At 63.9% G+C, this 224017-nt stretch carries 212 protein-coding genes and 11 pseudogenes (2 of these 223 only partly in view); 114 read left to right on the forward strand and 109 right to left on the reverse strand.

Annotated features, from left to right (window positions below; genetic code table 11):
* Positions 1–695 carry the 5' portion of a glyoxylate carboligase gene (gene gcl, locus C3F42_RS01500; protein ID WP_004577340.1) on the reverse strand. The gene continues 1081 nt to the left of window position 1, outside the view, so the window shows 695 of its 1776 coding nt (coding positions 1–695); it begins with the start codon at positions 693–695; its stop codon lies off the left edge, out of view.
* Positions 696–807: 112 nt separating this feature from the next.
* Between gcl and C3F42_RS01505 the strand changes: the two genes are divergently transcribed.
* Positions 808–1713 carry a LysR family transcriptional regulator gene (locus C3F42_RS01505; protein ID WP_004577341.1) on the forward strand — a complete coding sequence of 302 codons (906 nt, stop codon included), beginning with the start codon at positions 808–810 and terminating at the stop codon, positions 1711–1713.
* A gap of 43 nt (positions 1714–1756) precedes the next feature.
* A complete protein-coding gene (locus C3F42_RS01510; RefSeq protein ID WP_004577342.1) occupies positions 1757–2662 on the forward strand; it encodes a LysR family transcriptional regulator in 906 nt (301 codons plus the stop codon).
* Positions 2663–2678: 16 nt separating this feature from the next.
* Here C3F42_RS01510 and C3F42_RS01515 read toward each other — a convergent pair whose 3' ends face one another.
* Positions 2679–3749, reverse strand: a complete 1071-nt coding sequence (locus tag C3F42_RS01515) for a cupin (RefSeq protein ID WP_231589926.1) — start codon at positions 3747–3749, stop codon at positions 2679–2681.
* Between the two features lie 329 nt (positions 3750–4078).
* On the opposite strand from C3F42_RS01515, the gene C3F42_RS01520 reads away from it, so the two are divergent.
* The 7 genes and pseudogenes from C3F42_RS01520 (at position 4079) to C3F42_RS01545 (ending at position 12808) form a co-directional block, all read left to right on the forward strand.
* Positions 4079–5527, forward strand: a complete 1449-nt coding sequence (locus C3F42_RS01520; protein WP_004577344.1) for a sensor histidine kinase — start codon at positions 4079–4081, stop codon at positions 5525–5527.
* Complete coding sequence (locus C3F42_RS01525; protein WP_004577345.1) at positions 5524–6153, forward strand: response regulator transcription factor; 630 nt, start codon at positions 5524–5526, stop codon at positions 6151–6153. Before C3F42_RS01520 ends, C3F42_RS01525 begins: the two co-directional genes overlap by 4 nt.
* Before the next feature lie 81 nt (positions 6154–6234).
* A complete protein-coding gene (locus C3F42_RS01530; protein ID WP_004577346.1) occupies positions 6235–6612 on the forward strand; it encodes a response regulator transcription factor in 378 nt (125 codons plus the stop codon).
* 160 nt (positions 6613–6772) lie between these two features.
* A pseudogene (locus tag C3F42_RS30130) lies at positions 6773–7507 on the forward strand (MCP four helix bundle domain-containing protein); the annotation flags it as partial.
* 306 nt (positions 7508–7813) lie between these two features.
* Positions 7814–8413, forward strand: a pseudogene (locus C3F42_RS30135) (methyl-accepting chemotaxis protein); the annotation flags it as partial.
* Between the two features lie 4 nt (positions 8414–8417).
* Positions 8418–10670: a bifunctional diguanylate cyclase/phosphodiesterase gene (locus C3F42_RS01540; RefSeq protein ID WP_024717484.1), complete on the forward strand. Its 2253-nt coding sequence runs from the start codon at positions 8418–8420 to the stop codon at positions 10668–10670.
* A gap of 572 nt (positions 10671–11242) precedes the next feature.
* Positions 11243–12808, forward strand: coding sequence for a PAS domain-containing methyl-accepting chemotaxis protein (locus C3F42_RS01545; RefSeq protein WP_004577349.1), 1566 nt, complete (start codon positions 11243–11245; stop codon positions 12806–12808).
* Positions 12809–12980: 172 nt separating this feature from the next.
* On the opposite strand, the gene C3F42_RS01550 is transcribed toward C3F42_RS01545, so the two are convergent.
* Positions 12981–13823: a WYL domain-containing protein gene (locus C3F42_RS01550; RefSeq protein ID WP_023102066.1), complete on the reverse strand. Its 843-nt coding sequence runs from the start codon at positions 13821–13823 to the stop codon at positions 12981–12983.
* Positions 13824–13911: 88 nt separating this feature from the next.
* Between C3F42_RS01550 and C3F42_RS01555 the strand changes: the two genes are divergently transcribed.
* The 10 genes from C3F42_RS01555 (at position 13912) to C3F42_RS01600 (ending at position 29732) form a co-directional block, all read left to right on the forward strand.
* Positions 13912–15330, forward strand: coding sequence for a Wadjet anti-phage system protein JetA family protein (locus C3F42_RS01555; protein WP_004577351.1), 1419 nt, complete (start codon positions 13912–13914; stop codon positions 15328–15330).
* The gene (locus C3F42_RS01560; protein WP_004577352.1) at positions 15330–15932 is read left to right on the forward strand and encodes a DUF4194 domain-containing protein; all 603 of its coding nucleotides are present in this window, start codon (positions 15330–15332) and stop codon (positions 15930–15932) included. The genes C3F42_RS01555 and C3F42_RS01560 overlap by 1 nt, the downstream gene beginning before the upstream one ends.
* Entirely contained in the window at positions 15919–16770 is an 852-nt protein-coding gene (locus C3F42_RS01565; protein WP_158659511.1) for an ATP-binding protein, read from the forward strand. Before C3F42_RS01560 ends, C3F42_RS01565 begins: the two co-directional genes overlap by 14 nt.
* 5 nt (positions 16771–16775) lie before the next feature.
* Positions 16776–19343, forward strand: coding sequence for an SbcC/MukB-like Walker B domain-containing protein (locus tag C3F42_RS01570; RefSeq protein WP_158659512.1), 2568 nt, complete (start codon positions 16776–16778; stop codon positions 19341–19343).
* Positions 19344–19606: 263 nt separating this feature from the next.
* The gene (gene istA / locus C3F42_RS01575) at positions 19607–21127 is read left to right on the forward strand and encodes an IS21 family transposase (RefSeq protein WP_081273177.1); all 1521 of its coding nucleotides are present in this window, start codon (positions 19607–19609) and stop codon (positions 21125–21127) included.
* On the forward strand, positions 21124–21864 hold the full coding sequence (gene istB / locus C3F42_RS01580; RefSeq protein WP_064491510.1) for an IS21-like element helper ATPase IstB: 741 nt from the start codon (positions 21124–21126) through the stop codon (positions 21862–21864). Before istA (C3F42_RS01575) ends, istB (C3F42_RS01580) begins: the two co-directional genes overlap by 4 nt.
* Before the next feature lie 146 nt (positions 21865–22010).
* On the forward strand, positions 22011–22952 hold the full coding sequence (locus tag C3F42_RS01585) for a Wadjet anti-phage system protein JetD domain-containing protein (RefSeq protein ID WP_158659513.1): 942 nt from the start codon (positions 22011–22013) through the stop codon (positions 22950–22952).
* 366 nt (positions 22953–23318) lie between these two features.
* Positions 23319–25553, forward strand: coding sequence for an ATP-binding protein (locus tag C3F42_RS01590; RefSeq protein WP_177410825.1), 2235 nt, complete (start codon positions 23319–23321; stop codon positions 25551–25553).
* Positions 25554–25590: 37 nt separating this feature from the next.
* Positions 25591–26619: an IS30 family transposase gene (locus C3F42_RS01595; protein ID WP_057391188.1), complete on the forward strand. Its 1029-nt coding sequence runs from the start codon at positions 25591–25593 to the stop codon at positions 26617–26619.
* Positions 26616–29732: a hypothetical protein gene (locus C3F42_RS01600; protein WP_177410826.1), complete on the forward strand. Its 3117-nt coding sequence runs from the start codon at positions 26616–26618 to the stop codon at positions 29730–29732. The genes C3F42_RS01595 and C3F42_RS01600 overlap by 4 nt, the downstream gene beginning before the upstream one ends.
* Positions 29733–30112: 380 nt before the next feature.
* Here the strand turns inward: C3F42_RS01600 and C3F42_RS29745 are convergent, their stop codons facing one another.
* Positions 30113–30565 (reverse strand): hypothetical protein, encoded by a 453-nt coding sequence (locus tag C3F42_RS29745; protein ID WP_004577357.1) that lies wholly within the window; start codon positions 30563–30565, stop codon positions 30113–30115.
* An 83-nt stretch (positions 30566–30648) separates the two neighbouring features.
* Here C3F42_RS29745 and C3F42_RS01615 point away from each other — a divergent pair, with 83 nt between their 5' ends.
* From C3F42_RS01615 to C3F42_RS01630, 4 genes are all read left to right on the forward strand, one after another.
* Positions 30649–30954: a helix-turn-helix domain-containing protein gene (locus tag C3F42_RS01615; RefSeq protein WP_004577358.1), complete on the forward strand. Its 306-nt coding sequence runs from the start codon at positions 30649–30651 to the stop codon at positions 30952–30954.
* Between the two features lie 290 nt (positions 30955–31244).
* Complete coding sequence (locus C3F42_RS29230) at positions 31245–31577, forward strand: transposase (protein ID WP_009684096.1); 333 nt, start codon at positions 31245–31247, stop codon at positions 31575–31577.
* Positions 31574–31909 carry an IS66 family insertion sequence element accessory protein TnpB gene (gene tnpB / locus C3F42_RS29750; protein ID WP_009684097.1) on the forward strand — a complete coding sequence of 112 codons (336 nt, stop codon included), beginning with the start codon at positions 31574–31576 and terminating at the stop codon, positions 31907–31909. Before C3F42_RS29230 ends, tnpB begins: the two co-directional genes overlap by 4 nt.
* A gap of 61 nt (positions 31910–31970) precedes the next feature.
* The gene (locus C3F42_RS01630) at positions 31971–33506 is read left to right on the forward strand and encodes an IS66 family transposase (RefSeq protein WP_009684098.1); all 1536 of its coding nucleotides are present in this window, start codon (positions 31971–31973) and stop codon (positions 33504–33506) included.
* 33 nt (positions 33507–33539) lie between these two features.
* On the opposite strand, the gene C3F42_RS01635 is transcribed toward C3F42_RS01630, so the two are convergent.
* The 5 genes from C3F42_RS01635 to C3F42_RS01660 all read right to left on the reverse strand — a co-directional run bounded on the left by C3F42_RS01635 (position 33540) and on the right by C3F42_RS01660 (position 38420).
* Entirely contained in the window at positions 33540–34073 is a 534-nt protein-coding gene (locus C3F42_RS01635) for an NUDIX hydrolase (protein WP_009684099.1), read from the reverse strand.
* A 92-nt stretch (positions 34074–34165) separates the two neighbouring features.
* Positions 34166–35017 carry a universal stress protein gene (locus C3F42_RS01640; RefSeq protein ID WP_012316922.1) on the reverse strand — a complete coding sequence of 284 codons (852 nt, stop codon included), beginning with the start codon at positions 35015–35017 and terminating at the stop codon, positions 34166–34168.
* An 11-nt stretch (positions 35018–35028) separates the two neighbouring features.
* The gene (locus tag C3F42_RS01645; protein WP_104443855.1) at positions 35029–36516 is read right to left on the reverse strand and encodes a SulP family inorganic anion transporter; all 1488 of its coding nucleotides are present in this window, start codon (positions 36514–36516) and stop codon (positions 35029–35031) included.
* 418 nt (positions 36517–36934) lie between these two features.
* Positions 36935–37330, reverse strand: a complete 396-nt coding sequence (locus tag C3F42_RS01655) for an MbcA/ParS/Xre antitoxin family protein (RefSeq protein WP_256586250.1) — start codon at positions 37328–37330, stop codon at positions 36935–36937.
* 352 nt (positions 37331–37682) lie between these two features.
* On the reverse strand, positions 37683–38420 hold the full coding sequence (locus C3F42_RS01660) for a hypothetical protein (protein ID WP_104443856.1): 738 nt from the start codon (positions 38418–38420) through the stop codon (positions 37683–37685).
* A gap of 248 nt (positions 38421–38668) precedes the next feature.
* On the opposite strand from C3F42_RS01660, the gene C3F42_RS01665 reads away from it, so the two are divergent.
* Entirely contained in the window at positions 38669–40276 is a 1608-nt protein-coding gene (locus C3F42_RS01665) for a methyl-accepting chemotaxis protein (RefSeq protein WP_104443857.1), read from the forward strand.
* Positions 40277–40315: 39 nt separating this feature from the next.
* Here the strand turns inward: C3F42_RS01665 and C3F42_RS01670 are convergent, their stop codons facing one another.
* Positions 40316–41647 carry a serine hydrolase gene (locus C3F42_RS01670; RefSeq protein WP_104443858.1) on the reverse strand — a complete coding sequence of 444 codons (1332 nt, stop codon included), beginning with the start codon at positions 41645–41647 and terminating at the stop codon, positions 40316–40318.
* Positions 41648–41767: 120 nt separating this feature from the next.
* Here C3F42_RS01670 and C3F42_RS01675 point away from each other — a divergent pair, with 120 nt between their 5' ends.
* Positions 41768–42664: a LysR substrate-binding domain-containing protein gene (locus C3F42_RS01675; RefSeq protein ID WP_038706142.1), complete on the forward strand. Its 897-nt coding sequence runs from the start codon at positions 41768–41770 to the stop codon at positions 42662–42664.
* An 81-nt stretch (positions 42665–42745) separates the two neighbouring features.
* On the opposite strand, the gene C3F42_RS01680 is transcribed toward C3F42_RS01675, so the two are convergent.
* From C3F42_RS01680 to C3F42_RS01715, 8 genes are all read right to left on the reverse strand, one after another.
* On the reverse strand, positions 42746–44983 hold the full coding sequence (locus tag C3F42_RS01680; RefSeq protein ID WP_104443859.1) for a TonB-dependent siderophore receptor: 2238 nt from the start codon (positions 44981–44983) through the stop codon (positions 42746–42748).
* Between the two features lie 132 nt (positions 44984–45115).
* Positions 45116–46078 carry a siderophore ABC transporter substrate-binding protein gene (locus C3F42_RS01685; protein ID WP_104443860.1) on the reverse strand — a complete coding sequence of 321 codons (963 nt, stop codon included), beginning with the start codon at positions 46076–46078 and terminating at the stop codon, positions 45116–45118.
* Positions 46075–46857: an ABC transporter ATP-binding protein gene (locus C3F42_RS01690; RefSeq protein WP_104443861.1), complete on the reverse strand. Its 783-nt coding sequence runs from the start codon at positions 46855–46857 to the stop codon at positions 46075–46077. Before C3F42_RS01690 ends, C3F42_RS01685 begins: the two co-directional genes overlap by 4 nt.
* On the reverse strand, positions 46854–47789 hold the full coding sequence (locus C3F42_RS01695) for an iron chelate uptake ABC transporter family permease subunit (protein ID WP_031315945.1): 936 nt from the start codon (positions 47787–47789) through the stop codon (positions 46854–46856). Before C3F42_RS01695 ends, C3F42_RS01690 begins: the two co-directional genes overlap by 4 nt.
* Positions 47789–48679: an ABC transporter permease gene (locus C3F42_RS01700; protein ID WP_256586321.1), complete on the reverse strand. Its 891-nt coding sequence runs from the start codon at positions 48677–48679 to the stop codon at positions 47789–47791. Before C3F42_RS01700 ends, C3F42_RS01695 begins: the two co-directional genes overlap by 1 nt.
* A 50-nt stretch (positions 48680–48729) precedes the next feature.
* Positions 48730–50499, reverse strand: a complete 1770-nt coding sequence (locus C3F42_RS01705; protein WP_104443863.1) for an ABC transporter ATP-binding protein — start codon at positions 50497–50499, stop codon at positions 48730–48732.
* A 2-nt stretch (positions 50500–50501) separates the two neighbouring features.
* Positions 50502–52289, reverse strand: a complete 1788-nt coding sequence (locus C3F42_RS01710) for an ABC transporter ATP-binding protein (protein WP_104443864.1) — start codon at positions 52287–52289, stop codon at positions 50502–50504.
* 120 nt (positions 52290–52409) lie between these two features.
* Positions 52410–52928 (reverse strand): sigma-70 family RNA polymerase sigma factor, encoded by a 519-nt coding sequence (locus C3F42_RS01715; protein WP_038706138.1) that lies wholly within the window; start codon positions 52926–52928, stop codon positions 52410–52412.
* A 218-nt stretch (positions 52929–53146) separates the two neighbouring features.
* On the opposite strand from C3F42_RS01715, the gene C3F42_RS01720 reads away from it, so the two are divergent.
* Positions 53147–55255, forward strand: coding sequence for a condensation domain-containing protein (locus C3F42_RS01720; protein WP_104443865.1), 2109 nt, complete (start codon positions 53147–53149; stop codon positions 55253–55255).
* Positions 55256–55325: 70 nt separating this feature from the next.
* Here the strand turns inward: C3F42_RS01720 and basC are convergent, their stop codons facing one another.
* Both basC and C3F42_RS01730 read right to left on the reverse strand, forming a co-directional pair.
* Positions 55326–56645: a putative histamine N-monooxygenase gene (gene basC / locus C3F42_RS01725; protein WP_104443866.1), complete on the reverse strand. Its 1320-nt coding sequence runs from the start codon at positions 56643–56645 to the stop codon at positions 55326–55328.
* A gap of 75 nt (positions 56646–56720) precedes the next feature.
* On the reverse strand, positions 56721–61013 hold the full coding sequence (locus tag C3F42_RS01730; RefSeq protein WP_256586251.1) for an amino acid adenylation domain-containing protein: 4293 nt from the start codon (positions 61011–61013) through the stop codon (positions 56721–56723).
* 128 nt (positions 61014–61141) lie between these two features.
* On the opposite strand from C3F42_RS01730, the gene C3F42_RS01735 reads away from it, so the two are divergent.
* The 7 genes from C3F42_RS01735 to C3F42_RS01765 all read left to right on the forward strand — a co-directional run bounded on the left by C3F42_RS01735 (position 61142) and on the right by C3F42_RS01765 (position 69461).
* Positions 61142–62314 (forward strand): isochorismate synthase MenF, encoded by a 1173-nt coding sequence (locus C3F42_RS01735; RefSeq protein ID WP_038706135.1) that lies wholly within the window; start codon positions 61142–61144, stop codon positions 62312–62314.
* 26 nt (positions 62315–62340) lie between these two features.
* The gene (locus C3F42_RS01740; RefSeq protein WP_104443868.1) at positions 62341–63942 is read left to right on the forward strand and encodes a (2,3-dihydroxybenzoyl)adenylate synthase; all 1602 of its coding nucleotides are present in this window, start codon (positions 62341–62343) and stop codon (positions 63940–63942) included.
* A 47-nt stretch (positions 63943–63989) separates the two neighbouring features.
* Positions 63990–64826, forward strand: a complete 837-nt coding sequence (locus C3F42_RS01745) for an isochorismatase family protein (RefSeq protein WP_104443869.1) — start codon at positions 63990–63992, stop codon at positions 64824–64826.
* Positions 64793–65575 (forward strand): 2,3-dihydro-2,3-dihydroxybenzoate dehydrogenase, encoded by a 783-nt coding sequence (gene dhbA, locus C3F42_RS01750; RefSeq protein ID WP_353511530.1) that lies wholly within the window; start codon positions 64793–64795, stop codon positions 65573–65575. The genes C3F42_RS01745 and dhbA overlap by 34 nt, the downstream gene beginning before the upstream one ends.
* Positions 65576–65656: 81 nt before the next feature.
* Positions 65657–66952 carry a histidine decarboxylase gene (locus tag C3F42_RS01755; RefSeq protein ID WP_104443870.1) on the forward strand — a complete coding sequence of 432 codons (1296 nt, stop codon included), beginning with the start codon at positions 65657–65659 and terminating at the stop codon, positions 66950–66952.
* Positions 66953–67390: 438 nt separating this feature from the next.
* On the forward strand, positions 67391–68458 hold the full coding sequence (locus tag C3F42_RS01760; RefSeq protein ID WP_104443871.1) for a GNAT family N-acetyltransferase: 1068 nt from the start codon (positions 67391–67393) through the stop codon (positions 68456–68458).
* Between the two features lie 88 nt (positions 68459–68546).
* Entirely contained in the window at positions 68547–69461 is a 915-nt protein-coding gene (locus tag C3F42_RS01765) for a fatty acid desaturase (protein WP_256586322.1), read from the forward strand.
* 56 nt (positions 69462–69517) lie between these two features.
* Here C3F42_RS01765 and paaX read toward each other — a convergent pair whose 3' ends face one another.
* Both paaX and paaY read right to left on the reverse strand, forming a co-directional pair.
* Positions 69518–70441, reverse strand: coding sequence for a phenylacetic acid degradation operon negative regulatory protein PaaX (gene paaX, locus C3F42_RS01770; RefSeq protein WP_104443873.1), 924 nt, complete (start codon positions 70439–70441; stop codon positions 69518–69520).
* A gap of 59 nt (positions 70442–70500) precedes the next feature.
* Positions 70501–71100 (reverse strand): phenylacetic acid degradation protein PaaY, encoded by a 600-nt coding sequence (paaY, locus tag C3F42_RS01775; protein WP_094009904.1) that lies wholly within the window; start codon positions 71098–71100, stop codon positions 70501–70503.
* 340 nt (positions 71101–71440) lie between these two features.
* Here paaY and paaF point away from each other — a divergent pair, with 340 nt between their 5' ends.
* The 16 genes and pseudogenes from paaF to C3F42_RS01860 all read left to right on the forward strand — a co-directional run bounded on the left by paaF (position 71441) and on the right by C3F42_RS01860 (position 87346).
* Positions 71441–72214, forward strand: coding sequence for a 2,3-dehydroadipyl-CoA hydratase PaaF (gene paaF / locus C3F42_RS01780; RefSeq protein ID WP_104443874.1), 774 nt, complete (start codon positions 71441–71443; stop codon positions 72212–72214).
* Positions 72215–72245: 31 nt separating this feature from the next.
* The gene (gene paaG / locus C3F42_RS01785; RefSeq protein ID WP_104443875.1) at positions 72246–73040 is read left to right on the forward strand and encodes a 2-(1,2-epoxy-1,2-dihydrophenyl)acetyl-CoA isomerase PaaG; all 795 of its coding nucleotides are present in this window, start codon (positions 72246–72248) and stop codon (positions 73038–73040) included.
* Between the two features lie 2 nt (positions 73041–73042).
* A complete protein-coding gene (gene paaH / locus C3F42_RS01790; RefSeq protein ID WP_104443876.1) occupies positions 73043–74560 on the forward strand; it encodes a 3-hydroxyacyl-CoA dehydrogenase PaaH in 1518 nt (505 codons plus the stop codon).
* Complete coding sequence (gene paaI, locus C3F42_RS01795; protein ID WP_104443877.1) at positions 74553–75002, forward strand: hydroxyphenylacetyl-CoA thioesterase PaaI; 450 nt, start codon at positions 74553–74555, stop codon at positions 75000–75002. Before paaH ends, paaI begins: the two co-directional genes overlap by 8 nt.
* The gene (gene pcaF / locus C3F42_RS01800; RefSeq protein WP_104443878.1) at positions 74995–76215 is read left to right on the forward strand and encodes a 3-oxoadipyl-CoA thiolase; all 1221 of its coding nucleotides are present in this window, start codon (positions 74995–74997) and stop codon (positions 76213–76215) included. The genes paaI and pcaF overlap by 8 nt, the downstream gene beginning before the upstream one ends.
* Positions 76216–76309: 94 nt before the next feature.
* Entirely contained in the window at positions 76310–77629 is a 1320-nt protein-coding gene (paaK, locus tag C3F42_RS01805; RefSeq protein ID WP_038707537.1) for a phenylacetate--CoA ligase PaaK, read from the forward strand.
* A 215-nt stretch (positions 77630–77844) separates the two neighbouring features.
* Entirely contained in the window at positions 77845–78834 is a 990-nt protein-coding gene (gene paaA, locus C3F42_RS01815) for a 1,2-phenylacetyl-CoA epoxidase subunit PaaA (RefSeq protein WP_094009899.1), read from the forward strand.
* 26 nt (positions 78835–78860) lie between these two features.
* Positions 78861–79142 (forward strand): 1,2-phenylacetyl-CoA epoxidase subunit PaaB, encoded by a 282-nt coding sequence (gene paaB, locus C3F42_RS01820; RefSeq protein ID WP_023631078.1) that lies wholly within the window; start codon positions 78861–78863, stop codon positions 79140–79142.
* A gap of 8 nt (positions 79143–79150) precedes the next feature.
* Positions 79151–79909 (forward strand): 1,2-phenylacetyl-CoA epoxidase subunit PaaC, encoded by a 759-nt coding sequence (paaC, locus tag C3F42_RS01825; RefSeq protein WP_094009898.1) that lies wholly within the window; start codon positions 79151–79153, stop codon positions 79907–79909.
* Complete coding sequence (paaD, locus tag C3F42_RS01830) at positions 79896–80420, forward strand: 1,2-phenylacetyl-CoA epoxidase subunit PaaD (protein WP_104443880.1); 525 nt, start codon at positions 79896–79898, stop codon at positions 80418–80420. Before paaC ends, paaD begins: the two co-directional genes overlap by 14 nt.
* Positions 80421–80435: 15 nt before the next feature.
* On the forward strand, positions 80436–81512 hold the full coding sequence (gene paaE, locus C3F42_RS01835) for a 1,2-phenylacetyl-CoA epoxidase subunit PaaE (RefSeq protein ID WP_094009896.1): 1077 nt from the start codon (positions 80436–80438) through the stop codon (positions 81510–81512).
* 98 nt (positions 81513–81610) lie between these two features.
* Positions 81611–81919, forward strand: a complete 309-nt coding sequence (locus C3F42_RS01840; RefSeq protein ID WP_023631978.1) for a DUF485 domain-containing protein — start codon at positions 81611–81613, stop codon at positions 81917–81919.
* Positions 81910–83478 (forward strand): annotated as a pseudogene (locus C3F42_RS01845) (cation acetate symporter); the annotation flags it as partial. The gene C3F42_RS01840 and the pseudogene C3F42_RS01845, both read left to right, overlap by 10 nt.
* Before the next feature lie 35 nt (positions 83479–83513).
* Positions 83514–84746: an OprD family porin gene (locus tag C3F42_RS01850; RefSeq protein ID WP_104443881.1), complete on the forward strand. Its 1233-nt coding sequence runs from the start codon at positions 83514–83516 to the stop codon at positions 84744–84746.
* 38 nt (positions 84747–84784) lie between these two features.
* Positions 84785–86833, forward strand: a complete 2049-nt coding sequence (paaZ, locus tag C3F42_RS01855) for a phenylacetic acid degradation bifunctional protein PaaZ (protein WP_104443882.1) — start codon at positions 84785–84787, stop codon at positions 86831–86833.
* Positions 86834–87034: 201 nt separating this feature from the next.
* Complete coding sequence (locus C3F42_RS01860) at positions 87035–87346, forward strand: hypothetical protein (RefSeq protein WP_046855646.1); 312 nt, start codon at positions 87035–87037, stop codon at positions 87344–87346.
* Positions 87347–87363: 17 nt separating this feature from the next.
* Here C3F42_RS01860 and C3F42_RS01865 read toward each other — a convergent pair whose 3' ends face one another.
* On the reverse strand, positions 87364–88983 hold the full coding sequence (locus C3F42_RS01865) for a hybrid sensor histidine kinase/response regulator (protein WP_104443883.1): 1620 nt from the start codon (positions 88981–88983) through the stop codon (positions 87364–87366).
* 106 nt (positions 88984–89089) lie between these two features.
* On the opposite strand from C3F42_RS01865, the gene C3F42_RS01870 reads away from it, so the two are divergent.
* A complete protein-coding gene (locus tag C3F42_RS01870; RefSeq protein ID WP_023632602.1) occupies positions 89090–89704 on the forward strand; it encodes a response regulator transcription factor in 615 nt (204 codons plus the stop codon).
* A 146-nt stretch (positions 89705–89850) separates the two neighbouring features.
* On the forward strand, positions 89851–90018 hold the full coding sequence (locus C3F42_RS29235) for a hypothetical protein (RefSeq protein WP_158659514.1): 168 nt from the start codon (positions 89851–89853) through the stop codon (positions 90016–90018).
* A 79-nt stretch (positions 90019–90097) separates the two neighbouring features.
* Here C3F42_RS29235 and C3F42_RS01875 read toward each other — a convergent pair.
* Positions 90098–90316 (reverse strand): annotated as a pseudogene (locus tag C3F42_RS01875) (DUF6555 family protein); the annotation flags it as partial.
* Positions 90317–90418: 102 nt separating this feature from the next.
* Positions 90419–90628 carry a general stress protein gene (locus C3F42_RS01880; protein ID WP_023632601.1) on the reverse strand — a complete coding sequence of 70 codons (210 nt, stop codon included), beginning with the start codon at positions 90626–90628 and terminating at the stop codon, positions 90419–90421.
* Positions 90629–90952: 324 nt separating this feature from the next.
* On the opposite strand from C3F42_RS01880, the gene C3F42_RS01885 reads away from it, so the two are divergent.
* Positions 90953–95083, forward strand: coding sequence for a CheR family methyltransferase (locus C3F42_RS01885; protein WP_094009891.1), 4131 nt, complete (start codon positions 90953–90955; stop codon positions 95081–95083).
* A 46-nt stretch (positions 95084–95129) separates the two neighbouring features.
* On the opposite strand, the gene C3F42_RS01890 is transcribed toward C3F42_RS01885, so the two are convergent.
* The 3 genes from C3F42_RS01890 to C3F42_RS29755 are packed head-to-tail and all read right to left on the reverse strand — an operon-like array spanning position 95130 to position 96239.
* On the reverse strand, positions 95130–95681 hold the full coding sequence (locus tag C3F42_RS01890; RefSeq protein WP_023631812.1) for an ATP-dependent Clp protease proteolytic subunit: 552 nt from the start codon (positions 95679–95681) through the stop codon (positions 95130–95132).
* 14 nt (positions 95682–95695) lie between these two features.
* The gene (locus tag C3F42_RS01895; RefSeq protein ID WP_038706118.1) at positions 95696–96091 is read right to left on the reverse strand and encodes a low affinity iron permease family protein; all 396 of its coding nucleotides are present in this window, start codon (positions 96089–96091) and stop codon (positions 95696–95698) included.
* Between the two features lie 13 nt (positions 96092–96104).
* Complete coding sequence (locus C3F42_RS29755; protein ID WP_256586252.1) at positions 96105–96239, reverse strand: hypothetical protein; 135 nt, start codon at positions 96237–96239, stop codon at positions 96105–96107.
* A 157-nt stretch (positions 96240–96396) separates the two neighbouring features.
* On the opposite strand from C3F42_RS29755, the gene C3F42_RS01900 reads away from it, so the two are divergent.
* The 5 genes from C3F42_RS01900 to C3F42_RS01920 are packed head-to-tail and all read left to right on the forward strand — an operon-like array spanning position 96397 to position 100698.
* Complete coding sequence (locus C3F42_RS01900; RefSeq protein ID WP_104443884.1) at positions 96397–97314, forward strand: DUF72 domain-containing protein; 918 nt, start codon at positions 96397–96399, stop codon at positions 97312–97314.
* Complete coding sequence (locus tag C3F42_RS01905; protein WP_038706117.1) at positions 97311–98084, forward strand: endonuclease/exonuclease/phosphatase family protein; 774 nt, start codon at positions 97311–97313, stop codon at positions 98082–98084. Before C3F42_RS01900 ends, C3F42_RS01905 begins: the two co-directional genes overlap by 4 nt.
* Positions 98081–99283: a cardiolipin synthase ClsB gene (gene clsB, locus C3F42_RS01910; protein WP_094009889.1), complete on the forward strand. Its 1203-nt coding sequence runs from the start codon at positions 98081–98083 to the stop codon at positions 99281–99283. The genes C3F42_RS01905 and clsB overlap by 4 nt, the downstream gene beginning before the upstream one ends.
* Entirely contained in the window at positions 99283–100242 is a 960-nt protein-coding gene (locus tag C3F42_RS01915) for a lysylphosphatidylglycerol synthase domain-containing protein (protein WP_094009888.1), read from the forward strand. Before clsB ends, C3F42_RS01915 begins: the two co-directional genes overlap by 1 nt.
* A 27-nt stretch (positions 100243–100269) precedes the next feature.
* Entirely contained in the window at positions 100270–100698 is a 429-nt protein-coding gene (locus C3F42_RS01920) for a hypothetical protein (RefSeq protein WP_023631785.1), read from the forward strand.
* Positions 100699–101013: 315 nt separating this feature from the next.
* Here C3F42_RS01920 and C3F42_RS01930 read toward each other — a convergent pair whose 3' ends face one another.
* From C3F42_RS01930 to istA (C3F42_RS01950), 5 genes are all read right to left on the reverse strand, one after another.
* Complete coding sequence (locus C3F42_RS01930) at positions 101014–102192, reverse strand: integrase core domain-containing protein (protein WP_104443886.1); 1179 nt, start codon at positions 102190–102192, stop codon at positions 101014–101016.
* A 174-nt stretch (positions 102193–102366) separates the two neighbouring features.
* On the reverse strand, positions 102367–103290 hold the full coding sequence (locus tag C3F42_RS01935) for an IS3 family transposase (protein WP_256586323.1): 924 nt from the start codon (positions 103288–103290) through the stop codon (positions 102367–102369).
* Entirely contained in the window at positions 103188–103580 is a 393-nt protein-coding gene (locus C3F42_RS01940) for a helix-turn-helix domain-containing protein (RefSeq protein ID WP_158659515.1), read from the reverse strand. Before C3F42_RS01940 ends, C3F42_RS01935 begins: the two co-directional genes overlap by 103 nt.
* A 121-nt stretch (positions 103581–103701) precedes the next feature.
* Complete coding sequence (gene istB, locus C3F42_RS01945) at positions 103702–104442, reverse strand: IS21-like element helper ATPase IstB (protein ID WP_064491510.1); 741 nt, start codon at positions 104440–104442, stop codon at positions 103702–103704.
* On the reverse strand, positions 104439–105959 hold the full coding sequence (gene istA / locus C3F42_RS01950) for an IS21 family transposase (RefSeq protein ID WP_081273177.1): 1521 nt from the start codon (positions 105957–105959) through the stop codon (positions 104439–104441). Before istA (C3F42_RS01950) ends, istB (C3F42_RS01945) begins: the two co-directional genes overlap by 4 nt.
* A 670-nt stretch (positions 105960–106629) precedes the next feature.
* On the opposite strand from istA (C3F42_RS01950), the gene C3F42_RS01955 reads away from it, so the two are divergent.
* A complete protein-coding gene (locus C3F42_RS01955) occupies positions 106630–107808 on the forward strand; it encodes an integrase core domain-containing protein (RefSeq protein ID WP_104443889.1) in 1179 nt (392 codons plus the stop codon).
* A gap of 379 nt (positions 107809–108187) precedes the next feature.
* On the opposite strand, the gene C3F42_RS01965 is transcribed toward C3F42_RS01955, so the two are convergent.
* Both C3F42_RS01965 and C3F42_RS01970 read right to left on the reverse strand, forming a co-directional pair.
* Positions 108188–108418 carry a metallothionein gene (locus C3F42_RS01965; RefSeq protein ID WP_104443890.1) on the reverse strand — a complete coding sequence of 77 codons (231 nt, stop codon included), beginning with the start codon at positions 108416–108418 and terminating at the stop codon, positions 108188–108190.
* Positions 108418–108879 (reverse strand): phosphotransferase system, HPr-related protein, encoded by a 462-nt coding sequence (locus C3F42_RS01970; protein WP_094012203.1) that lies wholly within the window; start codon positions 108877–108879, stop codon positions 108418–108420. The genes C3F42_RS01965 and C3F42_RS01970 overlap by 1 nt, the downstream gene beginning before the upstream one ends.
* Positions 108880–109035: 156 nt before the next feature.
* On the opposite strand from C3F42_RS01970, the gene ligD reads away from it, so the two are divergent.
* From ligD to C3F42_RS02000, 6 genes are read left to right on the forward strand one after another with little or no spacing between them, the layout of a single operon-like run.
* Entirely contained in the window at positions 109036–111507 is a 2472-nt protein-coding gene (ligD, locus tag C3F42_RS01975) for a DNA ligase D (RefSeq protein ID WP_104443891.1), read from the forward strand.
* Entirely contained in the window at positions 111507–111752 is a 246-nt protein-coding gene (locus tag C3F42_RS01980) for a hypothetical protein (RefSeq protein WP_023632239.1), read from the forward strand. Before ligD ends, C3F42_RS01980 begins: the two co-directional genes overlap by 1 nt.
* Complete coding sequence (locus C3F42_RS01985) at positions 111752–112792, forward strand: acyl-CoA dehydrogenase (protein ID WP_038706116.1); 1041 nt, start codon at positions 111752–111754, stop codon at positions 112790–112792. The genes C3F42_RS01980 and C3F42_RS01985 overlap by 1 nt, the downstream gene beginning before the upstream one ends.
* Positions 112789–113544: a PIG-L deacetylase family protein gene (locus C3F42_RS01990; protein ID WP_104443892.1), complete on the forward strand. Its 756-nt coding sequence runs from the start codon at positions 112789–112791 to the stop codon at positions 113542–113544. Before C3F42_RS01985 ends, C3F42_RS01990 begins: the two co-directional genes overlap by 4 nt.
* Before the next feature lie 10 nt (positions 113545–113554).
* Positions 113555–114154, forward strand: a complete 600-nt coding sequence (locus C3F42_RS01995) for a bifunctional 2-polyprenyl-6-hydroxyphenol methylase/3-demethylubiquinol 3-O-methyltransferase UbiG (protein ID WP_104443893.1) — start codon at positions 113555–113557, stop codon at positions 114152–114154.
* Complete coding sequence (locus C3F42_RS02000) at positions 114151–114813, forward strand: glycosyltransferase (protein ID WP_038706113.1); 663 nt, start codon at positions 114151–114153, stop codon at positions 114811–114813. Before C3F42_RS01995 ends, C3F42_RS02000 begins: the two co-directional genes overlap by 4 nt.
* A 21-nt stretch (positions 114814–114834) precedes the next feature.
* On the opposite strand, the gene C3F42_RS02005 is transcribed toward C3F42_RS02000, so the two are convergent.
* The 8 genes and pseudogenes from C3F42_RS02005 to C3F42_RS30140 all read right to left on the reverse strand — a co-directional run.
* Positions 114835–115677: a Ku protein gene (locus C3F42_RS02005; protein ID WP_104443894.1), complete on the reverse strand. Its 843-nt coding sequence runs from the start codon at positions 115675–115677 to the stop codon at positions 114835–114837.
* Positions 115678–115686: 9 nt separating this feature from the next.
* Entirely contained in the window at positions 115687–115824 is a 138-nt protein-coding gene (locus C3F42_RS29555) for a PSPA7_2676 family Cys-rich small protein (protein WP_177182941.1), read from the reverse strand.
* 81 nt (positions 115825–115905) lie between these two features.
* On the reverse strand, positions 115906–116811 hold the full coding sequence (locus C3F42_RS02010; protein WP_104443895.1) for an SDR family oxidoreductase: 906 nt from the start codon (positions 116809–116811) through the stop codon (positions 115906–115908).
* Between the two features lie 143 nt (positions 116812–116954).
* On the reverse strand, positions 116955–118079 hold the full coding sequence (locus C3F42_RS02015) for a carboxylate-amine ligase (RefSeq protein ID WP_104443896.1): 1125 nt from the start codon (positions 118077–118079) through the stop codon (positions 116955–116957).
* Positions 118080–118083: 4 nt separating this feature from the next.
* On the reverse strand, positions 118084–119040 hold the full coding sequence (locus tag C3F42_RS02020; RefSeq protein ID WP_104445267.1) for a class I SAM-dependent methyltransferase: 957 nt from the start codon (positions 119038–119040) through the stop codon (positions 118084–118086).
* A complete protein-coding gene (locus C3F42_RS02025) occupies positions 119040–120374 on the reverse strand; it encodes an iron-containing redox enzyme family protein (RefSeq protein WP_104443897.1) in 1335 nt (444 codons plus the stop codon). The genes C3F42_RS02020 and C3F42_RS02025 overlap by 1 nt, the downstream gene beginning before the upstream one ends.
* A gap of 15 nt (positions 120375–120389) precedes the next feature.
* Positions 120390–120569: a hypothetical protein gene (locus tag C3F42_RS02030; protein WP_023631781.1), complete on the reverse strand. Its 180-nt coding sequence runs from the start codon at positions 120567–120569 to the stop codon at positions 120390–120392.
* A gap of 59 nt (positions 120570–120628) precedes the next feature.
* Positions 120629–120751 (reverse strand): annotated as a pseudogene (locus C3F42_RS30140) (general stress protein); the annotation flags it as partial.
* Positions 120752–121090: 339 nt separating this feature from the next.
* Here C3F42_RS30140 and C3F42_RS02040 point away from each other — a divergent pair.
* Both C3F42_RS02040 and C3F42_RS02045 read left to right on the forward strand, forming a co-directional pair.
* Positions 121091–122299: a multidrug effflux MFS transporter gene (locus C3F42_RS02040; RefSeq protein ID WP_038706111.1), complete on the forward strand. Its 1209-nt coding sequence runs from the start codon at positions 121091–121093 to the stop codon at positions 122297–122299.
* 5 nt (positions 122300–122304) lie between these two features.
* Positions 122305–122901 (forward strand): TetR/AcrR family transcriptional regulator, encoded by a 597-nt coding sequence (locus C3F42_RS02045; RefSeq protein ID WP_104443898.1) that lies wholly within the window; start codon positions 122305–122307, stop codon positions 122899–122901.
* Between the two features lie 32 nt (positions 122902–122933).
* Here C3F42_RS02045 and hpaR read toward each other — a convergent pair whose 3' ends face one another.
* Both hpaR and hpaA read right to left on the reverse strand, forming a co-directional pair.
* Positions 122934–123356, reverse strand: a complete 423-nt coding sequence (gene hpaR, locus C3F42_RS02050) for a homoprotocatechuate degradation operon regulator HpaR (protein ID WP_023632900.1) — start codon at positions 123354–123356, stop codon at positions 122934–122936.
* 170 nt (positions 123357–123526) lie between these two features.
* Complete coding sequence (gene hpaA, locus C3F42_RS02055) at positions 123527–124429, reverse strand: 4-hydroxyphenylacetate catabolism regulatory protein HpaA (RefSeq protein WP_038706110.1); 903 nt, start codon at positions 124427–124429, stop codon at positions 123527–123529.
* 162 nt (positions 124430–124591) lie between these two features.
* Here hpaA and C3F42_RS02060 point away from each other — a divergent pair, with 162 nt between their 5' ends.
* From C3F42_RS02060 to C3F42_RS02095, 8 genes are all read left to right on the forward strand, one after another.
* Entirely contained in the window at positions 124592–125266 is a 675-nt protein-coding gene (locus C3F42_RS02060; protein ID WP_104443899.1) for a fumarylacetoacetate hydrolase family protein, read from the forward strand.
* Complete coding sequence (locus C3F42_RS02065; protein WP_104443900.1) at positions 125263–126042, forward strand: fumarylacetoacetate hydrolase family protein; 780 nt, start codon at positions 125263–125265, stop codon at positions 126040–126042. Before C3F42_RS02060 ends, C3F42_RS02065 begins: the two co-directional genes overlap by 4 nt.
* On the forward strand, positions 126039–127499 hold the full coding sequence (hpaE, locus tag C3F42_RS02070) for a 5-carboxymethyl-2-hydroxymuconate semialdehyde dehydrogenase (protein ID WP_104443901.1): 1461 nt from the start codon (positions 126039–126041) through the stop codon (positions 127497–127499). The genes C3F42_RS02065 and hpaE overlap by 4 nt, the downstream gene beginning before the upstream one ends.
* A 141-nt stretch (positions 127500–127640) precedes the next feature.
* Positions 127641–128564, forward strand: coding sequence for a 3,4-dihydroxyphenylacetate 2,3-dioxygenase (gene hpaD, locus C3F42_RS02075; protein ID WP_094012191.1), 924 nt, complete (start codon positions 127641–127643; stop codon positions 128562–128564).
* 11 nt (positions 128565–128575) lie between these two features.
* Positions 128576–128986: a 5-carboxymethyl-2-hydroxymuconate Delta-isomerase gene (locus tag C3F42_RS02080; RefSeq protein WP_094012190.1), complete on the forward strand. Its 411-nt coding sequence runs from the start codon at positions 128576–128578 to the stop codon at positions 128984–128986.
* Positions 128987–128993: 7 nt separating this feature from the next.
* A complete protein-coding gene (gene hpaH, locus C3F42_RS02085; RefSeq protein ID WP_094012189.1) occupies positions 128994–129797 on the forward strand; it encodes a 2-oxo-hept-4-ene-1,7-dioate hydratase in 804 nt (267 codons plus the stop codon).
* A 9-nt stretch (positions 129798–129806) separates the two neighbouring features.
* Positions 129807–130607 carry a 4-hydroxy-2-oxoheptanedioate aldolase gene (gene hpaI, locus C3F42_RS02090; RefSeq protein ID WP_038706108.1) on the forward strand — a complete coding sequence of 267 codons (801 nt, stop codon included), beginning with the start codon at positions 129807–129809 and terminating at the stop codon, positions 130605–130607.
* A gap of 131 nt (positions 130608–130738) precedes the next feature.
* Complete coding sequence (locus tag C3F42_RS02095; RefSeq protein WP_038706107.1) at positions 130739–131698, forward strand: ribonuclease Z; 960 nt, start codon at positions 130739–130741, stop codon at positions 131696–131698.
* 40 nt (positions 131699–131738) lie between these two features.
* On the opposite strand, the gene C3F42_RS02100 is transcribed toward C3F42_RS02095, so the two are convergent.
* The 3 genes from C3F42_RS02100 to C3F42_RS02110 are packed head-to-tail and all read right to left on the reverse strand — an operon-like array spanning position 131739 to position 134384.
* Complete coding sequence (locus C3F42_RS02100; protein WP_038706106.1) at positions 131739–133307, reverse strand: sensor domain-containing diguanylate cyclase; 1569 nt, start codon at positions 133305–133307, stop codon at positions 131739–131741.
* Between the two features lie 43 nt (positions 133308–133350).
* The gene (gene xth / locus C3F42_RS02105) at positions 133351–134145 is read right to left on the reverse strand and encodes an exodeoxyribonuclease III (protein ID WP_023631359.1); all 795 of its coding nucleotides are present in this window, start codon (positions 134143–134145) and stop codon (positions 133351–133353) included.
* Positions 134142–134384: a hypothetical protein gene (locus C3F42_RS02110; RefSeq protein ID WP_094012188.1), complete on the reverse strand. Its 243-nt coding sequence runs from the start codon at positions 134382–134384 to the stop codon at positions 134142–134144. Before C3F42_RS02110 ends, xth begins: the two co-directional genes overlap by 4 nt.
* A 144-nt stretch (positions 134385–134528) precedes the next feature.
* Between C3F42_RS02110 and C3F42_RS02115 the strand changes: the two genes are divergently transcribed.
* Together C3F42_RS02115 and C3F42_RS02120 are read left to right on the forward strand one after the other, a co-directional pair.
* Positions 134529–135029, forward strand: a complete 501-nt coding sequence (locus tag C3F42_RS02115) for a DUF4142 domain-containing protein (RefSeq protein ID WP_094012187.1) — start codon at positions 134529–134531, stop codon at positions 135027–135029.
* A 28-nt stretch (positions 135030–135057) separates the two neighbouring features.
* Positions 135058–135309: a hypothetical protein gene (locus C3F42_RS02120; RefSeq protein ID WP_023631356.1), complete on the forward strand. Its 252-nt coding sequence runs from the start codon at positions 135058–135060 to the stop codon at positions 135307–135309.
* A 48-nt stretch (positions 135310–135357) separates the two neighbouring features.
* Here the strand turns inward: C3F42_RS02120 and C3F42_RS02125 are convergent, their stop codons facing one another.
* The gene (locus tag C3F42_RS02125) at positions 135358–136236 is read right to left on the reverse strand and encodes a LysR family transcriptional regulator (protein WP_094012186.1); all 879 of its coding nucleotides are present in this window, start codon (positions 136234–136236) and stop codon (positions 135358–135360) included.
* Positions 136237–136340: 104 nt separating this feature from the next.
* On the opposite strand from C3F42_RS02125, the gene C3F42_RS02130 reads away from it, so the two are divergent.
* Positions 136341–137315, forward strand: coding sequence for a polysaccharide deacetylase family protein (locus C3F42_RS02130; protein WP_094012185.1), 975 nt, complete (start codon positions 136341–136343; stop codon positions 137313–137315).
* A gap of 87 nt (positions 137316–137402) precedes the next feature.
* Here C3F42_RS02130 and C3F42_RS02135 read toward each other — a convergent pair whose 3' ends face one another.
* Positions 137403–137957, reverse strand: coding sequence for an ester cyclase (locus tag C3F42_RS02135; RefSeq protein ID WP_094012184.1), 555 nt, complete (start codon positions 137955–137957; stop codon positions 137403–137405).
* 129 nt (positions 137958–138086) lie between these two features.
* Between C3F42_RS02135 and C3F42_RS02140 the strand changes: the two genes are divergently transcribed.
* A complete protein-coding gene (locus tag C3F42_RS02140) occupies positions 138087–138470 on the forward strand; it encodes a helix-turn-helix domain-containing protein (RefSeq protein WP_094012183.1) in 384 nt (127 codons plus the stop codon).
* Position 138471: 1 nt separating this feature from the next.
* Here C3F42_RS02140 and C3F42_RS29560 read toward each other — a convergent pair whose 3' ends face one another.
* The 21 genes from C3F42_RS29560 to C3F42_RS02240 form a co-directional block, all read right to left on the reverse strand.
* A complete protein-coding gene (locus tag C3F42_RS29560) occupies positions 138472–138639 on the reverse strand; it encodes a DUF6021 family protein (protein ID WP_177410828.1) in 168 nt (55 codons plus the stop codon).
* Between the two features lie 111 nt (positions 138640–138750).
* Complete coding sequence (locus tag C3F42_RS02145; protein ID WP_023632252.1) at positions 138751–139602, reverse strand: CsgG/HfaB family protein; 852 nt, start codon at positions 139600–139602, stop codon at positions 138751–138753.
* Between the two features lie 32 nt (positions 139603–139634).
* Positions 139635–140054, reverse strand: coding sequence for a curli assembly protein CsgF (locus C3F42_RS02150; protein WP_023632251.1), 420 nt, complete (start codon positions 140052–140054; stop codon positions 139635–139637).
* Positions 140051–140446 carry a curli production assembly/transport protein CsgE gene (gene csgE, locus C3F42_RS02155; protein WP_038706102.1) on the reverse strand — a complete coding sequence of 132 codons (396 nt, stop codon included), beginning with the start codon at positions 140444–140446 and terminating at the stop codon, positions 140051–140053. Before csgE ends, C3F42_RS02150 begins: the two co-directional genes overlap by 4 nt.
* Positions 140443–140964 carry a type II secretion system protein gene (locus C3F42_RS02160; RefSeq protein ID WP_038706101.1) on the reverse strand — a complete coding sequence of 174 codons (522 nt, stop codon included), beginning with the start codon at positions 140962–140964 and terminating at the stop codon, positions 140443–140445. The genes csgE and C3F42_RS02160 overlap by 4 nt, the downstream gene beginning before the upstream one ends.
* Positions 140939–141313 carry a type II secretion system protein gene (locus C3F42_RS02165; RefSeq protein ID WP_038706100.1) on the reverse strand — a complete coding sequence of 125 codons (375 nt, stop codon included), beginning with the start codon at positions 141311–141313 and terminating at the stop codon, positions 140939–140941. Before C3F42_RS02165 ends, C3F42_RS02160 begins: the two co-directional genes overlap by 26 nt.
* Positions 141314–141318: 5 nt before the next feature.
* Positions 141319–141792 (reverse strand): type II secretion system protein, encoded by a 474-nt coding sequence (locus C3F42_RS02170; protein WP_038706099.1) that lies wholly within the window; start codon positions 141790–141792, stop codon positions 141319–141321.
* Positions 141789–143666, reverse strand: a complete 1878-nt coding sequence (locus C3F42_RS02175) for a secretin N-terminal domain-containing protein (protein WP_038706098.1) — start codon at positions 143664–143666, stop codon at positions 141789–141791. Before C3F42_RS02175 ends, C3F42_RS02170 begins: the two co-directional genes overlap by 4 nt.
* Positions 143663–144166 (reverse strand): hypothetical protein, encoded by a 504-nt coding sequence (locus C3F42_RS02180; protein WP_023632988.1) that lies wholly within the window; start codon positions 144164–144166, stop codon positions 143663–143665. The genes C3F42_RS02175 and C3F42_RS02180 overlap by 4 nt, the downstream gene beginning before the upstream one ends.
* Positions 144166–144717: a type 4a pilus biogenesis protein PilO gene (pilO, locus tag C3F42_RS02185; RefSeq protein WP_038706097.1), complete on the reverse strand. Its 552-nt coding sequence runs from the start codon at positions 144715–144717 to the stop codon at positions 144166–144168. Before pilO ends, C3F42_RS02180 begins: the two co-directional genes overlap by 1 nt.
* Positions 144704–145246: a pilus assembly protein gene (locus C3F42_RS02190; protein WP_094012182.1), complete on the reverse strand. Its 543-nt coding sequence runs from the start codon at positions 145244–145246 to the stop codon at positions 144704–144706. The genes pilO and C3F42_RS02190 overlap by 14 nt, the downstream gene beginning before the upstream one ends.
* A 1-nt stretch (position 145247) precedes the next feature.
* On the reverse strand, positions 145248–146030 hold the full coding sequence (locus tag C3F42_RS02195) for a hypothetical protein (RefSeq protein ID WP_038706095.1): 783 nt from the start codon (positions 146028–146030) through the stop codon (positions 145248–145250).
* A complete protein-coding gene (locus C3F42_RS02200; protein ID WP_094012181.1) occupies positions 146011–147729 on the reverse strand; it encodes a GspE/PulE family protein in 1719 nt (572 codons plus the stop codon). The genes C3F42_RS02195 and C3F42_RS02200 overlap by 20 nt, the downstream gene beginning before the upstream one ends.
* 54 nt (positions 147730–147783) lie before the next feature.
* Positions 147784–148317, reverse strand: coding sequence for a response regulator (locus C3F42_RS02205; RefSeq protein WP_023631301.1), 534 nt, complete (start codon positions 148315–148317; stop codon positions 147784–147786).
* Positions 148318–148557: 240 nt separating this feature from the next.
* Positions 148558–149199 (reverse strand): SurA N-terminal domain-containing protein, encoded by a 642-nt coding sequence (locus C3F42_RS02210; RefSeq protein ID WP_046855696.1) that lies wholly within the window; start codon positions 149197–149199, stop codon positions 148558–148560.
* 19 nt (positions 149200–149218) lie between these two features.
* A complete protein-coding gene (locus tag C3F42_RS02215; protein WP_371920603.1) occupies positions 149219–150700 on the reverse strand; it encodes an ABC transporter substrate-binding protein in 1482 nt (493 codons plus the stop codon).
* 34 nt (positions 150701–150734) lie between these two features.
* A complete protein-coding gene (locus C3F42_RS02220; RefSeq protein WP_104443903.1) occupies positions 150735–151391 on the reverse strand; it encodes an SCO family protein in 657 nt (218 codons plus the stop codon).
* A complete protein-coding gene (locus C3F42_RS02225; protein ID WP_038706092.1) occupies positions 151388–152041 on the reverse strand; it encodes an SCO family protein in 654 nt (217 codons plus the stop codon). The genes C3F42_RS02220 and C3F42_RS02225 overlap by 4 nt, the downstream gene beginning before the upstream one ends.
* The gene (locus C3F42_RS02230) at positions 152038–154017 is read right to left on the reverse strand and encodes a cytochrome D1 domain-containing protein (protein WP_104445268.1); all 1980 of its coding nucleotides are present in this window, start codon (positions 154015–154017) and stop codon (positions 152038–152040) included. Before C3F42_RS02230 ends, C3F42_RS02225 begins: the two co-directional genes overlap by 4 nt.
* Positions 154018–154499: 482 nt before the next feature.
* Positions 154500–155006 carry an AAA family ATPase gene (locus C3F42_RS02235; protein ID WP_104443904.1) on the reverse strand — a complete coding sequence of 169 codons (507 nt, stop codon included), beginning with the start codon at positions 155004–155006 and terminating at the stop codon, positions 154500–154502.
* 122 nt (positions 155007–155128) lie between these two features.
* Positions 155129–156040 (reverse strand): LysR family transcriptional regulator, encoded by a 912-nt coding sequence (locus C3F42_RS02240; protein WP_104443905.1) that lies wholly within the window; start codon positions 156038–156040, stop codon positions 155129–155131.
* A gap of 84 nt (positions 156041–156124) precedes the next feature.
* Between C3F42_RS02240 and C3F42_RS02245 the strand changes: the two genes are divergently transcribed.
* From C3F42_RS02245 to C3F42_RS02275, 7 genes are all read left to right on the forward strand, one after another.
* Positions 156125–156925 (forward strand): NAD(P)H-dependent oxidoreductase, encoded by an 801-nt coding sequence (locus C3F42_RS02245; RefSeq protein ID WP_104443906.1) that lies wholly within the window; start codon positions 156125–156127, stop codon positions 156923–156925.
* 211 nt (positions 156926–157136) lie between these two features.
* A complete protein-coding gene (locus C3F42_RS02250; RefSeq protein ID WP_038706091.1) occupies positions 157137–157913 on the forward strand; it encodes an ABC transporter substrate-binding protein in 777 nt (258 codons plus the stop codon).
* Positions 157914–157937: 24 nt separating this feature from the next.
* Entirely contained in the window at positions 157938–158627 is a 690-nt protein-coding gene (locus C3F42_RS02255) for an ABC transporter permease (protein ID WP_104443907.1), read from the forward strand.
* 12 nt (positions 158628–158639) lie between these two features.
* Positions 158640–159338, forward strand: a complete 699-nt coding sequence (locus C3F42_RS02260) for an ABC transporter permease (RefSeq protein WP_038706090.1) — start codon at positions 158640–158642, stop codon at positions 159336–159338.
* A gap of 9 nt (positions 159339–159347) precedes the next feature.
* Complete coding sequence (locus C3F42_RS02265) at positions 159348–160460, forward strand: succinylglutamate desuccinylase/aspartoacylase family protein (protein ID WP_104443908.1); 1113 nt, start codon at positions 159348–159350, stop codon at positions 160458–160460.
* A 19-nt stretch (positions 160461–160479) separates the two neighbouring features.
* On the forward strand, positions 160480–161244 hold the full coding sequence (locus tag C3F42_RS02270) for an ABC transporter ATP-binding protein (RefSeq protein ID WP_104443909.1): 765 nt from the start codon (positions 160480–160482) through the stop codon (positions 161242–161244).
* Between the two features lie 190 nt (positions 161245–161434).
* On the forward strand, positions 161435–162340 hold the full coding sequence (locus C3F42_RS02275; protein ID WP_094012165.1) for a MurR/RpiR family transcriptional regulator: 906 nt from the start codon (positions 161435–161437) through the stop codon (positions 162338–162340).
* A 4-nt stretch (positions 162341–162344) separates the two neighbouring features.
* Here the strand turns inward: C3F42_RS02275 and arfB are convergent, their stop codons facing one another.
* Together arfB and C3F42_RS02285 are read right to left on the reverse strand one after the other, a co-directional pair.
* Entirely contained in the window at positions 162345–162758 is a 414-nt protein-coding gene (gene arfB, locus C3F42_RS02280; RefSeq protein ID WP_023631427.1) for an alternative ribosome rescue aminoacyl-tRNA hydrolase ArfB, read from the reverse strand.
* 46 nt (positions 162759–162804) lie between these two features.
* The gene (locus C3F42_RS02285) at positions 162805–164031 is read right to left on the reverse strand and encodes an NADH:flavin oxidoreductase/NADH oxidase family protein (RefSeq protein ID WP_038706086.1); all 1227 of its coding nucleotides are present in this window, start codon (positions 164029–164031) and stop codon (positions 162805–162807) included.
* A 204-nt stretch (positions 164032–164235) separates the two neighbouring features.
* Between C3F42_RS02285 and C3F42_RS02290 the strand changes: the two genes are divergently transcribed.
* The gene (locus tag C3F42_RS02290) at positions 164236–165180 is read left to right on the forward strand and encodes an acetoacetate decarboxylase (ADC) (protein WP_104445269.1); all 945 of its coding nucleotides are present in this window, start codon (positions 164236–164238) and stop codon (positions 165178–165180) included.
* A 32-nt stretch (positions 165181–165212) separates the two neighbouring features.
* Here the strand turns inward: C3F42_RS02290 and C3F42_RS02295 are convergent, their stop codons facing one another.
* Positions 165213–165653: a MerR family transcriptional regulator gene (locus tag C3F42_RS02295; RefSeq protein ID WP_094012164.1), complete on the reverse strand. Its 441-nt coding sequence runs from the start codon at positions 165651–165653 to the stop codon at positions 165213–165215.
* A gap of 130 nt (positions 165654–165783) precedes the next feature.
* Between C3F42_RS02295 and C3F42_RS02300 the strand changes: the two genes are divergently transcribed.
* Complete coding sequence (locus C3F42_RS02300; protein ID WP_104443910.1) at positions 165784–166614, forward strand: alpha/beta fold hydrolase; 831 nt, start codon at positions 165784–165786, stop codon at positions 166612–166614.
* Between the two features lie 16 nt (positions 166615–166630).
* On the opposite strand, the gene C3F42_RS29565 is transcribed toward C3F42_RS02300, so the two are convergent.
* Together C3F42_RS29565 and C3F42_RS02305 are read right to left on the reverse strand one after the other, a co-directional pair.
* The gene (locus C3F42_RS29565; protein ID WP_177410829.1) at positions 166631–166780 is read right to left on the reverse strand and encodes a hypothetical protein; all 150 of its coding nucleotides are present in this window, start codon (positions 166778–166780) and stop codon (positions 166631–166633) included.
* A gap of 9 nt (positions 166781–166789) precedes the next feature.
* Positions 166790–167023: a PLD nuclease N-terminal domain-containing protein gene (locus tag C3F42_RS02305; protein ID WP_104443911.1), complete on the reverse strand. Its 234-nt coding sequence runs from the start codon at positions 167021–167023 to the stop codon at positions 166790–166792.
* 183 nt (positions 167024–167206) lie between these two features.
* Here C3F42_RS02305 and C3F42_RS02310 point away from each other — a divergent pair, with 183 nt between their 5' ends.
* The gene (locus C3F42_RS02310; RefSeq protein WP_104443912.1) at positions 167207–167710 is read left to right on the forward strand and encodes a CinA family protein; all 504 of its coding nucleotides are present in this window, start codon (positions 167207–167209) and stop codon (positions 167708–167710) included.
* 34 nt (positions 167711–167744) lie between these two features.
* Here C3F42_RS02310 and C3F42_RS02315 read toward each other — a convergent pair whose 3' ends face one another.
* A complete protein-coding gene (locus C3F42_RS02315; RefSeq protein ID WP_104443913.1) occupies positions 167745–168209 on the reverse strand; it encodes a hemerythrin domain-containing protein in 465 nt (154 codons plus the stop codon).
* A gap of 173 nt (positions 168210–168382) precedes the next feature.
* On the opposite strand from C3F42_RS02315, the gene C3F42_RS02320 reads away from it, so the two are divergent.
* The 7 genes from C3F42_RS02320 to C3F42_RS02350 all read left to right on the forward strand — a co-directional run bounded on the left by C3F42_RS02320 (position 168383) and on the right by C3F42_RS02350 (position 177813).
* Complete coding sequence (locus C3F42_RS02320) at positions 168383–169393, forward strand: ligase-associated DNA damage response exonuclease (protein WP_094012160.1); 1011 nt, start codon at positions 168383–168385, stop codon at positions 169391–169393.
* Positions 169393–171048 (forward strand): ATP-dependent DNA ligase, encoded by a 1656-nt coding sequence (locus C3F42_RS02325; protein ID WP_094012159.1) that lies wholly within the window; start codon positions 169393–169395, stop codon positions 171046–171048. Before C3F42_RS02320 ends, C3F42_RS02325 begins: the two co-directional genes overlap by 1 nt.
* Positions 171048–173642 carry a ligase-associated DNA damage response DEXH box helicase gene (locus tag C3F42_RS02330; RefSeq protein WP_104443914.1) on the forward strand — a complete coding sequence of 865 codons (2595 nt, stop codon included), beginning with the start codon at positions 171048–171050 and terminating at the stop codon, positions 173640–173642. The genes C3F42_RS02325 and C3F42_RS02330 overlap by 1 nt, the downstream gene beginning before the upstream one ends.
* A 4-nt stretch (positions 173643–173646) precedes the next feature.
* Entirely contained in the window at positions 173647–174327 is a 681-nt protein-coding gene (pdeM, locus tag C3F42_RS02335; RefSeq protein ID WP_104443915.1) for a ligase-associated DNA damage response endonuclease PdeM, read from the forward strand.
* A 366-nt stretch (positions 174328–174693) separates the two neighbouring features.
* Entirely contained in the window at positions 174694–175851 is a 1158-nt protein-coding gene (gene cprA, locus C3F42_RS02340; RefSeq protein ID WP_094012156.1) for a cationic peptide resistance protein CprA, read from the forward strand.
* 267 nt (positions 175852–176118) lie between these two features.
* Positions 176119–177417, forward strand: coding sequence for an FAD-binding oxidoreductase (locus C3F42_RS02345; protein ID WP_046855715.1), 1299 nt, complete (start codon positions 176119–176121; stop codon positions 177415–177417).
* A 30-nt stretch (positions 177418–177447) separates the two neighbouring features.
* Positions 177448–177813, forward strand: a complete 366-nt coding sequence (locus C3F42_RS02350) for a cupin domain-containing protein (RefSeq protein WP_023631207.1) — start codon at positions 177448–177450, stop codon at positions 177811–177813.
* An 84-nt stretch (positions 177814–177897) separates the two neighbouring features.
* On the opposite strand, the gene feaR is transcribed toward C3F42_RS02350, so the two are convergent.
* From feaR to C3F42_RS02375, 5 genes and pseudogenes are all read right to left on the reverse strand, one after another.
* Positions 177898–178863, reverse strand: a complete 966-nt coding sequence (feaR, locus tag C3F42_RS02355; RefSeq protein WP_023631206.1) for a transcriptional regulator FeaR — start codon at positions 178861–178863, stop codon at positions 177898–177900.
* Positions 178864–179029: 166 nt separating this feature from the next.
* On the reverse strand, positions 179030–179593 hold the full coding sequence (locus C3F42_RS02360; RefSeq protein ID WP_023631205.1) for a DUF3156 family protein: 564 nt from the start codon (positions 179591–179593) through the stop codon (positions 179030–179032).
* Positions 179574–181073, reverse strand: coding sequence for an APC family permease (locus C3F42_RS02365; RefSeq protein WP_104443916.1), 1500 nt, complete (start codon positions 181071–181073; stop codon positions 179574–179576). Before C3F42_RS02365 ends, C3F42_RS02360 begins: the two co-directional genes overlap by 20 nt.
* Before the next feature lie 223 nt (positions 181074–181296).
* Positions 181297–181806: pseudogene (locus tag C3F42_RS02370) on the reverse strand (flavin reductase family protein); the annotation flags it as partial.
* A 70-nt stretch (positions 181807–181876) separates the two neighbouring features.
* Positions 181877–183046, reverse strand: a complete 1170-nt coding sequence (locus tag C3F42_RS02375) for a p-hydroxyphenylacetate 3-hydroxylase oxygenase component (RefSeq protein ID WP_104443917.1) — start codon at positions 183044–183046, stop codon at positions 181877–181879.
* A 243-nt stretch (positions 183047–183289) separates the two neighbouring features.
* On the opposite strand from C3F42_RS02375, the gene C3F42_RS02380 reads away from it, so the two are divergent.
* From C3F42_RS02380 to C3F42_RS02400, 5 genes are all read left to right on the forward strand, one after another.
* A complete protein-coding gene (locus tag C3F42_RS02380; RefSeq protein ID WP_104443918.1) occupies positions 183290–184777 on the forward strand; it encodes an aldehyde dehydrogenase family protein in 1488 nt (495 codons plus the stop codon).
* 114 nt (positions 184778–184891) lie between these two features.
* Complete coding sequence (locus tag C3F42_RS02385) at positions 184892–185710, forward strand: molybdenum cofactor biosynthesis F family protein (RefSeq protein ID WP_038706079.1); 819 nt, start codon at positions 184892–184894, stop codon at positions 185708–185710.
* Positions 185707–186498, forward strand: coding sequence for an SDR family NAD(P)-dependent oxidoreductase (locus tag C3F42_RS02390; protein WP_232888225.1), 792 nt, complete (start codon positions 185707–185709; stop codon positions 186496–186498). Before C3F42_RS02385 ends, C3F42_RS02390 begins: the two co-directional genes overlap by 4 nt.
* Entirely contained in the window at positions 186495–187262 is a 768-nt protein-coding gene (locus C3F42_RS02395) for an SDR family oxidoreductase (protein WP_104443919.1), read from the forward strand. The genes C3F42_RS02390 and C3F42_RS02395 overlap by 4 nt, the downstream gene beginning before the upstream one ends.
* Before the next feature lie 169 nt (positions 187263–187431).
* Positions 187432–188718 carry an alginate export family protein gene (locus C3F42_RS02400; RefSeq protein ID WP_232888233.1) on the forward strand — a complete coding sequence of 429 codons (1287 nt, stop codon included), beginning with the start codon at positions 187432–187434 and terminating at the stop codon, positions 188716–188718.
* A gap of 78 nt (positions 188719–188796) precedes the next feature.
* Here C3F42_RS02400 and C3F42_RS02405 read toward each other — a convergent pair whose 3' ends face one another.
* Positions 188797–189675, reverse strand: coding sequence for a Dyp-type peroxidase (locus C3F42_RS02405; RefSeq protein WP_104443920.1), 879 nt, complete (start codon positions 189673–189675; stop codon positions 188797–188799).
* Positions 189676–189848: 173 nt separating this feature from the next.
* On the opposite strand from C3F42_RS02405, the gene C3F42_RS02410 reads away from it, so the two are divergent.
* On the forward strand, positions 189849–190706 hold the full coding sequence (locus tag C3F42_RS02410) for a bile acid:sodium symporter family protein (protein ID WP_104443921.1): 858 nt from the start codon (positions 189849–189851) through the stop codon (positions 190704–190706).
* A 105-nt stretch (positions 190707–190811) separates the two neighbouring features.
* On the opposite strand, the gene C3F42_RS02415 is transcribed toward C3F42_RS02410, so the two are convergent.
* Together C3F42_RS02415 and C3F42_RS02420 are read right to left on the reverse strand one after the other, a co-directional pair.
* The gene (locus C3F42_RS02415; protein ID WP_232888226.1) at positions 190812–191498 is read right to left on the reverse strand and encodes an RHS repeat-associated core domain-containing protein; all 687 of its coding nucleotides are present in this window, start codon (positions 191496–191498) and stop codon (positions 190812–190814) included.
* Between the two features lie 112 nt (positions 191499–191610).
* Positions 191611–192630, reverse strand: coding sequence for a LacI family DNA-binding transcriptional regulator (locus tag C3F42_RS02420; protein WP_104443922.1), 1020 nt, complete (start codon positions 192628–192630; stop codon positions 191611–191613).
* Between the two features lie 207 nt (positions 192631–192837).
* Between C3F42_RS02420 and C3F42_RS02425 the strand changes: the two genes are divergently transcribed.
* The 3 genes from C3F42_RS02425 to C3F42_RS02435 all read left to right on the forward strand — a co-directional run bounded on the left by C3F42_RS02425 (position 192838) and on the right by C3F42_RS02435 (position 195252).
* Complete coding sequence (locus C3F42_RS02425; RefSeq protein ID WP_094012146.1) at positions 192838–193377, forward strand: gluconokinase; 540 nt, start codon at positions 192838–192840, stop codon at positions 193375–193377.
* Between the two features lie 114 nt (positions 193378–193491).
* On the forward strand, positions 193492–194844 hold the full coding sequence (locus C3F42_RS02430; protein ID WP_038706074.1) for a GntP family permease: 1353 nt from the start codon (positions 193492–193494) through the stop codon (positions 194842–194844).
* 108 nt (positions 194845–194952) lie between these two features.
* Entirely contained in the window at positions 194953–195252 is a 300-nt protein-coding gene (locus tag C3F42_RS02435) for a hypothetical protein (RefSeq protein WP_023632980.1), read from the forward strand.
* Between the two features lie 165 nt (positions 195253–195417).
* Here the strand turns inward: C3F42_RS02435 and C3F42_RS02440 are convergent.
* The 4 genes and pseudogenes from C3F42_RS02440 to C3F42_RS02455 form a co-directional block, all read right to left on the reverse strand.
* Positions 195418–196843: pseudogene (locus C3F42_RS02440) on the reverse strand (sigma-54-dependent transcriptional regulator).
* Complete coding sequence (locus C3F42_RS02445; protein WP_094012144.1) at positions 196812–198305, reverse strand: HAMP domain-containing sensor histidine kinase; 1494 nt, start codon at positions 198303–198305, stop codon at positions 196812–196814. The pseudogene C3F42_RS02440 and the gene C3F42_RS02445 overlap by 32 nt, the downstream one beginning before the upstream one ends.
* A 290-nt stretch (positions 198306–198595) precedes the next feature.
* Positions 198596–200041, reverse strand: a complete 1446-nt coding sequence (locus tag C3F42_RS02450; protein WP_094012143.1) for an ATP-binding protein — start codon at positions 200039–200041, stop codon at positions 198596–198598.
* A 143-nt stretch (positions 200042–200184) separates the two neighbouring features.
* Positions 200185–200784: a lytic transglycosylase domain-containing protein gene (locus tag C3F42_RS02455; protein ID WP_094012142.1), complete on the reverse strand. Its 600-nt coding sequence runs from the start codon at positions 200782–200784 to the stop codon at positions 200185–200187.
* A gap of 185 nt (positions 200785–200969) precedes the next feature.
* Between C3F42_RS02455 and gspG the strand changes: the two genes are divergently transcribed.
* Together gspG and C3F42_RS02465 are read left to right on the forward strand one after the other, a co-directional pair.
* Positions 200970–201395, forward strand: a complete 426-nt coding sequence (gene gspG, locus C3F42_RS02460; RefSeq protein ID WP_094012141.1) for a type II secretion system major pseudopilin GspG — start codon at positions 200970–200972, stop codon at positions 201393–201395.
* An 11-nt stretch (positions 201396–201406) separates the two neighbouring features.
* Positions 201407–202585 (forward strand): type II secretion system F family protein, encoded by a 1179-nt coding sequence (locus C3F42_RS02465; RefSeq protein WP_094012140.1) that lies wholly within the window; start codon positions 201407–201409, stop codon positions 202583–202585.
* Positions 202586–202607: 22 nt separating this feature from the next.
* Here the strand turns inward: C3F42_RS02465 and xerC are convergent, their stop codons facing one another.
* Positions 202608–203522, reverse strand: coding sequence for a tyrosine recombinase XerC (xerC, locus tag C3F42_RS02470; protein ID WP_023630795.1), 915 nt, complete (start codon positions 203520–203522; stop codon positions 202608–202610).
* 215 nt (positions 203523–203737) lie between these two features.
* Between xerC and C3F42_RS02475 the strand changes: the two genes are divergently transcribed.
* Together C3F42_RS02475 and C3F42_RS02480 are read left to right on the forward strand one after the other, a co-directional pair.
* Positions 203738–204919, forward strand: coding sequence for an NnrS family protein (locus C3F42_RS02475; protein ID WP_094012208.1), 1182 nt, complete (start codon positions 203738–203740; stop codon positions 204917–204919).
* Positions 204920–204988: 69 nt separating this feature from the next.
* Positions 204989–205645 (forward strand): DUF1345 domain-containing protein, encoded by a 657-nt coding sequence (locus C3F42_RS02480; RefSeq protein WP_023630793.1) that lies wholly within the window; start codon positions 204989–204991, stop codon positions 205643–205645.
* On the opposite strand, the gene C3F42_RS02485 is transcribed toward C3F42_RS02480, so the two are convergent.
* On the reverse strand, positions 205562–206788 hold the full coding sequence (locus C3F42_RS02485) for a pyridoxal phosphate-dependent aminotransferase (RefSeq protein WP_094012139.1): 1227 nt from the start codon (positions 206786–206788) through the stop codon (positions 205562–205564). The two genes, C3F42_RS02480 and C3F42_RS02485, sit on opposite strands and share 84 nt — an antisense overlap.
* Positions 206789–207079: 291 nt before the next feature.
* Between C3F42_RS02485 and C3F42_RS02490 the strand changes: the two genes are divergently transcribed.
* On the forward strand, positions 207080–207343 hold the full coding sequence (locus C3F42_RS02490) for a DUF1652 domain-containing protein (RefSeq protein WP_094012138.1): 264 nt from the start codon (positions 207080–207082) through the stop codon (positions 207341–207343).
* On the opposite strand, the pseudogene C3F42_RS02495 reads toward C3F42_RS02490, so the two are convergent.
* The 8 genes and pseudogenes from C3F42_RS02495 to C3F42_RS02530 all read right to left on the reverse strand — a co-directional run.
* A pseudogene (locus tag C3F42_RS02495) lies at positions 207340–208068 on the reverse strand (putative bifunctional diguanylate cyclase/phosphodiesterase); the annotation flags it as partial. The gene C3F42_RS02490 and the pseudogene C3F42_RS02495 overlap by 4 nt on opposite strands.
* A 158-nt stretch (positions 208069–208226) precedes the next feature.
* Entirely contained in the window at positions 208227–209096 is an 870-nt protein-coding gene (locus C3F42_RS30065) for an HD-GYP domain-containing protein (RefSeq protein ID WP_223198360.1), read from the reverse strand.
* Positions 209097–209187: 91 nt separating this feature from the next.
* A complete protein-coding gene (locus C3F42_RS30075) occupies positions 209188–209466 on the reverse strand; it encodes a DUF3391 domain-containing protein (protein WP_305891226.1) in 279 nt (92 codons plus the stop codon).
* Positions 209467–209622: 156 nt separating this feature from the next.
* Complete coding sequence (locus C3F42_RS02510) at positions 209623–210003, reverse strand: hypothetical protein (RefSeq protein ID WP_001054412.1); 381 nt, start codon at positions 210001–210003, stop codon at positions 209623–209625.
* Positions 210000–210326 (reverse strand): hypothetical protein, encoded by a 327-nt coding sequence (locus C3F42_RS02515; RefSeq protein ID WP_000091614.1) that lies wholly within the window; start codon positions 210324–210326, stop codon positions 210000–210002. Before C3F42_RS02515 ends, C3F42_RS02510 begins: the two co-directional genes overlap by 4 nt.
* A 23-nt stretch (positions 210327–210349) precedes the next feature.
* Positions 210350–210684 (reverse strand): annotated as a pseudogene (locus C3F42_RS02520) (transposase).
* Between the two features lie 14 nt (positions 210685–210698).
* A complete protein-coding gene (locus tag C3F42_RS02525) occupies positions 210699–211034 on the reverse strand; it encodes a helix-turn-helix domain-containing protein (RefSeq protein ID WP_001172026.1) in 336 nt (111 codons plus the stop codon).
* Positions 211015–211392: a type II toxin-antitoxin system RelE/ParE family toxin gene (locus tag C3F42_RS02530; RefSeq protein ID WP_003151133.1), complete on the reverse strand. Its 378-nt coding sequence runs from the start codon at positions 211390–211392 to the stop codon at positions 211015–211017. Before C3F42_RS02530 ends, C3F42_RS02525 begins: the two co-directional genes overlap by 20 nt.
* Before the next feature lie 191 nt (positions 211393–211583).
* On the opposite strand from C3F42_RS02530, the gene C3F42_RS02535 reads away from it, so the two are divergent.
* Both C3F42_RS02535 and C3F42_RS02540 read left to right on the forward strand, forming a co-directional pair.
* Positions 211584–212186: a recombinase family protein gene (locus C3F42_RS02535; RefSeq protein WP_010465829.1), complete on the forward strand. Its 603-nt coding sequence runs from the start codon at positions 211584–211586 to the stop codon at positions 212184–212186.
* A complete protein-coding gene (locus tag C3F42_RS02540; protein WP_024015041.1) occupies positions 212170–215199 on the forward strand; it encodes a Tn3 family transposase in 3030 nt (1009 codons plus the stop codon). Before C3F42_RS02535 ends, C3F42_RS02540 begins: the two co-directional genes overlap by 17 nt.
* A gap of 105 nt (positions 215200–215304) precedes the next feature.
* Here the strand turns inward: C3F42_RS02540 and C3F42_RS02545 are convergent.
* The 7 genes and pseudogenes from C3F42_RS02545 to merR form a co-directional block, all read right to left on the reverse strand.
* Positions 215305–216222 (reverse strand): annotated as a pseudogene (locus tag C3F42_RS02545) (ABC transporter substrate-binding protein); the annotation flags it as partial.
* Positions 216223–216427: 205 nt separating this feature from the next.
* Positions 216428–216652, reverse strand: coding sequence for a DUF2798 domain-containing protein (locus tag C3F42_RS02550; RefSeq protein WP_003465037.1), 225 nt, complete (start codon positions 216650–216652; stop codon positions 216428–216430).
* A gap of 54 nt (positions 216653–216706) precedes the next feature.
* Positions 216707–217408 (reverse strand): cysteine hydrolase family protein, encoded by a 702-nt coding sequence (locus C3F42_RS02555; RefSeq protein ID WP_003465039.1) that lies wholly within the window; start codon positions 217406–217408, stop codon positions 216707–216709.
* A gap of 90 nt (positions 217409–217498) precedes the next feature.
* Positions 217499–218089 carry a TetR/AcrR family transcriptional regulator gene (locus tag C3F42_RS02560; protein WP_003465041.1) on the reverse strand — a complete coding sequence of 197 codons (591 nt, stop codon included), beginning with the start codon at positions 218087–218089 and terminating at the stop codon, positions 217499–217501.
* 81 nt (positions 218090–218170) lie between these two features.
* Positions 218171–218848, reverse strand: coding sequence for a GntR family transcriptional regulator (locus C3F42_RS02565; protein WP_016487046.1), 678 nt, complete (start codon positions 218846–218848; stop codon positions 218171–218173).
* A gap of 69 nt (positions 218849–218917) precedes the next feature.
* Positions 218918–219115, reverse strand: a pseudogene (locus C3F42_RS02570) (SDR family oxidoreductase); the annotation flags it as partial.
* Positions 219116–219206: 91 nt separating this feature from the next.
* Positions 219207–219605 carry an Hg(II)-responsive transcriptional regulator gene (gene merR / locus C3F42_RS02575; RefSeq protein WP_003089120.1) on the reverse strand — a complete coding sequence of 133 codons (399 nt, stop codon included), beginning with the start codon at positions 219603–219605 and terminating at the stop codon, positions 219207–219209.
* 74 nt (positions 219606–219679) lie between these two features.
* On the opposite strand from merR, the gene C3F42_RS02580 reads away from it, so the two are divergent.
* From C3F42_RS02580 to C3F42_RS02590, 3 genes are read left to right on the forward strand one after another with little or no spacing between them, the layout of a single operon-like run.
* Positions 219680–220030 (forward strand): mercuric transporter MerT family protein, encoded by a 351-nt coding sequence (locus C3F42_RS02580; protein ID WP_003089115.1) that lies wholly within the window; start codon positions 219680–219682, stop codon positions 220028–220030.
* A gap of 12 nt (positions 220031–220042) precedes the next feature.
* A complete protein-coding gene (merP, locus tag C3F42_RS02585; RefSeq protein WP_003150552.1) occupies positions 220043–220318 on the forward strand; it encodes a mercury resistance system periplasmic binding protein MerP in 276 nt (91 codons plus the stop codon).
* Between the two features lie 7 nt (positions 220319–220325).
* Positions 220326–220538 carry a GDCCVxC domain-containing (seleno)protein gene (locus C3F42_RS02590; protein WP_003089113.1) on the forward strand — a complete coding sequence of 71 codons (213 nt, stop codon included), beginning with the start codon at positions 220326–220328 and terminating at the stop codon, positions 220536–220538.
* A 12-nt stretch (positions 220539–220550) separates the two neighbouring features.
* Here the strand turns inward: C3F42_RS02590 and C3F42_RS02595 are convergent, their stop codons facing one another.
* The 3 genes in view from C3F42_RS02595 to C3F42_RS02605 are tightly spaced (at most 3 nt apart) and all read right to left on the reverse strand, a layout consistent with a single transcriptional unit that may run on beyond the window.
* Complete coding sequence (locus C3F42_RS02595) at positions 220551–223544, reverse strand: Tn3 family transposase (RefSeq protein WP_104443924.1); 2994 nt, start codon at positions 223542–223544, stop codon at positions 220551–220553.
* A 3-nt stretch (positions 223545–223547) separates the two neighbouring features.
* Positions 223548–223958: a putative toxin-antitoxin system toxin component, PIN family gene (locus C3F42_RS02600; protein ID WP_003150546.1), complete on the reverse strand. Its 411-nt coding sequence runs from the start codon at positions 223956–223958 to the stop codon at positions 223548–223550.
* Positions 223958–224017 carry the final stretch of a ribbon-helix-helix domain-containing protein gene (locus C3F42_RS02605; protein WP_003089107.1) on the reverse strand. The gene runs 180 nt beyond the window's last position, so 60 of the gene's 240 nt are visible here — the last part of the coding sequence; the start codon falls outside the window, past its right edge; the stop codon is at positions 223958–223960. The genes C3F42_RS02600 and C3F42_RS02605 overlap by 1 nt, the downstream gene beginning before the upstream one ends.

The following is a 224017-nucleotide window of genomic DNA, read 5'->3' on the forward strand; positions in this document are numbered from 1 at the left end:
ACGCCGGTCAGTTCGGCGAAGGCCACCAGCTTGTCACTGGCGTCGGCGTTGATGATACCGCCACCGGCGACGATCAGCGGGCGCTCAGCGGCATTGAGCATGGCAAGAGCCTTCTCGGCCTGAACGCGACTGGCTTGGGGCTTGTGCACCGGTAGCGGCTCGTAGGCGTCGATGTCAAACTCGATCTCGGCCATCTGCACGTCAAATGGCAGGTCGATCAGTACTGGGCCGGGCCGGCCACTGCGCATTTCGTAAAAAGCTTTCTGGAAGGCATAGGGCACCTGACCCGGCTCCAGCACAGTAGTGGCCCACTTGGTCACCGGTTTGACAATGCTGGTGATGTCGACGGCCTGGAAGTCTTCCTTGTGCAGTCGAGCTCGAGGGGCTTGCCCTGTGATGCAGAGAATCGGAATGGAATCTGCCGAGGCGCTGTACAGGCCAGTGACCATGTCGGTGCCAGCCGGGCCGGATGTGCCGATGCACAGGCCGATATTACCTGCGTGGGTACGGGTGTAGCCCTCGGCCATGTGCGAGGCACCCTCGACATGGCGGGCCAATACATGGTCGATTCCACCAATTTTTTTCAAGGCAGCGTAGAACGGATTGATTGCGGCTCCGGGGATACCGAATGCGGTATCGATACCTTCACGGCGCAGCACCAGAACGGCGGCCTCGATTGCTCTCATTTTGGCCATTGTGTACTCCTTCGCACGGGTCGATAATTTTTGTAGTGGAGGTCAGTCTGTATTAGGCTTGCGTGCGTTAGAACACCTGAAAAATGTTTTCTGTCGATATGAAAGGTATCGAATGGCACGGTACACAGAGCTACATAGCTTCGTTCAGGTTGCCCAGAAGGGCAGCTTCGCTTCTGCCGCGCTGAGCGAAGGGGTGACCCCGGCAATACTCGGTAGGCGACTAGATGCATTGGAGAAACGCTTGGGCGTGAAACTGATGCACCGATCGACTCGGGGTTTGCGCCTGACCGAACTTGGGGAGCAATTGCTGGAGCGCGCTAGGTTACTGCTGCGTGATTTTGACGACATGGAGGCCGATATCAGTGGCTGCGGCTCTATGGTCAAAGGCAACCTGATGGTTTCGGCGCCCGCTTCTTTTGGCAGAGTTCACGTTGCCCCGCACGCATTGGGGTTTCACCAAGAGTTTCCCAACTTGAAGCTCTCGTTCAACCTCACCGACAGCCTCGTCGATCTGGTTAGCGAGGGCTACGACATGAGCATCCGCATTGGCGGGGTAACCGACCCGAACTATGTAGCGGTCAAGTTGTTCAGCAATCGTCGGGTAGTTTGTGGCACTCCTGAATACTTTGCCCGGAATGGCCGTCCGACCACCCTGGAGGACCTGGCCGACCACAATTGCTTGGCATTTACTTTGCAGGGCGGCCAGCAACGGGGCTGGGTATTCCAGCGGAATGGCCGACAGGTAGCGATGCGGGTCAGCGGCAGTCTCGCGTGTAACGATGGCGAACTGCTGTTCTCATGGATGCGCCAAGGCTTGGGGATCGGCTGGCGCTCGACGTGGGAGATTCAGAAGGAGTTGCTAAGCGGCGAACTGGTCACGGTTCTGGATGACTTTGCCCTCGATGACTACGATATCCAAGCGGTGTATCCACAGCAGCGCTTCTTGCCAGCCAAGGTGCGGCATTTTATTGAGTACCTGAAGCTGGTGTACCAGAGCCCCGGATATTGGGAACAGTGATGGGGGCAGCGATGCACCCTATGGATGCTATAGAGGTCGGGGTTTGGATTATTTCAGTGCTTTGAATGCCTTCGTCGAGGCGGCGCGGCAGAGCAACTTCTCACGGGCGGCAGAACGACTGGAGGTGAAGGCCTCAACTATTTCTCGGTACGTAAGAGACTTAGAGACGGACCTGGGTATTGCTTTGTTTAATCGCTCAACCCGCGCGCTGAGGCTGACAGAGGGCGGGAGAACATTCCTGGTACATGCTCAGCGCGTGCTGGATGAACTGGAAGTCGCGCGCGCCGCAGCCTCTTCGTTGAATGACGAGCCCCGTGGCGTGCTCCAACTTAACGCACCACCGGCGTTTGCCCGGCACCACATCGTGCCGGCGCTGAGCGAGTTCAGGGCGCGATTTCCACAAATCCAAGTCGATCTCACCTGTGAGGAGAGTCAGGTCAATCTCATCGACGCCGGAGCCGACTTAGCAATACGTCTCGGTTGCTTGCCGGACTCCTCGCTTAAAGCCAGGAAGATTGCTGACGAGCAGTGGGTGCTGTGCGCCGCGCCCTCATTGTGGCATGAGCCGAGCGGACCAGAGCATCCAGAGGCCCTGGCGGATCAAGGCTTCATTGCGTCCAGCCAACGTCTGGACCTGTATTGGAGCCACGCTGGCGAGACAGTCCGGCAAAGTCACACGGTTACGTTGCGAACCAACGACCTTGAGGCTCAGCTAGTCGCCGCGCAGGCGGGGCAGGGCCCCGTCCTGCTGCCGGCTTGGCTGGTCGCTACGGCGATCCGCCAAGGCACGTTGGTGCGCTGGTTATCAGCATGGCAGTGCCAGCCTGGAGAGGTAGGTACCTCGCTGTGGTTTATCTATCCGCCGAAACGGATCGTTTCCTCTAAGGTGCGCAGCTTCATCGACTTCATGGTGCAACGCATTGGCGAGGCTCCATACTGGCGTCTTTGAGTGCCGGCCACAGTACTCAACTGAAACGGATATCTAAGGCGCGCAACCAGGTCTGCAGCCCTGCGTCCTGGATCGGGATCAGCAGCGCCTCACGATCGGAAGTATTGTAGTGGGCATGCCAGTAACCGGGCGGGGTGACGAAAGCCAGGCCTGGGGTCCAGTCGACCCGAGTCGGGTTAACGATTTCACCGGCTTCGTCGAGTTGTGTACCGACCAGACTGTAGCAACCTGGCGGGCAGTCGACGATAAAGTCCAGCGCGAGGGACTGGTGTCGGTGGGGTTTCTGCACGGCACCAGCCGGGACCAGGCCATACATCGCCCAAAGCACGTGGGTGACGGTGCGAGTTTGCGGGAAGTTACGATTACCGAGCAGAATGCTGACTCGGCTGCGGTCCTTGGCCCGCGGGTCGGCGGCGGCTTGGCGCAAGTGGGCGTTGGCGACCTCGCTGGCATACAGCGTCGGTGCAAAACGGTCCTCACTGCGTGTGGCGCCCAGGTAACGAAGCAGCGGTTCGTCGTGCACATAGTAGAATCGGCTGTCGCTAGACGCCTGAAGGATGCTCGCATGCATGGCCGGCAGCGCAACGAAGCAGCCTTTATGCCACTCGAAGGTGGATTTGTCATAGGTCAACCGACCCTCACCCTCGATGACGTAGAGCACTTGCGAGGTGGCGTTAGGAGCTAGATGCAAGCTGTCGCCAGCAAGTACTCGTACGAAGTTAGCGCACAGCCCCGGCCCCGTGGCAGGTCCTTCGCAACCCAGTGCTTGGCTTAAGTCCAGTGGTATGACTCGAGACTCGCCCTCCTGACATAGGGACGCCGGAAACGTATGGTACGGCACCCGAGAGATCAGCTTCGCGCCAATGGGATTGGCAGCTTTGCTGTACTCGAAGAATTCGGCTTCGGCTAAGTAGCTCGGACGTGCTGAGATGATCTGCTCGTTCAGGGGTTTGTTCACGGTATGACCTCTTGATAAACGATGAAAGCGGTGGTGCGAGGTCACTGTACAAACGTGGGGGAGGAGGATTAAGCCCCCAAAGAGCATAGGTGTTGTGCCAGTAGGGGATGTGAACAGCCGTACCATCATTGGATAATGACACCCCCACATATTGGACGGCACCTTCGTATGCAGACGAGGCCGTGCTCTTGCTCGATGGCGAAGGATTCAAAAACAGCTATAGCGCCGTATGCCTTTGTCAGCCCCCGGAACCAGTGAGGATCAAGCCCAAGTATGTATGCGCCATCTTCGAAGGTTGTACCTTCAACCTATTGCACTGAGCTTTGGGCTGTGAGGACCTGCAAAAACGAATACCAGTTCCGGTGTTACCAATCCGGATTTTTTTGCTGTAAAAGCGCGGATATCACTCGTTTCCGTAGCGACGTCGCCGTTACCCTTCTTCATTAGTGGATTTGTCTATGCAGGGCTTTCCTGGCCAGGAGATCGATGCAATGGCGCCAGAGCGTGGCGCGTTCAACGATCTGCTTTTGCGCTTCATCTGCCTCATCACCCTGGCGATCTTCATTGTCGACACTCTGACTTCGTTCGAGATCGCCGTTGCCGTCCTCTACGTACTGGTCATCATGATCGCCACGACCCGTCTTTCGGTGAGGGGCATACGTCTGCTAGCAGCGATTTGTAGTTGCCTGACGTTGGCGGCTTTCCTGCTTTCGCACCACAACCAGTTCTTCAGTGAGGCTTTGGCCCGCTGCCTAGTCAGCCTTGTTGCCATTGCAGTCGCTGGCTGGCTTGCCGTGAAAAGTCGGAAGGTCACCGACCGTTTACGAGAGCAGTTTGCACTGCTGTCGCAGACCCATGATGCGATTATCGTCTGTACGTTTGACAGCCGTATTCGCAGTTGGAATTCCGGTGCCGAGGCACTCTACGGCTGGACCGCCGATGAAGTAATCGGACGAGACTGCTGGGATTTGCTCTGCAGTCGTTCATCACAGGCACCGCAGGCAATCAAGGCCGAGCTGTTGGAAAAAGGTGTTTGGGAAGGCGAACTGATCGAGACAACACGCGCCGGCAAAGAGGTCACAATCCTCAGCCGATGGTCGCTACACCGAGACCAACTTGGCAATCCCAGGGCGATTCTGGCCAGTAACAACGATGTGACCGACCGGCGCCTAGCCGAGGTCGCACTACATCGCTCCCAGGCTGAACTGGCCCACGTAAGCAGAGTCAGCATGTTGGGCGAGTTGGGCACCTCAATAGCTCATGAAGTTAACCAGTCACTGGCTGCCATCGTAACCAATGCCGAAGCGGCCCAACGTTGGCTGGACCGTGCCGACGCACATGAAGCGCGCGTGGCAATTGGCAGGGTGGCCAGCAATGCCCGACGGGCGAGCGATGTGATACAGCGGATTCGCGAACATACCCGCAAGGCCGAGCCACGGCATGAATGCCTGGATATAGAGAGTGTTGTGAGCGAATCCCTGACCCTCCTTGAGCGGGATATCCAGCATCGCCGGATACAACTCTTTCGAAGCCCGGTCCGTCGTCTGACGGTACGCGGTGACCGGATTCAGCTGCAACAGGTCATGATCAACCTGTTGATTAACGGCATCGACGCTATCGACGAGCGTGAAGGCTCAGCTCGCCATTTGTACATCGAGGTTTGTGAGCAGGATCAGCAGGTGCAGGTCACGGTCAGAGACAGTGGTACAGGTATAGAGGAAGAGCACCTCGACATGTTGTTCAACGCATTCTTCACCACCAAGGATGAGGGGATCGGTATTGGCCTGCCCATCTGCCGCTCAATCATCGAGGTGCATGGCGGTCGCATCTGGGCCGACAGCCGAGCGGGAGAAGGCGCGACATTGTCGTTTGTACTGCCTAGAGTCTGCGAGGAGGTAATAGCATGAAAAACACCTGCATCTACATGGTGGACGATGATCACGACCTGTGCGAGGCCGTAGTTGGGCTTCTGCGTTCGGTTGATCTGGCCGTGAAAACCTTCGCTTCGCCGAATGAGTTCCTCCAGTTTCCGCGTCCGGAGGTTCCTAGTTGTTTGATTCTCGATGTGCGCCTCAAAGGCGCTAGCGGCCTGGACTTCCAAGCTCGTATGGACGATTTGCGGGTGAACATTCCAGTAATCATGATGACTGCCTACGGGGATATCCCAATGAGCGTCAGGGCCATGAAGGCCGGCGCCTTGGGCTTTCTCACCAAACCATTTCGCGATCAGGATCTACTCGATGCTGTAGTAGAGGCTCTTGAGCATGATCGTCAACGCCGAGTGAGCGAGGAAGGCATCATCGAGTTGCGTGAGCGCCACAACCGCCTAAGCACACGTGAGCAGGAGGTGATGGCCATGGCCACGACTGGCCTGTTGAACAAGCAAATTGCAGCCGAGCTAGGGATTAGCGAGGTCACGGTGAAGATTCATCGAGGCAGTGCGATGCGCAAGATGAACGCCGGCTCGTTCGCCGAATTAGTGCGCATGGCTCAAGCGTTATCAGTGCAATGGCAAGCACAAGGTCAAGCCTAGGGGCATACCAGAGCATGATTTGCAGCAGGCCAAGTGCAGCATAGTCTAAAGCTCGGTCTTTGGCTTTTCAGGTAGTACGTCTTGTCTCCCTACCATATTTGTATCGTCGATGACGATGAAAGCGTCAGGATGGCGCTCGATGGGCTGGTCCGTTCGATGGGCCATTGCGCTGACACCTTTGGGTCGGCAACTGAATTCCTGGCGTCGCAAGCATTGCACACCTGCGATTGCCTAATCCTTGATGTGCAGATGCCCGGGCTGTCCGGGCTCGAGCTGCAACAGCAGCTACTGACCTTGGGCGTATGCCTGCCGCTAATTTTCATTACCGCGTTTCCTGAGGCTCGCTGGCGTGAGCAGGCTCTGGCCGCCGGGGCTCTGGAGTTCCTTGGCAAACCCTTTGATGGTCGCACGTTGGTAAGCCTGATCGAGCGGGCGGGCCGACTTGGACGCGGGCGTTAATACCAAGGTATGAGTCGTTAGCACCATGATATGACGCCGGCTCGTCCAAGGTGTGGCAGGCGTGATCGTGACGTTGCTCCATCATTGAGACTCATCCGGAGATGGCATCTGGCTATCTCACGGCAGAAGAGTAGGAGAGGTATCTCCTGGGTTTATCTGGATGGGGGTCGCAGTGCTTTTGAGCAATCTTACGATAGGCAAGCGTGCGGCCTTGGGCTTCGCGGTGGTCACACTAATCTTCCTGCTCACTGGAATCTTCAGCTTGTCGCGCATGGCCGAGCTAAATCGAGTAGCACGACATGTGAATGATACTTGGATGTCGGGAATGAGCATCCTGCAAACCTTCAGTGCTCAGGTTGCCGTTATGCGAATTGAGAGCGTGCGCATTCGGTCGACATCTGATCCACAGGCCTTGGTTCGCAGTGAAGACTTGATCATCTCTGCCCGGCAGCGGCTGACCGAAGAGCTAGCGCGATACAAGAACCGCGGGATTTCGGCGCTAGAGAAACAAATGGTCGAGATGCTAGAGGTAGAGCTAGCAAATTACGTGGGCAATCTGGACCGGTTGCTTCGGCTCTTGCAGGTTGGCACCCCAGATGCTTCGCAACAGGCGGAAATCAATGCGGCCCTGGCACAAAGTGGGAGCCTGATCGGCGAACAGATCGACGCACTTGTTTCGCAGAACCAAGCAGGGGGGGCGAAGGCCATCACTCAGGCCCAAGCGCTGTACGAACGAGTGGTCGTGGTCGTCGCCTCTGCCTTGTGTGCCTCGATTGCGGCCACCGTACTGCTTGCGTTGCTACTCACCCGCAGCATCGTCAGGCCGTTGCATACCGCGCTGCAGGCGGCACGTGCCATCGCTGACGGTCACCTAGACAGGCCGATCGTACCCTCCGGCAAGGATGAGCCCGCGCAGTTGCTGCATGCGATGGCGGAAATGCAACATAGCCTGCGCACAACTATCTGCCTGATCAGTGACTCTGCCGGTCAATTGGCCACCGCCTCGGAGCAGATGAGCACGGCGATGGACGAGAGTACTCGAGGCCTTCAACAGCAAAGCGAGGAAATCGAACAGGCCGCGACCGCGATCACCCAGATGAGCAGCGCCGTGGATGAGGTGGCGGGCAATGCTGTTTCCACCTCCGAGTTGTCCCGCGAGTCGGACGAGGAGATGCGCAATGGTCACAGCCAGGTCGCCAACATCGTTGACCAGATTCAGGTTCTAGCCGAGGGCATCACGCGTTCCTCGGGGCAGGCAAGTGGACTGTCGGATCAGGTACGAGACATCAGCATGGTTATGGAGGTCATCCGTGGCATTGCCGAGCAGACTAATCTACTGGCCTTGAACGCCGCGATCGAGGCAGCCCGCGCCGGAGAGGCGGGGAGAGGCTTCGCGGTAGTAGCCGACGAGGTTCGCTCACTGGCTCAGCGTACGCAGAGTTCAACTCTGGAGATTGAGAGCATCATCACTGCGATCCAGCAGGGCACAGTCGTCACAGTTGAGGCCTTGCAGATGAGTGTTGGTCAAGTGGCTCAGACCCTTGAGAGGGCCCAGGCTGTGAGCGGTTCGTTACAGCGAACTACGGAGGCCGTTTCAATGATCAACGAACGCAATTTGGTCATTGCCAGCGCCTCCGAACAACAGGCCCTCGTGGCCCGTGAGCTCGACCGCAACCTGGTCAGCATCCGCACCTTGTCCAACCATTGCGCCACGAGTGCGACCCAGACGTCTGTGGCAAGCCTGCAGTTGTCACAACTGGCGGTCCAGCTCAAGGGTATGATTTCGCGTTTTTCGGTGTAACCCCATGATTTCGACCCGTGACAGCGCACGCTCGGCACTACAAACATGGCGTGGACATCTGTGGAAGGTATTCGGCTGCGGTCTGTTCGTGCTGCTCGCAGCCCTCTTGGTGGTGGCTTACCGACAGACAGAGCGTCAGGCGCGGCTGGATGTTCGCAATCTGGGGCTCGCACTAGAGGCGCGGCTTGATTCTGGCTTGCTACAACCTCTACACGCCAATCTGCGTACTCTGGCTACCCGGCTATCGGGCGGGGAGGTAAGTAACCACGGTTTGGATGCCACGTTGATCAGGCGCTTTCACGAAGAGGCGGCTAGCCTGCCAAGCCAGATGCCCTTCGAACTGATCGACGAAAAGGGGCGCCTGGTTGCTAGCAGCTTCGATGGCACCGCCGCGCCTTCCTTCGACCAACTTCGATACTGGTCACTGCTTGCTCGGCAAGCGCAAGACGGTGACTCGCTGGTGATCGAGCAAGATCCTAATCAACCGCGGCTGCACTTCGCCATACCTATCTTTGATCGCTTGGGAAGCAGGCAGGGTTGGGTCGCCACGTCGCTAAATTTGGCAACGGTGCTCGAACTGTTCCACGAGGTAGACGTCGGGCTCCACGGCGTCATCAGTGTACGTCGAGTGGATCGGCCGGAAAGCGTGCTGCGCGATCCCCCCCTGGCCAATCCTCTTGATCCTCAGGAACGCGTCGCCCTGGACGAGCAGCATGTGAGCGGACGCCGTGACGGTGACTTCTATATGCGTTCACCGCTGGATGGCATTGAGCGCCTGTATGGCTTTAAACGTATAGGCGAGTATCCGCTGGCATTAACTATCGGCCTTGCCACCGACGATTACCGAAAGGAATGGCACTACACCTTCGGTTGGGCCTGTGCGCTCAGCGCCGTGTTCTTTTTGGTGATCATCTCTCTGGACCGTCGTCTGCATCGTGCGCAACGGCGTGAGTCACGAGCGACAGCCGACCTCGCATTTATGGCGTACCACGATGCCCTGACCGGGCTGCCGAACCGGCATCGCATCAGTGAGCGCATTGAAGAAGCCATTGTCGACGCAGAAGGTTTCCACCTGCTGTACCTCGATCTGGACAATTTCAAGACCATCAACGATTCCCTCGGTCATGTGGCCGGAGACCAGGTGCTGTGCGAACTGGCGCAGCGTCTTACAAGTCTGCAGGGCATCGATACTACTGCCCGCTTGGGGGGAGATGAGTATCTGATGTTGGTCAGAGCCACGACCAGAAAACAGTTGGAGCAGTTGCTGCGCGACCTTGACAGTCGTCTGCGAGAGCCTTGGCTGGTACATAACTGCTTGTTGGAGGTGCGGACTTCCATTGGTATTGCCTGTCATCCTGATCACGGGACGAGCTTTGACGACTTATTCAAGGCTGCAGACATTGCGCTGAATCAAGCAAAGAAATGCGGTCGGGCCCGGCATACCTTCTACACCCCTGCGATGGGGGAGCGCGCGCTGAAGTCACTACAACTGCAAGTTGAGTTGCGGGCTGCACTACACAACGATGAGTTCGAGCTGCACTACCAGCCGCAGGTGAATCTAGACAGCGGTGAGGTAGTCGGAGCAGAGGCATTATTGCGCTGGCGCCACCCTTCTCGAGGAATGATATACCCGGGGGAGTTCATTGCTGAAGCGGAGTCCAGTGGATTAATCGTGCCCATCGGGCGTTGGTTGCTTACCACTGCATGCGAACAGGCCGTGGCTTGGCAACGCATGGGCCTTGGAGCACTCATAGTCGCGGTGAACTGCTCTGCTATTGAGTTCAAACAAGGCGATTATGTCGATAGTGTCGCCCTGGCATTAAGCACATCCGGTTTAGAGTCATCTTTATTGGAGCTAGAGCTCACCGAGTCGATTCTCATCGAGGACACAGAGAGGATGATCGCTTGTTTCGGGCGGTTGAAGGCTATGGGCGTACGGTTGGCAATCGATGATTTCGGTACCGGCTATTCGAGTATGGCTTACCTCAAACATCTGACGATTGATCGGCTGAAGATCGATCGCTCATTCGTCCAGAATCTGGCCGACAATGCCGATGACAGAGCTATCGTCGGCACAATGGTGACCTTGGCGCACAATCTTAATTTGCAGATCGTCGCGGAGGGTGTGGAAAGCGACAATGTATTACCCATATTGAGTCGTATGGGGTGCGACGAAGCTCAGGGCTATTACTTCTCTCTACCAGTGCCGGTGAAGGAATTCGAGTTGTTCATGTCATCTGCTTTGGGAACAGTCTAATCAACCATGTCCAAGAGAGAAGCATGTTGCTCCATGTTGCTCATAGAGCAGCCGCGCGAACTTTGATGTCGTCAGCATCTTCTAACTGCTGTGACGTCTAGGTACGTAAAAATTAGCGTTGCTAGTGACGTATTACGTTTGCTGGTGCTGGACTGATTTACAATGACAATCTGTTACGTGCAACGTGTTGCGTGTGCCCAGTTGTTTTTTTTAGTGCAAAAATATCCCTTCAAATTCTTATAAAAACCTGCGCACTGAAATTCTTGACTTAAATAAATACCTACCGTCGCCGCAAGGATACGTACAGCGCTGTCCTCGCGGCGGATTGTTTCATATGCGCTTTTTTGAACGTATTGGGCATCAAAACCCAGTCGACATAGGCAACGCACTGCTTCCGCTGGAGGTATTGTTGTTCAATTGGAATGGAGTAACTTGTAGTCTATTCATAATGAGCTCAAGGATTAATTTGGTTACAGATTCATTGGGTGCTATGCATTTTTAGCTTCCTGATGATAGCACTATGGTTAATCTGTTTTTTGGCCAGATCATAATGAGAATAGAGGTAGCCTGATATGCGTGTAAATTTGCCCATTACCGAGCGCGAAAGAACGTTCTCCAATGAGCAGCGGCTGATCTCGACCACCGACCTCGACAGCCGGATCACCTACTGTAATGATGCATTTGTAGCAATTAGCGGGTTCACTTATGAAGAACTGATAGGGCAAACCCACAATTTGGTTCGCCACCCGGATATGCCACCCATTGTGTTTGCTCATATGTGGGAGACGATCAAGCAAGGAAAACCTTGGATGGGGGTGGTCAAAAATCGCTCGAAGAATGGCGACTTCTATTGGGTCAGTGCCTATGTCACCGCCATCTATGAAGACGGTCGCATCAGTGGTTATGAATCGGTTCGTTCGCTACCTAGTCGCGCCCAGATTCGTCGCGCGACGGCGCTTTACGCGCGGCTGCGATCCGGTAAAGCGGCTATATCCCTAGGGACGCGAGTTTTGGGAACACTACAGTTCGGTTGGCCACTGCTGATGTTGGGAGGTCTGTCCGCGACTAGTGCTGTCTGGCTGCCACAGACTGCGGCCCTTACGATTTCGGGGGCGAGTCTCTTGAGTGCCTGGTACTTATTCGAGTCGCGCCAGCGTAAAACCATCGAGCGCATTTTGGCGGAGCACCCGAAAGCGTTTACAAGTCCATTGGTCGCTCTCACTTATAGCGATAACCCCGGAGCCCAAGGGCAACTGGAAATGGCCATGATCAGTGAGGAAGCACGCCTGCAAACGGCTCTGACCCGTTTGGTCGATGCTGGGATTAGTGTTAAGTCCAAGGCAGCACACTCATCTGAACTGTCCGGTTCGCAAGCGCAGTCACTCGAACGCCAACGCAGTGAAACTGATCGCTCAGCCGCCGCAATCTCTCAGATGTCGGCAACGATTCAGGAGATCACGCATAACGTGCAGAATACTGCGCATGCAGCATCTGAGGCTGACCGATTGGCCATGCAGGGCAGCGATTTGGCTCAGAAAAGCTTGGTTTCCATGGGAAACATGAGCCAGGCAGTCAATGAAATTGGTCAGGCGGTCGATGCGTTAGCAAGTCAGACCGAGTCTATCGGTAGCGTAGTGGATGTCATCACTTCAATTGCCGAGCAGACCAACTTGCTGGCGCTCAATGCTGCTATTGAGGCTGCCCGGGCAGGCGAGCAGGGTCGGGGTTTTGCTGTCGTCGCTGAGGAAGTGCGCGCTCTGGCTCAGCGTACACGAACTTCGACCGAAGAGATCCATGGAATCATTGCTTCATTACATGTTGGTACAGAAAGAGCAGTGGCGACTGCGAGCAGAGGGGAGGAGATTTCCCGCGACAGCATGCAGAGTGTTGAGGCGGTTCAATCGGCGCTTGTTGGCATCAGCGAAGCGGTTAGCCGCATTACGGGTATGAGCCAACAGATGGCGTCGGCATCATCTGCGCAAAGTCATGTAGCTGAAGACATCAATCAACAGATTACGCGCATTGCGCAATTGTGCGATCACAGCGCCGGGAAGGCCATGCAAGGTGCAGAAATTAGCCAGGATCTAGAACGAATGGCGGAATATCTGCATAGCTTGGCTGAGCGCTTCAACCGATAGACGTTAGCTTCGATTGAGTACCCACAAGGATGTGGGACTGTCATCATCGGAGGTGATCTGCTCTAAATATTGACCGATCGCTCAGTAGGCTTGTTCTTAACTGGCAGTTGATATGCGGTTCCACCCTTAACCTTGCTCGGCTGTAGGCCGAACTGCAGAAGTGCCGATCTCCTTACTCCTGCCAGCGCGCCTCAATGGGTAAATCAACTGGCTGTTGCAGCATGAGCACATGCTCTGGCACGCGCTCGCGGTCAGGATCCATTGCAGCCCGAAACGTCTGGATTACGTACTTGGCAAGGGAGGCTCGTACATTGAATACCATCGCCGCTGTCCCCCCCATGTACTCTTCGCGCACCATGCGAGCCTGCTCGGCGGAAAGGTCTCGATGGGGTACCAAGCGTATTGGGACGATACGCTGCCAGTGTCGGTCCTGCTCTGCTCCAGGTAGCAGCAGGGCGTCGGCCAGGCTAACCGCTGATATCCGACCTAGGTTGAAATCACGAAACTCTCCGGCCTTCTCGCAGTATGCCCGTACATGCCATCGTGGTCCGGCTTGAATCAGTGAGTGAGGGCGGATAAGCCGTTCATGAGCTTGGGGGGTGCTCATGGAGCGATAGGTCACCCTCACACAAAGCCCAAGCCGCATAGCTCGATGCAGTCGCGAGAACGGGGCAGGGCGAATCGCCGTTGCATCGAATTGCGTACTTTCGAAAGGTACTCCAATGGAGATGGTTTCCAGAGAGCCTGAGGCACCGACAAGCCGTTGATATTCGGTGAATACGCCGCGGCTTAGGATTGGTTCGAGTTGTGGAGTGCTGCTGTAGCTTTTGCTGGCGGAATCAGGCTCGCAGGCTTCGGGGTATCGTACCCGAAAGCTCGCGATGTCCCGACTGGCTAGCGTTTCATGGATGTTGAACAAATCCAGCAAGCGCGATCGTGAGATTCTTCCTTCCCAGAGAAGCAGTATCTCGATCGCTTCAAAACGTTCTTGCGGGGCTGAGTTGCGACGTGGCATGGAATGATCACTGTTGAAGGGTTTTCATAGCATAGATGCATCAATAGATCTATGCTACGGTCAATGCAATGGCCACACGGACTTTGGTATGGAACCTAATATACCGCCGCTGTTCGAGCATTTGCCCAAGGAGCTTTTTCGCCCTTTGGCCGCCGCCAACAACCTGCGCTATTGGGATGTGCTCTGTCGGCTTATGGCGGCCATGTGGGGAGAGGGTGGCCGCTCACCCGGGGAAGAAGCGCCCAAGTCACTGGTCCTTCGAACGATCGAATCGTTTCTAGTAGCCGATGACCCTTGGGAGGATATGGACAGCTCCCTTACGGTGACCGGAAGGGCTCATCTGATCTTCACCTCGCTCCATGCCAGCGGGTGGCTAAGTCAACGGCGCAAAGGCGTAGTAGAACAGGTCACGGTCAGGCCTGTTGTGGCACGGTTTTTTGGTCACCTGGTGGAGTTTGCCAATCAGACCCCTGAGTTCCTCGGGATTAGGTTCCACTCGATCTACGTCTCCCTGCGTGAAGTGCGCGATGCAAACGCGCACGGTCTTTATCATGAGGCGGCACGTCAGGCCAAACAGTGCATGGCACACATCACCAATACGAGTTGCCGCATTCAGGATCTGATGGGGAAACTCTCGGCGAAGGAAACCATGGGCGAGTTCGTTCGTGGCTTTTTCGAAGAGTACATCGAGAACGTTTTCATTGCCGACTATAGCGACCTGCGTACTCACAACCATCCGTTGCAGTTTCGCTCACAGATTATCGCTCTGGTTCGCCAACTCCAGTGTGACGATCAGCAGCGCCAGGGATTGATCGGTTGGTATGCCCAGATGAAGACCGACGACGACTTCCTACGCGCTGAGTTGCTCTACGAACGGGATACCCATCAGTTGCTGCGCCTTCGCGAAGTCGAAGAGCACTTGCAGAGATTGGATGAAGAGGTGCGTGACGCCAATCAGATGGCCATTGCGCTCTTTGAGTACAAGCTGCGCTCGCCTGGCAATTTCGACAAACTGATCGCGAGGGCCCTCAATGCCGTGGAGATCCTGGGGGAGGGGCATGCCTCGCTTCCGGGTAGGTCAGGCTTCTATCACGCTTCCGAGGTCGGCCTGTCCAAACCTCGTGTAACTCCGCGGGTTCACGAGCCAACACTGGTCGAAACCTACAGTCCGACAACTGAGGAGCTTGCAATGGAAGCCCTTCGACAACGGATGAATGCCAATCGGCACGTTACGCCGCTGAAGCTGGCGGAGTACGTCACGCGACACGTCGGCTCTGATCTGCGCGTGACCTCGAGCCAACTGTCAATCGAATCGGTCATAGATCTGTGCTGCTACCAAAGGCTGTTATTGATCGCCTCGCGCGAGGCATGCCCTCCAGGAAAACGCAGAGATGATGTCCACCTGCAGTTGGTCCCTGGGATACGTGTCGAATTTGTCCCCGAAGCCATGACTCGCAACGCGTACATGGAACACCAAGAGTTCATGATTCATGTGAGGATGCCGTGATGGTCAACTGGGAGCGATTGGCAGAACAGTCAGAGGTAAGTTATGTCAGTGCCGACTTCGAGAGAGCGGCTTACCGGCTAATGGTTGAGCAGATCCTTTATGCCAATGACAAGTTCAGCCGGGTGGCCTATCACTTGATCGTCAAGCATCTCGCGGCGTTTCGGGAGGTGATGTCCTTGCTAGGGGTTCACCTGATTCACAATGCCCATCACGCTTATGTCGCGGCCATCCCTAGCCACCCAGTGGCCGAGAAAATGCGCCTTAGTGAGACACGTTTGGCGCTTGTTCTACGCCGCATCTATGACGACCGTATGCAGTCGGCAGAGATCGCTGACGGAGAAGCGTTCGTGTCACTTGAAGAGTTGGAGCGTGCCTACAAGGAATGGCTCAAACGTGAGCTCCCCGAGCGGGGCGAACTGCGCGAGTTGGCTCAGGCCATGAAGCGCTACGGGTTGGTGCGGGTTTCAGAGGCCGACGACGGGCAACCCTACAAGATTGTCATCCGTCCTGGGATCGTCGATGTGCTGAGCGAGGGGGCGTTGCACCAATTGGCAGCGCACGCGCCAATGAAGGATGAGGAGGCCGGCGATGGTCTTGCTTGAACGGGTTAACCTGATTCAGTTTTTCCTTTACGAGGCCCGGGATGTCGATATCGGGAGAAATACGGCCTTCCTAGGGCCTAATGGAACCGGAAAAACGGCGCTTCTGGATGCAATTCAGGTAGTCATGTTAGCGGCCGATGGCAACCGCATAAACTTCAACGCAGCGAGTGACAGCAAGAAAAAGCGTTCTCGCAGCATGCGTGATTACTGCCTCGGCTCGATTGTACCTGGTGGCAGTTCCTACCAGCGGACCTCCGCGAACACATACGTGGGATTGGTTTTCCGCAATACCATTACAGGCGTTCCGTTCACTGCCGGCGTTTCACTACAAGCTCATATCGAGGACGCCAAAGCGGAGGTGAATGGATACTTCATATTGCCCGGTGTCGAACTGTCGGCTAAGCAATATTTGCAGACCGACGGCGCACGCGAAACCGTGATGCCCTGGCGAGCCTTTCAGCATGTAGTCGCTGATTTGTGTCGCTTGGAGGCAAACAGTACCCCTTATATAACGCCTCACAATCGCGACGACTTTATTCGACGCCTCTTGATCGATCATCTGGCCGGTCCAGGCGACAAACCGAACTCACAGGCATTTCGGGCTGCGTTTTCTCGTTCTCTGAAGCTCAATGAAGACATCGTTGATCTTAATGAGACGTTACGACAGCATCTCATCGAGCCGATGCCAATCCGGATTACCGAGTTCCGCGAGCGCCTAAACGAGGTTCGTGACATGCGTGACCTTATTAGGCGACTGAGAGGGCGCATTACCCAAGCCTCAGAAGTGGCTGACACTATGCCCAAGTGCTGCAGGCTCGAACCTCCGAGGCGAACCTGACGGCCTTGAAGCATGTCTACGCAACCGAACGCAGCGCAGAAGCAGTGGATGCTATTCAGATCAAGCAAGAAGCGCTAGAGGAGGCGCTTACCAGAGCGCAGCGAGAACTCGGAAGGGCATGTGCCCAAGCGCAGTTGGCCAATGCCGCCCGAGATCTGGCCCTGACTGCGCTGACTTCCAGCCCTGACTTTCAACAGCAAGCAGGTCATGCCGGCGAGCTCTTGCTGTTGGAGAAGCAATTTGATGAGAAACAAGCGCAACTCCGCACGCAATTGCACGCGATGCAGCGTGCTCTTTCCGACGCCAGCGGCCTAGCTGAAATCGCATCCAGTAGAGACCTCTTTGACAGCGGGCTCGAGCAATTGCAAAGCTTGGAGAAACGGCTGGAATCAGATGACATGCCATCATCTGAATCACTCCAGCGTACGCTTCAAGCGGTAAGCCAAGCCTTCGAAGTGCTGCGTCGGGCAATGGCGGAGACAGAAGGCAAAGCGGAAAAGGCAGCCAACCATCTGCGTGACGCTGAGATGGCAAGTGCCCGGGCTGGCCAAGGCCTTGCGAAACTGAGCGATAACACCACCGCATTGTTGCGTATCCTCGCGAATGCGGGTATCGACGCGACTCCCATCTGCGACCTGGTAAGTGTCGCAGATGTAGCATGGCAAGCAGCGATCGAGTCATGGCTGGGGCGCCATGTAGAGGCTTTACTTATTCCAGAAGATCGGGAGTTGGAGGCCATTAAGGTCTATCGCAGCGCAGCGGCAGACGGCGTTTATCGCGTGAAGTTAGCTCTTCCTTCACGTATCCGGGACTGGCACGGATACGATACTGAGCCTTACGCAGCTCAGTTGGTCCAAGGGCAGAACCTACTTGCCGTGCGCTACCTACAGGGCGCGCTTGGGCGAACGATACTAGCCGAATCCAACGAGCAACTGCGCGTTGGTGTCAAAGCGCTATCCAAGGACGGCATGGTCAGTTCAGGTGCGGCCGTGGAGCGACAATCCTTACCTAAACCCTCAGAGCTTAGGTTGGGCCGTAAAGACGTCGATGCCATGCGCCAACAGGCAGAACAGGCGTTGCAGATTGCGCAGGCACAATCCAGGCAACACGAGGAGGCGGTCATTCGGCTTCGCAACGGCTTGCAGAATCTCACCCCGTTTGCCAACACCGAGACGCTGCAGACCAGCCTTGAAAGCATCTTTATGGCGAAGGTGCAGGCAAACGCCCATGCCGCGCATTTGCGCGAGCGGTTGGCGCGTACACAAACTGCTGGTTTGGTTGAACTGGAGGCAAGGAAACAGCTTGCCGACGAGGCGGCCCACACCGCCAATGAGTTGGTTCTTCGATGGACTAAGGATGAGGCCAGCTTCGTCGAGCAACTTAAGCTATTGGGCGAACAGCTCGGCGTGCTGACCAAGCAGTTGGAAGTAGAAAGCGCCCGGGAAAGAGAGAGTCGGCAGCACCCGCTTTACAATGCGAATGAAGTCGATCGGCATCGCAAACGATCGGATGAGCGCCATGGCGACGATGCGAGCGCGAAGGTTATTGCTTTGGAGCAGGCGATCGTAACGGTTAACGGAGTGGCTGGCAGCAAAGACCGCGAAGCCTGGAACCTGTTCGCGAATTACCTGAAGGACTATAACCTGCAGAACACGGATATCTGCAGCAATGATTGGAAGGGCGCTTACGGCTTCATACTGGAGGACCAGCAGCGACTAGTGAATCTTGAACTGGTCGAGCAAGAAGAGAAAGCTGAAGAAGCCTACCAGGCTGCCGTGAAGGTTTTTCGCTCCGATGTCGCTCAGGCACTGCTTGCAGGTTTTGATCGCATCGAGGAGCAGATCGCGGGCCTCACCTCAATTCTCGAAAACGCACCGATGTTCTCCAACAACGAACGCTATGAGTTTAAGTTCAAGGTGGTCGAAGAGCATCGAAGCCTGTATGAGTTCTTGCTACGCGTGCGTACCCATGGGACAGAGGACGACCTTTTTGGCGGACCAGGTGAGGTGCCGGAGGAGTTTCGCGCGCTTGTCGAAGGCGACAGCAACTCACCGCTGCTGAACGAGGCCAGCCCCCTGAATGACCACCGCCGCTTCTTCAGCTACGACGTAGAGGTCTATCAAATGTCGGAGAGTCTGGGCTTGCTGAGCAGGCGCTTCGAGCAGGCCTCTGGAGGAGAGCATAGAACACCGGTCTACCTCATATTCGGTGCCGCTTTGGCGGCCTGTTACGGGAAGTCGAAGGACAGTCTCAGTGGCGGCGGTATCATGCTGTTGGATGAGGCGTTCGAAAAGATGGATCCTCAGAATATCCGAGCCACCGTGCAATTCTTGAATGCCCTTGGCCTGCAATTGATCCTGGCGGGGCCGGAATCTGACCAAGCCAAACTCAGTTCTTTCCTGAATATCTACTATGACATGTCCCGCTTCGGAACCCGAAATGTGCAGATGAAGAAGAATGTCGTCCACGATGCTGCTCGTGAATTGCTGCAAAGTGACAACTACTTGCTCAATCCAGTGTTGTTGCAGCAGGAAATCAACCGTTTGAAGGAAGAACAGAATGAGCCTGGATGACGCAACCCTTGATCGACTGCTGGTTCGTGCCGAGCGCGCTCGTCTAAGCGGCAGTACCCGAACTATCCGTGAGTCCTTCAAGTCGCTAACCTCGCCATACTGGCAGCTCAGTCTGGACGAGCGTGACCGCATGTTAATGGCCAATTAAACTGACCCACCTCTGGCCAACAATTTTGACCCACCCATAGTGGCATTGGCCACCGACCATGTAGCGTCACCCGCCTTATGCACAGGCCGGGGACAGATCATTGAAGGAGTGGGTTGTGATTCACAAGATCAAGGGGTTGTATGACCAGGGCCGAGGCCTGTCGGTCCGTGCCATCAGTCGTGAGCTGGGGATTTCCCGGAACACCGTACGCAAGTATCTCCACCTGGATGAGATGCAGATCAGCGCTACCATTGCTGACCCTTCACGCACCAAGGTGCTCGACGAGCACCGCGATTATCTGATTAATCAGTTGGGTCAGTTTCCAGCCCTGAGCGCAGTCAAGCTGGCCCGTCGCCTGAGGGAGCGCACCACCGAGCTGGCGGTGTCAGACCGGAGCATTCGCCGCTATGTGCAAGCGCTCAAGCAGCAGGTTGCCAGTGGCCAGTTGCGCTATTACGAGCCGGTCGTTGAGTCAGTGCCTGGCGTGCAGTGTCAGGTCGACCCCGGTGAGCTGCGAGGCGTCATGATTGGCGGCCTGGAGCGTGTCGTTCATTTTGTGGTGTTTGTGCTGTCCTGTTCACGGCTGATGTATGTCGGTCTGAACTTCCGGCCGCTGGATACCGAACGGTTTATCCAGATGCACGACGAGGCCTTCCGCTACTTCGGCGGCGTCACCGAGGAGTGCATCTACGATCAGACCAAGATGGTGGTGATCAACGAGCAGTACCGTGAGCTGACGCTGAACCAGCGCTTCCACCAGTATGCGACTACCGTCGGGTACCGCATCCATGCCTGCGAGGGCTATGACCCGGAGAGCAAGGGCAAGGTGGAGGCCGGGGTCAAGTACGTCAAGCGTGACTGCTTCTACGGCGAGCACTTCCAGGACGAGGCCGCCGTCCGACAGCACCTGAATGATTGGCTCGAGACTGTCGCCAACGCACGCGTGCACGGCACGACGGGGCAGCATCCAAGAGCGCATTTCGAGGCACTGGAGCGTAGTCAGCTCAAGCCCTATCTCGTCCCGCAGAACCTGCTGCACGTGGCGCCGACAAGGGAGACCCGCAAGGTCGACAAGACCGGCTTGATCTCATGGCAGGCCAACAAGTACTCGGTACCCATGGCCTGGCAGCAAGCCCGTGTCGGTGTCAGCGCACAGGACAACCAGTTGCTGATCCATGACCTGGAGAGCGGTGAACTCATAGCCACCCATGACCTGTGCAAGGCCAAGGGCCGGATGATCAAGAACAACAACCATTACCGAGACCATGCCCAGCGCATTACCGACCTGGAGCGCGGCATCGACTCGATCCTGCCCGATGCCCTTGGGGCAACCCTGTGCCAACTGCTCAAGCGTACTTCGCCGCGTATCTACAAGGATCAGCTGGTTGCTGCACGCGACCTGCTCATGGCCCATGCGCCGGTTGATACGGCGTTGCTCGGCGAGTTGTGCGAGCGCAGTGAACTGACCGCCACCGGGCTCAAGCGCTACCTCGAAGCATGGCAGCAAGCCAAGGCGCGGGGCCGGATCATCGGCGACCATGACTATGCGCCAGAGGCCGGTAGCCAGGTTAGTCACGCCGACCTGAACGCTTATGCCCGCATTGGCCAGTCGACTGGCCACGGGGTGACCCAATGAGCCTGCTCGACAGCACTATCGCGCAGTACCGAAGCCTGCGCCTCAGCGCGACCGCGGGTGAGCTGGCCACCCTGCTGGCCAGAGCCGAAGCCAATGAACTGTCCTACCTGAGCTTCGCCCAGTCACTGGTCGAGCATGAGCTTAACGCCCGCTCCAGTAGCCGCGTAAGCCGCAACCTCAAGCAGGCGCAGTTCCCCTCGGAGAAGCATCTGGAGGCCTTCGATTACCGGCACCAGACCACCATCACCAAGCGCCAGGTCAGCACCTTGCTGGACTTCAGCTTTATCGACAACCGCGACAACCTGGTGTTCATCGGACCACCGGGTGTGGGCAAGACCCACTTGGCCATTGGGATTGGCCACAAGGCGGTTCAGGCGGGCTACAAGGTGCTGTTCCGCACGGCTCTGGCGTTGGTCGAGGATCTGGAGCTGGCGGAAATGAAGGGCGAGCTGAAGAAGCGCCTTAATCAGCTGAGCAAATACGACGTGCTGATCATCGATGAGCTGGGCTACCTGCCGATGACGCGCCAAGCCCGGTACAACCTGTTCCAGTTAATCAACAACCTGTACGAGTACCGCTCGGTCATCCTGACCACCAACAAGGACTTCACCAGCTGGGGCGAGTTCTTCCATGACGACAACGTGGCCGTGCCCATCATCGACCGCGTGATCCACCATTCACACATCTTTATGCTGGGAGGTGAGAGCTATCGTTTGAAGCAGAAAACCGGCGGTTAGCGGTGAGCAAGTGGGTCAATTCTATTGGCCAAAAGTGGGTCAAAATTAATGGCCATTGACACCGCATGCACGAACGAATGCGGGCAGCGGCGTCAGCTGGCGCGATTAAGCTGGAGTGGGCCAGGCAAGGAGGGGGGGATCGTCCATTGGATGCGGTAGTTCTTCAGGATCTCGATCGACTCGCCGACCATCTGCAGCGTCCCACCTCCAGTGCAATCCTTGGCCAGGCGGCTGCACTACTGGCGCCTTGGCACGGACAGGGACAGGTGGACGAGTTGCTTGCATGCTGGGCCCAGCTCAAGCAGGTGAGGCTCCTGGGACCTGGTTCGGCTGCTGATTTCGCTGATGCGTTGCGGGCGCTCGATGCGATGGCCGGAACCAAGGAGGATCGCATCGTCCGCCAACTCAGTACTCAGCTTTTCGGCGACTCCAAGCGTCTGGAAGCCCTGAGCAAGCATTTGGATCTGCTCACCGCGGAAACCCTGAATGCGCCGGCCCGACATTGGAGTGAAGTTTTCGGAGCGATCGGACTCATCAAAGAGCCTCAACCTTTTCTCGTGGCGGGTATGGGCAAGCTCCGGCTGACCGACCAGGATGACTGCACAGTCATTCGGCCGTATTTGGGTGTCGCCAATACCGTGATCCAAGGTTACATGGGTGCGCCTGCTTGGTTATTGACGATAGAGAATCTCACAACCTTCCACCAGGCAGCGCGGGAACTAAGCAAGAATCCGTCGGGAGTGATTATCTACACGGCAGGTATGCCATCGCCAAGTTGGGGGCAAGCTTACGTTCGAATCTTATCCTCGCTTGAGCACAAGCCTCCAATTTACCACTGGGGCGATCATGATGAAGGGGGCTTTCGTATCGCCGCTCGAATCGCCCAGTTCGCCACCCAGTCAGGGTTTCGATTGCAGCCATGGTCTATGCAGGCTTCACGCTGGCCTGATCGCGGTCAAGAGGCCAAAGCTGAGCAGCATCGTGCGATGAAGAGAAATGCTGCCCGCGCAGGCTGGGCGGAATTGGCCGATCAACTTGCCCCTGTACTGTTCGAGCAGGAAGGACAACCTTTGAATCTTCCTACCTAGTTAGAGCGTATGCCAGGACAGATCGCTGCCGAGCGCTAGGAGTGGCGGAGAAAAGGGAGGTAAACAGCGCGGACTAATGGTGGTCTTGGTTGAACGCTAGGTGGCGGAATCGCGAAGGGCAGGGAGCCAAGCCGGACTAGCTGCCCTGCTTCTGTTGGAGGCTGTGCATATTGCTTACGACGCCAAGGAAACCATATCCCTTACACGGATACCCGGCACCTGACAGGCGACTCCAGCCCCCAGCAAGCTGGGCACCATTCAGTCCTCTCTGCCATCCTTGGGCATTTAAGGCATATTAGAGTCATCGATTCAGCATCGGGGCCCTCCGCCTGGTGCAATCGGCCTCGAACTGCGAAGGGATTGAGAATGACTGCGAGTAGCAAAAGCCAATCAACCTCCACAGAGTTGACAGGTGGGGCAGGGTTCAACTACGAAGACTTGGTGGTGGCTTACTACCTCGCTGCCTTGCTGCTTGAAGGGCATGCCGCCGGGTGCACTGGAGTAGTCGAGTCGGTTGCAATACAGCAAGCGGCTGATCACCCGATGGACGACCTTGTCGTGGAAATTAGGGATGAAGCCGGAAAGCGGAACCTCGGGCTGCAGGTGAAGCGTTCCCTTCGACTCACGGCCGCGCCCAGCAACTCAGACTTTCTAAGCATAATGGCCGCCGCGGCCGTGACACGACGCTTGCCAGCATTCCAGGTCGGCCGCGATGCCTTCGGCTTTGTGACTGAGCATGTCGCAGTAGATAGCTTACGTTCACTCAATCGGCTGATTGAATGGGCCCGGGCAGATGTTTGTGGGGCGGATTTCAACCGACGCTTCGAGACTGGAGGGTCTGCTGCGGCGGCAGAGCGCACAATGCGCACAGTATTACAGCCACTGACTGAGACGCAAACCAACGATGAAGAACTGGACTTCTATCAACACCTTGTCGCGTTGCGAATCGATGGGCTAGGTGAGAGAGGAACTTTTAGGGGGGCAGTCATTACTCAGTTGAAGGGCGTGCTTGCCAGTGACCAAGATGGCCAAGCCGAGTTGCTGTTCAACCGGTTGTGCCAGATCGCCAGTGATGGTGCGGGTAATGCGAGAAAATGGACCCGAACCACGCTTGTCCAGCAGTTGCAAGGCGCTATGCGGCTGCGATGCGCCCCAAGCTACAGCGCTGATCTGGAGTTAATTCAGCGCTACTCCTCAGCCAATATGGCCGATATTCTGGAGACGATTGGCGACTTCCGGATCGCACGTCCCCGTATCAACAAGCAAATTCAAGCCTCACTGGGCACGTTCCGCCTGGTCAACCTCACAGGGTTGCCCGGCTGTGGGAAATCCGTGGCTTTAAAAGGTGAAGCAGAAGAAGCATTCGACAAAGGACCAATTCTGTTCCTGAAATCAGATCGGTTGCTCGGCAACAGTTGGTCCGCATTTTCTGCAGCACTGGGCTTGCGCCATAGTGCAGAAGAGATTCTTACCGAAATAGGTAGCACCGGCACACCAGTTCTCTTTATCGATGGTATTGACCGCGTTCCATTGGATCAGAAGGGCATCATCACCGATTTGTTGAAGGTGATTGAGAGCCACGGAACCCTCCGCAACTGGAAAGTCCTGGCGACTTCCCGGGATCAAGGCCTGGAACCTTACCGCGCGTGGTTCCCCAGCAGCTTCTACCGAGAACACGGTATTGGCGATGTTGTCGTCGATCCGTTTAACGATGCAGAGGCAGCCGAACTCGCCGAACAGGTTCCTGCTCTGCGCTCGCTGCTAAGCATATCGTCTGCTGTGAAGGAAGTGGCACGCCGACCGTTCTTTGCTGCGGTCTTGGCGAGAAACAGTGCTGCGATGCAAACCTCAGCGCTTCACACGGAAACTGATTTGATTGCAGCCTGGTGGTCGCGGGCGGGCTACGACGCAGTATCCGAATCAGCGGAGGTGAGGCGACGGGCCATTCTCGATTTGGCAGAGAAGGGAGTAGGGGAGCTAGGTAGACGAATTCGGATCCGAAGGCTGGATAGTAATACCGTGCCCCAATTGGCAGCGCTGAAAGCCGACTTGATAATTCGCGACCATGATGATGGCGCGGCCGTCTCTTTTACCCACGATATCTTCTTCGAATGGGCATTTTACCGGGTATTAATTGATCTCGATTCCGACTGGCACGGCGCGATCTTGGACGCAGGGGAGCCGCCGTTGCTTGGGCGAGTAGTGGGACTACTGGCGCAGAGGAGCCTAAGCACCCCCGGTAGATGGACAACCGGTTATCGACTGCTGGAGAGCAAGCCTCTTAGACCGCAATGGCGTAGAACCTGGCTGACCGCTCCTCCGTTCACCACTGCTTTCACCGATGCAGGCCCATGGGCAGAGTTTACTGCTGTGTTGCAGGAACAGGACTTTCGACTCCTGGAAAAGCTATTGGTGTGGTTTCAGGCAGAGCACACGATCCCAAACCCCGTCGTTTTGGGCCGTGCAGCGAGCACTGACGACGGGGAAAAATCCATCCGCGTTGCACATCTACTGGGGTGGCCGTCTGACGTCAGGACTTGGGGACGACTGATCGATTGGTTGCTATCCGTCGCAGATACGGTAGGCGGCGGCAAAAACTGAGTGCAACACCTGACCTTTCCGGTACGGTGCTGCCCCTATGTCATATACCGAACTCAGCGTTGAAGAACGCGCCACCATCCAAATCGGCCACGCCCAGGGCTTCAGCCTGCGCAGGATTGCTCGCCTGATCAATAGGTCTCCTTCGACCATCAGTCGAGAGCTGCGCCGCAATCGAGATGTCTGTGGCAGCTACTCGGCCCGCGCGGCCCAGGAGCAGATGAAGGCCCGCCGCCAAGTCTGTCGACCGAGCCGAAAGCTGCTGCCGGGGAGCGAGCGCTTCGAACTGGTGGTTCATATGCTGCGTGAGCGTTTGTCTCCCGAACAGATTGCCGGCAAGCTGCGCCACATGAACATACCTAGCCTCAGAGATGCCTACGTCTGTCGCGAGACGATCTACAACGCGATCTATGCCCTGCCAGTGGGTGAGCTGCGTAAGGAGCTGATCATCTGTCTGCGCCAAGGCAAGACGACGCGCCGGCCGCGCTCTGGTGGCGTGGATCGGCGCGGCCAGATCCCCGAGATGGTCAGTATTCATGTGCGCCCGCCGGAGATTGAAGACAGGCTGATGCCGGGGCATTGGGAAGGCGACCTCATCAAGGGTAAGGCCAACGCCTCGTCCGTCGGTACGCTGGTGGAACGTACCAGTGGCTACCTGATGCTGGTAAAGATGAACGACGCGACGGCGACCTCGGCGATGGAAGGCTTCAGTGCAGCGCTCAATGGCATGCCGCTGGCGATGCGCAAGAGCATGACCTACGACCAGGGCCGAGAAATGGCGCGGCATGCTGAAATCACCCAGCAGACCGGGGTGGCAATTTACTTCTGCGACCCGCATAGCCCTTGGCAACGCGGCAGCAACGAAAACATAAATGGCCTGATCCGCCAGTATCTGCCCAAGGGCACGGACTTGTCGGTACACAGCCAAGAAGAACTCGACGCTATTGCACTGCAACTGAACATGCGACCGCGTAAGCGCTTCGACTTCAAGTGCCCCATCGAAGTTATGGGTGAGGTGATGCAGAAGGCCATGACTATGCGGCATGATGCTCCAGCTTCAATTCAATGACCGTGTTGCACTCAGCTCCTGCAACCGCCGTGCCTGGACGTCTAGTTCCGCATGCCGCGGACGTTTTCGAAGTGTGGCTAAACATGTGGGGGCACAATGCAATCCAACGTACAGGCAATATCGTAGCCCAGAGCGTCCGTTGGCTGAATGATCTTGAAAATGCCAAACGTGTCGAGTCGACCGGTAACAAATGGAAGGAACTTGGACGCGATGCGCGCGAGCAACTGGCGATGTCTCTGCGCCGGGCAATTCTGCGGTGCGCACCGGCGTTCCCGGACCCAGCGATTAAACTCTACCAACACGCAGTAGCCGCCGAGCACCTACGGGATGCTAATTACGGTACGCTCATGGCATATGCACACGTCATGGCAACCGTCGCGCCCGACGCTGTCATTGAGCTGGCCAAATCAGAACTCCTTCAAGAGTTGCCTGGTACCCGCTTTGCTAGGGAGGAGGAGGAGAGGCGAAGAAGCGCGGAGCGCAGGAAAGCCATTCGCGAAATTCCAGAAGCTGAGCGAACGCCCAGACAGCAACAGCAGTTGGACCAGATGTTCTATCCCTTGGGTCGGGAGTTTCCGGAGCTTGATGAAGTCGGCATCAACAAATACCACCATTATTACACCGACGTCTCAGCGCTTCACGAACCGTTCGCTAGCCTCTTTGCCCATGCGCCCGATCACGCACTCAAGCTTATCAATGAGATGGCGAATCATGCAGTGACAGGTTGGCGGCAAGTACACGCCCTTCGAGCCGACACAAAAAAACCTTTTCCCGTTGTAGTGGATTTCCCCTGGGGCGAGCAGACATTCTGGGGGGACTGGACAGTTTATAGCTGGTCCCAAGGCCAATTGGGTGCAGCACCACTGGAGTGCGCATTTCTTGCCCAAAGCTACTGGGCATTCCAGCAGTTGGAGAATGGTCGCCCGACAGATGAAGTCATTCGTGTGGTGGTCGAACAGTCTGAATGTATTGCTGCACTTGGATTAGCCCTGCTCATAGCGCTCGAATCGCTTCACGTGTCAGAAACAACAATGGCTTTGGTCGGGTGCCAAAGACTCTGGGAGCATGACCTGAAACGTGTCATACAAACACCCACTCTAGAGCTTGGTGTCCTGGGTTTCAGCCTAGATTCGCGCCTTACGGATGATCAGTGCCAAGCCCAGGCATTCTTAAGAACGCGGACAAGCCGTAAACGCAATGTGCGTCAGCTTGCCATGGCTTTCGCCGTTTCGACAGACGATCAGTTGCGCGCTCGGTGCAAGGCGATACTGGCAGCATTCCCCGACAGGCTTCCATTCGAATTTGAAGAAGACGCCAGCAATAGTTCAATTGCCAGCCGCTTGAAGTCGTTGGCAGAGCAATGGGCAGGCCAAGGCGATGTCGACAACTATCGCGCCGTGGCTACCAAGTCGGGTCATCAAGCCATTTCCTATGAATCGCCGGTTCCCTTCGACGCTCAACAACAGTTGCGATTTGATGAAGCAGAGGCTTTTCTTCACGCATCGAACGTTCTCGCTTGGGCTACCCAGTCACTGGAACAAAACATTCTGCAGCCTCACATGAAGCTGGCCAGCGCGGTGGCATTTGCTAAGCAGCAAGATTCGGACGACATGTTCAAGGTGCGATTTGATGTAGGAGATCATGCGGTACAAAGCGCAATCTCCTGCATCGCTGCGTGTGTCATCCGTTTTAGTCAGGATGAGAGTGATGATCTTGACTGGGCCTGGGAAGTGATGGAGCGTGTTTGGAACATGCAGGAGCGCCCATTGAACGGCTCACACGTACCATGGCATCCGTTCAACCACCTCATTGCAGCGTTGGTGCAGCAACGCGTCAACAACAATCAGGATACTGATGCAGTCGCTATGCTGCTTGAACTGGCTGACCATCCGCAGGAGGACGTTTCGGCGTTGGCGGTTGCCGGTTTACTGCGAGACGACGACTTGGCAGTCACCTGGGTGGCCGCTTTACTCGTCATGAGGCGGGCCATTCGCTGGCGCTCAACCTGGACGCCCGATCGGGGCCACGATCATTCCAGAGACCGAGCCAGCCGCGAGCAGGCACTGCGTCTCGCTCTGGACGAGTTGGCCGAAGGGCACCCGGCGCAGTTCCCGCCCATGCCGGTGGCCTGGGTGCAGCTACCGGGTGGCGAGGAGGAAGATTGGGATGACGGTAGCGATCGGTATCTGCGTGATCCAGACCCGTTCTTTGATTGGCACTTCGCTGCAGGGATTTTCAGGTTTTTCCCAGTTGAGCGGTGGTGCACTTCCACAACCTACAAAAGCCACTGGCAATCGGCGCTCGATGAGCTTTGCACATGGACTGCATCACGCTTGTTTCCACCGAGATCGGCAGATAAAAAACAACACCACCCAGATGGGTACGAGTGGCATGACACGTTAAGCCGCCTGATTGCACGATCGGCGCCCCTGCTCGACGAAGAGTGGTTCATAGAGATCTGCTTGCAGCCATTCTTGTCAGCGGAGAGGAACTCATTGCAGATGCTGAGTCGCATTGTCCGGTCATTGACTATCCACCATGTAGTCGACGCCGTCCGCATCGATACACATATGCTACGGCTTCTAGACATGTGTGCGGAGCGCCTAATCAATGATCAAGCCTTCTCAGAAAAAAGCGACGGCGCAGTTCACGACAACGCATTGGCCCGTCTCGTCGAGGCGCTCCTTTTCGTGGCCGTAACAGATGCGCCGCAGGCGACCCGATTTGCGAATGGTGACTGGTCACAGGTGGCGGCGATCATGCCGATGATCACTCGCATTATGGCCAAAATTGGCTGGTCATCAGACGTGATGAGCAAGTTCTTGACCCTCTGCGAGCGAGCCGCCGATGCCTATCCAATTCGGGCATTCTCACAGCAGGTTGCAGCCGCACTGGAATCCATTCATCTGTCGCAGGGTAGTTGGACAGGAACCACACTGCCCGCACGTATCGCCGCTACGATTCAGCGCCTTACGGATAAGCACTATCCGCTCGAGCAAGATCAGGCCCTGGTGTTACTGCGTATCCTCGACGCGTTGATAGACTTGGGTGATCGCCGTAGCTCAGCCCTAGAGCAAAGTGAGGCATTCAGGGAAGTTCGCAAAACAGCTTAAGGTGGTGCGGTTGCGTCATTCGTCTTGGCAACGGCTCCAGCAAGCTGGTACCCAAGTAGGCTTAGCCTTGACTGCCCTGTTGTATCTTGGAAAAGCCGGGGTAAATGAGCAAGCCGCCGGCAAGATCCTTAGCTCGCTTAGCGCTGAGGAATTCAGCAAGCTCATGGCCTGCAAGATGCCTAAGTGGGTGCGGAAGGTATTGGCCGATTTTGCTTAGTTTGGCCCTGGCTTCTTGAATTAATTGCGCCTTTAGCTTCCATTTCGAGGTTCTGACCTTGGGCCTTCCCTTCATAGCTCCTCTGTCATCGCCGCTCTGGAAGCAGTTTTGCATCCGGCCCGAGAGTCGCACGCTCTATCCGACTCTCTTGGACGGAGGCTACCTATCGCCGCAGGTCACGCACATCCGAAAACAAGATGCTAAAGGGGGCCAAACTCTTATCAAGATCGTCTCTCAGTGAATAGACGGTCCCGCTGGCCACCTGGTAGACGAGAAAGTACGACCCGTCTTGGGGATCTGCTGCAATCCCTGCCATCGTCAGTGGTTCCATAAGCCAGGTGGATTGGCTGTTGACGTGAGGAGGTGTCACCAACTGAACCTGTTCAACCCACATACGGTTCGACTGGGCATCGACGAGCTGTTTGAGTTCATGAGCATGGTACATCATGAGCATGCTGGCGAAATTTTCACGCCCCGACCTATGCACCACTTGTAGATAAAACCACGGCAACATCAGTTCCTGCTCAACGAAGCTCCACACCCTTTGCCCGGCTGGAGACGCTGGCTCATCGGGCAGGTCAAACGCTATTTCGGCACGCGGATAGGTAGTAAACATGGCACCCCCTAAAATGAACACTATAGATTGTAGCCCTATAGGGCTCGATAGCGCTTCATCGTTCCTTTTGTGGGAACGGAAAATTGGAACTCAACATCGCCTTCGGCCAGGCGCTCAAAAAGGTTCGAGCCAGTAAAAACCTCACGCAAGAGGATTTTTCTACAGTGAGCAGCCGTACGTATCTCAGCTCGCTGGAACGAGGCCTGAAAAGCCCTACGCTGGAGAAAATCAATCAACTCGCTGGAGCCCTTAAGGTGCATCCCCTCACGATCCTCGTCGCTACCTACATCGGTAGAGACGACCATCAAGACGTTGAACGTCTTTTTCAGACGATCAGGGATGAACTGGCCGAGGTAACCTCTCTTGAACACCTATCCAAACGAAGCTAAAGCGCCGCTAAGTGAGCAAGTGGGGAAGGGTAGAGGGAGGGCACCGTCGACACGATGCTTCCACAACACTTCTCTAGCACCAACAAAAGCATAGAAAGGCCTACTGGTAGATCCCAAACTCGACTCGTCCCAAGTAGTCTTCGATTACTCTAAATCCAACTGGGTTATCTACCAGAGTGAGAGGAATGTAACCGTCCGGCCAACTCACCTTCCTGACCCCGACGCCAAAGGCGATGGTGTCCACCTAATTTAAGTGGACACCATTTCTAGCCTTTTAAGCGGGTCTTTCCATGCAGTCACAACGCCGTTCCTATTCAAAATCCTTCAAGGCCCAAGTTGTCCAAGAGTGCGCCCAGCCCGGCGCATCGATTGCCAGCGTCGCGCAGAAGCACAGCCTTAACGCGAACCTCGTACATAAATGGATTAGGGTACTCACGAACAAAACTATGGCGCTGCAACCTGCTTTCATTCCAGTGCCCTTGCCGCTAGCCGGAGGACATTCGCAGGCAGCTTCATCAAGTATCTGCATTGAAATCCAGCACCCGCGTGGCACCGTCAAAGTGAACTGGCCGACCGAAAGCGCTGTCGCCTGTGCCACCTTTCTGCGAGACCTGTTGGAATGATTCGGATCGATGCCATCTGGCTTGCCACCGAGCCTATGGACATGCGCGCCGGTACCGAGACCGCGCTGGCCAGGGTGATCGCGGTGTTCGGTGTGGCGAAGCCGCACTGCGCATACCTCTTCGCTAATCGCCGTGCCAACCGAATGAAAGTCTTGGTGCATGACGGTGTGGGCATTTGGCTGGCAGCGCGACGATTGAACCAAGGCAAGTTTCATTGGCCCGGCATCCGTCACGGATCGGAAGTCGAACTCGATAACGAGCAACTTCAAGCCTTGGTACTGGGTTTGCCGTGGCAGCGGGTCGGCGCAGGCAGCGCGATCACAGTGCTTTAGCCCCTGCCATTAGCCCATCGGTTTATCGCTGTTGACGACCTGCTCTGACACAATCAGCGGCATGACTTCCTCGCCCAATCTCGACCAGATGACACCGGAACAGCTGCGCGGCTTGGCCGAACAGGCTATGCAGTTGCTGTCCCAGGTCGACTCCATGAGCCAGAAAATCCAACGCCTCGAAACGGTCAACGAGCAACTGGCTCATGAAATCGCCATCCTCAAGCGACACAAGTTCGCCAAGCGCAGCGAGCAACTGAGCCCCGACCAAGGCAGTCTGCTTGATGATCTGCTCGATACCGATATCGCAGCTATCGAAGCCGAGCTGAAGGCAGCCAATCCGCCGGCCGCACCGGCCGAGCCACGTCATAAGCCCAAGCGTGCACCACTGCCGCCGCAGTTTCCGCGAACCGTGATCCGTCACGAACCAGAGAATACTCAGTGCGTGTGCGGCTGCCAGCTTCAGCGAATCGGCGAAGACGTCAGCGAGAAGCTCGATTACACTCCGGGCGTGTTCACAGTTGAGCGGCATGTGCGTGGAAAATGGACGTGCCGTCAGTGTGAAACACTGATCCAGGCGCCTGTACCGGCCCAAGTGATCGACAAGGGCATCCCGACCGCAGGCCTTTTGGCCCACGTGATGGTGGCGAAGTTCGCCGACCATTTACCGCTGTACCGGCAGGAGAAGATTTTTGGTCGGGCCGGACTGCCCATCGCCCGTTCGACACTGGCGCAATGGATCGGACAGACCGGTGTGCAGCTCCAGCCTCTGGTCGATGCGCTGCGTGAGCATGTGTTGGCCCAGGGCGTGATCCACGCCGATGAGACCCCGGTTCAGATGCTCGCACCAGGCGAAAAGAAAACCCACCGCGCTTACGTGTGGGCCTATAGCACCACGCCTTTCTCGGCCCTAAAGGCCGTGGTCTACGACTTCAGCCCCAGCCGTGCCGGCGAACATGCGCGTAACTTCCTGGGCACGTGGAACGGTAAGCTGGTCTGCGATGACTTCGCCGGCTACAAGGCCAGCTTCGAGCTGGGCATCACCGAAATCGGCTGCATGGCCCATGCACGCCGCAAATTCTTCGACCTGCATGCAGCCAATAAAAGCCAGTTGGCGGAGCAGGCGCTTCACTCGATTGGCGGGTTGTATGAAGTCGAGCGACACGCCAAGGAAATGAGCGACGAAGCCCGCTGGCGATTACGTCAGGAAACAGCGGTGCCCATCGCTGAAAAACTGCATGAGTGGATGTTGGCCCAACGCGAACTTGTGCCCGAGGGTTCGGCCACGGCCAAGGCCCTGGATTACAGCCTTAAACGCTGGGTAGCGCTGACGCGCTACCTGGAAGATGGTGCTGTGCCCATCGACAATAACCAGATCGAGAATTTGATCCGGCCGTGGGCGCTTGGGCGCTCGAACTGGTTATTTGCCGGGTCGCTGCGCAGTGGAAAAAGGGCGGCGGCAATCATGAGCCTGATCCAGTCGGCGCGTATGAATGGGCACGATCCGTATGCCTATCTCAAGGATGTACTGATGCGGCTTCCGACACAGCGGGCGAGCGAAATCACGCAATTACTCCCGCAGCATTGGATGCTTGCCTGAGGCAGGCTAAGTGGACTTCGCCAAATAGTCAGCTCAAAGGCTGATTGGCATCAACAATTCGGAAGCGACTTTTCTCAGCATGTAGGTTTCGCGCAGAATTGACTGCCCCATCGAAGACTCGTGACGCTGCATGACGGCTTCATTGTGTGCGATGGCTTCATGCAGGTTGATCCAGACAGGCCGCATACCATTAGCGATTTCGTGGCTTTCCATTCTCACCGGCTCTAGCTGGGGCGCTACTTCGCATTGATAAAAATGCGAGGTCATGTGCATCAGATCGTACTGTGGCTTTTGGTAGGGCCGGTACTCCTCGATGTAACCGTAGTGCTGGAGCACCTGTATTTCACGAGCACCAGTCTCTTCCTCAAGCTCACGCTTCAGGCCTGCGACAATGTCCTCGTCACCATCAAGGCCGCCTCCAGGAAAGCTGAAATCGTTATAGCGCTCGGTGAACAGCAACAGGATCTGTTCACCCCGCATCACGATGCCGCGAGCTGCATGTCGACGGAATACTCTGCCCTGCTTGGATTTCAGCTCGGGGTGAACAATTTCAGTTATGAGTTGCATGTGGTCTCGTAGCGGCAAGATCAGTTAGTCATCGTCCAGGGTGGCCACGGTATTTCCTCAGTTCTGGAAATACTGTGGCCAGTGGAACTGGCTCAGCGAAGCAGCAATAAGGGTACAGTGGATGTACGCAGCATCGTCGTGGTCGTGCTGCCTATCAGAAACTGCCTGATGCGTGAGTGCCCGTACGCCCCCATGACCAAGAGGTCAATGCCGTGCTCTGCCTGATACGCATGCAGTGTGGACTCTACTTCGCCTGGGCGGATCTCGGAATGCACCAGCGAGCCGGAAGACGCAAGCGTGGTTCGTGCCTTCTCCAGCGCGTTCTGGTTGTCTTCAGAATCCGTTCCAACCATGACGATATGAATTGGCAGGCCTTCGCACAGCGGGCTTGAAGCAAGCATCTGTAAGGTCTTGTGGCCTGTTGCGCTGCCGTCAAATGCCACCATGACCGTTTCAGGTTTCCTGAAATGGCTGGTTGTAATCAGGGTGGGGCGGTGGATAGTTCGGACTATCGCTTCAATCTGGCTGCCAAGACTTTGGGCACTGCGCGTGCTGTCCTCACCGACTCTTCCAATCACCAGTAACCGAATATCGTCTTGGAGATCGCTCAGGCTCTCGACGAGATGGCCATGGCGCTGCTTCATATCAGGTGACATGGCGCCAGAGTGAACTGTTCGCTCGCGAGCTTTTTCAAGCATGTGCTGCCCATGCTCCAACGCCAGTTTTGCCCGCTGCGCATCCAGCATGGCCAACTCTTCCAGCAGATGTTCTCTGCTACCGAGACCGATATTGCCGCTGAGGTCAGCGGATGCAGGATATTTCTCCTTATCCAGCACATGAAGCAAGGTCAGGGGAGCGCTGAGTCGTTGCGAGGCCCATGCTGCGTAATCGCAGACCGCCAATGAGGATTGTGAGTTATCAATGCATGCCATTACGCGGGTCATTGTCGTTCTCCTTAGTGGCTCATGAGCTTGTCGATGGCACCGGGTTTGTCATGCACGCCGAAGCGGTCAACGATTGTCGCGCTGGCTTCATTGAGACCGAGCACTTCAACCTCAGCGCCTTCGCGTCGGAACTTGATCACGACCTTATCCAGCGCTGCGACGGCGGTGATATCCCAGAAATGCGCCTGTGTGAGATCGATGGTGACCTTGTTGAGCGCCTCCTTGAAGTCAAAAACCTCAGTGAACTTGTCCGCAGAGCTAAAGAACACCTGGCCCACGACGCGGTAAGTCCGATGCGATTTCGTCTCTTCAAGAGTGCTCTTGATATCCAGGTAGTGCCCGACCTTGTTTGCGAAGAACAGGGAGGCCAGCAGCACACCTACCAGTACGCCGTAAGCCAGATTGTGAGTGGCCACGACGACCACGACGGTCGCCACCATGACGAGGTTGGTCGACAGCGGATGCTCTTTCAGATTACGCAAGGAATCCCAGCTAAAGGTGCCGATGGACACCATGATCATCACAGCCACGAGTGCCGCCATAGGGATTTTGGAGAGCCACTCGCCAAGAAATACCACCATCAGCAGCAGGAAAACGCCGGCACACAATGTCGAGAGACGGGTGCGGCCACCAGATTTCACGTTGATGATCGACTGGCCGATCATGGCGCAACCTGCCATGCCGCCAAGCATGCCGGCAGCGATGTTGGCCACACCCTGGCCTTTGCACTCGCGGTTTTTGTTGCTGGTGGTGTCGGTAAGGTCGTCGACGATGGTCGCGGTCATCATTGATTCGAGTAGACCCACTACTGCCAACGCAGCCGAGTACGGGAAAATGATGCGCAGGGTTTCAAAATTCAGCGGAACTTCAGGCCAGAGGAAGATCGGGAGCGTATCAGGCAGTTGGCCCATGTCACCGACGGTGCGGATATCCAAACCGAGGTAAATGGCGATGGCAGTCAGCGTCAGAATGCACACCAATGGAGAGGGAATCACCTTGCCGATTTTCGGTACATACGGGAACAGGTAGATGATTCCCAGGCCCGCAGCGGTCATGGCATAGACATGCCAGGTGACATTGGTCAGCTCAGGCAATTGCGCCATAAAAATCAGAATCGCTAATGCGTTTACGAAGCCGGTGACTACCGAGCGTGAAACAAAGCGCATCAACGAGCCGAGCTTCAGGTAGCCGGCAAGGATTTGAAGTACGCCACATAGTAGCGTCGCGGCCAGCAGGTACTGGAGTCCATGCTCTTTTACCAGCGTAACCATCAGCAGTGCCATGGCGCCTGTCGCCGCCGAGATCATTCCGGGGCGCCCGCCGACAAAGGCGATGACAGCACAGATACAGAAGGAGGCGTAGAGACCGACTTTGGGATCTACCCCGGCGATGATGGAAAAGGCGATGGCTTCCGGGATCAGCGCGAGTGCGACCACCGGCCCCGCGAGCACGTCGGCACGGACGTTGGAAAACCACGTTTGTCTAAGTTTTTGCAGCATATAAATATCCAAGGCAAAGCATCGCGCACGCCAAGGGAGTGGCGAGCGAATCGATACAAATTCAAATTTTGAGGATTTTTTGCTGTGTGCTTAAGGTGTAAAACCAGGCGTACAGCAGTGAGCACCCGCGAGCGAGGCTAGCGGAAGCAGGTTGTTGCGAGGGGGCGTAGCGCTAAGGCGGCGTAGGCTGCCAGTAGATCGTTTGGAGTACAGTCATGCTGATGTTCCTGTAGCTCAAGGGGTATGCGGAGCCGAAGTATACAATGAAGCCATCGTCGATTGCGACCCGCTGGCAGGCTCTGCATGACCTACGTCAGATACAGGCTTATTCAATGGGTATACCTGCGGGCAAGGCTTTGTTTTCCACCCGTTCTTGTCCGAGCTGGTCTGTGTGCTGAGGGGTGAGTTGGCCAGACGGTTACAGAGGAATCAGATCTGCCAAGTGCCTGCAGGGTTTTTGAAGCCATTCTTCGGCAAGCTGCAGACTGCCAAAAACCGTCGTTGCGTGCTCGAGAACCCTGGCGAACTGAAAAGCTACAGCACTTTGGAAAGCATTGAGGCGAAAGGCTCCATCATCATTCTTGCCGATTTTTTTATGCCTCGGCTTGCCAACGATCCGTTCGATGACCTTCGACGATGCATAGAGCTTGGAGGTCGAGACCATGGCACGGACGTCTTGGAGCGTGAAACCTTCTTTCGCCAGCAAGAAAATGCTGAACTGGCTTAGCTCATCGATTCTGGCTTGAGTCAGATACTCGGTTGGTTTTCGGACCTGGTGGCCTGACGCAGGCATTTGCGCATCATGAGAATCCATAGGGTTCACTTGTGACGTTGGGTGACGGATGAAGACTAGGTCTAGTCAATTCTAGATGGATTCAACGTGCAAGACATAAGGGCTGAAAGCAGCCCCTAGGGCGAGGAAATTTCAAAATTGAGAATTTTAGGGCGAGGCTGTTCTAGATTTCTACGAATTAGGCGTGGGTGCGTGCGAGTTTCGCAAGGAAAGTCTCGAATTTCCGCATTCGCGAGTACGAAACGCTGACACAGGAGGTCACCTCCCGCAATACGTCATTTAACATAATATACATTATGCGTAGGTTCGTATTGAGCAGTACGCCCAGAGGGAGGCCAGATTCCAGCCTCCACCAAGCCCATTTCCAATCCACTCACTCGAATCTCAATCCTTTCGGCACTTCATACCGGCCGCCGTCATAATTCAGGCTGAACCTTTTCGTCTGCGTGGCACGCTCGATTTCCTGACAGTCATCAGCGCCCTTGGGAACACTTTGGCTCCCGGTCGATATCTCGGTAACCCGCAATTTGCTGAAACCGTCCTTGCCGGGTTTTCCCATTGCCAGCGTCCGTTTGATCTCACCGAATTCTCCAGCGCAGACACCATCCCATTCGCCGTGACTCTCGCTCACAACCAAGTGCCTCATGATCTGCCGCAGTTGCGAACCGTCGTTCACGTACAGGCTCAGGGTTTCACTGCTGAACGGATTGACCCGTGACGATCCTGTGTGACGAATGCGCACGCCAAATGCTCGTAAGCCTGGTGCTAGCTGATAGCGCGCAGTGTCCAGCGTCAGGCCTGAAAACTGCACCGCATCGGAGACGATCGCCGCCTCCTGGTAATGATGGGCAATGATCTTGCCGCTGCTGGCATCGGCCACCAGTACATCCAGGCTGTAATCGCCTTGCCCGTATTCATCAACGTTCACCTTCAACGGCAAGGCTGCCAAGACCTGGCTGGTATCTGCCGGATTGACCTTGCAGACTGCAAAGTCGCTGGCTAGCGACAGTGTCGGGTGCAAGGCCTGGGCCCAGGTTTGCAGGTTCTTCGTGCAGTCGCCCCAGGCGATCATGGGGGCAAACAACAGCGGTAAAGCGGTGAATCTACGCATGGTCGATGTCTCATTCCTTTGAGGATAAGTGAGCTGGATGCACACTACACAGGGTCTCTGGCGTCAGCAAACGTTCGTACGCCCTGCCCGACTTTTTTATGGCATAAACATATAACTCAACTAAATATTCATTTAGTTGAGTTATATGAGGCATCTCCTCACCGCACCTCAGCGCCGTTCTTTTCCCCCTGCGAAATACCTCCAACCATCTATGCTCACCAAACCCACCCCACGGAGCCTGTTCGAAAATGGACATTCGCCAGAAAACCATCGGGTTCGGTCTTGTCAGCATCCTCGCCGCCCTGTTGCTTGGCGGCAGCGGCCTGCTCGCCGAGCATGACCAGAACCAGGCGTTGCAGCGCAGCGAGGCCAGCATGGCCGCCCTGCGCAACCACATGGAAGGCGACATGATGCATGATGCGCTGCGCGCCGATGTGCTGGCCGCCCTGCTGGTCAAGCCGGGCGATACTGACAACGCCAACCAGGTGCTGGCCGACCTCGACGAACACGCAAAGTGGTTCCGCAGTGTCGTGCAAAGCAACCTGGAACTGCCCCTGGACGCCGACCTGCACCAGGCCATCAATGACCTCGGCCCCCTCCTCGACCACTACATCGCCAGCGCCACGTCGATCATCCAGCTGGCATTGCAGTCGCCTGAACAGGCCCAGGCGCAGCTGCCGGCCTTCGTCGCCGCCTTCAAGGAACTGGAGCAACGCAACAGCACCCTGAGCGACCTGATCGCCGGCAATGCCGACAAAAGCCGCGAACAGAGCACCGCCACCCTGCACCGGGGCATCAGCGTGCTGGTGGGCGGGATGATTTTGGCCACGCTGGCGTTGGCGCTGTGCACCTTCCTGCTGCTGCGCTCCATCCTGCGGCCGTTGAGCCAGACCATGGCGGTTGCCGAGCGTATCGCCCAGGGCGACCTCACCACCGCGATCGAGGTCCACGACCGTGACGAAACCGGGCATCTGTTGCGTTCGCTGGCGGACATGCGTGACAGCCTGGGCAACATGATCAAGGCCATCCATGAAGAGAACCTGCTGCTGCGCGAAGTGGCCGATGAACTGGGCCAGGCTTCCAGCAGCCTGGTGCAGCGCACCAGCCAGCAGTCCGACAGCGCCGTGAGCATGGCCTCGGCCACCGAGCAGATGATTGCCAACCTGGCGCGGATCGCCGACCACGCCCGCGATGCGCAGGCCATCTCCGGGCAGTCCGAGCGCCTGGCCAGCGACGGCGGCGAGGTCATCCTCAACGTGGTCGGCGGCATGCAGGGGATCGACGAGGCGGTCAACCGCTCCTCTGAAACCATCACCGTGCTGGGGCAAAGCTCGGAAGAAATCCACTCGATCATCCAGGTAATCAACACCATCGCCGAGCAGACCAACCTGCTGGCCTTGAACGCGGCCATCGAAGCCGCCCGTGCCGGCGAGGCCGGGCGCGGCTTTGCCGTGGTCGCCGATGAAGTACGCGGCTTGGCCGGGCGCACGGCGCAGTCGACCCGGGAGATCACCGGCATGATCGAACGCATCCGGCAGAGCACGGGCAACGCCGTCGACAGCATGCAGACCGGCGTCACCCGGGTGCGTGCCGGCGTGGAGCTGGCCACCCAGGCCGGAGCGTCGATCCAGCAGATTCGTGAAGGCGCGCGCCGCGCCGCGTCGGTGGTCGAAGAAATCTCGCAGACCATCGGCGAGCAGACCCGGGCCAGCCAGGATGTCGCCCATCAGGTAGAACTGATCGCCCGCATGTCGCGGGACAGCACCGACACCACGCGGCAGCTAGCCTCGGCGGCGCAGCGCCTGGGCGAGATTGCCCAGGGCATGCAGGCGAGCGTGTCGCGGTTTCGCGTGTGACTGGGCAGGCGCTTGCCGGCGCCCTGCCCTCGCCCGGCGTTACTGGCTCAGCGCCTTGGCCACCGCGTTGACGAACACCGCCTGCTCGTCATACAGCGAGCCGGGGCTTTCGGCGTTCTTCCAGGTCGACCACTGCACCACCACCAGGCGCTCCGCCGGATTGATGGCGATGCTCTGGCCGAAGATGCCCAGGGCCCAGAACGTCTGGTCGCTGGTGTCGGTGCGTTTGGGTTCGGCATCGCTGTCCGGGGCCGGGGCGTTGTACCACCACTGGTAGCCGTATTGACCTTTGGGCGCGGCGGCTGTCACTGAGCCCTTGGCTTGGGTCCAGTGGGTGGAGCGCGCGATCCAGTCGTCCGGGAGCAGCTTTTCACCCTGCGGCAATTGTCCGCCACTCAGCACGAACTGGCCGAACCGCCCCCAGTCACGCAACGTGGCATTGAAACCGTGGCCGCCCATGTCCACCTTGCCGGGCACCAGCGCATGCCAGACCCCGGCCTGCTGCATGCCGTAGCGGCTCCACACGCGGCTCTGCAGGTACTCGGCGATGGTCATGCCGGTGGCGTTTTCCAGCACCCGGCCCACCAGCCAGGCACCGCCGGTGTTGTACGACCAGACCTCGCCCGGCTTGACCCCGGGCTTGCGCTTGACCGAACGCACCAGGTCGAGCACGCAGTGATAGGGATCGGCGGTGGCCTCGCACTGGGTCATGTGCGAGAAGTCCGAATCCTTCGAGGCGTAGTTCTCGTCCCAGACGACGCCCGAGGTGTGCTGCAACAGCTGCTGCAGGGTTACGTGCTGCCACTCGGAACCTTCCAGCTCCGGGACATAGCGGCTGATCCTGTCATCCAGCGAGTGGATCTTGCCTTCCTTGACGGCGATGCCCACCAGCACGCTGACCACCGACTTGGCCACCGAGCGCGATGTCCACAAGGTCTGCGGGGTGTTGCCCTTGCCGTAGTGTTCATAAGCGATCTTGCCATCCTTGAGCACCAGCAGGCCGGTCACGCTCTGGTTGGCCAGGTAGTCCGCCAGGTTATGGGGCTTGCCGGCCAACTGGTACTGCACGTCGCTCAGTTTGTGACTGGCCTGCGGCAATGGGTATGGCATGGCGCCGCGCGGGGCGAAGACATCGCCGCCGTACAGGCGATAAGTGTTGCGAAAGCCCACGACCCGGGTGTCCTGGTCCCAGGTGAGCATGTCCTTGGCCGCCGGCAGCACCTTGTCGAAAGGCTGCGGGCAAGGCTCAAGCCCCGGCACGCCGCAGGCCCCCTGGCTGTCGGCCGCCTGGGCCGCGCCGGCCAGTGCGGCGAGTGCCAGTGCCAGGATGGAAAGACCGTTGAACGACTTCTTTATTGTTATTGGCCGCATCGGAGGGCTCCTCGAAAAGCGCGGAAATACGCTGCCCCGAGTGTCTGCAACTTGAGCCAGCGGGAAAAGCACAATAAATTTGCCTTCACTATTAAAAAAACTAACAACCAAGGAATGCCCATGGCCGAAGATCGCCTGCCCCCGCTCAACGCCGTGCGCGCGTTCGAGGCCGCTGCCCGCCTGGGCAGCTATGTCGCGGCTTCCCAGGCGCTGCACGTGACCCAGCCGGCGATCGGCCGGCATGTGAAAAACCTCGAGGACTGGCTGGGTGTACGCTTGCTCGAGCGCTCCCCGCGCGGGGTGACCCTTACCCTGCCCGGCGCCCATTACTACAAGGCCGCAGCGCAGGCGCTGCAGATCCTCGCCGACGCCGGTGCGCGCCTGGGGCAACGTGGTGAAGAGCGCTGGCTGCGCATCCTCTGTGTGCCAGCGTTCGCCTCACGCTGGCTGACACCGCGCATCGACACCTTGCGCAGCCTGCGCCCGGACCTGAGGATCGCCATCGAGCCCAATGCCACGTTCACCAGCGTGGATGCCCGCCAGGCGGACCTGGGCATCGCCTTCGGCCTGCCGGGTGAGCTGAGCGGTGTACGCGAGGTGTTGATCCGCCCGAAGGTGTTCGCGGTCTGCGCGCCGAGCTACCTGGCGCAGTTGCCCGCAGGGTTGAGCGCTGCCGACCTGCCCGCCTTGCGGCTGATCCATGTCGATGACGGCACCTGGTGGAACAGCTGGTTCGCCGCCAATGGCCTGAGGGTGCGGGTCAAGGCCGATACTTCGCATATCAGCAACGATATCGTCCTGAACCTGGCCCAGCGCGGCCACGGCATCGCCTTGGCCACCGAGGTGCTGGTCGGACGTGAACTGCGCGAAGGCAGCCTGGTGCGTTGCGTGGAGCAGGCCGTGGCGCTGGAGAGCTATCAGTTGCTGACGCCACCCCAGCCGCCGAGTGCCGATGCGTTGTGGTTCATGGATTGGCTGGGGAGCAGCCTGCGCGAAGAGTTTCCGGACGCACTGTGAGCGTGGCACCGGCCGCGCCGGTGGTCGCGGGGCAAGTCGCATCGGCTCACCGCCGCTCCCACGCAGCCAGTGTGGAGTTGGCTAGAAATCCACCGAGGTGGAGAACAACAACGACCGCGGCGTGCCCAGCCCACCGGACAGGCCGCTGCCGTCGCCGCCGTTCCACGAGCCGATCCAGTAGGCCTTGTTGGTCACGTTCTGCACGGTGGCACGCAAGGTTACCGGTTTGTCCGAGAGCTTCAGGGTATACCGGGCCCCGAGATCGAAAATCGTGTAGGACGGCAGCGACAGGTTATTGGCATCGGTGGCATAGCGTCGGCCGGCATAGTTGGCGTTGCCGGTCAGGGTCAGCCCGGGCATCTCGCGCAGGTCGTACTCGACGCCGAGCTTGGCCAGCACCTTGGGCACGCCGGTGGCCTGGTTGCCTTCATTTTCCTTGCGTATCGATTTGCTCAGCTCGGCCTTGGTGTAGGATGCACCGCCCAGCAGGCGCAGGTCCGGCTCGAGCTCGCCGAAGAACGACCATTCCAGGCCACGGTTGCGCTGTTCGCCGTACACGCCGTAGATCTGCGTCAGCGGATCGGTATAGGCGCTGGGCTTTTTCACCTGGTAGACACTTACCGTGTGCGCGAAGGTGCCCAGGTCGAGCTTGGCGCCCAGTTCGTACTGCTTGGTCTGGTACGGCGCCATGATCGCGCCGGCGTTGCGCGCGTTGTCCGGGGCGATGCCGCCCTGGCTCAGGCCTTCGATGTAGTTGCCGTACAGCGACAGTCCGTCGGTGACCTTGACCAGCAAGGCCGTGGCCGGCGAAACCCGGCTTTCATCGTAGGCCTTGGAAGTACGCTGGTGGTTGCCGTCGTAGTTCGACGCGCGCACGTTCTGGTGGCGAGCGCCGACGGTCCACTGCACCTTGTCATCGAGGAACGACATCGTGTCGAGCAAGGCTTCGCTGCTCAGTCGGGCGCGCATGCGCGACGTGACGTTGCCGTACTCGCCGATCTCCGGGCGCGGGCCATAGTCCAGGTTGTAGTAGTTGGTGAGGATGCGTGTCGGCAGGCGCTTATCCTTGAAACTGTTCTCGGAGTCGTAGCGGGTGGCCGCCAGCGACCAGGCGTGGTCGACCGGGCCAGTGGCGAAGCGCCCGCGCAGGCCGACTTCGCCGGACTTCTGCTCGCCATCTCGAGCCGAGCGGATCGGTGTGGCGGAGATGTCGCCGGCATCATTGAGCAGCATACCGCTGGTCATCAGCGCGTTGTAGCCCCCTTCCCTATGGCCCCAGCCGGCGAATGCGGTGAGCGAGTCGTTGAGGTCGTACTCACCGCGCAGCACCACGGTATCGGTGCCGTTGACGGTGTAGCCCCACTCCGGGGCCAGCGAGTGATCGCCCTTCTTGGCCTTGGGCAGGTGGGTCACGCCGGGGCTGATCGAGGCAATGCCGAAATAGTTGACCCCGTCCATGCGTTCGCGCTGGTGGTAGTAGTCCAGCGACGCCCTCGCCCGCTCGCCGCGCCAGTCCAGGGCCAGCGACGACAGCTGCATGCGGTGCTGCTGGTCGTCCACCGGGGTGTCGCCGTCGCGGTAGACGCCATTGAAGCGCACGCCGAACTGTTTCTGGTCGCCGAAGCGGCGGCCGATATCGGCATGCATGCCGGCCAGGCCATCGGACTCGTAGGAGGCGGTCAACCGGGCCAGGGGCTCGTCGCCGGCACGCTTGGGCACGATATTGATGCTGCCGCCGACGCTGCCGTCTGGCGGCATGCCGTTGAGCAGCGCCGACGGGCCCTTGAGCACCTCGATGCGCTCGGCAAGCTCGGTGGAGCCGCGCATGTTCGGCGCCATGCTCGGCAGGCCGTTGAAGGTGATGTCGTTGCCGGTGCTGTACAGGCCGCGGATAAAGAAAGTCTCGAAGATGCCGCGCTTGCTCGGCACGTAGACCGACGGATCGGTGGCACCGATCACCGAGCCGATGTCCTGGGCCTGGCGGTTCTCGATGTATTCCTTGGTGTAGCTGATGGCGTTGAACGGGGTTTCGCTGAAGTCCTTGTTGCCCATCAGCCCTACCCGGCTGCCCGAGCCAACCTGGCCCCCGGCATATTCCGGTGGCGGGGCGCCGAGTGCGTCACGGGTTTCCTGCACCAGGGTTTCCGGCAGGGTCAGGCCCTCTTCCTTCACATCGGGGGTTTGCTGCTGTGCCGAGGAGGTGCTGCGTGGCGGTTGTGCGAAGGCGTTGCCGGCGATGGCGGCCATGCCCAGCAGCACGGCCATGCGCAAGACCCTGCGGGGCAACTTCGGTGCCTGGGGATGTTGCAGTGGAGGCATGAGGGATTCCTTTAGGGAAAGAATGGTAATGTTTCTCATTAGTCATTCCGTACGAGTCGGCGAATCCCTCAACAGAAATTACAGTCACTTGGCCACTATCGGCTTAACCACCACAGGGACCAAAGCGGGGGCTCAGCGCTGATAACCCTTCACCACCTCGTCCGCTACCCGCTCCAGGCAGGTCACGCTGGCGGTGCATAGGTACCAGGTCTGCGGATCGACGAACACCACCTGGCCGTTCTTCCACGCCTTGGTCTGGCGCAGCAGCGGGTTGTCCAGGGTCTCGCGGTCCAGCGCGGCGCGGCGCTCCATCACCGCGGTGCGGTCGATCACGTAGAGGATGTCTGGGGCGGCCTGGTAGATGAACTCATTGGAGATCGGCTGGCCGTGCAGGCCGGCCTGCATATCGTCGCTGGCCGGCTTGACCCCGAGGGTGTCGAAGATGAAGCCGTAGCGCGAACGCACACCGTAGGCGGTGAACGCGCCGTTGTTGTGCAGCACCACCAGCGCCTTTTCCGGGCGCCCGTCGGTCACCTTGCGCACCTGGGCCACCTTGGCATCGATGCGCGCGGCGGTTTCCCGGGCCAAGTCTTGCTTGCCGAGAATTTGCCCGACGGTCAGCAGGTGCTGCTTGGCGGTGTCGATGACATTGCCCTGGCGGTTGTCCATGTCGATGTCGTAGTGCACCGTCGGCGCGATCTGGCTCAGTTCCTGGTAGCTCTGCGCCTGCAGCGGCGAGATCAGGATCAGGTCGGGCTTGAGCGCATGCAGGCGTTCGAGGTTGGGCTGGATGGTGGTGCCAACGTCCGCCACCTTGGGGTCATCGCGGTATTTGGCCAGGAAGCCCGCCACATAGTCCTTGGCGATGCCGACCACCGGCGCGCCGAGCTGGTCAAGGGTGTCCAGCTCGCTCATGTCGAAGGCCACCACGCGTTGCGGCTGGTGCTCGACCAGCGTGGTGCCCAGGGCGTGCTCGACCTTCACCGGGGCGTAGTCGGCGCTGGCGGCGCGCGCCTGCTCCTGCGGGGCCTGGTCGCAGCCCGGCAACGCGGCCGCCACGGCGGCGGCCAGGAGTATCTTGCAGATTCCGTTCATACCAGCTGTCTCGATAGTGATGGGTTGAAGTAGTTGCAGACGAAACCCTGCGCGCTCGGCAGGATCTCGAACGCCAGGCCGAACAACGCGCGCAGGTTGGCCTCGGTGACCACCTCGGCGACCGGCCCGTGGCTGTGCACCGCGCCCTGCTTCATGGCGACGATGTGGTCGGAGTAATTAGCGGCGAAGTTGATGTCATGCACCACCAGGATCACCGTACGGCCCTGCTCGTCGCAGAGCCTGCGGATCGCCTGCATGATCTGCACCGCGTGCTTCATGTCGAGGTTGTTCAGCGGCTCGTCGAGCAGCAACAGATCGGTGCGCTGGGCGATGGTCATGGCCAGGAAGGCCATCTGCCGCTGGCCGCCGCTGAGTTCGTCGAGGTAGGCGCGGCGCAGCGCTTGCAGCCCCAGGAAATCCAGGGATTCGTCGATTACCTGATGGTCGTCGGCGGTCAGCACGCCGCGGCTGTAGGGGAAGCGGCCGAAGGCGACCAGTTCCTCGACGGTCAGGCGCAGGTTGAAGTCCAGTACCTGGCGCAGGGTGGCCACGCGGCGGGCGAAGTCGGCGATGGCGATGCGGCCGATGTCCTGGCCGTCGAGCAGGATGCGCCCGCGGCTTGCCGGCAGCAGTCGGGCCATGCACATCAGCAAGGTGCTCTTGCCGGCGCCGTTGGGGCCGATCAGCGAGGTAACCTGGCCAGCCGGGAAAGCCAGGCTCACGTCTTCGAGCACGGTCTTGTCGCCATAGGCCTTGTGCAGGTGTTCGAGGGTGATCATGGGGTGCCTCGGGTACGGACCATCAGCGCGAGGAAGTACGCGCCGCACACCAGGTTGACGAGGATGCTCACGCTGGTCCGGTAGTTGAACAGATGCTCGACCAGCAGTTGGGCGAGCAGGAACATGCCGATGGCCACGGCGCAGGCCAGTGGCAGGGTCACCTGGTGCCGGGCGCTACGTGCCAGGGCGTAGGCGATGTTGGCGACGAACACCCCCATGAACGCGGTCGGCCCCACCAGACTGGTCGACACCGCCACCAGCACGGCGATCAGCGCCATCTGCAGGCGCAGGCAGCGGCCATGGTCCAGGCCCAGGGCAATGGCTTGGTCGCGGCCCAGCGCCAGCACGTCGAGCACCCGCGTGCCGCGCGCCACCAGCACTGCCACTGCCGCCACCAGCAGGCCCGAGTACAGCACCTGGGCCGGCTGGGCGCGGTTGAAGCTGGTATAGCCCAGGCTCTGCAGAATCGAGAACTCCCCCGGGCTGGTCTTGAGCTGGATGAACTGGGTGAAGGTGCCCAGCACCATGGTCAGCACCAGCCCCAGCAGCAACAGGCGGTAGACATCCCCGCGCCCCTCGCGCAGCAGCCAGCGCTGCAGCAGCCACGAGTAGCCGAGCATCAACGCCATCGACAGCAGCGCGTTGCCCTGCGCGCCGAGCAGCGCCACGCTGCCGGTGCCCAGCCACAGCACCAGCACCGCCTGGAACAGCAGGTAGATGCCTTCGTAGCCCATGATCGCCGGGGTCAGCACACGGTTGCCGGCCAGGGTCTGGAAGATCACCGAGGACAAGGCGATGCACACCCCGGCCACCACGATCGCGCCCAGGCGCACCAGGCGCTTGGGGATTACGTAGCTGAAGTCCAGGCCCGAGCCCAGCAACAGGAACGCCAGCACCAGGGCCGGCAGCAACAACCAGGCGGCGCGGCGCATCATTTGCACTTCCACAGGATCAGCACCAGGAACAGCACACCGCCGACACTGCCGGCGGTCAGGCCAATGGGCACTTCGTAGGGATGGATCAGCAGCCGGCCGAGGATGTCGCAGGCCAGCAGCAGCGCCGCGCCGCACATGGCGACGATGGGCAAGGTGCGCTTGAGGTTCTCGCCGTAGCGCAGCGCCACCAGGTTCGGCACCACCAGGCCGACGAAGGGGATCGCGCCCACGGTTATCACCGTGGCCGACACCGTTACCGCCACCAGCACCAGGCCGAGGATCGCGGTGGCCGCATAGTTCAGGCCGAGGCTGGTAGCCATGCCCTCGCCCATGCCCAGCACGGTGAAGCGCTGGGCATATAGATAGGTGAGCACGACGATCGGCAGGATCAGGTAGATGATCTCGTAGTTGCCCTCGATCACCCGCGAGAAGTCGCCCAGCAGCCAGCCCTGCATGCTCTGCAGGATGTTGTGGCGATAGGCATGGAACTCGGCGATGGCGCTGAGCACGCTGCCGTACATCAGGCCGATCACTGGCACCAGCACCAGGTTGGTGAAGCGTATGCGGCGAATGATCGCCACATACGCCAGGCTCGCCAGCAGGCAGAACACCAGGGCGAACAGCATGCGCCCGGTGGCCCCGGCACCCGGCAGCACGGTCAGGGCCACCAGGATGCCCAGCTTGGCCGCGTCGAGTCCGCCGCAGGTGGCCGGCTCGACAAAGCGGTTGCGCACGATCTGCTGCAGGATCACCCCGCAGATCGACAGGCCGACACCCGTCAGCACCAGTGCCGCCAGGCGTGGCAGGCGGCTGGCGGTGAGGGTCAGCCAGGCATCGTCGGAGGCCGACAGCAAGGCCGACCAGGACATCTCGCTGGCCCCGACCATCAGTGAAACGCCACACAGCAGCGACAACAGTGTTGGCAGCAACAACCGACTCAAGCGGTCACTCCATCGCCTGCGGCCTCACCGATGCGCCAACCCTTGGCGGCCCGGCGCTGCTCGAGGAAGTGCGCGTACACGCCACCCTCGGCAGCCAGCTGGGCATGGGCGCCCTGTTCTCGGACACGCCCTTCGTCCAGCACCACGATCTGGTCGGCCATGGCCACCGTCGACAGCTGGTGGGCAATGACGATCAGCGTGCGCTTGCCGCGCAACCGCGCCAGCGCTTCGGCGATGGCCGCCTGGTTCTCGGCGTCCAGCGCCGCGGTGGCCTCGTCGATCAGCAGGATCGGCGCGTCCTTGATCAGCGCGCGGGCAATCGAAATGCGCTGGCGTTCGCCGCCGGACAGACGCGCACCGCCCTCGCCCACTGGCGTGTGCAAGCCTTCGGGCAGACGTTCGAGGATCTCCTGCACCCCGGCCAGCCGCGCCGCCTCGAGCACTTCGGCCTCGCTGGCGTCGGGTTTGCCCAGGCGGATGTTGTCGGCAATGCTGCCCTGGAACAGGTAGGCGTCCTGGAAGATCTGGCTGATCTGCCCGGCCAGCTGTTCGGCGGACATCTGCCGCACATCCACCCCGCCGACCTTGACCCGGCCCTGGGTGACGTCGAAGAAACGGGCGATCAGGCGCACCAGGGTAGTCTTGCCCGAACCCGATGCGCCGACCAGCGCCGTCATGCTGCCGGGCGCGATGTCCAGGCTGACCTCGCGCAGCACCTCGGGCTGGTCGTCGCCGTAGCGGAATCCGACCTGCTCCAGCTGCACCGAACCGTCGGCCGGCGGCTGCGGTGCGGCGGGCTCGGGCAGCGGCTCGACGGCCAGCAGCTCGGCCACCGCCTGCAACTGGCCGCGGGTGCCGCGCAGTACTTCGCTGTAGCCGGCCACATCCAGCAGCGGGTCGATGAAACGGGTCGCCAGCACCAGCGCAACCAGGGTGGCGATCACCGTTGCGTTGTCGAAGCCTGCGCCGGCCTGCTCGCCGAGCCACAGCGTGGCGACCACCAGCAACGCGGCGAAGCTGGCCTGCACCGCCCAGACGTTGAGCACCGACGACAACGCCGACAGCTGGATCAGCTTGCGCGCCGCCTGTTGTTGCTGGGCCACGGCCTGCTCCAGGAAGCGCGTTCCGCCCTGCTCGCCATTGAAGGCACGCAGCACCGACTGCGCCTGGGCGAACTCGACCATGCGCTGGCTGGTCTGCGCGGTGTCGCGCTGGTAGCGCTGGTCGGCGCGCTGGCCAAGGCGCATTGTCGCCAGCATTACCAGGGCCAGCAGCGGCAGGCTGACCAGGGCAACCAGGCCCAGGCGCAGGTCGACCAGCAACAGCGCAACGAGGATCACCAACGGCGTCACCACTCCGGTGAACAGCGGCGTGAACACATGGGCCGGCAGTTGCGCGATCTCCATCATGCCCTGGGTGGTGACATGGCTCAGGCGCGCGGTGTTGGCGGCATTGAACCAGCCCACCGGCAGCGTGCCGACATGCTCGCCCAGGCGCTGGCGGCCACCGCGCAGCACGGCAATGCCCACGGCGATGCCGGCCTTCTCCACCCGGCGCCGCAGGTACCAGCACACCACCACGCCCAGGGCCAGCAGGGCCAGCCACTGGCCGGCGGCTTCCAGCTGGTTGCCCAGCAGGTGACGCAGGATCGGCACCAGGGTGACGATGGTCAGCCCGCACAGCACGCCATACACCAGCGCGAGGCGGATGTAGCGGCGCAGGAACACGGCGTCGTCGCCGAGCAGTCGAACGAAAGTCCCCAACATGATCAGTGCTCCTCCACCTGCGCGGTCGCCCGCGTCTTCGCATAGCCGCCGGCGGCCCACAGGCGGGCATACAGCCCGCGACGGGCCAGCAGTTCGTCGTGATTGCCGCGCTCGGCGACGGTGCCCTGGTCCAGCACCAGGATCTGGTCGGCGTGCATCACCGTGTCCAGGCGATGGGCGATCACCAGCAGCGTGCGCCCCCGGGCGAAGCGCGACAGTGCCTGTTGCAGCTTGACTTCGTTCTCGGCGTCGGCCGCCGCGGTGGCCTCGTCGAGCACCAGCACCGGCGGGTCGAGCAGCACCGCGCGGGCAATGCTCAGCCGTTGCAGCTCGCCGCCGGAGAACTGCACGTCCTCGCCGATCACCGCGTCGTAGCCACGCGGCTGGGCGAGGATGCGCTCGTGGATATTGGCAATCCGCGCCGCCGCCTCGATCTGCTCCTGGCTCGCCGAAGGCCGGCCCAGGGCAATGTTCTCGCGCACACTGGCATGGATCAGGCGCACTTCCTGCAGGACAAAGCCGATGCGCCGGTACAGTTGCGCGCTGTCGATCTGACGCAGGTCGACGCCGCCCAGGGTGATACGCCCGGCACTGGGGTCGAAGAAGCGCAGCAACAGGCGCGCCAGGGTCGACTTGCCGGCGCCCGAGGCGCCGACCACCGCAGTGACCGTGCCCGGTTCCAGGGTGAACGACACCTCGCTCAGCACCGGGTTGCGAGGGTCGTAGTGATAGCCCAGGCCCTGCACCTCGATGCGCGCATCGGCCGGCGGCTTGCCGGCGCCCTGGCCGTCGGTCTCCAGCACCGCCGTGTTCAGCAGCGCCTGCACGCGCTGGGCGGCACCGGTGGCGTTGTTCAGGTCGTGGGTGATATAGGCCAGCAACAGCAGCGGCGCACAGATGCCCGGCGCCACCAGGGCGAACGGCAGCACCTGCACCGGGGTGATCCAGCCCAGGCCGACGAACAGCGTGCCGAACGCCAGCACCACGCCCAGTACCGACACCGGCGCGATCATCGCGTTGGCATTGGCCATGGCGCTGACCAGCGGCCGGGTGAAGTCGGTGAAGGCCGCGGCGAAGGCGTCCACCGCCTCGCGGTAGCTGCCATGCGCCTTGCGCTGCCCGCCGAAGGCCTTGACCACCGGGATGCCGTTGACGAATTCGACCACCGCCTGGTTGATCCGCCCCATGCCAGCGCCGAAGGCCTGCATGTTGCGGGCGCTGGCCTGGTGGGCACGGGCGAAGAACAGGAAGAACAGCGGGAACGGCAGCATCGACACCAGCGCCATGCGCCAGTCCATGGCGAACAGGTAGACGATCGACGCCAGCACTGCCCCGGCGCTGCGCCCGAGGGTGGTGTAGAAGTGCGCGGTGAGGCTGTGCAGGATGCCGATATCGTCCTGCATGGCCTGCTTCACCTCGCCGGAGGCGCGGCTGGTGAACCAGCCCAGCGGTACCCGTGCCAGGCGGCGGATGATTGCCAGGCGCAGGGTGCCGGTGATTTGGTTGTCGGCCAGGTGGGCCACCAGGTCGCCCAGCGAAATCAAAGCCATGCCGACGAACAGGCAGCCCAGCCCCAGCACGATCACCGGCCAGGCCTGCGCGACGCCCTGCCCTTCGGCGAACGCCAGCCGGGCGACCTCGGCGATCGCGGCCAGGGGCGCCAGGCTGAGCATGGCGCCCAGCGCGGCGAGCAACCCGGCGACGATCAAGCGCCCGCGAATCGGCGCCAGCACTGCGGCGACCGGCCCCTTGGCGGGCTGCTGCACCGCCACCCCTTGTTCAACACTCATGAATGCTCCTTTTCAGCACGAAGAGCAGGCCGGGCAGCCACTTGGGCGCCCAGCCCGCCAGTCCTTCTCAACCTGTATTCCGCACGAGGCGGGCAAACCCGCAAAAAACAATGCCCACGCTCAGGCGCCACTGCCGGTGCGATAGCGCCTGCAGGTGCGCACGCCGGCGGCGATGTACTTCTCGACCGAGGACACCGATACCCGCAACTCGGCGGCGATGGCGCGATGGGCCATGCCGTCGAGCCGGCACAGCAGCAGGGCCTGGCGGGCCTTGGGCGAATGCCGTTGCAGGGCGCTGTCGATCGCGCCCAGGGCCTCGACCACCAGCGCCCGCGCCTCTTCCGACGGCACCCGGGGCTCGGGCTGCAGGCCATGGTCCTCGAGGTAGCGGGTTTCACGTTGGCGGCGGCGGTACAGGTCGATGACCTTGCCGTTGGCGATCTGCGTCAGGTGGCAGCGCGATTGTTCCGCCGTCGGCACCTGGCCCTTGTTCATCAGGTGCAGGTAGATATCGTGGGCCAGGTCCGCCGCGTCCACCGCGTTGCCCAGCTTGCGGCGCAGCAGCTCGCACAACCAGCCGTGATGATCCTGATACAGCTGTTGCAGCTGTTGACGAAGCGCGAACGTTCCGTTGTCCACGGTACCTCTCCCTGAGCGTGGTGCATTCCAGACGGCTTCCTTTGACGTGCGCCAATCTAGATGATAATTATTTGCATCTTTCTCACCATAACGAATCCTCGGGATTCACGCAATGCACCCCGGTGGTGCAAACCCTCTGCGCGGCCACTCACCGCGATCCACGGATGGCAGTGAAGGCCGACGCGGGCCTTGATCGATCGAACAGCAGGAAGCTAACCATGTTGGAACGCAACACCACCCTACCCTCGCCCCAGGCCCTGGATGAACACGAAGAACTCGCCTGGTTCGCCCAGCAGCAGCAACCCGAGCAGTTGCACCGGCAACTGGGCGCCTGGCGCCTTGGGCCCACGGCCGACCTGTCATTGCTGGCCCTGGCCGTGCAGGCGGTGGTCGAAGCCTCGCCGGCCCTGAACAGCCGCTACCACTTCAGCGACGACGGCGACCTGTACAAGACCCAGGAACCCGGCTGGTACCCGTGCCTGCGTATCGAACGGAGCGCGGCCGAGGGTCTGGACGCCCTGCTGCGGGCGCGCCAGGCGGCGCCCTGGGATTCCACCACGCAGCCGCCATTCGAGGCCCTGCTGCTGGCCGGCGATCACCAGGCTGCGCTCGGTCTGCTCTGCCATGCGGTGCTGCGTCAGTCGCCGCAAGCCCTGCTCGAACGCATCCGCGCCGCCTATGACGCCCAGGCCGGCGACCAGCCACTGATGCTCGAACCGTTATCGCAGGCGCCTTCGACGGACATCGCGCAACGCATCCTCGACGCGTTCCGCCAGGCATTGGCGGAGCCTGGCATGACCCTGGACGATGACTTCTTCGACATGGGCGGCCACTCGCTGCTGGCCACCCGGATCATCGGGCGCTTGCAGGGCGAGCATGGCATCGAACTGCGCTTCAGCGACTTCTTCGCCTCGCCCAGCGCATCGGCGCTGGCCAGCCGCGCCAAGCTGAGCCAAGGGCGAGCCAGCCAGGCCAGCGATCAGGCCAGGGATATCCAGCAAGCGCCGATGGCCCTAGCCCAGGCGTCGTTGTGGCGCGCCTGCGCGGCCTTCGACTACGGCACCATCTTCAATCTGCCGTTTGCCCTGGACTTCCACGACCCGGTGGACGAGGCGCTACTGCAGCAGGCCTTCACTGACCTGCTGGAGCGCCATGCCAGCCTGCGTACCACCTACCATGGCGAGGGCGACGACGCCTGCCAGCGCATCGTGCCGCTGGCCGAGCTGGGCCGTTTCAAGTGGTTCTGGAACAGCGCCGAAAGCGCCGGCGCGAGCCTGGCCGGCGAGGCGAAGCACCGCTTCGACCTGGCCCGCGAACTGCCACTCAGGTTGCGCATGCTGCGTGACCCGCACAGTGGCCACCAGGTGCTGTCGTTCCTGGTCCACCACATGGCCATCGACGAGTGGTCGCTGAACGTGATCATGGCCGAACTGGCCGAGGCCTACCTGGCCCGCGCCCAGGACCGGGCGCCGCAATGGCCCGCGGCGGCGCGCACCTTCCACGAATTCGCCCTGGCCCAGAGTGCCCAGGGCCCGAATCCACGCCACCTGGCGTACTGGACCGAGCTGCTGCGCGACGCCACCCGCGGCCTTGCCCTGCCCGCCTGCGATGACGCCACACTGCTGCCCGCCGACCAGGCGACCACACGTGCGCGCTGGCTGGAGCTGCGCCCCGAACCCGGCATGCTGGAACAACTGGGCGCCAGTGCCCGGCTGCATCAGTCATCGCTGTTCAGCGTGATCTACACCGCCATCGCCCTGTCGCTGCACAAGCTCGGCAACCTCTCGGACCTGGTGATCGGTACCTCGGCGTCCGGGCGCACCGACCCTGCGTATTTCGACACCGTCGGCTACTTCACCACCATGGTTGCCCACCGCGTGCAGTTCGCCCCCGAACAGTCGCTGGCCGGGTTGCTGGGCGATGTGACGCGGATGATCAACGACTCGATGGCCTATGCCGACGTGCCCATGGAGACCATCCAGCAGGCGCTTGGCATGACCCCCGCCGAGGGCCTGATGTTCGATGTGTATGTGCAGATCCACGCCAACAACGCCCTCAATGGCGCGCTGCAGGCACCCGATGGCCGGTCTATCCGCTACAAGCAGATAGACCCGGACAAGAGCGAGTCGATGTTCGGCCTGCAGTTCGAGATCATGGAAGATGTGTTCGATGGCCAGCGCTCGCTGCGCCTGGTGATCACCTACCGCAGCGATCGCTACAGCGGTGCTCAGGTCGAGCGCCTGTGCGCGATGATTTCGGCGGCGTTCGGTGTGTTGGCCGAGGTGGATGGCGGCCGGCGGGCTTTGGCTTCGATCAGCTTGGCCTGACGCGCCCATCGCGGGCTTGACCCGCTCCCACTCAAGCATGGGAGCCGATCAAGCCCGTGGTTGCGCCCTCTCAGGTCTCCGGCAACCCGTAGCGCTGGAACGACGAGCGCTGCGGCACCCGGTACTGCGCCCGGCCCAGCAACTGGTTGACGATCACCGCATTGCGCACCGGCCCCAGCCCCAGGTCCGGCGAGCCGACACCATGCTGGAAGATCTCGGCGTTCTGCACGAACACCCGGCCACTGCCGCCATCGCAACGCTGCGCGGTGAAGTCCTCGCCGACGATGCAGTCGCCGTGCGCGTCGGTGGCCAGCACCGAACCCTTGAGCTGCTCGAACCACTGCGGCCAGGCATGGGCATAGCCGGTCGCCGCGACGATCGCGTCGGCGTCCAGCGTTGCCCGTTGCTCCAGCTGGCTATGCCGGAAGGTCATGCGCAGTCCCGCCGAGCCCAGGTCCTCGACCGTCTCCACGTCACAGCTGGACAGCAGCGTCAGCCCAGGCTCGCGCCCGCCGATGGAGCGTTCGTAGATCAGGTCGTAGATCGCGCCGATGGTCGAGAAGCTGATGCCTTTGTACAACAGGCCCTGCTGGGCGACGATCTCCCGGCGTTTGTCCCGCGCCAGGGTGTGGAAGTAGTTCATGTACGCCGGAGTGAAACACTCCTGGCCGAGCTTGGAGTACTCCATGGGGTGGAAGCCTCCCGAGCGGGTGATCCAGTGGATCGACGCCCCCGCCTCCACCTGCTCCGGGGTCAGCGCGTTGAACAGCGCCAGCACGCACTCCGCGGCGCTCTGTCCGGAGCCGACCACCACCACGCGCCGGCACTGCTCCAGCTCGCCCTGACGCTTGCCGAACTCCGCCGAGTGCAGCAACGGCGCCTGGGTGCGGGTTTGCGCCCAGGCCGGCAACCACGGCCGGGTACCGAGGCCGATGGCCAGGTCGCGGCTGCTGTAGCGTCGCTCCAGGCCCGACACCGACACGCTGTCGATGACAAAGCGTTCGCTGGCGTTGTCGTAGCGCACGCCCGTGACCTCCTCGCCGAAATGGCAGCCCGGCAGTTGGCCCGCCGCCCAGCGGCAATAGTGGTCGTACTCGCGCCGGGGCACCTGGAAGTGGTCGTAGTAGTAGAACTGGAACAGGCGGTCGTGCTGGTGCAGGTAGTTGAGGTAGCTCAGCGGGTGACACGGGTCGGCCAGGGTCACCAGGTCGGCCAGGAACGGCACCTGCAAGGTGGTGCCGGGCAGCAGCAGGCCCTCGTGCCAGCGGAACTGCGCCTTGCGCTCGAGGAACGCGCAGCTCAGGTGCGGGTGGCGTGACAGCAGCGCGGCCAGGCCCAGGTTGAAAGGTCCGATGCCGATGCCGGCGATATCCAGGTGTGCGATGTCCATATGCTCGATGATTTCCCAAGAACGATGATTGGCGCCCCGGGCCAGGCCCAGGACGATTGATTCAGGCCGGTGGTTTCACACGGGGGCGTTGACGAGCAGGCGCTCGACCTCTTCCACCGTGCGACATGGCAGCAACTGCGCGGGCGAAAGGCGCACCGCGAAGGCTTCGCCCAGGCGCGCCGCCAGCGGCTTGAGGTGCTGCGGCCGCAGGCCCATGGCCAGGAAATCCCTGGCCGGCTGCGTGGCGCCGAGCACCTGCTGGTAGATCGCCAGCACCTGGGCATGACGCTGCGGGTCGCTGGGCACAGCCGCCGGTATTGGCGCCTGCCCGGTGTCACCTTCAAGCAAGGCGCGGGCGAGCCTGCGGTCCGGCTTGCCGTTGGCGGTCAACGGCAAGGCGTCGACCTCGACGAACCGCGTGGGTACATGGGACTGCGCCAGCAAGGCCCGGGCATGCTCACGCAACGCCACGGCGCCGGGCGGCGCACCGTTGCGCCTTACATACAGCGCGCCGATGCAGGCCTCGCCCTGTTGCGTGTCGCCATAGTCCACCACCAGCACCTGCTGCACCGCCGGATGGCGGATCAGCTCGATCTCGATGTCCGGCAGCGACACCCGCACGCCGCGCACCTTCACGTAACCGTTGACCCGGCTGTCGAACAGCAGCACGCCGTCCTCGCGGTAGCGGCCACGGTCACCGGTACGGAAGGCACGCACTGGCGCGCCGTGATCGTCGAGCACATCGACGAAGTCGCTCTGCACCAGTTCGCCGTCCTCCAGGTAGCCCAAGGCCAGGCCCACCCCACTGGTGTGGATACGCCCGGCGACGCCCTGCGGGCAATGCGCGCCGTGCTCGTCCAGCAGCCAGTAGCGGTTGCCCGGCAGTGGCCGGCCATAGGGCACCCTGGCGCGGTCCTGTGCACCGATTTCGTGCCAGATGCTCCAGATGGTGGTCTCGGTCGGGCCACCCAGGGACACCAGCCGCGCCTCGGGCAGTTGCTCGCGTAGTTCGGCGATCACCGCCGGCTTGATGTAGTCGCCGCCCTGGGCCAGCAGGCGCAGGCTGCGCAGACCATCACCCTGACGGCAGGCCAGGAGCATTTCGAGGATGGCCGGGACCGAGCACCAGAGGCTCACGCCGTGCTGCCTGACCAACTGGTTCCAGCGCAGCGCATCCTTTTCCTCGCCGGGCTCGGGCAGCACCAGCGCCGCCCCGGCGCACAGGCTGCCGAACACGTCGAACAGCGACATGTCGTGGTGCAGCGGGGTCACCGAGATGAACACATCGTCGCGGCTGACCTGCCACTGCGCCAAGGTGCTGCCGATGACATTGGCGGTGGCGCGGTTGTTCAGCACCACGCACTTGGGCTTGCCGGTGGTGCCGGAGGTGTACAGGTAGTAGGCCGGCGCGGTGCTCGCCGACAAGGCCGCCAGAGCCGTCAGGTCCAGGGCTGCCGGAGGGCTGGCCAGCAGTGGCGCGACGGCGTCGACCACCAGCGCCGGCTGACAGTTGTCCAGCAGATAGCGCAGGCGCTCCTCGGGCGCGGCCGCGTCGATCGGTACCCAGACCAGCCCGCTCAGGGCGCAGGCCAGGGTCGTCATGGTGTGCTCAGGACCGCGTGGCAGGCAGATGGCGACCACCTGACCGGGGCGCAGCCCGCGGGCCTGGAATGCCCCGGCAATGCGCTTCACACCCTCCCCCAGTTCGGCATAGCTGATGCGCCGCTCGCCATGCAGCAAGGCGATGCGTCCATTGTCCGGGCCGAACAGGTTGTGGGCGATGCGCCCAAGGAAATCGACTGGTTCGGCCTGCGCCTCGCTGCTGTTCAGGCGGTAGTGGCCAAGGTCGATGAACTGCCGTGCGTGGACTTCGAATGCAACCTGCCCGGCCAATTGCGCCACCGCCTGGTTCAAGACCACGAGCAGCTGTCCGACCCAGCGGCCATCGATTGCTTCGCGGGCATAGTCGATCTCGAACGCCAACCCGCCCTCGGCGGTGTTGCAGAAACGGATGTCCATGGCCACCTGCGGCGTCTGGGTCAGGCCCGCGCTCAGGTACATCGGGCCATCGACCGCGCCCACCGGCCAGGACAGGCCGTTGGTCAGCACCACCGGTAGCGCCGGGCCCGGGCCGTTGCTGTCGTACAGCAGGCGGGCCAGGTCCACGCCGGAGAACACCAGATGCTGCAAGCCTTCCAGCACATCGGCCTGCAGTCGCTTGGCGCGCTCGGCCAGGCTGGGCAGGCCGCGCTGCCAATCGACGGCGATGAAGCTGGAGCGGTTGGCAAATGCGCCGTCCTGGGGCGGCGCCACCGGCACCGCCACGCACAGGCTGCCTTCGTCGAGCCAGTGGCCGAGCACTTCCAGCACCACGGCCATGATCGTCGAGTTCTTGAACAGCCCCTCACGCGCACCTGCGCGGCTCAATGCCTTGAACGCCTGGGCGGAGATTACCTGGCGCTGGCGGGCGTACCGGGCCACGCCGACCTTGTCCAAGGCTTGGCGCCACGGCAGCCTTGGCGCGCCGTCGACCTCAGCCAGCTTTGCCTTCCAATACTCGGCATCGGCCTTGCGCACCTCGCTCTGGTCGATGCCAGCCGCCGTGGGCTCGCTGGCCGTCAGCGGCTGGCAGTGGCCGTCGAACAGCTCGACCATCAAGGTCGCGATGGAGCGTCCATCAAGAATCAACGCATCGAAGCGCACGAACACCACCAACTCGCCTTGTGGCAACTGGAAGGCGGTGACATTCCAGGGCGGCCCGGCCAGATCGAACAGCGCATGGGCATAGTCCTCGCGACGGACCTCGAGCTGCGCCTGAACCTGCTCGGCCGTCAACCCGTGCAGGTCGATCACCTCCAGGTTGACCTGCACCTGGTCGCTTATCGACTGGGTCAATGCCTGGGCATCGATGCGGGTGCGCAGGCTGTCGTGGCGGCGCACCATGTCCGTGAGGCGGCGGCGCAACAGCGCCAGGTCCATGCGCCCGCGATACTCGCGGAATTCCTGCATGGCCACGCCGCCCAGCGGCAGATGCTCGCCACGCCCCAGCAGGTAGGCCTGTTGCAGAGTGTTCAGTGGTCGATCCCGGCTCGCCGCAATCGCCAATGGCTGGTGCAGCGCGCCCGTGTCGGCAGCCACCGCCTCAGCCAGGGCGATGAAGCGCTCGAACAGTGCCTGGACCCAGTCAGCGGGCAATGCGTCCAGGCGCACGTCCCAATTGATCAGCAGGCCACCGTCGGCCCGCGCCACCTGTGCGTCCAGGGCCACCTGCGGGCCCTGGGAGATCACCCAGTCCATCGGCCCGAACACCCGGTTCACCCGCTCGGAGAACAGCTCGCCGCCAGGCAGGTCCAGCCCTGCGGTGAACACCACCGGTGCCAGTTGCGGCGTACCGTGATGGCGCGACAGGTCGCGCATCAGGTCCACGCCCGGATAGGCGCTGTGCGCCAGGCGCTCCACCAGCTGCCGATGCAGGTCCCGGCACAGCGCGGCAAGGCTGGCGATACCCGTGAAGTCGACGTCCACCAGCACCAGGTTGGCGAACTCGCCAACGATGCGCTGTACAGGTTCCAGCAGTGGTTCGCGCCAGAATACCGGGACGTTCAGGCGCAAGCGCCGATCGCCGGTGTGCTCACCCAAGGCGGTGGCGAACAGCCCGAGCATCAACGCCGACGAGGTGATCCGCTGTGCGCGCGCCGCGTGCTGCAAGGCACGATACTGCGCAGGTTCAAGGCGAGCGGCAAAGCGCTCGCTGCGTGCCGCCCCCGCAGGGAGCAAGGGCAGCGAGGGCGCTGGGGCGATCTGCGCCAGGCGTGCTCGCCACCATGCCCGGTCGCGGCTGCGGGCGGCACGCAGGTCGGCATCGGCACGCACCTGGTCCAGCCAGTCGAAGTAGTTCGGCGTGGTCGGCAGAACGCTTTCAGGCGAATCGTACAGGCGAGCCAGGTCTTCCATCAGCACCCGGAAGCTCGACGGGTCCACCGCGATCATGTCGGTGTCCACGTGCAACCGGCTGGCATTGCCCGGCAGCAGGCTCAGGCCGAAGCGCGCACCCTGGCCAGCACCCAGGTCCAGGCGCTGGTGGCTCCACTGGCGACGTTTCTCCAGCAGGCGCCGCTCCACGGCTGGACCATCCAGATCGCTGAAATCCTCCAGCTCCAGATGGGCGCGCTGTGCTTCGTCGATGGCCTGCAGCCCCTGCCCGTCGATGCGCAGGCTCAGCATCGGATGCGCCCGGTACAGCGCCTCAAGTGCGCCGGCAAGGCGCGCCACATCGATGGCCCGGCCATCGAACTCGGCGTACAGGTGCGCGCTGACGCCACCCAGTGCCGCATGTGCATCCCGCCCGATCCAACAGGCGGCCTGCATCGAAGTTAACTCTCTCATCGCTTACCCGCGTAGTTGACAAATCCATGTGTTTCGCGTCCTCATATTTACTAACGAGAATGATTATATTTCAAGGTTTTCTTTCTCACCCATCGCCAAGGAGGCAACTCATGAAGACAGGCACCCTGCGTTTGCAAGACAGGGACACCATGCCGCTCAACCAAGAGGATTCGAGCTTTTCATTCACATCCGGCGAGCGCGAGCTGAGCGTCAGCGGCCTGAGCGAACGCATCGACACCGCGGCCCACGGCAGCCACTTGGCCGGTGGCGCACTGCGGCGCAGCATCGACCAGGCCTTCGAACGCGCCCGCCAGGCCGGGCAGGAAAATCCCATCGTGGTCGGCGCTATCCCGTTCGACACCACCCAGGCTTCCAGCCTGTACATTCCCGAGGCCTATACCTGGCAGGCGCGCGCCGCGGCTCCTGTACAGCCCGGCTCGCTGCCTGCTCTGCTCAACCAGGCCAACATCCCCGACGAACACGGTTTCAAGCGCGCCGTGCGCCACGCCATCGTCAACTTCCAGCACAGCGATGTGCGCAAGGCCGTGCTCTCGGTGCAGCGCGAACTGCACTTTGCCGCGCCCGTGGACACGGCCCAGGTGCAGGCCAACCTCAAGGCACTGAACCGCGAGGGCTACCACTTCCGCGTGCCCCTGGCCGACGGTTCCACCCTGCTGGGGGTGAGCCCGGAACTGCTGGTGCACAAGCAAGGCAGCGCCTTCGTCAGCAATCCGCTGGCCGGCTCCGTGCGACGCATGGCCGACCCCGAGGCCGACCGCGCCAATGCGCAATGGCTGGCGGCGTCGGAGAAGGACCACTACGAGCACCGCCTGGTCACCGAGGACATCGCCCAGCGCGTCGGCGAGCTGTGCAGCCGCCTGCAGGTCCCCGAACGGCCCTCGCTGATCAGCACCGCCGCGTTGTGGCACCTGTCCACGCGCATCGAGGGCGAACTGGCCTCGGCCGATATCGACGCCCTGCAACTGGCCTGCCGCCTGCACCCGACCCCCGCCGTATGCGGTTACCCCACCGAGCGCGCCCGCCAGCTGATCCGCTTCGTCGAGCCCTTCGAGCGTGGCCTGTTCACCGGCATGGTCGGTTGGTGCGACGCCCAGGGCAACGGCGAGTGGGTGGTGACCATCCGCTGCGGCACCTTCAACGGCCAGCGCGTTCGCCTGTTCGCCGGCGCCGGCATCGTCGAGGCCTCCAGCCCCGACAGCGAATGGAACGAAGTACAGACCAAGCTCGGCACCATGCTGCGCGCCTGCGGCCTGGACCATTGACCTCAAACCCGCTTTCCGAGATGCCCATGACCATCGAATTCACCCCCTGGCCCGCGGACCGGGCGCAGCGCTATCGCGCCGCCGGCTACTGGAACGACCAGCCGCTCAGCCAGTTGCTGATCGCCCGCGCCGCCGTGCAGCCGCAAGCCCCGGCGATCCTCTGCGGCGAGCGCCGCATCAGCTACGGCGAACTGGATCGCCGTGCCTCCAACCTGGCATCGCGCCTGGCCGCCCACGGCCTGGGCCAGGGCGACACTGCGCTGGTGCAGCTGCCCAACGTCGCCGAGTTCTACATCGTGCTGTTCGCCCTGCTCAAGGCCGGCATCGCCCCGGTCAATGCGCTGTACAGCCACCGCCAGCACGAGCTGGGCGCCTTTGCCCGGCAGATCCAGCCGGCCCTGCTGATCGCTTCGGCGGAGCATGAGGTATTCCGCAATGACGCGTTCCTCGACGACCTGGCCAAGGAAGGCCTGCGCCCGAAGCTGACGCTGATGCTCGATGCCCTCGACGACTGGAGCGCCAGCGCCGATGTGCGCGGCACCCACTACGCGCCCAGCCCGTGCGGCGAGGTGGCGTTGTTCCAGCTGTCCGGCGGCAGCACCGGCACCCCCAAACTGATCCCGCGCACCCACAACGACTACGCCTACAGCGTGCGGGCCAGCGCGCAGATCTGCGCCCTCGACAGCGACACGCGCTTCCTCTGCGCGCTGCCGGCGGCGCACAACTACACCCTCAGTTCCCCCGGTGGCCTGGGCGTGCTGCACGCCGGCGGCTGCATCGTCATGGCGGCCAACCCGGAGCCGTTGCACTGCTTCGCCCTGATCGAACGCCACGCCGTGACCATGGCCGCCCTGGTGCCCAGCGCCGTGGCCCTGTGGCTGCAGGCCGCCCCCGGGCACGCCGCCAAGCTGCGCAGCCTGCGCCTGCTGCAGGTCGGTGGCGCCAGTTTCGCCGAGGCCTTGGCGCGCCAGGTTCCCGAGGTGCTGGGCTGCAAGCTGCAGCAGGTATTCGGCATGGCCGAGGGCCTGGTCAACTACACCCGTCTGGATGATAGCGACGAACAGGTATTCACCACCCAGGGCCGGCCGATCAGCGAACTGGACGAGGTGCGCATCCTCGACGAACAGGGCCAGCCGGTCGCCGACGGCGAGCCGGGCATGCTCGCCACCCGTGGCCCCTATACCTTCTGCGGCTACTACAAGAGCCCCGAGCACAACGCCCAGGTGTTCGACCAGGACGGTTTCTACCACTCCGGCGATATCGTCCAGCGCAGCGCCGACGGCAACCTGCGGGTCGTCGGGCGGGTCAAGGACCAGATCAACCGCGGCGGCGAGAAGGTCGCTTCGGAGGAGATCGAGAACCTGATCGTCATGCACCCCGACGTGACCCACGCCGCCCTGGTGGCGCTGCCCGATGAACTGCTCGGCGAGAAGAGCTGCGCCTTCATCGTCTCGCGCAACCCGCAACTCAAGCCGATCGCCTTGCGCCGCCACCTCATGGGCCTGGGCATCGCCGAATACAAGCTCCCGGACCGGATCCGGCTGATCGACGCCATGCCGCTGACCGCGGTGGGCAAGATCGACAAGAAGCAACTGCGCGCGCTGCTCGCCGTTGCCCCGACCACCTGACCGTCCAAGGACCCGACACGACCATTCCAACCATCCACGACTACCCCATGCCGCAACCGGCCAGCTACCCGGCCAACAAGACCACCTGGCAACCCGACCCGGCCCGCGCCGTGCTGCTGATCCACGACATGCAGCGCTATTTCCTGCGCTTCTACCAGCCTGACGGCGCCCTGCTCACCGCGCTGGTGGACAACCTGTCGCGGCTGATCCAGTGGGCTCGCGCGCAGGGCATCCCGGTGGTCTACACCGCCCAGCCCCATGAACAGCCGCCCGAGGATCGCGCCCTGCTCAACGCCATGTGGGGCCCGGGGCTGCCCGCGGCCAGCCCCGAACAGCAACCGATCATCGACGCGCTTTCGCCGCAGCCGGGCGATACCGTGCTGACCAAGTGGCGCTACAGCGCCTTCCAGCGCTCCGACCTGCTCGAACGCATGCGCGGCTGGCAGCGGGACCAACTGCTGATCGGCGGCGTGTACGCCCATATCGGCTGCATGATCACCGCCGCCGACGCCTTCATGAACGATATCCAGGCCTTCCTGGTGGGCGACGCGGTGGCCGATTTCTCCGAGGAGGAGCACCGCCTGGCCCTGAAGTACGTGGCCACCCGCTGCGGCCATGTCACCGACACCGCCACCCTGCTGACCCAGCCGGCGGGCGTGACTACCCGTGACTGGCTGCACGGCCGGGTGCGCCAGATGATCGAGGACGACAGCGAGCTCGACCCCCAGGAAAGCCTGATCTTCTACGGCCTCGACTCGCTGCAGGTGATGAAACTGGCCGCCGAGCTCAAGCAGCGCGGCATCGCCGTCAGCTTCGAGGAGCTGGCCAACACGCCGACGCTGGATGGCTGGTGGTCGCTGGTGCAAGCGCGGGGGGCCGCCTGATGGCCATGGCCCGCTTCACTGGCCGGCGCGTGCTGGTCACCGGTGCCGCCAGCGGCATCGGCCGCTGCGTGGCGCAGCGCTTTGTCGAGGAAGGCGCCGAGGTCATCGGCCTGGATTGCGAGGAGGCCGACGTGCCGTTCCCGCTGCTGCATGTCGACCTGACCGACCCGGCCGACGTGCAACGGGTCTGCGACCGGCTCAAGGAACAGGCGCAGTATCTCGATGTGCTGGTCAATGTGGCCGGCGTGCTGCGGCTCGGGCTCAGCGACGAGGTGTCCTGCGAAGACTGGCAGCGCTGCCTCGACGTCAATGCCAGCGCGCCGTTCTACCTGATGCGCCAGTGGACCCCGGTGTTCCGCCGCCAGCGCCGCGGCGCCATCGTCAACGTCGCTTCCAATGCAGCCCATGTGCCGCGGCTGAACATGGCCGCCTACTGCGCCTCCAAGGCCGCGCTGGTCAGCCTCAGCCACTGCGTGGGCCTCGAGCTTGCGCCCTATGGCGTGCGCTGCAACGTGGTCTCGCCGGGCTCGACGCGCACGCCGATGCTGGCCGGCATGCTGGGCGATCCGGCGGCAGAACGGCAGTTGATCGACGGCCTGCCACAGCAGTTCAAGCTCGGCGTGCCCCTGGGCAAGATCGCCACGCCCGACGATATCGCTCATGTGGTGCTGTTCCTCGCCTCCGAGCAGGCCGGCCACGTGACCCTGCAGGACATCGTGGTCGACGGCGGCGCCACCCTGGCCGCCTGAGCCCGACACGGCCACCGACAAGGACTTTCACCCGCAACGCGCCCGGCCCTGGTCGGCCGGGCGCGCTCCATGGAGCTGGACATGACATTCTCACCTGCCGACCACACACGTCTCGAGGCGTTCTGGCGCTACTGCCTCACCCACCAGTACTTCAATGTCGGCTACCCCGAATCCGCCGACTTCGACTACAGCCTGCTGCACCGTTTCATGCGCTTTTCCATCAACAACTGCGGCGACTGGAACGAGTACAGCAACTACCTGCTCAATTCCTTCGATTTCGAGCGCGAGGTGATGCGCTTCTTCGCCGAACTGTTCCACATCCCCTTCGAGGACAGCTGGGGCTACGTCACCAACGGCGGCACCGAAGGCAACATGTTCGGCTGCTACCTGGCCCGCGAGCTGTTCCCCGACGCCGCGCTCTACTACTCCCAGGACACCCACTACTCGGTGGCCAAGATCGTCCGCCTGCTGCGCATCAAGGCCCAGGTGGTGGCGTCCCAGGCCAATGGCGAGATGGACTACGACGACCTGATCGCACGGATCGCGGCCGACGGCGAGCACCACCCGATCATCTTCGCCAACATCGGCACCACCCTGCGCGGCGCCACTGACAACATCGCCACCATCCAGCAGCGCCTGGCCCAGGCCGGCATCCGCCGGGAGGACTACTACCTGCATGCCGACGCGGCACTCAGCGGCATGATCCTGCCCTTCGTCGACGCTCCCGAGCCCTACTCGTTCGCCGACGGCATCGACTCGATCTGCGTCTCGGGGCACAAGATGATCGGCTCGCCGATGCCCTGCGGCATCGTCGTGGCACGGCGCGCCAACGTCGAACGCATCTCGGTGGAGGTCGACTACATCAGCGCCCGCGACCAGACCATCAGCGGCTCGCGCAACGGCCACACGCCGCTGATGATGTGGGCCGCCCTGCGCAGCCGCTCCATGGACGACTGGCGTGAACGTATCCAACGCTGCCTGGACCTGGCCCAGCATGCGGTGGACCGGCTGCGGGCCGCGGGGATCGACGCCTGGCGCAATCCCAATTCGATCACCGTGGTGTTCCCCTGCCCCTCGGCCAACGTATGGAAACGCCATTGCCTGGCCACCTCGGGCGACACCGCGCACCTGATCACCACCGCCCACCACCGGGACAGTACGCAGATCGATGCCTTAGTCGACGAGGTGATTGCCGATCTCAAGGCCCGTGGCAAGCCACCGGCCAGGCAACCGTTGCAAGGTATCCTGGTCGACGGGCTGGCCACTCGCACCCAGGTCTACAGCACTGCCAGCCAGCCTCTGAGGGTGCCTGCGCCGGACCTGGGAAAAGCCGAACCGCAACGCATCATCGCCCATCCCAAGGGCAGCGATAGCTGAACGCCGAGTCGTCATTCCGGGCGTTTGCATGTAAGCCTGTGCCTACAACGCGCGCCCCTGCAAGCTGGCGTGCCGAAAAACCGGGGGCGGGCTGATCCGCCCCTTGGCCGCCCCGCAGAGACCACCGCGCAGGCGACCCTCCGTGTGCGTTTGACAGCCCATGGCGTGGCTCTATAGTCCGTGTCCTGGCAACGGGAAGGATTTCTGTTTGCCTCGGACAAGAACCCCGCCATGTACAGGAGTTGCGTAATGGCCATGCTCACGGATGACGCTCCGTTCAAACCCGCCCTGCCTTGCCTTTTGCTCGCCCCCGCCTGCTTCGCCGTCAACCGACGACATTCCCGCCACTGACCGCAGCGCCAAAACCGACACCTGCCCGTGACCTGCCCTGGGCGGTCACTGCCTTCGTTCGCCTTCAATAAAGACAAAAGGTGCGTCATGACTGCGACCCGTTCGCCGCAAACGGCCGTTGCGCCGTTGCCGGAAACCGAAACACTGCGCTATCGCCCGGCCAACCCCGCCGATATCGAAGCCCTCGCCGCGCTGTTCCAGCAGGTCTATGGGCAGACCACCCACCCCTGCCAGAGTGCGTCCTACATCCGCCACTCGATGAGCAGCGGGCAACAGCAGTGGTTCGTCGCCGAGGCCGAGGGCAACCTGGCCGGTTGCTGCTGCATCGCCCGCCGCCCGTGGAACCAGTCGTGGGAGGTGTGCCACGGTGTGATTCACCCTGACGCGCGCAGGTCCGGCGCCATCTCCAGCCTGGTCCGCCTCGGTTTCGAGACGCACCGGCCAGCGCCCATGGAGCTGGGCTTCTACATTACCCGCAACATCGCCAGCCACGGTGTCATGAAGAAGATCCGCCCCGCCGTGCTGGTGGGCCATGACGGCGGCCCGGACAAGGTCGATGGCCTGCGCGAGTATCACCTGACCGCCATCCACCCTGTACCCCAGGCCGGCTTCGCGCACGTCGCCCCCTGGTACGTGACCACCCGCGCCGCCGACTATATCCGCAGGCTGCTCTACCCCGCCCTGCAGCTTGCCGTTGCCCCCGGCAGCTACCCGGACACCTACCTCAGCGGCCCGACCGGCGCCGAACGCCATGGCCAGCTCAGCTACAGCCACGACCCGCAGGCCGCCGCGCTGATGCTGTCGGGCCAATGCGGCCGCTATGGCTCGACCCATGCCGTGCTGACCGAGCTGGGCGCGCTGCTGCGTCAGTATTCCCAGGCCGAGTACGTCGGCCTGGTGATCCTCGCCGACAAGCTGGAGCTGCTGGCCAGCCTGCGCCGCCTGGGCTTTGCGATCACCGCCTACCTGCCGGCCTGGCACCTGGAGAACGGCAGCCGCTACGACTGCATCCAGCTGGTGTTCCAGGACTTTGCCGTGGCGCCGCGCAGCCACGGTTTCGATGACGACATCGCCCGCTTCGACCTGGCCTACGCGCACCTGGCCAACAACCTCTGCAGCCTTCCCGCGGCCCCGGTTTCCCGGGCCGCCAGCTAACCGATCGGAGTTTCAGCAAGTGACCAAGGACCAATGGCTTAGTGTAAGAAAACAGATCCCCGACGGCGCCCGGGAACCCTGGACCGTGATGTTGTGGGTCGCCGACCTGCTGCTGCTGGCGGTGGCCTGGAACCTGTGGCTCGCCGACTCCACCGCCCTGCAGTTGCTGGGCCTGGCGCTGGCAGGTCTGGCCACCGTGCAGCTCTACCTGATCATGCACGAGGCGACCCACGGCGCCGCCTCGGCCAACCGCCGGCTCAACGATTTCATCGGCCACTGCAACGGCTGGCTGATCGCCCTGCCGTTCCTGGTCCGCCGGCGCTTCCACATGGCCCACCACACCTGGACTGCGCACCCGCTGAACGACCCGGAGAACCGCGGCATGATCGAGCGCTTCTCGGTGATGACCAAGAAGCAGGAGCGCACCCTGGAGTTCGTCTGGAAGCACTGGATTCCGATGATCGCCGCCAACCACTTCCTGCTCAACTGGCGCGCGCCATTCATCGCCAAGGCCAAGGGCGACAGTTCGCCACGGATCCTCAAGGAGATCCGCTTCGCCCGCCTGTACCTGGCCGGCTACCTGGCGGCGGCCGTGCTGGCCTGGAGCCTGGGGCACCTGCTGGACCTGGTGCTGTTCTACCTGATCACCTGGGTGTTCCTGTTCTTCATGGTCGAGCTGCTCAACCTGCCGCACCACGCCGAGGCCCCGCTGCTCGCCCGCGATGCCGATCGCCTGCAGTTCTGGGAGCAGGACGGCGTGTCCCACGACTGCAAGAGCCTGCCGCTGTGGTCGCGCTTCGTGATCCTCAACTTCAACCTGCACATCGTCCACCATGCCTTCCCCTCGGTGCCCTGGTACCGCCTGGCCAAGGTGCAGAAGTTGCTGGGCGAGCATGAGCTCGGCCATGCGCCGTCGCAGACGCATGAATGGGAGTTCGCGGTGAAGAACCGACGCCGGCCGTTGTTGCAGCTGATGGGGCATTTCTTCGATCAGCGTGGCTGAGAACGTCACCCTCCCCTGTAGGCACGGGCAAGACCGTTCCTACAGGGCACCACCTGTCAAGCAAGCCCACCAAAGCGCTTGAAGTAACTCTCGTTGGCATCCGGCAACGGCCCATCTGCCGTCTCCAGCGCACTGGCCAGGTACTCCTCCGCCCTGCCCTGCACCAGCCGGTACAGGTTGCGGCACAGCTGCCGCGCCGCGCGGCCTTCCCAATCCCCCGGCAACAGCTCGTCCGGCAACTGCGGATCACGCAGCAGCAGGCGGCGGTACTCGTGGATCAGCAGCGTGCGCGCCAGGAAGCAGTCCTGCGGGCTTGGCGCGTCCAGGTCCTTCATCGCCTGCCACAACGGGCGGAACAGGCGGATGAACTCGCTGTAGTGCTGGCCCAGTTCCTCGATGTTCCAGCTTTCCCGCACCTGGGCGCGCAGGGCCTTGGAGGCCAGCACTTCCTGGGCGTGGGTCTCGAAGACGATGCAGTCGTCCTCGGCATCCTGCTCGCGCAGGGTCGCAGCGAGGTCGGCACGGTCGGTGCGCGGGCAGCCCAGCAGGTTCGCGCCCATGACGCCGAAGCCTTGCCACTCGAGCTCTTCACGCACGGCCTTGCGCTTGGTGGCATCGAGCTGGGCCAGCAGCACCAGGGTCCAGGCGCCGTTCCAGGCCGGCAGGCTGGCGCTGTAGACGCGCTTGAAGGCTTTTTCGAAGCGCCGCCGGCCGGTGCCGGTGAGGCTGTAATAGCTGCGCCGACCGACCTTTTCGGCGGTCAGCCAGCCTTCCTTGGTCAGGCGGAAGATCGAGGTGCGGATCAGCCGCTCGTTGATGCCCATCGGCTCCAGCAGGTTGATCAGGCTGCCCAGCCAGACCGTGCCGCCATGGGGTTCGATGGCATCGCCGTAGAGAGTGATGATCAGGGAGCTGGCGCGGATCGGCGTCTGCTCCTGGAAACGGGTGATCAGGTGATTCAGGGGGGCAAGGCTGCTCATGGGGGAACGAGGCGCGGCTAAAGCCTCGACTATACCTGCCTGCCGCGACCGCGCAAGGCTCATGCACCGCCCTCGGCCTTGGGCCTGAAGCCGGAGTCGCCCATGCGCGGGCGGTCCTGCTCCGGCGCGGTCAATGGCGGGCATTCCACCAGCGCGCTCAGGCAACGCCGGGCGAGGCTGTGGTATTCGGCGGTACCGCGCTGTTTCCAGGCCAGTTCCTGGTCGCTGAGCGGGCGCTTGGCCACGGCCGGCGCGCCGACCACCAGGTGTTGCTGCGGGCATTCGAAGCCGGCCTTGACGAAGGCCGTGGCGGCGACGATGCAGCGCGGGGCGATATGCGCGGCGTCCATGACCACCGCGTTCATGCCGACCAGGGCATCCTCGCCGATCCGGCAGCCGTGCAGCACGGCGCCATGGCCGATATGGCCGTTGCGCTCGACCACCGTGTCGCCGCCGGGAAAACCGTGCATCACGCAGGTGTCCTGCAGGTTGGCGCCCTCTTCCAGGATGATTCGCCCGAAATCGCCGCGCAGCGAGGCCAAGGGGCCGATGTAGCAGTTTGCGCCGACCAGCACGTCGCCGATCAGCACGGCGCTGGGGTGTACATAGGCGCTGGGATGGACCACGGGGGTCAGGCCGTCGAGGCGGTAGCAGGGCATGGGTCTGGCTCTCGATATGATTCGGAAGACTTGTTGATCCTGTATCAGATCAAATCACTTAGTCAATGCCTTGCTGGTGTATCGCTTTCTTAACCAAGCTTCAGACCTGTGAAGACTTCATCGCTGGGCAAGCCAGCTCCTTCGGATGATAGTAAGAGCGAGGGTGCGTGGGAGCGGGCTTGCCCCGCGATAGCGTAATTCGCCTCACATCAAGATACGTAATTACAATTTCTATATTGATTTTATGTATCGTATTGAACATATACTGGCCCCAGCACCACGAACAACTCCAAGAAAAGCCGGCCCCAGCCGGCGCCGAACGTGCAGCCCGAGGTACCCCATGCCAAGCAACCTCATCGTGCAGGCCCCGGCGGACGGTGTCCGCCTGATCACCCTGCACCGCCCGCAAGCCCTGAACGCCCTGAACACAGCGCTGCTGGAAGAGCTGGCCGCAGAACTGCATGCCGCCGACCAGGATCCGCAGATCCGTGCCGTGGTCATCACCGGCAGCCGCAAGGCCTTCGCCGCCGGCGCCGATATCAACGAAATGGCCGAGCGCGACCTGGTCGGCATCCTCGACGACCCACGCGTGGCCCACTGGCAAAGCATCACCGGTTTCGGCAAACCCCTGATCGCCGCGGTCAACGGCTTCGCCCTCGGCGGCGGCTGCGAACTGGTGATGTGCGCCGATATCGTCATCGCTGGCAGCGACGCCCGTTTCGGCCAGCCGGAAATCAACCTCGGCATCCTCCCCGGCGCCGGCGGCACCCAGCGCCTGCTGCGCGCCGTGGGCAAGCCGCTGGCCATGCAGATGGTCCTCGGCGGCGAGGCCATCGGCGCCCGCCATGCCCTGCAGGCCGGCCTGGTCAGTGAAGTCACCGAGCCCGAACTCACCGTCGAGCGTGCCCTGCAGGTAGCCGTCGCCATCGCCGCCAAGGCGCCGCTGGCGGTGCGCCTAGCCAAGGAGGCGCTGCTCAAGGCCCAGGACATGGACCTGGCGAGCGGCCTGCGCTTCGAGCGCCACGCCTTCACCCTGCTGGCCGGCACCGCCGACCGCAACGAAGGCATCCGCGCCTTCCAGGAAAAACGCCCGGCCCGATTCCAAGGGCTGTAAGCCTTCCACCGACTGACGGAGCGAGCCAGTCATGTCTTTCCAGCACATCCTGTTTTCCATCGGCGACGACGGCGTTGCCCTCCTCTCGCTCAACCGGCCCGAGCAGCTCAACAGCTTCAATACCGCGATGCACCTGGAGGTGCGCGAGGCCTTGAAGCAGGTACGCCACAGCGAACGCGCCCGGGTACTGCTGCTGACCGGCGAAGGCCGTGGCTTCTGCGCAGGCCAGGACCTGGCCGACCGCAATGTCGCGCCCGGCGCCGAGCTGCCCGACCTTGGCCAGTCCATCGAGCAGTTCTACAACCCGCTGGTGCGCAGCCTGCGCGACCTGCCGCTGCCGGTGATCTGCGCGGTCAACGGCGTGGCCGCCGGTGCCGGGGCCAACCTGCCACTGGCCTGCGACCTGGTGCTGGCGGCACGCTCGGCGAGCTTCATCCAGGCGTTCTGCAAGATTGGCCTGGTGCCGGACTCCGGCGGCACCTGGTTGCTGCCCAGGCTGGTCGGCATGGCCCGGGCCAAGGCGCTGGCCTTGCTGGGCGAGCGCCTGAGCGCCGAGCAGGCCGAGCAATGGGGGCTGATCCACCGGGTGGTGGACGATGCCGTGCTGCGCGACGAAGCACTTGGCCTGGCCCGTCACCTGGCGGCCCAGCCCACCTACGGCCTGGCCTTGATCAAGCGCGCCCTCAACCAGAGCTTCGACAACCGCTTCGATGAGCAGCTGGAGCTCGAGCGCGACCTCCAGCGCCTGGCCGGGCGCAGCGAGGACTACCGCGAGGGCGTCAGCGCCTTCATGAACAAACGTACACCTGTGTTCAAGGGGCGCTGATCATGGCCGCACTCGACAATGACGCCCTGGTGGCAGTGATCGGCGCAGGCGCCATGGGGGCCGGCATCGCCCAGGTGGCGGCCCAGGCCGGCCATCCCGTGCGCCTCTACGATACGCGCCCCGGCGCCGCCGAGCAGGCGATCGAAGGCATCGATCGCCTGCTCGGCCGGCAGGTGGAAAAAGGCAAGCTTGCGCCTGACAGCCGCAGCGTGATCCGCGACCGGCTGCAACCGGTGGATACCCTCGACGCCCTGGCCGACGCCCATCTGGTGATCGAAGCCATCGTCGAACAACTGCCTGTCAAACAGGACCTGCTGCGTCGGCTTGAAGGCCTGTGCGCCACGGACTGCATCCTGGCCAGCAACACTTCCTCGCTGTCGATCACCAGCCTCGCCGCCGGGCTCAAACACCCGGAGCGGGTCATTGGCATGCACTTCTTCAACCCGGCGCCCTTGATGGCGCTGGTGGAGGTCGTCTCCGGGCTGGCCACCGCGCCGAGCCTGGCGGCCACGCTTTACGACACCGCCCGCGCCTGGGGCAAGCAACCGGTGCATGCCCGTTCGACGCCGGGCTTTATCGTCAACCGCGTGGCCCGGCCCTTCTATGCCGAAAGCCTGCGCCTGCTGCAGGAAGGCGCCGCCGACTGCGCCACCCTCGATGCCCTGCTGCGCGATGCCGGGGGCTTTCGCATGGGCGCATTCGAACTCACCGACTTGATCGGCCACGACGTCAACTACGCGGTGACCTGCTCGGTGTTCGAAGCCTTCTATGGCGATTTCCGCTTTCAGCCGTCGCTGGTGCAGAAAGAGCTGGTCGACGCAGGACGGCTCGGGCGCAAGACCGGCCAAGGCTTCTACAGCTACACCGAAGGTACCGAGCGGCCAGAGCCCGCAACGCTCACCAGTCAGACGTCTGTCAAACGCTGCACGGTGGAGGGTGACCTGGGTGCCCTGCAGCCCCTGGTCGAGCGCTTGCGCGCCAATGGTGTCGGCGTCACCGAACGCGCCGGCACCGGCCTGCTCCGTGTGGGAGATGCCACCCTGGCGTTGTCCGATGGCCGCCTGGCCAGCCAGCGCGCCCGCGAGGACGGCTTGCGCAACCTGGTGCTGCTGGACCTGGCCCTGGACTACGCCAGCGCCCCGCGCCTGGCCATCAGCCACGGCGCCGAATGCAGCGCCGTGGCCCTGGACCAGGCCGTCGCCCTGCTTGCCCGGGCCGGCCTGAGCGCCTGCCAGGTGGCCGACCTGCCCGGCCTGGTGGTGCTGCGCACCGTGGCCATGCTCGCCAACGAAGCCGCCGACGCCGTGCTGCAAGGCGTCGCCACCCCCGGCGACATCGACCTGGCGATGCGCGCCGGGGTCAACTACCCGCGCGGCCCGCTGGCCTGGGCCGACCAGCTGGGCATCGGCTACACCCTGAACGTGCTCGACAACCTGCAACGCAGCTACGGCGAGGAACGTTACCGGCCGTCCCTGTTGCTGCGCCGCACCCACGCCGAAGGAGGCCGCCTGCATGGCTGATCAATCCACACACGCTTTGGCCCGCGCCTGCGCCGAGGCCATGTTCGGCCGTGACGCCGCCAGCCAGGGCCTGGGCATCGAGCTGCTCGAAGCCGGCCCCGGCAGCGCCCGCCTGGGCATGACCGTGCGCGCCGACATGATCCAGGGCTACGGCACCTGCCATGGCGGCTACCTGTTCGCCCTGGCCGATTCGGCCTTCGCCTTCGCCTGCAACAGCTACGATGAAGCGGCCGTGGCCCTGGGTTGCAGCATCGACTATGTGGCCCCGGCGCGGCTCGGCGACCGCCTGCAGGCCAGCGCCAGCGAACAAAGCCGCAAAGGCCGCACCGGCAACTACGACGTGCGCATCGAGAACCAGCAGGGCGAGCTGATCGCCCTGTTCCACGGCAAATCCTACAAAGTGCGCGGCACCGTGCTGTCGCCGGAGACTTCAAATGACTGACGCCAGCCTGCCCCACGCGCTGATCATCGATGCCGTGCGCACCCCCATCGGCCGCTACGGCGGCGCCCTGTCGAGCGTGCGCCCCGACGACCTTGCCGCGGTGCCGATCAAGGCGCTGATGGCGCGCCATCCCGGCCTGGACTGGGCGGCGCTGGACGATGTGATCCTCGGGTGCGCCAACCAGGCCGGCGAAGACAACCGCAACGTCGCGCGCATGGCCGCCCTGCTGGCCGGGCTGCCGATCGAGGTGTCCGGCACCACGATCAACCGCCTGTGTGGCTCGGGCCTCGACGCCATCGGCAACGCTGCCCGCGCCCTGCGCTGCGGCGAAGCCGGGCTGATGCTGGCCGGCGGCGTCGAGTCGATGTCGCGGGCACCCTTCGTCATGGGCAAGTCGGAACAGGCCTTTGGCCGCAGCGCGCAACTGTTCGACACCACCATCGGCTGGCGCTTCGTCAACCCTTCGATGCAGGCGCAATACGGCATCGATTCGATGCCCGAAACCGCCGAGAACGTCGCCGAGCGCTTCGACATCTCCCGCGAAGACCAGGATGCCTTCGCCCTGCGCAGCCAGCTCAAGGCCGCCGCCGCCCAGGCCAATGGCCGTCTGGCCCAGGAGATCGTCGCGGTGGAGATCCCGCAGCGCAAAGGCCCGCCCAAACGCGTCGAGCATGATGAACATCCACGAGGCGACACCACCCTGGAACAACTGGCGCGCCTGGGCACGCCGTTCCGTGAGGGCGGCAGCGTCACCGCCGGCAATGCCTCGGGGGTCAATGACGGCGCCTGCGCCCTGCTGCTGGCCAGCCCACGGGCCGCGCAACGCCACGGCCTCAAGGCCCGTGGCCGGGTGCTCGGCCTGGCGGTGGCGGGCGTCGAGCCACGCCTCATGGGCATCGGCCCGGTGCCGGCGACCCACAAGGTACTGGAGCTGACCGGCCTGGCGCTGGCCGACATGGACGTGATCGAGCTCAACGAAGCCTTTGCCGCCCAGGGCCTGGCCGTGCTGCGCGAGCTGGGCCTGGCCGACGACGATCCGCGGGTCAACCCCAACGGTGGCGCCATCGCCCTGGGCCACCCGCTGGGCATGAGCGGCGCACGTCTGGTCACAACCGCCCTGCACCAGCTGGAGCAGACCGGTGGCCGTTACGCCCTGTGCACCATGTGCATCGGCGTCGGCCAGGGCATCGCCCTGGTGATCGAGCGCCTCTGATCAGCCGCCAGAGACGCCACGCGACGCGGGCAGTATGCTGCCTGCCATGACACTCAGGGCCCCTGCCCACGACAAGAACAACTCGAGTGAAACCATGAATCTCTACCACGATGCCGACCGCGCCCTGCTCGACCCGATGGAAACCGCCAGCCTCGACGCACTGCGCCAGCACCAGCTGGAGCGCCTGCGCTGGAGCCTGAACCACGCCTACGCCAATGTGCCGCTGTACCGCCAGCGCTTCGACGCCTGTGGCGCCCATCCCGACGACCTGAAATCGCTGGAGGACCTGGCCCGCTTCCCCTTCACCGGCAAGAACGACCTGCGCGACAACTACCCCTACGGCATGTTTGCCGTGCCCCAGGACCAGGTGGTGCGCCTGCACGCCTCCAGCGGCACCACCGGCAAGCCGACGGTGGTCGGCTACACCCAGAACGACATCGACACCTGGGCCAACGTGGTGGCGCGCTCGATTCGCGCCGCCGGCGGGCGCCGCGGCGACAAGGTGCATGTCTCCTACGGCTACGGCCTGTTCACCGGCGGCCTGGGCGCGCACTACGGCGCCGAGCGCCTGGGCTGCACGGTGATCCCCATGTCCGGCGGCCAGACCGAGAAGCAGGTGCAGCTGATCCGCGACTTCCAGCCGGACATCATCATGGTCACCCCCTCGTACATGCTCAACCTCGCCGACGAGATCGAGCGCCAGGGCATCGACCCGCACGACCTCAAGCTGCGCCTGGGCATCTTCGGCGCCGAACCCTGGACCGACGAACTGCGCCGCGCCATCGAGCAGCGCTTGGGCATCGACGCCCTGGATATCTACGGGCTCTCGGAAATCATGGGCCCGGGCGTGGCCATGGAGTGCATCGAGACCAAGGACGGCCCGACCATCTGGGAAGACCATTTCTACCCCGAGATCATCGACCCGGTCACAGGCCAGGTGCTGCCGGACGGCCAGCTCGGCGAGCTGGTGTTCACCTCGCTGAGCAAGGAGGCGTTGCCGATGGTGCGCTACCGCACCCGCGACCTCACCCGCCTGCTGCCGGGCACGGCGCGGCCGATGCGGCGCATCGGCAAGATCACCGGGCGCAGCGACGACATGCTGATCATTCGCGGGGTCAATGTGTTCCCGACGCAGATCGAGGAACAGGTACTCAAGATAAAACAGCTTTCCGAGCTATATGAGATCCACCTGTATCGTAATGGAAATCTCGACAGCGTCGAGGTGCATGTTGAACTGCGCAGCGACAGCCAGTACCTCGACGAGGGCCAGCGCAAGCAAGTGGTGGGTGAACTGGCGAAGCAGATCAAGACCTACATCGGCATCAGCACGCAGATCCAGTTGCAGCCGTGCGGCACGCTGAAACGCTCGGAAGGCAAGGCCTGTCATGTGTATGACAAGCGCCTGGCCAGCTGACCGATAGCGGTTACTGGAAAGCCCCGGCCAAGTTCCGGGGCTTTTTTTCGCCTGGCCGAACGTTATCGCGGGGCAAGCCCGCTGCCACGCCCGGCCAACTCATGCGAAAGCGATACACAAATCTTATTTGATACATCAAATACTGTTTGATGTTGTGTTTTGTATCGCTTATAAATGACCCACGCCCCAAGCAGCCCATCAGCGGGAGCACGACCATGTACGCACAGCTCGTAGAAACCGGCGTCAAGCGCCTGAAGACCCTGGAAGAGATGTCGCCCGAAGAGCGCGCCTTCCAGGAGAAGATCGACGCCGAGATCAAGATCGAAGCCAAGAACTGGATGCCCGAGGCCTACCGCCAGACGCTCATCCGCCAGATTTCCCAGCACGCCCATTCCGAGATCGTCGGCATGCTCCCGGAAGGCAACTGGGTCACTCGCGCCCCTTCGCTCAAGCGCAAGCTGCAGTTGATGGCCAAGATCCAGGACGAGGCCGGCCACGGCCTGTACCTGTACAGCGCCATGGAAACCCTTGGCGCCGACCGCGACCAAGAGATCGCCAAGCTGCACAGCGGCAAGGCCAAGTACTCGAGCATCTTCAACTACCCGACCCTGAGCTGGGCCGACATGGGCGCGGTCGGCTGGCTGGTGGACGGCGCGGCGATCGTCAACCAGGTGGTGCTGCAGCGCACCTCCTACGGCCCCTACTCCCGCGCCATGATCCGCATCTGCAAGGAAGAAAGCTTCCACCAGCGCCAGGGCTACGAACTGCTGCTGACCATGATGCGCCACGGTACCCAGGCGCAGAAGGACATGGTCCAGGACGCCATCGACCGCCTGTGGTGGCCGGCGCTGATGATGTTCGGCCCCAGCGACGAACATTCGCCCAATAGCGCGCAATCCATGGCCTGGAAGATCAAGCGCCAGAGCAACGACGAACTGCGCCAGCGCTTCATCGACCAGACCGTGCCGCAGCTGGAACTGCTCGGCTGCACCGCTCCCGACCCTGAGCTCAGGTGGAACGCCGAACGCGGCCATTACGACTTCGGCCAGATCCAGTGGGAAGAGTTCTACGAGGTGCTCAAGGGCAACGGCCCATGCAACCAGGAGCGCGTCGCCACCCGCCGCAAGGCCATCGAAGACGGCGCCTGGGTACGCGAGGCCGCCGTGGCCTATGCGCGCAAGCAACACAACAAGAACGCCGCCTGAAGCGGCCATCGATGCGGAGATCGAGCATGTCTGACTGGACCCTCTACGAAGTATTCGTGCGCAGCAAGCACGGCCTGAACCACAAGCACGTCGGCAGCGTGCATGCCGCCGACGCCGCCATGGCCATCGAGAACGCCCGCGAGCTGTACACCCGCCGCAGCGAAGGCGTGAGCCTGTGGGTGGTGCCCTCGGCGCTGATCACCGCCTCTTCGCCCGACGAGAAGGACCCGCTGTTTGCCCCGGCGGACGACAAGGTCTACCGCCATGCCAGCTTCTACGAGCTGCCCGCCGAAGTCGGACACATGTGAGGCCCGTCATGCACAAGCAAGCACTCATCCAATACCTGCTGCTGCTCGGCGACAGTGCCCTGGTCCAGGGCCAGCGCCTGTGCGAGTGGTGCGGCAAGGCGCCGGCGCTGGAAGAAGAACTGGCGCTGATGAACGTCGGCCTCGACCTGGTGGGCCAGGCGCGCAACTGGCTGGACTATGCCGCCGAATTGCTGGACGACGGCCGCGACGCCGATGCCCTGGCGTTCCGCCGCGACGAGCGCGCCTACCGCAACCTGCTGCTGGTCGAGCAACCCAACGGCGACTACGCCGTAACTATGCTCAAGCAGTTCCTGTACGACGCCTGGCACCACGCCACGCTTGAAGCGCTCGGCGCCTCGCGCGATGAACGCATCGCCGGCATCGCCGCCAAGGCCCTGAAAGAAGTCACCTACCACCTGCGCCGCTCCGGCGAATGGGTGCAGCGCCTGGGCGGCGGCACTGATGAAAGCCGTCGGCGCATGCTCGAAGCCATCCCGACACTGTGGCGCTTCACGGTCGAATTGAGCGTGGCCAACGACGGCGAAGTCCAGCTGGCCAATGCCGGTGTCGGCGCCGATCCGGCGCGGATCGCCCAGCACTGGCTGAACACCGTCACGGCCATCTTCGCCTCGGTCGACCTGCCCCTGCCCAAGGCCGCCAGCCACTTCTACCTGGACGGGCGCAAGGGCCTGCACAGCGAACACCTCGGCCTGCTGCTGGCTGAAATGCAGTGCCTGCCGCGAGCCTACCCCGATGCGACCTGGTGAGCTGATCGCCGGCGACCGCGGCGCCAGGGCCTTGCGCGATGGCGACCTGAGCCGAGCCTGGGCGGTGCTGGCCGAGGTGATGGACCCGGAAGTACCGGTAGTCAGCGTGGTCGACCTGGGTATCGTGCGCGACCTCGACTGGCGCGCCGGCCACCTGCACCTGGTGGTCACCCCGACCTACTCCGGCTGCCCGGCCACCGAGGTGATCGAGAGTGACATTCGCCAGGCTTTGGAACAGGCCGGCTTCGCCGAGCCTGCACTGGAGCGTCGTCTCACCCCGGCGTGGAGCACCGACTGGATCAGTGCGCAAGGCCGTGAGCGGCTGCGCGCCTACGGCATCGCCCCACCCGAGGGCAGCGCCAACCTGCGCGGTGCGGCACCCAGCGTGTGTTGCCCGCAGTGCGGCAGCGCCGATACCGAACTGCTCAGCCAGTTCGGCTCCACCGCCTGCAAGGCCCTGTACCGCTGCCGCGCCTGCCTGGAACCGTTCGACTATTTCAAATGCCTTTGAGCCGTGGAGAATGCCATGAGCCAGTTTCACAGCCTGACCATCAAGCAAGTGCGCCAGGAGACCCGCGACGCGGTGTCCATCGCCTTCGACGTGCCCGCGCACCTGCGCGATGAGTTCCGTTTCACCCAGGGCCAGTACCTGGTCATGCGTACCCAGCTCGACGACGAGGAAGTGCGCCGCTCCTATTCGATCTGCAGCGCAGTGCAGGATGGCGAGCTGCGCGTGGCGGTCAAGCGCGTGCCGGGCGGTCGTTTCTCGGCCTTCGCCAACGAAGTGCTCAAGGCCGGCCAGCAATTGGAGGTGATGCCACCGTCGGGCAACTTCTTCGTGCCACTGGAGCCGACGCGCCGGGGCAACTACCTGGGCGTGGCCGCAGGCAGCGGCATCACTCCGCTCCTGTCGCTGGTCGCCACCACACTGGCCACTGAACCAGACAGCCGCTTCACCTTGCTGTACGGCAACCGCGCCAGCAACAGCGCGCTGTTCCGCGACCGCCTCGAGGACCTGAAGAACCAGTACCTCGAGCGCCTCAACCTGATCTTCGTGTTCAGCCGCGAGCAACAGGACGTCGACCTGTACAACGGCCGCATCGACGCCGACAAGTGCGGCCAGCTGTTCTCCCGCTGGCTCGACGTGACCTCACTCGATGCCGCCTTCATCTGCGGCCCCCAGGCCATGACCGAAACCGTGCGCGACAGCCTGCAGGCCAACGGCATGGACAAGGCGCGCATCCACTATGAACTGTTCGCCGCCACCGGCAGCGAAGCCCGCCGCGAGGCCCGTGAAGCGGCCCGCGAGCTGGATTCGGCAGTCAGCCAGGTGACCGTGATCAGCGATGGCCGCGCCCTGGCCTTCGACCTGCCGCGCAACACCCGCAGCGTGCTCGACGCCGGCAATGCCATCGGCGCCGAGCTGCCGTACTCGTGCAAGGCCGGGGTGTGCTCGACCTGCAAGTGCAAGGTGATCGAGGGCGAGGTGGAGATGGACAGCAACCATGCCCTGGAAGACTACGAAGTGGCCGCCGGGTATGTGCTGTCGTGCCAGACCTACCCGCTGAGCGACAAGGTGGTGCTCGACTTCGATCAGCTTTGAGACCGCATTGCCTTCATCGCTGGCTTGCCAGCGATGAAGCCCTCGGCAACACCCGCGTGACCTGAAAAACAATTACAACAGCCAGAGAGAACGCTCCCATGACACCCGAACACATCGAAACCATCAGCAACCACCCCGCCTTCGTGCAACTGATCAAGCGCAAGCGCCGCCTCAACGGCAGCCTGACCCTGACCATGTTTGTCGCCTATTACGGCTTCGTCCTGCTGGTGGCCTTCGCCCCGGGCGTGCTCGGCCAGTCCCTCAGCGGCGGGGTGACCAGCGTCGGCATGCTGGTGGGCGTGTTGATGGTGCTGCTGTCCTTCGCCCTCACCGGCATCTACATGCACCGCGCCAACCGCGTCATCGACCCGCTCAACGAAGTGGTCAAGCAGGAGTGCGCGCGATGAACTGGACCGCCATCTCGATGTTCCTGGTGTTCGTCTGCTTCACCTTGCTGGTGACCCGCTGGGCCGCCCTGCGCACCCGCTCGGCCAGCGACTTCTACACCGCCGGCGGCGGCCTCACCGGCATGCAGAACGGCCTGGCAATCGCCGGCGACATGATCAGCGCCGCATCCTTCCTGGGCATCTCGGCAATGATGTTCATGAACGGCTACGACGGCCTGCTGTATGCCCTGGGCGTGCTCGCCGGTTGGCCGATCATCCTGTTCCTGATCGCCGAGCGCCTGCGCAACCTGGGCAAGTACACTTTCGCCGACGTGGTCTCCTACCGCCTGGCCCAGGCCCCGGTGCGCCTGACCTCGGCCTTCGGCACCCTGGCCGTGGCGCTGATGTACCTGGTGGCGCAGATGGTCGGCGCCGGCAAGCTGATCGAGCTGCTGTTCGGCATCAACTACCTGTACGCGGTGATGCTGGTGGGTGCGCTGATGGTGCTGTACGTCACCTTCGGCGGCATGCTCGCCACCACCTGGGTGCAGATCATCAAGGCGGTGATGCTGCTCTCCGGCACCACCTTCATGGCGTTCATGGTGCTCAGGCATTTCGGCTTCAGCAGCGAGGCAATGTTCGCCAGCGCCGTGGCCGTGCACGCCAAGGGCCAGGCGATCATGGCGCCGGGCGCGCTGCTGTCCAACCCGGTGGATGCCATTTCCCTGGGCCTGGGCATGATGTTCGGCACTGCCGGCCTGCCGCATATCCTCATGCGCTTCTTCACCGTCAGCGACGCCAAGGAAGCGCGCAAGAGCGTGTTCTACGCCACCGGCTTCATCGGCTACTTCTATCTGCTGCTGATCGTCATCGGCTTCGGCGCCATCGTCATGGTCGGTACCGAGCCGTCCTACCGCGACGCCACCGGGGCGATCATCGGCGGCGGCAACATGGTCGCCGTGCACCTGGCCCAGGCGGTGGGCGGCAACCTGTTCCTCGGCTTCATCTCGGCGGTGGCCTTCGCCACCATCCTCGCCGTGGTCGCCGGCCTTGCGCTGTCCGGCGCCTCGGCGGTATCCCACGACCTGTACGCCTGCGTGGTGCGCAAGGGCCAGGCCAGCGAGCAGGAAGAAATGCGCGTATCGCGCCTGGCCACCTTGGGGATCGGCCTGTTCGCGGTGCTGCTGGGGCTGCTGTTCGAGTCGCAGAACATCGCCTTCCTCTCCGGCCTGGTGCTGGCGGTGGCCGCCTCGGTCAACTTCCCGGTGCTTCTGCTCTCGATGTTCTGGAAGGGCCTGACCACCCGTGGCGCGGTGGGCGGCAGCCTGGCCGGGCTGGTCTCGGCGATCGTACTGGTGGTGCTGGGCCCGGCGGTGTGGGTCAACGTGCTGCACAACGAACGGGCGCTGTTCCCCTACAGCAACCCGGCACTGTTCTCCATGTCGCTGGCCTTCCTCGCGGCCTGGGCCTTCTCGGTCACCGACGGCTCGCAGCGGGCACACGAAGAGCGTGGGCGCTACCTGGCCCAATTCATCCGTTCGATGACCGGTATCGGCGCCGCCGGTGCCAGCAAGCACTGACTTCAAGAACAATAACAATGTCGGGTACAACAACAATGAACCGCACGCACCTCAAGTCAGCCGCCTGGCTGGCCACCCTCGCCCTGCCCTTGCCGGCCATGGCGGACTATATCGCTGACAGTCACGCCCGCCTCGAACTGCGCAACCACTACATCAACCGCGACTTCCGCCAGAGCAACGCCCCGCAGAGCAAGGCCGAGGAATGGGGCCAGGGCTTCACCGCCCGCTTCGAGTCGGGTTTCACCGAGGGGCCGGTTGGTGTCGGGGTGGACGCCATGGGCCAACTGGGCATCAAGCTCGACTCTAGCCGCGACCGACGCAACACCGGCCTGCTGCCCTACGGGCCAAACAGTCTGGAGCCAGTGGACGACTACAGCGAGCTGGGTCTGACCGCCAAGCTGCGGGTCTCCAAGAGCACCCTGCGCCTTGGCACGTTGCAGCCGATCCTGCCGGTGGTGGTGTACAACGATACCCGCCTGCTGGCTTCGACCTTCCAGGGTGGCCTGCTGACCAGCCAGGAGCTGGACGGCTTGACCTTCAACGGCGGGCGCCTGACCAAGGCCAACCTGCGCGACTCGTCCGGGCGCGATGATATCGGCTACGGCGCCGCCAGCAGCGATCACTTCGACTTCGGCGGCGGCAGCTACGCCATCACCCCGCAGGCCAGCGTCAGCTACTACTACGCCAAGCTCGAAGACATCTACCGCCAGCAATACGTCGGTTTTTTGCATACCCAACCCTTGGCGGAGGGCATCAGCCTGCGCAGCGACCTGCGCTACTTCGACAGCCGCGGCGACGGCGCCGAGCGCGCGGGCAACATCGACAACCGCAACTTCAACGCCATGTTCACCTTGGGCGTGAAGGCCCACAAGTTCACCGCCACCTGGCAGCAGATGTCCGGCGACAGCGCCTTCCCGTTCCTCAACGGCGGTGATCCGTACACCGTCAACCTGGTCACCTACAACACCTTCACCCGCGCCGGGCTCGACTCCTGGCAGCTGCGCTACGACTACGACTTCGTGGCCATGGGCATCCCCGGGCTGAGCTTCATGACCCGCTACACCGACGGCCGCCACGCCGAAACCGCCACGCTCAGCAATGGCCGCGAGCGCGAACGCGACACCGACATCACCTACGTGATCCAGAGCGGCCCGTTCAAGGACGTCAGCCTGCGCTGGCGCAACGTCACCTTCCGTTCCGGCAATGGCCTGACCAATGCCGTTGACGAAAACCGCCTGATCATCGGCTACACCCTGGCGCTCTGGTAAGCGCGCCCCCTGTCTATCAGAACAGCAAGGAGAACAGCATGTCCGCCGCCCCTACCCTGCAAAGCTTCATCGCCGGTCGCTGGATCGGCCAGCACGGCGCCCAGGCCCTGCGCAGCGCCCTCGACGGCCACGTCCTGGCCTACAGCCACGAGGAACGCCCGGACTTCGCCGAGGCCGTGGACTTTGCCCGCGTCCAGGGCCTGAAGCAGCTGCTGGCCATGGATTTCCAGCAGCGCGCCGCCCGCCTCAAGGCCCTGGCGCTGTACCTGGCCGAGCGCAAGGAGCAGCTCTACGCCCTGTCCCATCACAGCGGCGCCACCCGCGCCGACAGCTGGATCGACATCGAAGGCGGCAACGCCACGCTGTTCGCCTATTCGAGCATGGGCCGCCGCGAGCTGCCCTCGGGCAACCTGGTACACGAAGGCCCGGCGACCCCCCTGGGCAAGCAAGGCCATTTCGCCGGCAGCCATATCTTGGTGCCGCGTGCGGGCGTGGCCGTGCATATCAACGCCTTCAACTTCCCGATCTGGGGGATGCTGGAGAAATTCGCCCCGACCTTCCTGGCCGGCATGCCGTGCATCGTCAAGCCTGCCACGTCCACCAGCTACCTGACCGAGGCCGTGGTACGGCTGATGAACGAATCGGGCCTGTTGCCGGCCGGCAGCCTGCAACTGGTGATCGGCAGCACCGGTGACCTGCTCGAGCGCCTGCAGGGGCAGGATGTGGTGACCTTTACCGGCTCCGCCGACACCGCAGCCAAGCTGCGCGTCACCCCGAACCTGATCCGCAACTCGGTGCCGTTCAACGCCGAGGCCGACTCGCTGAATTGCGCCATCCTTGGTCCGGACGTGAGCCCTGACAGCGAGGAGTTCGAGCTGTACATCAAGGAAGTGGCGCGGGAAATGACCACCAAGGCCGGGCAGAAATGCACGGCGATCCGCCGCGCCATCGTCCCGGCCAGGCACATCGACGCGGTGGCCACTCGTCTGCGCGAACGCCTGCGCAAGGTGGTGGTGGGCGATCCTTCGGTGGAAGGCGTGCGCATGGGGGCGCTGGCCTCCCATGACCAGCAGCGTGATGTCACCGAGCGCGTGCGCCAGTTGCTGGCCACCTGCGAGCAACTGCTGGGCGCCAGTGACGGTTTCACCCCGGTCGGCGATGGCGTGGCCGAGGGCGCGTTCTTTGCCCCGACCCTGCTGCTGGCCCGCGACCCGCATGCCGAGGGCGGTCCCCATCATATCGAGGCGTTCGGCCCGGTCAGCACGCTGATGGCCTACGGGGACCTCGACGAGGCCTTGGCCCTGGCCGCCCGCGGCAAGGGCAGCCTGGTGGCGAGCCTGGTCACCGCCGACCGCGCCGTGGCGGCCAAGGCCATCCCGGTGGCGGCGGCCTGGCACGGGCGGCTGCTGGTACTCGACAGCGAGGCGGCCAAGGAGTCCACCGGGCATGGTTCGCCATTGCCGCAGCTCAAGCACGGCGGCCCCGGTCGTGCCGGCGGCGGCGAGGAGCTGGGCGGCCTGCGTGCGGTCAAGCACTACCTGCAGCGCGCCGCGGTGCAAGGTTCGCCGAGCATGCTGATGGCAGTGACCGGCGAGTATGTGCGCGGCGCCGAGGTGATCGAAACCGAAGTACACCCGTTCCGCCGCCATTTCGACGACCTGCGCATCGGCGAGTCGCTGCTGACCCACCGCCGCACGGTGACCGAGGCCGACCTGGTCAACTTCGGCTGCCTGTCGGGCGATCATTTCTACATGCACTTCGACGAGATCGCCGCCAGACAGTCGCAGTTCGGCAAGCGCATCGCCCACGGTTACTTCGTGCTGTCGGCGGCCGCCGGGTTGTTCGTCAGCCCCGGCGAGGGGCCGGTGCTGGCCAACTACGGGCTGGACACGCTGCGTTTCATCACCCCGGTGGGCATCGGCGACACCATCCAGGCGCGCCTGACCTGCAAGCGCAAGATCGACCAGGGCAAGACCAGCCCGCAGGGGCAGCCACAAGGGGTGGTGGCCTGGGATGTGGAGGTGACCAACCAGCTGGGTGAGCTGGTGGCCAGTTATGACATTTTGACCTTGGTGCTCAAGCGCTGACTGCCAGTGGGCGGCGAGATGCCTGCATGCAGTCAGGTGGCAGGCATCCCGCAACCCAATCAAGGCAAAATGCCACCTCGGACATCCGCCCTACATCGCGCAACGCCGCCTCAGCGCTATAGTCGGCCCAGCGTCCCACCGCCAGCCCCCTTCCTGGCGGCGCGGGCGCGGTACCGAGAACAATGCCAAGGAAGCAACGCGATGATCCTCAAGTCCTTCCCTTTCAAGTCCCTCGTCCTGCTCGCCGGCCTGGCCGCCGTGGCCGGCTGCCAGACCGCCAGCCCCAGCGCCGACACCCTCAAGCAACGCACCGAGGTCACCCTCGGCGTGCCCGTGAGCAAGGTCAGCAACCTGCGCAGCGACTCCAACACCACCTACTTCACCGCCAGCACCAGCAAGGGCCAGTACGACTGCCAGGTGCCCAGCGGCGGCCTGGTGGCCGTGGCCGGCATGGGTATCTACACGCCATCCCCCACCTGCTGGAAAGAAGGCCAGGCGCCGGTCTTCCAGTGATGGTCGAGGGCGCCGGCCTAGACCACCGGTGCTGCCACGCTCTCACGCAAACCCCGCAGCGCCGCACGCAGCTCCGCCGGTCGCACCGGCTTGGCCAGTACCGCGATACCCCGTGCCTGCAGGGCGCCCTGCAGCCTGTCGATATCATGGCCGGTCATGATCAGCGCCGGCACTTCGGCGCCGCGTTGCGCGCGCAACTGGTCGATGCAGTCGATGCCGGTGGCCTGTGGGCCCAGGTCGTAGTCGGCAACGATCACATCGCAGTCACTGGCCAGGCCAAAGGGCGAGCTCTCGGTCTGCACCTCGCACCCCCAGCGTTGCAGCAAGGCACTGGTGGCCTGCAGGACGTTGTGGTCATCCTCCACCAGGCACACCCGCAAACCGGTGAGCATGCCGGCCTGCACGGCCTGGTCGGCAACGGCCCGTGGCACTTGTGCCGGCACCTTGGGCAACCCTTGCAAGGTCAGCGTGGTGCCATGCCCCTGGCGCGAGCGCAGGCTGACCGCCAAACCCATCAGTTGCCCCAGGCGTTTGACGATGGCCAGCCCCAGGCCGACGCCCTCGACGTCCTTGTCACGTGCCTCGCGCACCCGGTAGAACTCTTCGAACACGTGACCCTGGTGCTCCTCGGCAATGCCCCGGCCCTGGTCGCAGACGACGATGGCCAGCCCCTCGCCGCGTGGCCGCACGCCGATCAGCAACGGGCGCCCGGCGGCGTACTTGAAGCTGTTGGACAGCACGTTCTGCACCATGGTCGCGAGCATCCCCGGGTCGGCGCGTGTCCAGTGGCGGCTGGGCACCAGGCGCATCTCGACTCCGGCCCAGCGCGCCGCCTCGCTGTTCTGGCGCAACAACTCGCGCAGGAAGCCGTCCACGGCGAAGGTTTCCCACTTCGGCTGTACGCGGCCGTTGTCCAGGGTGTACAGGTCGAGGATCGAGCGGAACAACTGCGAGACGTTGAGCAGCGAGCGGTCGATGCTGTCCACCAGGCGCCGCTCTTCCTCGCCCAGCCGCGCTTCGCGCAGGCAGGCGGTGAACAGGCCGATGGAATGGATCGGCTGGCGCAGGTCGTGGCTGGCCTGGGCCAGGAAGCGCGACTTCTCGCGGGTCGCCGCCTCGGCCAGGGCCGTGGCCTTGCGCGTGCGCTCGAGCAGCAGGTGGGCATAAAACGGAATCAGGGTGCTGGTGGTCAGCAGCATCGGCAGCAGGAACGGCTGTTCCTGCCAATAGGGGGTCAGCTGCCACACCACAACCAGCGCGGCCAGGGCCAGCACGGTGGCGATGGCCAGGTAGCGCGAGCCGAAGCGCATGCCGTTGCCCAGGTTGATCCAGACCATCACCGCATACAGCGGCAGCGCGGTTTCACCGCCGACCACCAGGCCGAAGCTGGTGCCGGTGTAATCGCCCAGCATGCCGAAGATGCGCCGCGCCGGGTAGTGCCCGGGCCAGCGCTTGATCGCCTGGCGCATGCCGATCGACACCACGACGAATCCCGCGTAGTAGAGCAGCACCGGCAGGTAGGTGGCAGGCGAGCGGCCCGGCAGGAAACCCAGCAACGCCACGTAGCTGATCGCACAGGAGGCGACGATGATGCGCAGGTTGGCCTGGTCCAGCTCGTTGTTCTTCTCGAACTTCATGGGTAACGTCCTTGTGCGCCAGTCGGCATTTGCGGCACGCTGCGTGGGAAAAAACCGCAGGTGACTGCTAAATTAGCATGTGTCGGCTGACAGGGAGTTCCACGACGTGAGTTGCCGCATCATCGTGGCGGATGACCATCCGCTGTTCAGGGAAGCCATGGTCAACACCGTGCGGCGCATCCTGCCCGAGGCGCGCCTGGAGGAAGCCGGCAGCCTGGCCGATGTGCTCAGGCTGGCCAGCATGGGCGAGACGCCCGACACCCTGATACTCGACCTGCGCTTCCCCGGCCTCACCTGCATCGGCCGCCTCGCCGAACTGCGCCGCCAACTGCAGCGCACCACGCTGATCGTCGTGTCGATGGTCGACGACCCGGAGGTGATCTGCGCAGTCATGGCCGCCGGCGTCGATGGTTTCATCGGCAAGAGCGTCAGCCCCGAAGCCATCGGCGCGGCCATCCTCGCCATTCGCGACGGCGAAGTGGTGGTCGACTACGCGCCCAGCGGGTTGCTACCGCAACTGGAAGCCCCCAGCGAGCTGGAACAGCTCACCCACCGCCAGCAGGACGTACTGCGCCTGATCGCCCAGGGCAAGACCAACAAGGAGATCGCCCGGGCACTGGACATCTCGCCATTCACCGTGCGCATCCATGTGTCGTCGCTGCTCAAGACCCTCAATGTGCCGACCCGCACGGCCGCCGCGGTGAAATATTCCGGAAACTGAGCGACCGCTGGTCGGCGCACCGTGGCATGCAATCGACCCTTCAAGCGCTTTGCAACCTCCCAATCCATGAGGGTGGCGATGTTCACGCCTGTGTTCGGCCTGCCCGAGCGTGGGCCGTTTTTTCACTCTGAGGAGAGGATGACGACATGAGCACTCAACACTGGATGGGCGGTGGCGATGTGCAGAGCGACTGGCCGGAACTCGAGCCAGACCGCCGCAATGATCAGGCCGACGACCCGGATGCCGACCCGAACCTGACCGAGGAAGAGAACCGCCCTGGGGTACCGGCCAGCGACCCGGAGTCAGGCGCCTGAGTGTGCATGGCAGTGAAAGAGCGGGCCAAGCCCGCTCTTTCACTGAAGTCTATTAGCTGGCCAGGTCCACGCCGGTTCACACCCTCCAGCGCACCTCGGTTATCCCATGCCGTTCGGCCATGGGCCGGCTGACTTTCTTGATGCGCTCGCGTCCGAACTTCGGAATGATCCCCAAACCCGCGTCGCAACTCGCCCAATGCCAGGCCTCGGCATTGTCCATGTGTTCCTGGCGGATGATGAAACGTCGTGGCTGACCGTGCAGCAGGTATTCGATGGTAAACAGCTGGGGACTTGGCATTGACGCAGGCCCTCCTCTTCTCCATGGATGACTTTCTGACAGATCACGTCGTTCCATGAAAATTCAAAAAATGTCCACAACAGCAAGGGAGGGCCCGCAAGGTCACGAACCGCTGGTGCTCCCGTGGCTGTTGCGACCACCCTTGCGGCCGGCCTCGGAGGCGCGGGCGCGGTCATTGGCGAAGTTGCCGCCAGAGTTGCGGCCACCCTTCTGGCCCGCCCGCGAGGCCCTTTCACGGTCGTTGGCGAAGTTGCCGGGGTTGGTTTCCTTGGTGCCGCCGCGTTGTCCGGTCTGATCCTGGTCACGAGCCATGACGTTTCTCCTTTACGCTGGATTGGACGTGCCGCGCGAAGATGCCGTGCACTTAATTACGAACAGGGGCGCAAGCCAACGGCTCATTTGTTGTACCGAGGTTCTGACCGACGGCACTTATCCGCCTGGCCAAGGGTCACAGCTCTGACTACTGACGGTGGACGAAGGAGACGCCCCCATGCACCGTGCTTGCCGACCGCTTACCCTCGTATACCGGCCCTTGCTTGGCGCCAACCGCTCGTCGGCGGGATGAACAGCAGCCTATAATCTGCGCCCAGTGCCCGACCAAGCGGGCCATTTCCAGGTCCGTACAAGGCTGATGCCATGAAGTCCTCCAGCAAAACGTCCCTCGCCTCGCCGCACAATCCGGCACTCAGCCCGAGCCACCTGGATTTCCCCGTGGTCGGCATCGGCGCCTCGGCCGGCGGCCTGGAAGCAATCCGCACCTTTTTCCGCCACACCCCGCAGGACTGCGACATGGCGTTCGTGGTGGTGCTGCACCTGTCGCCGGACCACCAGAGCCAGGCCGACCGGATCATCCAGGCGGTGACCAGCATGCCTGTGCGCCAGGTCAGCGAACCAGTACCGATCGAGCGCAATCATGTCTATGTGATTTCGCCGGCCAATCGCCTGTCGACCAACGACGGTTACCTGCGCGTCAGCCCGGCCAAGCGCAGCCGTGGCGACCATGTGGCCATCGACCTGTTCTTCCGCGACCTGGCCGATGTGCACAAGGATCATGCATTCTGCGTGGTGCTGTCGGGCACCGGCAGCGACGGCGCCGTGGGCCTGTCGCGGATCAAGGAACAGGGCGGCGTGACCCTGGTGCAAGCCCCCGAGGATGCCGAATACCCCGAGATGCCCCGGGCGGCGCTGGCCACCGGCATGGTCGACCTGGTGCTGCCGGTGGCCGAGATGCCCGCCCGCCTGGTCGAGATGTGGCGCACCGCCCGCCAGGTGAAGTTGCCGCGCATCGACGACGACAGCCTGCCGCCCGCGCTGGGCGAGCGCGAGGGCGACCCGGCGGCGTGCGACCCGCTGCTCGACGAAATCCTGTTGTCGCTGCAGGACAACACCGGCCACGACTTCAGCCATTACAAGCGCGCCACCGTGCTGCGCCGCCTGGAGCGGCGCCTGCACGTGACCGGCCAGACCGACCTGGCCGGCTATCGCGACTACCTGCAATGCCATCCGGACGAATCACGGGCGCTGCTGGCCGACATGCTCATCGGCGTGACCAACTTCTTCCGTGACCGCGAGGCCTTCGAGGCCCTGCAGCGCCATGTGATGCCAGGCCTGGTGAACCGCGAAGGCAACGAAGAGCCGGCCAGCGAGGTGCGTGTTTGGTCGGCTGGCTGCTCGACCGGCGAGGAGGCCTACAGCCTGGCCATGCTGGTAAGCGAACAGCTGGCGATCGAACGACGCAGTGCCCAGGTGCAGATCTTCGCCACCGACCTTGACGACCGCGCCATCGGCATCGGTCGCTGCGGGCAGTATCCGGACGCCATCGCCACCGATGTGTCGCCGGCCCGGCTGCGCCAGTTCTTCCTCAAGGAGGACCAGCATTACCGGGTGCGCAAGGAAATCCGCGAAAAAGTCCTGTTCGCCCGCCACAACCTGCTGTCCGACCCGCCGTTCTCGCAACTGGACCTGATCGTCTGCCGCAACCTGCTGATCTACCTCGACCGGGAGGTGCAGCGCGATATCCTGCGCCTGTTCCACTTCGCGCTGCGCCCGGGCGGCTATCTGTTCCTGGGCAGCTCCGAATCCACCGACCTTGCGGCCGACCTGTTCGTCGCCGTGGACAAGCGCAACCGCATCTTCCGCGCCCGTGAAGTGGCGGCCGTGCGTCATCCGGCGCGCCTGCAAGCCCCCGAGCCTGCGCTCGCTCCGGCGCCGGCCCGGGCACGCGCCGCCCGCAAACTGTCCTATGCCGAAATCCATCACCGAGCCCTCGCCCGCTGCACGCCGCCGAGCCTGGTGGTCGATACCGAGGGCAATATCTTGCACATGAGCGAGGGCGTGGGGCGCTATCTGCGCCATGCCGGCGGCGAGCTCAGCCACAACCTGCTCAACCTGGTCCTCACGCCGCTGCGTCCGGCCCTGCGCAGTACCTTGCTGCAGGCCCAGGGCAGCGGCCAGGCGGTAACGTCGCGCACAGTTTCCCTCGACCTCGACGAGCATACCGAAGGGGTACGCATCCTGGTCCAACCGCACCAGGACGAACCCAGTGGCAGCGAGTGCCTGCTGGTGGTTTTCCAGAGCGGCGAAGCCGACAACGCGATCACCCGGGCACCCGGCGTCGAACAGACCGAAGGGATGCTGTTGGGCAACCTGGAGCGCGAACTGCACCGCACGCGCCTGCAGTTGCAGGAAACCATCGAGCAGTCGGAGTTTTCCAGCCAGGAGCTGACCGCCTCCAACGAAGAGATGCAGGCGATCAACGAGGAGCTGCGCTCGGCCAGCGAGGAGCTGGAAACCAGCAAGGAAGAGCTGCAGTCGATCAACGAAGAACTGCTGACGGTCAACTACGAACTCAAGATCAAGGTCGAGGAAACCGACAAGGTCAACGACTACCTGAGCAACCTCATCGCGTCCACCGACATCGCCACGGTGTTCGTCGACCGCAACCTGTGCATCCGCTGGTTCACCCCGCGCGCCACCGATATCTTCAGCATGCTGCCGGTGGACACCGGGCGCTCGCTGCTCGACATCACCCATCGCCTCGACTATCCGGGCCTGGCCGACGACGCCCGGGCGGTGGTCGAGCGCGAGACCACCATCGAGCGCGAAGTGGTCGGCCACAACCAGCACTGGTACCTGGCCCGCCTGCTGCCGTATCGGGCCAGCGAGCGCAACGTCGACGGCACCGTGCTGACCTTCATCGACATCAGCCAGAGCCGCGCCGCCGAGGAACGCCTGCGCCAGGGCGAGGAGCGCATGCGCCTGGTCGCCGAGAGTACCCATGATTTCGCCATCATCCTGCTTGATGAGCAGGGCCTGATCACCGACTGGAACACCGGCGCCGCGCTGATCTTCGGCTATGGCAAGGATGAGGTGCTCGGCCATCATTACCAACTGATCTTCACCGAGCAGGACCGGGCCAGTGGCTTGCCCGAGCGCGAACTGCGCAGTGCCCGCCTGCACGGTCGTGGCCAGGACGAGCGCTGGCATGTGCGCAAGGACGGCAGCCGCTTCTACTGCAGCGGTGAAGTGTCGCGCCTCAAGGGCAGCAGCCTGCGCGGCTACGTCAAGATTGCCCGCGACCTGACGGGGCACAAGCGTCTGCACGATGAACAAAGCAAACAGCTCGCTGAATCGCAGAACACCAGCCACATGAAGGACGAGTTCTTCGCGGTCATGTCCCACGAGCTCAAGCACCCGCTCAACCTGATTCAGCTCAATGCCGAAATCCTGCGCCGGTCCCCGTCGGTAAAGGGCAACGGTGTCGCCAGCAAGGCGGTCGGCACTATCTGTGAGGCGGTCTCGAGCCAAGCGCGAATCATCGATGACCTGCTCGATGTCGCGCGTATCCGCACCGGCAAGCTCAAGCTCAAGACCCAGGTGCTCGACCTGTGCGCGGTGCTGCAGGCCATCCAGGCCGTGCTGGCCAACGAGCAGCACGCCTGCGAGGTGCGCCTGGCGCTGCCCGCCGACGGCGCACCGGTGTACGTCGAGGCCGACAGCACCCGGCTCGAGCAGATCGTCTGGAACCTGCTCAACAATGCGCTGAAATTCAGCCCCGCCGGCAGCGAGATCCGCCTGGCGCTGGCCCGCCATGGCAACCAGGCGCGCCTGGAGGTCATCGACCAGGGTATCGGCCTGACCGACGAAAGCCTGGAAAGCGTCTTCGACCTGTTTTCCCAAGCCGCGCCACAAGCCTCCGGCAACCACCGCGACGGGCTCGGTATCGGCCTGTCGCTGGTGCGCCAGCTGGTGGAAGCGCATGGCGGCACGGTCAGCGCGACGTCCGCCGGCCTGGGTTGCGGCGCCACCTTCACGGTGTGCCTGCCGTTGTCCGACCCCGGACAGCAGGCCCAGCCGGATACCAGCGACGACAACATCGAGGGCCGCTTGAACGGGGTCAGGGTGTTGCTGGTGGACGACTCGGTGGAAATCCTCGAGGTGATGCAGCAACTGCTGGAAATGGAAAGCGCCGAAGTCGAGGCCTACAGCAACCCGCAGGCCGCACTCGAGGCGGCCGCCCATGGCCGCTATGACATCATCCTCTCGGATATCGGCATGCCGGTCATGGACGGCCACGCCCTGATCAAGGCCCTGCGGGGCCTGGAGCACCTGCGCTATACCCCGGCCATCGCCCTGACCGGCTACGGGGCCAGCGCCGACCAGTACCGCTCGCGCCAGTCGGGCTTCGACCGGCACCTGAACAAGCCGGTGGGCTACGACGAGCTGATCGAGGCGATCGAGGGTCTGAGCGGCTCGCTACCCTACTGACGCCCTACCCGCCCCGGCCTGCCTGTGGCCGGGGCGCCGTCGTGCCTCAGGCATGGACGCTCCACTGCACGGCAGCGGCCTCGATCGGCAGTTCGTCCACTGCGTGGATCATCCCGCTGTCGAGCGCTTCCTGGGGGCCCAGGATCCGTGGATAGGCCATCAGGTAGCGCGGCACATCGAGCCGCTCGCTCGCACCCTCGGTGCGCTCGGCGACAATCTGCGCATACAGGCGCAGGTCATAGTCCAGGCTCATCGCGTACTCGGCCATCCGTGAGTGGTCCACCGAGCCGTGCAGGGTCCAGTGGAACGGGTGGAACAGGAATTTGCTGTAGGCGCAGGCGGTACGGTGGCTGCCGGCCAGGAACAGGATGTTGCCCATCGATTCGACCGTGCCCAGGTTGTGGGTGTGCACCGGCACCGGCAGTGAGCGCAGGAAGTTGTACAGGGTGAAACCGTAGCTGCATTCGCCGCCCATGGTGGCAATGTTGATCTGCAACACCTCGGCGCCCTGCTGCAAGGCCTTGGAACAGGTGTTGATGAGGTTGCCGCAAGTCGCGGAATTGATCGGGCCGGTGTAGTGGATGATGTGTCTGGCCATGCCGTCCTCCAGGGTCAGTCAAGGGTGTCCTTGGCCGGTGCGTCGTTGCCCGGCGCCGCTTGGTCGTGCTCGCCCAGTTGCTGGTACTGCTTGCGCAGCGCATGCAGTTCGGCCGGGCCCATGTCCTCGAGGTCGAGCAGGGCCTTGTGCGCCCGCTGGGTGGTGCGCAGCAGTTCGTCGATCTTGATGTGCAGTTCGTCGTTGTCGCGGTTCTGGGTGTTCTGGATCAGGAACACCATGAGGAAGGTGATGATGGTGGTCGAGGTGTTGATCACCAGTTGCCAGGTGTCGTTGAAATGGAAGAGCGGCCCGCTCACGCCCCAGGCGATGATCAGCATCAATGCGATGACGAAGCTCGCCGGGCGCCCGCTGCGGTTGGCCAGCCATTGGGCGAAACGATCGAATTTCATGGCTAGCGCTCCCTCAGGCCGGCTGCCGGGTTTCTCCGGGCAGGCCCTTGATGTCAGGGTCGTCCGGCAGCACCTCGGGTTCTTCATCGTCTGCCTCGGTCGGTGCTGGCGGCGCCTGCACGTCTCCCGGTTCTGTCTCGCTGTTCATCGGCGTTGCCTCCATTGGCTGCTTCCCTCTGTGGTGGAGGGCCGGATGGCAGGCAAAGTTCCGGGTTTTGCGCCACCGGCCACTCGTCATTCCTGCTGAACCCTGACGCCGCGATGCCGGTCGCTAGTCAAGAGTGCACGAACGAAAGGGAGCCCTCGTGAGCGAGATCCGCATTGGCATATCCGGTTGGCGCTATGGCCCATGGCGCAAGGACTTCTACCCCAAGGGGCTGCGCCAGGACGATGAGCTGGCGTTCGCCTCGCGGGCGGTGAACAGCATCGAGATCAATGGCTCGTTCTACGCGTTGCAGACCCCCGAGCGCTACCGACAGTGGCGCGATGAAACACCGGAAGGCTTCGTCTTTTCGGTGAAGGCGCCGCGCTACATCACCCATGTGCGACGGCTGCGCGACATCGACGAGCCGCTGGCCAACTTCTTTGCCTCGGGGCCATTGCTGCTGGGTGACAAGCTGGGGCCGTTCCTCTGGCAGTTTCCCCCGAACATGAAGTTCGACGCTGAGCGCATCAGCGATTTTCTCGCCCTGCTGCCCCGCGACCGTAAGGCCGCGCGCGCCTGTGCCCGGCAGGCCGCAGAACGCTTGCAGGACAACGGTGGTAGCGCCATCCGCGGCAATGCGCGCTTGCGCCATGCCGTGGAGATCCGCCATCCGAGCTTCCTCTGCGACACCTTCATCAACCTGCTGCGCAAGCACAAGGTCGCGCTGGTGGTCGCCGACAGCGCCGGCAAATGGCCTTATGTCGAGGAAGTCACGGCCGATTTCGTCTACCTGCGCCTGCACGGCGATGTCGAGCTCTACAGCAGCGGCTACACCGCCAGCGCCCTGCGCCGCTGGCGCCTGCGCATCCAGGCCTGGGCCGCGGGCGGCCAGCCGGAGGATGCCCAGCGCATCATCCGGCGCGCTCCGGCGAAACGCGCCTCGCGGGATGTGTATTGCTACTTCGACAATGACCAGAAGGTACATGCCCCCTACGATGCCCGCCGCCTGCTGGGTAAGCTGGGCCTGGACGGCGAGCTGGTGACCGAACCCGGCGTCGAGCCGCAGGAGTCGCTATGAACGGCACCCTGCCCGCCCCCGACCGCATCATCGACAACGTCACGGCCGTAAACCGTCTGACGGTGCTTACCCTTAACGTGCACAAGGGCTTCACCCTGTTCAACCGCCGTTTCATCCTGCCCGAGCTGCGCGAGGCGGTGCGTGCCACCGGCGCCGACCTGGTGTTCCTGCAGGAGGTGCACGGCAGCCATCAGCGCCATGCCGAGCGCCATCCGACCTGGCCGCAGACTCCGCAGTACGAGTTCCTCGCCGACAGCATGTGGCCGCAGTTCGCCTACGGGCGCAATGCGGTCTATCCCCATGGCGACCATGGCAACGCGCTGCTCTCCAAGTTCCCCATCCGCGCCTACGACAACCTCGATGTGTCCATCCATGGGAACGAGGAGCGCGGCCTGTTGCACTGCCAGCTCGAAGTGCCCGGCCATGAGCAGGTGCATGCGATCTGTGTGCACCTGGGCCTGCGCGAGGAGCACCGCCAGCGTCAGGTCGACTTGTTGCTGGCCTTGCTTGAGCGCCTGCCGCCGGAGGAGCCGGTCATCGTCGCCGGTGACTTCAACGACTGGCGCCTGAAGGCCGATGCGCGGCTGTCGGTATCGCTGAGCGAAGCCTTCGGCACGCCGGCGCGCAGTTTTCCCGCGCGCCTGCCGCTGCTGCGCCTGGACCGCATCTACCTGCGCAATGCCCAGGCGTGCGAGGCACGGGTGTTGTCCAGGTACCCATGGTCGCACCTCTCGGACCATGCTCCGCTGGTAGCGCAGGTGACGCTATGAAGCAGGCCTGGAGCGACGGCAACCACGTCGAACTGCTGATCAACGGCGAGCAGTACTACCCGCGTGTGTTCGAGGCGATAGCCCAAGCCCGGGAGGAGATCCTCCTGGAAACCTTCATCATCTACGACGACAAGGTCGGCCAGCCGCTGCGCCTGGCGCTGATCGACGCGGCGCGCCGTGGCGTGCGGGTGGAGGTGGCGGTTGATGGCTACGGCACCGCCGACCTGCCTGACGAGTTCATTGCCTCGATGACCGAGGCCGGGGTGCGCTTCCATGCATTCGACCCGCAACCGCGCCTGGCTGGCATGCGTACCAACCTGTTCCGGCGCCTGCACCGCAAGATCCTGGTGATCGATGGCCAGCGCGCGTTCATTGGCGGTATCAACTACAGCGCCGACCATCTCGGCGACTTCGGCCCGCAGGCCAAGCAGGACTACGCCGTGGAAGTCACAGGCCCGGTGCTGGCCCAGGTGCACGCTTCCAGCTGCCGCATGCTCGCCCCCGTGCTGGGCGGGCCAAGCGCAGTGGTGCCGGGCGGTGACGTCGCAGGTTCGATCAGCGCCGTGCTGGTGGAACGCGACAATCGTCGCCATCGCACCGACATCGAGGCGTGCTACCTGCAAGTCTTCCGTGAAGCCCGGCAACGCATCGTCGTGGCCAACGCCTATTTCTTCCCCGGCTACCGATTGCTGCGCGAGCTGCGCAACGCTGCCCGGCGTGGCGTGGCGGTGACCCTGATTCTCCAGGGGCAACCGGACATGCGCTGGGTACGCGCATTGTCGCGCCTGCTCTACAACTATCTGTTGCGCGACAATGTGCAGATCCATGAGTACTGCCAGCGCCCGTTGCACGGCAAGGTGGCGCTGGTGGACGACGAATGGTCCACCGTGGGATCGAGTAACCTCGACCCGCTGAGCTTGTCGTTCAACCTCGAAGCCAACCTGATGATCCGCGATCGTGCCTTCAACGAGGGGCTGTACCGGCATTTAAGCGAACTGAGTGCCGCGCACTGCAAGCGTGTGACCTTGGAGCGTATGGTGCGTGGCTACTGGTGGCGCGCGCCGTTGATCTTCCTGGGCTTCCACATCACCCGCTACTTCCCGCGCATCGCCGGCTGGTTCCCCGCGCACCGGCAGCGTCTGCAGTCGCTGCAGGCGGACAACCAAGCGCCGGTGGACTTCAACGGGGGCAAGACCTGATGGCCAAGCCACGCTGGAAGACCTGGGGCATGCGGCTGCTCACCCTGCTATTCCTGGTATTGATACCGGTGCTGCTGTTCACCCTGGCACGCAACCTGGACTGGAACGAAGTCCGCCAGTCGCTGCTGGCCTACCGGCCCTCTACCCTGGCCCTGGGGCTGTTGCTGGCCCTGTGCAGCTACCTGGTGTTTGCCAGCTACGATCTGCTCGCTCGCGCCTACACCGGCCACCGCTTGCCGGCCCGCCAGGTGCTGCCGGTGGCCTTCGTCTGCTATGCGTTCAACCTCAACTTCACCACCTGGGTCGGCGGCGTGGCCCTGCGCTACCGCCTGTATAGCCGGCTGGGGCTGGACACCGCGACAATCACCCGCATTCTCACCCTGGGGCTGTTGACCAACTGGATGGGCTATCTGCTGCTGGCCGGCACGGTGTTCGCCCTGGGCTTGGTCAAGCTGCCGGCAAGCTGGGCGGTGGGCGCCGGCGGCCTGCGCCTGATCGGTGTGCTGATGGTGGCGGTTGCAGCCGCCTACCTGCTCGCCTGTGCCTTCGCCAAGCGACGTACCTGGCATCTGCGCGGACATGAAGTGACCCTGCCGAGCCTGCGCCTGGCGTTGTGCCAGGTGGCGCTGGGCGCGAGCAACTGGGCGTTGATGGCGGCGCTGATCCACCTGCTGCTGCCGCCGGAGCTGTTCTATCCGTCGGTACTTGGGGTGTTGCTGATCAGCTGCGTGGCAGGGGTGGTGGCGCATATTCCTGCCGGGCTGGGGGTGCTGGAGGCAGTGTTCCTTGCCCTGCTGCACGGGCAATTGGGCCAGGGCACGCTGGTGGCCGCATTGCTGGGGTATCGGACGCTGTACTACCTGATCCCGCTGTTGCTGGCGGTGATCACTTACCTGGTTCTGGAGAAGCGCGCCAAGGCCCTGCGCCGACAGGCCGGGCCAGCCCTGGACAAGCGTTGAGGGCCCTATCGGCCCGGGAGGTTCGTCATGCGGTTCATTCTGTGTGTGGCATTGCTGGGCAGCCTGCTCAGCGGGCAGGTGCTGGCCGAAGGTTGCGACGTGGTCACCCGCTCGTCCAGCGAGGCGGTCAAGCCGGTGCAGCAGCATACCTGCTACAGCTACGGCAACATGCCTGCCGAAGCGATTGCCTGGTCGTGCAGCAACGAGAGCAAGGAGATGCTCAACAGCCAGAAACGCAAGGTCGAGCGTTGCGCCGATGGCAGCGTGGGCAGCTGCATCGCACCGCTGACCCAGGAGACCCTGGCCAATCCTGATGCCGCAGGGCGCGGCGAGCCCTCGACACGGCCGGCTGTGCCCAAGGATGCGCGGATCATCACCTACTACTACGACACCCCAAGCCTGGGGCAGGCGCGCAGTGATTGCGAACGCAACAATGGGATCTGGCAGACGCATTGACGCGAACGCGTGGGGCCGTCGCCGTTGCCGTTGCCGTTGCCGTTGCCGATCAGAAGTCTAGCGCCATACCCAGCTAGCGACAGCTGCGTCAGCCCAGGCGCCGCCCGTAACTTCGCGACTTCAGGAGGCCGAACGGAGGTCTTGCGGAGGGAGGTGACGGGCATGGATGCCCGTCAAGCGCTGCGCCCCAGGATGGGGCGTTCAGCGCGGTCCTCCCGGGAGCAAGGCCGGAGTGAGGGGACCCGGAGCGAAGCGGAGGGCCGGATGATTGGAGCGCATGTACGGATCACCCACATGGGTTACACAAAAGTTCACTCACATAGGTGACAACACCTTGAGTGTTACATAACCATCAGTGGCATCCCGCACATCGACTCTGCCAAGGATGATGGGACCGAAAATAACATCCCAGACGCCATCCCCAACCTGCTCCAGTCCAATGGTCTGGTGCTTGAGCACATAACCTACGTAGATCCTCAAGCCCCGGCGATTGATGATGCCGGAGCTATCAGCCGGCAAGCTCTCGATATGACTGGGATAGGTCATTTCGGGGAGCTTTTCAGGGAATGGGCGTGGAGATGGCTGGTAGCAAGACGCCGGTGTTTTCTGCTTCAGCGCTTCATGCAAGCGCTCGTGATTGTAGTGCTGCCGAAAGCGATCAAAGTGCCGTTGTTGAGCCTCCCAGGCCACTGCCGGCGGCGATGGGGGCGTGCTTTTGAGCGTTCGATGCATGCGCTCGTGGCGGCCATTTTGTTCAGGCCGACCAGGCGCAATGCGCTCGGGAATGATGCCTAGACGCAGCCACCAGATCGACAGCTGAGAAAGTCCCGCACGCCCCTTACTGGCAAACGGCACACCGTTATCGGTACGAATCCGCTCAGGCAAACCATTCTCTCGGAACACTTGGGTGAAAACGGCCTGGGTTTCCAGCAGGTTGGTATTGGGCATGCTGTGGCAGGCGAGCAGGAAACGACTGGCGTGATCCATGATCGTCAGCGGATAGCACCAGACGCCTGCACCTGTCAGAAATTGACCTTTGTAGTCCGCACTGAACAGCTGGTTAGGCGACTCGGCCTTCTCCAGGGGCTTGGGATAGACCGCTACACGCTGACGTAAGCGGCGTGGTTTGACCAATTGGGCTTTCTTGAGGATGTTGTAGATCGCTGTCTTCGAGGGCGGCGCCTGATCAGGGAAACGCTCCTGCAGCGCAGCCTGGATCTTTTTCGGCCCCGGTTCCGTTTCGCCTCGGCTGCGCAATTCGATGATGGCTTCGCGAACTGCGGCGGGTACGACCCAATCCTGGTTCAACCGGCGGCGGCTGCGTTCTTCCAGCCCCGAAGGCCCCTCTTTCTCATATCGCTCGACCCATTTGTAGCCGGTCTTTCGGCTGATCTCGTAGGCCTGGCACAGGGCGCTGAAGCTGGGCGGCCCCTGCAGGTAATCCGCAATGAAAAGCATTTTAAGGTCCATAGGTTTCAGCTCTCGCCAAGGCATGGTCAGATCCTCGAAAACCGACCCTGCCAGTTAAAGACTGTTACCTATGTGCGTGAACTGATTTGTAACCCATGTGGGTGAGTCATACCCGCAGCGTTTTTTGGTTACTTTTTGTCGCGTTTGACAAAAAGTGACTCGCCGTTGAACTGACCCCCGAAAGTTGGACAGGTAGCGCTATGCGGCCAGCGCTTGGGTTCGGAATTCTACCGGACTCAAGCCATTCAGTCTGAGACTGATGCGTTCTTCGTTGTAGTAGGCGATGTAATCCTCTAGTCCTGATGCCAGTTGCTCAACACTCTCAAACGACTCCAGGTAAAAAAACTCGCTCTTGAGCGTGCCGAAAAAGCTTTCCATGGCGGCGTTGTCCAGGCAATTGCCCTTACGCGACATGCTCTGCTCGATATTCTTCCCAGCCAGCATATGCCGGTAAGTTGGCTGTTGATACTGCCAGCCTTGATCGGAATGCAGTATCGGTGTGTCACCTGGATTCAGCCGCTCGAAGGCTTGCTCCAGCATTGTCGAAACCATCTTGAACTCAGGACGCCGGTTGATCTGATAAGCAAGGATCTCGCCGTTGTACAGGTCCATCACAGGCGAGAGAAACAGCTTCTGCCCCTTTACCTTGAACTCTGTCACGTCGGTTGCCCATTTCTGATTGGGGGCTTCTGCCTTGAATTTGCGTTTGAGTAGATCAGATGCAACAACCCCCTCGGAGCCTCGGTACGAGCGATATTTCTTAACTTTTACCAGAGATTTGAGGTCCATCAACTGCATCAGTCGCTGCACCTTCTTGTGGTTGACCACCTCGCCATTGTGCCCGAGGGCCGCAGTGATGCGACGATAGCCGTACCGCCCCTTATTTCCGTGATAGAGGCTGTTGATGCGCTCTTTGAGAGCAGCATGCTTGTCAGCCACCAGCACTTTGCTTTGGTAATAAAAGGTACTGCGTGCCAGCCCTGCAGCACGTAGCAGCAGAGCAAGTCGATGCCCGCGCCTCAATCCTTGGATAGCCTGCGTTTTCTTGCCTGCGCAGTTCGAGGGTCCGCTTGGATCAAGGCATCGAGCTTTTTTAGATAAGCATTCTCCGCGCGCAGGTATTCCAGCTCTTCGAGCATTTGCTTTGGTGTCAGCTCGCTGTCCGTTGGAGTGGGCGGGCTTGTGCTGGACTGTTTTGATGGTTTGCGGGGCATGCTGAACTCTCGGGTACGGCGCGGGTGAAGGGCTTCTACTCCGCCTTTATCGTACAACCTTTTCCATGGCCTGATGCTACTCGGGCCGCGGATATCAAACTGCACGCAAGCTTGCTGAGCGGACAGTCCGTCTTGCTCAATGCACTGCAAAACCTTCAATTTGAACTGCGCGTCGTAGTGGCTGTACTTGGCAATCAAACCGGCTGCACCGTGTTGCTCGTAGCCCTTTACCCAGCGGCGTAACAGCGATGGACTCAGTGTCAATGGCCATTAATTTTGACCCACTTTTGGCCAATAGAATTGACCCACTTGCTCACCGCTAACCGCCGGTTTTCTGCTTCAAACGATAGCTCTCACCTCCCAGCATAAAGATGTGTGAATGGTGGATCACGCGGTCGATGATGGGCACGGCCACGTTGTCGTCATGGAAGAACTCGCCCCAGCTGGTGAAGTCCTTGTTGGTGGTCAGGATGACCGAGCGGTACTCGTACAGGTTGTTGATTAACTGGAACAGGTTGTACCGGGCTTGGCGCGTCATCGGCAGGTAGCCCAGCTCATCGATGATCAGCACGTCGTATTTGCTCAGCTGATTAAGGCGCTTCTTCAGCTCGCCCTTCATTTCCGCCAGCTCCAGATCCTCGACCAACGCCAGAGCCGTGCGGAACAGCACCTTGTAGCCCGCCTGAACCGCCTTGTGGCCAATCCCAATGGCCAAGTGGGTCTTGCCCACACCCGGTGGTCCGATGAACACCAGGTTGTCGCGGTTGTCGATAAAGCTGAAGTCCAGCAAGGTGCTGACCTGGCGCTTGGTGATGGTGGTCTGGTGCCGGTAATCGAAGGCCTCCAGATGCTTCTCCGAGGGGAACTGCGCCTGCTTGAGGTTGCGGCTTACGCGGCTACTGGAGCGGGCGTTAAGCTCATGCTCGACCAGTGACTGGGCGAAGCTCAGGTAGGACAGTTCATTGGCTTCGGCTCTGGCCAGCAGGGTGGCCAGCTCACCCGCGGTCGCGCTGAGGCGCAGGCTTCGGTACTGCGCGATAGTGCTGTCGAGCAGGCTCATTGGGTCACCCCGTGGCCAGTCGACTGGCCAATGCGGGCATAAGCGTTCAGGTCGGCGTGACTAACCTGGCTACCGGCCTCTGGCGCATAGTCATGGTCGCCGATGATCCGGCCCCGCGCCTTGGCTTGCTGCCATGCTTCGAGGTAGCGCTTGAGCCCGGTGGCGGTCAGTTCACTGCGCTCGCACAACTCGCCGAGCAACGCCGTATCAACCGGCGCATGGGCCATGAGCAGGTCGCGTGCAGCAACCAGCTGATCCTTGTAGATACGCGGCGAAGTACGCTTGAGCAGTTGGCACAGGGTTGCCCCAAGGGCATCGGGCAGGATCGAGTCGATGCCGCGCTCCAGGTCGGTAATGCGCTGGGCATGGTCTCGGTAATGGTTGTTGTTCTTGATCATCCGGCCCTTGGCCTTGCACAGGTCATGGGTGGCTATGAGTTCACCGCTCTCCAGGTCATGGATCAGCAACTGGTTGTCCTGTGCGCTGACACCGACACGGGCTTGCTGCCAGGCCATGGGTACCGAGTACTTGTTGGCCTGCCATGAGATCAAGCCGGTCTTGTCGACCTTGCGGGTCTCCCTTGTCGGCGCCACGTGCAGCAGGTTCTGCGGGACGAGATAGGGCTTGAGCTGACTACGCTCCAGTGCCTCGAAATGCGCTCTTGGATGCTGCCCCGTCGTGCCGTGCACGCGTGCGTTGGCGACAGTCTCGAGCCAATCATTCAGGTGCTGTCGGACGGCGGCCTCGTCCTGGAAGTGCTCGCCGTAGAAGCAGTCACGCTTGACGTACTTGACCCCGGCCTCCACCTTGCCCTTGCTCTCCGGGTCATAGCCCTCGCAGGCATGGATGCGGTACCCGACGGTAGTCGCATACTGGTGGAAGCGCTGGTTCAGCGTCAGCTCACGGTACTGCTCGTTGATCACCACCATCTTGGTCTGATCGTAGATGCACTCCTCGGTGACGCCGCCGAAGTAGCGGAAGGCCTCGTCGTGCATCTGGATAAACCGTTCGGTATCCAGCGGCCGGAAGTTCAGACCGACATACATCAGCCGTGAACAGGACAGCACAAACACCACAAAATGAACGACACGCTCCAGGCCGCCAATCATGACGCCTCGCAGCTCACCGGGGTCGACCTGACACTGCACGCCAGGCACTGACTCAACGACCGGCTCGTAATAGCGCAACTGGCCACTGGCAACCTGCTGCTTGAGCGCTTGCACATAGCGGCGAATGCTCCGGTCTGACACCGCCAGCTCGGTGGTGCGCTCCCTCAGGCGACGGGCCAGCTTGACTGCGCTCAGGGCTGGAAACTGACCCAACTGATTAATCAGATAATCGCGGTGCTCGTCGAGCACCTTGGTGCGTGAAGGGTCAGCAATGGTAGCGCTGATCTGCATCTCATCCAGGTGGAGATACTTGCGTACGGTGTTCCGGGAAATCCCCAGCTCACGACTGATGGCACGGACCGACAGGCCTCGGCCCTGGTCATACAACCCCTTGATCTTGTGAATCACAACCCACTCCTTCAATGATCTGTCCCCGGCCTGTGCATAAGGCGGGTGACGCTACATGGTCGGTGGCCAATGCCACTATGGGTGGGTCAAAATTGTTGGCCAGAGGTGGGTCAGTTTAATTGGCCATTAACACTCAGGTCATGCTTGAGCGCCACCTCATGAACACTGCGGGCAGAAAGGCACTCTTCGATGAGTATCTGCTTGAGTGCCAGGTTGTATTTCGTCATGGAACACCCTCCGGTTGGGGATCAGGTGTCCAACTTTCGGGGGTCAGTTCACGTAAGGGCGAAAAGGTGACTATGCGTCAGTATAGCCAATGAATGCGCTTACAACTGTAAAAACCCACACCAACCGCATTTGACTTTGACTTTGACTTTGACTTTGACTTTGACTTTGACTTTGACTTTGACTTTGACTTTGACTTTGACTTTGACTTTGACTTTGACTTTGACTTTGACTTACACAGTGTGTGTTTTGAAAGTTATATGCGCATTCAGTTGCGATGGTGACGCATAATCACCTTTCCGCCCTTACGGCGGGTCCCTTTTTGAAGGATCAAAAAGGAACCAAAAAATCCTCGCGGTATGACTCACCCACATGGGTTACAAATCAGTTCACGCACATAGGTAACAGTCTTTAACTGGCAGGGTCGGTTTTCGAGGATCTGACCATGCCTTGGCGAGAGCTGAAACCTATGGACCTTAAAATGCTTTTCATTGCGGATTACCTGCAGGGGCCGCCCAGCTTCAGCGCCCTGTGCCAGGCCTACGAGATCAGCCGAAAGACCGGCTACAAATGGGTCGAGCGATATGAGAAAGAGGGGCCTTCGGGGCTGGAAGAACGCAGCCGCCGCCGGTTGAACCAGGATTGGGTCGTACCCGCCGCAGTTCGCGAAGCCATCATCGAATTGCGCAGCCGAGGCGAAACGGAACCGGGGCCGAAAAAGATCCAGGCTGCGCTGCAGGAGCGTTTCCCTGATCAGGCGCCGCCCTCGAAGACAGCGATCTACAACATCCTCAAGAAAGCCCAATTGGTCAAACCACGCCGCTTACGTCAGCGTGTAGCGGTCTATCCCAAGCCCCTGGAGAAGGCCGAGTCGCCTAACCAGCTGTTCAGTGCGGACTACAAAGGTCAATTTCTGACAGGTGCAGGCGTCTGGTGCTATCCGCTGACGATCATGGATCACGCCAGTCGTTTCCTGCTCGCCTGCCACAGCATGCCCAATACCAACCTGCTGGAAACCCAGGCCGTTTTCACCCAAGTGTTCCGAGAGAATGGTTTGCCTGAGCGGATTCGTACCGATAACGGTGTGCCGTTTGCCAGTAAGGGGCGTGCGGGACTTTCTCAGCTGTCGATCTGGTGGCTGCGTCTAGGCATCATTCCCGAGCGCATTGCGCCTGGTCGGCCTGAACAAAATGGCCGCCACGAGCGCATGCATCGAACGCTCAAAAGCACGCTCCCATCGCCGCCGGCAGTGGCCTGGGAGGCTCAACAACGGCACTTTGATCGCTTTCGGCAGCACTACAATCACGAGCGCTTGCATGAAGCGCTGAAGCAGAAAACACCGGCGTCTTGCTACCAGCCATCTCCACGCCCATTCCCTGAAAAGCTCCCCGAAATGACCTATCCCAGTCATATCGAGAGCTTGCCGGCTGATAGCTCCGGCATCATCAATCGCCGGGGCTTGAGGATCTACGTAGGTTATGTGCTCAAGCACCAGACCATTGGACTGGAGCAGGTTGGGGATGGCGTCTGGGATGTTATTTTCGGTCCCATCATCCTTGGCAGAGTCGATGTGCGGGATGCCACTGATGGTTATGTAACACTCAAGGTGTCGTCACCTATGTGAGTGAACTTTTGTGTAACCCATGTGGGTGATCCGTACATCGCTCCATTCATCCGGCCCCTACGCTTCGCTCCGGGGTCCCCTCACTCCGGCCTTGCTCCCGGGAGGACCGCGCTGAACGCCCCATCCTGGGGCGCAGCGCTTGACGGGCATCCATGCCCGTCACCTCCATCCGCAAGACCTGCGTTCGGCCTCCTGAAGTCGCAATTTGTGTCGCCTGAACTATCGCGCACTTAGAAGCAAAAGCAGAGCAAGAGCAAGAGCAAGAGCAAGAGCAAGAGCAAGAGCGGAAGGTTTTAGTGTGGATTAAGGCATGTGATTTTATTGAGCAGCAGCCCTATCCTCGTATTAATTAGCGACAGGGCTACTGTATAAAAAAATATCAAGGCAAACTAGGATCACTCGCCGGGAAAGTTTCATCCAACGCGTTATCGACATTACTCTCCTTCGGCTGACTCACCTCCCCACATTTGCAATCACCCATGCGACAAGGCTCACCATTACGGTGTCCCGTCGCACACGCTTCGCAGCAGTAAGCCTTGCCATCCTGGACCACGGCATTGGCATCCACGGTGCAGGAACAGTGGTTGCAGGAACAACGTTGATCGTTCATCAGCGTTCTCTCCGCTCGTCTTCAGGGGTGACCTCGTCGGTCCACGGCTCGCCGTCCAACGGCGCCGAGCGGGCCAGTTCGGCCTCGTCCAGGCCAATGCCGCCACCAATCTCGTGGGCCTCGACATGACGCAGGGTCTGGTCCGCCGGACCGCCCGCCATGCCCGGCTCATCCGGATCGCGGGCACCGGTCTCGTCCAGCAGCGTGTCAGGGCTCAGGTCATCGAGGGTGACATTGTCCTCGTGCAGGCTGTCACTCAGCGCCTCGCCACCGGTCATGCCACTTTCGGCAACGCGTCTCGGTGGATACTCCTCCTCCACCTCCCGCGCCGGTCGCTCGTCGCCAATACGGCCCCGGCGCTCATCGCGGCGTTCGCTGAAATCCAGCTCATGGACACTGCCCATGCGGTCTTGCGTGTCGTCGATCTCGACCGTCGGCTTGGGGTCTTCGGGGATGGGCATGATCGCTCTCCGATTTGTGGGCTCATCCAGTCGACTGCCCCGGCCAGCCAATGATTCAGAGTTTCTGCAGATAGCACCTGCCAACGCTTTTTTTGAACTCCGCCCAGCCCCCTCGCCTCCCACACTAGAGACCCCGCGAACCGTCCGGAGCCCGCCATGCCCAAGCCCCTGCAGGAGTACCAGCGCAAGCGCGACTTCAACGCCACGCCCGAACCTGCCGGCAAACGCGGCCGCACGGGCAAAGCCCATGCCTTGCAGTTCTGCATCCAGAAACACGACGCCAGCCACCTGCACTACGACTTTCGCCTGGAGCTCGATGGCACCTTGAAAAGCTGGGCCATCCCCAAGGGCCCCTCGCTCGACCCCAAGGTTCGCCGCCTGGCAGTGCATGTGGAGGATCACCCGCTGGACTACGCCGATTTCGAAGGCAATATCCCCGAAGGCCACTACGGCGCCGGTGACGTGATCGTCTGGGATCGTGGTATCTGGGAGCCCGAGGGCGACCCGCGCGTGGCTTACGCCAAGGGCAAGCTGCGTTTTCGCCTGCAGGGCGAGAAGCTGTCAGGTGTCTGGAACCTGTTCCGCACTCACCTGGCCGGCAAGAAGGAGCAGTGGATGCTGGTCAAGTCCCACGACGCGCAGGCCCGCAGCGAAACCGACTACAGCATCGTCGAAGCCTTGCCGAACAGCGTGCTTAGCGACCGTACCCTGCTGCCGCGCCAGCCTGCGAAAACAGCAACTGCCAACAAACGCAAGGCCAAGGCCAGCCCCTCCGCCCTGCCGGACCAGCTCCAGCCGCAACTGGCCACCCTGGTCGATTCGCCGCCCGGTGGTGATTGGCACTACGAGGTCAAGTTCGACGGCTACCGCATCCTCGCCCGCATCGAAGGCGCGGATGTGCGGCTGTTCACCCGCAATGGCCACGACTGGAGTGCGAAGATGCCGCGTCAGGTCGAGGCCTTGAAAGCGCTGGGGCTTGATTCGGCGTGGCTTGACGGCGAGATGGTGGTGGTCGACGACCAGGGTGTGGCCGACTTCCAGGCCTTGCAGAACGCCTTCGACACCGAGCACGACGAACGCATCACCTATTACCTGTTCGACCTGCCCTACCTGGGTGGCGAGGATCTGCGCCAGCTACCGCTGCAGGCGCGACGTGCCACCCTGGCCCGGCTGCTGGAAAACACGCCCTCGGACCTCCTCAAGTTCTCCGCCGACTTCAACGAGCCGGTCGACTCGCTGCTCGACAGCGCCTGCCGCCTGAAGCTCGAAGGCCTGATCGGCAAGCGCGCCGACAGCCCCTACGTGGGCCGGCGCAGCAGTGACTGGATCAAGCTCAAGTGCAAGCAGCGCCAGGAGTTCGTGATCGTCGGTTACACCGACCCGAAAGGCAGCCGCAATGCCTTCGGCGCCCTGCTGCTGGCCCTGCACGACACCGACAGCGGCCAGCTGCGCTATGCCGGCAAGGTCGGCACCGGTTTCAGCGCCACCACGCTGGACAGCCTGCATGCGCGCCTCAAGCCCCTGGAAGTCGACAAGCCGGCCTTGCCCAAGCCGCCCCGTGGCGCCGAGGCCCGTGGCGTGCACTGGCTCAAGCCGCAACTGCTGGCCGAAGTCGCCTACGCCCAGATGACCCGCGAAGGCATCGTGCGCCACTCGGTGTTCCACGGCCTGCGCGACGACAAACCCGCCACCGCCATCGACCTGGAGCGTGCCATGCCCGCCAAGCGCGCCGCGCAGACACCCGCCGAGCCCCTCGGCAGCCTGCGCCTGACCCACCCCGACCGCGTGGTCGACGCCAGCACCGGCAGCACCAAGCGCCAGGTCGCCGAGTACTACGCCCAGGTCGCCGACTGGTTGCTGCCGCAACTCAAGGACCGCCCCGTGGCGCTGGTACGCGCACCGGACGGACTGGGTGGCGAGCTGTTCTTCCAGAAGAACGCCGGCCAGCTGCACATCCCCGCGGTGCGCAGCTACAGCAAGGCGCAAGCCGGCCAGGCGGCGATGGTGCTCAACCGCGCCGACAGCCTGCTGGGCGCGGTGCAGATGAACATGCTCGAACTGCACACCTGGAATGCCACCGACAAGGATTTCGACAAGCCCGACCGCTTCGTCCTCGACCTCGACCCAGATCCGGCACTGCCCTGGAAAGCCATGCTCGAAGCGACCCAACTGACCCTCACCCTGCTCGATGAACTGGGCCTGAAGGTGTTTCTCAAGACCAGCGGCGGCAAGGGCATGCACCTGGTGGTGCCACTGACGCGTCGCGCCGGTTGGGATGAAGTGAAAGACTTCAGTCATGCCCTCGTCGAGCATATGGCGGGCCTGTTCCCGGATCGGCTCAGTGCCGTCTCCGGGCCCAGGAACCGGGTCGGGCGGATCTTCATCGACTACCTGCGCAACAGCAAGGGCGCGACCACGGTCGCGGCGTATTCGCTGCGTGCCCGTGAAGGCCTGCCGGTTTCGGTGCCGATCTGGCGCGAAGAGCTGACCCAGCTCAAGGGCGCCAACCAGTGGCACATCGGTAACCTGCAGGCGCGGCTGGCCGAGGTGGACGACCCTTGGGCGGACATGGCCAAGACCCGGCAGTCCATCACCGTGCGCATGCGCAAGCAGCTGGGAATCGCCTGATGGAGCGCGTGCTCGACCTGTTGCAATGGCCCGCCATGCTGCTGACCGTGGTGGCAGCCTGGTGCATCGGCTCGCAACGCCCGCGCCGGCGCCGCATCGGCTTCTGCTGCTTCATCGCCAGCAACCTGCTGTGGACGCTGTGGGGTTGGTACATCCAGGCCTGGGCGCTGATCGTCCTGCAATTCTGCCTTTGCGCCATGAACCTGCGTGGCTGGAAGAAAAACCTCCAAGGGGAGCCAAGTTGATGAGCATCGTCCAGGACTTCGACCTGACCAATCTCGACCGCCTGCTGCGCCGCTTCGGCGCCCGCCCGCAGGCCATCGACCTCGACACCTTGCTGCCGGAGCTGCTGCAGGCCATGCAGGCCGACCACCTCGACCTGTTGCCCCTGCCCGGCCAGGGCCAGACCCTCAAGCGCTGGCAGACGCTCGCGCGGGTCGCCGGTTGCGACCTGACCCTGGCCAAGCTCTATGAAGGCCATACCGATGCCTTGGCGATCCTCGCCGAATGCGGCGCCGCCCATCATGCCCAGGAGGGGATCTGGGGCGTGTGGGCCGCCGAGCCGCCGGATGCCCGTGCCCGCATCGTCGAGCGGCACGACGGGCAGGTGCGCCTGCAAGGGCGCAAGGCCTGGTGCTCGGGTGCGCTGCAGATCGACCGGGCACTGATCACTGCCTGGGAGAATGACCAGCCGCAGCTGGTGGCCATCGAGTTGTCGCACCCCAGCCAGCGCATCCAGGCCGACCAGTGGCAGGCGGTGGGCATGGCCACCACCACCAGCGTCAGCATCGAATTCGACGACACGCCCGGGCTGGCCATCGGACTGCCCGGCCAGTACCTCGCTCGTCCCGGATTCTGGCATGGCGGCGCCGGTATAGCCGCCTGCTGGTATGGCGCGGCCGAGGCCCTGGCCGACTACCTGCGCGAGCATTGCCGCATGCCTCGGCCCGACCCACACGCCGATGCCCATCTGGGGGCGGTGGACGCCGCCTTGTACGGCGCCCGTGCCGCCCTTCGCGAATGCGCCGCCTGGATCGACCAGCAGCCCCATGCCGACGCCAGCTTCGAAGTGCGCCGCGCCCGCGCCCAGGTCGAACAGGCCGTCGAGCAGGTGATCCGCCATGTCGGCAGGGCGCTGGGGGCCACGCCCTTCTGCCGCAGCAGCCATTTCGCCCGGCTCAGCGCCGACTTGCCGGTGTACCTGCGACAGAGCCATGCCGAACGCGACCTGGCCGAACTCGGCAGGCAGGTGACCGGCATGCCGGCGGGAGCCTGGCAGCTATGAGCGAGAACCGTATCCAGGCGGCTGCCGGCACCCCTTGGCGCGAATGGCAACAATCCGCGCACCTGGCCCGCGCCAGGTGGCTCAAGCCCGAACAGCTCTGTCCCCCCGGCCGGCGCCTGGTATTGCTGGCTCCCCACCCGGACGATGAAATCCTCATGGCCGGCGGACTGCTGGCCGGTTTCCATGGGCGCGAGCAGGACCTGCTGCTGATTTCCGCCACCAACGGCGAAGGCAGCCATCCCCATTCCGCCCACTGGACCGAGCACCGCCTGCGCCACCAGCGCCCCCAGGAAAGCCGGCACGCCCTGCAACAGCTGGATTTGGACCTCAACCGCCTGGACTGGCGGCGCCTGAACCTCAAGGACGGCGCCCTGCCCCGCGACGAAGCGTTTTTGGCCAACTACCTGGAGCAACTGCTTGAACCGGACGACCTATTGCTGACTACCTGGCGCGGTGACGGCCACTGCGACCACGAAGCGGCCGGCCGCGCCGCTGCCCAGGCGGCTCAGGCCCGCCGGGTGCAACTGGCCGAGGCGCCGGTGTGGGCGTGGCATTGGGCGACGCCCGATGACCCGCGCCTGCCCTGGCCCCAGGCCCATCGGGTACAGCTCGACGACACCCGCCTGGCGCGCAAACGCCAGGCCCTGGCCGCCCACGCCAGCCAGTTGCAGCCAGACGGCGAGCACCCTCCGGTGCTGCCCGTCACCCTGCAGACCTGCCTGTTGCAGCCTTTCGAACTGATCTTCCTGTAATGGAGTTGCCATGAGCCTCGACGCGCAGTATTTCGCCGACCTGTATGCCGGCAACGACGATCCATGGGCCTTTCGCACCCGCTGGTACGAACGCCGCAAGCGCGACCTGGTGATGGCCAGCCTGCCCAGCCAGTGCTACGGCCGGGTGTTCGAGCCGGCCTGCGCCAATGGCGAACTGAGCGTGCTGCTGGCCGAGCGCTGCGCCAGCCTGCTGTGCCAGGACATCGACGCCACTGCCGTGAGGCTGGCCCGACAACGCCTGGCGGGGGTCGACCATGCCCGCGTCGAACAGGGGCACCTGCCGGGCGATTGGCCGGGCGGGCAGTTCGACCTGATCGTGCTCAGCGAGATCGGCTACTACCTAGACCCCACCGACTGGTTGCAGGTGATCGAACAGTCCGTGGCCTGCCTGGCCAGCGACGGCGGACTGCTGGCCTGTCACTGGCGCCATCCGATTGCCGGTTGCCCGCAGGACGGCGGCCAAGTGCACGCCCTGCTGGCCAGGCACCTGCCGCTGTATCCGCAGTTGCGCCATGAGGAGGCGGACTTCCTGCTCGAGTACTGGTCGTGCCAGCCCCGGGTGGTCGACCTGGACGAGACCTGCCCATGATCGCGGTGATCATTCCCGCCCATAACGAGGCCCGGCGCCTCGGGCACTGCCTGAAGGCCGTGCGGGTGGCAGCTGCGCGGGCCGAAGCCGCGGGCCTGGAGGTCGAAGTGCTGGTGGTGCTCGATCGCTGTACCGACGCCAGCGCGCGCATCGCCAGGCGCCATGGCGTGCACACGCTGGCGCTGGAAGCCGGCAATGTCGGCATTGCCCGCCGCCTGGGGGCGGCCTGGATGATCGAGCGCGGCGCCCAGTGGCTGGCGTTCACCGACGCCGACAGCCGCGTGCCTGGCCACTGGCTGCTGTCGCAGTTGCAATGGCATGCCGACGCGGTGTGCGGCACGGTGCATATCGAGCGCTGGCAACCCTGGCAGGGTGCCGCCTTGCGTCAGCTATACCACAGCCGCTACCAGGCAACGGAAGGCCATCGGCATATCCACGGCGCCAACCTTGGGGTGTGCGCCAAGGCCTATGCCAAGGTCGGCGGTTTTCAGCCGCTGCCGGCCCACGAGGATGTGCAACTGGTGCTGGCGCTGGAAGCCATCGGCGCGCAGATCGTCTGGACCGCCAGGCACAGCGTGGCGACCAGCAGCCGCAGGGACAGCCGGGCGCGGCAGGGATTCGGGGATTACCTCAGTGGCCTGGAAGGCCAGATCCCATAGAGACCTGGACACTCCGCAGGATCACGACGCCTTGCGTGGGCGTTTCGGTGCAGGCTTTTTCGCCTTGCTCTTGCCACCGCCACCCAGGCTGCGCTTGAGCAGCTCGGTAAGGTCGATGATGTCCGCGCCCTTCTCCGTCGTGGCGCCCTCGCCTTTTTCCACGGTCTCGATCTTGCCCTTGCTGGCCTTCTCCTCGACCAGATCAAGGATGGTCTGGCGGAACGCGTCGTGGTAGTCATCGGGCTTCCACGGCCCGCTCATGTCCTCGACCAGGCGCTTGGCCATGTCCAGCTCGCGCTTGTCGACCTTGCTGTCGGTCACGCTCTTGTCCAGCTCCAAGGTCTCCAGCCCTCGCACCTCCTCCGGCCAGCGCAGGGTGATCATCACCAGCGCTTCGTCGAGCGGGCGCAGCAGCGCAAGGTGCTGGCGGGTGTGCAGCACCACCGTGGCCAGGGCCACCTTGCCGGTGCTGGCCAGGGTTTCGCGCAGCAAGGCGTAGACCTTGCCGCCCCGGCGGTCCGGGCTCAGGTAATACGGCGTATCGAACTGTTGCAGGGGGATTTCCCCGGCTTCGACGAACGAGAAGATATCGATTGTCTGGGTCGCCTCGGGTCGGGCCTTGCGGATTTCCTCCTCGCTGATCACCACGTAGCGGCCCTTCTCGTACTCCACGCCCTTGACGATGTTTTCCTTGTCGATTTCCTTGCCGGTGACCTTGTTCACCCGCTTGTAGCCGACCGGCTCCATGCTGCGCTTGTCCAGCCAGTCGAAATCCACTCGCTCACTGCGCACGGCGGTGTTGAGGGACACCGGGATGTGTACGAGCCCGAAACTGATAGCGCCTTTCCAGATAGCCCTGGCCATGGCTGGCTCCTATGCGTTCGAGGACAGGCCGGGCTGGCTGTAGCGCAACGCGCCACAGCGTTCGCAGCACTGGCATTGCAGACCGGCGACTTCACGGATCAACTGGCTGCGCCATTGGCAGCCACGCAGCAGGCAGACGAGTTTCATCAGCCACCTCCCTGGCCCACTTCGACGGGGCGCTTACTAGAACTGACTGCGCGGCGCGCGGAAGGTTTATTCGGCTTTGCCCTACGGCAGCGGATTGCCCCCGGTGACGCCAAAAATCTCGCCGGTGATGTAGCTCGACTCCTGGCTGGCCAACAGCACGTACAACGGCGCGCACTCGGCGGGCTGGCCCGGGCGCTTCATCGGCGTGTGCCCGCCGAAGTCGGGGATCTTCTCCGGTGGCTGGCCGCCACTGGGCTGCAGCACGGTCCAGATTGGCCCGGGGGCCACCGCGTTGACCCGGATGCCGCGCTCGATCACCTGCTTGGCCAGGGCCTTGGTGAAGGCGACGATGGCGGCCTTGGTGGTCGCGTAGTCGAGCAGCGTGGCCGATGGCTGATAGGACTGGATCGACGCGGTATTGATGATGGTCGCCCCGGCCGGCATCAACGGCACGGCGGCCTGGCAAAGCCAGAACAGCGCGTAGACGTTGGTCTTGAGCGTATGGTCGAATTGCTCGTGGCTGATCTGGCCGATGTCCTTGCGCGCTTCCTGCTTGCCGGCGACGTTGACCAGGATGTCGAGTCCGCCGAGCCGCTCGTGGGCCTGGTCGACCAACTGGCTGCAGAAGCGTGGATCCTTCAGGTCGCCGGGCAACGCCACGGCTTTGCGCCCTTCGGCCTCGATAAGCTGCACCACTTCGCGGGCATCACGCTCCTCGGTCGGCAAATAATTGAGGGCGATGTCGGCGCCCTCCCGGGCGAAGGCAATGGCCACGGCCCGGCCGATGCCCGAATCGGCGCCGGTGATCAGTGCGCGCCGGCCGGCCAGACGGCCAAAGCCCTTGTAGGTGGTTTCGCCGTGGTCGGGCTTGGGTTGCATGTGTGCATCCAGGCCTGGAGCGGGTTGATGCTGGGTGGGGAAAGGCGGATGCGGATATTGGGTCAGGGGGTTCTGTAGGGTGAACTGGTCCTGGGGCTTGCGGGGCATCGGCTGGACTCCTTCGGGTGATGTCTGCGTAATGTCTGGCGCGGGGCAAGCCCGCATACAGGTCCTGTTCTTCACGTGGAAGCCGTCTGGCACCGCACGAGGACCACACAAGTTTCGAGGCAACCGGCTGATGGATTGTTTGCTCAAGCTGGGCCCGTTGCCGACAGAAGGTCGTCCATCACCTGCCGGACCACGCTGCGCTTTGCCAAACGCTCATCCAGGCCTTGCTCGCGCGCCAACCCATAGGCTTGGCGCTGACGATCGGCACTGCTGCCGTCGCGCAGGATGCGCCGGGCGTGCAGGAAAGAGCGCTCGGCATCGGCAGTGTCGGCCGGGCATTGCGCCTGCAATTGTGTCAGCCAGACTTCGGCACTCACCGGTTGCTGTTCATGCACGCCAATGAAGGTGGCAAGGCGTCCATGACGCATGGCGCGCCAGTAGTTCTCCTGGGTGATCCAGCGCATTTCCCGGCTGGCGGCGCCAGCGTGCCGCCCCAGCGCATGCTCGACGAGATGGCGAAACAGGCCGGCAATGGCCAAGGCATCCTCCAGCCGCGGGCAGCCGTCGCAGATGCGCAGTTCGACGGTCGGAAAGCGCCGCGAAGGTCTGATCGCCCACCAGAAGTCGCCGTCCTCGGCCAATGTGCCGGTGCGTTGCAACAGCGCCCGATAACGCTCATAGGCGCTCCAGTCCGGCAGCGGTTCCGGCAGGCCCATATGCGGCCATTCCCCGCACACCACGCGGCGGTAGCTCATGTAGCCGGTGTCCTGGCCACCCCAGTAGGGCGACGAAGTGCTGAGCGACAACAGCAAAGGCAACCAGTACAGCACTCGGTTGATCACCTGCATGCGATCCAGGCCCGGTGGCACCCCGACATGCACGTGCAGACCGTTCAACAAGCTGCGCCGGGCCACTAGCCGGTAGTCGTCGAACAACTGGCGAAAGTGCGGCGTATCGCGTGGATGCTGGCGCAACCACTGGGCGCAGGGGTGGCTTGCTGCGCAATACAGGCCCGCTCCCTCGGCGGCCAGCGCCTGACTCAGGCGCTGGCGTTGCTCGTTGAGGAAAGCGCGGGCTTGGTGCAGCGTCTCGAATACCGGCGAGGCCAGCTCGATCTGGCTGCGGAACATCTCTTCGGCGAAACACGCCCCCAGCACCTTACGGCACAGGCGGGTCAGTGCCGCCGACGGCGAGGACAGCACCCGCCCGCTGTCCAGCGCCACCAGCAGGTATTCTTCCTCGATGCCGAACGTGCAGGGCCGCCCCATGCGCTCATCCGCCGCGGCGGGTGACGGTCAGGGCCACGGCGGCAATGCGCTCGACCTGTTCATAGCCGGGCTCGAGCAACTGCTCGCCGAACACATCCGGGTCCAGCTCCCGGTAGTGCCAGCTCAAGTCAGGGCCGGCCAGGCGCAGGCGGACCGCTTCGAGCAACGCATCGCGCCCTTCGACGATCGCCACCCCGGTGTACAGCAGCAATGTGCCGCCCGGTGTCAGGCGCTCACAGGCCTGGTCGACGATTCGCAGCGACAAGTCGGCGCCGAGCGTCCCGCCGCCGTGGCGGTAGACGCGCTGGCAGGCATCGAGCATGTAGGGCGGGTTGGCGACGATCAGGTCGAAGGTGCCGGTGATGCCCGTGAGCAGGTCGCTGGGCTCGACCGACACATTGGCCAGCCCGGCCAGGGCGGCGTTGACGGCGGTGTAGCGCAGCGCCAGCGGATTTATGTCCAGCGCGCTGACCTGGGCATGGCGCGCGGCGCGGGCAATCAGCAAAGCGCCGATGCCGCTGCCGCAGCCAATATCGACAGCGTGCTGCACGCGCCGAGGGCTGAGCCGCAGGTGATCCTCGATCAGCTGGGCGAAGCGGTAGCTGTCCGGCCCGAAGAATACCGCGTCGCTGCTGTCCGTCGGCCAGGCCGAATGCACCAGCAACAGGTCACCCAGGCTCGACCAACGCACCCGGCTGCGCCACAGCTCGCCGTGCGCCTCCAGCACGTCGGCCGCGCCCAGTTGTTCCAGCTCGTCGGCACTGATCAGCGAAGCCGGGAACGGCCGGCTCCAGCCGAACACATCCCGCAGCGTGCACGCGCGCCGGGCCTGAGGTCGGGCATTGACCCGCGCCTGGGTCGCCGGGGTGACGCAGGTGAAACGGTAGCCGTCGGCATGCAGCCTGCGGCCGAGTTGCAACAAAGCCTCGTCGGCACGGGTCTGCTTCTGGTCGAGTTGCATCATCGCGGCCCTCCCTGAAACAGCCCGGTGGCAGCGATGTAGTCGCGTGTGGCACGCAGGCCCGTGGGTTCGGCGTGCCGGTTACCGGCCATGGCCTCGATCAACGTGGCGATCTCCGAGCCCTGAGCCCGGCCGGGCGCCTCCGCCTGCAGGGCCAACGCCTGTTCCCATTGCCCGGGCGGCACGCGGCGAGGCAGAGGCCCTTGCCAGGTTCCGGCGATCCAATCGTGCCAAAGCTGTTTCTCGTAGGCGCTGAACACGCCGAACATTGCCGCGCCGGGGCCGTCGATCAGTGTCCAGAAACGGCTCTGCGCCGGGTCACTGTCACGCTTGATCCACCCCTGGGTCTGCAGGGCCTCGAGGAACCCGGCCATCGCTCCCGGCTCGGCAAGCCATTGGTTGATGGTGCGTCCTTGCAAACGGCAGCGATCGGAGTGCATGCACTGCCCGAACACGCGCTTGCGCTCCAGCGCGCAGAGCAGTTCGCCCTGCAGGTCGAAGCTGGCGATCAGCGAAGGCGTGTCCATGCCCAGGTCGTTAAGCCGGTAGCCGTGCCTGACACGCGCATAGAAATCTTCATCCCCTGCCGGCGCCAACAGCCGCAGGCTTTCCAGCGAACGCCGGGCATGGCCGCTGGCGGCGTTGTCGATGGTCACGTGCAACTGGAAGTAATGGGCGTCGATACCCAGTTCGGCCAGCTCATGGGTAGTGATCAGCAGGTGCAGCGGCGGCTGCTCATATCCCAGGTTGTAACCGATTACCTCGGGCAGGAAGCGCTCGCAGTGCTGACCGAGAGCCAATTGCACCGAGCCCTGCACGAAACGCGAGGGCTCCAATGGCAGCCCTTGCAGGCACCCCAGGCGGCTGAGCAGGCGCTGGTAGATCAGCACATGGTTGCAGCGTGGGTCACCGTCACCCAGTTCTTCGAGAAAGGTGCGGATCAACCCGTGGTAACGCGGGTCGCGCCAGTGCCGCAAGGTCCCGTGCAACCAGGCGCCGTCGACCACTTTGGTCGGCGCGACCTGTTGCAGGAACCACAACGCCTGGGCGCGAGTGGCGAAGTAGCGCCGGGGCGCGCCCTCGCGCCGCTGACGCAGGTAATGCGCATGGTCGTCAGCGACCTCTGCCGCATGGTGTTCAGCCCATTGGGATAACAGGTCAGGGTCTTCCGGAAGGTCATCCTCGCGGTCGCGCACGCGGCTTAGTTGCGTCTCCAACCAATCCTCGGCGGTGGCATCGTGTCCCGCCAGCAACGCCTGGTAGCGACGCGTCGCATCATCAGTCATGTCGTGTTTGGTTTGCGAACGCACGCTGTCGCGGATCATCGCCACCATGCCGGTTACCTCGCGCTAGGGATTCTGTGGCTTGGTTTCTGGGGTCGGGTTGGCAGTCGGTGGATTGGGTTGCTGCATCTGCAGCGAGGGCTTGCTGGGGTCGGCGTCTTTAGCCGGATGGTCGTTGTCGCGGTCGAAGCAACCGGCCAGCAGGCCCAGGCTACCCAACAGGCAAATCAGCGGTGCGATACGCATGGAAACCTCCTGGTGGGGTGTGCGCGGTGCCAGGCGAACCCGGCACCGCGTGCCCTCACTTACGAGCGACCGCCCTTATGGCCGGACTCGCTCTGGCGATTGCCGCCACCGGAGCTCTGCCCGCCCTTGCGACCGGCTTCGGACGCTTTTTCGCGGTCATTGGCGAAATTGCCTGGGTTCTTCGTTCCACCCTGGCTGCCGGTCTTGTTGGCGTCCTGCTTGTTGGTGTCCTGACGACCGGTCATGTTGCTGTCTTTGTTGGCCATGGTTGCAAAAACCTCGTGTGGCTAAGGGTTGCACGGCGAGGTGCCGTACATGGATTGGGAGTACGGCGATAAAGAGGGATTCGGATTATTCCGAGCGGATCGGACCGGTGGCGCTAAACAAGCGGCGACGGTGTATTTGGGGCGCAAGCGGATCCCCGCTGGGCAGACTTTGCGTTGACCCCCTGCGGATATCTGGCATACTTCGCCGACCTACCGGTCGGTAGGTTATTATTTTGCTCGCACGGACTTTCGCTTATGCCCGCTTCACATTTGCGCTTCGCCGCCTCACTAGCCCTGATCGGCGCCCTTGGCCCGTCTGCCATCGACATGTACCTGGCCAGCCTGCCGCAGATGGCCCGCGACTTCGCCACCGGCTATACCCAGGTTCAGCTGACGCTGACCGTATTCCTGCTGGCCATGGGCGCCGGGCAACTGCTGTTCGGGCCACTGGTGGATGCCTGGGGGCGGCGTCGCCCGCTGCTCGCCGGCCTGCTGGTGTTCTGCATCGCCTCCCTGGCCGCTGCGGGCGCACCGTCGCTGGACACGCTGCTGCTGGCGCGCCTGGTGCAGGGCCTGGCCAGCGCGCTGACGCTGGTGGTGATCATGAGCATGGTCCGCGACAGCGCCGATGGCGCACGGGCTGCGCAGATCTTCGCCCTGCTGATGACCATCGAGGGCCTGGCGCCGATCCTCGCCCCGGCCCTGGGCGGGGTAATCGACGCCGCGTACGGCTGGCGGGCGATCATGCTGGTGCTGGCCGGCCTCGGCCTGCTGACCCTGGTCAATTCGGCCATGACCCTCGGTGAGACCCTGCCGCCAGCGCATCGGGTGCGCCTGGCACCGGCCACGGTATGGCGTACCTACGGCCGTATCGCCGCCGACGGCGCGTTCCTGCGCCCGGCCCTGGCCCTGTCGGCGGTGTTCTTCTTCCTGTTCGCCTACATCGCCGGCTCGGCTTATGTGTACCAGCAGCACTTCGGCCTCTCCAGCACGCACTTTGGCCTGCTGTTCGGCGGCTGCGGCGTTGCCATCCTGCTCGGCGCGGCGCTTTCCGGCTATTGCGTCAGCCGGCACGGCGTGGCCCAGGTGGCCTGGTGGGGGGCGCTGTGCATGGGTGCCGGTGCAGCACTGGCGGTGATTGCCGGCCTGTCTGGCGCAGGCCTGCCGCTGCTGCTGGCGGGCGTGGTACTGGCGCTGTTCGGCCTGGGGGTTTGCGAGGCCACCTTGATGGCCCTGGCGATGTCATCGCAGCAGCGCGATGTCGGCTCGACGGCGGCCCTGCTCGGCGCGCTGCAACTGGTGATCTCGTCCAGCGCCACGCCCCTGGCCGGACACTTGGCCACCCTGGGCCCGCTGGCCTGGGCCTGGTTGCTGGCGGCGGCGGCCGTGGTCATCGTCGGTTTGACCCGCGCCGCCGTGGCAAAGACAATCAGCGCCTCGTCCTGCAGCGTCAACCCGGAGTAACCGCCTTGAAAGCCCTGACCCCATCCGCCGCGCGCATCTGCGAGCATGCCGTGGAGCATTTCGCCGAGCACGGCTACGACGGCTCGTCGCTGAGCGAGATCGCCGCCCTGGCGGGCATGCGCAAGGCCTCGCTGTACGCGCACTTCGCCAACAAGGACGCGTTGTTCGTCTGCGCCTTCGAACGGGCCCTGGCCGACGAGACCGCCTACGTCGAGGCGGGCTTCGGTCATGAAGCGGCGGGCCGCGAGGCGCCGGGGCACTGGCATCCGCTGCACCTGGCCGAGCGCTACGCGGCCTCGGCCAATCTGCGCTTCGTACTGCGCAGTGCCTTCCTGCCGCCGGTGCCGATCCGCTCGATCGTCACCAGCGGCTTCGAGGCGTACCTGGAGCGGATCCGCCTGGGCTTCTGCCAGGCCCTGGGCGACCGGCATGCCTGGGCCCGCAGTGATGGCAACAAGCTGGAGCTGTATGGCGATGCCTACCTGGGGATCATCGACAGCCTGCATGTGGAGCTGCTGTACGCGCCCCCGGCGGTGTATGCGCGGCGGGCAGCGTCGTTGCTGAAGATTCTCGATGATTCGCTGCAGTTGGCCGGACAGTAGACCATGGGGGCCGCTGTGCGGCCCCATTGATTTCAGGGCCTGACCTTCTTCAGCTCGTTCAACAACCCCATCAACTGCTCCAGCTTGTCCGCGCCGAACTGGCGCTGAATCTCCTGGTAGTTGCGCTCCATCTCCTCGCTCATCGCCAGAAACGCCTGCTGCCCACGCACGGTCAGGCTGATGAAGATGCGCCGCTGGTCTTCCGGCGACTTGCGCCGCGCCACCAGGCCGTCGCGCTCCAGGCGCTTGAGCACGCCGCTCATGCTCGGTTTGAGGATGCAGGCCTGGTCGGCCAACTGGTGGCTTTCCAGCTCGCCCTGCTGGCGCAGGATACGGATCACCCGCCATTGCTGCTCGGTCAGGTCGTGGGCATTCAGGGCCGGGCGAAAGAACGCCATGGTCGCTTCGCGGGCCTGCAGCAGGGTCAAGGTCAGGGAGGGTCTTGGCTGGGTCATCAGGATCAAGGGCTGTTTTATTAAGATATTAATAAAGTGAAATACATTTTCCCCCGGGCTGTCCAGCCCTGTGAAAAGTACCAGCGCTCCTGGCAATCACCCATTCCCGCGTTACCTTCCCCATAGCACGATCTGCAGACAGCCAGCCGCCCGGAGCCCGTCGCCGCATGTCAACGCAACCCCGCCTGGCGCTGGCGATACTCACCCGGCGTCATCTGCGCATGGCGCTGGAAGAAGCGGCTGAAGTACGCCGGGTCCTTGAACCCCAGGCGGTAGCAGATCTCGTTGGCCGAGCCGCCGGTGTACAGCAGCAAGCGCCGCGCCTCCTGCATCAGCCGCTCGAACACCAGGCGCTTGGACGGCAGGTCGGCCATGCGCCGGCATACATCGTTCAGGCGCGCCTCAGTCACGCCCAAGGCTGCCGCGTAGGCCGGCAGGGTCCAGTGGTCGAGGTAGTGACGCTCGATCAATTCGTTGAAACGGTGAAACAGCTGCAGGTCCTCGTGCCGCGCGGGCGTCGCCTCCAGCGAATTGGCGCACAGGCGCAGCAGGCTGATCATCACCAGGCGCGCCAGATCCTGCACCGCAGTGCCCTGCCCGGCCTGGCCATGGCCCAGTTCACCGCCCAGCAAGTCGAACAGCTGCTCCAGGCGCCGCACCTCTTCGGCCGCCGCTCCCTGCAGATGACCGAGCGCGACACACGCCGGCTGCAGGCGCGGCGTGAGCGCCAGCCCAGGCTCGGCCTGCAGCAGTTGCCAGACCAGTTGCTGGCGCACGGTCAGCACATGGCCGTCGGCGTCAGGCTCGGTGACGAAGGCATGGGGAATGGTCGGCGGGGTAAGGAAGAACATCGGCCCCGACTCGTGGTAACGCTGCTCGTCCAGATACACCCGCACGCTGCCGGTCTTCACATAGTGCACCTGGAAGAAGCGGTCGTGGCGGTGCACCGGCATGTTGCGGCCGAAGAAACCGGCCAGGTTGCCCAATCGGTCGTAATGCACCTCGCTGTCGCTGTAGCGCTGGTCGTAGACCTGACCGATGTTGATGTTGGGGATCGGCTGTGGTTCTTTCATTGTTGTTCTCGCAGCGGTGAAACGCGCCGGGGGAAATCATCCTAGCACCACCGGCCAGCGGCGAATGCCTTGACGATCGTTAACATATTAAATATAACGTTAACACATTAACAAAAACACCCCGAAGCGCCCCGCTCGCTTCGCCCACCGCAGGAGAAATGCATGAGCCGTGCCTTGCACGAGGTCGCCAGCGGCAGCCTGTTCGGCGTCGCCCTGAACTACCAGGGCCTGCTGCAACAGCATCTGGCGTCTTTCCACGAAGCGCCGTACCAGCAGCCGCCGGTCAAACCGGTGTTGTTTATCAAGACGCCCAATACCCGCAATGGGCACGCCCAGCCGGTGACCTACCCATCGGCAGTCCAACGCCTGCAAGCGGGCCCTGCCCTGGGCGTGGTCATTGGTAAAGACGCCAGCCGCGTCAGCCTGGACAACGCGCTGGAGCACGTGGCGGGCTACACCATCGTCAACGAGTTCAGCCTGCCCGAAGACAGCTACTACCGTCCGGCGGTCAAGGCCAAGTGCCGCGACGGCTTCTGCCCGTTCGGCCCGCATCTGGTACCGGCCGCGCAGGTCGGCAACCCCGACGCGCTGGGCATTCGCCTGTGGGTCAACGGTGAGCTGCGCCAGCACAACAACACCGCCAACTGCGTGCGCGGCGTAGCACGGCTGATCGCCGAGATCAGCGAGTTCATGACCCTGCATGCCGGCGACGTGCTGATCACCGGCACCCCGGAAGGCCGAGTCGATGTGCTGCCCGGCGACCAGGTGACGGTCGAGATCGACGGCCTCGGCCAGCTGACCAACCCCATTGTCGCTGAACAAGGACTCGTCCCATGAAGCACGCCCGTATCCAGTTCGACGGCCAGGTCCACACCGTCACCGTCGAAAACGACCAGCGACTGCGCCTGGCCGATGGCCGTGTGGTCGACGCCGACCAGGTCACCTGGCTGCCGCCGGCCACCGGCAGCATGTTCGCCCTGGGCCTGAACTACGCCGACCATGCCGCCGAGCTGGCCTTCACCCCGCCCACCGAGCCGCTGGCCTTCGTCAAGTCGCCCGGCACCTACACCGGGCACAACCAGGTCACCTGGCGCCCGGACAACGTCAAGTACATGCACTACGAGTGCGAACTGGTGGCGGTGATCGGCAAGCCGGCGCGCAACGTCAAGCGCGAGGACGCCCTCGACTACCTGGCCGGCTACACGGTGTGCAACGACTACGCCATCCGCGACTACCTGGAGAACTACTACCGCCCCAACCTGCGGGTGAAGAACCGTGACGCCACCACCCCGGTGGGTCCTTGGATAGTCGACACCGCCGTTGTGCCGGATCCGTCGAACCTGACCCTGCGCACCTGGATCAACGGCGAGCTGAAACAGCAAGGCACCACGGCCGACATGATCTTCGACATCCCCTACCTGATCGAATACTTCTCCAGCTTCATGACCCTGCAACCCGGCGACATGATCGCCACCGGCACCCCGGAAGGCCTGGCCGACGTGGTCCCGGGCGACGAGGTGGTGGTGGAAGTGGAAGGCGTCGGCCGCCTGGTCAACCGGATCGTCAGCGAAGCCGAGTTCTTCGCCCGCAACGCACAAGAGGCAACAGCATGATCAAGCACTGGATCGATGGCCGCGAAGTCGAGAGCCGCGACACCTTCGTCAACTACAACCCGGCCACCGGCGAGGCCATCTGCGAAGTCGCCAGCGGCGGCGCCGAGGAAGTCGCCCTGGCCGTGGCCGCGGCCAAGCAAGCCTTCCCGAAATGGGCCAATACACCGGCGAAGGAACGCGCGCGCCTGATGCGCCGCCTGGGTGAGCTGATCGAGCAGAACGTGCCGCAGCTGGCCGAGCTGGAAACCCTGGACACCGGCCTGCCGATCCACCAGACGCGCAATGTGCTGATTCCCCGCGCTTCGCACAATTTCGACTTCTTCGCCGAGGTGTGCACGCGCATGGACGGCCACAGCTACCCGGTGGACGACCAGATGCTCAACTACACCTTGTACCAGCCGGTAGGCGTGTGCGCACTGGTGTCGCCGTGGAACGTACCGTTCATGACCGCCACCTGGAAGACCGCGCCGTGCCTGGCCCTGGGCAATACCGCGGTGCTGAAGATGAGCGAGCTGTCGCCGCTGACCGCCAATGAGCTGGGGCGCCTGGCGGTCGAGGCCGGCATCCCCAATGGCGTACTCAATGTCATCCAGGGCTACGGCGCCACAGCCGGCGATGCCCTGGTGCGTCACCCGGACGTGCGCGCCATCTCCTTCACCGGTGGCACCGCCACCGGCAGGAAGATCATGCAGACGGCAGGCCTGAAGAAGTACTCGATGGAGCTGGGCGGCAAGTCGCCGGTACTGATCTTCGAGGACGCCGACCTCGAGCGTGCGTTGGATGCCGCCTTGTTCACCATCTTCTCGCTCAACGGCGAGCGCTGCACCGCCGGCAGCCGCATCTTCATCCAGGAGAGCGTGTACCCGCAGTTCGTCGCCGAGTTCGCCGCCCGCGCCAAACGCCTGATCGTCGGTGACCCCACCGACCCGAAGACCCAGGTCGGCTCGATGATCACCCAGCAGCACTACGACAAGGTCACCGGCTATATCCGCATCGGCCTGGAAGAAGGCGCGCGCCTGCTGGCCGGTGGCCTGGAGCGCCCGGTTGGATTGCCGGAGCACCTGGCCAAGGGGCAGTTCATCCAGCCGACGGTGTTCGCCGATGTGAACAACAAGATGCGCATCGCCCAGGAAGAGATCTTCGGCCCGGTGGTGTGCCTGATCCCGTTCAAGGACGAGGCCGAGGCGCTGCAACTGGCCAACGACACCGAGTACGGCCTGGCTTCTTACATCTGGACCCAGGACATCGGCAAGGCCCATCGCCTGGCCCGTGGCATCGAGGCGGGGATGGTGTTCATCAACAGCCAGAACGTGCGCGACCTGCGCCAACCGTTCGGCGGCGTCAAGGGCTCGGGCACCGGCCGCGAAGGCGGGCAATACAGCTTCGAGGTCTTCGCCGAGATCAAGAACGTGTGTATATCCATGGGTAGCCATCACATTCCGCGCTGGGGGGTGTAGCGCGGGGCTGCTGGGCAGCCCATCGCCGGCAAGCCGGCTCCCACAGGGATCACCGCACACTGTGGGAGCCGGCTTGCCGGCGAAACGAGGGCGAAGCCCTCGCCATGGATACATAACAACAACCCGTTACCGGAGATTCCCATGGGCACACTCGCTCTCGCCGCCAAGATCACCCACGTGCCGTCGATGTACCTGTCCGAACTGCCCGGCCCGCGCCAGGGCTTTCGCCAGGCGGCCATCGACGGCCACCTCGAGATTGGCCGGCGCTGCCGCGAACTGGGCGTCGACACCCTCGTCGTGTTCGACACCCACTGGCTGGTCAACGCCAACTACCACATCAACTGCGCCGCGCACTTCGAAGGCCTGTACACCAGCAACGAATTGCCGCACTTCATCGCCAACATGAACTACGGCTTCCCCGGCAACCCCGAGCTGGGGCGAATCCTCGCGCAAGAATGCAATCGCCTGGGCGTGGAAACCATGGCCCACGACGCCACCACGCTGGCGCCTGAATACGGCACCCTTGTGCCGATGCGCTACATGAACACCGACCAGCACTTCAAGGTGATCTCGGTCTCGGCGCTGTGCACCTCGCACTACCTCAACGACAGCGCCCGCCTGGGCTGGGCCATGCGCAAGGCGGTCGAGGAGCACTACGACGGCAGCGTGGCGTTCCTGGCCAGCGGCTCGCTGTCCCACCGTTTCGCCCAGAACGGCCAGGCCCCGGAGTTTGCCACCAAGGTCTGGAGCCCGTTCCTGGAAACCCTCGACCACCGCGTGGTGCGCATGTGGCAGGACGGGGACTGGGCCGACTTCTGCGCGATGCTGCCCGAGTACGCGGTCAAGGGCCATGGCGAAGGCTTCATGCACGACACCGCCATGTTGCTCGGCGCGCTTGGCTGGTCGCGATACGACGGCAAGGCCGAGGTGGTGACGCCTTATTTCGGTTCCTCCGGCACCGGCCAGATCAACGCGATTTTCCCGGTCACCCCGCAGGAGGGCAGCACGATCCCCGCCGCCCAGGCCTCGAACCCGGCCGGGGTCACCTCCACAAGCCGCCTGTAAGGAGCACCACCATGCCCCATCTGGTCCTGCTCTACAGCCCGGATATCGAAGCCGACGCCAATATGCCCGGCCTGTGCCGCGCCCTGGCCGACTGCATGCTCGCCCAGCACGACGAACACCATCGCCAGGTGTTCCCCACCGGCGGCACCCGTGTGCTGGCCTACCCCGCAGCCCATGCGGCAATCGCCGATGGCCGCGGCGCCTACGGTTTCGTCTACGCCAACCTGCGCATGGGCGGCGGACGCAGCGCCGCGGTGCACCAGCAGGTCGGTGACGCGCTGCTGGCGGTGTTGCGCCGGCACCTGGATATGCTGCTGGAACGTCGCCCGGTGGGCGTGACCCTGCAGATCGACGAAAGCCAGGCCCAGGTGTACGACGCCAAGCACAGCAGCCTGCACCCTCTGTTCACCCGCCAGCCCTGAGGTCTCCATGCTCGACGCCCGCATCATCCAGCAAGCCGCCGCCCGCCTCGACCAGGCCGAGCGGACCCGCGAACAGGTCGGCCAGTTTTCCCTGGAACACCCCTCGATCGGTATCGAGGACGCATACGCCATCCAGCGTGCCTGGGTGGCACAGAAGATCGAGGACGGCCGCCAACTGGTCGGCCACAAGATCGGCCTGACCTCCCGGGCCATGCAGGTCTCGTCGAACATCAGCGAGCCGGACTACGGCGCACTGCTCGACGACATGCTGTTCGACGAGGGCAGCGACATCCCCTTCGAGCGTTTCATCGTGCCGCGGGTCGAGGTGGAACTGGCGTTCATCCTCGGCAAGCCGCTCAAGGGGCCGAACGTGACCCTGTTCGACGTGCTCGACGCCACCGAGTGGGTGATCCCGGCGCTGGAAATCATCGATGCACGCATCCAACAGGTCGACCCGCTCAGCGGTGCTACCCGCAAGGTGTTCGACACCATCTCCGACAACGCCGCCAACGCTGGCGTGGTAATGGGCGGGCGTGCTGTGCGCCCGGGCGACATCGACCTGCGCAAGGTGCCGGCGGTGCTGTACCGCAACGGTGTGATTGAGGAGTCCGGGGTGTCGGCCGCAGTGCTTAATCACCCGGCCAAAGGTGTGGCCTGGCTGGCCAACAAGCTGGCCGCGCATGACGTGAGTCTGCTGGCCGGGCAGATCATTCTCGGCGGCTCGTTCACCCGCCCGGTGGCAGCTCGCCGCGGCGACACCTTCCACGTCGACTACGATCAACTGGGCTCGATCGCCTGCCGTTTCGTCTGAGGAGCGCCCATGGACATGCCCATCAACACCTTCAAGCAACGCCTGCGCAGCGGCCAGGCGCAGATCGGCCTGTGGCTTGGCCTGGCCGACCCGTATTGCGCGGAGCTGGCGGCCAACGCCGGCTTCGACTGGCTGCTGCTCGACGGCGAGCACGCGCCCAACGACCTGCGCAGCCTGCTCGCCCAGTTGCAGGCCGTGGCACCCTACCCGGCCCAGCCCATCGTGCGCCCGGTGATCGGCGATACCGCGCTGATCAAGCAGTTGCTCGATATCGGCGCACAGACCCTGCTGGTACCCATGGTCGAAAGCGCCGAGCAGGCGCGCCAGCTGGTGCGGGCGATGCGCTACCCGCCCCACGGCGTGCGCGGTGTCGGCAGCGCTTTGGCGCGGGCATCGCGCTGGAACAGCATCCCCGACTACCTGGACCAGGCCGACGACCAGATGTGCCTGCTGGTGCAGGTGGAGAACTGCGAAGGCCTGGCCAACCTCGATGCAATCTGCGCCGTCGAAGGCGTCGATGGCGTGTTCATAGGCCCCGCCGACCTCAGCGCCGCCATGGGCCAACGCGGCAATCCGGGGCATCCCGAGGTGCAGGCGGCCATCGAGGAGGCCATCGTGCGCATCACCCGCGCCGGCAAGGCAGCGGGCATCCTCAGCGCCGATGAGACGCTGGCACGACGCTATATCGAACTGGGCGCGGCGTTCGTCGCGGTCGGCGTCGACACCACCGTGTTGATGCGCGGCTTGCAGGTCCTGGCGGGCACCTTCAAGGAACGGATCGCCGCCATTGCCCAGGGCGGTGTCTACTAGACTGACCTTGTAGCGCTTAAGCTCGATGTTGAGGCGATCAAAGCATTGCTGGCCGGCTCGGCAGCACCATGCTAGCCTCCGCGCGCCCCGCCCTGCGGGGTCGCGACTACGTCGAATCAAGGAGTCAGGCAATGGACCTGCAGTTTCTGGGCACCTCTTCCGGGGTGCCCACCAAGGCCCGCAACGTCAGCGCGACCGCGGTCATCGAAGCCACCGGCAACGGGTGGTACCTGGTCGATTGCGGCGAAGGCACCCAACACCAGCTGCTGCGCAGCCCGCTGTCAGTGCGCGATCTGCGCGCCATCTTCATCACCCATGTGCACGGCGATCACTGCTTCGGCCTGCCGGGGCTGCTGGCCAGCGCCGGTATGTCCGGGCGCAAGGAGCCGTTGCAGCTGGTCATGCCGGCCGACCTGCATCCCTGGGTGCGGCAGAGCCTGGTGGTGAGCGACACCTACCTGCCCTTCGAGTTGCAGATGCAGGCGCTGGAGACCTTCGGTGGCTTGGACCACGGCAATATCCAGGTAGGCGTGGTCGAGCTGTCGCACCGGGTACCCTCCTACGGCTTCGTGTTCGAGGAACGCGATCCGCAACCGCACCTCGACACCGAGCGCCTGCGCGCCGACGGCATCCCGGCCGGGCCGCTGTGGGGGCAGATCGCCCGTGGCCGGACAGTCGAGCACGAAGGTCGCCAGATCGACCCCCAGGCCTATCTGCAACCGACGCGTCCGGCGCAACGGATCATCGTCTGCGGTGACAACGACCGTCCTGAGCTGTTGAGCGAGCTGGCCGCCAACGTGGACGTGCTGGTCCACGAAGCCACCTTCACCCAACCGGTGGTCGAACGCACCCAGGCCAGCTTCGGTCACAGCACCGCCGCTGCGGTGGCGCGCTTCGCCGAAATGGCGGCGGTGAAGAACCTGGTGCTGACGCACTTCAGCGCCCGCTACCAGTCAGGCGGTGGGCGCGGCGGTTCCATCGAGGAGGTACGCGAAGAGGCACTGGCACACTACAAGGGGCACCTGACCCTGGCCCGGGACCTGGCGCGCTTTCGAATTAGCCGTGACGGAGTGCTGGTCGAGGTGGAGTAACGTCGCACCTTGCTGGCATGACAGCCCTCGAGCGATGCCTTCAATGCGCCGGATGCTGCTCCACACTGGCCGCCAGGCAGTAGCGATCGCGCCCCTGCCGCTTGGCCTGGTAGAGCGCCGCGTCCGCCGCCGCCATCAGGTTCTCCGGAGTGACCGTCGCCAACTTCGGCGCACCCACAGCGATGCCGGCGCTGGCCGTGACATGGCCGAACGGACTGCCACCGTGCTCGATGGCCTGCCGGCGCAGCAACTGCAGGATCTCCTGCACGATCTGGCTGGCCCCTGCGGCATCGGTGTCGGGCAGCAACAAGGTGAACTCCTCGCCACCATAACGCACCGCCAGGTCGCCCGGGCGTTTCAGCGCCTGGCGCAACAGCTCGCCGAAGCGGCGCAGGCACTGGTCGCCGGCTGGATGCCCGTAGCGGTCGTTGTAGGCCTTGAAACAGTCCAGGTCGAGCATCACCAGCGCCAACGCGTAGCCCTGGCGCCGCGCCCGACGTATCTCCGGTTCCAGCACCGCATCCAGCCGCCGGCGGTTGCCCAGCCCGGTCAGGCTGTCGGTCAGGGCCAGCGCCTTGAGGGTCTGGTGGGCCTGGTGCAGCGCACGCTCGATGGCGATGCGCTCGCGTAACTGGCGCAGGACGATCCAGCCAAACCCAGCCACGCCGACAAGCAGCAGCACCAGCACGGCCAGCGACTTGAGCATGTCGTGGCGCCACGGCGCGATGATCGACTCGCGCGACAAGCCTGCCTCCACCACCAGTGGATAGCTGCTCAGTGAGCGAAACCCGTACAGGCGCGGCGTGCCATCGACCACCGCCACGGCCTCGGCCACTCCTTCGCTGGCATGGGGCAGGTACTCGCGGAAGATGTCGCTGGCCGCAAGGCTGCGGCCAATCACCTGCTCGACGAACGGCCGACGCACGAGGATGGTGCCGTCGCGCTTGGCCAGCACCAGCGCGCCACGCTCGTCGATCTTGAAGTCGCCGTAGTAGCCCACGAACCAATCGACCTTGATGGTGCCCAGCAATACCCCGGCAAAGCCGCCGTCGGCATTGTCCAGGCGCCGCGAGATGGGGATGATCAGGTCGCCGGTGGAGCGGCTGCGCACCACCGAGCCAATGCGCACCTGGCGGTCGGGATGGGTGCGGTGATAGATGAAATAGTCGCGGTCGGCATTGTTGGCGCCTGCTGGCACATCGTCCTTGTCGGTGACGATCCAGCCACCGTCCGGGCCATAGACGAACAGCCCGTGCAACTGCGGCATGATCTGCGCCTGCTGCTTGAGCAATGCATGCAGGCGCGGGCGGTCGACATGGTCGAAACCATCGCCTTCCAGGCGCTCGGCCAGCGCTGCGGTGATGGCGTCAACCTGGCGGATGGCATCCTCGGCATGCTGGGCAGTTGCGCGGGCCAGGTTGCTGACGGCGTTCTCGGCATTGGCAAACACTTGTCGGTAGTCGCGCCAGATCCGCCAGCCTTCGACCAAGACGAAAGCCAGCATCACCACCGCCATGAAACTGAGCATCAGGCGGAACAGCGACACTGCGCGGCCTTCTCCGGTCACCGGGAAAAGGCCGTCCTCGGTCTGCTTCCTGACTACGCGCATTGAAATCCCTTGTCATCGAGCCTTGGCCGCCAATGACTATAGTTCAGCGCCGCTTGCGTGTGCCGAGACTGATCCACACTGGCGCATGGTCGCTGGCGTGGGCCTCGTTGCGCACCCAGGCGTCGACCCCTGCGTCCTTCAGGTAAGGCGCCAGGGCCGGGTTGAGCAGCAGGTGGTCGATGCGCAGCCCGGCGTTGCGCGGCCAGTGGTTACGGAAATAGTCCCAGAAGGTGTAGACCCGCTCGTGCGGGTACAACTGCCGCAACGCATCGCTCCAGCCCTGCTCCAGCAAACGCTGGTAGCAGGCGCGTGACTCGGGCTGCAGCAGCGCGTCCTTGAGCCACGACTTCGGGTTGTAGATGTCCTGGTCGGTGGGCACCACATTGAAGTCCCCCGCCAGCAACACTGGGTGATCGGCGCCGCGCAGGGTGTCGGCATGGGCGATCAGGCTTTCGAACCAGCGCAGCTTGTAGGCGAACTTCGGGCCCGGTTGCGGGTTGCCATTGGGCAGGTACAGGCAGGCCACCTGAACGCCGTGCACCGCCGCCTCGACATAGCGGCTCTGGCTGTCGTCCTCCATGCCCGGCAAGCCACGGCGCACCTCCAGGGGCTGACTGTCGCGGGCGAGGATGGCGACACCGTTCCATGACGCCTGGCCGAAATGCAGACAGCCGTAGCCGGCAGCCTCGATGGCCTCGCGGGGGAACTGCGCGTCGCTGGCCTTGAGTTCCTGCAGGCAGACGATGTCGGGTTGCTCGCGCGCCAGCCAGGCCAGCAGGTTGTCGAGGCGACTGCGGATGCCGTTGACATTGAACGTGGTGATCTTCAGCGCTTTCATGCGTTGGGGTCGTCCACGCGGGCCTGCACCGCGTCTTGCAGTGCCCCCAGGTGGGCCTGGTCTGCCAGTTCCTTGAGCCTGAGCCAGTCGTCCCAGTCGATCGCGCCATCATCGCGCAGCGCCTCGGCCGTGCGCAGCAGCTCATGGTGATAAGCGTCGGGCGATTCGCGGCGATAGCTGGCATCGTCGTACTGGGCGTACCAGGCCTCGAGTTCGGGAATGCTGCGTTCGATGCTCATGGTCGGGTTCCTCTGCACCTTTGAAGGTGTGAGCCTTGGTGGTCAGCATCGGTTCAAAACGCGCAGAAAAATTAAACCTTTGCCCGCCGCCTGCTCTCAACCGTACGCGACACTGACGTCGCGCCAACGGATAAGGAGTCACACATGAGCAATCTGTTCCTCAAGCGGGTCGGGTTTTCCATGGTGCTGGGCATGGCCTCGCTACAGGCCCTGGCCGCCTCGTCGGATGACTTCGTCGACGCCGCCACCGAAGCCGGCATCGCCGAAGTGGTGACCGGCAAGCTGGCGCTGGACAAGAGCAAGGACCCGCAAATCAAGACCTTCGCCCAGCAGATGGTCACCGACCATACCCAGGCCAACCAGAAGCTCGGCGACATCGCCCGCAAACTGGACATCAGCGTGCCCGATGAAGCGGCGCTGACCGACAAGGTCAAGAAGATGATCCTGGAATGGCGCGACGAGTCGTTCGACCGCTCCTACGTCAACAACCAGGTCGAGGCCCACGAGAAAGCCGTGGAACTGTTCAGGAAAGAGGCCGCCTCGTCCGACAAGGCCGAACTCAAGGCCTTCGCCGGCGAGACCTTGCCCAAGCTCGAAGAGCACCTGAAGCATGCCAAGGAACTGCAGGCCAAGCACGGCCAGTAACCCGCCCCACTGACAAAGCGAGGCTCCCATGAGCAATGATGCACTGCGTTCGGAAGTCCTGACCCGCCTGTTGCACGCCCACCCGCAAGGGTTGGGCAAGGAAGTGCTGGACAACTACCGCGGCGAGAAAGCCGTGGCCGGCATGCTCAAGACCCTGCAGGAGCAAGGCTTGATCCACGATGGCAGCGTGAATGTCGAAGCCGGCCACACGCTCAGCGTCAACTACCCGATCAAGCTGTCGTCCGCCGGTGTCGAGGCCGCCAGACAAGCCGAAAGCTGATACCGCTCCGCCCTGTGGCAATGGCTCGGCCAGCTGCCACGGGGCGCACTAGCGCAGGCCTTCGATGATCGCCTCCATCAACGCCCTTACCCGCCGTGGCTGCACCCGCGTCGGCGGGTAGACGATCTGCAGGGCCACCTGGCCGGCGCTGAAGTCTGCCAGCACTTCGACCAACCGGCCGTTGTCGAGGTCGTCGCGCACATCGCGAAGCGATTTCAGGCACAGCCCGTGTCCGTCCAACGCCCAGCGGCGCACCTGCTCGCCGTTGTTGGCAATCCGCCGTCCGCGCACGCTCACCGGGTAGGCCACGCCGTCCAGGCGAAATGGCCAGACCCGTTCGGCGTGGATGCCGAAGCGCATGACGATGCAATCGTGGCGCGCCAGATCGTCCGGGTGCAGTGGCGTGCCGTGGCGGCGCAGGTAGTCGGGCGCGGCGCACACCACCCGGCGGTTGTCGCCCAGGGACCGTGCGCGCAGGGAACTGTCGGCCAAGGTGCCGTAGCGAATGGCGAAATCGATGCCCTGCCCCACCAGGTCGACGTAGCCATCGGTCAGGTCCAGGTCGATCGAGACTTGCGGATGTTCGGCCAGGAAGCGGTCGAGCAGCGGCACGATGCGGTGCTGGCCGAGGTCCACCGGCGCGCTCAGGCGCACCAGTCCGGAGATCTTCTGCTGGCCGTCCCTGAGACGGCTTTCCAGCTCGTCGGCCTCGGCCAGCAGGCGCCGTGCGCCCTCGGCGAGTTGCCGGCCGGCGTCGGTGAGGCTCAGCGAACGAGTGCTGCGGGTCAGCAGCGCCACCCCGTAGTGCGCCTCCAGCGCCGCCAGGCGCTCGGACACCGTGGCCGGTGACAAGCCGCGCTCGCGGCCCGCCGCCGACAGGCTGCCTTTTTCGATGATGGTCAGGAACAACGCCAGGTTATCCAGCATGCTTTTCGATTTTTCCGAAATATGATTTTGGATTTCGCCCGATTATTGGTGATTTCCTCGCTAATTACACTGCCCGGCATCGACACCCGCACAGGAACAACCCGATGACCAGCAGAAGAGATTTCATGAAAGGCACCCTCGCCGGCGGCATCGCCGTCGCGGCAGGCGCGGTACTGGCGCAAGAGCCGGGCAGCAGCACCGGGGCGCCGCCCGATAGCGCCGGTGGCAAAGGGTTCTGGCCCAATGGCGCGCAACTGGTGATTTCCGTGTCGTTGCAATTCGAGTCCGGTGGCCAGCCGGAACACGCCGAAAGCCCCTTCCCGCCTCTGGATTCACGCTACCCCGACACCATCGCCCCCAGCTGGTACCGCTACGGCCCGCTGGAAGGCGTGCCGCGCCTGCTCGCGCTGTTCGACCGGCACGGCATCAAGGTCACCTCGCACATGGTCGGCAAGGCTGTGGAGGCTTACCCGGAGCTGGCGGCCGAGGTGGTCAGGCGCGGCCACGAAGCCGCCGGCCATGGCCTGCACTGGGCGCCGCAGTACAGCTTGACGCCTGCAGAGGAGCGTCGCCAGTACGAGCAGGCCAGCGCCATCATCGAACGCGTCACCGGCCAACGCCCGGTAGGTTTCAACGCGTTCTGGATGCGTCATTCCCGCGAGACCCTGAACATCCTCCAGGACCTCGGCTTTCTCTACCACATCGACGACCTGGCCCGCGACGAACCCTCGATCACCCCGGTGCGCGGCAAGCCGTTCGCGGTGGTGCCCTACACCCTGCGCAACAACGACATCGGCCGCATCGCCGGGTCCACGGCGATGACCGGCGCCGCGCTGTTGCAGGAGCTCAAGGACGAGTTCGACGTGCTCTATGCCGAAGGCCGCCAACGGCGCCGGTTGATGTCGCTGTCGGCGCATGACCGCATCGGCGGCACGCCTACCGTCGTGCGCGCGCTGGATCAGTTCTTCGCCTATGCCCGCGGCCATGCCGGCGTATCGTTCATGCGCAAGGACGAGATTGCCCGTTGGGCCCTGACCCAGGCCGATACACCTGTCAATCCGCCACGTGTGTTCGATTGACCGAACGGGGACGCTTCGCGCCCTTTCGCCGGCAAGCCGGCGATGAGGCCAGTCCTGGTAACCCTGGATCAAGACCAGCCCGTGTGTTCAGCGCCCCACCAACCCCGCCTGGCGCATGAACGCAAGGTTGTCCTCCAGATGCCAGTCCTCGGCGATCCGGCCCTCGGCGACACGGTAGATATCCATGGCGATGAAATCGATGGCCTGGCCCTGCCCCTGGTGCTCGCCCAGCTTGCCGCTGAAGTGCCCGGTGAAACGCAGCGCCGCGGTGACCCGGTCGCCTGCGACGATCATCTGCAGGACCTCGCAGCGCAGGTCCGGCACCGCTGCGCGGAATGCCCTGGAAGCGCTCAATGGCCCTTCCACGCCCTGTGGTCGTCCCGGCGGCAGGGTGTTGTCGCGAAAGTCGCTGGCCAGCGCGGCGCGGGCCATGGCCTCGTCGCCGGTGTTCCAGAAGGTGTCGTAGCGGCGGGCGGCGAGGATCTGCTGCTCCAGCTGGGCCTTGGGCAGGCTCTGGTCCACGACCGGGGTGGCCGGAGCCACCAGCTCGCCGGCATTGCCCGGATTGGCCGCCGCGCTCAGCAGCAGCAGGGTGATCCAGCGGCCAGCACGCAGCGCCGAAGCCTTGGGTTCGGTGTTCATCTCAATTTCCTTCAGTGCATTCAACGGGAGGGTATGGCGCGGCCGCGAACCATGGATAAAAGCCTAACCAGTCCCGCCCAGGCGCTCAAGAAGGCACTTTTCACTCACCTGATTACCTCGGAGTAACCCATGGCCCATTACCGCGAATGCCCCGCCTACGACGTATTCGCCCCGAACTGCCCGGCCCGCCTGGTGCTCGAGCGCCTCGCCGACAAGTGGGTGCTGTTGCTCATCGACCGCCTCAGCGCCGGTGAGCGGGTGCGTTTCAACCAGCTGCGCCGGGATATGGCCGGCGTCTCGCAGAAGGTGCTGTCGCAAACCCTGAAGCGGCTCGAACGCGACGGCCTGGTGGAGCGCCAGGTGTATCCGACCGTGCCGCCCACAGTCGAATACGCCCTCACCGAGCTGGGCGCGACACTGGGCGGCACGGTGGAGCGCCTGGCGCAGTGGGCGGAGTCGAACATGCCGGCAATTCTGCTGGCGCGCCAGCTATACGACCAATACAGCGAATGATTCAGCCCTCTTTTTCGACATCCCTCGGTGGCTTTGCCGGCCCCTGGGGATCAACCTGCGGGTCATCGACATCCGGCGAGTCCGGGTCGAAGCCGAGGTCATCGGGTTCGGTGGCCTGCTCGGATGAGTGCGGGCCCTGCTTGGCCGGCGAATGGCGTGGATCTGACATGGTGATTTCTCCTGGTTGTGTTAATGGGAGATACCGCCACGGCTGCAAAGTTTGATTTGCTTTGAATGCCGACTGCAGGGAGCATCCGCGGACCATATGCCCCGTAGGTCGCTACTGCTGCTGGTACTGACTCAGGTACTTGTCCAACACCGCCTTGTCCCCCACTCCATCCCCGGCCACCTGCCACAGCCGCCGCTCGATGCCCTGCGCCAGCAGGTGGCCCACCGCGGCTTCGATGGCCGACAGCACGCACAGTTGCGCCGGTTCGTTGGTGGTGTAGCCGACCTCGGCCTCGAGCAGCTTCTTGAACTCGATGAACTTGAACACCCCGGCGTTCTGCCCGACCGAGTAGATGGTCTTGCTGGTCATCACGTTGGCCAGCACCTGCCCGGTGCGTACGTCCACCGCCCGCAGGTTGACCGTGACCTGGTCGACCCGGTACTCGCGGGACAGGCCGATGCCCAGGTAGCGGGCGCCCTCGCCGCCGCTGCGCACGTTGGTGTCGTAGGCGATGATGCCACCTTCGAGCATCAGGTTGGCCGCCTGCAACGGCGGCAGTTCGCCCTGGATGTTCTCGGCGACGTCAGGCTTCTTCTGCGAGGCGCGGATGATCTTGCGCTCGGTCAGCAGGTTCTGCAGGCCTTCGCGCTCGAGCACCACGAACCAGCCACTGGCGCTGAGGGCGTCCATCAGCATGCTCGCCGCCCCCTGGGTGACGCTGGTTGAGAACGAGCTGGCCGGGGTCGGCTTGTACTGCCCGGTCTGGTCGCGGAAGCCGTATACCACCGCCATCAGCCGACCACGTGGCCGCGGCATGTTGACCAGGTCGTAGTAGGTCGAGGCCCGCGGCGTCAGCGTCGGGGTCTCGGAGTCTTGCTCCGCGGGCATCGGCTCGCGCAGGCCGCAGCCTTGCAGGCCAGCCAGGGCGGTGAGGATCAGCAGTGTGCTCAGCAGGCGTTTCATGGCGTTCTCTCCCCAGTAAAGACCCGTCCCTCTCAGGGGTTCAGGCCGCTGACCTCGATGATCGAGACTTCCCCGGTCGCCCGGTCGGTGACCTTGATGCTCAGCGCCCCGGAATCGTCGATCACGTCGATCAGGAAGGCGTCGGTGGACATGCTGCCGGTGTTGCCGTTGCTGATGTTGTCCAGCAACTGCCCGAGCAGGCGCGACTCGAGCTGGTTGCTGAAGCGCTCCAGGGCCGAGGTGCCGGCGAATGCCGAACTGCGGTCCTTGAGGTCGGGGTCGTCGTAGTCGTTCTGCGCCTGGGCGTTGTTCAGCAGCCAGGCGCCATTGATCGGGTTGCCGCCGAAGGACGGGTTGACCGGGGTGTACACCAGCTCCGTGGCCAGGGCCTGGCCACCGAGGCCGGCGGCCAGCAGGCAGGCGGCGATGCGTCGTGCAAGGTGGTTGCTCATAGCTCGTCCCTCTCCAGATCGGTTGTGTCCTGCAGCAGCCGTTGCAATTTGCGCTGGATGATCTGCTGGCGGACCAGGTCGGCGGCCGCGATGGCCTCGTCGTTGAGTTGCGTGGTGTTGGGCGGCAGGAAGCGCCGGTACAGCACCTCGCGTTCGTACTCCACCGTCACCAGGCTGCCCCAGCGGGCATCCGGGCGTTCGCGCACCACCAGGTTGAAATCCAGCCGGCTGGTGGCGCGCAGCCGGTCGCTGAAGGCGTGATAGAAGTCGTGGCCGATGTGCGAGATGGTGTTGTCGACGATGAAGCCCATCATCTCGTCCTCGGCCCCGGCCTGCGCCTGGCCATGCAACAGGGCCAGGCACAGGCACACCCACGCGGCCAAGCGTTTCATGGCGCCTCTCCCAGGCCGGCGTGTGGACGGGCGCCTGCGGCGCTTTCGGCGAAGGCCTGCTCGGCGACGAACTGCCAGTCGCTGTAGTGCTCCAGCCCCTCGAAGGCACTCCACTGAGCGTCGAAACCGCTGCGCTTGAGCGGTGCGGCGTCGGAGCGGCTGTACACCCCGGTGATGCGGCCATCGACCGCGCGCAGCAGGCCCCATTCCTCGCCGCCGCCGACAGGGTCCGGGTAGAGCCGGCGCAGGTGGCGCTGCGGCGACGGGAAACGGTTGTCTTCCACCAGTTCCCCAAGGTCCTGCGGGTACTGGGCCAGGCCCGGCGAGGCGCGGTAGTAGCTGCGCAGCGCCTGGGCGTACTGGCCGCCCACCCACAGCAGCTGGCGCTCGCGCTCGCGCTGCAGGCTGGTGGCCCACAGGGTGCCGGTGGCCGCCAGGGCCACGCTGCTGACGGCGATCAGCAGCAGCACGCCCAGGTAGGTGAAGCCGGCTTCACCATTCGGCATAGAGGCTGCCATCGCGCGCCCTCCCGGTTGCTCCGCTCTTGATGTCGGCCACCGCGCCGGCCACGCCCTCGGGCGGCGGCACCAGCTGCCAGGCATCGCGCCGCTCGGTGATCGGATCGACCGGGGTGTTGCGCAGGTAGCGCTGCTCCACCAACTGGTCGATCGAATCGGGGTAGTGCCCGGTGTCGCCGTAGTAGTGATCCAGGGCCTCGCGCAGCACCGCCAGGCTCTGGCGCAAGGTGGCCTCGCGGGAGGCCTCCAGGCTGTTGAAGTAGCGCGGCATGGCGATGGTCATCAGGGTGGCGATGATCGCCATCACCACCAGCAATTCGATGAGGGTGAAGCCTCTGCTCGCTTTCATCGCCGTCACCATTGCCCGTAGGGCACGTTGTTCAGGCCCTTGCCGCTGGCCTTGGAATACACGTCGAACACATCCTCGCCTTCGCGTGGGCTGTCGGCCGCACTGTCATAGGCGCGCAGGCCCCAGCCACCCTGGTCGTCGTCCTTGGCGGTGCGCAGCGGGTCGTGGGGGATGCGGCGCAGGAAATAGAACTTCGCGCCTTTGGCGCTGCGCACATCGCGCACGCCATCCACCAGCACCTGCAGGCTCGGCGGATAACCGCTGGCGTTCAGGCGCTTCTCGATGTAGCCGGCGTCGAAGGCACGCTTGTAGGCATCGATGGCGTCGCGGATCTGGTACAGCGCCTCGCGCAGCTGCTGCTCCTTGCCCCGGCGCACCACGGTCTCGGTCAGGGGCGCGGCCATGCTGGCGAGCAAGCCGAGCAGCGCCAGGGTCAGCACCACCTCGATCAGGCTGAAACCCTGCTGGCGGCGTGTCATGGCCGTGGCCTCGCGGCTGCTGGCACCACGGCCATCTGCCCCTCGACCAGCGGTGCGGCGGCCGGCTCGTCAGCCGGGGCGTCGGCGGGCAGCGCGCTGGCCGGTGCCGGTTGCGCCAGCTGGCGCACCTGCAGGGCCGATTCGGTGCCGGTGGCGAACTCCATGTCCGACGGGCTCTGGTACGGCAGGTTGCGCACGATGCGCGGGGTGATCGCCAGCACCAGTTCGGACTTGCTCATGTCGTCCTTGTTGCTGCCGAACAGCCGGCCCAGGCCGGGAATGTCGCCCAGCCCCGGGATCTTGTTGCCGCTGGCGTTGTGATCGTTGCGCACCAGGCCGGCCAGTACCTGGGTCTCGCCATCGTGCAGGCGCAGGCTGGTCTGGGCGTTGCGGGTATCGACCTGGACCGGGATGGTGCCCTGGCGGGTGGCCTCCAGGGGCGTGGCGTTGCTCACTTCCAGGGCCACCTTGATCGCCACCTCGTTGTTCAGGTGCACGGTGGGCTGCACTTCGAGCTTGAGGCCGACATCCAGGTAGGTGACGCTTTCGGTGATCACCGGGCCTTGGGTCGAGGGCACCGAGGTGGCGCTGATGATCGGCACCCGCTGGCCGATGTGGATGCGCGCCTGTTCGCGGTTGCTGACCCGGATCACCGGGCTTGCCAGGGTGTTGATGTCCTTGTCCTGGGCATTGATCTTGGCCTGCGGCGCCGGCGAGATGCTGATGCGGCTGGAGTCGATGCCACGCAACTGGTCGAGCACGCTGACCGACTTGCCGTCGCTGGTCAGCACGCCGAAGGTGTTGGGCCATTGCAGGCCGAGGTCGAGGATGCGCGAGGTGGCCACTTCCATCACTTCCACTTCCAGCACCACCTCGGGGTTGGACTGGTCCTGGGACTGCAGCAGCTTCTCGGCCATGCGTACGGCGTCGGGGGTGTCGCGCATGGTCAGGGTGTTGAGGCGCTCGTCGACGAACACGTCGCGGGTCTTGAGCATGGTCTTGACCATGTTCAGCGCGGTGTTGGCGTCGATGCTGGTCAGGTAGAAGGTGCGCATGACCAGTTCCTGGTAGTCCTTGGTCTTCTGCGGCGAGTCCGGGTAGAGCAGCAAGGTGTTGTCGTTGACGATCTTCTGGCGCAGCTGGTTCTGCTCCAGCAGCAGGGCCACGGCGTCCTCGATGCGCACCTCGCGCACGAAGATGGTGGCCTTCATGTCCGGGCGCAGGTCCTTGTCGAAGATGAAGTTGATCCCGGCGACCTGGGCCAGCACCTCGAAGATGGTCTTCAGGTCGGCATCGCGAAACTCCAGGGTGACCGGGCGCTCCAGCTTGCTGCGCAGTTGCGGGTACGGCGTGGCGGTACGGGCCTGGACGTTCTCGATGTCGCTGCGCAGCATCTGGCCCTTCTGGTTTTGCGGGTCGAGGCGCAGCACCTCGCGCATGTAGCGCTCGGCGCCGAACAGGTCGCCCTGGCGCAGTGCCGCCTGGCCAAGGGCGACACGGTCGTCGAGGGTGCGGATCAGCTCCAGCTGGCGGATGCCCTCCTGGGCGCGGCGGTTGTTCGCCTCGATGGTCAGCACCCGGCCGTAGCCCATGCGCGCGCCGGCGAAGTCATGGCGCACGCGGTCGCTGTCGGCCTGGGTCAGCAGCGCCTCGACCGCGGCCTGGCGGCCGTGGGCCAGGGCGATGTTCAGCTCGGTGTCGCGCGGATCTTCGCGCAGGGCTTCTTCCAGGCGAGCGATGCCGGCCTCGTACTGACCCTCTTTGATCAGTTCCTGGCTGTCCTTGCGCACGGCGCTGGTGCCGCATCCGGCGATGGCCACGCACAGGGCCAGGAGCACGAACGGCGCAGGCTTGCACAACTTCGACGGTTTCATGGTGCGCTCCCGACAGACAGGGTCTGTGGCTGATGCAGTGGCAGGTAGACCAGGCTCAACTCGGTGGCCGAAACACGGTCCAGACGGTAGGTGTCGTCGATCACATCACCCTGGCGCACGACGTAGAGCTTCTCGCCGCTCTGCAGGAAGATCTGCAGGTCGTCGCGCTCACCCATGCGACCGATGAAACGAAACGGCAGCGTCGGGGCGGCAGCTGCGGCGGGCTCCGGGGTGGTGACCACGGGTTGTTCGGTGACGGTGGCCAGGGCCTGGGGTGGGGTCCATTGCTGGCTGGGGAACAGGTCGCGTGAAAGGCTTTTGGCTTCATCGCGAGGCAAGCTCGCTGCCACGTTCGTGGGTGTCGGGTGTGGGCGGGTTTTCTCCGCGACAGGGCCTGCCAGCTCATTCTCCCCCACGCCGAACCAGTGCCCCGGCGCCCACGCCAGCGCCGCGCTCAACCCCAGGAAACCGGCCCACATCACCGCACGCTGAGTGTTCATCACGACCTCGACAGGTAAAGGGTCATGCGCACACGACCGGTCAGTTCCCGGTCACCGATCCGCTTGCGTTGCAGTTCCAGGTCTTCCAGCACCAGCGTCGGCAACTGGCCGAGCAGCGCCTTGAGGAAGCCACGGATCTGCGGGTAGCTGCCGCGCACCGGCAGGACGATCTGGTAGCGCGCCAGCTGGGTCTTCGGGTCCACGCCCAGGGCGTACTCGCCACGGGCCAAGCTGATGCGCTCGGCACTGGCCAGGTGGTACAGGCGCTCGATCAGCTCGCTGGCCTGGGGCTGGCCGGGCAGTTGTTGGCGCAGGTCGTCCAGCGCCTGCTGCTCGGGCTTGGCCTGCACCTTGAGCTCGCCACGCGCCAGGCGCTGCACCTGGGCACTGGCATCGGCTTCGTTGGCACGCAGTTCGCGGACCGCCTGCCACTGGGGCAGCACCCCGGCCAGGGCGACCGCCAGGGCCAGGCCGCCGACCAGCACCGCGGCCAGCCCTGCCCGGCCCAGGCGCCGCAGCGCTTCATGGACGATCAGGCTACGGACGCGCATGGCCGGTCTCCCAGGTAGCGGTGAGGTTGAAGCGCACCGGATGCTCGACCTGCCCGGCCACCACCTCGTGGTTGAGTAGCGACACGTCTGACAGCTCGGCGCTGCGCTCCAGGCGCTGGTGGTACTGCAGCATGGCCTCGAGGTTGCGCGCCTCGGCACTGATGCGTACCTGGCCCTTGCGGGCATCGGGGGTCAGGCTGAGCAGCGCCACGTCCTCCTGCGGCATCGCCTCGAGCATGGCGAACAGCTGCTGCCATGGCCGCTGCAACTGCTGCGAGACGCTGCGCATCTGCGCCAGGCGCTCGGCCTGCTCGCGGATCACCGCGCTGCTCTGCACCGCGGCGGTGGCCGGGCGCCGGCCGAGCTTGAGTTCGAGTTGGTGCACGCGGCTTTCCAGGTGCACCTGCTCGCTCACCAGTTGCTGCTGGGCCAGCACCAGCACAGCCAGCACGGCGCCGCCGAGGGCGAGCAACGACCAGGCCAGGGGGCTGCTGTGACGGGGTTGGAATTCCAGGTCGAGGCGGCGCATGTCAGGCCACCGCTCGCCACATGGCGCACAACGGATCGGATTCGGCACTGGCGGCGCACAGCTGTACCGCGGCCATTTGCGAGGCCGCCGTGCGCCCCGGGGCATGCAGGTACACCCGAGGCAGCTGCTCGCCATACAGTTCGCAGGTACGCTCGATCAGCGCCTGCAGCGCCTGGTCGTTATCGGCGCAGCCCTGGGCCAGCACCTGCTGCCAGGCACCGCCTGAAGCCAGCAGCAGTACGCTGCGGCGCGGCTCGGCCAGCACGAAGAGGAAGTCGCCTTGGGTCAGTTGCGCCGAGCAGCGGTTGTAGGCGGCCATCAGGTACGGCTGCACCGAGCGCAGGCTCAGGCGATTTTCCCGCCCCAGGGCCTGCAGGCCTTGAAGCAAAGCTTCGGGCAGCGCGGTGGCGATGCGCGCAGCGCCCGCAGGCTCCGGCGAAAGCACAATGCGCCAGTCATCCAGAGGCTGCCCGTAGAGGTTCTCGAAGCAGGCCCGTGCATAGGCGTCGAGTTCGCTCGGTGTACCAATGGCATCACTCCAGGGCACCAGGCAGAAGCGGCTGTAGCGGGCCGAGAGCAGCACGCGCAACTGCGCGCCGCGTGCCGGATGCTCACCCAGCAGCCCGGCCAGAGCCTGCAGTGCCGGGGCCCAGGCCGGCTGGGCGGCGTCGCAGGCAAACGCGCGACTGCCCAGCCATTGATGCTGCCGGCCGTGCCAATGGCCCAGGCCGACACCCTCGGCGCCCAGCACCGCGCAATACCGATCAGGCGATAAATGTGACACGGTTGATCTCCTCGAGTGTGGTACGGCCATCGCGGACCAGGTCCAGGGCCGAGGCGCGCAGCAGGCGCAGGCCACGTTGGCAGGCCAGCTGCTTGATCTGCGAGAGCGGGCGACGTTCGACGATCATCTGCCGCAGGTCGTCGTCCAGGTGCAGCAGTTCGGCAATCGCGCTGCGCCCGCGGTAGCCGCTGCCACGGCACTGGCCGCAACCCTGGGCACGCACGAAGCGCCAGCCGGCCACCGCGTCACGGGCCAGGCCCGAGGCGGCCAGCAAGTCGTCATCCGGCTCGCTGGCCTGCGCGCAGTGCGGGCAGGCCAGGCGCACCAGGCGTTGGGCCAGCACGGCATTGAGCGCCGAGACGAAGCTATAGGGATCGACCTGCATCTGGCTGAAGCGGCCGATCACGTCGAATACGTTGTTGGCGTGGATGGTGGTGAACACCAGGTGTCCGGTGAGCGCCGATTGCACGGCGATCTGGGCGGTGTCCGGGTCGCGGATCTCGCCGACCAGGATCTTGTCCGGGTCGTGGCGCAGGATTGAGCGCAGGCCACGGGCGAAGGTCAGGCCCTTCTTCTCGTTGACCGGGATCTGCAACACGCCGGGCAGCTGGTACTCGACCGGGTCTTCGATGGTGATGATCTTGTCCATGCCATGGTTGATCTCGCTGAGCATGGCGTAGAGGGTGGTGGTCTTGCCGCTGCCGGTGGGGCCGGTGACCAGGATCATGCCATAGGGCTCGGCGGCCAGCCGGCGCAGGGCCTGCAAGGTTTGCGTCTCGAAGCCCAGGGCCTGCAGCTGCACGCCGCTGACCTGGTCGGACAGGTCCTGCTTGTCCAGCACCCGCAGCACCGCGTCCTCGCCGAAGATGCTCGGCATGATCGAGACGCGGAAATCGATCTGCCGCTCGCCGATGGCCACCTTGAAGCGACCGTCCTGGGGCACGCGTTTCTCGCCGATGTCCAGCTCGGCCATCACCTTGATCCGCGAGATCACCTGTTCGGCGAAGGCGCTGCCGCTGGCCTTGCCGGCACCGTTGAGCACGCCGTCGATGCGGTACTTGATGGTCAGGCCCTGGCCGGTCATGCCTAAGTGGATGTCGCTGGCGTGCAGCTTGAGGGCGTCGTACAGGGTGGAGTTGACCAGCTTGACCACGCGGCTCTGGTCTTCGCTGATGCTGGTCAGCGACAGGCGCTGCAGCGGGTCGGCCTCGTTGCCGGGTTCAGCCTCGTGACCGAGGGCATCGACGGCGTGGAAGCTTTCCTCGTGGCGGGCCAGGAACGCGGCCAGGTCGGCGGCGTGGGCCAGGTACAGCGGCGCGCCCTGAAGACAATCGTCAATCCAGGCCAGGCGAGCGCTGTCGAAGGGGTCGGCGAACACACCGACCCGCTCGCCGTCGTGTTCGACCAGGGCGAATTCGTGTTTCAGGCACTGCGCCAGGCTGACCCGGTCAAAGGCCGGGGCGCAGGCGAACAGGGCCTGGGTGGCGAGCACCGGGTAATGCAGGGTGGTGGCCAGGCGCTGGGTGAAAGTGGCCGGGGTGTCGCTGGACAGGTGTTCCAGGAAGGCCAGCAGGCGCTCTTGGCCGGCTTGCTGGCGGGCCTGGGCCAGGAGGTCGCGGGAGTATGGAAGATAAAGGGTCGCCTGTTCCGGATTGCCGGCGACGAGGCCTTTACTGCTTGCATCGAATGCCTGGGACATGGCCTGCGACTCCGCTCAGGGGCGGCGCCGCGGGCTTGGGGGCCTTGGGCGCCGCTATTCCCCGGTGAGCAGTTGTTCGTCGTCAGGTTCGGTGGGCTTGCCGCCATTGCGTCGGCGGTCGGCCAGGACCCAGCTGCCATCGTACAACTGCAAGGGGAACGACTCGTTCCTGTTCTGGCGTCGTTCGACGTACCCTTCGGCCGGCTGGTCGGTGCTTCTGCGCTGGCGCTCGATGCCCATCAGGTCGAAGACGGCGCGGGCCAGTTCCATCAGCGGGAACGGCTTGAACAGGACATGGGTCACACCCAGTTCGGCGGCCCGCTCACGGACCTCGGCGGTCGGGTGGGCGGTGATCAGCACGAAATGGCATTGCCTGTTCCTGCGCACGGTCTCCAGGACCTGAAACCCCTCCATGTCGGGCAAGCGGTAATCCAGCACGATCACGTCCGGTGCCTGTCTCTCGGCCTCTTCGATACCCGTGGCACCGTCGTGGGCGAGATGGACCTCCAGGCCTTGCGCCTGCAGATAAGCTTGCAGGTTCTGCGCAAGGGTCTGTTCGTCATCGACTACCAATACTCTGTTCACCAAGGTCCACTCCCATGAACTGCCCGGTTTCCCGGTCTGCGAAGTGCGGCCTTGTAGAGGCTTGAGCAGGCTTCGTGCCAGGCATGAAAAATCAGTGCTTACCGCTTTCAAGTCGTTGATATCGTTGAAGCTTGTCTGTCACCTCAGAGCTTGCGGGCTGGTCGTTCCCCATATCCGGGGAAGATGATGGCACATTGCCCGGAGGCGTTTCCCCCAACAATGGGGAATGCCCTGCCCGCCCCCTCAGTCGGCGCGCTCCACTGTAGCGGAATCACGCAAACGTTGGCGTACGGCTTGCCGGGCCTGACCCTGGAGTTGTGCGACGAGCGCGTCCCTGGCCAGGCGCAGGCCGTGTTCTGGTAGGACAGAAGTATTATCACTTTGGTTCTGCATTCCTTGCAGTCTTTGCCAGTTGGCCTGATGGAAGGCTGCAACTTCGGCGCTGCTGGGTTCTTCGACCGCGCTCAGCCGGGCGAAAACCTGCTGTGCGGCCATCTCATGTCGAGTGTAGTCAGCGAAGCCTGCCCGATCGAAGCCGGCTTGCGCCAGGCGCTGCTCGAACACCGCAGGGCTGCCGAAGGCCGCCTCGACCTCGCCGACCCGCGCCGTCACCTGCGCATCGCTGATGTCTATGCCCTGGCGCTGGGCCTCCTGCCAGAGCAGTTCCTTGTCGATCAGTTCATCCAGGGCCTGCGCGCGCAGGCGCTGGTAAAGGTTGGGGTTGCGGATGCTCGCCACCGCCCGCCCCTGGGCCTGGAGGTATTCGCTGAAGTAGCGCTCCAGGCGCAGCACCCCGATCTCCACGCCATTGACCCGCGCCGCTGGGGTGTCGGCGTGGCTGGCCAGGGCGAGCAGCGACAACAGGCAGGCAATCAGGGTGCGCATGGTGATCTTCTCCTGAATCTCAAAGGCTGTCCGGCACCGCTCGGTATGGTGCCACTTCAGTGAAACCAGGGCCCGGCAGGCTTACCTCCACCACATGTGCACCTGTCATGCCCTGGCGGCGTCCGGGACCGAAACCCAGCAACGGCGTGAGGCCGGTATCGATGTCATGCAACTGCTCCAGGGCGACCAACAACTGCTCACGGCTGGCGTCGCGTCCGATCTGCTTCAAGGCTTCGACCAGCAGCTGCCAGGCGCACAGGGTACTGACCTGCAACGACGCCTGGCGTGGCTCCAGCCCCTGGCGCAACTGCACCCCGGCAAGGGTCGCCCGGCCTTGCGCGGTCCAGTCGCCGGGTACGAAGGGATAGGCCAGCAGCACCCGCCGCGACCATGATGGTGGCAATCCCGGCACGGCGCCGGCCACTTGGCCCGAGGCGGCGAACAGGTAGGGGTTGCGCCCGCTCGCCTGCAGGCTCGACGCCAGCGCGGTGAATGCCTGGGCGTGACCGAGGAAGAGGATGCCCTCGCCATCCGGGGCCTGGCCCATGAACGCCAGGGGCGGCGCGGTAGCGAACCCCAGTTGACGCAAACGCTGCTGCAGCACCTGCGCCGCATCGGCCTGCTCTGCGCCGGCATACACCACCCGCAAGGCTGCGGGCGCCAGGCCAAGGGCATCACGGGCATGCAGCGCCACGCTGAGCAATTGCCCGGGCACGCCCGGCAAGGGATCGAACACCTGCCCGTTGCCACCGCTACGTGGCGTGGCACCGATCAGCGGCAGGCCGGCCCGCTCCAGCTGGCGGCTGTCGAGCAGTGGCGCCAGGGGCGCGACCAGGGCGAACACCCGTTCTCGTTGCATCAGCGTGTCCAATGCCTGTGCGGTGCTGACCGGGTCCTGCCCTGGGTCCAGCGCGACCAGCTGCAGGCGTCGCCCATGGATACCCCCCTGCTGGTTCAACTGCGCGACGCCATCCTCCAGCACTGCCCGCACCGTCCGCCCGGCCTCGGCCAGCGGCCCCTGCTCGGGCAGCAAGGTGCCCAGGCGCAAGGTGCCCTCCTCCACCCCGGGGTCACGGTCCTCGCCCAGGCGCTTGAGGTAGGCGGTGAGATTGCGTTGGTCGGCCAGGCTCAGGTCGAAGCGTGGCATTGCCGGGTCGAGGCGATTGCCGGCGGGGTCGGTGCCACTGCGGATGACCCGCGCCAGGCTGGCATCGGTGTAGGCCGGGTAGCGTCGGTTGTTGGCCTCGCGGTTGCCAGGGCCAAGGGCCAGGCGCTGCCAGTCCAGGCTCGGTGGGCGCACTCCGCCTTCGCTGCGGCCGCGCCCGTCGTTGCCATGGCAACCGGCGCAAGGCAGCACGCTGGCCGGGACACTCATGTCGCCGGGGCCGACCCGGGCCAGCAACTGGGCGTCGCTGCTGGAGACGCCTTCGCGGTAGAGGTGTTTGCCGGCGAGTTCCTGTTCGCTAAGTTGCACCGCCCCGCTCAGGCACCAACACAACATGAGCAGGACCAACTTGAGAGCGGCGGTCATGATGTCAGCGCCCCGCCAACGGCTGTACCAGCAGTTGCATGCGCTGGGCGATCGCTGCAGGCGGCGCGTCCGGGCGAATCTTGCTCCAGCGCTTGCCCGCCACGTCACCGGCAATCAACTGCGTCGAGTGCTGCTCGGGGCTGGGCAGGAACTGGCCCAACCGCCCCAGTACCAGATCGACACTGGCCTTGTCGCCGGTCAGGAACAGCCAGTTCGGCCCATCCACCCCCTGCTTCTGCGCAAACGCCTTGAGCACCTCTGGCGTGTCGTTCAGAGGGTCGCTGCTCAGCGACACGAACGTCACTTGCGCCGCCAGTGCCGGCCCCATGGCCTCGCGCACCTCGCGCAATTTGCGAGTGATCAGCGGGCAGGCATCGTTGCAGTGGGTGAAGATCACGTTGAGCATCACCACCTTGTTCTTGAGCACATCGCTGTAGAAACGCAGCTCGCGGCCATCCTGGTCCTTGAGCACGGTGTCGGTGAACCAGGTCTGCGCATCGCGGGTGCCACCGCCGCTGGTCATGGTCTGCGGCGCCGGTTGTGGCGTCGGCGCATGGCCTTCGTGGGCGAACGCCACCGAGGCGAGGATCCACAGGCAGACGCCGAGCACCAGCCAGTCGAGACTGCGCATGCTGGCATGGCGGGAAGTGTGGGCGCTCATGGCTGTGCCTCCTGGCCGGCGATGGCCGTGCTCTTGGCATGCACCCGGCGCGCGCTCAGGCGGTTGACCTCGCCGATCAGCACGCTGGGGTCAGTGAAGCCGTAGAAACGCGTCCAGTGCCCGCTGCGCCCGTCACCCACCAGGATCAATGGCGGGTGTTCGCTGAGGTTGGCGCTGAAACTGCCGAGCCCCTTGAGCGTTTCGCTGATGGCGTAGGGTGAACCGGTCAGCCAGCTCCACCCCGGCCCGTGCTGGAATGCCCGGGCGTAGCCGGCCAGGCGCCTGGAGTCGTCACGCTGTGGATCGACGCTGATCGACACCAGGCGGATCTCTTCGCCCACTCGCCCGCCCAGTTGCTGCTGGACCTTGCTCATGATCGAAGACACCACCGGGCACACCGTGGTGCAACTGGTGTAGATGAAACCCATGACCACCAGATGATCGCCAACCAAGTCCTTTTCCAGGCGCACCGGCATGCCATCCTGGTCGAGCAGCGCCACATCGGCGAAGCGCACGCTGGCTTTCTCCTGGTGAGCGGCCGGCGGTTGCTCGGGAGCGCCGCCGTGATCGTGGCCGGCGTGGGCCAGCGCCAGGTTGCTGGCCAGCAGCAGGCTCAGGCCCAGCAGTTTTCCACCATGCAGACGGTTCATCGCACACTCCTGGGTTCCCCTTGGGAAGCGGTGGGCTCTGCTGCGGCCGGCAGGACGCGCAGGCTGGTGTAGTTTTCTTCGGTGAAGGCACGCCCTAGGCTCGGCGACTGCACGTGCAGGTACCAGGCGCCGGCCTCGGCAAGCTCCAGCGGCGCCTGGTAGAGCCCCTCGCCCACTTCGACCAGCGCCACGTTGCGCGGCAGCGACGAAGGCGCCAGGAAGTAGCGCAGGCTCAGGTCGCCAAGCCCCAGGCGCGGCTTGCCGTCCTCGCCGACAATACGCACCCTGGCCAGGTACGGGGTGTGCTGCAGCAGCGGCTGGTCGGTGCCGATGAACTCGGCGTGGGCCCGCTTGGCCCTTCCCGACTGCGGCAACGCCGCGACATCGGTGCTGAAGCAGTGGATGATCTGCGGCTGGTTGAGCAGGAACGCCACATCGAAGGTGCCGGAGGCCGGCAGCTTCACCGTCGAGCCGTACACGCCGGGCGCCAGCTCGCGCAGGCTGCGGTCGATGACCAGCGCGGCGCGGGCCTGGTGGCCGCGGTTGTTATAGCCCGACATCGGCGCGTTCATGCCCTCGGCATAGAAGTAGGTAGTGTTGTCCACCGGGTTGACCACGAACACCGCATTGTCGTCGCGGGAAATGCTCACCCCCTGGGCCAACGGCAGGTCGCCGGCCTGGCGCGGCGCCGCCGGGCCAGCCTCGAAGCCCTGGACAATCGGCTCGCGCCCCTGCCCGAGGCTCGCCAGGTTGATCATGCTCACCTTCGGCGAAGCCAGCCCACGCACATAGGCGTAGGCTTTGGTGAAGGTCAGTTGGTACGGCTCGGCTGCCACCGGGATGCGATGGAGCAGCTGATCGGTACTGGCATCGATCACCAGCGCCTGGTTCTCCAGGGTGTTGAGCACCACGCCGTAACGACCATCCTGGCTGAAGCGCATCGGCCCCAGGCCCTGTTCGGCCTTGACCATGTGGCGCAGGGTGTGGCTGCGGGCGTCGATCACCCGCACCGTGCCCTCCTGGCCATCGACCACGTACACCGCCTGCGACAGCGGCGAATAGGCCACCGACAACGGGTGCGGGCCGACCTCGAGGGTCTTCACCAGGCGCATCTGCGCGGTGTCGATGACGCTCAGGGTGCCGCCATCGCGGTTGCTGACGAAGACAAAGCGCGAGTCGGCGCTGAAGGCGATCTCGTGGTGGCCGGAGCCGGTGGCGAACGACTTGAGCGTGGTGCGGCTGGGCACATCGATCACCGTCACCCCGCCCTTGGCCGGGTCATGGCTGTTGTTGCCCACCCACAGCAGGCGCTGGTCCGGTTGCAGCGCCACCCGCAGCGGCTGCTCGCCGGCCTCGAGGGTGGCCACGCGGGTAAATGTCTCGGTGTCGATCAAGGCCACCTGGTTACGCTCGGGCATGGACACGAACACCTGCTTGTCATCGCCGCTGGCCACCCAGTCCATGGGGCGCCCCGGAAGGTCGATGCGCGCCAGCGTGCTGGTGACCCCACCCACCGACACGGTCGGGTCGATCACCGTCAGGCTGGCATCCTTGTTCAGCACCAGCAGGAAGTAGCTGTTCAGGTCGAGCAAAGGGCGAGCGCCGATGCTGCTCTTGAGAAACAGTGCCACGCGCGCCTTGCAGCTGCTGTCGCGGTCACCGACCGGTGCCGACTGCGCAGGGTCGAGCCAGGCGCCGGGGGCCATGCCCGACAGCGGCTGGCCACTGCTCTGGTCGCTGACCTTGAAACGGATATTGGCAAAGTCGCCCTCGCGCAGTTCGCCGCCGACCAGGGGCCGCGCCTCGAACTCCACGGTGACGCCGTCGCGGCTGAGGGTGTGCAGGGCCTGGGGATCGGCGGCTTCCTGCAGCAGTTCGCGGGGGTCGCACCAGAGCTTTTCGTAGGCCACGCCGAGGCCGATCAGCGCGGTGCCCAGCAGCAAGCCCAGGTATGCAGGGCGAAGCTTGCGGTTCATGCCGGCACGCATGGGGTAGCGCCTTCGAGGGGAATGATCATGCTGCACCTCCACAGGACTCACGGGTTCTGTGGAGGGTGGAAGCAAGCGTTATGCCATCAATAAAATTGTTTGGAATCAGAGTGTTGGAGAAACAAGTGGAAGATATTGGGGAGGCTGCCCCAAACACGGGGGCGCTTTGCGCCCCCTCTTTCAGGCCAGTACCAGCATAGAGCCGGGAGACCGGTTAAGTCTGATGTTTCAGGGTGGGAATGACCGCGTCAGGGCAGCCAGATGTAAGACGACAGTTTTGCAGCGCTCTCGAGACCGAGCGCCGCGCGGGCGGCGCTCGGTCTCATAGGCGCTGCAAGGGTTCATGCGAACACTTGGTGCCCACCACGCGCTCTCTGTCTCCGGGCAACCAAATTACGTACCACGTAGTATGTAATTATTGCTAATTCACCACTAATGTAGACATACACAGGACCCTCGACTCTCCACACTCATCCGCCGCAAACACACCATTCACCGATCAGCCGTGCAGCCTCCTCCGAAGAGATCAAGGCAGTGTCGACTGTAAACGGCTCCTCTTCCCACGACTCGTACTCATGATTCACCACCGACGCCCAGGTCGGAGGCGTCAAGCCCGGAATATCGGGCTCACGGCGCTCGACTCTGCGCCGGTGCTCAACCTTATCGGAACAAATCACCAGGACATCCACCAACCGAACGCCTGCCCGTGTCGCCACATCGCGCCAGGCCGCCCGGCTCTCGGCCACGGGATTGACACAGTCGGCGATCACCGTGCGACCAAGTCGCAGGTTGTCGAGCGCCAGTTCAAAGGCCGCAAGGTAGCCGCTACGCCCGACCTCCCCGGCTAGCTCGCCGTAACGTCGAAGGGCTTGCTCGAGGGTGTCGATACGTAGATAGACCGCACCGAACCTTGCGGCCAGGTGCTTGGCGATGGTGCTTTTCCCGGTAGCGGGCAAGCCGCTGAAGACGATGAGCATTGACTGTCCTTGAATGAGTGGATGCCGGGCGACCATGTCCCTGTCGAGATGGGCGGGGTACCCGTGGTATTCCTGATCGGCGTACTGGCCTCGCTCGCGGCGATGCTGGCCGCGCCCTGCGCCTATCGCAACGCGATCGATACCCCCCGGCCCAGATGCTCGCGCAACCACTGATGCGCAGGATCGCGGTGCACCCGCTCCGGCCACAGCATCAGCATCTCGAAGCCCGGCACCGCCAGGGGTGCCTCCACCACCGCGAGAGCCGGGTTCCCGGCCACCAGGCGCTGCGGCAGCATGGCCACCAGGTCGCTATCGACCAGCATGGCCGCAAGACCCGAGAAACGCGGTACCGACAGCACTACGTTGCGCGCCAGGCCCTGTTTGGCCAGGGCGTCGTCGGTGGGGCCGCTGAAGCCACCGCCATCGGGTGAGACGATCACATGCTCCAGCGCGCAGAACTGCTTGAGCGTCGGCCTGCGCCTGAGTCGCGGATGATCGGCGCGCCCGGCCAGCACGTAGCGGTCAGCGAACAACGGGCGCTGGCGCAAACCGGGCGGCGCATCGATGGCTATGTGGAAAGCCAGGTCCAGCTCGCCCTGCTCGGCCTTGCGCACCAGCGTCGGCGGGTTCATGTCGACGATCGCCAGGCGCGTGCCGGGGGCGGCCGCACGCAGTGGGCCCAGCGCAGGGCGCAAGATGGTCGCTTCGGTGTAATCGGTCGCGGCCACCCGCCAGGTCAGTTGTGCCTGGGACGGGTCGAATGGTCGCTCGGCGGCGATGGCCAGGCGTAGCGCCTCCAGGGCCTGGCTCAACGGCCCACGAAGCGCCAGGGCGCGGGCGGTCGGGCGCATGCCGCGGGCACCCGGCAACAGCAACGGATCGCCCAGCGCATCACGCAGTCGTGCCAGCTGCACGCTGACCGTCGGTTGGGCGAGGTGCAGGCGTTCGGCGGCGCGGGTGACGTTGAGCTCGGCGAGCAACGCGTCGAGGGTAACCAGCAGGTTCAGGTCCAGACTTCGCAAGGAATCATGCATGGCAATACCTGCAATTCAATCTATTCATTTCAACAATATGCAGGGTATCCGCATGCTTTGACCATCCCCTACCGGAGCCCGACCATGAACATCCTGATCGTCTACGCCCATCCCGAACCCCGCTCGCTCAATGCCGCCCTCAAGGACTTCGCCGTCCGCCACCTCGAAGGCCAGGGTCACCATGTCCAGGTCTCGGACCTCTATGCCATGAAGTTCAAGGCTGTGCTGGACGCCGACGACAGCGTTGAACACCCCGCCGGCGAGCGCTTCAACCCCTCCGACGCCTCGCGCCGGGCGTTCGCCGAAGGCACCCAGGCGGCCGACATCGTCGCCGAGCAGGCCAAGCTGCAGTGGGCCGACGCGGTGATCCTGCAGTTTCCTCTCTGGTGGTTCGGCCTGCCAGCGATCCTCAAGGGCTGGGTCGAGCGCGTGTACGCCTATGGCTTCGCCTACGGCGTCGGCGAGCACTCCGACCGGCACTGGGGAGATCGCTATGGCGAGGGCCGGATGGCGGGCAAGCGCGCCATGCTGATGGTCAGCATGGGCGGTTGGGCCTCGCATTACAGCGAGCGCGGCATCAACGGCCCGCTCGACGACATCCTGTTTCCCATCCAGCACGGCATCCTGTTCTACCCGGGGTTCGAGGTGCTGCCGCCGTTTGCGGTGTATCGCACCAGCCGGGTCGACGACTCGGGCTTCGCGGCAGCCTGTGGGGCGCTGGGCCAGCGGCTCGATGGCTTGTGGAGTGATGCGCCCATCCCGTTCCGGCGGCAGAACGGCGGGGATTATGCGATTCCGGCGTTGACCCTGCGGCCAGAGCTTGCACCTGGTCGGGACGGATTAGGCGTGCATGTTGCCGACGACGTACTGGCAACAGCGGTCTAGCGAGAGACACCAGGTGTCCGCCGCAGCTCTGACGCCGAACACCTGGTTGCCCGGCTCCCGATAGCGCTTGAGCATCATCAGCCAGTCGCACCGACACAATTATTTTCACTGTATTGCATAATGAAATATTTAATGTCATGTTCTTCTCCGTGCCCAGGCCCCTCCCAAGCAAGGCCCTGGACGGTACGCCCCACCCACCGGAGTCAAGAACATGAACAAGACAGGACTTCTCGGCGCGCTGGCACTCTGTGCCTGCAGCGCCTTCGCCCAGGCCGACGACGCCAGCCTGCGCATCGGCATCGAGGCCGCCTACCCGCCCTTCTCCTACCGCACCCCAGAAGGTGAGCTCGCCGGCTTTGACTACGACATCGGCAACGCGCTGTGCGCGCAGATGCAGGTCAAGTGTCAGTGGGTGATCCAGGAGTTCGACGGCATGATCCCGTCGCTGAAGGTACGCAAGATAGACGCCGTGCTGTCGTCGATGTCGATCACCGAGGATCGCTTGAAATCGGTCGATTTCACCGACAAGTACTACCACACCCCCGGCAAGTTCGCGATGAAGGCCGGCAGCCGCCTGGACACCCCGGCGGTGGACCTCAAGGGCCGCAAAGTGGGCGTGCAGCGCGCCTCGACCTACGACCGCTTCGCCACCGAACAACTGGAACCGGCGGGCGTCGAGATCGTGCGCTACGCCTCGCAGAACGAAGCCTTCCTCGACCTGGTTTCCGGGCGCCTGGACGCCACCCTCGCCGATATCGTCAACACCGAGGAGAGCTTCATCAAGACCCCGGCGGGCCAAGGCTTCGCCCTGGTCGGCCCGGACATCGGAGACCCGCACTATTTCGGCCGCGGCGCCGGGATTGCCGTGCGCAAGGGCGACAGCGCCAACCTCGCGCGGCTCAACGCCGCCATCGCCGCGATCCGCGCCAACGGCACCTACCAGCAGGTGCAGCGCAAGTACTTCCCGTTCGACATCTACGGCCAGTAACGCCGGCTGACGAGGGTTTTCATCATGCTTCATGGCTATGGATCGAGCATTCTCGATGGAGCCTGGCTGAGCGTCAGCCTGGCACTGCTGGCGATGGCATTGGCCATCGGCCTGGGCCTGTTCGGTGCGGCCTGCCGCTTGTCACCGTTGCGATGGCTGGCGGGACTGGGGGAGGTCTATGCCACGGTGGTACGCGGCATCCCCGACCTGGTGCTGATCCTGCTGGTGTTCTATGGCGGCCAGGACCTGGTCAATCGCCTGGCACTGGCGCTGGGCTACCAACAGTACATCGACATCAACCCGTTTGTTGCCGGGGTATGCACCATGGGCTTCATCTTCGGCGCCTACCTCTCGGAGACCTTTCGCGGCGCCTTCCTGGCGATCCCCAAGGGCCAGGCCGAGGCCGGCGCCGCCTACGGCATGAGCGGCCTGCAAGTGTTCTGGCGGATCAGCCTGCCGCAGATGGTGCGCCTGGCGTTGCCGGGCTTCACCAACAACTGGCTGGTGCTGACCAAGTCCACCGCGCTGATCTCGGTGATTGGCCTGCAGGACATGATGTTCAAGGCCAAGAACGCCGCCGACGCCACCCACCAGCCGTTCACCTTCTTCCTCGCCGTGGCCGCGCTGTACCTGCTGCTGACCAGTGTGTCGCTGCTGCTGTTGCGCGGCGTGGAACAACGTTACTCGGTCGGCTTCAAAGCCGCCGAACTCTAGGGGAGCTGCCCGATGACGCTCGACTATCAACTGATCTGGCAGAACCTGCCGCTGTACCTGAACGGCGTTGCCCTGACCCTCAAGGTGCTGCTGATTTCGCTGGCCTGCGGCCTGGCGCTGGCGATCCCCCTGGCGCTGATGCGTGTCTCGCGCACCTGCCTGCTGCGCTACCCCGCCTGGCTCTACACCTACGTGATCCGCGGCACGCCGATGCTGGTGCAGCTGTTCCTGGTGTACTACGGCCTGGCCCAGTTCGAGGCCGTGCGCCAGAGCCCGCTGTGGCCGTATCTGTCCAGCGCGACCTTCTGCACCTGCCTTGCCTTCGCCATCAACACCAGCGCCTACAGCGCCGAGCTGCTGGCAGGGAGCCTGCGCTCGACGCCCCGGGGCGAGGTCGAGGCCGCCCGTGCCATGGGCATGTCACGCCTGACGCTGTACCGGCGCATCCTGCTGCCTTCGGCCTTGCGCCGCGCCCTGCCGCAGTACAGCAACGAGGTGCTGATGATGCTGCAGACCACCAGCCTGGCGTCGATCGTCACCCTGGTGGACATCACCGGCGCGGCAAAGACCTTCAACGCACGCTACTACCTGCCTTTCGAGGCCTTCATCACCGCCGGGCTGATCTACCTGGCCCTGACGTTCATGCTGGTGCGCCTGTTCAAGCTGGCCGAGCGCCACTGGCTGGCATACCTGGCCCCGCGCAAGCACTAAGGAGCTTTCATGCAGCACATTGACCATACCCTGCCCTGGAGCGCCTGCGGCACCGAGCGTTCGCTGCGCGTGCTGCGCTTTGGCAGCGGCCCGCGCAAGGCCTATATCCAGGCTTCGCTGCACGCCGATGAACTGCCCGGGATGCGCGTGGCCATCGAACTCAAGCGCAGGTTGCTGGAGCTCGAGGCGCAGGGCCGGCTGGACGCGGTGATCGAACTGGTGCCCCTGGCCAACCCGATCGGTATCGGCCAGATGTTCCAGGCCACCCACCAGGGCCGTTTCGAGTTCAACAGCGGCAAGAACTTCAATCGCGATTTCCCGGCGCTGACCGAAGCGCTGGCCGCGCACCTGGAAGGCCGCCTGGGCGGCGATGCCCAGGCCAACGTCACGACCATCCGCCAGGCCATGCTCGAACTCCTCGACGAACTGCCCGCGCCGCACTCGGAGCTCGATGGCCTGCGCCGCCTGCTGCTGCGCCACGCCTGCGACGCCGACCTGGTGCTGGACCTGCACTGCGATTTCGAATCGGTGATGCTGCTGTACGCCATGCCGCAGCACTGGGCGCAGTTGCGTCCGTTGGCGGCCCGCCTCGGCGCGCAAGCGGCGCTGCTGGCCGAAGGCGCCGGTGGCGATGCTTTCGACGAAGCCTGCGCCGCGCCCTGGCTGCACCTGCGCGAGTACTTCCCCGAGGCCGAGATTCCCCTGGCCTGCGTGGCGACCACCATCGAGTTGCGCGGCATGGCCGACACCGAACGCGAGCAATGCCAGGCCAGCGCCGAGCAGATCCTCGGCTACCTCGCCGACCAGGGGATGATCCGCGGCCCGTGGCCGGCCGCTCCGGAAAACTGCTGCCAACCCACGCCCTTCGCCGGCGCGCAATACGCCTACGCCGAGCACCCGGGCGTGGTCAGCTACCTGCAGCCACTGGGCGCGCAGGTGCGCGTGGGCGATCCGCTGTTCGAAGTGCTCGACCCGCTCAGCGACCGCCACAGCGTGGTCAGGGCCACCACCGACGGCATCCTCTACGCCCGTGAACGCCTGCGCTTCGCCCAGCCCGGCCTGTGGCTGGCCAAGGTCGCCGGCAGCACCTCCATCCGCCAAGGTCGCCTGCTCAGCGACTGAACCCTGCGAGTACCGTCTGATGAACAAACTGCATATCCACGAGTTGCACAAAAGCTACGGCAACCACCAGGTGCTCAAGGGCGTTTCGTTGCAGGCCGATGCTGGCGACGTGATCAGCATCATCGGCTCCAGCGGCTCGGGCAAGAGCACCTTCCTGCGCTGCATCAATCTGCTCGAACAACCCAGCGCCGGACAGATCCTGGTCAACGGCGAACAGCTCAAGCTGCGCGAGTGTCCCCGCGGCGGGCTGCGGGCGGCGGACCCACGCCAGTTGCAGCGCCTGCGGGCGCGGCTGAGCATGGTCTTCCAGCACTTCAACCTGTGGGCGCACATGAGCGCCCTGGACAACGTCATGGAAGCCCCGGTGCACGTGCTCGGCATGAACCGCAAGGAGGCCCGCGAGAAAGCCGAGCACTACCTGGCCAAGGTCGGCGTCAGCCACCGCCGCGACGCCTACCCGGCGCACATGTCCGGAGGCGAGCAGCAGCGCGTGGCCATTGCCCGGGCACTGGCCATGGAGCCCGAGGTGATGCTGTTCGACGAGCCGACTTCGGCGCTCGACCCGGAACTGGTCGGCGATGTGCTCAAGGTCATGCAGGACCTGGCCCAGGAGGGCCGGACCATGGTCGTGGTCACTCACGAGATGGGCTTTGCCCGCGAGGTGTCCAACCAGCTGCTGTTCCTCCACCAGGGCCTGGCCGAGGAACGCGGCGACCCACGCGAGGTGCTGGCGCGGCCGCAGTCCGAGCGCCTGCGCCAGTTCCTCGCCGGCAGCTTGAAGTAACCCCAAGGCGCTCCGCGGAGCGCCTTCGGATACACTAGGGTGTTTCACAAATAACGACCATAACTCGCGGCGCTTTTTGCACTCATGCGGCGTTGTCGCTCCTCGCCTGAGCGCAAAAATCGCTCGCGAGTTATTGGTCGTATTTGCAAAACACCACACTAGCGGCAATTCACAGGGAGCTTCGCGCCGGATGTCGAGCCATACCAAGAACACCACCGTCTACGCCGCGCCGGTCATGCGCAAGCTGTCGGAGAGCCTGGCCGAACTGCCACCGTCGCTGCGCAAGGTCGCCGAGTACATCCTGCGCCACCCGCTGAAGGCCGCGACGCTGACCATCGAGGACATGGCCCAGGCCACCGCGACCTCGCCGGCGGCGGTCAATCGCCTGGCCAAGGCCCTGGACCTGGGCGGTTACAGCGGCATGAAGGCCGAGCTGGTGAGCACCCTGCAACAGATGGTTTCGCCGGTGGACAAGCTGCGTAACGAACTTGCCCTGCGCCCAGCCGGCGACTTTGGCCTGCACGAACAGATCCAGTGCGCCAGCAGCAACCTGGCGACCACCGCCAGCAACAACCAGGCCGACACCTTCGAGGCGTTCGTCGGCTGCCTGCTCGAAGCGCGCAAGGTCTATGTGCTGGGCTTCGGCAACAGCGTCTACCTGGCCGGGCTGGCCGCCTCGACCCTGGTGCCGTTCTGCAGGGACACCTGTGCCATCAGCATGGAAGGTGGCAACGAGAATGCCGCCTACCGCCTGGCGGCGATCACCGAGCAGGACGTGCTGCTGGCCATCGCCCTGCCCCGCTATTCGCAGGACACCCTGCAGCTGTCGCGGTTCGCCCAGGAACGCAACGCCACGGTACTGGCGATCACCGACTCACCCGCCTCGCCGCTGGCGCCCATGGCCCACCATGTGTTGTACGCACCCGCCGATCATCCGGTGCTGACCAGCTCCAACATGGCGGTGCTCGCATTGATCGAAGGGCTGGTGGCCGGGGTCATGGCACGCAACAAGGAGGCGGTGAAACTGGCCACGGAGCTGACCGAAAGCGTGATGTCCTACCTGCACGTGCCAAGCGGCAAGACGCTGAAACCGTAGTCGCCTAGAAGTCCACCTTGCCGCGCCCTGCCTTGATCGAACCGCGCCTGGATTTCGTGTCGAGGCGCCGGGTCTTCGAGCCCAGGGTCGGCTTGGTCGGCCGGCGCTTCTTCTCGACCTTGGCGGCGCCGATGATCAGCTCGGCCAGGCGCGCCAGGGCGTCCGCGCGGTTCTGTTCCTGGGTGCGGTACTGCTGGGCCTTGATGATCAGCACGCCGTCGGCGGTGATGCGGCTGTCACGCAATGCCAGCAGCCGCTCCTTGTAGAATGCCGGCAGTGACGATGCCTGGATGTCGAAGCGCAAGTGCACGGCGCTGGAGACCTTGTTGACGTTCTGGCCACCGGCGCCCTGCGCGCGAATGTAGCTCAGCTCGATCTCGGCATCCGGCAGATGAACGTTGTTGGAGATGGTCAGCATGGTGTGCCTCTTGTGATTGCCCGGCCATTATCACATCTCCTTGCCTTTACTGCCGCGCCATGTGCCGCCGGTACTGCCTGGCACGGGCGGCGTCACTCAATTGCTGGCGCAGCAGCGCCCACCAGGGCGCCACCTGGGGATCGGGCGCCTTGGCTTCGCTCAGCCTGCGCAGCTGGAACTTGACCATGGCCATGTTGCCCAGCGAGGCCAGCGCCTTGTTCTTCCAGGTGATCGGGCGCAGTTCCGGCACCGCCTCCTCCCCCGCCTGCCAGTCACGGGGCAAGGCCGGCGCAATGGCCAGCGCGGTCCCGATACCGACCATGTCGACGCCGCTGTGCACCACCTGCTCGGCGACTGGTCGGCGGCGGATGCCGCCAGTGACCATTACCGGCATCTTCGCCACCGTGCGGATGTCCCGGGCAAATTCAAGGAAGTACGCCTCCCGCGCCAGCGTGCGGCCATCCCGGGCCTGGCCCTGCATCGCCGGGGCTTCGTAGCTGCCACCGGACAGCTCCACCAGGTCGACCGCCAGCTCATTGAGCAGGACCACCACCTGCCGCGCATCGTCTGCGCTGAAGCCGCCACGCTGGAAGTCCGCCGAGTTGAGCTTGACGGCCACCGCGAAGCCGGGTGACACCACTGCACGCACCGCCTTGACCACCTCCAGCAGCAGTCGCGCACGATTTTCCAAAGTGCCGCCCCACTGGTCGGTGCGCTGGTTGCTCAGGGGCGAAAGGAACTGGCTGATCAGGTAGCCATGGGCCGCGTGGATTTCCACCCCACTGAAGCCCGCCTGCTCCCCCAGCCGCGCGGTGTTGGCGAAGCGGCGGATCACATCCTCGATCACTTCGTGGGTCATCGCCCGCGGCGTGGAAAAATGCCTGGACATACTGCCCAGGTCCAGCGCCACGGCCGACGGGCCCCAGGTTTCCTGGCCCAGACTCGCGGGCATCTGCCGGCCGGGGTGGTTGATCTGCAACCAGAACTGCGCGCCCTTCGAGCGGCCGATGGCGGCCCACTGGCGAAAACGCTCCAGGTGCCGGTCATCTTCCAGCACCACACCACCGGGGCCGGTCATGGCGCGGTTGTCGACCATGACGTTGCCGCTGATGAGCAGGCCGGCGCCACCCTGCGCCCATGCCTCGTACAAGCGCATCAGTCGGTCGGAGGGCGCATGGTTGGCGTCGGCCATGTTTTCTTCCATGGCAGCCTTGGCGATGCGGTTGGGGATGACCGCGCCATTGGGCAGGGTCAGGGGGGAGAACACGTCCATCGGCGTTACCTCAACAAAGTTCGTGCCGCAGACGTTAGCTTTAAAGTCAACTTTAAGGTCAAGCCCTGAACCGGCCAAAAAATCGGCATTGACTCTCAAGTTGGGTTGAACGTTAGGGTGATTACGCAGCCCCGACATCATCCACCCTGGAGATACCGCACCGTGAACCTCGGAACCGCCACCGCCCTGGCCGGCGCCCTGCTGATGCCCGTCACCCACGCCGCCAACGGCCTTCCTGAGCAAGCCGCCACCACGCAGATTGACATCGCCGGGCACCCGGTGCCGGTGCTCAAGGGCGGGCTGTACGACCGCTACCGCTCCAACCCGCCGCTGGCGGTGATCCAGGCCGAGGCGCCGGACATTGACCTGAGCTGGTTCAAGAGCCTGGAGAAAACCCGGGTCGACATGGGGTTCGAGTCGTACTCGCCAAACTTCTACTACCGCAACAGCCGTGTCACCGCCGTCTACACCGCCGATCTCGAACGCCTGCGGGCGCTGATGCCCGCCGCCGTGCTGGAGCAGGTGCAGCCCCTGCAGGTCTGGCCTGGGCGCGGCCTGGTGGCGTTCACTGCCTACACCTACGACTACTGCGACAACGACAGCTACAACGAGGTTGCCGTGTCGATCATTACCAACAAACCCGGCAAGGCGAACCTCGGGCCCTTCTCTCTGGTCGGGCAGTCGATGGCCAAGGATTTCTGGGGCTATGTGCTCAAGTTGCCGGTCAACACCGAGCTGGCACGGGTGCGCGGCGTGGTGGGCTACAACCTGCCCAAGTGGCTGACCGGGATCGACCGGCGCGAGGACGCCCAGGCTGTGACCTACGATATCGTCGATGCGAGGTCCGGCAAGGTGGACGTAGTGTTCAGGGCCAGGAAGCTCGACGGGCTGTCCCACGAGCCAGGCCTTGTGACCAACAGCTTCACCAACCTCGATCACCAGGGCCGCCTGGCCTTTGGCTACGCCACCTCGCGGCAGGTCAGCCATGCCTCGAGCATGCAGGCTGATTCAGCGGAACTGGTACTGGGTGATGGCGAGCTGTCGCGCTATATCCATGAGCTGCAGCTGGGACGGATGGTCAAGTATGAGTATGTGCCCGAGTTCCAGAGCGCGCTGTATGCGCCCAAACCATTGGCGGCGCTTGATTGAAACGACGCAGGCACCCTGTGGCAGCGGCGCTGCTACAGGTCCGCTCCCCGCCGCGCCTTTTCCTGGACCATTTCCTCACGCAGCCGCTCCAGCACCCGCTGCGAGTTGTCCACGCACTGCATGCCTTCGGGCTTGCTCTCGATGCCCTCGATCACCAGCAGCAGCTGCGCCTTGTTGCGTGCCAGACGCTCCTGCAGGCGCTCGATCTCCTCGACCTTGCGCCTGAGCCCGCCCAGCAGTTCATCGTGCTGCCAGCCCTTGGCCTTGGCCGGCAGCAAGCGGCGGATCTCCTCCAGCGAAAACCCGGCAGCCTGGGCGTTGGTGATCATCTCCAGCACCCATACGGCATCGGCATCGTAGTCGCGGTAGCCATTGGCCTTGCGCTCGACCGAGCTGATCAGCCCACTGGCCTCGTAGAAGCGGATACGCGACGGGGCCAGGCCCGTGAGCTTGGCCAGCTCTCCTATTCTCATGCAGCACCTTTGCAATTGCATTGACCTTGAAGTGCACTTTAATCCTAGAGTTGTCCGGTGGCCAGTGAACCCTCAATGGCCCGCCTTCGCCGCAAAGCTCGTTCCACACCCTAGAATCAGGAGACGCGAAATGGCATACGTCACAACCCCGGAAGGACTCGAGATCTTCTACAAGGACTGGGGCCCCCGGGACGCCCAGGTGATCTTCTTCCATCACGGCTGGCCGCTCAGCGCCGACGACTGGGACGCGCAACTGCTGTTCTTCGTCGCCGAAGGCTACCGCGTGGTCGCCCATGACCGCCGTGGCCATGGCCGTTCGAGCCAGGTCTGGGACGGCCACGACATGGACCACTACGCCGACGACGTGGCGGCGGTGGTCAAGCACCTGGGGGTCGAGGGGGCGTTCCATGTCGGGCACTCCACTGGCGGTGGCGAGGTGATCCACTACATGGCTCGCCATCCCGAGGACAAGGTGCCCAAGGCCGCCATCATCGCCGCCGTGCCGCCGTTGATGGTCCAGACCGACAGCAACCCCGGCGGGCTGCCCAAATCGGTGTTCGACGACCTCCAGGCCCAGCTCAAGGTCAACCGCGCGCAGTTCTACCAAGATATCCCGGCGGGGCCGTTCTACGGCTACAACCGTCCCGGTGCCAAGGCGGACCAGGGGGTGATCCTCAACTGGTGGCGCCAGGGCATGATGGGCGGCGCCCTGGCGCACTACGACGGCATCGTCGCGTTCTCCCAGACCGACTTCACCGAGTCGCTGAAAAAGGTAACGGTGCCGGTGCTGGTGATGCATGGCGACGATGACCAGATCGTGCCCTACGACAATTCGGGGCCACTGTCGGCCAAGTTGCTGGCCAAAGGCACCCTGAAGACCTACAAGGGCTACCCCCATGGCATGCCCACCACCCACGCTGACGTGATCAACCAAGACCTGCTCGCCTTCTTCCGTAGCTGACAGGCCGGGCCGGCGCTCAGCCCTGGCGCCGGCCCTTGCCGCGCGCGGTCTTCTGCGCCGTCGAGTCATGCCGGGTGTCGGTGGAGCCGTCTGGCCGATGGGCGTCGTTGTCGCGCTCGGCTTCGCCCGCAGATTCGCGCGGGCGACGATCCTCCTGCTGTTTCATGCGTTTCTCCTAACCTTTGCTGTGTTCGGGTGAAGTCGGTCCGGTGCCACGCTTGATGCCTCGCGGACCGGCGACACCCCAGATGGCCAGCCCGACCACGGGGAACACCACCAGCAGCAGCGACCACAAGACCTTCACGCCATCGGACTTGTCGCTGCGAAACACGCTGATGATCGCCCACAGGTCGACCAGCAGGAGGATCGCCACCAAGGCAATCCAGAAATACGTCACGGGGTCACTCATGATCGATCCTCTTCCTGACGCCGATCCGGAGATGGACACGGCGGCCTTGAACAGAGGAATTCCCGGGCGCCGACAAAGTTCAGCGCGGATCCCGCGCCGTAGATGGACGGGCGCCGCGCAGTGGCGCTGAACCAAACCGCAGGCGTAGGCGTCCATCACTCAACAGCTCAGTGAGTCATGCCGATGCGACAAGACCCGGTGCACGCCGCCCTCGCCTATCTCAAGCAGAATCACCTTCTACTGACCACCGCCGAATCCTGCACCGCAGGCGCCATGGTGGCGTTACTGGCCGGGGTGCCCGGCACCGGGGAGGTACTGGAGAGCGGCTACGTGGTCTACTCTGCGCACGCCAAGCAGCGGCTGCTCGGGGTCGACCCGCAGACCATCGAACGATTCGGCTTGACCAGCGAGGCGGTGGCCTGGGAAATGGCCCGCGGCGCACTGCGCGACAGCCAGGCCAGTGTCGCCATCGCCACCACCGGGGTTGCCGGCCCCTCCCCCGAATCCGGTATATCCCCAGGCACCCTGTGTTTTGCCTGGGCCTTTGCCGGCGAACCGATGGCGGTGTTCACCTGCACCCAACGCTTCTTTGGCGAGCGCCCCGACGTGATGCGCCAAGGCGCGCTGCATGGCCTGGCGCGACTGGCGCATTACCACCAACGCTGGCTGCGCGGCGAGCGCGCTTGAGGACCTTCTGCAATGACCTCGCCCGGCACACGAGTCAGGCTGCGGAATGCCCGGCTCCGAGCAGTTTCTTGTGCGCCTGCATGGCCTGCCCCATCTCATCCAGCGCCTGTTTGCCAAGCAGTTTTCTTGCGGTCGGGAACAGCTCGCTCTCTTCTTCCTCGATATGGTGCTCGAGCAACTCCTTCATCACCTTGACCCGTCCGGCGAACTCGACCGTGTCGGTTGCAGTGCCGAGCAGGTCGGGCAGGACCAACGCGTCCACCGTGCGGTGTTCCTCCTTGGCCTCGTGGTACATTTTCTCCTCCTCCCGGCCACCGGCCTGCTTGATGGCCGGGTAGAGGATGCGCTCCTCGAGCTCGGTATGGACCTTCAACTCCTGCTCGATGCGCGCAAGCAGCTCACCACGCGTCTTCACCGCGCGCTCGGTGGTGGCCGACAGCTCGTCGAGCAGCTTTTTCACGGTCTTGTGGTCTTGTACCAGCAATTCGATTGCATTCATGGCGGGCCTCGTCGGTTATGAATTCAGCATTGCCTCCAGTGGAGCCACGCTTTGACGCGGTGTTCGACGGCGACGATGAACGGTTACGAAGCGGCAAAGTGATTGCAACGAACAATGAACCTGCCACGCCTTGCCAGGCTCTGAGCTGTTAACCCCCTCGGCCAAGGTGAGCCATGGAGCTGATCGTCGCGCGTCCCGAAGGGCTTTATTGCCCACCCGGTGATTTCTACATCGACCCCTGGCGGCCGGTCGACCGGGCGGTGATCACCCACGCCCACGGCGACCATGCCCGGCGCGGCAATCGCCACTACCTCGCCGCGACGCCCGGCGCCGGGATACTGCGCGCCCGCCTGGGCGAGGACATCGACCTGCAGACCCTGCCCTACGGCACGCCGCTGGAGCACCACGGCGTAACCCTGAGCTTTCACCCCGCCGGCCATGTGCTCGGCTCGGCCCAGGTACGCCTGGCATACCGCGGCGAGGTGTGGGTCGCCTCCGGCGACTACAAGGTCGGGCCGGACGGCACCTGCGAAGCCTTCGAACCGGTGCGCTGCCACACCTTCATCAGCGAATCGACCTTCGGCCTGCCGATCTACCGTTGGCAAGACCAGGCCTGCATTTTCGCCGACATCGACGCCTGGTGGCGCGCCAATGCCGCCGCCGGGCGTCCAAGCGTGCTGTTCGCCTATGCCTTCGGCAAGGCCCAGCGGATTCTCCATGGCATAGATGCCAGCATCGGCCCGGTGCTGGTGCACGGCGCGGTGGAGCCGCTGAACCAGGTCTACCGTGCCGCCGGTGTGCGCCTGCCGGAAACCCTGCCCGCCACGGCGACCAGCAAGGGCGACCCATTGCTGCGCCAGGCGCTGGTCCTCGCCCCGCCCTCGGCGGGGGGCAGCACCTGGATGCGCCGCTTCGGCGACTACAGTGACGCCTTCGCCAGCGGCTGGATGCTGCTGCGTGGGGCGCGGCGTCGGCGCGGCGTCGATCGCGGCTTCGTGCTCTCCGACCACGCCGACTGGCCCGGCCTGCTCTGGGCCATCGAGCAGAGCGGCGCCGAGCGGGTGATGGTCACTCACGGCCAGGTCAATGTGCTGGTTCGCTACCTGACCGAACGCGGCCTTGATGCCCGAGCCTTCCAGACCGAGTACGGCGAGGAAGACGATAGCCTGGAGCCGACCAACTGATGAGAGCCTTCGCCGAACTCTACGCCCGGCTCGATGCCACCACCTCGAGCAATGCCAAGCTTGCCGCGCTGCAGGACTACCTGGCCGACGCACCACCAGCCGATGCCGCCTGGGCGGTGTACTTCCTCGCTGGCGGGCGCCCCCGCCAAGTAGTGCCGACCCGTGTGCTGCGCGACCTGGCGATCCGCCTGTGCGGCCTGCCCGAGTGGTTGTTCGAGGAGAGCTACCAGGCCGTCGGCGATTTCGCCGAAACCCTTTCGCTGTTGCTGCCAGAGTCGACCCAGGTCGCGGATGAAAGTTTGCAGTGGTGGCTGGAGCAACTGCTGCCGTTGCGCGGCCTGCCCCCCGAGGAACTGGCGCCGCGTTTGCAGGCGCTGTGGACGCGGCTCGACCGGCAAAGCCTGATGGTCAGCCTCAAGCTGCTCACCGGTGGTTTTCGCGTCGGCGTCTCGAAGCTGCTGGTGACCCGCGCCCTGGCCGCGTTGGCCGGGGTCGACGCCAAGCGCGTGGCGCAGCGCATGGTCGGCTACACCGACCTTGCGCACCAGCCGACGCCCCAGCGCTACCTGGCGTTGATCGCCCAGGAGTCGGCCGAGGAACATGCCCAGCGCGGCGGCCAGCCCTACCCGTTCTTCCTGGCGCACCCGCTGCAGGAGCCGCTCGAGCGCTTCGACGCGGTGCTCGGCCCGCCCCAGCAGTGGCTGGTGGAATGGAAGTGGGACGGTATCCGCGCCCAGCTGGTGAAACGCGATGGGCGTGCCTGGCTGTGGTCGCGGGGGGAGGAGCTGATCACCGAGCGCTTTCCCGAGCTTGCGCAACTCGCCGCCGCGCTGCCCGACGGCACCGTGCTCGATGGCGAGCTGGTGATCTGGAAGGCGCCACCCGACAGCGACGAACAGGCATTTGGCGTCCAGCCGTTCGCCCTGCTGCAGCAACGCATCGGCCGCAAGACCTTGGGCAAGAAGCTGCTGGACGAGTTGCCGGCGGCGCTGCTGGCCTACGACCTGCTGGAGTGGCAAGGCGAAGACTGGCGCAGCCGCAGCCAGGACCAGCGTCGGGCACAGCTCGAGGCGCTGGTCGGTAGCATCGGCGATGCGCGCCTGCGCCTGTCGCCGCGCGTGACCGGCGACGACTGGCAGGCGCTCGCCCGCCAGCGCGAGGCCTCGCGCCAGCTGGGTGTCGAGGGCATGATGCTCAAGCGCCGTGACTCGCTGTACGGCGTGGGCCGTACCCGAGACCTGGGGCTGTGGTGGAAATGGAAGATCGACCCGTTCAGCATCGATGCGGTGCTGATCTATGCCCAGCGCGGCCATGGCCGGCGTGCCAGCCTGTACAGCGACTACACCTTCGCGGTATGGGACGATAGTGCCCCCGGCGAGCGGGTGCTGGTGCCCTTCGCCAAGGCCTACTCCGGCCTCACCGACGAAGAGATGCGCAAGGTCGACGCCATCGTGCGCAGGACCACGGTGGACAAGTTCGGCCCGGTACGCAGCGTCACGCCGACCCTGGTGTTCGAACTGGGCTTCGAAGGCATCGCCCTGTCCAAGCGCCACAAGAGCGGCATCGCGGTGCGTTTCCCACGCATGCTGCGCTGGCGCACCGACAAGACCATCGAGCAGGCCGACACGCTGGCCACCTTGCAGGGGCTGCTTTGATGGTCAAGCGCCGCCAGCCCTCCAGCCGCTGGTTCGCCGAGCGCGGCTGGAAGCCGTTCAGCTTCCAGAAGGCCGTCTGGCAAGCCGTGGCCGACGGCGAATCGGGGCTGCTGCACGCCGCCACCGGCGCCGGCAAGACCTATGCCGTGTGGTTCGCCGCGCTGGATCGTTTTGCCGGGCAGTGTGCCTCCCTGCCCACGTCAGCAGGTCGCGGCAAGCCTGCAATGGCGCCGCTGACCGTGCTGTGGATCACCCCCATGCGTGCCCTGGCCACCGATACGGCCAGGGCGCTGCAGGCCCCCCTGGATGACCTGGGGATCGCCTGGAGCATCGGCCTGCGCACTGGTGACACCGGCAGCGCCGAACGCGCCCGCCAGGCACGGCGCCTGCCCAGCGCCCTGGTCACCACACCGGAAAGCCTGACCCTGCTGCTGACCCAGGCCAATGCGCGCGAGGCGTTCGCCGGCCTGCGCATGCTGGTGGTGGACGAATGGCACGAGTTGCTCGGCAACAAACGGGGCGTGCAGTTGCAACTGGCCCTCGCCCGCCTGCGCTCTTGGCAGCCGTCGCTTATGGTCTGGGCGCTTTCGGCCACGCTGGGCAACCTGGAACATGCCCGGCAAGTGCTGATGCCGGCGGGCCGCCTGGTGCAGGGGCATGACGCCAAGGACCTGCGCATCGACACCTTGCTGCCGGCCGCCATCGAACGCTTCCCCTGGGCCGGGCACCTGGGCCTGCGCATGCTCGGGCAAGTCGTCGAACAACTGGAGGGCAGCGCCACCACGCTGGTGTTCACCAACACCCGCTCGCAGGCGGAGACCTGGTACCAGGCACTGCTGCAGGCGCGGCCCGACTGGGCCGGGCTGCTGGCACTGCACCATGGCTCGCTGTCACGCGAGGTGCGCGACTGGGTGGAGCTGGCCTTGAAGAAAGGCCAGCTGAAGGCAGTGGTGTGCACTTCAAGTCTGGACCTTGGCGTGGACTTCCTGCCCGTGGAGCGTGTACTGCAGGTCGGTTCGGCCAAGGGGGTGGCGCGCCTGATGCAGCGCGCCGGGCGCTCCGGCCACGCCCCGGGCCGGCCCTCGCGTGCCACGCTGGTACCGACCCACAGCCTTGAGCTGCTGGAGGCGGCGGCGGCACGCAGGGCGGTGGCGCAAGGCAAGGTCGAGGCGCGCCAGGCCCCCGAGCGGCCACTGGATGTGCTGGTCCAGCACCTGGTGAGCATGGCCCTCGGCGATGGCTTTGATGCCCAGGACATGCTCGCCGAAGTGCGCAGCGCCTGGTCGTACCGCGACCTGAGCGAGACGCAATGGGCATGGGCTCTGGCGTTCAACCGCCACGGCGGTCTCTCGCTCACGGCCTACCCCGATTTCCGCCGCGCCGAGCCGGACGCCGAAGGCCGCTGGCGGGTGCCCGACGCACGCCTGGCACGCCGTCACCGCATGAGCATCGGCACCCTGGTCAGCGATGCCAGCCTGACCGTGAAGTTCTGGGCCCGCGGCGGCAGCGGATCGCTGGGCAGCGTCGAGGAAGGCTTCATCGCCCGCCTGCGCCCGGGCGACCACTTCCTGTTCGCTGGCCGCACGCTTGAGCTGGTGGAAGTGCGCGACATGACCGTCTACGTGCGCCGCGCCAGCGACCGCAAGGCCGCGATCCCGCGCTGGAACGGCGGGCGCATGCCGCTCTCGGGCGAACTGGCCGAAGCGATGCTGGCCGAGCTGGACGCGGCGGACCAAGGGATGTACCAAGGCCCGGAAATGCGCCTGCTGCGCCCGTTGCTGGAGGTGCAGAAAGCCTGGTCGGCGCTGCCCGGCAAAAACGTCCTGCTGGCCGAGACCCTGAAGTCCCGCGAGGGCTGGCACCTGTTTCTCTATCCATTCGCCGGGCGCTCGGTGCACTTGGGCCTGGCCAGCTTGCTGGCCTGGCGCCTGGCCCGGGATACGCCGCTGAGTTTCTCCATCGCGGTCAACGACTACGGCCTGGAACTGCTGTGCGCCAGCGCCATCGACTACGCCGGTGCCCTGACCCCGGCGCTGTTCGACAGCCAAGACCTGCTGCCCGAGGTACTGGCCAGCCTCAATGCCGGCGAGTTGGCGCGCCGGCGCTTTCGCGAGATCGCCCGGATCGCCGGGCTGGTGTTCACCGGCTACCCCGGTGCGCCGAAGAGCACGCGCCAGTTGCAGGCTTCCAGCGGGCTGTACTTCGATGTGTTCAGGCAGCACGACCCGGACAACCTGCTGCTGACCCAGGCCCGCCAGGAGGTGCTGAGCCAGGAACTGGATGTGCAACGCCTGCGCCAGACCCTGCAGCGCTTGCAGCCTCTGCCGCTGCAACTGCGGAGCATCAGGCGCGCCACACCGTTCGCCTTTCCGCTGATGGTCGAGCGCTTTCGCGAGAGCCTCAGCTCGGAAAAACTCGCCGACCGGATCCGGCGCATGGTCAGCGACCTGGAGCAGGCCGCAGGTGCCGGGGCACAGGAGCCTGCGCCGCTGACCACGCTGATGGTCGAGGATGACACGCGTGAACCTGGCCGCGCGCGCAAGGCCAGGCGCAGCAAGGACGGCCGGCCACGCCCGGCCAGGCAGCGGTCCTGAGGCCATGGCCAGCCCCCCTCCTTCGCACATCAGCGTAAAGGTGGCCGGCACCGAACTCTGCCTGCTGGCGGAAAAAGCCCTATGGTGGTCAGAGCGGCGGACCCTGCTGATCGCCGACCTGCATCTGGGCAAGGCCGCCGGCTACCGGGCACTGGGCCAGCCGGTGCCCAGTGGCACCACCGCCTGCAACCTGCAGCGCCTGGATGCCCTGCTGCAGCGCTTTGCCTGCCAGCACCTGGTATTTCTCGGCGACTTCCTGCACAGCGCCAAAGGCAGGACCCCGCAAACCCTGGCGGCCCTTGCCGAGTGGCGCACCCGCCATGCGGCGCTGCCCATCACTTTGGTGCGTGGCAACCATGACCGGCATGCCGGTGATCCGCCGGCCGGGCTGGGCATCGAGGTGGTGGCCGAGCCGCTGGCGCTCGGCCCGTTCGCCCTGCACCACGAGCCCTGCACGCACCCGCAGCGGCATGTACTGGCGGGCCATGTGCATCCGGCGTACCGCCTGCGCGGCCGTGGCCGCCAACAGGTGCGCCTGCCTTGTTTCCTGGTCGGCGAGCACCTGACCTTGTTGCCGTCGTTCGGCAGCTTCACCGGCGCGATGACGCTGCAGCCGGGAACGGGTCAGCGGGTCTATGTCATCGGTGATGGAGGGATCTGGGAAGTGCCCGAACAATTGAAGTGATACGAACAATTAACCGCATGCAAATTTAAATATATTTACACATTCGATACAGCTGCTTACACCTGCTCATGGCCCATTAAAATTGTTTCACCAAAAACCTGCATAACCGTCCCAACAGTTAATTGAAATAACCCTCGCCCCGCCAGACAATAACTCGCCGCCCTGCTCTTCGCCGCTATCTGCCTGCGCGGTGCAGGGCCATGATTCCCATGCGACGCGCTTTCCGAGGTGATATCGGCTCACGCCATGTTTATCAAAAACCCAATAGCTCCGGACTTGAATTAGTCGCACGAGCAAACTTTTCACGTAACTTTCACACCCATTCCAAAGAATGAAGCACTGGCAAATTACTTGCCGAGGAAACCTATGAACACCCCCGCCATTCATACGCCCACCCTCCCGTGTCCAGCCCAGGAGCGTATTCTGCTGACCGGTGCCACAGGTTTTCTCGGTGGCGCCGTCGCCGCACAGATGATCGCCGAAGGGCATGCCGAGGCCCTGTGCTTCCTCGTTCGCGCCGACAACCCGGCGCAGGGCCTGCAACGCCTGCGCGACAACCTGCGCCAGCACGGTGTCGGCGACAGCCAGAGCCAGGCCCTGAGCGAAGCGCAGATCCTCTGCGGCGACTTCCTCGACACTGCCTGGCTGGCTCGCGAGACCCCGCGCCTGATGCAGGTCGACCGGGTGATCAACTGCGCCGCCGTGGCCTCGTTCTCGAAGAACCCCAATATCTGGCCGGTAAACGTCGAGGGCACCTACGCCTTTGCCCAGGTGCTGAGCCGCTCAAGTCGTCTCAAGCGTTTCCTCCACGTCGGCACCGCCATGTGCTGCGGCCCGCAGCGCGAGTCGCCGATCAGCGAATCGTGGGAGTTCCCCGAGGCCGCGCAGCAACTGGTGGACTACACCGCCTCGAAGGCAGAGATCGAACGGCGCATGCGTGAAGAGCTGCCCAGCCTGCCGCTGGTGGTGGCGCGGCCATCCATCGTGGTCGGCCACCGCAGCCTCGGCTGCCAGGCCTCGGGCAGCATCTTCTGGGTGTTCCGCATGGGCTTCGCCCTGGAAAGCTTCACCTGCGGCCTGGACGAGCAGATCGACGTGATCCCGGTGGACTACTGCGCCGAGGCGCTGATCGGCCTGGCGCTCAAGCCACTCCTGGGTCATGACCTCTACCATATCTCCGCCGGCCATCATTCGGCCTGCACTTTCGCCGAGATCGACCAGGCCTTCGCCTTGGCCAATGGCGCGGAGCCGGTGGGCGAGCGCTATCGCAAGGTCGAGGCGGACGACCTCAAATCGCTCGCCAGCCATTTCGAAACCCGCATCGGCCCGGCCAACCCACGGCTGGTGCTGCGCGCACTGCGCCTGTACAGCGGCTTCGCCGACCTCAACTACCTGTTCGACAACAGCCGCCTGCTGGAAGAAGGCATTGCCATGCCGCCACGCTTCACCGACTACCTGGACGTCTGCGTCAAGTCGTCCAGCGGTGTGAGCATCGCCACGCAGATGCAGTGGGATTTCAAGTAAGCGCCATTTGGCGTCTACAGGCAAGCAACCACAGAGGGTGATTTACTTAACATATTCATGAGGCGCATGATCACCACTTCTCCCGTGGAGGTCATGCTGCCGCCGTATGCCTACGGTGTTGGACGCGATGGACAACTTGGCAGCCTGAAGCAAAACCCTGGCAGTCCCAGGCAAGACACCTACCTGTCGTTAGGTGCTCAATACCTGCAACCGCCAGCGCTTGTGCAAGCCGTGCTGTCCAACAATTCCAACTGTCCAGGCTGCGCCATGATCAACATCGAAACGCCGACGTACTACACCGCCACCAAGAAGTACAACCTCAGCTTCCCCACCCTGGAAAGCGACATCGAAGCCGATGTCGTGGTGATCGGCGGCGGTTTCTCGGGCATCAACACCGCCCTGGAACTGGCCGAGCAAGGCATCACCAATGTCGTCGTGCTCGAGGCCCGCTACCTGGGCTTCGGCGGCACCGGGCGCAATGGCGGGCAGATCATGGCCGGCATCGGCCACGACCTGGAGAAGATCAAGAGCAGTGTGGGCGATCAAGGCCTGCGCGAGATCTTCGAGATCAGCGAGCTGGGCGCCGGCATCATCAAGGCGCGCATCGCCCGCTACCAGATCGACGCCGACTTCTGCCACGGCTACGGCTACATGGGCTTCAACGCCCGCCAGGAAAAGACCCTGCGCGCTTGGGAGAAAGACTTCAAAGCCATCAACGGCAAGGACGAGATCCGCTTCCTCGGCGGCTCGGAGGTCAGGCAGATCATCGGCTCCGACGCCTACAGCAGCGCCCTGCTGCACATGGGCGGAGGCCACGTGCATTCGCTGAACCTGCTGCTTGGCGAGGCCCAGGCCCTGGTCGGCCACGGTGCGCGGATCTTCGAGCACAGCCCGGCGCTGGAGGTGCACTACGGCGAGCGCATCACCGTGCGCACCGGGCGCGGCTCGGTCAAGGCCAGCAAGCTGCTGTGGGCCTGCGACAGCTTCCTCAACAAGCTCGAACCCGAACTGCATGCGCGCACCGTCAACACCTATGCCTTCCAGTTGATGACCGAGCCACTATCGGACGAGCTCATCCAGCGCATCAGCCCGATCCGCGGCGCCTACAGCGATATCCGCCCGGTGATCGACTACTACCGCGTCACCCGCGAGAACCGCCTGCTGTTCGGTGCCGCCACGCCGTTCGTGGAGCACATCCCCAAGGACCTCAAGGCCTGGAATCGCAACCTGATGCTGAAGATCTTCCCCTACCTCAAGGACGTGCGCATCGACCTGGCCTGGGGCGGACCGATGGCCACCAGCGCCAACCTGTTCCCGCAGATCGGCACCCTGAGCAACCGCCCCAACGCGTTCTACGTGCAGGGCTACTCGGGCTTTGGCGTCACCCCCAGTCACATCATCTGCAAGATCCTCGCCGAGGGCATGAGCGAAGGCTCGGCCCGCTACGACCTGATCAGTTCGGTCAAGCACGCGCGCATCCTCGGCAAGGACCATATCCGCCCTCTGCTGCTGACCGCAGGCAAGACCGTGCATCAGCTGTCGGGCTTCTTCAACGGCCGCCGTTGATTCCTTTTGAACAAGACCAGGAGAACCACCATGACCCTCACCGCCGTCCGCCAGGGTGTGCAGCTGTCCGAACTCGACGCCTGGGGCACCGTTGCCGACCTTGGCTCGACCATCCTCGAAGGCGAGGTCAAGTGCTACGGCAAGATGACCCACGGCGCCCCGACCGACCCGGTCAGCAGTGCCTATTTCGGCACCACCCAGGGCAAGTTCCGCATGGTCTATCCGTTCAGCGAGCAGGCGGTGATCGTGACCGGCGAGATTCAGCTGACCGATGAATCCACCGGGCAGGTGACGCGCTACAAAGCGGGTGATGCCTGGTTCGTGACCAAGGGCACGCCGGTGCTGTGGGAGGTGCTGAGCGAGACCTTTGTGAAGCATTACCTTGCGCTAGCCTGATTACATCCTCGCGACCGCTTCGCCGGCAAGCTGGCTTCCACAGGGAACGCATAACCTGTGGGAGCCGGCTTGCCGGCGATGCTTTTAGCGCCCTGCCGTCAACGCCATGGCCCTGAAATCCTTCGGCGACTGTTCGAACTGCTTCTTGAACGCCCGGCTGAAATGCGCCGAGTCGGTGAAGCCCCACTTGTAGGCGATCGAGGTGATCGACTCGCGCTTGAGGAACGGGTTGGACAGATCATCGGCGCTGCGCTTGAGCCGCGAGCGCTGGATATACCGACACACGCTATCGCCCTCCTCTTCGAACAACCGGTACAGGTGGCGCACCGAAATGCTCAGGCGCTCCGCCAGGTTCGCCGGGGTCAACCCAGGCTGGCCCAGCGACTCGTCGATGACCTTCTGCACATAGCCGCGCAGGCTGACACCGCCGAGCCCGGCCAGCGAGCCGGGGTTGTCATCAGCGTGCTCGAAGCCCGGCTCCAGCAGGGCGATGAACGCGGCCTGCAGCGCCTCGCCCTGGGTTGCCCCGGCCTCGTCGCCTTCACGGCACAGCTGGTCCATCAGCAGGTGCAGCATGCGCCCGCAGGCGTTGGTCGAAGAGATCTTGCCGAAGGTCGCGCCCTGCTTCGCAAGATGCTTGCGCACCTGCTCGCGGGACAGTGACAGCGAAATATGCTCGATCAGGCCGAATGGAGTGATCTCGCACGGGCCCACCGAATCCATCAACAGCAGCTCGCCTGGCGAAAGCTGGATGCTCGCGCCGCCCTGGGTGATTTGCGAGTAGCCCATGCGCTGGCTGACCAGGAAGCAATGCTGGTCGTCGTCACGGTCGGGGTTGTCGCCCAGGCGGCGGATATTGCCAGCGTTGGTGCGCAGGTTGGCCAGGGCCAGACCGGCGCGGTTGAAGGTGGTGATCTCGCCGATGAACAGCGAGCGGTTGAAGGCAAGTTCGGTCTGGAACTGGCCGCAGACTTTCTGCATGGCCGTCGTCCAGCGCTCCAGGCCGTCCTGGGCCGGGCTTGCGCTGTGCACTGAAGCGGGCTGGGGCATGGCGACCTCCACAGCAACGGTTGTTGTTATGGAGCAATTGTTAACATGTTATCAATGAACGTACAACTGTCATCTCTTGCAGGAGCGGCTTCAGCCGCGATGCAGGTGTCGCGGTGCCTGGCACCCGCTTTGCGGGTGATCGCGGCTAAAGCCGCTCCTACAGGATTCAGAGGTCGCGCAGGGTGTACGCCAACCCGTCGAACGCCAGCCAGAGATGGTGGCGCTGTTCGGTTGTGAGGGGAATGTAACGGCGCAGCGCCGGCATCCGGTTGACCACCTCGCTGGCGCCCATGTGCTCCAGGGTCACCCGCCACTGGCCGTCATTGCAGTCGATGGCCAATCGCTTGAAGTCCAAGGGCATCAGGACGGTCTGCACCTCTGCCAGGCGCGCCTCGAGCGCTTTGAACAATAGCGGATCACCGCCGCGCAGGCGACAGCCCAGCCCGCTGCGCCGCAGCATGCCGGTGTGGTGCAGTTCGGCGCGCAGCGTGCCCTGGCCACTGGCTGGCACGCGCAGGATGAATTCGCACATCACCAGGTGCATCAGCAGGTGGCTTTCGGTGCGCTCACGCACCTCGATACGCGGACCATCCTCGCGGTAGGTAAAGGATGCTGCGGATTGCAAATCCGCCAATCCGAGGTTGCGCCCCAGACGCGCCAGGGTCGCCCCAGGCCGATACCCTGCCGGAGCGCGTGGCCCGCTCAGGCGCTCAAGCCAGCTTGCCGACATGGCGCACCTGCTCGCTATGAGGTTGACCGGGCTCAGCGGCGAATTCCTTCTCCAGCACATCCTCGACCCTGGCAGGCCGGAACGGGTTGACCTTCTTCACGCACAACGTCCAGAACAGCGCGTAGACGGCGGTGGCGCCAAGCATCACGGCGAACGGCACATACACATCGGCCGGGTTCATGCCCGGCGGGGTGATGAACCACATGCCCAGCAGGATGCCGATGCTGGAGACGATCTGCGGCAGCGGGAACAGCGGCGAGCGATAGGCCCGCGGCAGGTCCGGGCGACGGATGCGCAGGATCACCACCGACAGGGTCACCAGCAGGTACGCGGTGCTCCAGGCGCATACCGCCGCCAACACCAGGTGCAGAATGTTGTCGGTGTTGCCCCCCAGGTACCAGGCATGCAGGCAGGGGATCAGCGCCACTACCAGGATGCACAGCAGCGGGGTCTTGAAGCGCGGGTGCAGGTAGGTGAACACCTTGGGCAATGCCCCATCCACCGCCATGCCGTAGAGAATCCGCGGCACCCCGGCCATCAGCGTGTTGATGGTGGCAGCGCCGGCGAAGAGGAAGCCGATGCCCAGCCACACCGGGCCGATATCGCCCATCACCTGCTCGGCGAAACGCGGGATGGCCATGGGGGTGTCCAGCAGGTGCACGCCGCTGGCGGCATCGAGCACCACGTTTTCCACCTGCCGCTTCATCGCCGCGCCATAGATGAACATGCAACTGGCCACGCCGAACAACCCCAGCGCCATGGCCTTGGGCATCACCCAGGCCGAACGGCGCAATTCCGGGGCCAAGGGGGTGACGAACTCGCAACCGACGAACATGAACATGGCCATGCCCACCAGCGACAGGATGGTCATCAGGTTGGTGCCGACCAGCGACACGCCGAACGGCCCTTCCAGCTCGACGGCGGGCGCGGCGATCAGGCCGAGCACGCCGAACACCATCAGCGTGGTCCACATGCCGAAGGTCAGCACCACCTCGGCGCGACCGAAGGCGCTCACGCCAAAGGCGTTGAGCACGCCGAACACCAGCACGAAACCCACCCCCAGCAGCCAGGAGCCGCCGGCCGACTCGGCCAGGGTGTTGAGATGTTCGAAGTTCACCAGGGCCATGACCCCGGAAAGGATGGTCTCGGCGGTGCCGGCGAATACATGCACGATCAGGTACGCCGACAGGGTGCCGGTGATGGCGAAGAAGCGGCCCAGGCCGCAGTTGATGTAGTCGTAGACGGAGCCGGTGGTGGGCAGGATCGCCGCCGCCTCGGCGAAGGTGGTCGATTGCGCCAGCATCATCACTGCGGCGATCAGCATGGCCACGGCGAAGGCGCTGCCGCCGATGCCGAACCCCATGGTCGCGGTGAGGATCACCGGGCTGGCCATGATCAGGCCGACGGTGCTGGCCAGCGCGGTGGGGAAGCCGACGCTGCCGCGGTTCAGGTGCTCGGTGAGCTTATTATTGGTTGTCATGGGTGGGCCCTGGGTGGACGAGAGAAAGATGACCGCTTACCCGGCGCGCCGCAAGTGCTGGCGTGCGCCGGGTCTGCCCCGTCACTTTGCGGCCTCCACCCAGGCAGGTCTTGCCACTGCCTGCCGCTAACCTTGATCCGTGTTGCCAGGTGCCAGGCGATAGCCTTGCAGCGCTCGATTTCGAGGCACTGCAACACTGGCGTCGAACACCTCGACGCAGTTACCCCTGCACGCAGCGATCCATCAGCTCATGCGGCAGGACCCTGGAATAGGCGCCTTGGTGATAGAGCAGCGGCGGCCCCCCGAGGTCGTCGAAGGCTAGCACCCGGCCAATGAGAATCCAGTGGTCACCGCCATCGATCTGCTGGAACTTTTCGCAGCGAAAACGCGCCGAGCAACCTGGCAACAATGGCGCGCCGCCCTCGCCGGTCTCGTGCTCTATTCCGGCAAAGCGGTCTTCGCTGGGGCGGGCGAAGGTGTTGGACAGGTCGACCTGGTCGGCTGCCAGCACATTCACGGCAAAGTGCCCGGCAGCCTCGAACACCGCATGGCTGCTGGAGCGCTTGTCGATGCTCCAGAGCACCAGCGGTGGTTCGAGGGAAACCGAATTGAAGCTGTTGGCGGTGACCCCGACCTTGCGCCCCGAGGGGTCGCTGGCGGTGATCACGGTTACGCCGGTGGCGAAGTTGCCCAGGGCGCGGCGAAAGGCGCGGCTATCGAAGGGAATGGACATGCAAGGCTCCATCATGGTTGTTGGGCTGGGTCGCACCCACAGTGCTCCAGCGATGTTCATCGGTTGAAGCTCAGGTCATCGCCGGATCCGGCTCCAGCCCCATCAGCTCACGGCCAAGGATCTGCGCGCAGACGTCATAGTCGGTGTAGGCATGCGCCCCGGTCATGTGCGCATCGCGGAACAGCCGCTGCAGCTCGTTACCCTCAAACCAGGCGCCACCACCGGCCGCCTCCATCAGCCGATCCACGGCCTGGATGCACAGCTTTACCGCGTAGCCCTGGTTGGTGCGCCAGTAGGCCAGCTCCGTGCGCGTCGGGTACTGACGGCGGGTGCTGTACTCGGCGATCTGCTCCCAGCTTTTTTCCAGCAGCGCCCGCGCTGCGGCCACCTGGTGGGTGGACTCGGCCAGGCGCATCAGCGCCGGGGTGGCCGCGCCGACGGCGGCGCCGGTATAGGCGCGTACGCGGTTGCGGGTCTTGTCCCTGAAGACCACGAGCATGCGCTCGGCGATGCCCAGGCTGACCGTGGAGAAGCCGCTGGCGAAGTACGGTCGGTACGGGTTGAAGTAGATCGCACTGTCCGGGTACAGCCCGAAGCCCGCCGACTGGCCCTCCATCATGTCCCGGGCCTTCTGGATGCGGTGTTCGGGCACGAAGGCGCGCTCGACGATCAGCGTGCGGCTACCACTGGCGCGCATGCCGGCGGCAAACCAGTCGTCGCGGATCTGGTAGTCGCTGCGCGGCAGCACGGCGAAGCAGTAGTCCTGGCCGCCTTCAGGGTTGCTCCGGCGAAAGCCCATGATCGCCCACTCGGCGTGGTCGCAGCCGCTGCTCCAGCCCATCTTGCCACTGAACAGCACGCCGCCCTCGACTTCCTCGGTACGCCCGAACGGGGCGATGCTGCTACTGGCGGTGGCGTCCGGATCGTGGCCCCAGATCTCGTCCTGCAGGCGTGCCGGGAACATCGCCAGCTGGTGGCTGTGGGTGCACAGCAGGCTCATCGCCCAGGCGGTGCTGGCACAGGCGCCGGCCAGCGCGGCGATGCATTCGGCGAACTGCGGCAGGCTGATTTCCAGGCCGCCGTAATGTCTGGGCAGGAATGCCTTGTGCAGGCCGATGGCCTTGAGCGCGGCGATGTTTTCGGCGGGCACGCTGCGCTCGCGCTCGGCCTGGTCGGCGCGGGCGGCGATGGCCGGCAACAGGGGCTTGAGGTCTTCGAGCAGGGAGTTTGGCTTTTTCATGGTCTGGCTCATTGTTATTGGACCCTGGCGAACGGTGCCTGGAAGCGGGAGTTCGCTGATGAATGCCGGGTCAGTATGGGAGCGGTGGACGAGGCGGAAAATGCAACTTCCGCACCTCGGATTGCACTTTTCATGGGCCTGGCAGGCTGCGTCATGGTGGCTGGCATGGGCAGACAAGAACGCCGGTTTGCCGCGCTCTAACCTGCGCAAATCGGGCCGCTGCGGCCCATCCGGAGCCCTGTCATGAGCGATATCCCCCTCCTCCCCAGCGTCAGCGCCTTCCTCGCCCGTGACCACGGCCTGTACATCCACGGCGCAACGGTGACCAGCCAATCCGGTGCCCGCATCACCGTGCACTACCCGGCCAACGGCGAAGCCATCGCCCAGGTCGCCGACGCCAACCTGGCCGATGTCGAGCGCGCCGTCGCATCGTCACGTCAGGGGTTTGCCAGCTGGTCGCGCACCAGTCCCGCCGCCCGCGCCACAGTGCTGTTGCGCCTGGCCGACCTGCTGGAGGCCAACCGCGAGGAGCTGGCCCAGCTGGAAACCCTGCAATCGGGCAAGCTGATCGGCATCGCCCGCGCCTTCGAGGTGGAGCAGGCCGCGCACTTCCTGCGCTATTACGCCGGCTGGGCCACCAAGATCACCGGCCAGACCATCACCCCATCGCTGCCCTCCTTCGCCGGCGAGCGCTACAGCGCCTTTACCCTGCGCGAGCCGGTGGGGGTGGTGGTGGGCATCGTGCCGTGGAACTTCGCCACCATGATCGCCCTGTGGAAGCTGGCCTCGGCATTGACCACCGGCTGCAGCATCGTGCTCAAGCCCAGCGAGTTCACCCCGCTGACCCTGCTGCGCATCGCCGAAATGGCCAGCGAGGCCGGCCTGCCTCCGGGCGCCCTCAACGTACTGACCGGCGGTGGCCAGGTGGGCAAGGCGCTGGTCGAGCACCCAGGCACCGACAAGGTGTCGTTCACCGGCTCAGTGCCCACCGGCATCGCCGTCGGCCAGGCGGCCATGGGCGCCCGGCTGACCCGGGCTACCCTGGAACTGGGCGGCAAGAACGCCGTGGCGTTCCTGCCCGATGTCGTCGTCGACAAGGCGGTGGACGGCATCATCGAGGCCGGCTTCCTGCATTCCGGGCAGATCTGCGCCGCAGGTGAGCGTTTCTACGTGCACCGCTCACGCCTTGACCCGTTGCTCGAGGCCCTGTCCCAACGCCTGGGCCAACTGAAGATAGGTTCGCCCCTGGACGAAACCACCCAGTTCGGCCCTGTAGCCAACAAACCGCACCAGCAGAAGCTTGGCGAGCTGTTCGCCACCGCCCGCGCCGAAGGTAACCGCATCGTCCATGGCGGCCGCCTTGGCGAAGGCCCGGGCTGCTTCGTCGAGCCCACTGTCATTCTCGCCAACAGCGCGAGCGACACCCTGCTCAACCAGGAAACCTTCGGCCCGGTGGCGACCTTCCTGCCCTATGACCATGAGGACGAACTGATCCACCTGATGAACGCCTCGCCCTACGGCCTGAGCGCAAGCCTGTGGACCAACGACCTGGGCAAGGCCATGCGCCTGATCCCGGAAATCCAGGCCGGTACCCTGTGGGTCAACATGCACACCCTGCTCGACCCGGCGGTGCCGTTCGGCGGCATCAAGGCGTCCGGCATCGGCCGCGAGTTCGGCTCGGCCTTCATCGACGACTTCACCGAGCTGAAGTCGGTGATGATCCGCTACTGACCATCACCAGCGCCAACCACGACCTAGGCCGCTACTGCCTGCAGGTGCCCGGCGTAGCTGGCGGCGTTCTACCGCGTCAATGCCGGGCAGCATCCCAACACAGGAGTCAACGACATGCCGAAGCAAACCGACTGGATCACCGTGGGCGCCCTCGCCGAAGGCTTCGCACCCGAGGCCTTCATCCTGCCGCAACTGGCCGACCTGTCCGGGCGCTCGCTCACCCTGCACTTCGCCAATGGCTGGATCATCGAGCACCGCTTCGACAGCGAGCGCCTGCACTGGCACGCGGCGGACGGCCACAGCAGCGGCAGCGCCGACTACCGAGCCACTTCGGTGCGCCCCGGTATCTACCTGGTCGACTTCATCAAGCACGAGGCCGGCCAGGCCTGGTCGGTGTCGCTGGTGCTCGACACTCTCGAGCAGGCCTTCACCGCCGTGCTCGGCCGCCTGCCCGACCAGGCCCGCACCCAGCGCGGCTTGTACGCCCTGGCCTTGGCCGGCGAAGCACTGACCGGCGTCGAAGCCAGCTTCCTGCACGGCAGCATCGACCGCCCCTGGCAGGCTGGCGCCTGCCCCCACGCGCCGACCACCGAGCTGGTTGGCCTGCGTAACCACTACCGCTACAGCCCCACCGAGGAGTACGAGCACATCTACCTCAATGCCGACTACTACAGCTGGCAGTGCCTCAAGGGTGTCGAACAGGGCCTGTGCGACACCGACCGGGCGTACTACTACAAGATCGCCGAGCAGCTGTACCTGTTCGTCTGGTGCGAGAAGATCGTGCCCACCCTGGGCCTGGTGATGATCGACCTGGCGCGGCACCGCAGCGACGGCAAGATCTTCGGCTACCAGGGCGGCGGCTTCGATGCGCTGGCCAACTTCCCGGTGTCGTCCCACTGCCGGGTGCTCAACCGCACGGAGCATGCGCAGTGAGCCGCAGCGTGCTGGTCACCGGGGCCGGCAGCGGCATCGGAGAAGCCTGCGCCCTGCGCCTGGCCCGCCAGGGCTGGCAGGTGGCACTGGTGGGCCGCCGCCGTGAGGTACTGGAGCGCGTCGCGCAGCAGTGCGATGGCCTGGTGCTGGCCGGCGATGCCGCGGACAGTGGCAACTGGGTGGGGTTCATCGAGCAGGTACGCGCGCGGTTCGGCGGCCTCGATGCGGTGATAGCCTGCGCTGGCGGCCACGGCTTGGGCGCGGCCGAGCAGACCAGCGACAGCGCCTGGCGCGAGGCTATGCGCAGCAACCTCGACAGCGCCTTCCACACCGCCCGGGCGTGCCTGCCGTTGCTGCGCGAGCGGCGTGGCAGCCTGGTGCTGCTGGGCTCCATCGCCGCGCTGGGCGCCGGGCCCGAGGTGTGCGGCTACACCACCGCCAAGCATGCCCTGGTCGGACTAACCCGCTCACTGGCCCGCGACTACGGACCGTTCGGCGTGCGAGTCAACTGCGTCTGCCCGGGCTGGGTGCGCACGCCCATGGCGGATAAGGAAATGCAGGCGTTGATGGACCACCACCAGGAGGACCTTGATGCCGCCTACCGCCGGGTCACCGCCGACGTACCGCTGCGCCGCCCGGCCAGCAGTGATGAAATAGCCGCCGTGTGCCAGTTCCTGGTCGGCGCCGAGGCCAGCATCGTCACCGGCGCGGTGATCGCCGCCGACGGCGGCTCGACCGTGGTCGACGTGCCGACCCTGGCCTTCACCCACCTGGAGCCGTCGGCATGAACGCGCGCTACGACTTTGAGGGTCGCACCGTGCTGGTCACCGGCGCGGCGGGCGGGATCGGTCAGGCCATCGTCGAGGGTTTCGCCCGGGGCGGTGCCCAGGTGCTGGCCGTGGACCTCGATTCGCCAGCACTCAGGCGCCTGGTGGACGCACAACGGGCCCTGGGTCACGACGTGCGGGGGGAAACGCTGGACCTGGCCGACCCCGTTGCGATCAACACCTTGCTAGCCAAGCTGGAACGCCTGGATGTGCTGGTGCACAACGCCGCGTACTTCCCGCTCACCACGTTCGCCGAGATCGACCCGGCGCTGCTGCAACGGACCCTGGCGGTGAACCTGGGGGCGTTGTTCTGGCTCACTCAAGGCGCCTTGCCGCTATTCCGCCGCCAAGGTGGCGGCTGCGTGCTGGCTACCTCCTCGGTGACCGGCCCGCGGGTGGCCTATCCGGGCCTGAGCCATTACGCCGCGTCCAAGGCCGGGGTCAACGGCTTCATCCGCAACGCCGCACTGGAACTGGCGCAGTTCAATGTACGGGTCAACGGCGTGGAACCGGGGATGGTGCGCACCCCGGCCATGGGCAACCTCGGCGATACCCAGTTAAACGCCCGGATCGCCGCGGGCGTGCCCTTGGGGCGACTGGGGGAACCCGCCGATATCGCTGCCGCGATGCTGTTCCTGGCCTCCGACGCCGCCCGCTACATCACCGGCCAGACCCTTGTGGTCGACGGTGGCGCCACCCTGCCGGAGACCGCCGCGCGCCTGTGATGGCGGCGACATGCAAGAGCGCTGGCAGCCACGGGCAAGACCACCGCCAGCGTTCCACGCGCTAATAGCCCGTCACCTTTCGACACTGCCTCCACAACAACGCGGCACTCAAGACCGCACACAAAAAAACGAGGATCGATCCATGCGTCTCACTCCACGTCGCACCGCAATGGCCACGGCACTGACCCTGCTGGTCCATGGCCAGGCCAGCCCGGCCTACGAACTGTATGCCGACGACGACAGCCACCTGAACGCCGATCTGCTCGCGGTCTGGGGCATGTTCAACAGCCGCCACAACTACGATGGCACCCCCGGTGGCTCGACATGGCGCGAAGGTTTCATCAAGTACGGCCTCAGCGGCGACCAGGGCCTGGCCGGCAACGGCAGCCTGTATGGCGCCCTCAACTGGGTCAGCTCAGGCGCCTGGGGCGACGGCGACGCCGGCGGCAACCAGGACGGCTCCGAACGCACCACCAAGATCGAGGACGCCTACCTGGGCTGGCGCTCGGGCGACCTGTTCCCGTTGCTGGGCAAGGATGGCGTGGACCTGTCCGGCGGCCGCCAGGTGATCCGCCTGGGCAGCGGCTTCCTGATCAACGACGACGGCCCCAACCTGGGCAAGGGCCCGGCCGACGGCCAGCTCAACCGTGGCGGCGGCTTCTATCTGGGCGCGCGCCACGCCTTCGACCGCACCGCGGTGCTGCGCCTGGGCGGCCAGGAGGGGCTGCATGGCAGTGTGCTGTGGCTCAAGTCCGACAACCGCGCACAGGCCGAAACCGAGCTGGCGGCCGGCACCCTGGACTACACCCATGACCTGGGTACCCTGGGCCTGACCTATATCCACGGCATCGACGTGACCGACCAGTGGGCCAGCGAGTTCCAGAAGGCCCGCGAAGGCATGGATGTATACAGCCTGCGGGGTGAAGGCAGTGCGGGCCTGGCGAACACCCGGCTGGCCTTCGAATATGCCTGGCAGGACAAGCGCGGCGGGCATGAGACGGCCTGGTACGGCGAAGCGGCCTACACCTTCGCCGACACCCCTTGGGCGCCGCAGCTGACCTACCGCTACACCCGCTACTCCGCAGGCTGGGACCTGCTGTTCACAGGGCTTTCCAGCGGCTATGGCACCTGGATCCAGGGCGAGGTCGCCGGCAACTACGCCGGGCCTTTCAACACCAACAGCGGCATCCACCATGTCGGTCTGAAGGCCACACCACGGGACAATCTGACCCTCGGCGCGCTGTTCTTCGACTTCGACACAGTGCGTAGCCGCGACACCTTGAACCTCGATGCGCAGGAGCTGGACCTGTATGTGGAATGGGCGGTCAACGAGCACCTGATCGTCACCCCGCTGCTGGGGCTGTTCAAACCGCGCAAGGATGAAAGCAATGGCGGCAACCAGGTGGGCAGCGGGACCAACGTCTACAGCCAGCTGACGGTGGCGGTGCCGTTCTGAGTCATCGCGGGGCAAGCCCACGCTGATGGGCATCAGGCCCGAGACGTGGAAGCAGGCTTGCCCCGCGATGAGGACCTGTCAGCCCAGCAACAGACGCAGGTCTGCGCCCTGATCACCCAGCGGCGGGCACCAGTAATACCCGCCACTCAACGGCCGGCTGAAGCGGTACAGGCCATCGACCACGCCATCCTCCAGCCCGCTCATGCGCCGCAGCTGCACCTCGAAGGCGTCCAGCGAGAAGCCCAGGGCGACGAACGCCAGGCCCGCGCCGCGCTCATCGGTCCAGGCCACCGAGCGCCGCACCACGAACGCTTCGGGCGCGAAGCTCTCCTGGGCGGTGCGCTTGACGTGGGCGGATTCGGGCGCGTCGTCGAGCTCTTCGTTGTCGCTCAGGCGGCGACCGATGATGTTGTCCTGCTCGGCCTGGGGCAGCGACTTGAAGTAGCCCAGGTCGTGCTTCCACAGCTGGAAGGCGGCGAAGCTCGAACCCGACAGGCCGGGGATGTCGCCCGGCACAATGGCGGCGGCGACGGCGTCTGCGTCCACCGGGTTCTCGGTGCCGTCTTCGTAGCCGGTCAGGTCATGGCCGCCGCGGTGCAGGAAGCCGTCGACGCTGTCGACCAGGCGCAGGGCCGGCGCCAGCGTCTGCTGCAGTGCCTGGGCGCGCAGGAACAGCTCGCCGCGCTCGGCACCGCGCAGCCACAGCCACAGGGCGTGCTGGGTCGCCGGGTTCTCCACCACCGCGTCCAGTTGCGGGAAACTGCGCAGGCCCGGCACCTCACGACCCAGGGCCTTGGCCAGCGGCGCGCCGACGGCCAGGATCAGGCTGTGGCCATCGACTTGCGGCAACAGTTGGTCAAGTACGGCGGGCAGCGCTTCCAGGGAATCGAGGGCAAAGAACAGGTGACGGGCGTGGGCCGGCACCGGGGTGGCAAGCAGACCTTGCTGGAACGGCATGACGGGCTAATCCTCGGCAAAAGCGCGAATGCTACTGCCACAGGCCCGGCATCGCAACGCGACATGGCGTCATCAGGCCAGTAACAAACGGTTACCAAGATCGTCCAGACACGATTAGCTATCATTGCGCACCCACCTACACTCCTCGGGATCCTTCGCCCAAGAGACCGCCCATGACCGCCTCCCCCTTGCTCACCGCCCTCCTGCCGCTGGCCCTGGGCATCATCATGCTCGGCCTGGGGCTTTCGCTGACCCTCGCCGACTTCGCCCGGGTGGTGAAGTACCCCAAGCCGGTGGTGATCGGCCTGGCCTGCCAGATCCTGCTGCTGCCACTGGTGTGCTTCCTGATAGCCAACGGCTTTGGCCTTGAGTCGGCATTGGCGGTGGGCCTGATGCTGCTGGCCGCCTCGCCCGGCGGCACCACGGCCAACCTGTTCAGCCACCTGGCCCACGGCGACGTGGCGCTGAACATCACCCTCACCGCGGTCAACTCGCTGATCGCCATCCTCACCATGCCGCTGCTGGTGAACCTGTCGCTGATGTGGTTCATGGCATCGGACCAGGCCATTCCCCTGCAATTCGCCAAGGTCATGCAGGTGTTCGCCATCGTCCTGCTGCCGGTGGCCCTGGGCATGCTGATCCGTTACTGGGCGCCGCGCTTCTCCGCGCGAATGCAGAAGCCGATGAAGATCGTCGCGGCGCTGTTCCTGGCTTTCACCATCGTCCTGGCCCTGGCCAAGGACTGGCAGACCGTAGTCGAGTACGCGCCGATCGTCGGTGGCGCCGCGTTGCTGTTCAACCTGCTCAGCCTTGGCGTGGGTTACTGGGTGCCACGCCTGTTGAACATCCCGAAACGCCAGGCGATCGCCATCGGCATGGAGATCGGCATCCACAACGGCACCCTGGCCATCGCGCTGGCCCTGAGCCCGTCGCTGCTGAACAACGCGACCATGGCGGTGCCGGCGGCGATCTACAGCCTGATCATGTTCTTCACCGCGGCGGGGTTCGGCTGGTGGGTCAGCCGCGGGTAAGCACTGGAGAACGTGGCAGAGCAGCCATCGTGAGTCGAGCGCTGCCCTGCGCCTTCTGCAGCTGGAGGTCGAAGGTTTCCTCTCCAGGTCGGAGTGCTCTCCGTTTTATGTACTGTCGCCCCGTAGCTTGTTGCGTGTGTCTGACGGCGACTGGCCGTCAGCTGGGCCGTTAGGTGCACCAGCGTGGGGGGCGGCAGGCACGGAAGGGGCCGTCACTTGGTCTGGCACGGACGGTGTTGGGCGCAGCCAGTCATATACCCAATAGACGGGAGCAACAGGCCCGTACTTGATTGCCATCTTGCCGGTTTGCTTGACTACAGCCCACCGGTTCGACCAGGTCGGTTTTTTGAGCACCTCTACAAACAGTTTTGCAAAGGTGGTGGCATCCTCGACCAGCGCCAGTTTTTTGCGTACGAATTTCTTCACTAACAGCCATCCGCCAGTCGGGTTACGCTTTTTCCCAGGCGCATGCCCCGAAGGGTCGACGCTGTTGATCGGGTCACCCGCACAGTAAGCATAGGCGTTCAAACCACCCTCACCAAACGGGCTCAAGCCGTCTGGCGAGGTGAAGCGCAGCAGTGTCGGACTGTATGTCCGATAGCCATTACCCAGCAGATAGTTGCCGGACAACTTCTCTGGGGCCTGGCCATTGAAGCGCAGGAACGGACTGACCGGCCGAGTCCTGGCATCATGGCCGTGCACGGTATAGGCCAGCACCGACTGACCTGTTTCACCTTGGGCGCGCAACACCGAGCCATGGGCATCCGTGTACAGCAATCGAGAGTGGGGCACGGCCTGTCCTCTGCCGGAAAGCCACAGCGTCCTGCTTCTGGCGACCGACCACAACTGACATTTTTGCCAGGTGGGCGCCGCACGCTAGGTGACAGCCAACGCTGCGCCGGCCTTAGGAACTCTCGCGCACCATCAGCTCGAACCCCAGGTCCTGCTGACCGGTAGCCACCCGCTTGCCATCGAGCAACGCCAGCAGCGCCTGAGCAGCACCACGCCCGACCGCCGCGCGCGGGGTGCGGATCGAGGTCAGGCGTGGGACCATGTGCGCCGAGGCCGGCAGGTCGTTGAAACCGACCATAGCCACCCGGCCCGGCACTTCGATGCCTTCGCGCAACGCCTGCAGCACCGCGCCCTGGGCCAGGTCGTCGTTGCAGAAGAAGATGCCGTCGACATCCGGCGCCTTCGCCAGCAGGCGGCTGAACAGCGTGCCGCCCAGACCGATGGACGAGGGTTGCGGGTCGAGCACTTCGAGCTCGGGGGCTTGCAGACCGGCCTCGGCGAGGGCCTGACGGAAGCCTTCGGCGCGCTGCATTACCCGAGGGTCGAGTTGCGCGGCGATGAACCCCAGGCGTCGGCGGCCACGCTCGATCAGGTGCCGCGCCGCGGCGCGTCCGGCCGCATGCTGGGAGAATCCTACCGACAAGGCATCGCCCTCGCCGCCCAGCTCCATCATGTGCACGCACGGTACCTGGCTCGCGGCCAGCATCTGCCGCGAGGCCTCGCTGCGCTCGAAGCCGGTGAGCAGCACGCCGCAGGGCTGGTAGGCCAGGTAGTTGCGGATCAGGTTCGCTTCCTCGGCGATATCGTAGTGATAGTTGCCAATGAGCACTTCCAGGCCGCGGGGGCGCATCACCTCGTGAATGGCCTCGAGGGTGTCGATGAACAGCTGGTTGGACAACGAGGGGATCAACACCACCACCGACTGGCTGCGCGCCGACGCCAGCGCGCGGGCCGCCGGGTTGGCGACATAGCCAAGGCTCGCCGCCGCGGCCATGACCTTCTGCGCCAGCTCCGGTGCGACCGTACTGACGCCACGCAGGGCGCGGGAGGCGGTGATGGGGGAAACCCCGGAAAGCCTGGCGACTTCAGCCAGGGTGGGACGACCGGTAGTACGCGAGCCAGTACGGGACATGAGTATTGTAATTTTACTGCTTGCAGGAATGGGGAACGGTCACTAAGGTAGCGCTGTCTCTGGATGCAGGCAATGCAATCTTGGTAGCAGGCATGCGTTCAGCGTCCATACTGCCAAAGACAAGATCAATAACACCCGGGAGGGTGGCGCAGGATTTTCGGCTCGTCCCGACCGAGACAGCGCTATCTCACCCAGCAGGAGGTACAGATGAACACTTCCCTGTCCGCGATCGTGGTCATGGGCGTGGCCGGCTGCGGTAAAAGCAGCGTCGGCGCCGCCATTGCCACCCGCAGCGGCGGCCGCCTGATCGAAGGCGATGCCTTCCACCCCGCCGCCAACATCGCCAAGATGAGCGCCGGCATTCCCCTGAACGACGACGACCGTGCCGGTTGGCTGGTGCGCCTGGGCGAGGAGCTGCAGGCCAGCCTCGCTGCGGGTGAACGCCCGATCCTCACCTGCTCGGCCCTCAAGCGCCGCTATCGGGACACCCTGCGCCTGGCCGTGCCCGAGCTGTGCTTCGTGTTTCTCGAGCTGACCCCGCAAGAAGCCGAGAAACGCGTCCTGGCGCGCCCCGGTCACTTCATGCCGGCCAGCCTGATCGACAGCCAGTTCGCAGCGCTGGAGCCGCCGCACGCAGAGCCCCTGACCCTGGCCCTGGACGCCACCCGCCCGCTGCCTACGCTGGCCGAGGACGTGCACCAGTGGCTAAAGCCTTGCGGTGAGCAGGCGCTGGCGCGGACTGCCTGATCCGGCGGTTTTTCCGGCTCACCAAAGACAGCGCTGTCTCCATGCCTTCGCAGGCGCAATGACGCAAGACACGCGATACCAAAACAACAACGAAAAGACCGAGGTTCACGAACCATGTTCGGACTGGCTACCGATACCTTCCTGCTGCTTGACGCGCTGGTCACCATCGTCGGGCTCATCCTGCTGATCACCCATTTCAAGGTCCACCCCTTCGTCGCCCTCACCATAGCCGCGGGCTTTCTCGGCCTGACCTCCGGCATGCCGGTGGCCAAGGTGATGAAGTCGTTCCAGGACGGCTTCGGCGGCGTGCTCGGCTTCGTCGGCATCGTCCTGGCCCTGGGCACCATGCTCGGCAAGCTGATGGCCGACTCCGGCGGCGCCGACCAGATCGCCCAGACCCTGATCCGCGCCTTCGGCAAGCAGAAGGTGCATTGGGCAATGATGTTCGCCGCCTTCCTGGTGGGCATCCCGCTGTTCTTCGAGATCGGCTTCGTACTGCTGATCCCGCTGGTGTTCATCGTCGCCCGCCGCTCCGGCGTGTCGCTGGTGAAGATCGGCATCCCGCTGCTGGCGGGCCTGTCGGTGGTGCACGGCCTGGTGCCACCGCACCCGGGGCCGTTGCTGGCGATCGGCATCTTCCATGCCGACATCGGCAAGACCATCTTCTATGGCCTGCTGGTGGCCCTGCCCACTGCGGTGATTGCCGGCCCGCTGTTCGGTAATTTCATCTCGCGCTATATCCCTGGCAACCCGTCCCAGGAGCTGATGGACCAGATCGCTCGCGAGTCGAACCAGCAGAACCTGCCCAGCTTCAGCGTGACCCTGATCACCGTGCTGCTGCCGGTGGTGCTGATGCTGCTCAAGACCTTCGCCGACGTGGTACTGCCAGCCGAGCACATCGTGCGCCAGTGGATGGACCTGATCGGCCACCCTATCACCGCCCTGCTCGCTGCCCTGCTGCTGGCCTTCTACACCTTCGGTTCGGCCCGTGGCTTCAACCGCCAGCAGATCATGAAGATGCTCGACCAGAGCCTGGCCCCCACCGCCGCCATCGTGCTGATCGTCGGCGCCGGCGGCGGCTTCAAGCAGATGCTGGTGGACACCGGCGTGGGCAACGTGATCGGACAGATGGCGGTGCAGGCTGAGATCTCGCCGATCATGCTGGCCTGGCTGGTGGCGGCGGTGATCCGCATCGCCACTGGCTCGGCCACGGTGGCCACCATCACCGGTGCCGGCATCGTCGCCCCGGTGATCGACCTGGTGCCGGGGGTCAACCGCGAACTGCTGGTGCTGGCCACCGGCGCCGGCTCGTTGATCCTGTCCCACGTCAACGACGCCGGTTTCTGGCTGGTCAAGCAGTACTTCAACATGACCGTGGCCGAGACCTTCAAGACCTGGAGCATGATGGAAACCATCCTCTCGGTGGTCGGCATCATCTTCATCATGTTGCTGTCGATGGTGGTGTGACCGTTGGTCGCCGTGATGGCACCTTGCTGATGGGGTCATGGCCCAAATGAGAACAAGGCCCTGCGCAGGCAGGGCCGACTTCTTGTCATCGCAAAGGAGCTTGCCCGCATGAAACATTCCTTCCTGCTTGCCGCCCTGCTCGCCTCGCCCCTGGCCTTCGCCGCCGGTACCGGCGCCACCTACCCTGACGACCCGCACAACCCGGCGCCCAAGCCCGGCGTGGATAGCACCCTCAACCCGATTGAAAAGCCCATGCCACGGGATACCGACCCGCGGATCAAGGGCAATGACCCGGACAGCCCGCCGGCCGAGCAGAACAATGATCGCGACCTGCCGGGGATGGGGGACAGCGGCTCGGAGGGGATGGGGCGTGAAGGCGGAGGGTCGGGCAACGGCGGTAAGCCCTAAGCTTTGTGAAACCAGGCGTTACTCAGCACAGTACGATCCAGCCGGCTCCCACAGGGACCGCGCAATTGCTGAATTCTGCGCTGTACCTGTGGGAGCCGGCTTGCCGGCGATGGGCTGCATGGCAGCCCCACAAACGCGAAACTGACAGGCAATCAGCCCGCCCGCTCACCACTGCCGTTTGTCCGGCCGGGTCAACCCAAGCTTCTCGATCTTGTAGCGCAACATGTCCCTCGACAGCCCCAACAGCCGTGCCGACTTGGTGACGTTCCAGTCGGTGCGGTCGAGGGTGCGGCAGACCATGTCGCGCTCCATGTCCGGCAGGCTGGCCGCTGCCGCTGGCTCATGGCGTGGCGCCTCGAATGCCAGCACCTGCGCCGGCTGCGCCAGCGGTTCGTCGACCAAGGTCATGCACAGGTTCAACTGGTGGGCGCTGATCACCTCGCTGGGCGCCAGCAACACCGTCTGCTCGAGCATGTTGCGCAATTCGCGGACGTTGCCAGGCCAGCTGTAACCCAGCATCAGCGCCTCGGCCTCGGCCGAGAAGCGCAGGTTGGGCTTACCGTAGCGCCGCCCGTGGTGGGCCAGGAAGTGCCGGGCCAGGCGCAAGATGTCCTGGCCACGGGCAAACAGGCGCGGCACCTTGAGGGCAATGATGCGCAGGCGGAAGAACAGGTCGCGGCGGAACTTGCCCTGCTGGACCATCTGCTCCAGGTTGCAGTTGGTGGCGCTGATCACCCGCAGGTCGACCTTACGCTCCTTGACCGCGCCGATACGGCGAATGGTGCGGTCCTCCAGCAGCTTGAGCAGCTTGGCCTGCAGCACCAGGTCCATCTCGCCGATCTCGTCGAGGAACAGGGTGCCACCGTCGGCCGCCTCGACCAGGCCCACGCGACGCTCCTTGGCATCGGTGAAGGCGCCTTTCTCATGCCCGAACAGCTCGGCCTCCAGCAGGTTGGCCGGAATCGAGGCGCAGTTGAACTCGATGAACGGCCCCTTGGCCCGGCTGCCATCGAAATGCAGGGCGCGCGCCACCAGCTCCTTGCCGGTGCCGGTCTCGCCTTCGACCAGTACCGGCGGCAGGTCGCCGCTGACCATGCGCCGCTCGGCATCGAGCAGCTGCTGCAAGGTGTGCTTGAGTTCGAGCATGGCCGGCGACTCGCCGATCAAGGCCTGCAACCCGGATTTCTGCGCCTCGCGCTCCTGGTAGAACGACAGCGTGCGCTCCATGCGCTCGGCGGCCAGGGCCTTGTCCAGCATCAGCTTGAGCTCGGCCAGCACCACCGGCTTGGTGAGGTAGTGGAACGCACCCTCCTTCATGGCCAGCACGGCGTCCTCGACGTTGCCGGAGGGTCATCATGATCACCTTGAGCTCCGGTGCCTGCGCCACCAGCGTGCGCAACAGCTCGTGGCCGCTCATGCCAGGCAGCGAATTGTCGGTCAGCACGGCGTCGGGCCGGGCGCGCTTGATCTGCTCCAGCGCCAGTTCCGCGCTGTGGCACACCGTGACCTCGAAGCCTTTGAGGTTCAGGTAGGTGCGAATGTTGTCGGCAAGGATTTCATCATCCTCGACCACCAGGATGCTGTGCTCCATGGTCCCCTCCCGCTGCAATATTGAAAGTCAGGCTGACGCGGGTTCCTTCCTCTTCGCGGCTGGTCAGTTCAACCGCGCCGCCAAAGCGCTCCATGATCCTTTTGACCAGGGCCAGGCCAACACCCAGGCCGCCTTGCTTGGTGGTGAAGAACGGCTTGAACACCATGCGCCGCTGCTGCTCGCTCATGCCCTTGCCGGTATCGCTGAGCTGCAGTTGCGCCTGCTGCCCCTCCAGCTGGCGCACCTCGGCGCGCAGCTCGCCACCCTGGGGCATGGCCTCCAGGGCGTTGGCAAACAGGCTGTTGAGGATCTGCGTCAGTTGCAACGGCTGGCTGGCCACCCATTGCGTCGCTGGCCCGTGGAAGGCGAAGCGCACGTTGTTGCGCTCGATCTGCGGGGCGAAGGCCTGCCGCGCATCCTCGACAGCCGCCACCAGGTCGACCGACTCGGCTTCGTCGCTGGTCGGGCGCAGCGACACCAGCAGGTCGCGGACCCAGCGCGACATGCGGTCGACCTGGGTGATGATGTCGCCGATGTTCTTCTGCGCCGCCGGGCTGGCGATGTCCTGGGCCAGTTCTGCGCTGGAGCGGATATTGGCCAGCGGGTTGCGCAGGCTGTGGGCCAGCGCGGAGGACATCTCGCCCAGGGCCACATAGGTTTCGCTGGCCACCAGGCGGTCTTGCTGGTGATGCAGCAGGCTGGCGGCGCGGCGCACGATCCAGAACAGCCCGAAGTAGATCAGCGCCCCTCCGACCAGTGTGGAGGCCCAGATCAGCACATAACCGCGATGGATGCGCCGCACCAGGTCATGCGGCTCCTTGTAGATCTCGACCATCGCCAGCACCTGCTCGCCCTGGCTGTCGAACAAGGGGATGTAGTTCTCGATGAACAGGTGCCGGGGCTCGCGCTGGAACTTCTGTTCTTCGCGCTCCTCGTCGGCCTTGTGATAGCTGGCCGACACCGACTTTCGCGAGCGGAAAGCGTGCTCCAGGTCGTCATCTTCATCGATGCGCTGGCCGATCAGCTGCGGGTTGGTCGACCACGCCACCGTACGGTCGCGGGCATAGACATTGGCTAGCAAGGTGTCGGGGAGGTGCGCGACGTGGTCAAGGAACTCTACCCTTGTCGACTCGGCCTGTTGAGGGGTGAACTGCAGGTGCTGCTGGTCGAGGCGCGGATCGAGCAATTCACCCATGGTGATACCCGGCGGCAGCTGCGAGTGCCGCACCTCGGCCTGCGCCATGGCCTGGATGAACTGGGCGGTGAGCATGGCATCGCGCTCCACGCTGTCGCGCACCACGAAACGGGTCGAAACGTAGCCCAGGCCACCGGCCACCGAGGCGATGATCAGCAGACTGACCAGCGAGAACCAGCGTAGCAGGTTGAACTCCTGCAACGGTGTGGCCAACTCGCTAGCGGGCGGCGCGGCCTTGTCGGGGGCACTGTTTTCGAGCGTCTGCATCGCGTCGTCCCACCTGGAGGCCGATGAGGCTCACCGGCATGCTGCTCTGCTACTGGCAGTAGCAAAGTGAATCCACCGAGCCCCTGCCGAAAGTTTCAGCGCGGGCTGAAAGAGTGACAGCAAAAACCTGGCCAATAACGGTGTACTGGTTTTTTCTTTTTAGATCATTGGCTTGTAACGTTTTCTTGATTTCACTCTTTGGGTAAACCCCCACTGTTGGGTATAGGTTACCCAATTGATAACAATTACATATAAATCAATATCTTATGAAAGGAATTTAATGTTAGAGATTAAATACCTGTCACCTTGAAATTCAATATTACCCGGGTCCCCGCCCCCTCACGACTGCTCAACCGAACCGAGCCGCCGAAGCGCTCCATGATCCTCTTGACCAGCATCAGCCCCACCCCAACGCCGCCTTGCTTGGTGGTGAAAAATGGCCGGAACGCCAGGCGCTGCTGTTGTTCATTCATGCCCTTGCCAGTGTCCGAAAGCCGCAGGCTCAGGCTGCGGCGGTCGTGGCGTACCACTTCGACCCGTAGCTCGCCACCGGCCTCCATGGACTCCAGAGCGTTGACGATCAGGCAACTGAAGATCTGCCCAAGCAGCACCGGTTGGCCCAGCACCTTGACGCTCGGCAGCTCAGGCACAAGCAAGCGCACGCCGCCGCGCTCAAGCGCCTGGGTGAACGCCTGCAGGCTGTCGCGCAGGCTCTGCGCCACATCCACCGGCACGGCCTCGTCACCGAGCGGTCGCAACGACTGCAACAGCTCACGCACCCACTGCGACATTCGGTCGACCTGGCTGATGATGTCGCTGATGTTCTTCTGCGCCGGGCCATCGTCGAAAGCCTGGGCCAGTTCGGCGCTGGAGCGAATGCTGGCCAGCGGGTTGCGCAGACTGTGGGCCACCGCCGACGACACCTCGCCCAGGGCCACGAAGGTTTCGTTGCCGATCAGCCGCTGCTGCTGCACCGCCATCAGCCGCGCGGCGCGGCGCATGATGCCGTACAGGCCGACATACACCAGGCCCGCACCCACGGCGATGGCCAGCCAGATCAGCAGCAGGCCGTGCTCGATGCGCGCGATCAGGTCGTGGGGTTCCTTGTAGATTTCGACCATCGCCATGACGTTTTCGCCGTCGGCGTCGAACAAGGGGATGTAGTTCTCGATGAACAGTTGCTCGGGCGGGGTGACGAACTTCTGCTCGCTGCGCGCCTGCTCGAAGTCATGGTAGCTGGCCGACACGCGCATCTTGTACTCGAAGGCCCGGTCGAGGTCGTCATCCGATGCGATCAGCTTGCCGATCAGCGCCGGGTTGCTCGACCAGATCACCGTGCGGTCGGGTGCGTAGATATTGGCCAGGAGCATGTCCGGCAAGTGCGCAATATGGTCGAGGAACTCGCCACGGGCTCGGCGCCGCGCCTCGGGATCGACATCGGGCAAGGCATGGTCGGTACGTGGGTCGAGCAATTCGCCCATGGTGCGCACATTGGGGATCGCGACATGACGCACTTCGGCGTCAGCGATGGAGGTAATGAACTGGGCGGTGAGCAAGGCATCGCGCTCCACGCTCTCGTCAATGATGAAGCGGCTGGAGATCACGCCCAGGCCGCCCCCCACCGACAGGATGATCGCCAGGCTGACCCAGGCGTACCAACGCAGCATGTGGAATGGCTTGCGCGCCGGGCCGGCTTCACTCGGCTGCAGCGTGTCGTGACGGGGGGCGAGGTCCATGGCGGGCTCCACGACTGGGCACCTTTACAGGTTATAGCCCAAAGTTGGGGAAAGCATGGCTCAGGTGAGGCTATTGAGCGCGTGAGGGCCGGCAGGTGCTCACCGCGTCCCTTGCAGACGCTGCAAGGATCACGGAGCCCCCCTCAAAGCGGCGCATCCCCAGCCAGCCCGCGCAGCAGGCGATAGTCACGCAACACATTCGGCACGTAGCGCTGGGTCTCGGCGAACGGCGGTACCACCCGCCCACGGCTGAGAACCGCCTCAGGCCCCGCGTTATAGGCCGCCACGGCCAAGGTGATGTCGTTGTCGAACAACGTGAGCATGCGCTTGAGGTAGCGCGCCCCACCCTGCACGTTGGCCTGTGGATCGAGTACATCCTTGACACCCATCTCCTTCGCCGTGTCCGGCATCAGTTGCATCAGCCCCGCCGCACCTTTGGCCGAGCGAGCCTTGGGGTTATAGCCGGACTCGGCCTTGATCAGCGCATGCAGCAACGCCTGGGGTACACCGTGGGCCAGCGCGGCGGCCGCCACCAGGTCGGCGTAGGGTCGCCCGGTGATCAGTTGCGCATTGACCGGCCCGCCCGCTGTCGGGCGTTCGCTGATGACCCGGTCGTAGTGCCGGCCAGGCCGGTGCACGTTGGACAGCACGAAGCCGCCCTTGCCATCGCTCGAGACATAGATGTCGGCCTGGGCGGCGAATGCCATCAGCCCCGCCACCAGCCCCAGGATCAGTCCTCGCATGTCGTTCGCCTCCCGCCGCAAATAACCCAAGCGTGCCCCCCGAAGTGGGGGAGATGCCCCGTTAACCCGGGCTTTGCGACTACGACGCAAGCCGCGTGCCGCCTCTGCGGCCCATGGCGCAAGGGCCCGGGGCAGACGTGCACGGCTGTTGCATGGCTGGGGTAAATGCACCGGAGGGTTTCACCATGCAACGCAGCATCCGTACCCAACGCGGCTTCACCCTGCTTGAACTGTTGGTGGTGCTGGTGGTGCTGGGCCTGTTGGCCGGCATCGTCGCGCCCAAGTACTTCAGCCAGCTGGGCCGCTCCGAGGCCAAGGTGGCCCGGGCGCAGATCGAGGGGCTGGGCAAGGCCCTGGACCTCTATCGCCTGGAGGTCGGCCACTACCCCAGCAGCGAGCAGGGCCTGCAGGCCCTGGTGGTCGCGCCAGGTGGCGAAGCGCGCTGGTCGGGCCCCTACCTGCAGAAGGCCGTGCCACAGGACCCTTGGGGCCGCCCCTACATCTACAAGCAGCCCGGCGAGAACGGCAGCGAGTACGACCTGCTGTCGATGGGCAAGGACGGCCAACCCGGTGGTGACGGCGAAAACGCCGAAATCACCAGCTGGCAATGAGGAACCCGGCCATGCGCTATCAGCTCAAGGCCCTGGGCAGCCAGGGCGTGGTGCAATTGCAGGTGGAGGCCGAGGACAGCGACCAGGCCCGGCGCCAGGCCGAGGACCAGGGGCTGCGCGTGCTCAGCGTGCGCAGCCAGGGGCTGGCCCTGCGACGACGCGTGGCGGCGTTCGACCTGATGCTGTTCAGCCAGGAGCTGACCACCTTGCTCGGCGCCGGCCTGCCGCTGATCGACGCCCTCGAGAGCCTGACCGAGAAAGCCCCGGGCGGCGCGACGCGCAAGACCCTGGAGCAACTGGTGCGCCAACTCTATGAGGGGCGCTCGCTGTCCCAGGCCCTGGCCCAGCAGCCGCGGGTGTTCCCCACCCTGTACGTGGCCCTGGTGCAGTCCAGCGAGCGCACCGGCGCATTGGGCGATGCCCTCACCCGCTACATCAGCTATCGCCAGCGGCTGGATCTGGTCCGCCAGAAGCTGGTCGGTGCCTCGGTCTACCCGCTACTGCTGTTGCTGGTGGGCGGCGGCGTGGTGCTGTTCCTGCTGGGGTACGTGGTGCCCCGCTTCAGCCTGGTGTTCGAGGGCATGGGGACCGAACTGCCGTGGCTGTCGCGAGTGCTGATGCAGATCGGTCTGTTCCTGCATGCCCAGCAGTTGCCGCTGGGGCTGGGTACGCTTGTCGGCGTCGGCACCCTCGTCGCCCTGCGCCGCCACCCGGCCGTGCGCCGTGGCGCCGGCCGCCTGCTGCTCCGACTGCCCGCGCTGCACCAGCGCCTGATGATGTATGAGCTGGCGCGCTTCTACCGGTCGCTGGGGATCTTGCTGCAAGGGGGCATTCCCATCCTCACCGCGCTGGGCATGGCCCGCGGCCTGCTGGGCAGCACTGCGGCCGAGGGTCTGGAGCAGGCCAGCCAACGGGTTGCCGAGGGCCTGCCGTTGTCCGATGCGCTGCAGGCCGGCCAACTGGTGACCCCCGTCTCGTTGCGCCTGCTGCGTGCCGGCGAACAATCGGGCAACCTGGGTGAGATGCTCGAGCGTTGCGCCGACTTCCACGACCAGGAAATCGGCCGCTGGGTAGAGTGGTTCGTGAAATTGTTCGAGCCGCTGTTGATGACCTTTATCGGCCTGCTGATCGGGCTGATCGTGATCCTGATGTACATGCCGATCTTCGAACTGGCATCAAGCATTCACTAATGCTTGCAGGCAAATGCAGTGATCAGTAGTCGAAGCGCTCCACCGCCCTGCGTCGCTCGTTGTCGTCGCGTCGGTCATACCCGGCGGTGGTCTGGATATTGGCGTGGTGCGCAAGCTTCTGCGCGATCGACAGGTCGTGTTCCTCGATCACCCGGGTGATAAATGCCCGGCGAAAATCATGGGGCATGATCTTGGCGCCCACCTGTGCCCCGCGCTGGCGGGCGATGTAGTAGATGGCGTGCTTGGTGATGCGCGCGCGGGTGATGTGGCTGCCACGGCGGATGCGGTTGAACAGGAAGCTGTCGTCACGCTCGCCGGCCGGCAGGTGCTGGCGACGCAGGTCGAGCCAGGCCTGCAACTTGTCGAAGGCCCAGGCCGGGGCATACTTGACCAACTGACGGTTGCCCTTGGCCAGCACTTGCACGCTGCGCTCCTGGAAATCCACCTGGTCAAGGTTCACATCGACCGATTCCGATTTGCGCATCCCGGTGCCGTAGAGCAACGCCAGGATGGCTGCGTCTCGCACACCCTGTGGGCGCGGGTCGGCGGCGCACACGTCCATCAGCTCGCGGATCAGGCTGCGCCGCAAGTTGCGCCCCGGTGGCAGGCGGCTACCAGCTGCTGGCTTGACCTCGCGGATCATCAACAACTGCTCGTGCTCGATCAAACCCTGGCGCCAGGCTTCGTTCATCACTCCACGCACGGCATTGACGTACAACGACGATGTGTTGGGCGCGTAACCATCGGCACGCAGCGCAGCGACCAGGGCGATCACATGGCCAGGCTCGAGGCGGTGCCAGGGCACCTCGGCGATATCGCAGTCGGCAAACCCGAGGCGGTCGGCGGCGTCCTGAAGGATGTAGCGCATGGTCAGCTGGCTGGACGGGGCCAGACGGGCGAGGTACTGCAGCAGTGGATTGCGCAGGAGGTCGGTCACAACGGGGATCCTGTAGCAAAGCCGCCCTGGTTATCGAGGCAAGGCGAAGCAAAGCGAGTCATTTAAACCATGACAAAGGTCAAAAAGACTACATCATAAAGAAGTCATAATAACTACAAATAGTGCCATCACCTTGATATTCAAGGCTTTTGAACGCTGGCATGGTTCGTGATGGTACCCCATTCAACCATTTCGATCGAACCAAGGTCCTCGCCATGCTCGTCCAGCCGATCACCGCCCGCCCCCGCCAGGCTCTCTGGGCCCTGGGTTTTCGACCCTTCTTCCTCGGCGGCAGCCTGTTCGCCCTGGTTGCCCTGCTGTTGTGGTCCGGCGTGCTCGTCGGCATATACGAGCTCGAACCGGCCGGCGGAATGCTCGCCTGGCACCGTCACGAAATGCTGTTTGGCTTCGCTGTGGCCATAGTCGCCGGCTTCCTGCTCACGGCGGTGCAGAACTGGAGTGGCATCCCGGGTCTCAGTGGCCGACCGCTGCAGGGACTGTTCCTGCTCTGGCTGCTGGGCCGGGCAAGTTGGTTCCTGCCCTTGCCCGCCTGGCTCCTGGTGCTGATAGAGGGCGCGTTCCTGCCCCTGGTGGCGCTGGCCCTGGCGCGACCGATCATCCAGCGACGGCTGCGCAACAACTACCCCATCATCGGCCTGGTATTGCTCATCGCGGCTTGCCAGTGGCTGACCCTCATAGGCTGGCTGCGCGACGACCCGCTGTGGCAACGGCGAGGCGTACTCGCCGGGCTGTGGCTGGTGGCGGCGATGATGAGTGTGATAGGTGGCAGGGTCATCCCGTTCTTCACCCGCCGTGGCTTGGGCATCATGAGCCCGACGCCGGCCCGGCCATGGCTGGACCGCGCCTGCCTGCTGGGCAGCGTGGCGCTGCCGCTGACCTATGTGCTTGGACTCAACGACGCATCACACCCCCTGATGGCCGTGCTGTTCGCCGCCCTGGCCGTGCTGCATGGTGTGCGCCTGGTGCTGTGGCACGACCGTGGCCTGTGGCATATGCCGCTGCTGTGGTCGCTGCACCTGGCCTACGCCTGGCTGATTCCCGCCTGCCTGGGGTTGGCGCTGTGGCATGCCGGGGTGCCGATCAACCCTAGCCTGGCCGCCCATGCACTGACGGTCGGCGCCATGACCGGGCTGATCGTGGCGATGATGGCGCGGGTCAGCCTGGGGCATACCGGACGCCCTCTTCAGGTACCCCGCAGCATGAGTTGGGCATTCGCACTGATCCAGCTGGCGGCACTGGCGCGCGTGATCGTAGCGCCGTTCACGCCGCTGGGGCTGGGGTTGTCGGTATTGTTCGCCAGCGCGGCGCTGCTGCTGTTCCTCTGGCACTACCTGCCGATCCTGCTGCGTGCGCGGGTGGACGGCATGCCGGGCTAGCGGGCTGGCCCCGCGACAGGGCCGCATCTGGTCTACAGTTGAAGTCACGTTCAACCGCCAAGGGACCGCATGGCCTTCCACCACCTCACTCGCACCCACCCGCGCCTGAGCATTGCCACCCTGGCCGGCCTGCTCGGCGGCTGGCTGATCCCCGCCGGCGATACCGTGCAGCATATCCTCGTCGGCTGGAACCTCGGCGTCTGGCTTTACCTGGCCATGGTCCTGTGGCTGAGCCTGCGGGCCAATGCCGAGCGGGTGCGCAAGGTCGCCCGCATCGAAGATGAAAACGCCGGCCTGGTGCTGATCACCGTGTGCGTCTCGGCCATCGCCAGCCTGGCGGCGGTCACCCTGCAACTGGTGTCCAGCCGCGGCCTGGAAGGCAGTGCCCTGGCCTTGCACTACCTGTACACCGGGCTGACGGTGGCGGGTTCCTGGTTGCTGATCGGCTGCATCTTCAGCCTGCACTACGCCCGACTGTTCTACACCGGTGACCGCCATGAGCCCCCGCTGCGCTTTGCCGATGGCGAGCGCAACCCGGACTACTGGGACTTTCACTACTTCTCGTTCACCATCAATGTCGCCGTGCAAACCTCGGACATCGGCGTCGGCGGGCGGGCCATGCGTCGGGTGGTGCTGGCCCACTCACTGGTAGGCTTCGTGTTCAATACGGCGATCCTGGGGTTCACCATCAATATCGCGGCCGGGCTGCTCGGCCAGGGCGCGTGAGGCACAGTTGCGGATGCGCTGGCATACCTGTGCCAGCACCTGCGCCGCGAGCACCAATCCCAGCCGCACATGCCCCGCCGCGCTGGGCCCGAAGCCATCACCCGGCAACAGTGCCACGCCCTCTTCGTTCAACAGACGCTGGGCGAACGCCTGGGCGCTGAGCCCGGTACCACGTATATCGAGCATCACGAACATGCCCCCGGCTGGCTGATGCGCATGGATGCCGGGGCAATCCTCAAGCGAGGCGCACACCCGGTCGCGCCGCGCCCGGTACACCTCGCGCATCCGCCGTACCTCATCTCCAGCCTGATCCAGGGCCACGCAGGCCGCCTGCATGACAAACTCCGGCAGGCCGAACAGCATGCTCATCACCAGGTTGCCGAGGTGTCGGGCGAATTCCGGCGGCCCGATCACCCAGCCGACGCGCCAGCCACTCATGGCGTGGGACTTGGACAGGCTGCCGATCGACACACAGCGCTCGGTCATGCCCGGCAGGCCCAGTGGATTCGCTGCCTCGCCGTCGTAAAGCAGTGAGTGGTAGACATCGTCGCAGATCAGCCACAAGTCGTATTCCTGGCACAACCGCGCCAGGCACTTCAGATCAGCCAGGCCGATTGCCGTCCCCGTGGGGTTGTGCGGGCTGTTGAGCAGAAGCGCGCGAGTGCGCGGCGTGATCGCCCGGGCCACTTCCGCTGGGTCCAGGCGGAACCCCTGCTCCGGCCGCACCGGCACCTGCACGGCGCGCGCGCCGCAGGCACCGAAAACCGTCTGATAGGTGACGTACATGGGCTCGGCGACGATCACCTCGTCATCCGCCTCGAACAGGCACTGGCAGGTCGCGAACAGCCCGCACTGGGCCCCGGCGGTCACCACCACACGCTCGGGGTCGGCCAGCTGACAGTGGCGCGCCACAGCCTGGCGCAGGGCGAGGCTGCCGCGTACATCGCTGTAATGGGTTTCGCCTCGACGCAGGCTGGCAACAGCCGCCTCGACCACCGGGGCTGGCGTGTCGAAGTCTGGATCGCCCACCGACAGCAGGAAGATCTCGCGCCCCTGACGGCGCTGCTCAAGGGCCTGATAGTGGATGTCCCAAGCCGCAGCTGCGTGACCGGCGATGCGTTGGGTGAGCGTGGAATACCGCATGACTGTCTCCCTGTCTGCCGGCCGGCACCGCTGGTCCGAAAAGCGCTGAGGGTAAACATAGCAGAGCGCTGCTGGCTGCCGGGCGCCACCCACGGGGAAAACGTTTGCCTGGCCCCTGCGAAACCACCGTTCATCGTGACAGGACTGTGAAGGCCGTCATGCATTAGTACATTTGCCATATTTTCCTGCGAATACTGACATGGCAGGTGCTAAGGTTAGAGTCCTGACGGCCAGGACGGTGTACCCTGATACGGCTTTGCAATCACCACGTTCACGAACAAGGAGGCTGGCATGAACAAGATGACGTTCCCCAACGCCTGCCAGGTGATGCGTTGGCATTTTCATCCGCTTGGTTTCGAGGCCAGCATGGACGCTCCGCGCAGCATGGTCGCCCGGCTGTTCGACCGTGCCACCGGCGAGACGCTGCTGGCCATTGCCGGCATTCCCTGCGCAACCATCATGCACGCCACCGATGTCGAGCGGATCATCGAGGCCGTGGAGGCCGAGATGGAGACCTTCGACCTGCTCGCCAGCCCACTGCGCAGCGCTGTCTAGCCTACCTGAGCCTGACGCGCATTGAGCGCCTGCAATCCTTTCATGAACTGGTCGGGCGGTACCGGCTGGCCAAGCAGATAACCTTGCAGCGAATCGCAACCCAGGCGGGTGAGGAATTCCTGCTGGCCGTCGGTTTCGACGCCTTCGGCGACAATGCGCAAGCCCAGTGCCTGGCCCAGGGCGACGATGGCCGAGACGATCGCTGCGTCATCGCTATCCTGCTCCAGGTCGCGCACGAAACCGCGGTCGATTTTCAGTTCGTTAGCCGGCAGGCGCTTGAGGTACATCAGGCTGGAATAGCCGGTACCGAAATCATCGATGGACAGGTCCACGCCCATGTCCGAGAGGCGCTGAAGCACCTGGAGACTGGCGTCGGCATCGCGCATGGCAGTGGTTTCGGTGATTTCCAGGGTCAGGCGATTGGCCGGCAGGTCGTTTTCCTCCAGCGCCCGCGCCACGCTGTCGACTAACCCGACATGGCAGAACTGGATGGCCGACAGGTTCACCGCAATTCGCCATTGCTCATTGCCTTGGCCCAGCCACTGGCGCATCTGCCGACAGGCTTCACCCAACACCCATTCGCCGATCGGTATGATCAGCCCGGTCTTTTCCGCCAGGCCGATAAAACGGTCCGGCAGCATCAGCCCATGTTGCGGGTGTTCCCAGCGCAGCAGGGCCTCGGCACCGATGGGCAGACGCTGCGCGGCATCGAACTTGGGGATGTAAGCCGGAACCCCAGAAATTTCCGTCACCCTAGTTGGGTGGGCTCAACACTCGTGTCACCAGCTACCTTCTGGAGAATCGAGCTCGGCCATCCCTCCCTGGACGGGCATCGCTCGACGATGTTCAACGGCTCCCTCACGGGGCCGTCGTTTTGTGGGGGCTATTCCATCCACAAGTCGTCGAGGTTCTTGAAGTTCCAGAGCGTCGGGTCTTCGGGGCCAGTGATACTGTCCTTGCAACTCGTGGCCGCCAGGTCGATGGTCTGCATCGGGATCGGCTCTCTCGAGCGTAGCGAGAAGAACACGCGAACCTTGGGAGTCAGCAGTGATTCCATTCCCGGCTCAACGACAACGGCCAGACGCTGAGAGGACAGGCGAACCAAGGAGCCGACGGGGTAGATGCCCACGGCCTTGACGAAGGCGTGGAAGATGCGTTTGTCGAAATGGCCCTCCCACTTGGCCATCTGCCGCATCGCCGCGGACGGGTCCCACGGCTTTTTGTAGGCTCGCTCCGACGTCACGGCATCATAGACGTCGCAGATTGCGCCCATGCGGGCCAGGAGTGAAATGGCGTCACCGGCCAAGCGATCCGGGTAGCCGGTTCCGTCGATCTTCTCGTGATGGTGCAGGGCAATGTCCACCACCCCGGGCTCGGCCCCGCCTGCGCGCAGCATCTTTGCGCCCTCCACAGGGTGGCGCTTCATGATGGCGAACTCGGCATCGGTGAGCTTGCCTGGTTTGTTAAGCACTTCCAGCGGCATCGCGGCCTTGCCTAGGTCGTGCATCAGTCCGCCGATGCCAGCCAGGCGCGTTTGCTCCTCGTCTAGATCGAGATGCCGGGCCAGCGATAGCATCAGGGCGCAGACGGCAACCGAGTGCAGGTAGGTGTAATCGTCGTGCGTTTTGATGCGTGCGACGCTGATGAGGGCATGAGGTTGGCGCAGCACCGAGGCAGCGATTTCTCCGACCAGCGGCAACGTCGTGCTTGGGTCGACGGCCTTGCCAAGCCGGGCTTCCTGGAACATGTCCATGACTTGGGACTTGGCCGCAAGACAGAGTTTCCGTGCATAACACATTTCGCTCTCCATTGAGGTTGCGCCGTCACTTTTCTTGCTTAGTGGACTAGACGGCAGAGATTGCTCCTCCGACAATTCTCTGGGCTCTGGGCTCTGGGCTCTGGGCTCTGGGCTCTGGGCTCTGGGCTCTGGGCTCTGGGCTCTGGGCTCTGGGCTCTGGGCTCTCTGGGCTCTCTGGGTCGACTTGGCTTTTGGCCAAGTCGACCCAGACCTCCCCGACGCCACATTCTCGAATGGCAGAGAGATCCTGAGGCTCGGTCAGCAGGAAGCTGCCGCGCCAGAATGGGTGTCGAACCCAAGAGCAGGCGAGCTTGTGGATGTACATGCCGAGACGAAGCTCGGATACGGGAATGCGTTTTACCAACTTATTTTCCTTTCTGAGTTGGGTGGTTAGGCGTGCGCCGAGGCTGGCACCCAGCGGTAGAGCGGAGGTAAGGTCACGCCAAGATTCTTGGATCAGCCGGAACCGCCGAAATTTCCGTCAGCCGATCAACATGGCTTTGTCTCGCGCTCGGTCGATGCGTTCCTGCATCGCCTGCATGACTTCTTCGTGGGTGTACGACTTGGCGTTGGGGTCGTCGGCCTCTCGGAGAGCTTCCTCGACCTCGCGGGTCATCCGCGCATATTCTTCCGGCCACAGCGCTTGCTCCATGCGCAGCGACGCCTGCCCAAGCAGGTGCAGCAGGCCGAACAGCCGCATGTCATTGGTGGCGACGACGTGCTCTCGAATCCGCTCCTGGATCACCTCGCAGGCCCGATGCGCCTCTGGCGTCGCCGTGCCCTCGTAGCCGGCTGGGAGTTCTGCTTCTTCAGCGATTCGCGCCCAAGCGATAGCCAGCGCCTCGATGGTGGACAGGTTCATTTGCTCATCCACTTGCGCAGCAGACGCTTTTTCAGGGAGGCGCGCTCTTGCGGATTGCGTCCCTTGTGGTTGGCAATGCGATCCGCCGTGGCGGCCTGGCGCTTGATGGGCCAGTAGGAGCGGCCATCCTTACCCATCGACCAGACGTTGCTGACCTGGTTTTCCAGTAGAGGCAGATGGGCGCATAGAGCTTCCGGCGACGCGCTGGCCAGCGCGGTGCGCTCGTGGGTTCGCCAGCGCTGATGCCAGAGTTTCTTGTCCTCGCGCTCGCTACGGCAGGTCGTGTGCCCAACGATGGGCGTTTTGCGGCGGCTGCGGCTCATGATGTGGTTGTCTCCAAGAACATTCAGGACAGGCTTTCTGGGTAGAGCGCCGTCACCGGGACAGGGTTTCTTGCACTTGTTCCAGCGAGGTCATCAGATGATCAACCTGATCCTGAAGATCCACGGCGAGATCAAATAGCTCAGCCACTCGGCTGCGTGATCCCTCGTTGAACGCGGCCATTGCCAGTTGATGCAGCTTCAACAGGTCGGTGCGCAGTTGCGGAGGTGCGCCGTCTGCGCTGTCATTCAAATCGCCGCGCAGCACGTCCACGGCATCGACTGCACGCAGCAGTGCCGTGGTATCGAAATTCTCGGGAGTCAGTTCGTCCCATTCGTCGTCGGTGATGCGGGCTGCCATCAGGAGAGCTCCGATTAAGCGGTTGCGAGCGTTAGATGCCCGATCGGCTCGGCTGCTGGCCGTACCTTGATTTCGATGTCGTAGCCGAGGCGATTCAGACAATCCATCAGCTTGCGTTCGGATAGATTGGTGAAGTCGCCGCGCATCATGCCCGACACCTTCGGTTGCGGGATGCCCATGCGTTTGGCCGCCGCTTGTTGAGTCAGCCCAAGGGCGCGCATGGCCCTCCTGATCTCGACCACCAGGCCGGTCTTGATCTTGAGCTTTTCAGCGTCAGGCAGTCCAAGGTCGGCAAAGACGTTGCCCGAGCTGCGCTGAACCTCGACGCCTTCAATGATTCGTTTTTGCATTTCGTAGCTCCTGTGCCAATACCTCGGCCACCTTCAGCCGAGCGCGGATGATGTCCATGTCGGCCTTTGGCGTGGCGATTCCGCTCTTGCTCTTCTTCTGGAAGCAGTGCAGGACGAACACCGCTTCCGCAAACTTGACCGTGTATACCGCTCGATAGGTGCCGCCGGCATCGTCTTCGACGACCTCCAGCACGCCGGCACCACCGAACCCCTTGAGCACCTTTGCTGCGTCATCCTGATCGCCTATCTGCGCCAACGAGAGCGCGTAACCGAAACGGCGACGCACGTCGGACGGCAACGCCATCAAATCCTTGTGGCTGCTCGCGATCCATTCGAGCGGTTTTTCTTTGTTTGTCATGACGGAATTTTATACCTGTTCAGGTAATGATGTAAACGCGGCAACCTCAAGGAGGTGTCGTAAAACATTTGTTTTGCGACAGGCTGTCAGCCGCCGCTGTGCTACCTGTGCAACACCCCCTCAAAAATGTACGGAAAACTCTATCGCTATTCACTATTATGCGGAAACCTGTTTTTGATGGTTATCCGCCTATGTTGGTTGGCTACATGCGCGTGTCGTCGGACTCCGACCGCCAGAGCACGGACTTGCAGCGCGACGCGCTGCTCGCCGCCGGCGTCGATCCGCGTCACCTGTTTGAGGATCGTGCCTCTGGCGCGAAGGATGACCGTGCCGGCTTGGCGCGGGCGCTTGAGTTCGTTCGAGCCGGCGATGTGCTGGTGGTGTGGAAACTCGACCGGCTCGGTCGCTCGCTGTCGCACCTGCTCGCCATTGTGACTTCGCTCAAGGACAAGCGGGTGGCGTTCCGCTCGCTGACAGAGAACCTGGACACTACGACGCCCTCGGGCGAATTCCTGTTCCAGGTGTTCGGTGCGCTCGCGCAGTACGAGCGCGCCTTGATTCAGGAGCGCGTCGTCGCGGGCTTGGCCGCCGCACGCAAACGCGGCCGGATCGGCGGCCGGCCGCAGGCGATCACTGGTGAGAAGCTGGACGCCATCGTCGCCGCGCTCGATGGCGGCATGTCTAAGGCGGCGGTGTGCCGCAACTTCAATGTCAAGCGCACTACGTTGATCGAAACATTGACGCGAGCAGGTTGGCGTGGTGCGGGAAGGACGGTCGATGAGCAACAAGAATAAGCTACTCACCGTCTTTTCTGACGCAGAGCAGGAAGCCTTGTACGGCCTACCGGACTTCGACGATGCTCAGCGGCTGGAATACCTGGCGTTGGCCGAATCTGAACTGGCGTTCGCCAGCAGCCGGCCTAGCCTGCAGGCCCAAGTCTATTGCGTCTTGCAGATCGGCTACTTCAAGGCCAAGCATGCTTTCTTCCGCTTCGATTGGCATGAGGTCGAGGACGATTGCGCCTTCGTGCTGAGTCGCTATTTCCACGGCGAAGCGTTCGAACGCAAGGCGATCACCAAGCATGAGCACTACAGCCAGAGGGGTCAGATCGCCGAACTGTTCGGCTACCGGTCGTGGGCGGCTAGCTTCCTGCCGCAACTGGCACAGCAGGCTGAACAGATCGTGCGGCGCGACGTAATGCCAGGATTCGTGGCCGCCGAACTGATCGTTTGGCTCAGCGAGCACAAAATCATCCGGCCCGGCCACACCACCTTACAAGAGCTGGTCAGTGAAGCCCTGTCCACCGAACGCAGGCGCTTGGGCGGCTTGCTGGCAGAAGTGTTGGACGAATCGGCCAAAGCTGCGCTGGGCCAGCTCCTGGTGCGTGACGACACCCTGTCTCAACTGGCAGCGCTCAAGCAGGACGCTAAAGATTTCGGCTGGCGTCAGATGGCAGGGGAGCGCGAGAAGCGCGCCACGCTGAAGTCCTTGCACGGGATCGCCAAGGCGCTGCTGCCCAAGCTCGGCATCTCGCAGCAGAACCTGCTGTACTACGCGAGCCTGGCGAACTTCTATACCGTCCATGACCTGCGCCACCTGAAGGCGGAGCAGACCCGGCTCTACCTGCTGTGCTATGCCTGGGTACGTTACCGGCAGCTCACCGACAACCTGGTCGACGCGATGGCCTTCCACATGAAAAAACTTGAGGACGAGAGCCGCACGGGTGCGAAACAGTCCTTTGTCGCCGAACAGCTGCGACGCCATCAGGAAACGCCGCAGGTTGGCCGCCTGCTGTCGCTGTACGTGGACGACAGCGTGGCCGATCCGACGCCGTTCGGCGAGGTGCGCCAACGCGCCTACAAAATCATGTCCAGGGAATTGCTGCAAAACACGGCGCAGCGCATGAGCGTCAAGCCACTGAACAAACTGGCGCTGCACTGGCAGGCGGTGGACGGCCTGGCCGAACGCATTCGACGCCATCTACGGCCGCTGTACGTCGCGCTCGACTTCGCCGGCACGGCCCCCGATAACCCATGGCTCGCGGCGCTGACTTGGGCCAAGAGCGTGTTCGCCAAGCAGCAGCGCCTATCACAACGGCCACTCGACGAATGTCCGGCGGCAACGCTGCCGAAACGCTTGCGTCCGTACCTGCTGATGTTCGATGCCGAAGGCACGCCGACAGGCCTGCATGCCGATCGTTACGAATTCTGGCTTTACCGTCAGGTCAGGAAACGCTTCCAGGCGGGCGAGCTCTACATTGACGATAGCTTGCAGCACCGGCATTTGTCCGACGAGTTGGTTTCGATGGACGAGAAAGCCGCCGTGCTCGCGCAGATGGACATCCCCTTCCTGCGGCAGCCGGTCAGTGCCCAGCTCGATGCACTGGCGACCGAGTTGCGTGCGCAATGGGTGGCGTTCAATCGCGAGCTGAAACAGGGCAAGCTGACGCACCTGGAATACGACAAGGACACGCAGAGACTGACCTGGCGCAAGCCCAAGGGGGAGAACCAGAAGGCGCGCGAGCAAGCTCTCTACGAGCAACTGCCATACTGCGATGTCGCCGACGTGTTTCGCTTCGTCAACGGCCAGTGCCAGTTCCTGTCGGCGCTGACACCATTGCAGCCACGCTATGCGAAGAAGGTAGCCGACGCCGACAGTCTGATGGCGGTGATCATTGCCCAAGCCATGAACCACGGCAACCAGGTTATGGCACGTACCAGCGACATCCCGTACCACGTCCTGGAGAGTACCTACCAGCAGTACCTGCGCCAGGCGACGCTACATGTGGCCAACGATTGCATCAGCAACGCCATCGCCGCACTGCCGATCTTCCCGCATTACTCGTTCGACCTCGATTCGTTGTACGGTGCCGTTGATGGGCAGAAATTCGGCGTCGAGCGACCAACTGTGAAGGCGCGCTACTCGCGCAAATATTTCGGCCGCGGCAAGGGCGTCGTCGCCTACACGCTGCTGTGCAATCACGTGCCGTTGAACGGCTACCTGATAGGCGCACACGAGTACGAGGCTCACCACGTGTTCGACATCTGGTACCGCAACACGTCGGACATCGTGCCGAGCGCGATCACCGGCGACATGCACAGCATCAACAAGGCCAACTTCGCCATCCTGCACTGGTTCGGACTTCGTTTCGAGCCGCGCTTCACCGACCTCGACGACCAGTTGCAGGAGCTGTATTGCGCCGATGATTTGGCATTGTACGAGAAATGCCTGATCCGGCCGGCTGGCCAGATCGACCGGCAACTCATCGTCGGTGAGAAGGCGAACATCGACCGAATCGTCGCCACACTGGGCCTGAAGGAAATGACGCAGGGCACGCTGATCCGCAAGCTGTGCACCTATACGGCGCCGAACCCGACGCGGCGCGCAATCTTCGAGTTCGACAAGCTCATCCGCAGTATCTACACACTGCGCTACCTGCGCGACCCGCAACTGGAGCGTAATGTTCACCGCTCGCAGAACCGCATTGAGTCCTATCACCAGCTACGCTCGACCATCGCCCAAGTCGGTGGGAAGAAGGAATTGACCGGCCGCACCGACATCGAAATCGAGATCAGCAACCAGTGCGCCAGGCTGATCGGCAACGCGATCATCTTCTACAACTCGGCGATCCTGTCCCTGCTGCTGACGAAGTACGAGGCAGCTGGCAATGCCAAGGCGCTGGCGTTGATCACGCAGATGTCGCCAGCGGCCTGGCGGCACATCCTGCTGAACGGGCATTACACCTTCCAGACTGACGGCAAGTTCATCGACCTGGATGCGCTCGTGGCGGGACTGGAGCTGGGCTGACGGAAATTTCTGGGATTCCGGCGTACAACCCCGGATTACCCCGGTCTTGAAGGCTTCGGGGTTGAGCGGGCCGTAGTCGATGATCATCGGCAACGCCGCTTGCAGTTTGGCATCGATGGCCTCGTTGACGAATTTCATGGCGGCCACCTTGTGCGGCGAGCCTTTGAGGACGCACAACGAGTTGGTTTCCAGCACACCCTGGTTGTAGTCGAATGCCACGGGTGCGCCGGCGGCCTGTACGGCGGTGATACGGCCGTTCCAGGCCTGGATCATGTCCACTTCGCCGTCGCTGATCAGCTGCGCCGACTGCCCGCCGGACGTCCACCAGGTGGCGATGTCGGGCTTGATCTGCTCAAGCTTGCGGAAGGCGCGATCGACGTCCAGCGGATAGAGCTTGTCCATCGGCACGCCATCGGCCAGCAGCGCGATTTCCAGGGTTGGACGTGGCAGGTTACGTAGGGAGCGCTGGCCCGGGTATTTTTTGGTGTCCCAGAAGTCGGCCCAGGTCTTGGGTACGTCCGCGCCTTTGAACGCGTCCGTGCGATACGCCAGCACCGTGGAGTAGCTGATGTAGCCGACGCTGTATTCGTCCTTGAGGCTGTCGGGTATTTGCGCGGCATTGGGAATCAGCGCAAGGTCGAGCTTCTCGAACAGCCCTTCGGCTTCGCCACGGATGCAGTCGCCAGTGGGCAGGTCCACCACGTCCCAGGTGACCTTGCCGCTCTCGACCTGGGTCTTGATGATCGGGTAGGCCTTGGGCGAGCTGTCCTGTTTGAGCGTCAGACCGAGCTTTTTCGCCGCAGGCTCCAGGATCGCCTTGCTCTGGGCTTCCTGATAAGCACCGCCCTGGGATACGAACGTGATGTCCTCGGCCATGGCCTGGGTGGCGCTACCGATGAACAGGGCCAGACTCGCGAGTTGGAAAGCTGTAGTGCGCAATGTGCTCATGGAAAGACTCCGAATGGTTGGCAGATTTTCTTGGGCGAGCTGTAGGTTTTGTTGTCGGTCGCTCTGCGGGACCATGGAGGTCTAATGTACCGGCTTGTCCGTGAACGAAGCGGCTACAAATGCGCGGATGAAAAGTGGTTTATTGCGAAAATGCGAACGGGCACAGTATTTCGTGCGTCGGGTGCGGGCTTGCGCGCCTGTCGCGAGCAGCCCCGAAGCCCCCGGTAGGAGCGAGCATGCTCGCGATGGCGGTGTGTTGGGTGAGTCATAGCCAAGTCATTCAGCCCACCGTCATCCGCCTCACCACGCGCCGAATCATCGGCGCCGCCAGCACCACCACCGGCAACATCGATACCCACGACAGCGCCCACGCGTTCAACCAGCGGCCGGCAAAGGCCAGGTCGAGCGCATGGGGTGTGGTGGCGATGGCGGCCGCGACCGCGCAGGTCAGGCCGGATTGAACGACGCCGAAAACGAAATGCTCATAACGGGCGGGGATTTTCATCGGGGGTTCTCGAGAAAGAGCGGGGGGGCGCGATGCCCGGCCGCTCGGGCACGATCAAGCCGGTTGCAGTTGCGCGATAGTCTCTTCGGTGGTCCACAACCCGTGGGCGAGGAAGCGGTAATTGATGATGGCCGCCAGGTAGCCGTCGCCATCCGGCAGGCGCGGGCCGGCGGTGGCGTCGCGTACCACGACTATTTCAAAGCCCTGTTCGAGCAGTTCGCGCAGGTGTGATTCCACGCAAAGGTTGGCCGCCATGCCGGCGAGGATGATCTGCGACACGCCTTTCTTGCGCAATTGCAGCGCCAGGTCGTTGGTTTCCGGGCCGTAGACCTTGTGCGGCGAGGCGATGATGGTCTCGCCGTCGAGAATGTACGGCTTGTAGATCTCGAGGAAATCGGCGCCGGAGCCTTCGAAGTTTTCCAGGGTGTTCGGTCCCTTGCGATCGAACATGCAGATGCTGTGCATGACCTTTTCCAGCGGACCGCCAAAATGCCAGTCGTGGTCGTGCGGGTAGTAATAGTGTGGCGACACGGCCACGGGCAGGTCGTGAGCCTTGAAGGCCTTGAACAGTTTTTCCAGGTTTTCGACGGTGTTGTTCTCGACGATGCTCTCACCGAACACCGCCCAACTGGCGCCGGCAGGGCTGAGGAAGTCGTTCTGTGGGTCGATGACCACCAGGGCGGCTTTGCTCAGGTCGAGCTTGAAACCAGTGGCAGGCAGTGCGGGTTCGGCGGGGTCGGCGTACAGATGGCTCATGACGATTTACCTCTTGGGTGCTTGCGTGGATGAGACGTGAATGTTGCTTTATATAAATGACCAGTCGTCTTATTAATGAGGAAAAAAAACTCACTCCAATAGCCGAGGCAAGACCATCGATACGAAACGCTGCAGAGGTGCACCGTCGCGCAGGACCTTGCCGCGCATGACCGCACCTTCCCAGCCTTCGACGATGACACTGGCCAGCGCTTCGGCGTCGTGAGTTTCAGAGAGTTCGCGGCGCTGCTGCGCTTCACGCAGGCAGCTCGCGAGCAAACCTTCCCAGCGCGCCAGCACATCGGCCAGACGCTTGCGGGTTTGTTCGCTGCCATTGGACATTTCCAGGGACAGGTTGCCAATCAGGCAACCCAGGCTGTATTCATGCTCGCCGTGCTCGAGCACCAGGGCCTGGAAGAACTGGCCGATGCGCTCCAGCGGCTTGACCCGGGCGTCGTAGAAGATCGGCCCGTGGCGGGTTTCGATCGAGGTCCAGTATTCCTCGAGGATCTCTGCCGCGAAGTCTTCCTTGCTGGCGAAGTAGTTGTAGAAAGAGCCCTTGGGAATCTCGGCAGCGGCGGTGATGTCCTGGACGCCGCAGCCGTTGAAGCCACGGTTGTGAACCACCTGGCGGCCAATCGACAGCAAACGGGATCTGACTTCGAGGTTGACCGGGCGAGCCATGACAGAGACATCCAGTGATGAGAAAGTTTTAATAAACTAACTGGTCATCTATGTTTCGTCAACAGTCGAATTGACTGCCAATCAGTCCGCCTGCGCCATCTCGATGTACTCGAGCATCTTCTCGTTGCCATCGAGAATGTCACGGCAGATGGCCGCCCGTGCCGCCGCGCCATCGCGGCGCTTGAGTGCGTCGAGCACTTCCCAGTGATGGTCGATGGCCATGCGCTCGTTGAAGTTGCCATAGGCACGGGCGATCAGTGGGCCGGTGCGCATCCACAGGCTATCGAGCAAACCCGCCAGCACCGGCATGCGCGCGATGGTGGTCAGCGCGTAGTGAAATTGCTGATTGCACTTGAGAGCGGCTTGCAAGTCCTGGGCGTTGATCGCGGCGATGTTGTTTTCGATGCAGGCTTGCAGGTCTGCGAGTTCGCTGTCGGTCACCAGCGCGGCGGCCGTCTCCGCAGCCAGGCCTTCAAGCGCCAGGCGGATGCTGCGGATCTCGCCGTATTGCGCGGCGGTGAGGATGGGTACGCGGATGTCACGCGGGGTCTTGAGGATCAGCGCCTGTTCCTTGGCCAGTTGCAGGATCGCGTCGCGCACCGGTGTGACGCTGGTGCCCAGTTGTTCGGCCAGGTCGCGGATGCGCAGGCGGTCATCGGGCTGGAAACGCCCGGTGATCAGTGCCTCGCGCAGCAACTCGTAGATGCCACTGCCCAGGTAAGAGTGATTGAGGGTTTGAATAGGGTAGGGGTTGCTCATTGATCGCTCATCTGCGGCGGATGCCCGGCCCGAATGATGGAAGTTTCCGGCCGGGATTTCCAGATTATTTCAGACGTGCTGACCACCGTTGACATGAATCTCCGAACCGTTGATGTACGACGCGCCTCGGGTGCAGAGGAAATGCACCAGGGATGCGACTTCTTCCGGCTTGCCCAAGCGGTGCATGGGGATCTGCTGATCGACGATCAGTTCGGTCCCGGCAGACAGGATCGACGTCTCGATCTCACCCGGTGCAATCGCATTGACGGGGTTTGGGGAGCAATGGAACCAAAAACCAACGTAAGCTCTGAATCCCACCGTAAAGGGGCTTTCCGATCTCCAGCTCACCCGCCAGGCATTACTCTCTGATCAGTGCCTCGATGATCGGGCAGATCGTTCCGCCGTCTCCCGCATCACATTGCTGCACCAGTTCGCCTAACAGTTGCTGCATGACGACCAAGTCGGCCATCTTCTGCTCGATCAACGCGAGCTTGCGTGCAGCCCGTGCTCGCGTTTCGGCACAGGCGCACGACTCATCCAGCGTCAGCAGTCCACCGACTTCCGAGAGCGTGAAACCCAGCGCCTGAGCCCGCTTGATGAAACGCAGTCGCTTCACCATGTCCACCGGATAGCGCCGATGGCCACCCAAGGGTTTGGCTGGTTCATCCAGCAGCCCGCGTCGCTGGTAGTAGCGGATCGTCTCGACGTTCACCCCGGCGGCGTCTGCCAGCTTGCCAATGGTCAGCTCTGTGGCCATCACTTTCTCCTTGATTCCGTACTTTGGTACGGAGTTTAGAATAGCACCTAGGCAATCAGGCTCAGGAGATGGGAATGGGGATGCAACTCACCGGGAAAGGCTCGCTGGTCGCGAGTTCGCTGACCGCCATCGGTGCGTCGGTGTGCTGTGTCGGGCCACTGGTGCTGTTGGCACTCGGTGTCGGCGGTACGTGGGTGGGCGCTCTGACCATGATGGAGCCACTACGCCCCCTCTTCATCGGGTTGACTCTACTGTTCCTGGGATTGGCATTCCGCAAGCTCTACCTGGTGCCACAGGTTTGTACGCCAGGTACACCCTGCGCCGATCCGCGCACGCTCGTGCGACAGCGACTCGTGTTCTGGATCGTCAGCGTGCTGCTGCTCGGCCTATTGGCCGTGCCGTGGCTCGCCCCGCTGTTCTACTGAAGGAGATTAACCATGCGCAAACTGCTGATCGCCGTGCTTTTCGCCTTGCCCTTCGTGGCGCTGGCGGCTCCCCCGAAAACCGTCACGCTCGACGTGCAGAACATGACGTGCGGACTCTGTCCGATCACGGTCAAGAAGTCGCTGGAGAAGGTGTCCGGCGTGAGTGACGTCCAGGTCAATTTCGACCAGAAGACGGCGACCGTCACCTACGATCCCGATAAGGCCCAGCCCGAGGCACTGACTGAGGCGACCGCGAACGCGGGATACCCCTCCACAGTGCAGAAGTGAGGTCACGATGAGCGCCATTGTCCTTGAGTCCGTGCTGACTTGCCCGCGCTGCGGCTTCGCCAAGCCGGAAACCATGCCCACGGACGCCTGCCAGTTCTATTACGAGTGCAGCAACTGCAAGGCGCTGCTGCGCCCCAACCCAGGGGATTGCTGCGTTTTCTGTTCGTTCGGCTCGGTGAAGTGCCCGCCGATCCAGCAGCAGCTTGGGTGTTGCTCATAGCGTTTAGGGGGATCACAGGTCGTCGTCTGGATTACGCAGTGGCCGCAGCTCGCCGCGCGCAACTTCTTCCGGTACCGCAAAGGAATACCGCCCGAGCATGTTGATGTGCTCGTAGATCAGCGGCGATAGCCGGGCCAAATCCTCTTCCAGCACTGGATAGCCGTGCTGCTTGAGCCGTTCCACGGCCGCCGTCATGTAGAGGGTGTTCCACAGCACGATGATGTTCACCACCAGGCCCAGAGCACCGAGCTGGTCTTCCTGGCCTTCGCGGTAGCGCTGGCGGAGCTCGCCGCGTTTGCCGTGGAACACGGCGCGGGCCAGGCTGTGCCGGCCTTCGCCTCGGTTCAACTGGGTCAGGGTGGCGCGGCGCTTGGACTCGTCGTCGATATAGGTCAACGTGTGCAGAGTCTTTTCGATCCGCCCGAATTCGGCCAGCGCCTGGGCCAGCCGGGTGGGTCTATCTCCCGTTTGCAGCGTGCGCATGATGCCAGTCGCCGGCACCCGGCCGAGTTTGAGCGAGCCGGCCAGGCGCAGCAGGTCGTCCCAGTGCTCGGCGATCAGGTCGAGTTTGACCGACTGGCGGGCCAGCCCGTTGAGCTTGCCGTAGTCCGCGTCCGGGCGCGTGCGCCAGAAGCGGGTACCGCCGACATCGGCCAGCCGCGGACTGAAGTGGTAGCCAAGTAGGCGGAAGAGCCCGAACACCACATCGCTGTAGGCCCCGGTGTCGGTCATGATTTGCGTCGGCTGCAACTCGGTCTGCTGTTCCAGCACGACCGCCAGCAACACCAGGCTGTCGCGCAGCGTGCCGGGCACGGTGATGGCGTTGAGGCCGGAGAATTGGTCGGAAATCAGGTTGTACCAGGTGACACCCCGGCCGGTGCCGAAATACTTCGGATTGGGGCCGGCATGCACGGTGCGCACCGGTACGACGAAGCGCATGCCATCGGCGGAGGCGACCTCGCCGCCACCCCAGACTTGGGCCAGTTCCAGTTGGCTTTGCGCTCCGACCAGGATGGCGTTAGCCGCTGACAGGGTGTCGTCGCGGATATAATTCTGGCTGACCCAGGACAGCCGGTCACGGCGCAGCGCCGGGTTGTCGGTGCGGATCAAGGGCTCCAGGCCGGTGTTGCAGGCCCCGCCCAACAGCACCGCGCAGAGGCTGGTGACCAGGTTGTCGGCGCGTGCATTGCGTTCGGAGACATGGGTGAAGGCCTCGGAAAAGCCAGTGCGGGCGGCGATTTTCAAGAGGATTTCCGGCAGATCGACACGCGGCATCAGGTCAGACACGGCCGCCCGCAGTTGCAGCAACGAGCAGGGCTCGTCCAGCTTGTCCAGCGCCCCGAGCGACAGTTCGGTCTTGCCCTCGGTGTTCTCGCTCAGTTGAATCGCCGGGTTGTCGGGCAGGCGCGCGGCTACTGCCAGCCAGGTTGCATCCAGCTCGACGGACAAGGCGTCCAGGGTGGTTTTGGCGTCGATGGTCAGGCCCAGTGACCGGCAGATGATCGGTCGCGCCGCCAGCCATTCGGCACCGTCGAGCAGGCCAAGGCGCGGGTCGGCATAGCGCCAACTGGGCGAGACGAAGACATCGCGGCGGCGCAGGGCCGTGCGCAGCGCATCGAGCGTGCAGAACACATAGGCACCCATGTCGAGGGAGCCATCTTCGCGGGTGATGTGCTTCTGCCAAGCCTTGGCCACGATCTCCTGCGGCGCGTCATCCTCTGGCTTCCGGCGCGGCAGGTTCAGTTGCAGCCACTCCAGACTAGCCGCCACGCCCTTGCCGGCCGGGCTGAAGCCGAAGCGGATGTGCTTGAGCAGGTCGGGCAGGAAGCGGCGCACGCTGCGGTAGCGCGCTTCCAATGCAAGAAAATAGACGTCATCTACCGGGCGGATCAGCGCGTTGACCTCTTCCAGGGCCTTTTCCAGGGTGGTCCTCGGCAGGTCGTTGAACAGCCGGGCGCGCACGTTGTCATCGCTGATCGAGCTGTCCAGCACGACCTTGCACGCGGCGGCGAGCGTCGCGGCCGACCGATCCAGGTCTTTCAGGCTGCGCATGCGGGCTTTCTTGTCGGCCTTCTCCGCGTTGCTGAACAGGTCGCGCAGCAAGGCCTCCAGGACTTCCAGTGCGTCGTCGTGCGCAGTCGCCTCCAGGCAGAGTGCGAAGGCCACCAGTGTCGCCATCCGCCGCGACGCCGGCAGCCGATTAATCGCGGTGACCTTGGCCGTGTTGGCGAAGCGGGCCAGGGCGGCGATACGGCTGGGAGGGATGTGCGCCGCCGCCGGCAAGGTGATGCCGATGCCGCGCACGTCATCGAGCCGGCGCAGTGCCCGAATCAACGCGGGGCCACTGACCATGACCGGGCCGGAGCGCAATTGATCCAGCCGGGAGCTGCGGTTGCCTTCGGCCACCGTCAGCAAGTCTTGCAGTTGCAATCGCTGTTCCTCAGTCACGCTGCGGCCCAGCGTAAACCAGAGGCGTTCTTCGACCCGACTGCGCAACTGGGCGATAAAGCGCTCTAGTTGAGACACACCAGGCAGGAGGACTTTCTGTGTGAACAGCCACGAGGTGGCTCGCTCAAACAGCACTCCCGGCCGGTCGGTGCCCGTCCAGCAGAGGGCATACAGCCAGCGGCTCAAGCGAAAGCCGATGCCCGGATCGGTGAAATGACGATAGCCAAAGCGGTTCTGAATATCGGTGGCATGTATCCAGCGGCGATGATCGCTATAGCGCTGGAGGCAGTCGGGGTCTGGAATCGCCAGTTGTCGGCAAAGCACCTGCAGGACTTCCACCGGCACGGCGGCGGGCTTGTCCGGCAGAACGCCAACGAAGCGGACGGTGGTCAGCAGAACGGCATAACCCAGACGGTTATGGCTACCCCGCAGCACCTGGATGGCTTCACGGTCTTCATCGCTCAGGTGGAAGTAACGTTCCAGCTCTTCACGGCTGGGCGAATCAACATAGCGGCCAAAACCGTCGCGTTGCTCTTGAGTCAGAAAACCGACCGGCATTGATCACAGCACCTCGACGCAGAACACGGCGGGCGTGACGATCCGCGTGCGTTCGATGTGCCCGCGTTGCAGCAGGCCGGCGCGGCGATCACCGGTTACCAGGTAGTCCGCATCGCCCGCCAAGGCCATGGCCAGCAAAAACGAGTCATCCGGATCATCGGCTTCGACCTCGATGGTCAGGCGCTCCAGTACCACAGCCCGTTGCAGGTTATTGATCATGGCGCCCACCTTGGCGGGCTGTAGGATGGCCTGAAGCTTGGGATAGCGGCTGGCTCGACGAATTTCATCGAGTTGCATCCGCGAGGTCACCACCTCGAAACGCGCCGCCCGCCAGGCACGGTAGATCGCATCGGGCGCGCCATGTGGCGAGATCAGGGCGCTGAACAGGATGTTGGTATCCAACACGACCCGCATCAGCGCTTACGTGCCCAGTCGAGCGCTTCGTCAACCGCGTTGGTCAATTCTGCCTCACT

Origin of the sequence: Pseudomonas sp. PONIH3 (assembly GCF_002934345.1) — a bacterium.
GTDB classification, from domain to species: domain Bacteria; phylum Pseudomonadota; class Gammaproteobacteria; order Pseudomonadales; family Pseudomonadaceae; genus Aquipseudomonas; species Aquipseudomonas soli.

Excerpts from the sequence above, each read along its gene's own strand:
- C3F42_RS02600 (WP_003150546.1), bottom strand. The coding sequence starts at position 223,958 with ATGCGGGTCGTGTTGGATACCAACATCCTGTTCAGCGCCCTGATCTCG.
- hpaI (WP_038706108.1), top strand. The coding sequence starts at position 129,807 with ATGGACATGCCCATCAACACCTTCAAGCAACGCCTGCGCAGCGGCCAG.
- C3F42_RS01665 (WP_104443857.1), top strand. The coding sequence starts at position 38,669 with ATGGACATTCGCCAGAAAACCATCGGGTTCGGTCTTGTCAGCATCCTC.
- hpaE (WP_104443901.1), top strand. The coding sequence starts at position 126,039 with ATGATCAAGCACTGGATCGATGGCCGCGAAGTCGAGAGCCGCGACACC.
- C3F42_RS02215 (WP_371920603.1), bottom strand. The coding sequence starts at position 150,700 with ATGTTGTGTTGGTGCCTGAGCGGGGCGGTGCAACTTAGCGAACAGGAA.
- C3F42_RS01970 (WP_094012203.1), bottom strand. The coding sequence starts at position 108,879 with ATGCCCATCCCCGAAGACCCCAAGCCGACGGTCGAGATCGACGACACG.
- C3F42_RS02095 (WP_038706107.1), top strand. The coding sequence starts at position 130,739 with ATGGACCTGCAGTTTCTGGGCACCTCTTCCGGGGTGCCCACCAAGGCC.
- C3F42_RS01540 (WP_024717484.1), top strand. The coding sequence starts at position 8,418 with ATGATTTCGACCCGTGACAGCGCACGCTCGGCACTACAAACATGGCGT.
- C3F42_RS02485 (WP_094012139.1), bottom strand. The coding sequence starts at position 206,788 with ATGCGGTATTCCACGCTCACCCAACGCATCGCCGGTCACGCAGCTGCG.
- C3F42_RS01560 (WP_004577352.1), top strand. The coding sequence starts at position 15,330 with ATGGTCAACTGGGAGCGATTGGCAGAACAGTCAGAGGTAAGTTATGTC.
- C3F42_RS01515 (WP_231589926.1), bottom strand. The coding sequence starts at position 3,749 with ATGATGGTACGGCTGTTCACATCCCCTACTGGCACAACACCTATGCTC.
- C3F42_RS29560 (WP_177410828.1), bottom strand. The coding sequence starts at position 138,639 with ATGTCAGATCCACGCCATTCGCCGGCCAAGCAGGGCCCGCACTCATCC.
- C3F42_RS02170 (WP_038706099.1), bottom strand. The coding sequence starts at position 141,792 with ATGACACGCCGCCAGCAGGGTTTCAGCCTGATCGAGGTGGTGCTGACC.
- C3F42_RS02480 (WP_023630793.1), top strand. The coding sequence starts at position 204,989 with ATGGCCTTCCACCACCTCACTCGCACCCACCCGCGCCTGAGCATTGCC.
- C3F42_RS02110 (WP_094012188.1), bottom strand. The coding sequence starts at position 134,384 with ATGAGCATCGAACGCAGCATTCCCGAACTCGAGGCCTGGTACGCCCAG.
- C3F42_RS01680 (WP_104443859.1), bottom strand. The coding sequence starts at position 44,983 with ATGCCTCCACTGCAACATCCCCAGGCACCGAAGTTGCCCCGCAGGGTC.
- C3F42_RS01740 (WP_104443868.1), top strand. The coding sequence starts at position 62,341 with ATGACCATCGAATTCACCCCCTGGCCCGCGGACCGGGCGCAGCGCTAT.
- C3F42_RS01760 (WP_104443871.1), top strand. The coding sequence starts at position 67,391 with ATGACTGCGACCCGTTCGCCGCAAACGGCCGTTGCGCCGTTGCCGGAA.
- C3F42_RS02290 (WP_104445269.1), top strand. The coding sequence starts at position 164,236 with ATGCCCGTCACCCACGCCGCCAACGGCCTTCCTGAGCAAGCCGCCACC.
- C3F42_RS29555 (WP_177182941.1), bottom strand. The coding sequence starts at position 115,824 with ATGAAACTCGTCTGCCTGCTGCGTGGCTGCCAATGGCGCAGCCAGTTG.
- C3F42_RS02300 (WP_104443910.1), top strand. The coding sequence starts at position 165,784 with ATGGCATACGTCACAACCCCGGAAGGACTCGAGATCTTCTACAAGGAC.
- C3F42_RS02555 (WP_003465039.1), bottom strand. The coding sequence starts at position 217,408 with ATGAGCCATCTGTACGCCGACCCCGCCGAACCCGCACTGCCTGCCACT.
- C3F42_RS02565 (WP_016487046.1), bottom strand. The coding sequence starts at position 218,848 with ATGAGCAACCCCTACCCTATTCAAACCCTCAATCACTCTTACCTGGGC.
- cprA (WP_094012156.1), top strand. The coding sequence starts at position 174,694 with ATGAACACCCCCGCCATTCATACGCCCACCCTCCCGTGTCCAGCCCAG.
- paaA (WP_094009899.1), top strand. The coding sequence starts at position 77,845 with ATGTACGCACAGCTCGTAGAAACCGGCGTCAAGCGCCTGAAGACCCTG.
- C3F42_RS02235 (WP_104443904.1), bottom strand. The coding sequence starts at position 155,006 with ATGCTCATCGTCTTCAGCGGCTTGCCCGCTACCGGGAAAAGCACCATC.
- istB (WP_064491510.1), bottom strand. The coding sequence starts at position 104,442 with ATGAGCCTGCTCGACAGCACTATCGCGCAGTACCGAAGCCTGCGCCTC.
- gspG (WP_094012141.1), top strand. The coding sequence starts at position 200,970 with ATGCAACGCAGCATCCGTACCCAACGCGGCTTCACCCTGCTTGAACTG.
- C3F42_RS01850 (WP_104443881.1), top strand. The coding sequence starts at position 83,514 with ATGAACCGCACGCACCTCAAGTCAGCCGCCTGGCTGGCCACCCTCGCC.
- C3F42_RS02005 (WP_104443894.1), bottom strand. The coding sequence starts at position 115,677 with ATGGCCAGGGCTATCTGGAAAGGCGCTATCAGTTTCGGGCTCGTACAC.
- merR (WP_003089120.1), bottom strand. The coding sequence starts at position 219,605 with ATGGCCACAGAGCTGACCATTGGCAAGCTGGCAGACGCCGCCGGGGTG.
- C3F42_RS01555 (WP_004577351.1), top strand. The coding sequence starts at position 13,912 with ATGGAACCTAATATACCGCCGCTGTTCGAGCATTTGCCCAAGGAGCTT.
- C3F42_RS29755 (WP_256586252.1), bottom strand. The coding sequence starts at position 96,239 with ATGAACAGCGAGACAGAACCGGGAGACGTGCAGGCGCCGCCAGCACCG.
- C3F42_RS01590 (WP_177410825.1), top strand. The coding sequence starts at position 23,319 with ATGACTGCGAGTAGCAAAAGCCAATCAACCTCCACAGAGTTGACAGGT.
- C3F42_RS02040 (WP_038706111.1), top strand. The coding sequence starts at position 121,091 with ATGCCCGCTTCACATTTGCGCTTCGCCGCCTCACTAGCCCTGATCGGC.
- C3F42_RS01990 (WP_104443892.1), top strand. The coding sequence starts at position 112,789 with ATGAGCGAGAACCGTATCCAGGCGGCTGCCGGCACCCCTTGGCGCGAA.
- C3F42_RS02435 (WP_023632980.1), top strand. The coding sequence starts at position 194,953 with ATGAAACATTCCTTCCTGCTTGCCGCCCTGCTCGCCTCGCCCCTGGCC.
- C3F42_RS29230 (WP_009684096.1), top strand. The coding sequence starts at position 31,245 with ATGCAGTCACAACGCCGTTCCTATTCAAAATCCTTCAAGGCCCAAGTT.
- C3F42_RS02115 (WP_094012187.1), top strand. The coding sequence starts at position 134,529 with ATGAGCAATCTGTTCCTCAAGCGGGTCGGGTTTTCCATGGTGCTGGGC.
- C3F42_RS02465 (WP_094012140.1), top strand. The coding sequence starts at position 201,407 with ATGCGCTATCAGCTCAAGGCCCTGGGCAGCCAGGGCGTGGTGCAATTG.
- C3F42_RS01710 (WP_104443864.1), bottom strand. The coding sequence starts at position 52,289 with ATGAGTGTTGAACAAGGGGTGGCGGTGCAGCAGCCCGCCAAGGGGCCG.
- C3F42_RS02020 (WP_104445267.1), bottom strand. The coding sequence starts at position 119,040 with ATGCAACTCGACCAGAAGCAGACCCGTGCCGACGAGGCTTTGTTGCAA.
- C3F42_RS01670 (WP_104443858.1), bottom strand. The coding sequence starts at position 41,647 with ATGCGGCCAATAACAATAAAGAAGTCGTTCAACGGTCTTTCCATCCTG.
- C3F42_RS02510 (WP_001054412.1), bottom strand. The coding sequence starts at position 210,003 with ATGAACCTGTCCACCATCGAGGCGCTGGCTATCGCTTGGGCGCGAATC.
- pcaF (WP_104443878.1), top strand. The coding sequence starts at position 74,995 with ATGACTGACGCCAGCCTGCCCCACGCGCTGATCATCGATGCCGTGCGC.
- C3F42_RS01930 (WP_104443886.1), bottom strand. The coding sequence starts at position 102,192 with ATGCCTTGGCGAGAGCTGAAACCTATGGACCTTAAAATGCTTTTCATT.
- C3F42_RS02010 (WP_104443895.1), bottom strand. The coding sequence starts at position 116,811 with ATGCCCCGCAAGCCCCAGGACCAGTTCACCCTACAGAACCCCCTGACC.
- C3F42_RS02000 (WP_038706113.1), top strand. The coding sequence starts at position 114,151 with ATGATCGCGGTGATCATTCCCGCCCATAACGAGGCCCGGCGCCTCGGG.
- paaF (WP_104443874.1), top strand. The coding sequence starts at position 71,441 with ATGCCAAGCAACCTCATCGTGCAGGCCCCGGCGGACGGTGTCCGCCTG.
- C3F42_RS02405 (WP_104443920.1), bottom strand. The coding sequence starts at position 189,675 with ATGCCGTTCCAGCAAGGTCTGCTTGCCACCCCGGTGCCGGCCCACGCC.
- C3F42_RS02445 (WP_094012144.1), bottom strand. The coding sequence starts at position 198,305 with ATGCAGACGCTCGAAAACAGTGCCCCCGACAAGGCCGCGCCGCCCGCT.
- C3F42_RS02130 (WP_094012185.1), top strand. The coding sequence starts at position 136,341 with ATGACCAGCAGAAGAGATTTCATGAAAGGCACCCTCGCCGGCGGCATC.
- C3F42_RS01635 (WP_009684099.1), bottom strand. The coding sequence starts at position 34,073 with ATGCAACTCATAACTGAAATTGTTCACCCCGAGCTGAAATCCAAGCAG.
- C3F42_RS01745 (WP_104443869.1), top strand. The coding sequence starts at position 63,990 with ATGCCGCAACCGGCCAGCTACCCGGCCAACAAGACCACCTGGCAACCC.
- C3F42_RS01895 (WP_038706118.1), bottom strand. The coding sequence starts at position 96,091 with ATGAAATTCGATCGTTTCGCCCAATGGCTGGCCAACCGCAGCGGGCGC.
- C3F42_RS01630 (WP_009684098.1), top strand. The coding sequence starts at position 31,971 with ATGACTTCCTCGCCCAATCTCGACCAGATGACACCGGAACAGCTGCGC.
- istB (WP_064491510.1), top strand. The coding sequence starts at position 21,124 with ATGAGCCTGCTCGACAGCACTATCGCGCAGTACCGAAGCCTGCGCCTC.
- C3F42_RS01720 (WP_104443865.1), top strand. The coding sequence starts at position 53,147 with ATGTTGGAACGCAACACCACCCTACCCTCGCCCCAGGCCCTGGATGAA.
- C3F42_RS02260 (WP_038706090.1), top strand. The coding sequence starts at position 158,640 with ATGACGCTCGACTATCAACTGATCTGGCAGAACCTGCCGCTGTACCTG.
- C3F42_RS02450 (WP_094012143.1), bottom strand. The coding sequence starts at position 200,041 with ATGGACCTCGCCCCCCGTCACGACACGCTGCAGCCGAGTGAAGCCGGC.
- C3F42_RS01545 (WP_004577349.1), top strand. The coding sequence starts at position 11,243 with ATGCGTGTAAATTTGCCCATTACCGAGCGCGAAAGAACGTTCTCCAAT.
- C3F42_RS01755 (WP_104443870.1), top strand. The coding sequence starts at position 65,657 with ATGACATTCTCACCTGCCGACCACACACGTCTCGAGGCGTTCTGGCGC.
- C3F42_RS02595 (WP_104443924.1), bottom strand. The coding sequence starts at position 223,544 with ATGCCGGTCGGTTTTCTGACTCAAGAGCAACGCGACGGTTTTGGCCGC.
- C3F42_RS02540 (WP_024015041.1), top strand. The coding sequence starts at position 212,170 with ATGAGCAACAAGAATAAGCTACTCACCGTCTTTTCTGACGCAGAGCAG.
- C3F42_RS02080 (WP_094012190.1), top strand. The coding sequence starts at position 128,576 with ATGCCCCATCTGGTCCTGCTCTACAGCCCGGATATCGAAGCCGACGCC.
- C3F42_RS01700 (WP_256586321.1), bottom strand. The coding sequence starts at position 48,679 with ATGGTCGGGGCCAGCGAGATGTCCTGGTCGGCCTTGCTGTCGGCCTCC.
- C3F42_RS02325 (WP_094012159.1), top strand. The coding sequence starts at position 169,393 with ATGAGAGCCTTCGCCGAACTCTACGCCCGGCTCGATGCCACCACCTCG.
- csgE (WP_038706102.1), bottom strand. The coding sequence starts at position 140,446 with ATGAAACGCTTGGCCGCGTGGGTGTGCCTGTGCCTGGCCCTGTTGCAT.
- C3F42_RS01550 (WP_023102066.1), bottom strand. The coding sequence starts at position 13,823 with ATGCCACGTCGCAACTCAGCCCCGCAAGAACGTTTTGAAGCGATCGAG.
- C3F42_RS02135 (WP_094012184.1), bottom strand. The coding sequence starts at position 137,957 with ATGAACACCGAACCCAAGGCTTCGGCGCTGCGTGCTGGCCGCTGGATC.
- C3F42_RS02455 (WP_094012142.1), bottom strand. The coding sequence starts at position 200,784 with ATGCGAGGACTGATCCTGGGGCTGGTGGCGGGGCTGATGGCATTCGCC.
- paaI (WP_104443877.1), top strand. The coding sequence starts at position 74,553 with ATGGCTGATCAATCCACACACGCTTTGGCCCGCGCCTGCGCCGAGGCC.
- feaR (WP_023631206.1), bottom strand. The coding sequence starts at position 178,863 with ATGCCCCAGCCCGCTTCAGTGCACAGCGCAAGCCCGGCCCAGGACGGC.
- C3F42_RS02015 (WP_104443896.1), bottom strand. The coding sequence starts at position 118,079 with ATGGGGCGGCCCTGCACGTTCGGCATCGAGGAAGAATACCTGCTGGTG.
- paaE (WP_094009896.1), top strand. The coding sequence starts at position 80,436 with ATGAGCCAGTTTCACAGCCTGACCATCAAGCAAGTGCGCCAGGAGACC.
- C3F42_RS02375 (WP_104443917.1), bottom strand. The coding sequence starts at position 183,046 with ATGAAAAAGCCAAACTCCCTGCTCGAAGACCTCAAGCCCCTGTTGCCG.
- merP (WP_003150552.1), top strand. The coding sequence starts at position 220,043 with ATGCGCAAACTGCTGATCGCCGTGCTTTTCGCCTTGCCCTTCGTGGCG.
- C3F42_RS01655 (WP_256586250.1), bottom strand. The coding sequence starts at position 37,330 with ATGGATTCTCATGATGCGCAAATGCCTGCGTCAGGCCACCAGGTCCGA.
- paaD (WP_104443880.1), top strand. The coding sequence starts at position 79,896 with ATGCGACCTGGTGAGCTGATCGCCGGCGACCGCGGCGCCAGGGCCTTG.
- C3F42_RS02230 (WP_104445268.1), bottom strand. The coding sequence starts at position 154,017 with ATGAACCGCAAGCTTCGCCCTGCATACCTGGGCTTGCTGCTGGGCACC.
- C3F42_RS02210 (WP_046855696.1), bottom strand. The coding sequence starts at position 149,199 with ATGCGCACCCTGATTGCCTGCCTGTTGTCGCTGCTCGCCCTGGCCAGC.
- C3F42_RS02120 (WP_023631356.1), top strand. The coding sequence starts at position 135,058 with ATGAGCAATGATGCACTGCGTTCGGAAGTCCTGACCCGCCTGTTGCAC.
- C3F42_RS01915 (WP_094009888.1), top strand. The coding sequence starts at position 99,283 with ATGGCCAAGCCACGCTGGAAGACCTGGGGCATGCGGCTGCTCACCCTG.
- C3F42_RS02350 (WP_023631207.1), top strand. The coding sequence starts at position 177,448 with ATGACCCTCACCGCCGTCCGCCAGGGTGTGCAGCTGTCCGAACTCGAC.
- C3F42_RS02240 (WP_104443905.1), bottom strand. The coding sequence starts at position 156,040 with ATGCATGATTCCTTGCGAAGTCTGGACCTGAACCTGCTGGTTACCCTC.
- C3F42_RS02200 (WP_094012181.1), bottom strand. The coding sequence starts at position 147,729 with ATGTCCCAGGCATTCGATGCAAGCAGTAAAGGCCTCGTCGCCGGCAAT.
- C3F42_RS01865 (WP_104443883.1), bottom strand. The coding sequence starts at position 88,983 with ATGAAGTTCGAGAAGAACAACGAGCTGGACCAGGCCAACCTGCGCATC.
- C3F42_RS02100 (WP_038706106.1), bottom strand. The coding sequence starts at position 133,307 with ATGCGCGTAGTCAGGAAGCAGACCGAGGACGGCCTTTTCCCGGTGACC.
- C3F42_RS02530 (WP_003151133.1), bottom strand. The coding sequence starts at position 211,392 with ATGACAAACAAAGAAAAACCGCTCGAATGGATCGCGAGCAGCCACAAG.
- C3F42_RS02125 (WP_094012186.1), bottom strand. The coding sequence starts at position 136,236 with ATGCTGGATAACCTGGCGTTGTTCCTGACCATCATCGAAAAAGGCAGC.
- C3F42_RS02165 (WP_038706100.1), bottom strand. The coding sequence starts at position 141,313 with ATGAAAGCGAGCAGAGGCTTCACCCTCATCGAATTGCTGGTGGTGATG.
- C3F42_RS02590 (WP_003089113.1), top strand. The coding sequence starts at position 220,326 with ATGAGCGCCATTGTCCTTGAGTCCGTGCTGACTTGCCCGCGCTGCGGC.
- paaC (WP_094009898.1), top strand. The coding sequence starts at position 79,151 with ATGCACAAGCAAGCACTCATCCAATACCTGCTGCTGCTCGGCGACAGT.
- C3F42_RS02365 (WP_104443916.1), bottom strand. The coding sequence starts at position 181,073 with ATGACAACCAATAATAAGCTCACCGAGCACCTGAACCGCGGCAGCGTC.
- C3F42_RS01860 (WP_046855646.1), top strand. The coding sequence starts at position 87,035 with ATGATCCTCAAGTCCTTCCCTTTCAAGTCCCTCGTCCTGCTCGCCGGC.
- C3F42_RS01685 (WP_104443860.1), bottom strand. The coding sequence starts at position 46,078 with ATGAACGGAATCTGCAAGATACTCCTGGCCGCCGCCGTGGCGGCCGCG.
- C3F42_RS01735 (WP_038706135.1), top strand. The coding sequence starts at position 61,142 with ATGAAGACAGGCACCCTGCGTTTGCAAGACAGGGACACCATGCCGCTC.
- C3F42_RS29745 (WP_004577357.1), bottom strand. The coding sequence starts at position 30,565 with ATGTTTACTACCTATCCGCGTGCCGAAATAGCGTTTGACCTGCCCGAT.
- C3F42_RS02305 (WP_104443911.1), bottom strand. The coding sequence starts at position 167,023 with ATGAGTGACCCCGTGACGTATTTCTGGATTGCCTTGGTGGCGATCCTC.
- paaX (WP_104443873.1), bottom strand. The coding sequence starts at position 70,441 with ATGAGCAGCCTTGCCCCCCTGAATCACCTGATCACCCGTTTCCAGGAG.
- arfB (WP_023631427.1), bottom strand. The coding sequence starts at position 162,758 with ATGCTGACCATCTCCAACAACGTTCATCTGCCGGATGCCGAGATCGAG.
- paaB (WP_023631078.1), top strand. The coding sequence starts at position 78,861 with ATGTCTGACTGGACCCTCTACGAAGTATTCGTGCGCAGCAAGCACGGC.
- C3F42_RS02580 (WP_003089115.1), top strand. The coding sequence starts at position 219,680 with ATGGGGATGCAACTCACCGGGAAAGGCTCGCTGGTCGCGAGTTCGCTG.
- C3F42_RS02475 (WP_094012208.1), top strand. The coding sequence starts at position 203,738 with ATGCTCGTCCAGCCGATCACCGCCCGCCCCCGCCAGGCTCTCTGGGCC.
- tnpB (WP_009684097.1), top strand. The coding sequence starts at position 31,574 with ATGATTCGGATCGATGCCATCTGGCTTGCCACCGAGCCTATGGACATG.
- C3F42_RS29235 (WP_158659514.1), top strand. The coding sequence starts at position 89,851 with ATGAGCACTCAACACTGGATGGGCGGTGGCGATGTGCAGAGCGACTGG.
- C3F42_RS02515 (WP_000091614.1), bottom strand. The coding sequence starts at position 210,326 with ATGAGCCGCAGCCGCCGCAAAACGCCCATCGTTGGGCACACGACCTGC.
- C3F42_RS02490 (WP_094012138.1), top strand. The coding sequence starts at position 207,080 with ATGAACAAGATGACGTTCCCCAACGCCTGCCAGGTGATGCGTTGGCAT.
- paaK (WP_038707537.1), top strand. The coding sequence starts at position 76,310 with ATGAATCTCTACCACGATGCCGACCGCGCCCTGCTCGACCCGATGGAA.
- paaG (WP_104443875.1), top strand. The coding sequence starts at position 72,246 with ATGTCTTTCCAGCACATCCTGTTTTCCATCGGCGACGACGGCGTTGCC.
- C3F42_RS01505 (WP_004577341.1), top strand. The coding sequence starts at position 808 with ATGGCACGGTACACAGAGCTACATAGCTTCGTTCAGGTTGCCCAGAAG.
- C3F42_RS02385 (WP_038706079.1), top strand. The coding sequence starts at position 184,892 with ATGCCGAAGCAAACCGACTGGATCACCGTGGGCGCCCTCGCCGAAGGC.
- paaZ (WP_104443882.1), top strand. The coding sequence starts at position 84,785 with ATGTCCGCCGCCCCTACCCTGCAAAGCTTCATCGCCGGTCGCTGGATC.
- C3F42_RS02425 (WP_094012146.1), top strand. The coding sequence starts at position 192,838 with ATGAACACTTCCCTGTCCGCGATCGTGGTCATGGGCGTGGCCGGCTGC.
- C3F42_RS30065 (WP_223198360.1), bottom strand. The coding sequence starts at position 209,096 with ATGGACATGTTCCAGGAAGCCCGGCTTGGCAAGGCCGTCGACCCAAGC.
- pilO (WP_038706097.1), bottom strand. The coding sequence starts at position 144,717 with ATGCGCGTCCGTAGCCTGATCGTCCATGAAGCGCTGCGGCGCCTGGGC.
- clsB (WP_094009889.1), top strand. The coding sequence starts at position 98,081 with ATGAAGCAGGCCTGGAGCGACGGCAACCACGTCGAACTGCTGATCAAC.
- C3F42_RS02270 (WP_104443909.1), top strand. The coding sequence starts at position 160,480 with ATGAACAAACTGCATATCCACGAGTTGCACAAAAGCTACGGCAACCAC.
- C3F42_RS01520 (WP_004577344.1), top strand. The coding sequence starts at position 4,079 with ATGCAGGGCTTTCCTGGCCAGGAGATCGATGCAATGGCGCCAGAGCGT.
- paaY (WP_094009904.1), bottom strand. The coding sequence starts at position 71,100 with ATGCCCTGCTACCGCCTCGACGGCCTGACCCCCGTGGTCCATCCCAGC.
- C3F42_RS01600 (WP_177410826.1), top strand. The coding sequence starts at position 26,616 with ATGACCGTGTTGCACTCAGCTCCTGCAACCGCCGTGCCTGGACGTCTA.
- C3F42_RS01880 (WP_023632601.1), bottom strand. The coding sequence starts at position 90,628 with ATGGCTCGTGACCAGGATCAGACCGGACAACGCGGCGGCACCAAGGAA.
- C3F42_RS01695 (WP_031315945.1), bottom strand. The coding sequence starts at position 47,789 with ATGCGCCGCGCCGCCTGGTTGTTGCTGCCGGCCCTGGTGCTGGCGTTC.
- C3F42_RS02420 (WP_104443922.1), bottom strand. The coding sequence starts at position 192,630 with ATGTCCCGTACTGGCTCGCGTACTACCGGTCGTCCCACCCTGGCTGAA.
- C3F42_RS01640 (WP_012316922.1), bottom strand. The coding sequence starts at position 35,017 with ATGACCCGCGTAATGGCATGCATTGATAACTCACAATCCTCATTGGCG.
- xth (WP_023631359.1), bottom strand. The coding sequence starts at position 134,145 with ATGAAAGCGCTGAAGATCACCACGTTCAATGTCAACGGCATCCGCAGT.
- hpaR (WP_023632900.1), bottom strand. The coding sequence starts at position 123,356 with ATGACCCAGCCAAGACCCTCCCTGACCTTGACCCTGCTGCAGGCCCGC.
- ligD (WP_104443891.1), top strand. The coding sequence starts at position 109,036 with ATGCCCAAGCCCCTGCAGGAGTACCAGCGCAAGCGCGACTTCAACGCC.
- C3F42_RS02380 (WP_104443918.1), top strand. The coding sequence starts at position 183,290 with ATGAGCGATATCCCCCTCCTCCCCAGCGTCAGCGCCTTCCTCGCCCGT.
- C3F42_RS02295 (WP_094012164.1), bottom strand. The coding sequence starts at position 165,653 with ATGAGAATAGGAGAGCTGGCCAAGCTCACGGGCCTGGCCCCGTCGCGT.
- C3F42_RS02245 (WP_104443906.1), top strand. The coding sequence starts at position 156,125 with ATGAACATCCTGATCGTCTACGCCCATCCCGAACCCCGCTCGCTCAAT.
- C3F42_RS01980 (WP_023632239.1), top strand. The coding sequence starts at position 111,507 with ATGGAGCGCGTGCTCGACCTGTTGCAATGGCCCGCCATGCTGCTGACC.
- C3F42_RS01675 (WP_038706142.1), top strand. The coding sequence starts at position 41,768 with ATGGCCGAAGATCGCCTGCCCCCGCTCAACGCCGTGCGCGCGTTCGAG.
- hpaH (WP_094012189.1), top strand. The coding sequence starts at position 128,994 with ATGCTCGACGCCCGCATCATCCAGCAAGCCGCCGCCCGCCTCGACCAG.
- hpaA (WP_038706110.1), bottom strand. The coding sequence starts at position 124,429 with ATGAAAGAACCACAGCCGATCCCCAACATCAACATCGGTCAGGTCTAC.
- C3F42_RS02410 (WP_104443921.1), top strand. The coding sequence starts at position 189,849 with ATGACCGCCTCCCCCTTGCTCACCGCCCTCCTGCCGCTGGCCCTGGGC.
- C3F42_RS02030 (WP_023631781.1), bottom strand. The coding sequence starts at position 120,569 with ATGCGTATCGCACCGCTGATTTGCCTGTTGGGTAGCCTGGGCCTGCTG.
- C3F42_RS02535 (WP_010465829.1), top strand. The coding sequence starts at position 211,584 with ATGTTGGTTGGCTACATGCGCGTGTCGTCGGACTCCGACCGCCAGAGC.
- C3F42_RS01690 (WP_104443861.1), bottom strand. The coding sequence starts at position 46,857 with ATGATCACCCTCGAACACCTGCACAAGGCCTATGGCGACAAGACCGTG.
- C3F42_RS02060 (WP_104443899.1), top strand. The coding sequence starts at position 124,592 with ATGAGCCGTGCCTTGCACGAGGTCGCCAGCGGCAGCCTGTTCGGCGTC.
- paaH (WP_104443876.1), top strand. The coding sequence starts at position 73,043 with ATGGCCGCACTCGACAATGACGCCCTGGTGGCAGTGATCGGCGCAGGC.
- C3F42_RS01645 (WP_104443855.1), bottom strand. The coding sequence starts at position 36,516 with ATGCTGCAAAAACTTAGACAAACGTGGTTTTCCAACGTCCGTGCCGAC.
- C3F42_RS02525 (WP_001172026.1), bottom strand. The coding sequence starts at position 211,034 with ATGCAAAAACGAATCATTGAAGGCGTCGAGGTTCAGCGCAGCTCGGGC.
- C3F42_RS01890 (WP_023631812.1), bottom strand. The coding sequence starts at position 95,681 with ATGGCCAGACACATCATCCACTACACCGGCCCGATCAATTCCGCGACT.
- C3F42_RS02320 (WP_094012160.1), top strand. The coding sequence starts at position 168,383 with ATGGAGCTGATCGTCGCGCGTCCCGAAGGGCTTTATTGCCCACCCGGT.
- C3F42_RS02175 (WP_038706098.1), bottom strand. The coding sequence starts at position 143,666 with ATGAAACCGTCGAAGTTGTGCAAGCCTGCGCCGTTCGTGCTCCTGGCC.
- C3F42_RS01905 (WP_038706117.1), top strand. The coding sequence starts at position 97,311 with ATGAACGGCACCCTGCCCGCCCCCGACCGCATCATCGACAACGTCACG.
- C3F42_RS02225 (WP_038706092.1), bottom strand. The coding sequence starts at position 152,041 with ATGAACCGTCTGCATGGTGGAAAACTGCTGGGCCTGAGCCTGCTGCTG.
- C3F42_RS01985 (WP_038706116.1), top strand. The coding sequence starts at position 111,752 with ATGAGCATCGTCCAGGACTTCGACCTGACCAATCTCGACCGCCTGCTG.
- C3F42_RS02315 (WP_104443913.1), bottom strand. The coding sequence starts at position 168,209 with ATGAATGCAATCGAATTGCTGGTACAAGACCACAAGACCGTGAAAAAG.
- C3F42_RS02140 (WP_094012183.1), top strand. The coding sequence starts at position 138,087 with ATGGCCCATTACCGCGAATGCCCCGCCTACGACGTATTCGCCCCGAAC.
- C3F42_RS02265 (WP_104443908.1), top strand. The coding sequence starts at position 159,348 with ATGCAGCACATTGACCATACCCTGCCCTGGAGCGCCTGCGGCACCGAG.
- C3F42_RS01765 (WP_256586322.1), top strand. The coding sequence starts at position 68,547 with ATGTTGTGGGTCGCCGACCTGCTGCTGCTGGCGGTGGCCTGGAACCTG.
- C3F42_RS01885 (WP_094009891.1), top strand. The coding sequence starts at position 90,953 with ATGAAGTCCTCCAGCAAAACGTCCCTCGCCTCGCCGCACAATCCGGCA.
- C3F42_RS01965 (WP_104443890.1), bottom strand. The coding sequence starts at position 108,418 with ATGAACGATCAACGTTGTTCCTGCAACCACTGTTCCTGCACCGTGGAT.
- C3F42_RS02255 (WP_104443907.1), top strand. The coding sequence starts at position 157,938 with ATGCTTCATGGCTATGGATCGAGCATTCTCGATGGAGCCTGGCTGAGC.
- C3F42_RS01565 (WP_158659511.1), top strand. The coding sequence starts at position 15,919 with ATGGTCTTGCTTGAACGGGTTAACCTGATTCAGTTTTTCCTTTACGAG.
- C3F42_RS02025 (WP_104443897.1), bottom strand. The coding sequence starts at position 120,374 with ATGGTGGCGATGATCCGCGACAGCGTGCGTTCGCAAACCAAACACGAC.
- C3F42_RS02180 (WP_023632988.1), bottom strand. The coding sequence starts at position 144,166 with ATGAACACTCAGCGTGCGGTGATGTGGGCCGGTTTCCTGGGGTTGAGC.
- C3F42_RS02560 (WP_003465041.1), bottom strand. The coding sequence starts at position 218,089 with ATGGCTCGCCCGGTCAACCTCGAAGTCAGATCCCGTTTGCTGTCGATT.
- C3F42_RS01730 (WP_256586251.1), bottom strand. The coding sequence starts at position 61,013 with ATGCAGGCCGCCTGTTGGATCGGGCGGGATGCACATGCGGCACTGGGT.
- C3F42_RS02395 (WP_104443919.1), top strand. The coding sequence starts at position 186,495 with ATGAACGCGCGCTACGACTTTGAGGGTCGCACCGTGCTGGTCACCGGC.
- basC (WP_104443866.1), bottom strand. The coding sequence starts at position 56,645 with ATGGACATCGCACACCTGGATATCGCCGGCATCGGCATCGGACCTTTC.
- C3F42_RS01595 (WP_057391188.1), top strand. The coding sequence starts at position 25,591 with ATGTCATATACCGAACTCAGCGTTGAAGAACGCGCCACCATCCAAATC.
- C3F42_RS01660 (WP_104443856.1), bottom strand. The coding sequence starts at position 38,420 with ATGCGTAGATTCACCGCTTTACCGCTGTTGTTTGCCCCCATGATCGCC.
- C3F42_RS30075 (WP_305891226.1), bottom strand. The coding sequence starts at position 209,466 with ATGTACATCCACAAGCTCGCCTGCTCTTGGGTTCGACACCCATTCTGG.
- C3F42_RS02160 (WP_038706101.1), bottom strand. The coding sequence starts at position 140,964 with ATGGCAGCCTCTATGCCGAATGGTGAAGCCGGCTTCACCTACCTGGGC.
- C3F42_RS01840 (WP_023631978.1), top strand. The coding sequence starts at position 81,611 with ATGACACCCGAACACATCGAAACCATCAGCAACCACCCCGCCTTCGTG.
- C3F42_RS02400 (WP_232888233.1), top strand. The coding sequence starts at position 187,432 with ATGGCCACGGCACTGACCCTGCTGGTCCATGGCCAGGCCAGCCCGGCC.
- C3F42_RS02220 (WP_104443903.1), bottom strand. The coding sequence starts at position 151,391 with ATGAGCGCCCACACTTCCCGCCATGCCAGCATGCGCAGTCTCGACTGG.
- C3F42_RS01705 (WP_104443863.1), bottom strand. The coding sequence starts at position 50,499 with ATGTTGGGGACTTTCGTTCGACTGCTCGGCGACGACGCCGTGTTCCTG.
- C3F42_RS02190 (WP_094012182.1), bottom strand. The coding sequence starts at position 145,246 with ATGCGCCGCCTCGACCTGGAATTCCAACCCCGTCACAGCAGCCCCCTG.
- C3F42_RS01920 (WP_023631785.1), top strand. The coding sequence starts at position 100,270 with ATGCGGTTCATTCTGTGTGTGGCATTGCTGGGCAGCCTGCTCAGCGGG.
- C3F42_RS02360 (WP_023631205.1), bottom strand. The coding sequence starts at position 179,593 with ATGTCGGCAAGCTGGCTTGAGCGCCTGAGCGGGCCACGCGCTCCGGCA.
- C3F42_RS02430 (WP_038706074.1), top strand. The coding sequence starts at position 193,492 with ATGTTCGGACTGGCTACCGATACCTTCCTGCTGCTTGACGCGCTGGTC.
- C3F42_RS01995 (WP_104443893.1), top strand. The coding sequence starts at position 113,555 with ATGAGCCTCGACGCGCAGTATTTCGCCGACCTGTATGCCGGCAACGAC.
- C3F42_RS02250 (WP_038706091.1), top strand. The coding sequence starts at position 157,137 with ATGAACAAGACAGGACTTCTCGGCGCGCTGGCACTCTGTGCCTGCAGC.
- hpaD (WP_094012191.1), top strand. The coding sequence starts at position 127,641 with ATGGGCACACTCGCTCTCGCCGCCAAGATCACCCACGTGCCGTCGATG.
- C3F42_RS02285 (WP_038706086.1), bottom strand. The coding sequence starts at position 164,031 with ATGGACGTGTTCTCCCCCCTGACCCTGCCCAATGGCGCGGTCATCCCC.
- C3F42_RS02310 (WP_104443912.1), top strand. The coding sequence starts at position 167,207 with ATGCGACAAGACCCGGTGCACGCCGCCCTCGCCTATCTCAAGCAGAAT.
- C3F42_RS02330 (WP_104443914.1), top strand. The coding sequence starts at position 171,048 with ATGGTCAAGCGCCGCCAGCCCTCCAGCCGCTGGTTCGCCGAGCGCGGC.
- C3F42_RS29565 (WP_177410829.1), bottom strand. The coding sequence starts at position 166,780 with ATGAAACAGCAGGAGGATCGTCGCCCGCGCGAATCTGCGGGCGAAGCC.
- C3F42_RS02550 (WP_003465037.1), bottom strand. The coding sequence starts at position 216,652 with ATGAAAATCCCCGCCCGTTATGAGCATTTCGTTTTCGGCGTCGTTCAA.
- C3F42_RS02275 (WP_094012165.1), top strand. The coding sequence starts at position 161,435 with ATGTCGAGCCATACCAAGAACACCACCGTCTACGCCGCGCCGGTCATG.
- C3F42_RS01525 (WP_004577345.1), top strand. The coding sequence starts at position 5,524 with ATGAAAAACACCTGCATCTACATGGTGGACGATGATCACGACCTGTGC.
- C3F42_RS02145 (WP_023632252.1), bottom strand. The coding sequence starts at position 139,602 with ATGAAACGCCTGCTGAGCACACTGCTGATCCTCACCGCCCTGGCTGGC.
- pdeM (WP_104443915.1), top strand. The coding sequence starts at position 173,647 with ATGGCCAGCCCCCCTCCTTCGCACATCAGCGTAAAGGTGGCCGGCACC.
- C3F42_RS02150 (WP_023632251.1), bottom strand. The coding sequence starts at position 140,054 with ATGAGCAACCACCTTGCACGACGCATCGCCGCCTGCCTGCTGGCCGCC.
- C3F42_RS02065 (WP_104443900.1), top strand. The coding sequence starts at position 125,263 with ATGAAGCACGCCCGTATCCAGTTCGACGGCCAGGTCCACACCGTCACC.
- C3F42_RS01955 (WP_104443889.1), top strand. The coding sequence starts at position 106,630 with ATGCCTTGGCGAGAGCTGAAACCTATGGACCTTAAAATGCTTTTCATT.
- C3F42_RS02345 (WP_046855715.1), top strand. The coding sequence starts at position 176,119 with ATGATCAACATCGAAACGCCGACGTACTACACCGCCACCAAGAAGTAC.